This is a genomic window from Nocardia puris (assembly GCF_036051655.1).
Taxonomy (GTDB): domain Bacteria; phylum Actinomycetota; class Actinomycetes; order Mycobacteriales; family Mycobacteriaceae; genus Nocardia; species Nocardia puris.
In genome coordinates this window covers 173015-403197 of the sequence record NZ_CP107943.1, presented here as the reverse complement: position 1 = coordinate 403197, position 230183 = coordinate 173015, and the positions used below count along the sequence as shown (strand labels likewise).

At 69.7% G+C, this 230183-nt stretch carries 197 protein-coding genes, 2 tRNA genes, 3 rRNA genes and 2 pseudogenes (1 of these 204 cut by a window edge); 127 read left to right on the top strand and 77 right to left on the bottom strand.

From position 1 onward, the window contains the following. Positions 1 to 5 precede the first annotated feature (5 nt). Positions 6 to 155 carry a hypothetical protein gene (locus tag OHB21_RS01750; RefSeq protein WP_195125435.1) on the bottom strand — a complete coding sequence of 50 codons (150 nt, stop codon included), beginning with the start codon at positions 153 to 155 and terminating at the stop codon, positions 6 to 8. A gap of 226 nt (positions 156 to 381) precedes the next feature. Here OHB21_RS01750 and OHB21_RS01745 point away from each other — a divergent pair, with 226 nt between their 5' ends. Then, the gene (locus tag OHB21_RS01745) at positions 382 to 978 is read left to right on the top strand and encodes a hypothetical protein (RefSeq protein ID WP_195125434.1); all 597 of its coding nucleotides are present in this window, start codon (positions 382 to 384) and stop codon (positions 976 to 978) included. Between the two features lie 120 nt (positions 979 to 1098). Then, positions 1099 to 1398 (top strand): hypothetical protein, encoded by a 300-nt coding sequence (locus OHB21_RS01740; RefSeq protein ID WP_195125433.1) that lies wholly within the window; start codon positions 1099 to 1101, stop codon positions 1396 to 1398. 237 nt (positions 1399 to 1635) lie between these two features. Here the strand turns inward: OHB21_RS01740 and OHB21_RS01735 are convergent, their stop codons facing one another. After that, positions 1636 to 3825 (bottom strand): MMPL family transporter, encoded by a 2190-nt coding sequence (locus OHB21_RS01735; RefSeq protein WP_232331889.1) that lies wholly within the window; start codon positions 3823 to 3825, stop codon positions 1636 to 1638. Between the two features lie 164 nt (positions 3826 to 3989). Here OHB21_RS01735 and sigJ point away from each other — a divergent pair, with 164 nt between their 5' ends. Beyond that, positions 3990 to 4919, top strand: a complete 930-nt coding sequence (gene sigJ, locus OHB21_RS01730; protein WP_067513412.1) for an RNA polymerase sigma factor SigJ — start codon at positions 3990 to 3992, stop codon at positions 4917 to 4919. A 49-nt stretch (positions 4920 to 4968) separates the two neighbouring features. Here the strand turns inward: sigJ and OHB21_RS01725 are convergent, their stop codons facing one another. Then, positions 4969 to 5565 carry a dihydrofolate reductase family protein gene (locus tag OHB21_RS01725; RefSeq protein WP_067513414.1) on the bottom strand — a complete coding sequence of 199 codons (597 nt, stop codon included), beginning with the start codon at positions 5563 to 5565 and terminating at the stop codon, positions 4969 to 4971. A 478-nt stretch (positions 5566 to 6043) separates the two neighbouring features. After that, positions 6044 to 6121: transfer RNA gene (locus OHB21_RS01720), tRNA-Arg, on the bottom strand. A gap of 563 nt (positions 6122 to 6684) precedes the next feature. Here OHB21_RS01720 and OHB21_RS01715 point away from each other — a divergent pair. From OHB21_RS01715 to OHB21_RS01705, 3 genes are all read left to right on the top strand, one after another. Further along, a complete protein-coding gene (locus OHB21_RS01715) occupies positions 6685 to 7968 on the top strand; it encodes a DNA sulfur modification protein DndB (protein WP_228790570.1) in 1284 nt (427 codons plus the stop codon). Between the two features lie 53 nt (positions 7969 to 8021). Continuing rightward, positions 8022 to 8255: a DUF6374 family protein gene (locus tag OHB21_RS01710; RefSeq protein ID WP_195125430.1), complete on the top strand. Its 234-nt coding sequence runs from the start codon at positions 8022 to 8024 to the stop codon at positions 8253 to 8255. 319 nt (positions 8256 to 8574) lie between these two features. Then, positions 8575 to 9414 (top strand): hypothetical protein, encoded by an 840-nt coding sequence (locus tag OHB21_RS01705; RefSeq protein ID WP_195125429.1) that lies wholly within the window; start codon positions 8575 to 8577, stop codon positions 9412 to 9414. A 378-nt stretch (positions 9415 to 9792) separates the two neighbouring features. Here the strand turns inward: OHB21_RS01705 and OHB21_RS01700 are convergent, their stop codons facing one another. Further along, positions 9793 to 9930 (bottom strand): hypothetical protein, encoded by a 138-nt coding sequence (locus OHB21_RS01700; RefSeq protein WP_195125428.1) that lies wholly within the window; start codon positions 9928 to 9930, stop codon positions 9793 to 9795. A gap of 668 nt (positions 9931 to 10598) precedes the next feature. Here OHB21_RS01700 and OHB21_RS01695 point away from each other — a divergent pair. Further along, on the top strand, positions 10599 to 11126 hold the full coding sequence (locus OHB21_RS01695; RefSeq protein ID WP_195125427.1) for an HD domain-containing protein: 528 nt from the start codon (positions 10599 to 10601) through the stop codon (positions 11124 to 11126). On the opposite strand, the gene OHB21_RS01690 is transcribed toward OHB21_RS01695, so the two are convergent. Further along, positions 11102 to 11584 (bottom strand): NUDIX hydrolase, encoded by a 483-nt coding sequence (locus OHB21_RS01690; protein WP_195125426.1) that lies wholly within the window; start codon positions 11582 to 11584, stop codon positions 11102 to 11104. The two genes, OHB21_RS01695 and OHB21_RS01690, sit on opposite strands and share 25 nt — an antisense overlap. Before the next feature lie 5 nt (positions 11585 to 11589). Further along, positions 11590 to 12327 (bottom strand): helix-turn-helix domain-containing protein, encoded by a 738-nt coding sequence (locus OHB21_RS01685; RefSeq protein ID WP_195125425.1) that lies wholly within the window; start codon positions 12325 to 12327, stop codon positions 11590 to 11592. A gap of 137 nt (positions 12328 to 12464) precedes the next feature. On the opposite strand from OHB21_RS01685, the gene OHB21_RS01680 reads away from it, so the two are divergent. From OHB21_RS01680 to OHB21_RS01625, 12 genes are read left to right on the top strand one after another with little or no spacing between them, the layout of a single operon-like run. Beyond that, positions 12465 to 12929 (top strand): hypothetical protein, encoded by a 465-nt coding sequence (locus OHB21_RS01680; protein ID WP_195125424.1) that lies wholly within the window; start codon positions 12465 to 12467, stop codon positions 12927 to 12929. Next, complete coding sequence (locus OHB21_RS01675) at positions 12929 to 13180, top strand: hypothetical protein (RefSeq protein WP_195125423.1); 252 nt, start codon at positions 12929 to 12931, stop codon at positions 13178 to 13180. The genes OHB21_RS01680 and OHB21_RS01675 overlap by 1 nt, the downstream gene beginning before the upstream one ends. After that, positions 13180 to 13359, top strand: a complete 180-nt coding sequence (locus OHB21_RS01670; protein WP_195125422.1) for a hypothetical protein — start codon at positions 13180 to 13182, stop codon at positions 13357 to 13359. The genes OHB21_RS01675 and OHB21_RS01670 overlap by 1 nt, the downstream gene beginning before the upstream one ends. Then, on the top strand, positions 13359 to 13691 hold the full coding sequence (locus OHB21_RS01665; protein ID WP_195125421.1) for a WhiB family transcriptional regulator: 333 nt from the start codon (positions 13359 to 13361) through the stop codon (positions 13689 to 13691). The genes OHB21_RS01670 and OHB21_RS01665 overlap by 1 nt, the downstream gene beginning before the upstream one ends. Next, complete coding sequence (locus OHB21_RS01660; RefSeq protein WP_195125420.1) at positions 13691 to 14248, top strand: excisionase; 558 nt, start codon at positions 13691 to 13693, stop codon at positions 14246 to 14248. Before OHB21_RS01665 ends, OHB21_RS01660 begins: the two co-directional genes overlap by 1 nt. 52 nt (positions 14249 to 14300) lie before the next feature. Continuing rightward, positions 14301 to 15641, top strand: a complete 1341-nt coding sequence (locus tag OHB21_RS01655) for an FtsK/SpoIIIE domain-containing protein (RefSeq protein ID WP_195125419.1) — start codon at positions 14301 to 14303, stop codon at positions 15639 to 15641. Beyond that, on the top strand, positions 15638 to 15838 hold the full coding sequence (locus tag OHB21_RS01650; RefSeq protein ID WP_195125418.1) for a hypothetical protein: 201 nt from the start codon (positions 15638 to 15640) through the stop codon (positions 15836 to 15838). The genes OHB21_RS01655 and OHB21_RS01650 overlap by 4 nt, the downstream gene beginning before the upstream one ends. Further along, positions 15835 to 16512 carry a DNA cytosine methyltransferase gene (locus OHB21_RS01645; RefSeq protein ID WP_195125417.1) on the top strand — a complete coding sequence of 226 codons (678 nt, stop codon included), beginning with the start codon at positions 15835 to 15837 and terminating at the stop codon, positions 16510 to 16512. Before OHB21_RS01650 ends, OHB21_RS01645 begins: the two co-directional genes overlap by 4 nt. Further along, complete coding sequence (locus tag OHB21_RS01640) at positions 16509 to 17165, top strand: hypothetical protein (RefSeq protein WP_195125416.1); 657 nt, start codon at positions 16509 to 16511, stop codon at positions 17163 to 17165. The genes OHB21_RS01645 and OHB21_RS01640 overlap by 4 nt, the downstream gene beginning before the upstream one ends. Continuing rightward, on the top strand, positions 17165 to 18862 hold the full coding sequence (locus OHB21_RS01635; RefSeq protein WP_228790567.1) for a helitron helicase-like domain-containing protein: 1698 nt from the start codon (positions 17165 to 17167) through the stop codon (positions 18860 to 18862). Before OHB21_RS01640 ends, OHB21_RS01635 begins: the two co-directional genes overlap by 1 nt. A 15-nt stretch (positions 18863 to 18877) precedes the next feature. Next, positions 18878 to 19051 carry a MerR family transcriptional regulator gene (locus OHB21_RS01630; RefSeq protein ID WP_195125415.1) on the top strand — a complete coding sequence of 58 codons (174 nt, stop codon included), beginning with the start codon at positions 18878 to 18880 and terminating at the stop codon, positions 19049 to 19051. Beyond that, a complete protein-coding gene (locus OHB21_RS01625; RefSeq protein ID WP_195125414.1) occupies positions 19048 to 20247 on the top strand; it encodes a site-specific integrase in 1200 nt (399 codons plus the stop codon). Before OHB21_RS01630 ends, OHB21_RS01625 begins: the two co-directional genes overlap by 4 nt. Before the next feature lie 59 nt (positions 20248 to 20306). On the opposite strand, the gene OHB21_RS01620 is transcribed toward OHB21_RS01625, so the two are convergent. The 3 genes from OHB21_RS01620 to OHB21_RS01610 all read right to left on the bottom strand — a co-directional run bounded on the left by OHB21_RS01620 (position 20307) and on the right by OHB21_RS01610 (position 22106). Then, positions 20307 to 20379, bottom strand: a tRNA-Arg gene (locus OHB21_RS01620). Between the two features lie 111 nt (positions 20380 to 20490). Further along, the gene (locus OHB21_RS01615; RefSeq protein ID WP_195125413.1) at positions 20491 to 21198 is read right to left on the bottom strand and encodes a DUF305 domain-containing protein; all 708 of its coding nucleotides are present in this window, start codon (positions 21196 to 21198) and stop codon (positions 20491 to 20493) included. Further along, a complete protein-coding gene (locus tag OHB21_RS01610; RefSeq protein ID WP_067513418.1) occupies positions 21198 to 22106 on the bottom strand; it encodes a DUF3105 domain-containing protein in 909 nt (302 codons plus the stop codon). Before OHB21_RS01610 ends, OHB21_RS01615 begins: the two co-directional genes overlap by 1 nt. Before the next feature lie 111 nt (positions 22107 to 22217). Between OHB21_RS01610 and argS the strand changes: the two genes are divergently transcribed. The 21 genes from argS to OHB21_RS01505 all read left to right on the top strand — a co-directional run bounded on the left by argS (position 22218) and on the right by OHB21_RS01505 (position 44733). Next, positions 22218 to 23876: an arginine--tRNA ligase gene (gene argS, locus OHB21_RS01605; RefSeq protein WP_067513420.1), complete on the top strand. Its 1659-nt coding sequence runs from the start codon at positions 22218 to 22220 to the stop codon at positions 23874 to 23876. A gap of 58 nt (positions 23877 to 23934) precedes the next feature. Beyond that, positions 23935 to 25359 carry a diaminopimelate decarboxylase gene (lysA, locus tag OHB21_RS01600; protein WP_067513422.1) on the top strand — a complete coding sequence of 475 codons (1425 nt, stop codon included), beginning with the start codon at positions 23935 to 23937 and terminating at the stop codon, positions 25357 to 25359. Further along, positions 25356 to 26702: a homoserine dehydrogenase gene (locus tag OHB21_RS01595; RefSeq protein WP_067513423.1), complete on the top strand. Its 1347-nt coding sequence runs from the start codon at positions 25356 to 25358 to the stop codon at positions 26700 to 26702. The genes lysA and OHB21_RS01595 overlap by 4 nt, the downstream gene beginning before the upstream one ends. After that, positions 26699 to 27811: a threonine synthase gene (gene thrC, locus OHB21_RS01590; RefSeq protein ID WP_067513425.1), complete on the top strand. Its 1113-nt coding sequence runs from the start codon at positions 26699 to 26701 to the stop codon at positions 27809 to 27811. The genes OHB21_RS01595 and thrC overlap by 4 nt, the downstream gene beginning before the upstream one ends. A gap of 24 nt (positions 27812 to 27835) precedes the next feature. Continuing rightward, positions 27836 to 28777, top strand: coding sequence for a homoserine kinase (gene thrB / locus OHB21_RS01585; RefSeq protein ID WP_067513470.1), 942 nt, complete (start codon positions 27836 to 27838; stop codon positions 28775 to 28777). Between the two features lie 305 nt (positions 28778 to 29082). Beyond that, positions 29083 to 31086, top strand: coding sequence for a transcription termination factor Rho (gene rho / locus OHB21_RS01580; protein ID WP_195125412.1), 2004 nt, complete (start codon positions 29083 to 29085; stop codon positions 31084 to 31086). 839 nt (positions 31087 to 31925) lie between these two features. Next, the gene (gene rpmE / locus OHB21_RS01575) at positions 31926 to 32162 is read left to right on the top strand and encodes a 50S ribosomal protein L31 (protein WP_067513429.1); all 237 of its coding nucleotides are present in this window, start codon (positions 31926 to 31928) and stop codon (positions 32160 to 32162) included. Between the two features lie 126 nt (positions 32163 to 32288). Further along, a complete protein-coding gene (gene prfA / locus OHB21_RS01570; RefSeq protein WP_067513431.1) occupies positions 32289 to 33359 on the top strand; it encodes a peptide chain release factor 1 in 1071 nt (356 codons plus the stop codon). 58 nt (positions 33360 to 33417) lie between these two features. Next, positions 33418 to 34290 carry a peptide chain release factor N(5)-glutamine methyltransferase gene (gene prmC / locus OHB21_RS01565; protein ID WP_067513474.1) on the top strand — a complete coding sequence of 291 codons (873 nt, stop codon included), beginning with the start codon at positions 33418 to 33420 and terminating at the stop codon, positions 34288 to 34290. Between the two features lie 33 nt (positions 34291 to 34323). Next, complete coding sequence (locus tag OHB21_RS01560) at positions 34324 to 34989, top strand: L-threonylcarbamoyladenylate synthase (protein ID WP_067513472.1); 666 nt, start codon at positions 34324 to 34326, stop codon at positions 34987 to 34989. A 16-nt stretch (positions 34990 to 35005) separates the two neighbouring features. Further along, the gene (locus OHB21_RS01555; RefSeq protein ID WP_067513433.1) at positions 35006 to 36181 is read left to right on the top strand and encodes a glycosyltransferase family 4 protein; all 1176 of its coding nucleotides are present in this window, start codon (positions 35006 to 35008) and stop codon (positions 36179 to 36181) included. Between the two features lie 10 nt (positions 36182 to 36191). Then, the gene (locus OHB21_RS01550; protein ID WP_067513435.1) at positions 36192 to 36650 is read left to right on the top strand and encodes a hypothetical protein; all 459 of its coding nucleotides are present in this window, start codon (positions 36192 to 36194) and stop codon (positions 36648 to 36650) included. A gap of 258 nt (positions 36651 to 36908) precedes the next feature. Next, on the top strand, positions 36909 to 37739 hold the full coding sequence (gene atpB, locus OHB21_RS01545; RefSeq protein ID WP_113975317.1) for a F0F1 ATP synthase subunit A: 831 nt from the start codon (positions 36909 to 36911) through the stop codon (positions 37737 to 37739). 79 nt (positions 37740 to 37818) lie between these two features. Beyond that, on the top strand, positions 37819 to 38064 hold the full coding sequence (locus OHB21_RS01540; RefSeq protein WP_067513439.1) for an ATP synthase F0 subunit C: 246 nt from the start codon (positions 37819 to 37821) through the stop codon (positions 38062 to 38064). Positions 38065 to 38069: 5 nt separating this feature from the next. Next, positions 38070 to 38627 carry a F0F1 ATP synthase subunit B gene (locus OHB21_RS01535; RefSeq protein ID WP_067513441.1) on the top strand — a complete coding sequence of 186 codons (558 nt, stop codon included), beginning with the start codon at positions 38070 to 38072 and terminating at the stop codon, positions 38625 to 38627. 97 nt (positions 38628 to 38724) lie between these two features. Further along, positions 38725 to 39534: a F0F1 ATP synthase subunit delta gene (locus OHB21_RS01530; protein ID WP_067513443.1), complete on the top strand. Its 810-nt coding sequence runs from the start codon at positions 38725 to 38727 to the stop codon at positions 39532 to 39534. A 52-nt stretch (positions 39535 to 39586) separates the two neighbouring features. Next, entirely contained in the window at positions 39587 to 41224 is a 1638-nt protein-coding gene (gene atpA / locus OHB21_RS01525; RefSeq protein WP_067513444.1) for a F0F1 ATP synthase subunit alpha, read from the top strand. A 59-nt stretch (positions 41225 to 41283) separates the two neighbouring features. Continuing rightward, a complete protein-coding gene (locus tag OHB21_RS01520; protein ID WP_067513446.1) occupies positions 41284 to 42255 on the top strand; it encodes a F0F1 ATP synthase subunit gamma in 972 nt (323 codons plus the stop codon). 23 nt (positions 42256 to 42278) lie between these two features. After that, on the top strand, positions 42279 to 43727 hold the full coding sequence (gene atpD, locus OHB21_RS01515; RefSeq protein ID WP_067513449.1) for a F0F1 ATP synthase subunit beta: 1449 nt from the start codon (positions 42279 to 42281) through the stop codon (positions 43725 to 43727). Positions 43728 to 43733: 6 nt separating this feature from the next. Then, positions 43734 to 44126 carry a F0F1 ATP synthase subunit epsilon gene (locus tag OHB21_RS01510; RefSeq protein ID WP_195125411.1) on the top strand — a complete coding sequence of 131 codons (393 nt, stop codon included), beginning with the start codon at positions 43734 to 43736 and terminating at the stop codon, positions 44124 to 44126. Positions 44127 to 44310: 184 nt separating this feature from the next. After that, positions 44311 to 44733 (top strand): DUF2550 domain-containing protein, encoded by a 423-nt coding sequence (locus OHB21_RS01505; RefSeq protein ID WP_067513476.1) that lies wholly within the window; start codon positions 44311 to 44313, stop codon positions 44731 to 44733. 3 nt (positions 44734 to 44736) lie between these two features. On the opposite strand, the gene phaZ is transcribed toward OHB21_RS01505, so the two are convergent. Genes phaZ through OHB21_RS01490 form a run of 3 tightly spaced genes read right to left on the bottom strand, consistent with a single transcriptional unit; the run spans position 44737 to position 47704 of the window. Beyond that, entirely contained in the window at positions 44737 to 45543 is an 807-nt protein-coding gene (gene phaZ, locus OHB21_RS01500; protein ID WP_067513452.1) for a poly(3-hydroxyalkanoate) depolymerase, read from the bottom strand. Further along, positions 45540 to 45992 carry a MaoC family dehydratase gene (locus OHB21_RS01495; RefSeq protein ID WP_067513454.1) on the bottom strand — a complete coding sequence of 151 codons (453 nt, stop codon included), beginning with the start codon at positions 45990 to 45992 and terminating at the stop codon, positions 45540 to 45542. The genes phaZ and OHB21_RS01495 overlap by 4 nt, the downstream gene beginning before the upstream one ends. A gap of 14 nt (positions 45993 to 46006) precedes the next feature. Then, positions 46007 to 47704: a PHA/PHB synthase family protein gene (locus OHB21_RS01490; RefSeq protein ID WP_228790562.1), complete on the bottom strand. Its 1698-nt coding sequence runs from the start codon at positions 47702 to 47704 to the stop codon at positions 46007 to 46009. Positions 47705 to 47837: 133 nt separating this feature from the next. On the opposite strand from OHB21_RS01490, the gene OHB21_RS01485 reads away from it, so the two are divergent. From OHB21_RS01485 to OHB21_RS01445, 9 genes are all read left to right on the top strand, one after another. Then, positions 47838 to 49031, top strand: coding sequence for a PucR family transcriptional regulator (locus tag OHB21_RS01485; protein WP_067513456.1), 1194 nt, complete (start codon positions 47838 to 47840; stop codon positions 49029 to 49031). A 10-nt stretch (positions 49032 to 49041) separates the two neighbouring features. Then, positions 49042 to 49617, top strand: a complete 576-nt coding sequence (locus OHB21_RS01480) for a cob(I)yrinic acid a,c-diamide adenosyltransferase (protein ID WP_067513458.1) — start codon at positions 49042 to 49044, stop codon at positions 49615 to 49617. 90 nt (positions 49618 to 49707) lie between these two features. Beyond that, entirely contained in the window at positions 49708 to 50988 is a 1281-nt protein-coding gene (murA, locus tag OHB21_RS01475) for a UDP-N-acetylglucosamine 1-carboxyvinyltransferase (RefSeq protein ID WP_195125409.1), read from the top strand. Between the two features lie 482 nt (positions 50989 to 51470). Beyond that, positions 51471 to 52989, top strand: a 16S ribosomal RNA gene (locus tag OHB21_RS01470). A gap of 321 nt (positions 52990 to 53310) precedes the next feature. Next, a 23S ribosomal RNA gene (locus OHB21_RS01465) occupies positions 53311 to 56422 on the top strand. 101 nt (positions 56423 to 56523) lie between these two features. Further along, a 5S ribosomal RNA gene (rrf, locus tag OHB21_RS01460) occupies positions 56524 to 56640 on the top strand. Together the 16S, 23S and 5S rRNA genes form the textbook arrangement of a ribosomal RNA operon. A 152-nt stretch (positions 56641 to 56792) precedes the next feature. Then, positions 56793 to 57398, top strand: a complete 606-nt coding sequence (locus tag OHB21_RS01455) for a hypothetical protein (protein ID WP_195126356.1) — start codon at positions 56793 to 56795, stop codon at positions 57396 to 57398. A gap of 46 nt (positions 57399 to 57444) precedes the next feature. Then, a complete protein-coding gene (nucS, locus tag OHB21_RS01450) occupies positions 57445 to 58137 on the top strand; it encodes an endonuclease NucS (RefSeq protein WP_067512597.1) in 693 nt (230 codons plus the stop codon). 542 nt (positions 58138 to 58679) lie between these two features. Further along, positions 58680 to 58988, top strand: a complete 309-nt coding sequence (locus tag OHB21_RS01445) for an ATP/GTP-binding protein (protein ID WP_067512599.1) — start codon at positions 58680 to 58682, stop codon at positions 58986 to 58988. A 135-nt stretch (positions 58989 to 59123) separates the two neighbouring features. Here OHB21_RS01445 and OHB21_RS01440 read toward each other — a convergent pair whose 3' ends face one another. Both OHB21_RS01440 and mce read right to left on the bottom strand, forming a co-directional pair. Continuing rightward, a complete protein-coding gene (locus tag OHB21_RS01440; RefSeq protein WP_067512601.1) occupies positions 59124 to 60134 on the bottom strand; it encodes a coiled-coil domain-containing protein in 1011 nt (336 codons plus the stop codon). An 86-nt stretch (positions 60135 to 60220) separates the two neighbouring features. Continuing rightward, positions 60221 to 60694, bottom strand: a complete 474-nt coding sequence (gene mce, locus OHB21_RS01435; protein WP_067512603.1) for a methylmalonyl-CoA epimerase — start codon at positions 60692 to 60694, stop codon at positions 60221 to 60223. Positions 60695 to 60824: 130 nt separating this feature from the next. Between mce and OHB21_RS01430 the strand changes: the two genes are divergently transcribed. The 3 genes from OHB21_RS01430 to OHB21_RS01420 all read left to right on the top strand — a co-directional run bounded on the left by OHB21_RS01430 (position 60825) and on the right by OHB21_RS01420 (position 63389). Then, on the top strand, positions 60825 to 62003 hold the full coding sequence (locus OHB21_RS01430; protein WP_067512605.1) for an acetyl-CoA C-acetyltransferase: 1179 nt from the start codon (positions 60825 to 60827) through the stop codon (positions 62001 to 62003). Positions 62004 to 62101: 98 nt separating this feature from the next. After that, the gene (locus OHB21_RS01425) at positions 62102 to 62479 is read left to right on the top strand and encodes a DUF3817 domain-containing protein (RefSeq protein ID WP_067512607.1); all 378 of its coding nucleotides are present in this window, start codon (positions 62102 to 62104) and stop codon (positions 62477 to 62479) included. A 61-nt stretch (positions 62480 to 62540) separates the two neighbouring features. Continuing rightward, positions 62541 to 63389, top strand: a complete 849-nt coding sequence (locus OHB21_RS01420) for a tetratricopeptide repeat protein (RefSeq protein ID WP_195126359.1) — start codon at positions 62541 to 62543, stop codon at positions 63387 to 63389. 4 nt (positions 63390 to 63393) lie between these two features. On the opposite strand, the gene glgB is transcribed toward OHB21_RS01420, so the two are convergent. Genes glgB through OHB21_RS01405 form a run of 3 tightly spaced genes read right to left on the bottom strand, consistent with a single transcriptional unit; the run spans position 63394 to position 68208 of the window. Next, positions 63394 to 65571 carry a 1,4-alpha-glucan branching protein GlgB gene (gene glgB / locus OHB21_RS01415; RefSeq protein ID WP_228791831.1) on the bottom strand — a complete coding sequence of 726 codons (2178 nt, stop codon included), beginning with the start codon at positions 65569 to 65571 and terminating at the stop codon, positions 63394 to 63396. Continuing rightward, on the bottom strand, positions 65568 to 67571 hold the full coding sequence (locus tag OHB21_RS01410; RefSeq protein WP_195126355.1) for an alpha-1,4-glucan--maltose-1-phosphate maltosyltransferase: 2004 nt from the start codon (positions 67569 to 67571) through the stop codon (positions 65568 to 65570). Before OHB21_RS01410 ends, glgB begins: the two co-directional genes overlap by 4 nt. 10 nt (positions 67572 to 67581) lie before the next feature. After that, complete coding sequence (locus tag OHB21_RS01405; protein WP_067512613.1) at positions 67582 to 68208, bottom strand: TetR/AcrR family transcriptional regulator; 627 nt, start codon at positions 68206 to 68208, stop codon at positions 67582 to 67584. Between the two features lie 78 nt (positions 68209 to 68286). Between OHB21_RS01405 and OHB21_RS01400 the strand changes: the two genes are divergently transcribed. The 4 genes from OHB21_RS01400 to OHB21_RS01385 all read left to right on the top strand — a co-directional run bounded on the left by OHB21_RS01400 (position 68287) and on the right by OHB21_RS01385 (position 73632). Then, positions 68287 to 68739 (top strand): VOC family protein, encoded by a 453-nt coding sequence (locus OHB21_RS01400; RefSeq protein WP_067512614.1) that lies wholly within the window; start codon positions 68287 to 68289, stop codon positions 68737 to 68739. Positions 68740 to 68829: 90 nt separating this feature from the next. Next, positions 68830 to 71403, top strand: coding sequence for an alpha-glucan family phosphorylase (gene glgP, locus OHB21_RS01395; protein ID WP_195126354.1), 2574 nt, complete (start codon positions 68830 to 68832; stop codon positions 71401 to 71403). Positions 71404 to 71566: 163 nt separating this feature from the next. After that, on the top strand, positions 71567 to 72928 hold the full coding sequence (locus tag OHB21_RS01390) for an NCS2 family permease (protein WP_067512616.1): 1362 nt from the start codon (positions 71567 to 71569) through the stop codon (positions 72926 to 72928). 158 nt (positions 72929 to 73086) lie between these two features. Then, positions 73087 to 73632 carry a DoxX family protein gene (locus OHB21_RS01385; protein WP_067512618.1) on the top strand — a complete coding sequence of 182 codons (546 nt, stop codon included), beginning with the start codon at positions 73087 to 73089 and terminating at the stop codon, positions 73630 to 73632. 70 nt (positions 73633 to 73702) lie between these two features. On the opposite strand, the gene OHB21_RS01380 is transcribed toward OHB21_RS01385, so the two are convergent. From OHB21_RS01380 to OHB21_RS01370, 3 genes are all read right to left on the bottom strand, one after another. Next, on the bottom strand, positions 73703 to 74398 hold the full coding sequence (locus OHB21_RS01380) for a class I SAM-dependent methyltransferase (RefSeq protein ID WP_228791829.1): 696 nt from the start codon (positions 74396 to 74398) through the stop codon (positions 73703 to 73705). Between the two features lie 202 nt (positions 74399 to 74600). Then, a complete protein-coding gene (locus OHB21_RS01375; RefSeq protein WP_067512620.1) occupies positions 74601 to 76646 on the bottom strand; it encodes an ATP-dependent DNA helicase in 2046 nt (681 codons plus the stop codon). Between the two features lie 39 nt (positions 76647 to 76685). After that, positions 76686 to 77255, bottom strand: coding sequence for an isochorismatase family protein (locus tag OHB21_RS01370; protein ID WP_067512622.1), 570 nt, complete (start codon positions 77253 to 77255; stop codon positions 76686 to 76688). A 101-nt stretch (positions 77256 to 77356) separates the two neighbouring features. Here OHB21_RS01370 and OHB21_RS01365 point away from each other — a divergent pair, with 101 nt between their 5' ends. Next, the gene (locus OHB21_RS01365; RefSeq protein ID WP_113975391.1) at positions 77357 to 77566 is read left to right on the top strand and encodes a hypothetical protein; all 210 of its coding nucleotides are present in this window, start codon (positions 77357 to 77359) and stop codon (positions 77564 to 77566) included. Position 77567: 1 nt separating this feature from the next. Here the strand turns inward: OHB21_RS01365 and OHB21_RS01360 are convergent, their stop codons facing one another. Then, positions 77568 to 78881, bottom strand: coding sequence for a nicotinate phosphoribosyltransferase (locus OHB21_RS01360; RefSeq protein ID WP_067512669.1), 1314 nt, complete (start codon positions 78879 to 78881; stop codon positions 77568 to 77570). 83 nt (positions 78882 to 78964) lie between these two features. On the opposite strand from OHB21_RS01360, the gene clpS reads away from it, so the two are divergent. The 10 genes from clpS (at position 78965) to rdgB (ending at position 86233) form a co-directional block, all read left to right on the top strand. Then, positions 78965 to 79285 carry an ATP-dependent Clp protease adapter ClpS gene (gene clpS / locus OHB21_RS01355; protein ID WP_195126353.1) on the top strand — a complete coding sequence of 107 codons (321 nt, stop codon included), beginning with the start codon at positions 78965 to 78967 and terminating at the stop codon, positions 79283 to 79285. Positions 79286 to 79330: 45 nt separating this feature from the next. Then, positions 79331 to 79900 (top strand): oxidative stress transcriptional regulator AosR, encoded by a 570-nt coding sequence (aosR, locus tag OHB21_RS01350; protein ID WP_067512670.1) that lies wholly within the window; start codon positions 79331 to 79333, stop codon positions 79898 to 79900. A gap of 157 nt (positions 79901 to 80057) precedes the next feature. Then, entirely contained in the window at positions 80058 to 81116 is a 1059-nt protein-coding gene (locus OHB21_RS01345; RefSeq protein ID WP_067512629.1) for a P1 family peptidase, read from the top strand. A gap of 248 nt (positions 81117 to 81364) precedes the next feature. Beyond that, the gene (locus OHB21_RS01340) at positions 81365 to 81787 is read left to right on the top strand and encodes a Mov34/MPN/PAD-1 family protein (protein ID WP_067512630.1); all 423 of its coding nucleotides are present in this window, start codon (positions 81365 to 81367) and stop codon (positions 81785 to 81787) included. A gap of 33 nt (positions 81788 to 81820) precedes the next feature. Continuing rightward, the gene (locus OHB21_RS01335) at positions 81821 to 82108 is read left to right on the top strand and encodes a MoaD/ThiS family protein (RefSeq protein WP_067512632.1); all 288 of its coding nucleotides are present in this window, start codon (positions 81821 to 81823) and stop codon (positions 82106 to 82108) included. A 4-nt stretch (positions 82109 to 82112) separates the two neighbouring features. Beyond that, entirely contained in the window at positions 82113 to 83075 is a 963-nt protein-coding gene (locus tag OHB21_RS01330; protein WP_067512634.1) for a PLP-dependent cysteine synthase family protein, read from the top strand. Between the two features lie 79 nt (positions 83076 to 83154). Further along, the gene (locus OHB21_RS01325; protein WP_084538035.1) at positions 83155 to 83862 is read left to right on the top strand and encodes a rhomboid family intramembrane serine protease; all 708 of its coding nucleotides are present in this window, start codon (positions 83155 to 83157) and stop codon (positions 83860 to 83862) included. A gap of 205 nt (positions 83863 to 84067) precedes the next feature. Beyond that, a complete protein-coding gene (locus OHB21_RS01320) occupies positions 84068 to 84832 on the top strand; it encodes a cyclic nucleotide-degrading phosphodiesterase (protein WP_084538039.1) in 765 nt (254 codons plus the stop codon). A gap of 22 nt (positions 84833 to 84854) precedes the next feature. Next, positions 84855 to 85628: a ribonuclease PH gene (gene rph, locus OHB21_RS01315; protein ID WP_067512636.1), complete on the top strand. Its 774-nt coding sequence runs from the start codon at positions 84855 to 84857 to the stop codon at positions 85626 to 85628. Further along, positions 85628 to 86233: an RdgB/HAM1 family non-canonical purine NTP pyrophosphatase gene (rdgB, locus tag OHB21_RS01310; protein ID WP_195126352.1), complete on the top strand. Its 606-nt coding sequence runs from the start codon at positions 85628 to 85630 to the stop codon at positions 86231 to 86233. The genes rph and rdgB overlap by 1 nt, the downstream gene beginning before the upstream one ends. Here rdgB and OHB21_RS01305 read toward each other — a convergent pair whose 3' ends face one another. The 3 genes from OHB21_RS01305 to OHB21_RS01295 are packed head-to-tail and all read right to left on the bottom strand — an operon-like array spanning position 86234 to position 87984. Then, positions 86234 to 86584: a DUF3817 domain-containing protein gene (locus OHB21_RS01305; protein ID WP_067512675.1), complete on the bottom strand. Its 351-nt coding sequence runs from the start codon at positions 86582 to 86584 to the stop codon at positions 86234 to 86236. A 26-nt stretch (positions 86585 to 86610) separates the two neighbouring features. Then, entirely contained in the window at positions 86611 to 87057 is a 447-nt protein-coding gene (locus OHB21_RS01300) for a transcriptional regulator (protein WP_195126351.1), read from the bottom strand. Positions 87058 to 87108: 51 nt separating this feature from the next. After that, a complete protein-coding gene (locus tag OHB21_RS01295) occupies positions 87109 to 87984 on the bottom strand; it encodes an oxidoreductase (protein WP_067512641.1) in 876 nt (291 codons plus the stop codon). A gap of 73 nt (positions 87985 to 88057) precedes the next feature. Here OHB21_RS01295 and OHB21_RS01290 point away from each other — a divergent pair, with 73 nt between their 5' ends. Beyond that, positions 88058 to 88690 (top strand): TetR/AcrR family transcriptional regulator, encoded by a 633-nt coding sequence (locus OHB21_RS01290; RefSeq protein ID WP_084538036.1) that lies wholly within the window; start codon positions 88058 to 88060, stop codon positions 88688 to 88690. A gap of 16 nt (positions 88691 to 88706) precedes the next feature. Here OHB21_RS01290 and OHB21_RS01285 read toward each other — a convergent pair whose 3' ends face one another. Next, positions 88707 to 89654 (bottom strand): sigma-70 family RNA polymerase sigma factor, encoded by a 948-nt coding sequence (locus OHB21_RS01285; RefSeq protein ID WP_195126350.1) that lies wholly within the window; start codon positions 89652 to 89654, stop codon positions 88707 to 88709. 44 nt (positions 89655 to 89698) lie between these two features. Further along, a complete protein-coding gene (locus tag OHB21_RS01280; RefSeq protein WP_067512644.1) occupies positions 89699 to 89935 on the bottom strand; it encodes a hypothetical protein in 237 nt (78 codons plus the stop codon). A 116-nt stretch (positions 89936 to 90051) separates the two neighbouring features. Between OHB21_RS01280 and OHB21_RS01275 the strand changes: the two genes are divergently transcribed. From OHB21_RS01275 to OHB21_RS01235, 9 genes are all read left to right on the top strand, one after another. Further along, complete coding sequence (locus tag OHB21_RS01275; protein ID WP_195126349.1) at positions 90052 to 90684, top strand: TetR/AcrR family transcriptional regulator; 633 nt, start codon at positions 90052 to 90054, stop codon at positions 90682 to 90684. Between the two features lie 69 nt (positions 90685 to 90753). Then, a complete protein-coding gene (locus OHB21_RS01270; protein ID WP_195126348.1) occupies positions 90754 to 92787 on the top strand; it encodes an MDR family MFS transporter in 2034 nt (677 codons plus the stop codon). 292 nt (positions 92788 to 93079) lie between these two features. Then, positions 93080 to 93736, top strand: coding sequence for a PadR family transcriptional regulator (locus tag OHB21_RS01265; RefSeq protein ID WP_195126347.1), 657 nt, complete (start codon positions 93080 to 93082; stop codon positions 93734 to 93736). A 173-nt stretch (positions 93737 to 93909) separates the two neighbouring features. Next, positions 93910 to 95100 (top strand): FAD-dependent monooxygenase, encoded by a 1191-nt coding sequence (locus tag OHB21_RS01260; RefSeq protein WP_195126346.1) that lies wholly within the window; start codon positions 93910 to 93912, stop codon positions 95098 to 95100. 133 nt (positions 95101 to 95233) lie between these two features. After that, positions 95234 to 95674 carry an AMP-binding protein gene (locus OHB21_RS01255; protein ID WP_195126345.1) on the top strand — a complete coding sequence of 147 codons (441 nt, stop codon included), beginning with the start codon at positions 95234 to 95236 and terminating at the stop codon, positions 95672 to 95674. Between the two features lie 240 nt (positions 95675 to 95914). Beyond that, on the top strand, positions 95915 to 109588 hold the full coding sequence (locus tag OHB21_RS01250) for a non-ribosomal peptide synthetase (RefSeq protein ID WP_195126344.1): 13674 nt from the start codon (positions 95915 to 95917) through the stop codon (positions 109586 to 109588). Next, positions 109585 to 110550, top strand: coding sequence for a daunorubicin/doxorubicin resistance ABC transporter ATP-binding protein DrrA (locus OHB21_RS01245; protein WP_067512656.1), 966 nt, complete (start codon positions 109585 to 109587; stop codon positions 110548 to 110550). Before OHB21_RS01250 ends, OHB21_RS01245 begins: the two co-directional genes overlap by 4 nt. Further along, a complete protein-coding gene (locus OHB21_RS01240; RefSeq protein WP_084538038.1) occupies positions 110547 to 111365 on the top strand; it encodes an ABC transporter permease in 819 nt (272 codons plus the stop codon). Before OHB21_RS01245 ends, OHB21_RS01240 begins: the two co-directional genes overlap by 4 nt. Before the next feature lie 5 nt (positions 111366 to 111370). Further along, complete coding sequence (locus OHB21_RS01235) at positions 111371 to 112174, top strand: ABC transporter permease (RefSeq protein WP_228791832.1); 804 nt, start codon at positions 111371 to 111373, stop codon at positions 112172 to 112174. A 52-nt stretch (positions 112175 to 112226) separates the two neighbouring features. On the opposite strand, the gene OHB21_RS01230 is transcribed toward OHB21_RS01235, so the two are convergent. The 3 genes from OHB21_RS01230 to OHB21_RS01220 form a co-directional block, all read right to left on the bottom strand. Next, positions 112227 to 112988, bottom strand: a complete 762-nt coding sequence (locus OHB21_RS01230; RefSeq protein ID WP_228791828.1) for a hypothetical protein — start codon at positions 112986 to 112988, stop codon at positions 112227 to 112229. 35 nt (positions 112989 to 113023) lie between these two features. Next, positions 113024 to 113809, bottom strand: a complete 786-nt coding sequence (locus OHB21_RS01225; RefSeq protein WP_067512659.1) for an HNH endonuclease family protein — start codon at positions 113807 to 113809, stop codon at positions 113024 to 113026. Positions 113810 to 113993: 184 nt separating this feature from the next. Beyond that, positions 113994 to 114710 carry a phosphate signaling complex PhoU family protein gene (locus tag OHB21_RS01220; RefSeq protein WP_228791827.1) on the bottom strand — a complete coding sequence of 239 codons (717 nt, stop codon included), beginning with the start codon at positions 114708 to 114710 and terminating at the stop codon, positions 113994 to 113996. A 117-nt stretch (positions 114711 to 114827) separates the two neighbouring features. Here OHB21_RS01220 and OHB21_RS01215 point away from each other — a divergent pair, with 117 nt between their 5' ends. The 10 genes from OHB21_RS01215 to OHB21_RS01170 all read left to right on the top strand — a co-directional run bounded on the left by OHB21_RS01215 (position 114828) and on the right by OHB21_RS01170 (position 124498). Next, a complete protein-coding gene (locus OHB21_RS01215; RefSeq protein WP_067512661.1) occupies positions 114828 to 115223 on the top strand; it encodes a nitroreductase/quinone reductase family protein in 396 nt (131 codons plus the stop codon). A 521-nt stretch (positions 115224 to 115744) separates the two neighbouring features. After that, a complete protein-coding gene (locus OHB21_RS01210) occupies positions 115745 to 116590 on the top strand; it encodes an MlaE family ABC transporter permease (protein WP_328437087.1) in 846 nt (281 codons plus the stop codon). Continuing rightward, the gene (locus OHB21_RS01205; RefSeq protein WP_113975309.1) at positions 116590 to 117456 is read left to right on the top strand and encodes an MlaE family ABC transporter permease; all 867 of its coding nucleotides are present in this window, start codon (positions 116590 to 116592) and stop codon (positions 117454 to 117456) included. The genes OHB21_RS01210 and OHB21_RS01205 overlap by 1 nt, the downstream gene beginning before the upstream one ends. A 3-nt stretch (positions 117457 to 117459) precedes the next feature. Then, positions 117460 to 118494, top strand: a complete 1035-nt coding sequence (locus OHB21_RS01200; protein WP_067508757.1) for an MlaD family protein — start codon at positions 117460 to 117462, stop codon at positions 118492 to 118494. Further along, the gene (locus tag OHB21_RS01195; RefSeq protein ID WP_067508755.1) at positions 118491 to 119495 is read left to right on the top strand and encodes an MlaD family protein; all 1005 of its coding nucleotides are present in this window, start codon (positions 118491 to 118493) and stop codon (positions 119493 to 119495) included. Before OHB21_RS01200 ends, OHB21_RS01195 begins: the two co-directional genes overlap by 4 nt. After that, positions 119483 to 120529 (top strand): MCE family protein, encoded by a 1047-nt coding sequence (locus OHB21_RS01190; protein WP_067508753.1) that lies wholly within the window; start codon positions 119483 to 119485, stop codon positions 120527 to 120529. The genes OHB21_RS01195 and OHB21_RS01190 overlap by 13 nt, the downstream gene beginning before the upstream one ends. Further along, positions 120529 to 121632, top strand: a complete 1104-nt coding sequence (locus OHB21_RS01185; protein ID WP_067508799.1) for an MlaD family protein — start codon at positions 120529 to 120531, stop codon at positions 121630 to 121632. Before OHB21_RS01190 ends, OHB21_RS01185 begins: the two co-directional genes overlap by 1 nt. Beyond that, positions 121629 to 122690 carry an MlaD family protein gene (locus OHB21_RS01180; protein WP_084537560.1) on the top strand — a complete coding sequence of 354 codons (1062 nt, stop codon included), beginning with the start codon at positions 121629 to 121631 and terminating at the stop codon, positions 122688 to 122690. The genes OHB21_RS01185 and OHB21_RS01180 overlap by 4 nt, the downstream gene beginning before the upstream one ends. After that, the gene (locus OHB21_RS01175; RefSeq protein ID WP_067508749.1) at positions 122687 to 123643 is read left to right on the top strand and encodes an MlaD family protein; all 957 of its coding nucleotides are present in this window, start codon (positions 122687 to 122689) and stop codon (positions 123641 to 123643) included. The genes OHB21_RS01180 and OHB21_RS01175 overlap by 4 nt, the downstream gene beginning before the upstream one ends. A 156-nt stretch (positions 123644 to 123799) precedes the next feature. Beyond that, the gene (locus tag OHB21_RS01170) at positions 123800 to 124498 is read left to right on the top strand and encodes a hypothetical protein (RefSeq protein WP_067508747.1); all 699 of its coding nucleotides are present in this window, start codon (positions 123800 to 123802) and stop codon (positions 124496 to 124498) included. Between the two features lie 149 nt (positions 124499 to 124647). Here OHB21_RS01170 and OHB21_RS01165 read toward each other — a convergent pair whose 3' ends face one another. The 3 genes from OHB21_RS01165 to OHB21_RS01155 all read right to left on the bottom strand — a co-directional run bounded on the left by OHB21_RS01165 (position 124648) and on the right by OHB21_RS01155 (position 128330). Then, positions 124648 to 125565 carry a DUF2797 domain-containing protein gene (locus OHB21_RS01165; protein ID WP_195125646.1) on the bottom strand — a complete coding sequence of 306 codons (918 nt, stop codon included), beginning with the start codon at positions 125563 to 125565 and terminating at the stop codon, positions 124648 to 124650. A 74-nt stretch (positions 125566 to 125639) separates the two neighbouring features. Next, positions 125640 to 127220, bottom strand: a complete 1581-nt coding sequence (locus OHB21_RS01160; protein ID WP_067508743.1) for a Na+/H+ antiporter — start codon at positions 127218 to 127220, stop codon at positions 125640 to 125642. 87 nt (positions 127221 to 127307) lie between these two features. Then, the gene (locus OHB21_RS01155; protein WP_195125647.1) at positions 127308 to 128330 is read right to left on the bottom strand and encodes a DUF418 domain-containing protein; all 1023 of its coding nucleotides are present in this window, start codon (positions 128328 to 128330) and stop codon (positions 127308 to 127310) included. A 115-nt stretch (positions 128331 to 128445) separates the two neighbouring features. Between OHB21_RS01155 and OHB21_RS01150 the strand changes: the two genes are divergently transcribed. Together OHB21_RS01150 and OHB21_RS01145 are read left to right on the top strand one after the other, a co-directional pair. Then, complete coding sequence (locus OHB21_RS01150; protein ID WP_067508739.1) at positions 128446 to 128907, top strand: MarR family winged helix-turn-helix transcriptional regulator; 462 nt, start codon at positions 128446 to 128448, stop codon at positions 128905 to 128907. Continuing rightward, positions 128904 to 129278 carry a DUF5313 family protein gene (locus OHB21_RS01145; RefSeq protein WP_195125648.1) on the top strand — a complete coding sequence of 125 codons (375 nt, stop codon included), beginning with the start codon at positions 128904 to 128906 and terminating at the stop codon, positions 129276 to 129278. Before OHB21_RS01150 ends, OHB21_RS01145 begins: the two co-directional genes overlap by 4 nt. A gap of 268 nt (positions 129279 to 129546) precedes the next feature. Here the strand turns inward: OHB21_RS01145 and OHB21_RS01140 are convergent, their stop codons facing one another. Further along, a complete protein-coding gene (locus OHB21_RS01140; protein WP_067508735.1) occupies positions 129547 to 130761 on the bottom strand; it encodes a cytochrome P450 in 1215 nt (404 codons plus the stop codon). Between the two features lie 229 nt (positions 130762 to 130990). Here OHB21_RS01140 and OHB21_RS01135 point away from each other — a divergent pair, with 229 nt between their 5' ends. Further along, complete coding sequence (locus OHB21_RS01135; protein WP_067508733.1) at positions 130991 to 131536, top strand: TetR/AcrR family transcriptional regulator; 546 nt, start codon at positions 130991 to 130993, stop codon at positions 131534 to 131536. Positions 131537 to 131541: 5 nt separating this feature from the next. Here the strand turns inward: OHB21_RS01135 and OHB21_RS01130 are convergent, their stop codons facing one another. From OHB21_RS01130 to OHB21_RS01115, 4 genes are all read right to left on the bottom strand, one after another. Then, positions 131542 to 132198, bottom strand: a complete 657-nt coding sequence (locus OHB21_RS01130; RefSeq protein ID WP_067508731.1) for a phosphoribosyltransferase — start codon at positions 132196 to 132198, stop codon at positions 131542 to 131544. Positions 132199 to 132534: 336 nt separating this feature from the next. Further along, on the bottom strand, positions 132535 to 133890 hold the full coding sequence (locus OHB21_RS01125) for a flavin monoamine oxidase family protein (protein ID WP_067508729.1): 1356 nt from the start codon (positions 133888 to 133890) through the stop codon (positions 132535 to 132537). A 194-nt stretch (positions 133891 to 134084) separates the two neighbouring features. Next, positions 134085 to 134804, bottom strand: a complete 720-nt coding sequence (locus OHB21_RS01120; protein WP_067508726.1) for a VIT1/CCC1 transporter family protein — start codon at positions 134802 to 134804, stop codon at positions 134085 to 134087. Positions 134805 to 134835: 31 nt separating this feature from the next. Next, positions 134836 to 135213 (bottom strand): hypothetical protein, encoded by a 378-nt coding sequence (locus tag OHB21_RS01115; protein ID WP_147265947.1) that lies wholly within the window; start codon positions 135211 to 135213, stop codon positions 134836 to 134838. Positions 135214 to 135407: 194 nt separating this feature from the next. Between OHB21_RS01115 and OHB21_RS01110 the strand changes: the two genes are divergently transcribed. Continuing rightward, on the top strand, positions 135408 to 136124 hold the full coding sequence (locus OHB21_RS01110) for a chromo domain-containing protein (RefSeq protein ID WP_147265946.1): 717 nt from the start codon (positions 135408 to 135410) through the stop codon (positions 136122 to 136124). Here the strand turns inward: OHB21_RS01110 and OHB21_RS01105 are convergent, their stop codons facing one another. Then, complete coding sequence (locus OHB21_RS01105) at positions 136125 to 137126, bottom strand: AraC family transcriptional regulator (protein ID WP_195125649.1); 1002 nt, start codon at positions 137124 to 137126, stop codon at positions 136125 to 136127. A gap of 69 nt (positions 137127 to 137195) precedes the next feature. On the opposite strand from OHB21_RS01105, the gene OHB21_RS01100 reads away from it, so the two are divergent. The 3 genes from OHB21_RS01100 (at position 137196) to OHB21_RS01090 (ending at position 140513) form a co-directional block, all read left to right on the top strand. Then, positions 137196 to 138698 carry a flavin-containing monooxygenase gene (locus OHB21_RS01100; protein ID WP_195125650.1) on the top strand — a complete coding sequence of 501 codons (1503 nt, stop codon included), beginning with the start codon at positions 137196 to 137198 and terminating at the stop codon, positions 138696 to 138698. A 309-nt stretch (positions 138699 to 139007) separates the two neighbouring features. Continuing rightward, positions 139008 to 139421, top strand: coding sequence for a DUF7144 family membrane protein (locus OHB21_RS01095; RefSeq protein ID WP_067508797.1), 414 nt, complete (start codon positions 139008 to 139010; stop codon positions 139419 to 139421). Between the two features lie 36 nt (positions 139422 to 139457). Beyond that, the gene (locus tag OHB21_RS01090; protein ID WP_195125651.1) at positions 139458 to 140513 is read left to right on the top strand and encodes a DNA glycosylase AlkZ-like family protein; all 1056 of its coding nucleotides are present in this window, start codon (positions 139458 to 139460) and stop codon (positions 140511 to 140513) included. Between the two features lie 134 nt (positions 140514 to 140647). Here the strand turns inward: OHB21_RS01090 and OHB21_RS01085 are convergent, their stop codons facing one another. The 5 genes from OHB21_RS01085 to OHB21_RS01065 form a co-directional block, all read right to left on the bottom strand. Further along, on the bottom strand, positions 140648 to 141130 hold the full coding sequence (locus OHB21_RS01085) for a hypothetical protein (protein WP_195125652.1): 483 nt from the start codon (positions 141128 to 141130) through the stop codon (positions 140648 to 140650). 64 nt (positions 141131 to 141194) lie between these two features. Continuing rightward, complete coding sequence (locus OHB21_RS01080; protein ID WP_195125653.1) at positions 141195 to 142259, bottom strand: DNA polymerase III subunit beta family protein; 1065 nt, start codon at positions 142257 to 142259, stop codon at positions 141195 to 141197. Positions 142260 to 142353: 94 nt separating this feature from the next. Next, on the bottom strand, positions 142354 to 143070 hold the full coding sequence (locus OHB21_RS01075) for a VTT domain-containing protein (protein WP_067508709.1): 717 nt from the start codon (positions 143068 to 143070) through the stop codon (positions 142354 to 142356). 322 nt (positions 143071 to 143392) lie between these two features. Continuing rightward, positions 143393 to 144421, bottom strand: a complete 1029-nt coding sequence (locus OHB21_RS01070; protein ID WP_067508707.1) for a cation diffusion facilitator family transporter — start codon at positions 144419 to 144421, stop codon at positions 143393 to 143395. 98 nt (positions 144422 to 144519) lie between these two features. Further along, complete coding sequence (locus OHB21_RS01065) at positions 144520 to 144693, bottom strand: hypothetical protein (protein ID WP_228791172.1); 174 nt, start codon at positions 144691 to 144693, stop codon at positions 144520 to 144522. Positions 144694 to 144718: 25 nt separating this feature from the next. Here OHB21_RS01065 and OHB21_RS01060 point away from each other — a divergent pair, with 25 nt between their 5' ends. After that, complete coding sequence (locus tag OHB21_RS01060; protein WP_195125654.1) at positions 144719 to 145216, top strand: CGNR zinc finger domain-containing protein; 498 nt, start codon at positions 144719 to 144721, stop codon at positions 145214 to 145216. A gap of 7 nt (positions 145217 to 145223) precedes the next feature. Here the strand turns inward: OHB21_RS01060 and OHB21_RS01055 are convergent, their stop codons facing one another. Both OHB21_RS01055 and OHB21_RS01050 read right to left on the bottom strand, forming a co-directional pair. Further along, the gene (locus OHB21_RS01055) at positions 145224 to 145637 is read right to left on the bottom strand and encodes a hypothetical protein (protein ID WP_067508701.1); all 414 of its coding nucleotides are present in this window, start codon (positions 145635 to 145637) and stop codon (positions 145224 to 145226) included. Positions 145638 to 145978: 341 nt separating this feature from the next. After that, positions 145979 to 146635 carry a TetR/AcrR family transcriptional regulator gene (locus tag OHB21_RS01050; protein ID WP_067508699.1) on the bottom strand — a complete coding sequence of 219 codons (657 nt, stop codon included), beginning with the start codon at positions 146633 to 146635 and terminating at the stop codon, positions 145979 to 145981. Positions 146636 to 146739: 104 nt separating this feature from the next. On the opposite strand from OHB21_RS01050, the gene OHB21_RS01045 reads away from it, so the two are divergent. From OHB21_RS01045 to OHB21_RS01010, 8 genes are all read left to right on the top strand, one after another. Next, positions 146740 to 148194: a cytochrome P450 gene (locus OHB21_RS01045; RefSeq protein WP_067508697.1), complete on the top strand. Its 1455-nt coding sequence runs from the start codon at positions 146740 to 146742 to the stop codon at positions 148192 to 148194. After that, the gene (locus tag OHB21_RS01040; protein WP_067508695.1) at positions 148191 to 148382 is read left to right on the top strand and encodes a ferredoxin; all 192 of its coding nucleotides are present in this window, start codon (positions 148191 to 148193) and stop codon (positions 148380 to 148382) included. The genes OHB21_RS01045 and OHB21_RS01040 overlap by 4 nt, the downstream gene beginning before the upstream one ends. Positions 148383 to 148433: 51 nt before the next feature. Continuing rightward, positions 148434 to 149858 carry a DUF1254 domain-containing protein gene (locus OHB21_RS01035; protein ID WP_067508693.1) on the top strand — a complete coding sequence of 475 codons (1425 nt, stop codon included), beginning with the start codon at positions 148434 to 148436 and terminating at the stop codon, positions 149856 to 149858. 151 nt (positions 149859 to 150009) lie between these two features. Continuing rightward, positions 150010 to 151131 (top strand): acyl-CoA dehydrogenase family protein, encoded by a 1122-nt coding sequence (locus OHB21_RS01030; protein WP_067508795.1) that lies wholly within the window; start codon positions 150010 to 150012, stop codon positions 151129 to 151131. 312 nt (positions 151132 to 151443) lie between these two features. Next, entirely contained in the window at positions 151444 to 151893 is a 450-nt protein-coding gene (locus tag OHB21_RS01025; RefSeq protein ID WP_195125655.1) for an Rv3235 family protein, read from the top strand. Positions 151894 to 152042: 149 nt separating this feature from the next. After that, the gene (locus tag OHB21_RS01020) at positions 152043 to 153545 is read left to right on the top strand and encodes a hypothetical protein (RefSeq protein WP_195125656.1); all 1503 of its coding nucleotides are present in this window, start codon (positions 152043 to 152045) and stop codon (positions 153543 to 153545) included. 471 nt (positions 153546 to 154016) lie between these two features. Next, on the top strand, positions 154017 to 155336 hold the full coding sequence (locus OHB21_RS01015) for a hypothetical protein (protein WP_195125657.1): 1320 nt from the start codon (positions 154017 to 154019) through the stop codon (positions 155334 to 155336). 315 nt (positions 155337 to 155651) lie between these two features. Beyond that, positions 155652 to 156467, top strand: coding sequence for a DUF72 domain-containing protein (locus OHB21_RS01010; RefSeq protein ID WP_195125717.1), 816 nt, complete (start codon positions 155652 to 155654; stop codon positions 156465 to 156467). A 6-nt stretch (positions 156468 to 156473) separates the two neighbouring features. On the opposite strand, the gene OHB21_RS01005 is transcribed toward OHB21_RS01010, so the two are convergent. Beyond that, positions 156474 to 157145 carry a TetR/AcrR family transcriptional regulator gene (locus OHB21_RS01005; protein WP_067508684.1) on the bottom strand — a complete coding sequence of 224 codons (672 nt, stop codon included), beginning with the start codon at positions 157143 to 157145 and terminating at the stop codon, positions 156474 to 156476. 244 nt (positions 157146 to 157389) lie between these two features. Between OHB21_RS01005 and OHB21_RS01000 the strand changes: the two genes are divergently transcribed. After that, positions 157390 to 158061 carry a hypothetical protein gene (locus OHB21_RS01000; RefSeq protein WP_228791176.1) on the top strand — a complete coding sequence of 224 codons (672 nt, stop codon included), beginning with the start codon at positions 157390 to 157392 and terminating at the stop codon, positions 158059 to 158061. 61 nt (positions 158062 to 158122) lie between these two features. Here the strand turns inward: OHB21_RS01000 and OHB21_RS00995 are convergent, their stop codons facing one another. Together OHB21_RS00995 and OHB21_RS00990 are read right to left on the bottom strand one after the other, a co-directional pair. Further along, positions 158123 to 159820 carry a GMC family oxidoreductase gene (locus tag OHB21_RS00995; RefSeq protein WP_067508791.1) on the bottom strand — a complete coding sequence of 566 codons (1698 nt, stop codon included), beginning with the start codon at positions 159818 to 159820 and terminating at the stop codon, positions 158123 to 158125. Positions 159821 to 159935: 115 nt separating this feature from the next. After that, complete coding sequence (locus tag OHB21_RS00990; RefSeq protein ID WP_067508682.1) at positions 159936 to 160541, bottom strand: TetR/AcrR family transcriptional regulator; 606 nt, start codon at positions 160539 to 160541, stop codon at positions 159936 to 159938. Between the two features lie 101 nt (positions 160542 to 160642). On the opposite strand from OHB21_RS00990, the gene OHB21_RS00985 reads away from it, so the two are divergent. Next, positions 160643 to 161785 (top strand): acyl-CoA dehydrogenase family protein, encoded by a 1143-nt coding sequence (locus tag OHB21_RS00985; protein WP_067508680.1) that lies wholly within the window; start codon positions 160643 to 160645, stop codon positions 161783 to 161785. A 1-nt stretch (position 161786) separates the two neighbouring features. On the opposite strand, the gene OHB21_RS00980 is transcribed toward OHB21_RS00985, so the two are convergent. Then, complete coding sequence (locus OHB21_RS00980) at positions 161787 to 162959, bottom strand: esterase/lipase family protein (RefSeq protein ID WP_067508678.1); 1173 nt, start codon at positions 162957 to 162959, stop codon at positions 161787 to 161789. Positions 162960 to 163207: 248 nt separating this feature from the next. Here OHB21_RS00980 and OHB21_RS00975 point away from each other — a divergent pair, with 248 nt between their 5' ends. Then, positions 163208 to 164446, top strand: coding sequence for a PucR family transcriptional regulator (locus OHB21_RS00975; RefSeq protein WP_067508676.1), 1239 nt, complete (start codon positions 163208 to 163210; stop codon positions 164444 to 164446). Between the two features lie 60 nt (positions 164447 to 164506). Here the strand turns inward: OHB21_RS00975 and OHB21_RS00970 are convergent, their stop codons facing one another. Next, on the bottom strand, positions 164507 to 165781 hold the full coding sequence (locus tag OHB21_RS00970) for a sensor domain-containing diguanylate cyclase (protein ID WP_195125658.1): 1275 nt from the start codon (positions 165779 to 165781) through the stop codon (positions 164507 to 164509). Between the two features lie 297 nt (positions 165782 to 166078). Here OHB21_RS00970 and OHB21_RS00965 point away from each other — a divergent pair, with 297 nt between their 5' ends. Further along, positions 166079 to 166348, top strand: coding sequence for a DUF2277 domain-containing protein (locus tag OHB21_RS00965; protein WP_067508672.1), 270 nt, complete (start codon positions 166079 to 166081; stop codon positions 166346 to 166348). A 72-nt stretch (positions 166349 to 166420) separates the two neighbouring features. Here the strand turns inward: OHB21_RS00965 and OHB21_RS00960 are convergent, their stop codons facing one another. Next, positions 166421 to 167566: an acyl-CoA dehydrogenase family protein gene (locus OHB21_RS00960; RefSeq protein ID WP_067508670.1), complete on the bottom strand. Its 1146-nt coding sequence runs from the start codon at positions 167564 to 167566 to the stop codon at positions 166421 to 166423. A 121-nt stretch (positions 167567 to 167687) separates the two neighbouring features. Here OHB21_RS00960 and OHB21_RS00955 point away from each other — a divergent pair, with 121 nt between their 5' ends. Continuing rightward, the gene (locus OHB21_RS00955) at positions 167688 to 168395 is read left to right on the top strand and encodes a TetR/AcrR family transcriptional regulator (RefSeq protein ID WP_084537558.1); all 708 of its coding nucleotides are present in this window, start codon (positions 167688 to 167690) and stop codon (positions 168393 to 168395) included. A gap of 7 nt (positions 168396 to 168402) precedes the next feature. Here OHB21_RS00955 and OHB21_RS00950 read toward each other — a convergent pair whose 3' ends face one another. Further along, positions 168403 to 169122: a Mut7-C RNAse domain-containing protein gene (locus tag OHB21_RS00950; protein ID WP_067508668.1), complete on the bottom strand. Its 720-nt coding sequence runs from the start codon at positions 169120 to 169122 to the stop codon at positions 168403 to 168405. Positions 169123 to 169166: 44 nt separating this feature from the next. After that, positions 169167 to 169898, bottom strand: a complete 732-nt coding sequence (locus OHB21_RS00945) for a PaaX family transcriptional regulator C-terminal domain-containing protein (protein WP_067508666.1) — start codon at positions 169896 to 169898, stop codon at positions 169167 to 169169. A gap of 165 nt (positions 169899 to 170063) precedes the next feature. Here OHB21_RS00945 and OHB21_RS00940 point away from each other — a divergent pair, with 165 nt between their 5' ends. Both OHB21_RS00940 and OHB21_RS00935 read left to right on the top strand, forming a co-directional pair. Continuing rightward, positions 170064 to 171695 (top strand): acyl-CoA dehydrogenase family protein, encoded by a 1632-nt coding sequence (locus OHB21_RS00940; RefSeq protein WP_195125659.1) that lies wholly within the window; start codon positions 170064 to 170066, stop codon positions 171693 to 171695. A gap of 21 nt (positions 171696 to 171716) precedes the next feature. Beyond that, on the top strand, positions 171717 to 172745 hold the full coding sequence (locus OHB21_RS00935; RefSeq protein ID WP_067508662.1) for a crotonase/enoyl-CoA hydratase family protein: 1029 nt from the start codon (positions 171717 to 171719) through the stop codon (positions 172743 to 172745). 7 nt (positions 172746 to 172752) lie between these two features. Here the strand turns inward: OHB21_RS00935 and OHB21_RS00930 are convergent, their stop codons facing one another. The 4 genes and pseudogenes from OHB21_RS00930 to OHB21_RS00915 form a co-directional block, all read right to left on the bottom strand. After that, complete coding sequence (locus OHB21_RS00930; RefSeq protein ID WP_067508660.1) at positions 172753 to 172956, bottom strand: hypothetical protein; 204 nt, start codon at positions 172954 to 172956, stop codon at positions 172753 to 172755. Positions 172957 to 173051: 95 nt separating this feature from the next. Beyond that, entirely contained in the window at positions 173052 to 175664 is a 2613-nt protein-coding gene (locus tag OHB21_RS00925) for a LuxR C-terminal-related transcriptional regulator (protein ID WP_195125660.1), read from the bottom strand. 112 nt (positions 175665 to 175776) lie between these two features. Beyond that, on the bottom strand, positions 175777 to 176232 hold the full coding sequence (locus OHB21_RS00920) for a GAF domain-containing protein (RefSeq protein WP_195125661.1): 456 nt from the start codon (positions 176230 to 176232) through the stop codon (positions 175777 to 175779). 312 nt (positions 176233 to 176544) lie between these two features. Further along, positions 176545 to 176880: pseudogene (locus tag OHB21_RS00915) on the bottom strand (helix-turn-helix domain-containing protein); the annotation flags it as partial. Here OHB21_RS00915 and OHB21_RS00910 point away from each other — a divergent pair. After that, a pseudogene (locus OHB21_RS00910) lies at positions 176863 to 177192 on the top strand (hypothetical protein); the annotation flags it as partial. The pseudogenes OHB21_RS00915 and OHB21_RS00910 overlap by 18 nt on opposite strands. 3 nt (positions 177193 to 177195) lie before the next feature. Here OHB21_RS00910 and OHB21_RS00905 read toward each other — a convergent pair. From OHB21_RS00905 to OHB21_RS00895, 3 genes are all read right to left on the bottom strand, one after another. After that, positions 177196 to 178305 carry a TerD family protein gene (locus OHB21_RS00905; protein ID WP_195125663.1) on the bottom strand — a complete coding sequence of 370 codons (1110 nt, stop codon included), beginning with the start codon at positions 178303 to 178305 and terminating at the stop codon, positions 177196 to 177198. Positions 178306 to 178458: 153 nt separating this feature from the next. Next, positions 178459 to 179214, bottom strand: a complete 756-nt coding sequence (locus tag OHB21_RS00900; RefSeq protein ID WP_228791178.1) for a glycosyltransferase family 2 protein — start codon at positions 179212 to 179214, stop codon at positions 178459 to 178461. 81 nt (positions 179215 to 179295) lie between these two features. After that, entirely contained in the window at positions 179296 to 179949 is a 654-nt protein-coding gene (locus OHB21_RS00895) for a hypothetical protein (RefSeq protein WP_228791180.1), read from the bottom strand. A gap of 178 nt (positions 179950 to 180127) precedes the next feature. On the opposite strand from OHB21_RS00895, the gene OHB21_RS00890 reads away from it, so the two are divergent. Next, entirely contained in the window at positions 180128 to 180709 is a 582-nt protein-coding gene (locus OHB21_RS00890) for a TerD family protein (protein WP_067508644.1), read from the top strand. A gap of 6 nt (positions 180710 to 180715) precedes the next feature. On the opposite strand, the gene OHB21_RS00885 is transcribed toward OHB21_RS00890, so the two are convergent. The 4 genes from OHB21_RS00885 to OHB21_RS00870 all read right to left on the bottom strand — a co-directional run bounded on the left by OHB21_RS00885 (position 180716) and on the right by OHB21_RS00870 (position 185220). Continuing rightward, the gene (locus tag OHB21_RS00885) at positions 180716 to 182359 is read right to left on the bottom strand and encodes a SulP family inorganic anion transporter (protein WP_195125664.1); all 1644 of its coding nucleotides are present in this window, start codon (positions 182357 to 182359) and stop codon (positions 180716 to 180718) included. Next, positions 182356 to 184179: a phosphoenolpyruvate carboxykinase (GTP) gene (locus OHB21_RS00880; RefSeq protein ID WP_195125665.1), complete on the bottom strand. Its 1824-nt coding sequence runs from the start codon at positions 184177 to 184179 to the stop codon at positions 182356 to 182358. The genes OHB21_RS00885 and OHB21_RS00880 overlap by 4 nt, the downstream gene beginning before the upstream one ends. Before the next feature lie 93 nt (positions 184180 to 184272). Next, a complete protein-coding gene (locus OHB21_RS00875; RefSeq protein ID WP_067508638.1) occupies positions 184273 to 184572 on the bottom strand; it encodes an ArsR/SmtB family transcription factor in 300 nt (99 codons plus the stop codon). 171 nt (positions 184573 to 184743) lie between these two features. Beyond that, positions 184744 to 185220: a MarR family winged helix-turn-helix transcriptional regulator gene (locus OHB21_RS00870; RefSeq protein ID WP_195125666.1), complete on the bottom strand. Its 477-nt coding sequence runs from the start codon at positions 185218 to 185220 to the stop codon at positions 184744 to 184746. A 57-nt stretch (positions 185221 to 185277) separates the two neighbouring features. Between OHB21_RS00870 and OHB21_RS00865 the strand changes: the two genes are divergently transcribed. The 4 genes from OHB21_RS00865 (at position 185278) to OHB21_RS00850 (ending at position 188905) form a co-directional block, all read left to right on the top strand. Further along, positions 185278 to 186288 (top strand): methyltransferase, encoded by a 1011-nt coding sequence (locus tag OHB21_RS00865; protein ID WP_195125667.1) that lies wholly within the window; start codon positions 185278 to 185280, stop codon positions 186286 to 186288. Positions 186289 to 186351: 63 nt separating this feature from the next. Continuing rightward, the gene (locus tag OHB21_RS00860; protein ID WP_195125668.1) at positions 186352 to 187287 is read left to right on the top strand and encodes a metal ABC transporter substrate-binding protein; all 936 of its coding nucleotides are present in this window, start codon (positions 186352 to 186354) and stop codon (positions 187285 to 187287) included. Further along, positions 187284 to 188033 (top strand): metal ABC transporter ATP-binding protein, encoded by a 750-nt coding sequence (locus OHB21_RS00855; RefSeq protein WP_067508634.1) that lies wholly within the window; start codon positions 187284 to 187286, stop codon positions 188031 to 188033. The genes OHB21_RS00860 and OHB21_RS00855 overlap by 4 nt, the downstream gene beginning before the upstream one ends. A gap of 50 nt (positions 188034 to 188083) precedes the next feature. Next, positions 188084 to 188905 carry a metal ABC transporter permease gene (locus OHB21_RS00850; protein ID WP_067508783.1) on the top strand — a complete coding sequence of 274 codons (822 nt, stop codon included), beginning with the start codon at positions 188084 to 188086 and terminating at the stop codon, positions 188903 to 188905. Between the two features lie 127 nt (positions 188906 to 189032). Here OHB21_RS00850 and OHB21_RS00845 read toward each other — a convergent pair whose 3' ends face one another. The 4 genes from OHB21_RS00845 to OHB21_RS00830 all read right to left on the bottom strand — a co-directional run bounded on the left by OHB21_RS00845 (position 189033) and on the right by OHB21_RS00830 (position 192200). Then, the gene (locus OHB21_RS00845) at positions 189033 to 189425 is read right to left on the bottom strand and encodes a type II toxin-antitoxin system death-on-curing family toxin (protein WP_067508632.1); all 393 of its coding nucleotides are present in this window, start codon (positions 189423 to 189425) and stop codon (positions 189033 to 189035) included. Further along, positions 189422 to 189610, bottom strand: coding sequence for a CopG family transcriptional regulator (locus OHB21_RS00840; RefSeq protein WP_147265942.1), 189 nt, complete (start codon positions 189608 to 189610; stop codon positions 189422 to 189424). Before OHB21_RS00840 ends, OHB21_RS00845 begins: the two co-directional genes overlap by 4 nt. Before the next feature lie 572 nt (positions 189611 to 190182). Further along, positions 190183 to 190818 (bottom strand): AAA family ATPase, encoded by a 636-nt coding sequence (locus tag OHB21_RS00835; RefSeq protein ID WP_067508781.1) that lies wholly within the window; start codon positions 190816 to 190818, stop codon positions 190183 to 190185. A gap of 23 nt (positions 190819 to 190841) precedes the next feature. Further along, a complete protein-coding gene (locus OHB21_RS00830) occupies positions 190842 to 192200 on the bottom strand; it encodes an aminotransferase-like domain-containing protein (RefSeq protein WP_067508628.1) in 1359 nt (452 codons plus the stop codon). 112 nt (positions 192201 to 192312) lie between these two features. Between OHB21_RS00830 and OHB21_RS00825 the strand changes: the two genes are divergently transcribed. From OHB21_RS00825 to OHB21_RS00800, 6 genes are read left to right on the top strand one after another with little or no spacing between them, the layout of a single operon-like run. After that, on the top strand, positions 192313 to 193161 hold the full coding sequence (locus OHB21_RS00825; RefSeq protein WP_067508626.1) for a nitrilase-related carbon-nitrogen hydrolase: 849 nt from the start codon (positions 192313 to 192315) through the stop codon (positions 193159 to 193161). A gap of 16 nt (positions 193162 to 193177) precedes the next feature. After that, on the top strand, positions 193178 to 194599 hold the full coding sequence (hydA, locus tag OHB21_RS00820) for a dihydropyrimidinase (protein WP_195125669.1): 1422 nt from the start codon (positions 193178 to 193180) through the stop codon (positions 194597 to 194599). Between the two features lie 9 nt (positions 194600 to 194608). Continuing rightward, positions 194609 to 195634, top strand: coding sequence for a TIGR03842 family LLM class F420-dependent oxidoreductase (locus OHB21_RS00815; protein WP_067508622.1), 1026 nt, complete (start codon positions 194609 to 194611; stop codon positions 195632 to 195634). Next, positions 195631 to 196956 carry an aspartate aminotransferase family protein gene (locus tag OHB21_RS00810; RefSeq protein ID WP_067508620.1) on the top strand — a complete coding sequence of 442 codons (1326 nt, stop codon included), beginning with the start codon at positions 195631 to 195633 and terminating at the stop codon, positions 196954 to 196956. Before OHB21_RS00815 ends, OHB21_RS00810 begins: the two co-directional genes overlap by 4 nt. Next, positions 196953 to 198455 (top strand): CoA-acylating methylmalonate-semialdehyde dehydrogenase, encoded by a 1503-nt coding sequence (locus tag OHB21_RS00805; protein WP_067508618.1) that lies wholly within the window; start codon positions 196953 to 196955, stop codon positions 198453 to 198455. The genes OHB21_RS00810 and OHB21_RS00805 overlap by 4 nt, the downstream gene beginning before the upstream one ends. 23 nt (positions 198456 to 198478) lie before the next feature. Next, positions 198479 to 199927 carry an NCS1 family nucleobase:cation symporter-1 gene (locus tag OHB21_RS00800; protein WP_067508617.1) on the top strand — a complete coding sequence of 483 codons (1449 nt, stop codon included), beginning with the start codon at positions 198479 to 198481 and terminating at the stop codon, positions 199925 to 199927. Between the two features lie 421 nt (positions 199928 to 200348). Here OHB21_RS00800 and OHB21_RS00795 read toward each other — a convergent pair whose 3' ends face one another. Both OHB21_RS00795 and OHB21_RS00790 read right to left on the bottom strand, forming a co-directional pair. Beyond that, a complete protein-coding gene (locus tag OHB21_RS00795) occupies positions 200349 to 200684 on the bottom strand; it encodes an MmcQ/YjbR family DNA-binding protein (protein ID WP_067508616.1) in 336 nt (111 codons plus the stop codon). Positions 200685 to 200719: 35 nt separating this feature from the next. Further along, positions 200720 to 201958: a glutaminase gene (locus tag OHB21_RS00790; RefSeq protein WP_195125671.1), complete on the bottom strand. Its 1239-nt coding sequence runs from the start codon at positions 201956 to 201958 to the stop codon at positions 200720 to 200722. A 319-nt stretch (positions 201959 to 202277) separates the two neighbouring features. On the opposite strand from OHB21_RS00790, the gene OHB21_RS00785 reads away from it, so the two are divergent. Then, positions 202278 to 203207, top strand: a complete 930-nt coding sequence (locus tag OHB21_RS00785) for an alpha/beta hydrolase (RefSeq protein WP_195125672.1) — start codon at positions 202278 to 202280, stop codon at positions 203205 to 203207. Between the two features lie 5 nt (positions 203208 to 203212). Here the strand turns inward: OHB21_RS00785 and OHB21_RS00780 are convergent, their stop codons facing one another. Both OHB21_RS00780 and OHB21_RS00775 read right to left on the bottom strand, forming a co-directional pair. Beyond that, positions 203213 to 204289: an NAD(P)H-dependent flavin oxidoreductase gene (locus OHB21_RS00780; RefSeq protein ID WP_067508610.1), complete on the bottom strand. Its 1077-nt coding sequence runs from the start codon at positions 204287 to 204289 to the stop codon at positions 203213 to 203215. After that, positions 204286 to 204885: a flavodoxin family protein gene (locus tag OHB21_RS00775; protein ID WP_067508779.1), complete on the bottom strand. Its 600-nt coding sequence runs from the start codon at positions 204883 to 204885 to the stop codon at positions 204286 to 204288. Before OHB21_RS00775 ends, OHB21_RS00780 begins: the two co-directional genes overlap by 4 nt. A gap of 73 nt (positions 204886 to 204958) precedes the next feature. On the opposite strand from OHB21_RS00775, the gene OHB21_RS00770 reads away from it, so the two are divergent. From OHB21_RS00770 to OHB21_RS00760, 3 genes are all read left to right on the top strand, one after another. Then, positions 204959 to 205531: a TetR/AcrR family transcriptional regulator gene (locus tag OHB21_RS00770; protein ID WP_067508777.1), complete on the top strand. Its 573-nt coding sequence runs from the start codon at positions 204959 to 204961 to the stop codon at positions 205529 to 205531. Positions 205532 to 205642: 111 nt separating this feature from the next. After that, a complete protein-coding gene (locus OHB21_RS00765; protein ID WP_067508608.1) occupies positions 205643 to 205996 on the top strand; it encodes a nitroreductase/quinone reductase family protein in 354 nt (117 codons plus the stop codon). Between the two features lie 95 nt (positions 205997 to 206091). Continuing rightward, the gene (locus tag OHB21_RS00760) at positions 206092 to 207063 is read left to right on the top strand and encodes an AurF N-oxygenase family protein (RefSeq protein WP_067508606.1); all 972 of its coding nucleotides are present in this window, start codon (positions 206092 to 206094) and stop codon (positions 207061 to 207063) included. A 41-nt stretch (positions 207064 to 207104) separates the two neighbouring features. Here the strand turns inward: OHB21_RS00760 and OHB21_RS00755 are convergent, their stop codons facing one another. Both OHB21_RS00755 and OHB21_RS00750 read right to left on the bottom strand, forming a co-directional pair. Next, positions 207105 to 210404: a serine/threonine-protein kinase gene (locus OHB21_RS00755; protein ID WP_195125673.1), complete on the bottom strand. Its 3300-nt coding sequence runs from the start codon at positions 210402 to 210404 to the stop codon at positions 207105 to 207107. Between the two features lie 70 nt (positions 210405 to 210474). Then, the gene (locus OHB21_RS00750; RefSeq protein ID WP_067508604.1) at positions 210475 to 210681 is read right to left on the bottom strand and encodes a hypothetical protein; all 207 of its coding nucleotides are present in this window, start codon (positions 210679 to 210681) and stop codon (positions 210475 to 210477) included. A 322-nt stretch (positions 210682 to 211003) separates the two neighbouring features. Here OHB21_RS00750 and OHB21_RS00745 point away from each other — a divergent pair, with 322 nt between their 5' ends. After that, the gene (locus OHB21_RS00745; protein WP_228791182.1) at positions 211004 to 227479 is read left to right on the top strand and encodes an amino acid adenylation domain-containing protein; all 16476 of its coding nucleotides are present in this window, start codon (positions 211004 to 211006) and stop codon (positions 227477 to 227479) included. 206 nt (positions 227480 to 227685) lie between these two features. Here the strand turns inward: OHB21_RS00745 and OHB21_RS00740 are convergent, their stop codons facing one another. Together OHB21_RS00740 and OHB21_RS00735 are read right to left on the bottom strand one after the other, a co-directional pair. After that, positions 227686 to 228843 (bottom strand): serine hydrolase domain-containing protein, encoded by a 1158-nt coding sequence (locus OHB21_RS00740; protein WP_195125719.1) that lies wholly within the window; start codon positions 228841 to 228843, stop codon positions 227686 to 227688. Between the two features lie 330 nt (positions 228844 to 229173). Continuing rightward, positions 229174 to 230183 carry the 3' portion of a polyketide antibiotic transporter gene (locus OHB21_RS00735; RefSeq protein ID WP_067508598.1) on the bottom strand. Its footprint extends 598 nt past the window's final position, so the window shows 1010 of its 1608 coding nt (coding positions 599-1608); its start codon lies beyond the right edge, outside the window — the gene reads right to left on this strand; its stop codon occupies positions 229174 to 229176.

Sequence of the window (230183 nt, the reverse complement as noted above, 5' to 3'; positions counted from 1 at the left end):
CGGAACTACACCGACTCCGCCCGCGCCTTCAGCCGGTCCCGGGTGATGCGGATGTGCTCGTACACGGCATCCGGCACGGCATCGATCTCGTTGCGCGCACTCGCTCGGCAGGAGGAGGAGGAGGTCGTCGTGGGGATGGTAGCGGTCGGCCTCACACCGCACCTGGCCCCGCGACCGAACTGCCTCCGCTGCAAGGATTTGCGAGTTCCTGGAGTCGCCGGGAGTGCTCGAAGACCGAGGTGAGATGGGATATCGTGGGATCGGATTCGCAGGGCGGGACGCATCATGGGCCCATGGCTTCTGTGCTTGTGCGGCCGCTGACATTCATGAGCGAGGCCCGACCGACTTGATGGGGGACCGAAGGGGGAGAGCGGTTGATACTTGCCCCTCGAGGCACTCGGCGCCACGGTAGCCGATCACGACGAGCAGCCGGGAGCCCGGCCGTCCCCGCTGGAATCAGCGCTGGCTCGAGTCAGCGATCTCCACGGCGCAGTGGAGGCCGGTCCCGACGGGTTGGAGGGCATCAGCCCGGAGCTGGCCAAGCGGCTGCGCTTGCTCATCGAGTCCCTCGACAAGGTCGATGCCGGGCTCGAGATCCAGATGTCGCTGTCCGATGGAAGCGAGCGGCGGCCCAGCCTCACCCGACGCGGACGGGAACACGGCAGGGCACTGTTCGCCCCCAAAGTCGAGACCGCGATCGAGACCATCGTGGGTGTGCTGGCCGCCGTCGAGATCAGCGACGAGTTCGCCAAGATCCTCGTGCGACCAGGTGGCAAGAAACGAGCGATCCCGATCGTCCGAGTTCCCGCCGATATCGCGAAGCGGGACATCGATTGGGATGTCTCGCTACGTATCCTCGTCCGCACCGAGCAGAGCCAGGACCGATTCGAAGGGCGCAAGCGCAGGGAGCACCAGTTCATCCGCCTGATCGCACCCGACGAACCACAACCCATCGAACTCGGCTGGCTGCCCAGTTGAGTTCGATAACCCGTCCGTGGTTCGATGCCAGCCGAGCGAGGTTTCTCGTCGGGCATCGGGGGAGATCGGTCCGAAGGTTCATCGCGGCCGCTGTGATCTCACGGCATCTAGGCTCTGGTGGTGCCCGAAATCCTGTTGTCCAACCCGTTCTCGGACAAGACGCTCGTGGTCTGGCTCGAGGCGTGGGGTGAGGACTACTGGATGCGACCGGGTGATGCGATCACCATCGAATCCGACGCGACCGGGGATGAGCGGTTCGAGGTGTCGTGGCGTGAGGATGGGCTCGTCGTCTGGCCGTCGTCCCCTCGTGGCTGCACTGTTCGCGACCTGGCGGGCGCCGAACTCGAATGCGGTCACCAGCGCCCGGCTCAGGCCGGCATCGCCGTCGAACCGCCGGCGACATCGCCTCGGCCGGATTAGCTCGGCCGGATTAGCTCGGCCGGATTAGATGGGGTGATGTCGCCTCGAGTGCCTGGCGCTGGACCCGGTGGCGAAGACCAGGCAGTCGGCCCGGTGCACGGGCCTTTCCGCCGTGCGGATGCCGCCGGGCGAGATCGTCACGACAGGGCCAGGTGATCAGCCATCTGATGTCGTGCTCTGAACGCGCAAGTGCCCCGGCCGAACCGGGGCACTTCGCTTCGGAGGAGGGTGGGCCGATCAGCCGGGAACCCGGCTCGGTTCCCGTTCGGCAGGGCGCTCCTCCTCACGAATGCCGAAGTGCGCATGCAGGTTCCGCAGCGGTCCCGGCGCCCACCAGGTCCGGCGACCGCCGAGGCGCAGGGCGGCGGGCAGGAGGAACCCGCGGATCAGCGTCGCGTCGGCGAGGACGGCGAGCGGCAGGCCGATGCCGAACGCCTTCATGAAGGTGATGTCGGAGACCAGGAATCCGAGGAACACCACCGAGATGAGAACGGCTGCGGCGGTGACGATCCGGCCGACGCGTTCCAGGCCGAGGGCGACGGCGGCGCTGGGGTCGCCGGTGCGCTCGTACTCCTCGCGGATGCGGGCGAGCATGAACACTTGGTAGTCCATCGCGAGACCGAACGCGACACCGAACAGCATGACCGGCACCGTCGCGGCGAGCGTGCCGGTCACGGTGAAGCCGAGCAGCCCGGAGAGGTTGCCGTCCTGGAAGATCCACACCAGCGCGCCGAAGGTCGCGGTGAGGCTCAGGCAGCTCAACAGCACCGCCACCACGGGGATGAACACGCTGCCGGTGAGCAGGAACAGCAGCACCAGCATCGCGACGATCACCGTGCCCAGCGCGAGCGGAAGTCGTTGCACGAGAGCGGCGGTCGCGTCGGCGCTCACCGCCGCGATACCGCCCACCAGGGCGTCGCCAGGGGTGTCGGCGGCACGGAGGTCGCCGACCAGCGCCTCCAGTGTTTCGGGATCGCCGGTGTCGGGCACGACGGTCAGATAGGCGCCGCCGTCGGCCGCGAAGCGGGTGTGCAGCTCGCCCGGTGGCAGCACCCGAGCACCGCCCGCGTAACTGCCGGTGGACGTGTCGACCCGATCCACGTGCGGCAGTTCCGACAGGCGCGCGGCGTAGCCGTCGAGATCCCCGTCGACGCGCGGGAGGACGACGGTCAGCGCGTTCTGCTCGTTGGTGTCGAACTCGTCGCGCACGACCTCGGCGACCTGGCGGGCGCTGGACGAATCCGGCATCGAACGTTCGTCGGGGAAGCCGAGTTTCAGCCCGAGGAACGGTGACCCGAGCACCAGCAGCAGCGCCGTCACGGTGACGGCGACCGTCCCCGGCCGACGCATGACGAACACCGCGAGCCGATGCCAGCGCCCCTCGTGCAACTCACCGGACTGCTTGCGCGCCTTGCGAATACGCCACTTGTCGACGCGCCTGCCCAGCAGTGCCAGCACCGCGGGCAGCACGGTCAGCGAGCTGAGCGCGGCGATCAGCGCCACGGCGACGCCCGCGTAGCCGATCGAGCGCACGGCGGGCAGCGGGAAGTAGATCAGCCCCGCCAGCACCACCGCGACCGTGACGGCGGAGAAGGCCACGGTCCGCCCCGCCGACCGCATGGTCGTCGCGAGCGCGGTGAGAGGTTCGTCTCCCGCCGCCAGCTCCTCGCGGTAGCGGTTCACGACCAGCAGGCTGTAGTCGATCGCCAGACCCAGGCCGAGCAGCGTCACCACGTTCATCGCCAGCGCCGACAACTCGAGCGGCCCGGCCAGCAACCACACCACGCCCGTGGTCAGCACCACCGTCACCATCGCGATCAGCAGCGGCAGCAGCGCGGCCACCACACTGCCGAACACGAACAGCAGCACCACGAGGGTGATCGGGAACGCGATAGCCTCGCCCGCGATCGCGTCCTTCTCCGCCTGTTCGACCATCTCGTGCTGCAACATCGCGTAGCCGCCCACCGCGACCTCGAGCCCGTCGTGGGCGCCCGCGTAGCGCGGGGCGAGCTCGGCGATGCGGTCGCCCACGTGGTCCTCATCGCCCAGGATGGTGGCGATGACCAGCGCTTTGTCGCCGTCGGCGCCGCGCAGCGCGGGCTGGCCGGTCGTCCAGTAGGACAGCACGCCGGTCACGTCGGCCTCGCCGCTCAGCCGTTCGGTGAGCGCGGTCGCCGCCGGTGCCGCGTCGTCGACCGGGCCCGGCGTGCGGACCAGCAGGACGAGGTTCGGCGGGCTCTGCCCGAACTGATCGCGCAGCACGTCGGAGGCCGCGCGGGATTCGGCGCCGGGGTCGTCGAATCCGCCGCTCTTCAACCGGTCGAACACGGTGGCGCCGGCGATCCCCGCCAGCAGCATCGCGATCGTGGCCACCACCAGCACCGCCCGCCGGTGACGCGCGCACAGACTCGTCGTTCTCTCCAACACGGCTGCCTCCTCCAGTCCCACCGCGAAGTCGCGGCGATACGAATGGGAGTCCGGAGGGGCCCCGAACGTGACAGTGTGCGATGCGCATCACACAATCGGGCCGTTTGTCACACTTAGCGGCCCGAGGGCACTCCTATGATCGACACCGTCACCAGGAGGCCACCGTGACCGATCCCGACCCGGCGACCCGAGAGTTCGCCGAACACCGCGAACTGCTGTTCGCCCTGGTCTACAACCTGCTCGGCACCGTCGCCGACACCGAGGACGTGCTGCAGGAGACCTGGCTGTCGTGGATGCCGCGGCGGCGACCCGGCGCCCCCGAGATCACCAACCCGCGCGCCTACCTGGTGCGGGTGGCGATCAACGCCGCGCTGTCCCGACAGGCCGATATCGCCCGCAGGCGCGAGACCTACGTCGGCCCGTGGTTGCCCGAGCCGCTGATCACCGATGAGGACGGCGACGATCCGGCCGTGCGCACCGAAGCCGTCTCCCTGGCGATGCTGGTGGTGCTGGAGACGCTGACGCCGCTCGAGCGCGCGGTCTTCGTGCTCAACGAGGTGTTCGGGTATCCGCACACCGAGATCGCCGCCATGATCGGGCGCGAGCCCGCCGCCGTGCGCCAGCTCGCGCACCGGGCCCGGTCCCACGTGCAGGCGCGCCGACCGCGGTTCCGGGCCGACCCGGCCGTGCAGCGGCGGGTGACCGAGCAGTTCTTGGAGGCGCAGCTCGGCAGTGATCTGGACGCGTTACTGCGACTGCTGGCCCCGGACGTCACGTTCCTCTCGGACGGCGGCGGCCGGACGCAGTCGGCCCTGCGGCCCATCCACGGCGCAGCGAAGGTCGCCCGCCTCCTCACCGGTGGGCCGTTCTACGCCAAGACCGCGGGCGCGCTCGACATCTATCCGGACTACGTCAACGGTGAGTTGTCCCTCGTCGCCCTACTGAACGGAAAGCCGTACGGGGTAGGTGTGCTCGAGATCGACCCCGAGACGGAGCAGATCCGGCACATCTACGCCGTGAGCAATCCGGAGAAGCTGACCCGGGTCAATCCCCGCGCGGACCGCGCTGTCGCAAACGCGCCCGAGCGGCGGTGAACGGCGTCGGGGCCGAGCTGGGCGATATTGGCTACTCCCCGTTGGCAATTCAGTACAGCACCCGATAGCTGAGGTGCGTGACGCGATTGCCGGGCCGGACGACCGGGTTGTCGAGGCGGATCTGCTTCTCGGCGAGATTCGCGAAATACGGTGTACCGGAACCGAGGAGGTAGGGCACCAGGTCGACGGTGATCACGTCCAGCAGCTCCGCGTCCAAGGCCTGCCGGGCGATGTCCGGGCTCGCGATCACCACGTCCTTGTCGCCCGCCAGTTCCTTCGCGCGCTCTATCGCGTTCGCGACGCCGTCGGTGACGAAGGTGAAAGGCGCTTCGGGGTAAGGGAATTCGTCGGCGGTCGGCGGGTGATGGGTCACCACGACGACCGGTACGCCGGTCGGGTGCATACCGTTCCACCCGCTCGCCACATCGAACAGCCTGCGGCCGGCGATCAGCGCGCCGATCCGGCCGACGATCTCCTGGAAGGATTCGACATCCTCCTCGGACTGCCGATACGAGATGCGCTCGTTGGCCGAGTCCGTCTCGACCGGCCCCGCCGTGTACCACTCGAACAACCTGTCCACGCTGCCGTCGGCATCCTCGATGAACCCGTCCAGCGACATCGACAGATTCGAAATGACCTGACCCATGATTTACTCCTCCGTTCTGGCCCCTTGTGGGCTCGTTCACCAGGAGGTCGGAGCCGCGGGGGCGCTTTCGACACACTTCCGAAAGAGTGACCCAGATCACTCTGATGCTCTGAGGATGGCCCGGTCCGTCGTCGCGTCAGACGCTCGGCAACACGCTGATCCGAGCGTTCGAGCGTGCCAGTGCACGCCTTGTACCGTCGGTGAGCTCGTGCCGCTGCCGCAATCCGCCGCTATCCCGAGGTCGCCCGCGAGGCTCTGGCGGTTGTCGATCGAGGAGATTGACTGTGCGATTCGCGAAAACCGGCCCAATCCAATGTCTTTGATGGGACCGAGGACGGATGGGTGCAGGTCGCGGTAGCAGCTGGGTTCGGGCGCACCTGTCTGAGAAGTCGTGCCAACTGGCCTGAGACGCCGACTGACGGCATAGACGAGAAGAGCCCCTGACCGCTCGAACAGGTCAGGGGCTCTTTCTCAACTGTGCCCTCGGCAGGATTCGAACCTGCGGCCTTCTGCTCCGGAGGCAGATATGGACCGGTTGGTCGAGTATTTCGGGAGCCGCGGCCATCCCGTGAGCTGGCGACCTGGTCTGTCTTGGTCCGTTGGAGTCCGCGTGGCTTGTGACACTCTGGTGACATCGAGGATCTCAGATCCGGACCCGGTTGCTCGACGCTGCGATTCTCGTTCGTCGCCCCGTGGGCGGTGTATGGCCGCGGGCAAGATCGGCGGAACCTGCAGCGCATCGGTGGTGTGCCTCGCGCGCGGGCCGGCAGTGGGCTTGAAAGGCGGCGTGTATGCCACGACCGCGTGTCGCCGCGTAGGAGTCTCCTGGGGGCGCTGTCGCGGGCTGTCGTCGGCGTGCCGACCGGACCTTGAGGGCCACTGAGCAGGGCGTACTCATCGCACGGTCGGTCATGTCGGAATCTGCGAAGTTCACTCTCAGCACTCCCGCCAGAGGCCCAGCGGGCGGACATCCACTGACTAATCCGTAGCCGCGGTAAGTAAACTATCAGTAAATCGGCCCCCGCGGTTGACGATTGACTAACTGCGGGGGTACATTAGCTGTCGTGGTCGAGGCCACAACTAGTGCTAATTACAGCCGCGGCTGAAGAAGGGAAGTTCATGTCGGAGACGGCCATAACCCCCAGTCCGATCATGTTGGACGTAGACAAGGGTCAGCCGGTGCGGGTAATACCGGTCCATGAGAGTTTGTTCATCACCACCATGACCTGGGGGCGCCTCGCTGCCCTTGTGCCGGACCCGCGACGGGCGGAGGATCCGAAGGCGCTCAAGTACGCGTCGCCGGAGGAGCGTGAGCAGGCAGCGCTTCGGAACGAAATCCAGCGCATGATTGTGGGTTCGAAGAAGGAGAACGCGGTCAAGTACGCGCGCTACATCGCGAACGGGTTGCGCGGCTCTCTTGAAAAGGGTTGGGCAACACCGCCTTTTGCTCTCTGGATCCCTGAGAAGCTCGAGCACATCACCGCGGCGGGCCCGTACGGCGAAGATCACCTCGCGTACCTCCCGTACGGCGTAAATGGAGTTCTGATCGACTCCGAGACTCAGCATGTTGCTCATCTGATCCTGCAGGAGCAGCTTGGCGATCACGGCCTGACCAAGAAGCAGCTGACCGACCGGCTGGTTCCTGTTGAGATCTACCACAACATGAGCCTGACCGAAGCCCGGCAGATCTTCCATGACCGCAACCTGCTGGGTGTCATCCCGAACAAGACTGTCGGGCTGAATTCCGACTCGAACGACGTCGCGACGGGGATTGCGTTCACCATGATGGACAAGATCTTGGTGCCGCACCCGATCTCGAAGGTGGACGTACCACTCCGCTCGCTGGTTTCCGCGAACAAGCGACAGCTGGGAGCGAAGGATATCGAATGGATGACCTTGTCTACCCTGCGGTCCTTCGCTGTAACCGCGCTCTTCGGGCGCGCCGGCTTCGAGCGCACCAGTGGCGCTGTCACCAGCGATGATCTGCCCTCCGGTGTTACTGAGCAGGAAGTGCGCGAATCCGTAACACGAGTCGCTACGGCTCTTTTCCGAGCCTTTGCCACCTCGTTCTCCCGGCGAGTGGAGACGGTTATCGGGTCGCCTGCGGTCCTCGCGGCGATCGGTGCCGTTGCGCACCGAAGCATGCCCTGGGGTGCCGAACCGCGGAGGACGACCGACCAGCTCGTAGCGATGCTCTCGGCTGTCCGATGGGAGCGGTACCCCGAGGTGTGGGACGGGATTGCCGGCAAGTCCACTCCGGGCAAAGCGACTCTGAGCAATCCGAATCCTCCGATGCAGCTGTCGCTGGCGGGCGGGATCAAGGACAACAGCTCCAAGGTCACGACTGCCCTTGAGGATGCCACCGCGGATACCTACCGCCGAGTTCGGGCTCAGCTCCCGTAACCGCCTCGCGGGCGACTAGAACATACGTTCGACTCGAGGTAGCGTGCTGTGCCATGCCGGAACTCTCGCGCCTGGAATGGGCACGCATGAATCTCGATCAGGTGCGGATCCAGCTGCTCGATGCCGCGGCGTTTGGCAAGTACCTCACGCCCGAGCAGCTGGAGCACGCCGCCTTCAAGATCGGTGAGGGGATGCGGGTGTACGGCGAGGAAACCCGGGTGTTGTCTCAGCCTGAGTCGGTGGATCGGTCGGTATGCATCGACCCGCGGCGCTATCGGAGCCGGTGAGGCGGGCGGGGCCATCGCTTCATCGGCTGGGCGAACATCATGGTGATGATCAGCATGATGTGTCTGATGGAATCGCCACCGGTCGGCGACGTCGTCCGGGTTGAGGCCGGCACGCCGAAAGCGTTGTTCCCGTGCGGTGTTCATATGTGTTTGGACGCCTGGGCTGCGCCAATGGTTCCATTTCGCATTGAACTCCAGGTCCGGCAAAGATCAGGCTACGGAAAAATATGGATGCTGAAGTGGGACTCGCCCGGATACCCTGTGCCTCAACACTGTTCAGCTACCTATACCTACCCGGCACGAGCGGGAATCGAGAGCGATGACTACGACCGACTTCAAGCACCCGAAGTGTTATGCGAACGTCGACGGCGGCTGCTCTACCAAGATCTCGGGCGAGCACTACATCTCGCACGGACTGATCAGGCTCTACACCTTCAACGACGACACGGTCCGCCTCATGCATGACCATGGCTATGGAATCCCGCACCCCGTCTCTCCGAGGCAGTTCGTCGCCAACGTCCTTTGCGAAGCCCACAACAACGGGATGAGTGACCTCGACACTGCGGCTATCAACCTCGCCACTTTCCTGCAGAGTATCGCTCTCAGGTTTCTCGGGGGTGCCGGCGAGTGGGGTCCCGACGAGACCATTCGCATCTCGGGCGATGACTTCGAGCGATGGGCTCTGAAGTTGCTGCTGACCCACGCCGCCGTCAACGCCTTCACCCGGGACGGTGGTGGAAGCCGTATTACCACCACGATCCCGGACGATGCCGTCCGGGAGATGTTGGGAACGAACCCGTGGCCCGAGAACACAGGACTGTGTGTTGCTTCTACACCCAAGCATCGGCTGAAGTTTGATCCGTTTACCCCTGTCGAAGCGATCACGAACTGGTGGGGGGTGACCCCCTTCCATACCGGAGACGGCATCCTGTGCGGTGGTATCGCCGAACTTGCGGGTATCGGATTCGGACTCAGCTTGGATACCGAGATGCGGCGGTTTCCAGCATGGATCCAGTCCGAGAACCCTCTTCGCCAGACCATTCTTCGGCCGGCCTACATGGCTTGGCAGTTGGATGGAGTCGAGAAGCGTGTCGAGTTCGAGTGGGCAGACAACAGCCCGCACAAGTCCATCACCTACACGCTGATCCGCGGGGACTGAGCGACGGGTCAAGCCGTTGGCTGAACTCCCGCGGCTTTCTCCCCGGCTTCCTCATAAAGGCCACCCTCTGCGGAGGGAGGGCGTGTCAGGGATGCCGTAGGCACCGCGTAGCGGACACCGGCAGGTGGTCCTTGACTCGTTCTCCTGGAGCGAGACAATTGGGCCGCTGAGGAGGCGGGAAACTCTCGAAACTGTTCGGCAGTACGGGGTTGGTGCTCGCGCCCCGGTGCGGAGGGAAGGACATCCGCGCCGGGGGCGAGCCTTCCCCGGTTGGTCCGGGGAGGTTGTTCGGCCTGGAGTCGGCGTCGGTGGCGACTCGCTGTCCGGCGTCGTTGCCGGTGGCCGGGGAGGGAGAAGGGGGCCGAAGCCCCCTGGCAGTCAGTCCTGGCCGAAGTAGTCGATCGGGTGGCTCTGGTCGCGTTCGGCCTGGGCGTGGGTGGGGCAGAACTCTAAGGCGTGGACGTGCTCGGTAGCGGGTTCGGTGCAGGTGCCGTACTCGCAGGTGGTGGCGGTCATGGTGGGTGTCCTTCCCTGGGGTGGTCGATCTGGGCACAGCCCGTACCACTGCCCGGGGGTACGGACAAGGGTGGGCGAATGCCCATCATGTAGTGACGCGTAGCGCCCTTGGGAGTGCCCCCGGGCAGTGGTATGCCTTCGGCAGATCGATCCACCCCAGGGAAGGACACCCGACCGCCAGCGACTACCTGAAGAGCTCGACCACCGATGGACCCGATCAGGCGACCACACACCGAGAAGTGACGTGGCGTCGGAACGGTGGCTGAGGGTGACCATTGGATCGACTGCGGCAGATGGGTTCTCGGGGGCAAGCGAACGGAGTTCGTGCGGCAGCACCGTTCGGCAACCGCGGTGAGAGTGAACTGTTCGATCGACGCGGAGAGTGCCGGCCGATTCGTCAGCGGTGAGCGGGGACAGTCGGTCGGTGTCGATGCTCGGTCGGTCCTGCTTCGTCGTATCCAGTCAGAGCTGGAGTGCTCAACAGGTTTGGCGGTGCGGGTGTGGGGCCGACGCGCTCGACGCACCGCGAGCGAGCGCCAGCGAGGGAGCGGGAGTGCGGCGCCAGCGTGGCGGCGGCGCGCCCGCGCCGCCCTTGATCCTGTATGGCGGAATTCGGCAACGCGTAGCTACCGGGGGTGGCTCGACTTCGGCGCGTAGCATGGCCGATTGTGGACGCTGCGATAGAGGGACTGCTGATTCCGCTGACCGAGTCGCGTCGGGCGCACACGATCGAGGTCGGGCGCAAGGTTGAACGGGTGGCCCATCTCGTGCCGGAAGAGATTCGCGCAGAGGTGGTTTCAGCGGCCTACCTGCACGATGTGGGTTACGGCTATCCGGTGTCCGGCTTCCATCCGCTTGATGGCGCGGAGCTCCTGGAAGCTCGGGGGTACTCGCCGATAGTGTGCCACTTGGTTGCATTCCATTCCGCGAGCACCGTGGAGGCTGAGGTGCGGGGGATCGATGCAAAGTCGTTCGACCGGTACGCGCTCGCGCCGGTGCCGGGCATCGCCATGGCGAACGATCTTGTGTGGTGGGCAGACATGACTACCGGCCCCACCGGTAGCACACTGACCTTGGGCGAACGGCTGGCGGATATTCGAGTGCGCTATCCCTCGGGGACTCTGGTTCGCACCGCGATCGACCGGGCGGAACCGCTGTTGCGAGGCGCAGTTCAGCGAGCCTCCGGATCAATGTAGGGCTCGCTCTTGGACAGCGCCCAATCAATGCGCTTGCGCTGGCTGGGATCCATGGTCAGCGTCGGAATTCGTTCTGCTGGAACCCATTCAACGTGTGTGCTCTCGCTGCTCGGTGTTGGTTCGCCACCGACCGCTTCGGCGCGGTAGATGATGGTGAACTCTTGGCGCACCTCATCATTGCTGGTGTAGTGGATGACATGCGTCGGGTCCGTGAAGATGCCGACTACGCCAGTCAGCCGGATGTCTACGCCGGTCTCCTCCTGAGTCTCGCGCACCGCAGTCCGGCTCAGGGACTCTCCGGGATCGTGTGCGCCGCCCGGCATCGACCAGTTGCCGTTGTCGGATCGGCGAATCAGTAGAACGGCGTCCCCACGACGGACGAAAGCGCCGGCGCTTGGCCGGACGCTGTTCGCCGCAGGTGCGTTGGGGTCCTGGTGGTAGTCAATGCGTCGGCCCATACGCTTCAGAGTACTGCTGGCTCGCCGGTTGCCCACGCTGCTTCGAACGACTCGAGGTAGTAGTTGAACAGGTGGCCACCCTGCACCTGCTGTAGGTGCTGAACGGGCGATTTGGCCGCATACGCGCCGTAGCTGTGGGTGTTGACCAGTATGGAGTCATCGAACCGGTAGATGCTGTTGTAGAGAACCGTGTGGTGGGTTCTGATATCGACCCCGGGGAGATCCACGGTCTCCCATAGGTATTCGAGCGTTGAATGGCAGCGCTGAGGAAGTGACGGCAGACCCTCTTCACGCGCGCGAGCCTGGATGTTCGGATGGCTGCCGTCCCCTAGCAGGATGCGAATCTCTGCACCTTGCTTCGACTTCTCCCGCACTACGTTCACGAAGTCGAGGGACTCCACCAAGAATCCGCCCGCGTATACGAGAACCTGAATCTTCTCGTTCGCCTGACGCATCAGCGACCGCCAAACATCGTGTGGCACTTCGGTTCTCGTCGGCCATATCTGGACGATCTCCGACAGAGAGGCTACGGACGCTCGGGCTCCCGCTAGAAGCTCCGGCCACAGGTAGGTCTCCTCGCAGCCAAGTATCCGAGCTACCTTCAACCGAATTCGCGGGTGCGGGCAGCGATCTTGGGTTAGCCATCGCTCTACCGTCTTTGGTCCGACGACCACCTTCTCGGCGAGCCCGTTCTTGCTGAGGTCAGCGGAAGTCATTGCCCCCCTGAGCCGTTCATTCCCCATAGGGACATGGTACGCCTGAAAGTGTCCCCAAGTGTCCCTTTTCGCTGGTTATAGACGCCCCATTCTCTGCGCGACTCTGAGTGTGTTGGGCATCACGGAACAGCCGAAATGCCAATGGACACAGAGGAGTTAGCCGCATGGCTCTCAAGGATGCATGGTTTGCCCCGCCGGAGGGGACTTTCCCGAATGGCCTGGTGCTGGTGGGCGGTATCGAGGCGGTGACGGAGTTCAGCAAGGACCGCAACGCGCCGAAGCGGCACAAGGTGGATCTGGACGACTTCGGCAACGGCACCGGTAAGCGCCTGTGGAAGGGCACGGTGTCGGATTCGTCGGGGTCGGGTGCGAAGAACATGACCTATGACGTGACGTTCGTCTGCGATGTGCAGCCGGTTCCCTCGGCGTTGCCGGTGATCCCGGGCTTCACCCCGGTGGAGCTGGAAGGTCTGGAGGTCAAGCCGCGGGTGGTCGGGAACGGCGAGTTCAAGTCGATCGGCTGGTACCTGCGTGCGACCGGGATCAAGGGCGACAACTCGGGCGCAAAGGTGCCGCCCGCGGATGTCCCGGCGTCGCGCCCGGGCCGTGAGGGCAAGGCGGTGGCGTGATGTCCTACATCGAGGTTTACCCGGACATCAACGGTGTGACGAAGGTCGGGTACCGCGCGGCCTACGTCTACGAGGGCAAGGGCTACACCTACCCGATCCCGGCGGCGGTGATGGTGCGGTTCGGCACCGACGCCCGGCTGTCGCTCGACATCGCCGACGCCGAAGCGCTGATGTACGCGTTGGCGGTGGCGCTGGTGGAACACGCGGTGGCGGTGAAGGTTTCGCCGGCCGATCCGAAGGCGGTGGCGTGATGGCCACCTCCGAGCAGCGTGTACGTGAGCGTAAGACCCGCAAGCTGGAGACCCAGACGGCCGAACAGAACGGCAAGTCCGCGCGGGGCCGTGACCGCAAGATCGCCCGCGACATCCCGGCGTCCTGGCGGTGCGAAGGTCAGCTGAGCCTGTTCGACACCGAGCAGGATCGGGTGTGATGGAACGGGAACCGTTGGGCCGCAACTATTCCGATCCGCATCACGCGCCGGAGCGGGCGTGCGCGGGGATCGAGTCCGAACTGTTCTTCACCGATGACCGCGAGCAGATTCGGGCGGCGCAGCGGGTGTGTGAGCACTGCCCGGTGCTGGCGCGGTGTGCGGCGTGGGCGTTGCGGTGCGACTTTACCGATGGGGTGGTCGCGTCGGTGCCGATGCCCGCGCTCAACGCTGATCGGCGGGTGAAGCGCACGGCTCGCGCTCGTCTGGAGTTCGTGGCCGCGACCGGTGTCCCCTCCCTGCGGTGGGGCTTGCAGGGGACGGAGGCGGCCTGATGCTGTCCCAGGTCACGGCCGCTCGGGCACTGCTCGGGTTGGCCGTGGCCTCCATCCCCGCCGGGGATGCCTGGCTGTTCCCGGTGGTCATCGACATCACCACCGCCATCGCCGCCGCACTCGCCTTCGCCACCACCGATGACGCTGTGCGGCACTGGTTCTCACGGGTACTGATCGTCGGCACCGCGGTCAGTGTCGCCGGGAACGTCGCGCACGCGGCGCTGCGCGGACAGATGCTGCCGACGTGGGGCGCGGCGCTGGTGGTGTCGGTGGCCCCGCTGGCGGTGTTCGCCGACGTGCACGGCGTCGTCCTGCTGATCCGCGCCCACCTGCGCACCCCGGCACTCTCACCCGCGGTGCCGGACAAAGCGCCGGCCGAATCGCCTGCGGCCCCGCCGGTCCCGGCGCCGGTGATGCCGGAGCCGCTGGCCGTGGAATCGCCCCCGGACTCCGCACCCATGGTCGCGGTGTCGGTCGCCGTGGCCCCGCCGCCTCCGCGCCCGATTCCGGTGGCCCCGCCGATCCTGCCCGCCGCCGTCCCGGTCGTCCGCTCGTAACCCGTTCTCGTTCAACTGTTTTCGCTTCTCACACCTTCAGGGGGTATCCGTCATGTTGTTGTCCACCTTCCTCCAGCTCGCCGTTCCGGTCGCGGGTGCGCTGGCTTTCCTCGCCTACATCACGCCCGGTCCGTGGCACCGCAAGGTCCCGCGTGAGTTCACCCTCGCGGAGATCATCGCCGCTGCTCCGGCCGCGCTGCGCTCGGCGGTCACCATCGTGGCGGACCCGGATCAGACCGACCGCATGTTCTACACGCTCAAGCTCGGCGACCCGGTGATGGGGTTCCCGCTGGTGGAGGGCTGGGAGTACGACCGTCACGGCCTGCACATGGATGTGCTGATGCTGGGCGGCCAAGAATTCGCCGACTGGGCCAAGGACGCCACCCGGTCGCGGCTGGCCACCTATCTGGGGGTGGAGCAGGTACGCGTCACCTCACCTGCTCCGAGTTGGGTCCGTCTCCAGCTGCGGGTGCACGACACCCTCGCCATGCCGGCAGTGTCGCCGGTGGCGGTCCACAACGGCGTGGATCTGGAGGCGGCCCACGTCGGGGTCCGCGAAGACGGCGACCCCTGGCTACTGCGCATCCTCTACGTGCACATCCTGCTCGCCGGGGCGATGGGCTCGGGCAAGGGCTCGGTGCTGTGGTCGATCCTCAACGCGCTCGGCCCGGCGATCAAGGCCAAGCTGGTGGATGTCCGGCTCGCAGATCCCAAGGGCGGCGCGGAATTCGGGCGCGGTGAGAATCGGCTGTTCACCCGGTTCGCGGTGGACGGGGCCAGCATCCTCATCATGTTGGGCGAGGCCGTCACGGAGATGGACGAGCGGCTGGCGCGTATGCGTGCGGCCGGTATCCGCAAGCTCGTTCCGACCGTGGACGAACCCCTGATCCTGATCATTATCGATGAGGCGGCGTCGCTGTCGTCCTACGCGACCCGCGACGAACAGGAGCAGTTCCGGCAACTGACCGGGCTGCTGCTGTCCAAAGGTCGCGCCGCCGGGGTCACCGTGATTGCCGCGCTCCAAGATCCGTCCAAGGAGACGATGCCCAACCGACAGCTGTTCCCGGTGCGGATCGGGCTGCGCCTGGACGAGCCGACCCAGAATGCCATGGTCCACGGCCAGGGCGCGAAGGATCGCGGCGCCCGCTGCGACGAGATCTCCGACCAGACACCGGGTGTCGGCTACGTCGGTGAGGACGGCTCGACGGAGTTCATCCGGGTCCGCGCGTTCTGGGTCAGCGACGAGGCTGCCGACGCGATCGTGGATGCCTACTCGCCCGCGCCGGAGATCCTCGGTCCGACTGAGGATTACAGCGATTTCGACCCCGATGACCTCGGCGACGAGAGCGACGGCGGGGATGAGGGTTTCGACGCTCCGGGGCGTGCGGCATGAACGGGCGCGTACGCCTGCGCCTGTCCGGCGACCTGGGCGACATCACCATGGTCCTCGCGGAGCTGTTGGCCTCCAAGGCATTCCGGATCGTCGTGGACGAACACCCCTACCCCAACCGGCGTGACCCTGGTGTCCGCGTCTACGTCGAACTCGCCCTCCCCACTCCCACCACGAACGGACAGGAGACCCCGAAATGAGACCGCGACTGCTCGATCTGTGCTGCTGTGCTGGCGGTGCTGCTGTCGGCTACGACCGTGCCGGCTTCGAAGTCATCGGCGTGGACATCGCCACCCAACCTGATTACCCGTTCGAGTTCCACCGCGGCGACGCGATCGAGTTCCTGACCGCCCACGCCCACGACTTCGATGCCGTGCACGCCTCCCCGCCGTGCCAAGCCTCCACCGCGCTCACCGCCGGCACCAACCAGGCCATGGCCCACAAGTATCCGCAACTCATCCCCGCCATGCGCGAGGCGCTGATCGCTACCGGCCTGCCCTGGGTCATGGAGAACGTGCAGGGTTCGAAACTGCGCCGCGACGTGGTGTTGTGCGGAGAGATGTTCGGACTCAACGTGATCCGACACCGGTACTTCGAGTTGGGTGGCTGGACCGCGCCCACGCCCACGCATCTGCCCCACCGGGGACGAGTCGCCGGCTACCGCCACGGCCGACGCTATGACGGCCCCTACGTTGCGGTGTACGGCTGCGGCGGCGGCAAGGGCTCGGTCGCGCAGTGGCAGGCGGCCATGGGCATCGACTGGACCTCGGATCGCAAGAGCCTGGCCGAAGCCATCCCACCCGCCTACACGACCTGGCTCGGCAGCCACTTGCGGACCGCGCTCGGTATCGGTGAGGCGGTGACAGTCGCATGAACCCTCACAACCCCTACACTCGCCGCACCGCCGATCCGGATCTCGCCGATGTCGTACTCACCGCCCTTGCCCAGCTGCTCGGCTGGCTTGTGCTGACTGTCTTCGCCGGCGTCTGGTGGGCGCTGCTGTTCCCCATGATCTCGATACCGATCGCCGCGACCGTAGCCGCGGTTCTCACCCTCGGCTGGCCCGCCGGCCTGCTCACGGCCGCACTCGGTCTGGCCGCACACGGAACATGGATCGCACTGTCGCCGGACTCGTTTCGGCGCTTCGTGACCGTGCGGGCGCGGGTGCGGTTCCTGCGCTGGTACCGCTACCGGCGTCGCTGGACCCGCCTGATGACTGCCTGCAAACTCACCGACCACCACCCCGACACCGGCACCCCGTGTGCGCCCCGTTTGCGGACGGTGGTGATCGGCGAGCACATCGACCGGGTGCGGGTGGCGATGCTGCCCGGCCAGTCCCCGGAGGACTACCACCTGCGCACCGAACGCCTCGCGCACGCCTTCGGCGCCCACGACTGCCGTGCTCTCGACGCCGGACCCGCCGCGGTGGAGCTGGTGTTCCGCCACGGTGACCCGCTGGCCGAACCGGTGACCGCGAAACACCCCCGCACCCTGCCCCGCCACCTACCCGGAAAGGACGCTGCCTGATGACCACCGACCACACCGCCGAAGCGCCGGCCGAATCCGGCTTCGACCGCACTACTGCCGCGCAGCGCCGGGCGCTGCCGGATCTCTACGACCTGGCTCAAGCCGCGGCGGAGAAGTTCGAGGTGTGCAAGCGCCCGGTGGCCATGCGCGTGTTCGACCCGGACACCGCGAAGGTCACCTATGAGGGTGCGCCGTGCAAGTCCACGGTGGCCTCGGTGTGCCCGGCGTGTGCGAAAGCCGCTCGCGCGCTGCGGATTCAGCAGTGCCGGGAGGGCTGGCACCTGGATTCGGAGCCGGTGGCGGTGGCCGCTGATCCGAGCGGCTGGCAGATCGAGGTTCTCACCGCGCGGGCCGACATGCTCGTGGAGTACCGCGAGGCTCGTGATGCTGGTGACGGTGAGTACGCCGATGCGGTGCGTGAGGTGATCGCGGACCTGGATGGCGAGCTGCGGGAACTGGGGGTGCGTGGGCGGCTGCCGGACCCGGATGACACGGTGGCCCCGCGGCGGCAGCGTTCGACTCGCCGCCGCCAGGACGCGCCGAACCTGCCGCGCCGCAAGGTCACCAAGCGCACCATTGCCGACGCGCTCGGCACGGGCTATCGGCCCGGCATGTTCATCACCCTCACCCTGCCGTCCTACGGCCACATCAACCGCGTCGGCGCGAAAACCCCTGACGGCAAGGTCTGTTCGGACGGCTCCCCGCGCGATCCGCGCACCTACGACTACACGCGTGCGGCCCGTGACATCGTGCACTTCGCCGCGCTGTTCGACCGCTGGATTCAGAACCTGCGCCGCGCCCTCGGCTACGACATCCAATACTTCGCGGTGGTCGAACCGCAGAAGCGCGGCGCCCCGCACCTGCATGTGCTGTTGCGTACCCCGGTGTCGCGCAAGCTGATTCGGCTGGTGACCGAAGCCACCTATCACCAGGTGTGGTGGCCGCGCTTCGACCACCCCGAATACGACGACGATCGGATGCCGGTGTGGAACGGCGTCACGTTCACCGATCCGCGTACCGGCCGTGCTCTGCCGACCCTCGATGACGCCCTCGACGTGATCGGCCAAGTGGACGAGTACGAACCGGCCCACACCATCCGCTTCGGCGCGCAGGTCGATCCGCGCGACATCCGCGGGGTCATCCCCGGCACCGAAGCCGACGCCACGATTCGCTACATCACCAAGTACCTGACCAAATCCATTGGCGAAGTGCTGGATTCGCCCTCGCCGCGCACCGCGGCGCACTACGACCGGTTGCATCATGAACTGACCCTGACGCCGTGCTCGGAGAAGTGCCCGGTGTGGCTGCGCTACGGCATCGTCCCGCGCGGGGTCTCCGACAAGACCGTGCCCGGCCACTGCAAGGGCAAGGCGCACCGCCGTGACACCCTGGGCCTGCCGGGCCGGCGCGTGCTGGTCTCGCGCCGCTGGTCCGGCAAGACCCTGCCTGATCACCGCGCCGACCGCGCGGCGTTCGTTCGGCAACTGCTCGCCAAGGTCGGTGTCCTCAAGCCCGATACCGGCAAGCTGCGGATGCGGCCGGTAGATCCCGGCGACCCTGACCGGCCCCTGCGCGAGCATCTGATCATGGCCGCCATCGCGAAGCGGTCGGCCTGGCGGGCGGAGTACCTCAGAGCCCAGATGGAGGACGGCCCACACGATCTCTCGGATAGTTCGGCAATCGGCCGGACGGCGTGAACGGAGGTACCCGAGATGGCTCAGTTGCTCACCGAAAGTGAAGTCCGCAAGCGGATTCCGATCGGACACAGCAAGTACCACGAACTGATCGCCTCCGGCGCGCTGCGGTCGGTGAAGATCGGGCGGCGGCGGTTCGTGACCGAGCAGGCGGTGGCCGACTACATCGCGAGTCTGGAGGCTGCGGCGTGAGTCGCCAGCAGTTGCCGCCGCAGATTTCCAAGGTGCAGGTGACCGATCGGCGGACCCGCAAGCCGGTGACCCGTTACGAGGTGGTGGCCGATGCCGGGCGTGATCCGGAGACGGGCAAGCGCCATCAGGTGCGGCGCCGGTATCGGACCGAGAAGGAGGCGCGGGCGGCGCTGGCGACGTTCTTGGATCAGGCGGCGTCGGGGAACTTCGTGCCGCGCAAGGACATCACCGTGGAGCAGGTGTGCGCGGACTGGCTCGATAGCCTGCGCTGGGCGCGCGAGACCACCCTCGCGGGCTACCGGTACAACCTGGCGCCGCTGCGGGAGCGGCACGGGGACCTGCCGGTGCAGAAGCTGACCCGCAAGCACCTGGATGACTTGGTGGTGGCGCTGAAGCGGGGCGGCACGGTGACGGCCAAGGGCAATGTCCGGCGGCCGTGGGCCAAGCGGTCGCTGAAGCGCACCGTGGAGACCGCCGGCATGGTGCTGGACTACGCCAGGGACCGGAAGCTGCTGTCACACAATGTGGCCGACGCGATCAAGCCGTCCCGGGGCAAGGCCGCGAAGCCGAAGCCCTACACCCGCGCGGAGGTCTCGCAGGTGCTGCGGAGCCTGGAGGGCAACCGGGACGGGCACCTGTGGTTCCTGGCGCTGTGCGGGCTGCGGCGCAGCGAACTGGGCGGGTTGCGCTGGCGCGGGGTGGATTTCGCCGCCAAGACCCTGGATGTGGAGCTCGGGCGGGCGTCGGCCGGTGGCAAGGCGGTGGAAGGCGACCCGAAGACCGATAGCTCGGTCCGGACGCTGCCGATGGACGCGGAGATGGTGGAGGTGCTGCGGCGGGCGCGGAGGATTCAGGCGGCGGAGAAGCTGGCGCTGGGGGAGGCGTATCAGGACGGTGACTATGTGGCCTGCAATCCGGACGGCACGCCGTACCACCCGGACACGCTGACCCATCGGTGGACGGTGATGGTGCGCAAGGCCGGTGTCCGGCACATCCGGCTCCATGACGCTCGTCACACCTGCGGGACGACCATGCACCTGCGCAAGGTGCCGCTGGCGGTGATCGCGGCGTGGCTCGGGCACGCGGACGCGAGTGTGACAGCGAGGATCTACGCGCACTCGCAGGATGAGGCGCTGGCCGCCGCGGCGCGCACTTTGGGGGAGGTTGTGACAACTCGTGACATCGAGGCGGGGTGAAGTACCCGGAAAGATCAAGGCTCCGACCGCTGTTCGCTGGTCGGAGCCTTGATTCGTTGTGCCCTCGGCAGGATTCGAACCTGCGGCCTTCTGCTCCGGAGGCAGACGCTCTATCCCCTGAGCTACGAGGGCGGGATAGGGCTCGGTCGGAGAGTGTCCGATCGGGCCGGGTCAGCGTATCGCATCGGGTTGGCGGACGCCAAAAAGGGTGGCGGGCCGGGGGGGTTCCGGCCCGCCAGGTGGTCATTCGAGGGGGAGGGGGGTGCCGCCGCGGTTGGTGAGCAGGGTGGTCAGCAGGGCGGATTCGGCCTGCTGGGTTTCGGACATCCGCGCGGCGAGGGTGCGCACCGCGGTGGTGGACGCGTGCTGGGCCCCGTAGTCGGCCATGGGGATGCCGCCCTGGTGGTGGCGCAGCATCAGGCTCAGGAACAGGGTGTCGATCTCGGGCGGGTTCGCCTGCCGCAGCGCGGCCAGCTCCTGCGCCGACGCCATGCCGGGCATGGCCGACACCGGGCCGGAGTGCCCGGCCGAGCCGCCACCGTGGTGCCCGCCGGATTCGCTCATCCAGCCCATCAACCCCTCGACGCTCTGGGCGGGCTGGTCCCAGATCTGCAACCAGCCCTGCATGCGGCCGACCTGGTTCTGCTGGGTGGTCATGATGTCGTAGGCCAGCCTGCGCACCTCGTTGTCGGTGGAGCGCAGCAGCGCGATGCCCGCCATCTCGACCGCCTGCGCGTGGTGCACGGACATGTCCTGGAGGAAGCCGACGTCGACGGGGCTCGGGTCGGGTTCGGCGCGGCCGTCCAGCGGCAACCGCACCAGGGTGCCGATCGCGAAACCGATCAGGATGGCCCCGATCACGCCGAGCACCAGCAGCGCCGTGCGCTGCCCCCGCGGACCCGGATCGGACGCGTGGTCCGAGCCGGTCTCGGTGCCGGATTCGCCGGTCACTACTCGGTCGCCCCCTCGGTGGGCGGGGTCTCCGGGATCACCGGCGCGCCCGGCGCGCCCGGCAGGCCGGGAATGCTCGGCACGCCCGGGATGTTCGGCACGCCACCGAGCTCGGCGGGATCGGCGACGATGTCACCGCCGTCCATCGGGATGGCGTCGGGTCCGGGCGGGGTGGGATCGAACGGCGCCGGGTTCTCCCGGTCGAAGTACGGGTTGGAGCACGCCGCGCCGACCTCGGGGTAGGTGTACTGGTTCTGGCGCAGCGCGGTGATGAACTGGTTGATCCGCTCGTCGTCGGGGTTGTCCAGCTTCAGCTGGTGGCCCCACGACTGCAACGACACCGGCGACTCCTGGCCCGGGTAGGGCGACATGAAGGTGTACTGCTTGCCCTCCACGCGCTTGGCCAGCGCGTCGACACCGTCGGAGCTCACCTTGTCGGGGTTGTAGGTGATCCACACGGCGCCGTGCTCGAGCGAGTGCACCGCGTTCTCGGTGCGGATCGGCTTGCCGTACACCACGCCGGTGCAGTCGGCCCAGGCCTGATCGTGCGGCCCGCCGAACGGCGGCGTCTGGTCGTAGGCGACGCGCTGGATCTCGGTGACGTGCTTGCCCGCGCCCGAGGCGTAGTCGACCTTCGTCACGCCCGCGATCTGATCGGAGGGGTCCTGGCGTTCCGCGCTGGGCGTGAACCGCTCCAGCTCGGCCTGCTCCTGATACTTGGGCACCAGGTTGTACGCGAGGGCGCCGATCAACGCGACGATCACCGCGCCCGCGCCGATGGCCAGCCAGGGGACCTGCCGTTTCGTGGTCAGCTGCCCCTTGCCACCGCCCTTCCGGCCGGAAGGGGAGCTCTTTCCGGCGGCGCGGACGGCCTTGGCCGACTTCGACGCGTTCTTGCTACTCGGCATTGCTCCGTTGCTCTCTCGATGTGGTGAACGGCTGTGTCGTTCGTTACGGACGGGTCCGCGGCGGTGCCCGCCCGTCGGCGTACACCTGCCCAGACCATAGGATAGAGACTCGTGACTCCAGCTGACCTTGCAGATCTCCTTCACGCCACCGCGGCGAAGGTGCTCGTCGAACGTGGATTGGACCCGGCGGTCCTGCCCGACGAGGTCACCGTGGAGCGTCCCCGCAACCCCGAACACGGCGACTATGCCACGAATGTGGCCATGCGTGTGGCCAAGCCGGCCGGAGTGAATCCCCGCGAGCTGGCCGGCTGGCTGGCCGATGCGCTGGGCGCGGCCGAGGGTATCGAGGCCGCCGAGGTCGCGGGTCCGGGCTTCCTGAACATCCGGCTGGCGGCCGCCGCGCAGGGCGCGATCGTGCAGAAGATCCTGGCCGCGGGCGAGTCGTACGGCCGGGCCGAGGCGCTGGCGGGTACCAAGATCAATCTGGAGTTCGTCTCCGCGAACCCGACCGGTCCGATCCACCTGGGCGGCACCCGCTGGGCCTCGGTCGGCGACGCGCTGGGCCGCATCCTGGCCGCGCAGGGCGCCGATGTCACGCGCGAGTACTACTTCAACGATCACGGCGCGCAGATCGACCGGTTCGCCAACTCCCTGGTCGCGGCCGCGATCGGCGAGCCGACCCCCGAGGACGGGTACGCGGGCGCCTATATCGAGGACATCGCGTCGCGGGTCGTGGCCGACAACCCCGGTGTGCTCGACCTGCCCGAGGACGAGCGCCACGAGGTGTTCCGGCGCGAGGGCGTGGAGCTGATGTTCGCCCACATCAAGGAGACGCTGCACGAGTTCGGCACCGACTTCGACGTCTACTTCAACGAGAGCTCGCTGTTCGCCTCCGGCGCGGTGGACAAGGCCGTCGCGGAGCTGAAGGCCTCGGGCAACCTCTACGAGAAGGACGGCGCCTGGTGGATCGCCTCCACCGAGTACGGCGACGACAAGGACCGCGTCGTCATCAAGAGCGACGGCAAGTCCGCCTACATCGCCGGTGACATCGCCTACTTCCAGAACAAGCGCGCCCGCGGCTTCGACCTGTGCCTCTACATGCTCGGCGCCGACCACCACGGCTACATCGGCCGGCTCAAGGCCGCCGCGGCCGCGTTCGGCGACGATCCCGACACCGTCGAGGTGCTGATCGGCCAGATGGTTAATCTGGTGAAAGACGGTGCGGCCGTGCGGATGAGCAAGCGCGCGGGCACCGTGGTGACCCTCGACGACCTGGTCGAGGCGATCGGTGTGGACGCGGCGCGCTACTCGCTGGTGCGGTCCTCGGTGAACTCGAGCATCGACATCGATCTCGACCTGTGGACCAAGCAGAACAACGAGAACCCCATCTACTACGTGCAATACGCGCACGCTCGCTCCAGCCGCATCATCGACAACTCGGCGGCGTTCGACTTCGCTTCCGTGGCACCGGATTTCGCGCTGATGACCTCCGACCGCGAGGGCGAGCTGATCCGCACGCTCGGCGAGTACCCGCGGGTGGTGGCCACCGCCGCCGAGATGCGCGAACCGCACCGCGTGGTGCGCTACCTCGAGGAGCTGGCCGGGGCGTACCACCCGTTCCAGTCCGACGACGACATGCGGGTGCTGCCCAAGGGCGACGAGCCGGTGACGCCGCTCGGCTCGGCCCGGCTCGAGCTGGTGAAGGCCACCCGCCAGGTGCTGGCCAACGGCCTGGGCCTGCTCGGTGTGAGCGCGCCGGAGCGCATGTAGTGCCCCAGAAGACGAATCCGTCCGCGTGTACCGCGCGTTCGGCGAGGAAGGAAGACCGATGAGCGCGCACCCCGCCGGACCGAGGCACGCCGAGATCCCCCACGCGCCGACCCTGCCGGAGCGGCCGTCCGATCCGAAGCAGATGATCGATCTGCCCGCGAACGTCTGGCCGCGCAACGCTTCTCGCGGTGAAGACGGCGAGGTCCGCCTGGCCGGTGTGCCGGTGCGCGAGCTCGCCGAGCGGTTCGGCACACCGCTGTTCGTGATCGACGAGGACGACTTCCGCACCCGCTGCCGCGATATGGTGCGCGCGTTCGGTCCGGGCGCCAAGGTGCATTACGCCTCGAAGGCGTTCCTGTGCGGTGAGGTGGCGCGCTGGATCCGCGACGAAGGGCTCTCGCTGGACGTCTGCTCCGGCGGCGAGCTGGCCGTGGCGCTCAACGCGGGCTTCCCGGCCGAGCGGATCGCGTTGCACGGCAACAACAAATCGGTGCCCGAGCTCGAGGCCGCGGTGGCGGCGGGCGTGGGTCACGTGGTGGTCGACTCGCTCTACGAGATCGAGCGGCTCGAGGCCGTCGCGGGGCGCGCCGGGGTGGTGCAGGACGTGCTCGTCCGCGTCACCGTGGGCGTGGAAGCCCATACGCACGAATACATTTCGACCGCGCACGAGGATCAGAAGTTCGGTTTCTCGATCGCCGGCGGCGACGCTATGGAGGCGCTGGCGCGGGTGTTCGAGGCCGACAACCTGCGCCTGGTGGGCCTGCACTCGCACATCGGCTCGCAGATCTTCGAGATCGACGGGTTCGAGATCGCCGCGCGCCGCATGCTCGGCCTGCTGCGCGAGGCCATCGACAAGTTCGGCGTGGAGCGCACCGCCCAGATCGCCATTCTGGATCTCGGTGGGGGACTGGGTATTTCGTACCTGCCCAACGACGATCCGCCGCCGCTGGACGAGTTCGCCGCCAAGCTGCGCCGCCTGGTCGCCGAGGAGGCCGACCGGGCCGGACTGCCGGTGCCCACCATCGCGGTGGAACCGGGCCGCGCCATCGCCGGCCCCGGCACCGTCACGCTCTACGAGGTCGGCACCATCAAGGACGTCTCGCTCGACGGTGGCCTGCGCCGCCGCTACGTCAGCGTCGACGGCGGTATGAGCGACAACATCCGCCCCGCGCTGTACCAGGCCGACTACGACTGCCGCCTGGTCTCGCGGTCCTCGGAGTCCGCGGCGGTGGTCGCGCGCGTCGTCGGAAAGCATTGCGAGAGCGGCGATATCGTCATTCGTGACACCTGGATGCCCGCCGATGTGGGCCCGGGTGACCTGATCGCGGTCGCCGCGACGGGCGCGTACTGCTACTCGATGTCGAGCCGATACAACCAGTTGACCCGTCCGGCGGTCGTCGCCGTGCGCGACGGGCAGCCGCGACTGGTGCTGCGCCGGGAGACGGTGGCGGATCTGCTGAGCCTGGAGGTGGAACAGGGATGACCGAAGTGGCCAAGAACGGGACCTGGGGTAACGATCGCCCGATCGGCGTCGCGGTGCTCGGCATGGGCAACGTCGGCACCGAGGTGGTGCGCATCCTGCGCGACCACGCCGACGACCTGCGCTCGCGCGTCGGTGCCCCCGTGGTGCTGCGCGGCGTGGCCGTGCGCAGCCTCGACAAGGATCGCGGCCTGCCCGCCGATCTGCTCACCACCGACGCGGCGGCGCTGGTCGCCCGCGAGGACGTGGATCTGGTCGTCGAGGTCATCGGCGGCATCGATCCGGCACGCGGCCTGATCCTGGCCGCGCTGAACGCGGGCAAATCCGTGGTTTCCGCCAACAAGGCGCTGCTGGCCGACTACACCGGCGAGCTGGCGGCCGCCGCCGAGCGCAATCGCGCCGACCTCTACTTCGAGGCCGCGGTGGCCGGCGCGATCCCCGTGGTGCGCCCGCTGATCCAGTCGCTGTCGGGCGATCGGGTGAACCGCGTGGTGGGCATCGTCAACGGCACCACCAACTTCATCCTCTCCGCCATGGACGAGACCGGCGCCGACTACTCGGCCACCCTGGCCGAGGCCACCCGGCTGGGCTACGCCGAGGCCGATCCGACCGCCGACGTGGAGGGCTACGACGCTGCCGCCAAGGCCGCGATCCTGGCCTCGCTGGCCTTCCACACCCGCGTGACCGCGGCCGATGTGTACCGCGAGGGCATCTCCAAGATCACCGCCGAGGACCTGGAGACGGCGTCCGCGGTGAACTGCACGGTCAAACTGCTGGCCATCTGCGAGCGCGTCGCGGGCGAGCCCTCGCCGGAAGAAGGCGGCAAGGAGCGGGTGTCGGTGCGCGTCTACCCGGCGCTCATTCCGCGCAAGCATCCGCTGGCCGCGGTGTCGGGCGCGTTCAACGCGGTGGTCGTGGAGGCCGAGAACGCGGGCCGCCTGATGTTCTACGGCCAGGGCGCGGGCGGCGCCCCGACGGCCTCGGCGGTGCTGGGCGATCTGGTGATGGCCGCGCGCAACAAGTTCTACGGTGGCCGCGCTCCGGGCGAATCGGTTTATGCTGAGCTACCGATCGCGCCGATCGGCGACACGCCCACCCGCTATCACGTCAACCTCCAGGTCGAAGACCGTCCCGGCGTGCTGGCGAAGGTGGCGGGCGAGTTCGCCAAGCACGGGGTGAGCATCTCGACGGTCCGCCAAGAGGGACACGGCGAGGGTGCGCGCCTGGTCGTGGTGACCCACCACGCCGTGGAGTCGGCGCTCGCGGACACCGTCGCAGCCCTGGCGGAGATGGCGTCCGTCACGTCCGTGACCAGCGTCTTGAGATTGGAAGGCACCGAGGAATGACAACGGCATCGGGTGGGCAGACCACCGGCGTCGCCCCGCAGGCGGGAGTGCACTCCCGCTGGCCGGGGCTGATCGCGGCCTACCGCGACCGGCTCGCGGGCGCGGCCGACTGGGAGCCGGTCACCCTGTTCGAGGGCGGCACCCCGCTGGTGCCCGCGCCGCACCTGTCCGAGCTGACCGGGTGCGAGGTGTACCTCAAGGTCGAGGGCGCGAACCCCACCGGTTCCTTCAAGGACCGCGGCATGACGATGGCGATGACCGACGCCAAGTACCGCGGCCAGAAGGCCGTGCTGTGCGCGTCGACCGGCAACACCTCCGCCTCGGCCGCCGCCTACGCGACCCGCGCGGGCATGAGCTGCGCGGTGCTGATCCCGCAGGGCAAGATCGCGATGGGCAAGCTGGCTCAGGCGGTCATGCTCGGCGCGCAGATCATCCAGGTGGAGGGCAACTTCGACGACTGCCTGGAGCTGGCGCGTAAGGTCACCGCGGAGTTCCCGGCCGTCGGCCTGGTGAACTCGGTGAACCCGGCCCGCATCGAGGGCCAGAAGACCGCGTCGTTCGAGATCTGCGACGTGCTGGGCCGCGCGCCCGACGTGCACGCGCTGCCCGTGGGCAACGCGGGCAACATCACCGCGTACTGGCGCGGCTATCGCGAGTACCACGCCGACGGCATCACCGCCGGTCTGCCGCGCATGCTCGGCGTGCAGGCCGCGGGCGCCGCGCCGCTGGTCAACGGTGCCCCGGTGAAGGAGCCCGAGACCATCGCGACCGCCATCCGGATCGGCGCGCCCGCCTCGTGGAACGGGGCCGTGGCGGCCAAGGAGGAGTCGGGCGGGGCGTTCCGCGCGGCCACCGACGACGAGATCCTGGCCGCGTACCGCCTGGTCGCCGCCTCCGAGGGCGTGTTCGTGGAGCCCGCCTCGGCCGCGAGTGTGGCCGGTGTGCTGGCCGCGCGCGCCGAGGGCTGGCTGGAGCCGGGGCTGACGGTCGTCTGTACCGTCACCGGCAACGGACTCAAGGACCCCGACACCGCGCTGCTGGGCATGCCGCAGGTGGAGCCGATCGCGGTGGACCCGGTCGCGGTCGCCGCCCGACTCGAGCTGGCCTGAGTGAACGCGCGCGAGAGCCAGGTGATGACCAGGACGCTGCCCGCGGGGCTCACCGTGACCGCGCGGGTGCCCGCGTCCAGCGCCAACCTGGGACCCGGATTCGACACGCTCGGAATGGCTTTGGGCATCTACGACGAGATCGAGGTGCGCACCACCGATTCCGGGCTCACCATTCGCGTCGAGGGTGAGGGCGCCGACGACGTGCCATGGGGCCCTTCGCATCTCGTGGTGCGGGCCATCGAACGCGGGCTGGAGTCCGCGGGCGTGTGGGCCGACGGCCTCGATGTGGTGTGCCGCAACGCGATTCCGCATTCGCGAGGGCTGGGATCGTCGGCGTCGGCGGTGGTCGGCGGCCTGGCCGCCGGGCGTGCTCTGGCGGCGAAGCTCGACCCCGCGCTGGGTGGGGATGCGGACGAACTCGTCCAGCTCGCTTCGGAATTCGAGGGTCACCCCGACAACGCCGCGGCCAGCGTGCTCGGCGGCATCGTGGTCTCCTGGACCGAGACCGCGGCGGGCGCCGACGTGGCCGACCACGGCCGGTCCTACCGCGCCGTGCGGCTCACGCCGCATCCGTCGCTGCGTCCGGTGGTGCTGATCCCGCAGGTGCGCTCGTCCACCGCGCACACCCGCGGCCTGCTGCCCGAGACGGTGCCGCACGGGGACGCGGCGTTCAACGTGAGCCGCGCGGCGCTGGCCGTCGTCGCGCTCACCGAGCGCCCCGACCTGCTGCTGCCCGCCACCGCGGACCGGCTGCACCAGACCCAGCGTGCCCCCGCGCTACCGCTCACCACCCGGTGGATCGAGCGGCTGCGCGAGGCGGGCATCGCGGCGACGGTGTCGGGCGCCGGACCCACCGTGCTGGCGCTCGGGACCGGCGAATTCCCCGCCGAGCTCCGCGAACTCGCGGCCGCCGACGGGCTGCGCGTGGTGGAGCCGGGACTCGCCGAGGGCGTGCTGGCCGGCTGACGGCGAGTCCGCCTTGCCGAGCCTCGCGGTCGCCAGCTATCCTGGGCAAGTCCGTACATCGTGCGCATCAGACGCCGGTGCTTCATCAGGGCAATCGCTCCAGCAGGCTCCAGGCTCGAGCCTCCAGGCCATGGGGGTACTGCGTAGCCGCGCAACTGGAATGATCTCTCCCACCTTTCACAACCGGTGGCGAAGCCTCCGGTCCGGCGGGCAGGCGATACGGCATACCGAGTCCGGCACCGTGCCCGGACTGCGGACGAACCCTCGAAACAGCACACGGCGGTCGAGGGAAGGAAAGGATTTCCGTGACAGATACGGACCTGCTCGCGACACCCGAGGTGGATACCAACCCAAGTTCCTCGGGCGGCCGCGAAAGTGAATCCGGACAGATTTCGAAGATGAGCGAAAAAACCGACGTCGCACGATCGGGGCTGACTGGAATGTTGTTGCCGCAGTTGCGCGCGCTCGCGGGGGAACTCGGTATCCGAGGCACCTCCGGTATGCGCAAGGGCGATCTCATCGCCGCCATCAAGGAGAATCAGGCGGGGAAGCCCGCGAAGGCGGACAAGCCCGCCCGCGCGGAGGCGAAGGCCGAGCAGGCGGCTCTCGATGTGACCCCCGCTGCGGAGGCGAAGTCCGCCCCGGCCGAGGAGTCCAAGGCGAAGGAAGCCGCGCCCGCCGAGAAGGCCGCCGCGCCCGCGCCCGAGACCAAGGCCCCCGCCGAGGCGGAGCCCGCGAAGTCCGAGAACGCCGCGCCCGCCGAGACCACCGAAGAGTCCGGCCGCGAGGGCGGTCAGCGTGGCCGGGGTCGCCAGCGTCGCGGCCGTGACCAGGCGCGTTCCGGCGGTGGCGACAACGCCGACGCCCGCACCGAGGAGCAGAAGTCCGACGCCGAGTCCGGTGAGCGCCGCCGCAACCAGGGCGAGCGCAACCAGGGCGAGCGCAACCAGGGCGAGCGCGGCGAGCGCAACCAGGGCGACCGTAACCGCAACGGTGAGCAGCAGCGCAATCAGGGTGAGCGCAACCAGGGCGATCGCAACCAGGGCGGCGACGACGAAGAGAGCGGCCGCGGCCGTCGCGGTCGCCGGTTCCGGGAGCGCCGTCGTGGGCGCGACCGCGAGGGCGGCGGCGGTGAGGCCCGCGAGCTCGAGATCCGCGAGGACGACGTTCTGCAGCCGGTCGCCGGCATCCTCGACGTGCTGGACAACTACGCGTTCGTCCGCACCTCGGGTTACCTGGCCGGGCCGAACGACGTGTACGTGTCGATGAACCTGGTCCGCAAGAACGGCCTGCGCCGCGGTGACGCCATCACCGGCGCCGTGCGCGCCCCGCGCGACGGCGAGCAGTCCAACCAGCGCCAGAAGTTCGATCCACTGGTGCGGCTGGACACCGTCAACGGCGGCGACGTCGAAGCGGCCAAGCGGCGCCCCGAGTTCGGCAAGCTCACCCCGCTGTACCCGAACCAGCGCCTGCGGCTCGAGACCCAGCCGAACAAGCTCACCACCCGCGTGATCGACCTGATCATGCCGATCGGCAAGGGCCAGCGCGCCCTGATCGTGTCGCCGCCCAAGGCCGGCAAGACCACGATCCTGCAGGACATCGCGAACGCGATCGCGACCAACAACCCCGAGTGCTACCTCATGGTGGTGCTGGTCGACGAGCGTCCCGAAGAGGTCACCGATATGCAGCGGTCGGTGAAGGGTGAGGTCATCGCCTCCACCTTCGACCGTCCGCCGAGCGATCACACCTCGGTCGCCGAGCTGGCCATCGAGCGCGCCAAGCGCCTGGTGGAAATGGGCAAAGACGTTGTGGTGCTGCTGGACTCGATCACCCGGCTGGGCCGCGCGTACAACAACTCCTCGCCGGCGTCGGGCCGCATCCTCTCCGGTGGTGTCGACTCGACCGCGCTGTACCCGCCCAAGCGGTTCCTCGGCGCGGCGCGCAATATCGAGAACGGCGGCTCGCTCACCATCATCGCCACCGCGATGGTGGAGACCGGCTCCACCGGTGACACGGTGATCTTCGAGGAGTTCAAGGGCACCGGCAACGCCGAGCTCAAGCTGGACCGCAAGATCGCCGAGCGGCGCGTGTTCCCCGCGGTGGACGTCAACCCGTCCGGTACCCGCAAGGACGAGCTACTGCTGAGCCCGGACGAGGCGGCCGTACTGCACAAGCTGCGCCGCGTACTGTCTGGCCTGGACTCGCACCAGGCGATCGATCTGCTGATCGACCGTCTGAAGAAGTCCAAGAACAACCTCGAGTTCCTGATGTCGGTCAGCAAGACCGCGCCGGGCGCGCTCGACGAGTAGCACCGCGACATGTCGCACGTCCGAAGGGGCTCCGCCACGGCGAGGCCCCTTCGGCGTGTACGGGCGGAAGAAGACGAGACCGATCGCGGCCGCGCCGAGCACCATGCAGCCGATCAACCCCGTCAGGCCGGTCGATTCGGCGCCGGATGCCCCGGCGCTCGTGTCCTCGGTGACCACCGCGTAGGCCGGGTAGTCCGCGGGCGCGGACTCGGGCGCGGTGAACCAGCCCGCCGTCACGGCCAGTATCAGCAAGGCGAAGACCGCGAGGGCGACCCTGTTGTGCATGGGTTTCTCCTCTCTGTCTCATGTCGTCGGCGCGATCGCACTCGCGCCGGGCGCACACGGCACTGGGCACACCGGAGGTGAAACGGGGAGCGGAGGCCCGCGGCCTCCCGACGACGCCGATGCCCCGAGTCCTCGACGTACAGCAACCATATGAACGGTTATGTTCGTATTCATGAGTAGTCGGCTACTCGTCTTAGGGGTAGACGGCAGTGTTATTGGCACGACATCCCCCACCCTCAGGGGCGTCCTAGGAACAAGGTTGGGAGCGAGCCCGAGGGCCGGGTTTACGCGGCTGTGTTTTTGGCGCGCCGGCGCGCGCGAACGGTCGGTCGTCGGGCTCCCTCCCCGCGGTGGTCGGGAGGGTGCGGATGGTGCGCTCGGATCGAGGGTGAGCCTGTGGAACAAATGCACGCGCTAGGGTGTTTTGGCTGGGTGTCAGGGGTTCTGGCATACTGAACCGCTGTGCGTCTGCGCCCGATGCAGACAATCCCGCCTAAGTCGGTTCCGGTTCACGCCCGTGTGGCGACCCGGCGACCACTATCGAGAGGACACCCATGAAGGCAGGAATTCACCCGACGTATGTCGACACCACGGTCGTCTGCGGTTGCGGCAACACGTTCCAGACCCGCAGCACCAAGGAGTCGGGTCACATCACCGTCGAGGTCTGCTCGCAGTGCCACCCGTTCTACACCGGCAAGCAGAAGATCCTGGACACCGGTGGCCGCGTGGCGCGCTTCGAGGCCCGCTACGGCAAGCGTGCCGCCAAGAAGGCCGACGCCGACGCCAAGTAGCTTCCTCGCCGACGCCCGGTTCTGCATCCGCAGGCCGGGCGTCGGTGCGTTCGCCGGTCCCGTCGCGGACCGCTGATCAGCGACGCCGAACCCGCAACGCCGGGCATCAGAGAGGGAAGCACCACCATGACGCAGCCGTCCGCGATCGACGACATCCTGGCCGAGCACGCGGGACTCGAAACGCAGCTGGCCGATCCGGCGCTGCACAACGATCCGGGCGCCGCCCGCCGCGTGGGCAAGCGCTTCGCCGAGCTGGCCCCGATCATGGCCACCTACCGCAAGCTGGAGACGGCGCGCGACGACCTGGCCGCCGCGCGCGAACTCGCGGCCGACGACGCCGCCTTCGCCGCCGAGATCCCCGGCCTGGAACAGCAGGTCGACGAGCTCGAGGCCACCCTGGCCGATCTGCTCGCCCCCCGCGACCCGCACGACGCCGACGACGTGGTGCTCGAGGTGAAATCCGGCGAAGGCGGCGAGGAGTCCGCGCTGTTCGCCGCCGACCTGGCCCGCATGTACGTGCGCTACGCCGAACGGCACGGCTGGAAGGTCGAGATCCTCGACGCCACCTTCTCCGACCTGGGCGGATACAAGGAGGCCACGCTCTCCATCAAGAGCCGTGAGCCCGGCCGCGACGGCGTGTGGTCGCGCTTCAAGTTCGAGGGCGGCGTGCACCGCGTACAGCGGGTGCCGGTCACCGAATCGCAGGGCCGCATCCACACCTCCGCCGCGGGCGTGCTCATCTACCCGGAGCCCGACGAGGTCGCCGAGGTGCAGATCGACGAATCCGACCTGCGCATCGACGTCTACCGCTCCTCGGGCAAGGGCGGACAGGGCGTCAACACCACCGACTCCGCGGTGCGCATCACACACCTGCCCTCCGGCATCGTCGTGACCTGCCAGAACGAGCGCTCCCAGCTGCAGAACAAGGCCCGCGCCATGCAGGTGCTCGCGGCCCGGTTGCAGGCGCTGGCCGAGGAACAGGCCGAGCAGGAGGCCGCCGCAGGGCGCGCCAGCCAGATTCGCACGGTGGACCGCTCCGAACGCATCCGCACCTACAACTTCCCGGAGAACCGCATCGCCGATCACCGCATCGGCTTCAAGGCGCACAACCTGGACGCGGTGCTGGACGGTGACATGGACGCGCTGCTCGACGCGCTCGGCAAGGCCGACCGCGAGGCACGCATGGCGGCCGAGTGACGCGCGCATTCCGGAGAATCGCGCCGTGACCCGGCCCGATCTCGGGCACAGTGAGGACGTGAACCGTGCCCCGCTGCGCCCCGAGATCAACGACGCCGTGCGGATCCTGACCGCGGCGGGCGTGCACAGCCCCCGGTCCGACGCCGAGCAGCTGGCCGCCCACCTGCTCGGCGTCGAACGCACCCGCCTGGCCATGCATCCGCTGGTCGAGGCCGATTTCGTGGCCGAGTACCGCGCGCTGGTCGGCAGGCGTGCCGAGCGGGTGCCGCTGCAGCACCTCACCGGGCTGGCCGCGATGGGGGAGATCGACCTCGAGGTGGGGCCGGGGGTCTTCGTGCCGCGCCCCGAGACGGAACTGCTGTTCGCGTGGGCCCTGGCGCACCTGGAGACGCTGCCGCACGATCACGAACCCGTCGTCGTCGACTTCTGCACCGGGTCGGGCGCGCTCGCGCTCGCCGTCGCGCACGCCAGGCCCGACGCGCGCGTGCACGCCGTCGAACTCGACCCCGCCGCGCTGAGCTGGGCCCGCCGCAACGCCGACGCCCGCATCGCCGCCGGCGACACCCCCATCACCCTGCACGCCGACGACGTCACCGACCCGCATCTGCTCACCGAACTGGACGGCACCGTCGACGTCCTGCTCGCCAACCCGCCCTACATCCCGTCCGACGCGATCCTGGAACCCGAAGTGGCGCACCATGATCCGCACCTGGCCCTGTTCGGCGGGCCGGACGGGCTGGACGTCGTGCGGGGGATGATCCCGAACATCGCCCGCCTCCTGCGGTCGGGCGGGGTGACGGGGATCGAGCACGACGATTCGAACGGGTCGGCCCTGGCGGCCCTGCTCAGAGAGCATGGGGGGTTCACGGATGTGGTCGAACACCCGGACTTCGCGGGAAAGCCCCGCTTCGTCAGCTCGACCCACTTGTGACCTGAGGCCGACCCTCGTGCCAGGATGGGGCGCGTGAGTACCGTCTACGACTGCGCGGACCCCGACTCGCGCGCCGCCGGGATGTCGGCGGCGACCAGCGCCCTGAAGTCCGGGCGGCTGGTGGTGATGCCCACCGACACGCTGTACGGGCTGGCGGCCGACGCGTTCGATTCCAGTGCTGTGAGCGATCTGCTGGCGGCCAAACGGCGCGGCCGGGATATGCCCGTGCCCGTGCTGGTCGGGTCGTGGCACACCATCGACGGGCTGGTGTTCTCGGTGCGTCCGCAGGCGCGCGAGCTGATCCGCGCGTTCTGGCCGGGCGGGCTGAGTCTCGTTGTGCAGCAAGCGCCTTCGCTGGCGTGGGATCTGGGCGACACGCGCGGCACGGTGATGCTGCGGATGCCGCTGCACCCCGTCGCGCTGGACCTGCTGCGCGAGGTGGGCCCGCTGGCGGTGTCGAGCGCCAACGTGTCGGGGCAGCCGCCCGCGAAGACCGCCGCCGAGGCCCGCGAGCAGCTGGGCAGCCTGGTGGGCGTGTATCTGGACGGCGGCCCGGCCACGCACGCCGTCGCCTCCACCATCGTCGACCTGACCGCGGATCGCCCGCGGGTGCTGCGCGAGGGCGCGGTGCCGGTCACCGAGATCGCCGAGGTGCTCGGCATGTCGCCGGGTGAGCTGACCGACGTGCCCGCGCGGTGAGCGGGAGAAAGGTCGCATGAATCTGGCGTTTGCGCCGGTCTTCGGGTCGGGTTCGGTGGTCCCGCTGCGCGAGTTGCTGCTCGTGCTGCTGGTCTCGGCGACGGTGACCTTCCTGGCGACCGGCGGTATCCGTCTGCTCGCCATCGCCTTCGGCGCGGTCGCGGTGCCCCGCGAACGCGATGTGCACGTGGCCCCGATCCCGCGCATGGGCGGCGTGGGCATGTACATCGGCGTGGTCGCCGCCGTGCTGTTCGCGCACCAGCTGCCCGCCCTGCGCCGGGGTTTCGACTACGCCCCCGACATCCCCGCCGTGCTGGTCGCGGCCACCATCATCGTGCTGGTCGGCATCGTGGACGACCGCTGGGGCCTGGACGCGCTCACCAAATTCGCCGGGCAGGTCACGGCCGCGGGCGTGATGGCCGTGATGGGCCTGAGCTGGTACGTCATCTACAACCCGTTCAACAACTCGACCGTGGTGCTGGACGCGTTGCAGGGCGGCCTGGTCACCGTGGCCGTGGCGGTCACGCTGATCAACGCCATGAATTTCGTCGACGGCCTGGACGGTCTGGCGGCCGGGCTCGGACTGATCTGCGCCGCCGCGGTTTTCGTGTTCTCCGTCGGTTTGCTCTACGAACAGGGCGGCGACGTGGGCACCTATCCGCCCGCGCTGCTGGCCGCCGCGCTGGCGGGCGCCTGCGCCGGATTCCTGCCGCACAATTTCCAGCCCGCGCGGATATTCATGGGCGATTCCGGATCGATGCTGATCGGCCTCATGCTCGCCTCGATTTCCACGGGCGCCTCCGGTCGTATTCCGCTCCAGGGATACGGCCCGCGCGACATCGTGGGTCTGCTCTCGCCGATCCTGCTGGTCGGCGCCGTGATGTTCATTCCGGTGCTGGATCTGCTGCTGGCGATCCTGCGGCGGGTGCGCGCGGGCGTGAGTTTCTCGACCCCGGACAAGATGCATCTGCACCACCGCCTGCTGCAGATCGGTCATTCGCACCGGCGGGTGGTGCTGCTCATCTATTTGTGGGTGGGTGTGCTCGCGTTCGGCGCGGTCGGCACCTCGCTGATGGACCGCAGGCTGGTGGTGCTGCTGGTGGCGGCGGGGCTGGTGTTCGCGCTCGTGGTCACCGCCATTCCGGGCCTGCGCCCGGGGGAGCGCCGGGAGGCCGGCGAGACCGGTAGGTAAAGTCGCTACCGTGAGTTTCACCCCGAATCCGATCCCCGGTCCCGACGCGCCGCTCAAGGCGGCACTGCGCTACGGGTTGATCGGACTCGCCATTCTGGTGGTGCTCAGCACGGCGCTCGGCTCGCTGGCGGCCGGCCTGCCCGGTCTGTGGGGCGCGCTGCTCGGCGCCGCGATCGGCGGCGTCTTCATCCTCACCACCGCCGCGGTGATCCTCTACGGCGCGAAGCTGCCGCCGAGCACCGCGGGCCTGGTCATGCTGGTCAGCTGGGTTCTGAAGGTGCTGCTGGTGCTGATCTCGGTGGCGATTCTGAACCGGTTCGACTTCTACGACCGGGTCACCCTGTTCCTCACGGTGGTGGGCGCGCTGATCATCGTGCTCGGCGCGGAGACGTATGGCGTTCTGCGACAGAAGGTTCCGTATGTCTCGACGACTGCGGGCGACTCCACCCCCGACGAAACGCTCGACTGACTCACCCCCCTACACAGCGTCGTAGATAGCTTGGTAAAGTGTTGGTAAGCAAGCGACCAAAGGGGGGATCACCACGATCCTGCCGAGTACCGCTATGCTAACTGCCGTGCCGGGCCCGAGGGTTCCGGTTCTGCATGTCGACGAATGTCGCCGACACACGTACAGACGCCCGAGCGGGATGCCGCGCAGCTGCTGACGAACTTCGAGCCGACCCGAGTCGACCCAAATTGATCGTCAATGTCCGATCGAACCGCGGGAATGACCGTACCCGCGGCCCGAACACGGGAGAGAACGCTGAGCGTCACCACTTTGGCGGCGGGTGAGTTCCACGCGCCGTCGCTAACCGACTTCTTCCCTCCAGCTCTGCTGTTCGAGGGAACGCCGTTCGAACTCGATCGTTTGATGCTGGTCCGGCTGCTGATGACCGCGGTGCTGGTCATCTTCATGCTGGTGGCCTTCCGCAGCCCCCGCCTCGTTCCGCGCGGTATCCAGAACGTCGCCGAAATCGGCCTGGTGTTCGTCAAGGAACAGATCGCGGAAGAAGTGCTCGGCAAGGAGACCGGCCGTAAGTTCTTCCCGCTCATCGCGACGATCTTCTTCACGGTTCTCTTCCTGAACTTCTCCGGCATCATCCCGGGCTTGAACATCTCGTCCAACGCGCGGATCGGCATGCCGATCGTGCTGGCGGCCATCGCGTACATCACGTTCAACTACGTGGGCATCAGGAAGTACGGCTTCTTCACCTACATGCGCAGCAGCATCGTCGTCCCGAACGTGCCGCCCGCGCTGCACGTGCTGCTCATCCCGATCGAGTTCGTCTCCACCTTCATCCTGCGCCCGTTCACGCTGACCGTCCGACTCATGGCGAACATGCTGGCCGGCCACATCATGCTGGTGCTGTTCTTCAGCGCGACCTGGTACTTCCTGTTCGACGCCACCGCGTGGATGAAGGTGTTCTCGCCGTTCTCGCTGCTCGCCGGACTCGCGTTCACCCTGTTCGAGATGCTGGTCATCTTCCTGCAGGCCTACGTGTTCGCGCTGTTGACCGCGGTGTACATCGGCCTGGCCGAGCACGCCGACTCCCACTGACCCGACCGTACGACCCAAACCGGAGACCTGCTACACCTCGCCGACCGGCGGGTGAGCAAAAGAAAGGGAAACAAGACTCATGAGCCTCTCGTACCTGGCCCAGGAAGCTGCCACCGAGTCGACGCTGAGCGGCCTGGGCGCCGTCGGCTACGGCCTGGCCGCCATCGGCCCGGGCATCGGCGTCGGCATCGTCGTCGGTAAGGCGATCGAGGGTATCGCCCGCCAGCCCGAGCTGCAGGGCACCATCCGCACCAACATGTTCCTCGGTATCGCGTTCACCGAGGCCCTGGCCCTGATCGGCCTCGTCGCCGGCTTCATCTTCTGATTCCGATGTACCAGTACTCAGTACTCGCAGCGGAGGGAGAGGATGTGAATCCTCTCCTCCCCGCGACCTACGACATCGTCTGGTCGATAGTCTGCATCGCGATCATCGGGTTCTTGTTCTACAAGTACGTGGTGCCGCGGCTGACCAAGGTGCTCGACGAGCGCTCCGACAAGATCGAAGGCGGCATCGCCCGCGCCGAGCAGGCTCAGGAAGAGGCCCAGCAGACGCTGCAGCAGTACCAGCAGCAGCTGGCCGACGCCCGCCTCGAGGCGGCGCGCATCCGCGAGGAAGCGCGCACCCAGGGCCAGCAGATCCTCGCGCAGCTGCGCACGGAGGCGCAGGCCGAGAGTGACCGCATCGTCGCCGCGGGCCACGCCCAGCTGGAGGCCCAGCGCCAGCAGATCCTCACCGAACTGCGCTCCGAGGTCGGCCGTACGGCCGTCGATCTGGCCGAGAAGATCATCGGTCAGTCGGTGTCGGACGAAGCCAAGCAGGCGGCCTCGATCGAACGGTTCCTGACCGAGCTCGACGAGTCCGACGCCGGCATCGGGGTCGGAAGGTAACCATGCCGCAGCGGGTCGACGGCCGGACGCGGAAGCGGAGCGCAACCGCGCGGGCCGTCCCGTCCAGGCAAGATTGGACACAGCGAAAGTGAGAAGCATGTACGCAGCGAGCCGCGAGGCCAGCTCCCGGTCCCGGGAGGCGCTTCGGGCCGCTCTGACCGGAAGCGACAGTGTTGCCGCCACGACGGGCTCGGAACTGTTCGCCGTTGTCGCCGTGCTGGACGACCAGCGTTCGCTGCGTGTTGCGCTCGCGGACGTGTCGGTGCCCGGCTCGGTGCGCGCCGAGCTGAGCGAGCGGGTCTTCGGTGCCAAGGTCAGCGCCGCCACGCAGGCGGTGCTGACCACCGCGGTGGCGCAGGACTGGTCCCGCACCTCCGACCTGGTGGACACCCTGGTGCTGCTCGGGCAGGAAGCCCTGCTGGAGTCGGCGTCCGAGCGTGGCCGTCTCGACGCCGTCGAGGACGAGCTGTTCCGGCTCGGCCGGATCATCGCCGACAACCCGGAGCTGGAGCAGGCCCTCTCCGACCGCGGCAAGCCCGCCGAGGGCAAGCGCGAGCTGATCGCGCGGCTGCTGTCGGGCAAGGCCGAGCCCATCACGGTGACCCTCGCCGAACAGGTGGTGACCAGGCAGCGCGGTTCCCTCGGCGTGGCCATCGACGAGTTGTCCGACTTGGCGGCGGCCCGGCGTGAGCAGATCGTCGCGCATGTCCGCGCCGCGATCGACCTGGCGCCGCAGCAGCGGGAGCGGCTGGCCGCCTCCCTGCGGCGGATCTACGGCAAGCCGGTCACGGTGCACGTGCAGGTCGACCCGAGCCTGTTGAGCGGGCTCGTCGTGCGCGTCGGTGACGACGTCATCGACGGCAGCGCCACCGGCCGACTGGAGCGGCTGCGCCGCGAACTGGCGTAATCCAGCGCCACCCCCCGACATTCCAGACCAGACAGCGAGAGCAGGACAGAACATGGCGGAGCTGACGATCTCCTCCGACGAGATCCGTAGCGCGATCGAGAGCTACACCCAGAGCTACACCCCCCAGACCTCCATCGAGGAAGTCGGTGTGGTCACCGACACCTCCGACGGCATCGCGCACGTCAGCGGCCTGCCCTCGGCGATGGCCAACGAACTGCTGGAGTTCCCCGGCGGCGTGCTCGGCGTGGCGCTGAACCTCGAGGACCGCGAGATCGGTGCGGTCATCCTCGGCGAGTTCGCCGAGATCGAAGAGGGCCAGCAGGTCCGCCGCACCGGTGACGTGCTCTCGGTGCCGGTCGGCGACAAGTTCCTCGGCCGCGTCGTCAACCCGCTCGGCCAGCCGATCGACGGCCTGGGCGAGATCGAGGCCGACGAGCGCCGCGTGCTCGAGCTGCAGGCCGCGACCGTGCTGGAGCGCCAGCCGGTCGAGGAGCCGCTGGCCACCGGCATCACCGCCATCGACGCCCTGACCGCCATCGGCCGCGGCCAGCGCCAGCTGATCATCGGCGACCGCAAGACCGGCAAGACCGCCGTCGCGATCGACGCCATCCTGAACCAGAAGGCCAACTGGGAGACCGGCGATCCGAGCAAGCAGGTCCGCTGCATCTACGTCGCCATCGGCCAGAAGGGTTCCACCATCGCGGGCGTGAAGGCCGCGCTGGAGGAGCACGGCGCGCTGGAGTACACCACCATCGTCGCGGCCCCGGCCTCCGACTCCGCCGGCTTCAAGTGGCTGGCCCCCTACACCGGTTCGGCCATCGGCCAGCACTGGATGTACCAGGGCAAGCATGTCCTGATCGTGTTCGACGACCTGACCAAGCAGGCCGAGGCCTACCGCGCCATCTCGCTGCTGCTGCGCCGCCCGCCGGGCCGCGAGGCGTACCCGGGTGACGTCTTCTACCTGCACTCGCGTCTGCTGGAGCGCTGCGCGAAGCTGTCCGACGAGATGGGCGCGGGCTCGATGACCGGTCTGCCGATCATCGAGACCAAGGCCAACGACGTCTCGGCGTTCATCCCGACCAACGTCATCTCCATCACCGACGGCCAGGTCTTCCTCGAGTCCGACCTGTTCAACAAGGGTGTCCGCCCGGCGATCAACGTCGGTACCTCGGTCTCCCGCGTCGGTGGCGCCGCCCAGACCAAGGGCATGAAGAAGGTCGCCGGTTCGCTGCGTCTGGAGATGGCCCAGTACCGCGAGCTGGAGGCGTTCTCCGCCTTCGCCTCCGACCTGGACGCCGCCTCGCTGGCCCAGCTCGAGCGCGGCGCCCGCTGGGTCGAGCTGCTCAAGCAGGACCAGTACTCCCCGGTCTCGGTCGAGGATCAGATCGTCTCGATCTACCTGGTCGACCAGGGCTACTACGACTCGGTTCCGGTCGCCGACATCCGCCGGTTCAACCGCGAACTGCTCGAGGACCTGCACACCAGCGCGGCCGACGCCTACAAGTCGATCGAAGGCGGCAAGGTGCTCGACGCCGAGAACGGCGACGCGCTGAAGGCGGCCACCGACAAGTTCAAGGAGGGCTTCCTGGCCTCCGACGGCACCCGCGTGGTGAACGAGGCCGCCGCGGGCGAGCTCGCGCACGAAGAGGTCGAGTCCCTGTCGGTCACCCGCAAGAAGCTCGAGAAGTAAGCCGGGTTCGGAACCGATGCGACTCATCTCTACGCAGCGAATGAAGGGAGTGACGACAAATGGCTAGCTTGCGCGAACTGCGCTCCCGCATTCGTGGTGTGAACTCGATCAAGAAGATCACCAAGGCCCAGGAGCTGATCGCGACCTCGCGTATCTCCAAGGCCCAGGCCAGGGTCGCCGCCGCGAAGCCGTACGCCCAGGAGATCACCAAGGTCCTCGGGGAACTGGCCAGCGCGTCGAAGAACCTTTCGCACCCCCTGCTGACCGAGCGCCCGAACGCGCGCCGGGCCGCCATCCTGGTGATCACCAGTGACAGCGGCATGTGCGGTGGCTACAACTCCAACGTGCTCAAGCGCGCCGAAGAGCTGATGGTCACCCTGCGTGGCGAGGGCAAAGAGCCGGTGCTCTACGTCATGGGCAACAAGGGCCTGACGTACTACACCTTCCGCAACCGTCCGTTCGTGTCGGCGTGGACCGGCTTCTCGCAGCAGCCGAAGTACACCGACGCCTCGGCCGCCTGCCGCCACCTGGTGTCCGCCTTCATGGCGGGCTCCGACGGGCAGGTGCCGCACCCGAACGGGACCGGCGACATCGACGGTGTCGACGAACTGCACGTGGTCTACACGCGGTTCGTGTCCATGCTCACCCAGACCCCGGAGGTGCGCCGCCTGGCGCCCATCCAGGTGAGCTTCGTGGACGAGAGCATCGAGGTGGGCGAGGACTTCATGTCCGACTCGGCCACCACCGAGGCGCAGGCGCAGTACGAATTCGAGCCCGACGCCGACGTGCTGCTGGCGGAACTTCTGCCGAAGTACGTCAACACGCGTATCTACGCGTCGTTGCTCGAGGCAGCGGCATCCGAGTCCGCCGCTCGGCGCACCGCAATGAAGGCCGCCACCGACAACGCCAACGAACTGGCGAGTGTGCTTCAGCGCGAAGCCAACTCGGTGCGTCAGGCCCAGATCACGCAGGAAATCAGCGAAATCGTCGGCGGCGTGAACGCGCTGGCGTCGAGCTCGGACCGCGACTAAGCGCAGGAAGAGAACCAATCCAAATGACCGCAGCTGTCACTCAAGACAACACGAGCCGGACCGGCGCCGCCGCGGGCCGCGTCGTCCGGGTCATCGGCCCCGTCGTGGACGTCGAGTTCCCGCGTGGTGCCATCCCCGAGCTGTTCAACGCTCTGCACGCCGAGATCACGCTGCCCTCGGTGGCCAAGACGCTGACCCTCGAGGTCGCCCAGCACCTCGGCGACAACATCGTCCGCACCATCTCGATGCAGCCGACCGACGGCCTGGTCCGCGGCGCGACCGTGACCGACACCGGCAAGCCGATCTCGGTGCCCGTCGGTGACGTCGTCAAGGGCCACGTCTTCAACGCCCTCGGCGACTGCCTGGACACCCCCGGCCTGGGCCGCGACGGCGAGAACTGGGGCATCCACCGCAAGCCGCCGAGCTTCGACCAGCTCGAGGGCAAGACCGAGATCCTCGAGACCGGCGTGAAGGTGCTCGACCTGCTGACCCCGTACGTGAAGGGCGGCAAGATCGGTCTGTTCGGTGGCGCCGGTGTCGGCAAGACCGTGCTGATCCAGGAGATGATCACCCGTATCGCGCGGGAGTTCTCCGGTACGTCGGTGTTCGCCGGCGTCGGCGAGCGCACCCGTGAGGGCACCGACCTGCGCCTGGAGATGGAGGAGATGGGCGTCCTGCAGGACACCGCCCTCGTCTTCGGCCAGATGGACGAGCCGCCGGGCACCCGTATGCGCGTCGCCCTCTCGGCCCTGACCATGGCCGAGTACTTCCGCGACGTGCAGCACCAGGACGTGCTGCTGTTCATCGACAACATCTTCCGCTTCACCCAGGCCGGTTCCGAGGTCTCGACCCTGCTGGGCCGTATGCCCTCGGCCGTCGGTTACCAGCCCACGCTGGCCGACGAGATGGGTGAGCTGCAGGAGCGCATCACCTCGACCCGTGGTCGCTCGATCACCTCGCTGCAGGCGATCTACGTCCCCGCCGACGACTACACCGACCCGGCGCCGGCGACCACCTTCGCCCACCTGGACGCGACGACCGAGCTCTCCCGCCCGATCTCGCAGAAGGGCATCTACCCCGCCGTCGACCCGCTGACCTCGACCTCTCGAATCCTCGAGGCCTCGATCGTCGGCGAGAAGCACTTCGCGGTGGCCAACGAGGTCAAGCGGATCCTGCAGAAGTACAAGGAACTGCAGGACATCATCGCCATCCTCGGTATGGACGAGCTCTCCGAAGAGGACAAGGTCCTCGTCGGCCGCGCCCGTCGCCTGGAGAAGTTCCTCGGCCAGAACTTCATCGTGGCCGAGAAGTTCACCGGTCAGCCGGGTTCGGTGGTGCCGCTCGAGCAGACCATCGACGACTTCGACCGGGTCTGCAAGGGCGAGTTCGACCACTTCCCGGAGCAGGCGTTCAACTCCTGCGGTGGTCTCGACGATGTCGAGGCGGCCGCGAAGAAGATCGCCGGAAAGTAGTCACTCATGGCGGCTGAGTCCACTAAAGACATGTCAGTAGATCTCGTCGCGATCGAGCGGCGGCTGTGGTCGGGGCAGGCGACGTTTGTCAGCGCCCAGACCACCGAGGGCCAGATCGGCATCATGCCGGGCCACGAGCCGCTGCTGGGCCAGCTCGTCGAGGGCGGCACGGTCAATATCGTGCCCGTCGACGGCGAGCGGATCGTCGCGGCCGTGCACGGCGGTTTCTTCTCGGTGACCGCGAACACGGTCCGGATCCTGGCCGAGTCCGCGGAGTTCGCCGGTGAGGTCGACGTCGACGCGGCGCGCAAGGTGCTGGCCGAGGGTTCGGCCTCCGATGAGGAACTGCGCGCGGCGCAGGGCCGGGTGCGCGCGGTCGAGCAGGTCGCGAACGCCTAGGACCCCAAGGGTTCTCGAATAGGCACCGTTGTCGGCGGCGAAGGTATCTTCGCCGCCGACAACGGTATTCAGGCCCGGTTGCGGGACCGTTTGTAGACTCGTGTTTGAATGTCGCAACGGTTGGGTATCCGGCACCGTTCGACACGGCGCCCAGCGAAAGGACGGGACAGCATTGCAGACCGGGATGGTTGTACTGATCATTCTGGTGTTACTGCTGCTCGCACTGGCGTTGGTCTCCGTCTACCGCCTGATCATGATCCGCCGCGGCGGCACCGCCGCGCTGTTGCGGGTGCTGCCCGCCGAGGGCGGCCACGGCTGGCGGCACGGACTGATCCGCTACGACGAGGACCGGCTCGTCTTCTTCAAGCTCACCAGCCTCAAGCTCGGCCCGGATTCGACGATCCGCAGGCGCGGCATCGAGGTGGGTGACCGGCGCGGCCCGCGCGGCGACGAATACGACATCATGACCGACGAAATCATCGTCACCGAGGTCTCCGACGCCGAGGGCAGCTACGAGCTCGCGCTCGACCGCGGCGCCCGCGCGGCCTTCCTCTCCTGGGTGGAGTCGCGCCCGAGCGATCGCACCCGCCGGATGCCCGGCCTTTAGCGGTTACGGTCGTCCGTCCGATTCGTCCAGGAACGCCTCGATCACCGGTGCGAGCCGTCCCGCGTTGGTCACCAGGTCGACATGTCCGCCGGGATGGCGGTGCAGCGTCGCGTGGGGGAGCAGCCCGGTCATGATCCTGGCATTGACCATCGGAATGATCGGATCGTCCGTGCCGGCCACCACCAGCGTGCGCTGCCGGATCGCGGGTAGCGCGAACAGGCTCGTCCACACCGATCCGGCCAGCAATTGGTGCAGATAGCCCGCCTTCGATCCGGCGTGCGGTTGCGCGCCGAAGAGTGCGGCCACCTCGCCGGGGCGCTCGCGCACCGTGCCGCCGTACAGATCGGCGGCGATCGACGCGGCGTAGGACGGGTCGCGGAATCGGCGCGGGGTCACCATCCTGGCCAGCACCCGGGGATGGGCGGGCACCATCAGCACCCCGGTGCCGGTGGCGACCAGCACGAGCCTGCGGCACCGGCGCGGATTCTGGAACGCGAACTGCTGGGCCAGCGCGCCGCCCCAGGAGAGCCCGAGCACGTCGACCACGCCGATGTCCAGCGCCGTCAGCACCCGGCCCAGCACCCAGGCCAGGTACGGAAATCCGTACGGCAGGGCCGAGGTGGGCGATCCGCCGGTGCCGGGCACGTCGAAACGCACCACGGTCCGCTGCGAATCCAGCTGCGTGACAAAAGGTTCCAGCACTTCGTAGGCCGCGCCGATGCCGTTGCAGAGCACCAGCGGCGCCCCCGTGCCGGGGCGGACGTCGACCCGGATCCGCTGCCCGCCCGCGGCGACGTAGGTCGGCGTCACCGGTACAGCACCACCACATCGGCGACGCACGCAGGCCGCTCGCTGCCCTCCACCTCGAAGGTCAGCCCGAACACCGCCTCGAGGCCGGCCGGTTTGCGCCGCGCGGCGCGCACGGTGACCGTGGTGCGCAGCTTCGACCCGACCGGGACCGGGGCGGGGAAGCGCACCTTGTCCAGTCCGTAGTTCAGCGCGGCGGTGAGGTTGTCGATGGTCAGGACTTCGGAGATCGCGGCGGGCGCGAGCGAGAGCGTCAGGTAGCCGTGCGCGATCGTGCCGCCGAAGGGTCCGGCGGCGGCCCGTTCGGGATCGGTGTGGATCCACTGGTGATCACCGGTCGCGTCGGCGAACAGGTTCACCTGGCCCTGGGTGATCTGGAGCCAGTCGCCGGTGCCGAGGTTCTCGCCCACCAGGTCGAGCAGTTCGGCGGGATCGGTCAGATGTGTGCTCATGGGGAGTCTCCTTCTCACTTCTGGTGGACGTAGGTGCCGGGCGCCGGTGCCAGGGGCTCGAATCCGCGGCCGCCCAGCGCCCGCGGCGCCTCGACCTGGGGTCCGCTGCGCTCGCCGAGCCAGGCCGCGTAGTGCGGCCACCACGAACCGGCGGATTTCTCGACGCTCGCCTTCCACTCGTCGGGACCTTCGGCGTCGACCGGCCCGGCGCGGAAGGACGCGCGCGGATTGCCGGGCGGGTTGACCAGCGACGCGATGTGGCCGCTGGAGGACAGCACGTAGGTGGCATCCTTGGACCCGAGCAACTGGGCGCTGCGGAAGGTGGCCTGCCAGGGGCAGATGTGGTCGGCCACACCGCCCACCACGTACGCGTCGGCGGTGACGGCGCCGAGGTCGATCGGGGTGCCGAGCATGCTCACCTCGCCCGGCCTGGTCAGCGAGTTGCGCAGACCCATGAGCACCAGGTCGCGGTGCAGCGCGGCCGCCAACCGGGTGGTGTCGGCGTTCCAGAACAGCACGTCGAACGCGGCGGGCGGGCGGCCCTGCACGTAGTTGTTCACCCAGTACCGCCAGACCAGATCGGTCGGGCGCAGCCAGGCGAACACCTCGGCCATCGCCCGTCCGTCCAGGTAGCCCTGTCGCGCCGAGGCCCGGATCGCGGCCTGCGCGGCGCGTTCGCTCATCGCCGCGGCGGCGAACCCGGCGCGGTCGTGGTCGAGCACGGTGACGCCCAGGGAGAGGCCGGCGATCTTGTCGCCCTCGCCGATCGCGCTCAGGTGGGCGGCGACCATCGACGCGAGAATGCCGCCCGAGCACGTCGCGAGCAGGTGCGCGCTCGGCGTCCCGGCGATCGCCCGCACGGCGTCGAGCGCCTCGACGAGCGCGCCGCCGTAGGCATCGAGGCCCCAATCGCGGTGCCGCGCTTGGGGATTGCGCCACGAGATGGTGAACACCTGCTGGCCCTGGGACAGGAAGTACTCGATCATGCTGCGGCCGGGCGCGATGTCCATGATGTAGTACTTGTTGATCACCGGCGGCACCATCAGCAGCGGGATCTGGCGCACCGTCGGCGTCTGCGGCGCGTAGTGGATGAGCTCGAACATGCGGGTCTGCAGCACCACCGCGCCCTTGGTGAGCGCCACCGTCTCGCCGACGGTGAACGCGTCGGGCTCCACCATCGCGGGCACCCGCGGTTTGCTCGCCATATCCCGGGCGAACGCCTTCAGCCCGCGCACGGCCGACAGACCGCCGGTATCGATCAGCGCCTTCCATCCGAGCGGACTGATCACCGGGCTGTTGCTCGGCGCCAGACCCTCGATGAGGTTGTCCAGCACGAACCGCAGCTTCTCCCGGTCGTGCCAGTCCAGATCCGCGTCGGCGAACAGTCGCTCGGCGGTGTCCACCGAGGCCAGGTACGCCTGCATGGTCCGGCGCATCCACGGATTGTGCTGCCAGGCGGGGTCGGCGAAGCGTTTGTCGGCGCGCGCGGGGGCGCGCTCGGAGCGGCCCGCGGCCACGTCGACGAGTTCGCGGGTGAGCAGGCCGAGGCGGCCCGCGACGGTGCCCGACCGCTTGGCCAGTCCGGCGCCCATCCGCAGCCAGGACCGGTCGGGCAGCATCCGTCCCGCGAAGCTGCGGGTGGAGCTGATCAGCAGGAGGTCGAGCGGGGCGGCGAGTTCGTCTTCCCTGGGGTTCTCGGTCACGGTCGTCAAGCGGATGCTCCCTGGTGCGGCTGGTCGTCGGACACTTCCAGCGTGATCCGGGACAAGATCGGATTCGATGGTGGCGCGAACAACGTCGGGCATCCCGGAGTGTGCGCGGGCACATCGGGCCTATGGTGTCGGCATGGGAAGCGCGCCCGATCCGAGCATCGTCCGGCTGGCCGAGTCCCTGCTCGTGCGCGTCGAGGAGCTCGGCGCCGCGATGGCGGAGGTCATCCGGCGCGACGTCGACTTCTACCGCTCGAATCCCGGCATCGTCACCACCGAGGAATTGCGGCGCAGCTGCGTCGACAACATGACCTACGTGTTCGAGGCGTTGTCCGGCGCCACCGACCCCGACGTCGCCATCGCGATCGACACCGGGACCAAGCGCGCGGTGACGGGAGTACCGCTGACCGCGGTGATGGCGGCCTACCGGGTGGGGTTCCGGTTCATCTGGGAGACCACGCTGGCCGAGGCTCGCCGCCGCGGTGATGTCGACACCGAGTCGGTGCTCACGGCGATCTCCCAGATCATGGTCGCGATGGACACCTTCACCCAGGCCATGACCGGTGCGTACCGGCAGCAGCTGACCTCGCAGATCCTCGGTCGGGAGGCTGAGCGGTCGGCGCTGGTGGAGGCGATCCTGTTCGGCCGGATCACCGACACGCAGAATCTCTGGGACGCCGCCGACGCGCTGCGCCTGCCCACCTCGGGCCCGTACGTCGTGGTGGCGGCGGAGGTGCCGGCGATCGGCCGCACCGGCCTGCCGGAGATCGCGAACCGGCTCGACGCGCGCGACATCCGTTCCGCCTGGCGGCTGCTGCCCGACCTGCAAGTGGGCATCGTCCACCTGCGCAGACCCGCCTGCCACGACGTGCTGCTGGAGGTGTTGCGCGCCGGGGCGTCGGCCCGGGTCGGGCTCAGCCCCGCGTTCGCCGATCTCGCCGACACCGGCGAGGCGCTGCGTTTCGCGCGCCTGGCGATCACCGGCAAAGCGCGAACGCCGGGCGAATTCGTGCAGGTCTTCGACGATTCCCCGCTCGCCGTCGCCGCGGTGAGCGCGCCCGAGGTGATGCACCGCATCGGGCAGACGGTGCTCGGTCCGCTCGACGCCCTGCCCGAGGACGACCGGGACATCCTGATCGCGACCTTCGAAGCCTGGCTCGACGCGGGCGGTTCCGCCGCCGAGACCGCGGCCCGGATCCACGTGCACCCGAACACGGTGCGGCACCGGCTGCGCCGGATCGAGGAGCGCACCGGCCGATCGCTGTCTCGTCCGCGCGATGTGGCCGAGCTGTGCCTCGCGCTGGAGGTGCACCGGCGCCTGCCCGGCTAGGCTCGGCAGGGTGAGTGTGCATCTGACGCGGATCTACACGCGGACCGGCGACGACGGAACCACCGGCCTCAGCGATTTCTCGCGCGTGTCGAAGACCGATCCGCGTCTGGTCGCCTACGCCGACTGTGATGAGGCGAACGCCGCGATCGGCGTGGCCATCGCGCTGGGACAGCCCGCCGAGCAGCTGCTCGCGGTGTTGCGCCAGGTGCAGAACGACCTGTTCGACGCGGGTGCGGACCTGTCCACCCCGGTGGTCGAGGATCCGAAGTACCCGCCGCTGCGCATCACCCAGGACTACATCGACCGGCTCGAGGGCTGGTGTGACGAGTTCAATGCCGAACTGCCCGCGCTGAATTCGTTCATCCTGCCCGGCGGCACCCCGCTGGCGGCGCTGCTGCACACGGCCCGCACGGTGGCCCGGCGCGCGGAACGTTCGGCCTGGGCGGCGGTCTCGGCGCACCCCGACGACACGAGCGCGCTGCCCGCGAAGTACCTCAATCGCCTGTCGGACCTGCTGTTCATTCTCAGCCGATACACCAATCCCGACGGTGACATCCTCTGGCGGCCGGGTGGCGGCAAGAAATAGTCCGGCCGCGCCGGCCGCCGATCGTGTGCCAGGACACCGGGATCGCGTACACGCACCGGGATGGCGCCGACGGTGGATAAGCTAGCCGGTGTGAGCGAAAGGTTTCTGGTCACCGGGGGCAATCGGCTCGTCGGCGAGGTCGCAGTGGGAGGCGCGAAGAACAGCGTCCTCAAGCTGATGGCCGCCGCCCTGCTCGCCGAGGGCACGTCCACGATCACGAACTGCCCCGACATCCTCGACGTTCCGCTGATGGCGGAAGTGCTGCGCGGACTCGGGTGCGAGGTCGTGATCTCCGACGACGCGCCGGGCGACCGCTCCGTCGTCACCATCACCACGCCCGCGGAGCCCAAGTACCACGCGGACTTTCCCGCGGTCACGCAGTTCCGCGCGTCGGTGTGCGTGCTGGGTCCGCTCATGGCGCGGTGCAAGCGCGCGGTGGTCGCGCTGCCGGGTGGTGACGCGATCGGATCGCGCCCGCTCGACATGCACCAGCAGGGGTTGCGCCTGCTGGGCGCCACCAGCGAGATCGAGCACGGCTGCGTGGTGGCCCGCGCCGACGAACTGCGCGGCGCCCGCATCCGCCTCGACTTCCCGTCGGTCGGCGCGACCGAGAACATCCTCATGGCCGCGGTGCTGGCCGAGGGGGAGACGGTGATCGACAACGCCGCGCGCGAACCCGACATCGTCGACCTGTGCAACATGCTCGTGCAGATGGGCGCGCGCGTCAGCGGTGCGGGCACCTCCGTGCTGACCATCCAGGGCGTCGAGCGTCTGCGCCCGACCGACCACCGCGTGATCGGCGATCGCATCGTCGCCGCCACCTGGGGCATCGCCGCCTCGATGACCATGGGCGACGTCCGCGTCACCGGCATCAACCCCAAGCACCTGTCCCTGGTGCTGGACAAACTGCGTTCCGCGGGCGCCCGGATCTCCTTCGACGTGGACGGTTTCCGCGTGGTGCAGCCCGAACGCCCGCGCGCGGTGAACTTCTCGACCCTGCCGTTCCCCGGTTTCCCGACCGACCTGCAGCCGATGGCCATCGGCCTGGCCGCCATCTCCGACGGCACCTCGATGATCACCGAGAACATCTTCGAGGCGCGGTTCCGCTTCGTGGAGGAGATGATCCGCCTGGGCGCCGACGCCAGGACCGACGGTCACCACGCGGTGGTGCGCGGCATCCCGCGGCTGTCCTCGGCGCCGGTGTGGTCCTCCGACATCCGGGCCGGCGCGGGTCTGGTGCTGGCCGGCCTGGTCGCCGACGGCACCACCGAAGTGCACGACGTCTTCCACATCGACCGCGGTTACCCGAACTTCGTCGAGCAGCTCCAGGCACTCGGTGGGCTCGTGGAGCGGGTCGGCGCCCCGGATTGATCTTCTCCCCGGCGCGGTGTTGATCTAGTTGCCGACGAAAACCCTTTCTGACCAGGCGATTTGACATCGTGCAGAGCGCAACGTAACTTTATCCAAGTCAGAGCGACACGGACACCGACCCGGGGCCGAGCGGAAACGCCAGCCAGGGAAACGAGGTAGGACGAGGAGCGCCTGGCGATCACACTGGTTCGGTTGGTTCCTGGATTTGGTTCTGGGTGTTGGTCGGGCTAAGCTGAGAAAAAGTTGCCTCTCTGAAGTGCCGGGTGATTCTGGTGTGGATGGGTGTGCGTGTGTTCTTTGAGAACTCAATAGTGTGTCGATGAATGTCAGTGCCAAATTTTTTTGGTTGCCGGCCTGCTTCCACCCCCGTGGGGTGGGTCGGACATTTGAAGTCAGCTATTTTCCGGCTGGCGATTGTTTTGCTAGGTTTTCGGACTCTAGTTTAGATCTGATTGCACCCTTTGGGGTGTGGTTGTGAGTCTTCAACGGAGAGTTTGATCCTGGCTCAGGACGAACGCTGGCGGCGTGCTTAACACATGCAAGTCGAGCGGTAAGGCCCTTCGGGGTACACGAGCGGCGAACGGGTGAGTAACACGTGGGTGATCTGCCCTGCACTCTGGGATAAGCCTGGGAAACTGGGTCTAATACCGGATATGACCTCTGGTTGCATGACCGGGGGTGGAAAGATTTATCGGTGCAGGATGGGCCCGCGGCCTATCAGCTTGTTGGTGGGGTAATGGCCTACCAAGGCGACGACGGGTAGCCGGCCTGAGAGGGCGACCGGCCACACTGGGACTGAGACACGGCCCAGACTCCTACGGGAGGCAGCAGTGGGGAATATTGCACAATGGGCGGAAGCCTGATGCAGCGACGCCGCGTGAGGGATGACGGCCTTCGGGTTGTAAACCTCTTTCGACAGGGACGAAGCGCAAGTGACGGTACCTGTAGAAGAAGCACCGGCCAACTACGTGCCAGCAGCCGCGGTAATACGTAGGGTGCGAGCGTTGTCCGGAATTACTGGGCGTAAAGAGCTTGTAGGCGGCTTGTCGCGTCGATCGTGAAAACTTGGGGCTCAACCCCAAGCTTGCGGTCGATACGGGCAGGCTTGAGTACTGCAGGGGAGACTGGAATTCCTGGTGTAGCGGTGAAATGCGCAGATATCAGGAGGAACACCGGTGGCGAAGGCGGGTCTCTGGGCAGTAACTGACGCTGAGAAGCGAAAGCGTGGGTAGCGAACAGGATTAGATACCCTGGTAGTCCACGCCGTAAACGGTGGGCGCTAGGTGTGGGTTTCCTTCCACGGGATCCGTGCCGTAGCTAACGCATTAAGCGCCCCGCCTGGGGAGTACGGCCGCAAGGCTAAAACTCAAAGGAATTGACGGGGGCCCGCACAAGCGGCGGAGCATGTGGATTAATTCGATGCAACGCGAAGAACCTTACCTGGGTTTGACATACACCGGAAACCTGCAGAGATGTAGGCCCCCTTGTGGTCGGTGTACAGGTGGTGCATGGCTGTCGTCAGCTCGTGTCGTGAGATGTTGGGTTAAGTCCCGCAACGAGCGCAACCCTTGTCCTGTGTTGCCAGCAAGTGATGTTGGGGACTCGCAGGAGACTGCCGGGGTCAACTCGGAGGAAGGTGGGGACGACGTCAAGTCATCATGCCCCTTATGTCCAGGGCTTCACACATGCTACAATGGCCGGTACAGAGGGCTGCGATACCGTGAGGTGGAGCGAATCCCTTAAAGCCGGTCTCAGTTCGGATCGGGGTCTGCAACTCGACCCCGTGAAGTTGGAGTCGCTAGTAATCGCAGATCAGCAACGCTGCGGTGAATACGTTCCCGGGCCTTGTACACACCGCCCGTCACGTCATGAAAGTCGGTAACACCCGAAGCCGGTGGCCCAACCCCTTGTGGGAGGGAGCCGTCGAAGGTGGGATCGGCGATTGGGACGAAGTCGTAACAAGGTAGCCGTACCGGAAGGTGCGGCTGGATCACCTCCTTTCTAAGGAGCACTTCTCCACGGTCTCTTCGAAGAGTCGAAGAGGGTTGTGGCAGAGGCCATTTCGAGAGCGAATGTTTCTCGGTGGTTGCTCATGGGTGGAACGCTGACATGCGCCCCGGTGTGGCCGGCAGCCTGTGTGCTGTGGGTTCGGGGATGTAGTCGACACACTGTTGGGTCCTGAAAGAACAGGCGTTCTTTCCAGGCAAGATAACGATCCGGAAGGGTTTCCGAGATACCGATCGGCGTGGCTGGTTTGGTCTTGGGTGTGGCTTTTCTGGGTGTGTTGTTTGAGAACTGCACAGTGGACGCGAGCATCTTTGTTTGTAAGTGTTTAAGAGCGTTCGGTGGATGCCTTGGCACCAGGAGCCGATGAAGGACGTAGGAGGCTGCGATAAGCCTCGGGGAGCTGTCAACCGAGCTGAGATCCGAGGATTTCCGAATGGGGAAACCCGGCACGAGTGATGTCGTGTCACCCGCATCTGAATATATAGGGTGTGTGGAGGGAACGTGGGGAAGTGAAACATCTCAGTACCCACAGGAAGAGAAAACAATAGTGATTCCGTGAGTAGTGGCGAGCGAAAGCGGATGAGGCTAAACCATGCGTGTGTGATAGACGGCAGTCGTTGCGCGTGTGGGGTTGTGGGGTTCATCTTCTTCTCACTGCCGTGAGGAGCATGAGTGAGAAACCGTTGTGTTAGCTGAAGTGGTCTGGGACGGCCGACCGTAGACGGTGAGAGTCCGGTAAGCGAAAACTCGACGGCTCATGTGGTGAATACCCGAGTAGCAGCGGGCCCGTGAAATCTGCTGTGAATCTGCCGGGACCACCCGGTAAGCCTGAATACTACCTGGTGACCGATAGCGGACTAGTACCGTGAGGGAAAGGTGAAAAGTACCCCGGGAGGGGAGTGAAATAGTACCTGAAACCGTGCGCTTACAATCCGTCAGAGCCTCTTTGTGGGGTGATGGCGTGCCTTTTGAAGAATGAGCCTGCGAGTCATTGGTGTGTGGCGAGGTTAACCCGTGTGGGGTAGCCGTAGCGAAAGCGAGTCCGAATAGGGCGTTTGAGTCGCATGTCATGGACCCGAAGCGGAGTGATCTACCCATGGCCAGGGTGAAGCGACGGTAAGACGTCGTGGAGGCCCGAACCCACTTAGGTTGAAAACTGAGGGGATGAGCTGTGGGTAGGGGTGAAAGGCCAATCAAACTCCGTGATAGCTGGTTCTCCCCGAAATGCATTTAGGTGCAGCGTCACGTGTTTCACGCCGGAGGTAGAGCTACTGGATGGCCTAGGGGGCCTACAAGCTTACCGAAGTCAGCCAAACTCCGAATGCCGGTGTGTGAGAGCGTGGCAGTGAGACTGCGGGGGATAAGCTTCGTAGTCGAGAGGGAAACAGCCCAGATCGCCGGCTAAGGCCCCTAAGCGTGTACTAAGTGGAAAAGGATGTGGGGTCGCGAAGACAACCAGGAGGTTGGCTTAGAAGCAGCCACCCTTGAAAGAGTGCGTAATAGCTCACTGGTCAAGTGATCCTGCGCCGACAATGTAGCGGGGCTCAAGTACACCGCCGAAGCCGCGGCACTCAGACATGTACATTCCCCTTTTTGGGGCAGTGGTCTGGGTGGGTAGGGGAGCGTCGTGTAGCCAGGGAAGCGACGGGGTGACCTAGTTGTGGAGGCTGCGCGAGTGAGAATGCAGGCATGAGTAGCGAAAGACGAGTGAGAAACTCGTCCGCCGAATGACCAAGGGTTCCTGGGCCAGGTTAATCCGCCCAGGGTGAGTCGGGACCTAAGGCGAGGCCGACAGGCGTAGTCGATGGACAACGGGTTGATATTCCCGTACCCGTGTATCCGCGCCCAATGGTGAATCCATGGTGCTAACCGCCCAAATCCCAATAGACCGCCTTCGGGTGGCTGGCGGGGGCTGCGCGGGACCCCTGTGGTAGTAGTCAAGCGATGGGGTGACGCAGGAAGGTAGCTGGGCCCGGTGGTGGATTACCGGGTGTAAGCCTGTAGGGCGTTGTGTAGGCAAATCCGCACAGCATGTGCCTGAGAGGTGATGCGTAGCCGATTGAGGTGAATTCAGTGATCCTATGCTGCCGAGAAAAGCCTCTAGTGAGTTGGTACACGGCCCGTACCCCAAACCGACACAGGTGGTCAGGTAGAGAATACCGAGGCGATCGAGAGAACTGTGGTTAAGGAACTCGGCAAAATGCCCCCGTAACTTCGGGAGAAGGGGGACCACGCCTGGTGATGAGTCTTGCACTCGGAGCTGGGGGTGGTCGCAGAGACCAGAGAGAAGCGACTGTTTACTAAAAACACAGGTCCGTGCGAAGTCGTAAGACGATGTATACGGACTGACGCCTGCCCGGTGCCGGAAGGTTAAGAGGACCGGTTAGCGCCCTTCGGGGTGCGAAGCTGAGAATTTAAGCCCCGGTAAACGGCGGTGGTAACTATAACCATCCTAAGGTAGCGAAATTCCTTGTCGGGTAAGTTCCGACCTGCACGAATGGCGTAACGACTTCTCTGCTGTCTCAACCACAGACTCGGCGAAATTGCATTACGAGTAAAGATGCTCGTTACGCGCGGCAGGACGAAAAGACCCCGGGACCTTCACTATAGCTTGGTATTGGTGTTCGGTACGGTTTGTGTAGGATAGGTGGGAGACTGTGAAGCGGGCACGCCAGTGTTCGTGGAGTCGTCGTTGAAATACCACTCTGGTCGTATTGGACTTCTAACCTCGGGCCATGATCTGGTTCAGGGACAGTGCCTGGTGGGTAGTTTAACTGGGGCGGTTGCCTCCTAAAGTGTAACGGAGGCGCCCAAAGGTTCCCTCAGCCTGGTTGGCAATCAGGTGTTGAGTGTAAGTGCACAAGGGAGCTTGACTGTGAGACTGACGGGTCGAGCAGGGACGAAAGTCGGGACTAGTGATCCGGCACCGGCATGTGGAAGCGGTGTCGCTCAACGGATAAAAGGTACCCCGGGGATAACAGGCTGATCTTCCCCAAGAGTCCATATCGACGGGATGGTTTGGCACCTCGATGTCGGCTCGTCGCATCCTGGGGCTGGAGTAGGTCCCAAGGGTTGGGCTGTTCGCCCATTAAAGCGGCACGCGAGCTGGGTTTAGAACGTCGTGAGACAGTTCGGTCTCTATCCGCCGCGCGCGTCAGAAACTTGTGGAAGGCTGTCCCTAGTACGAGAGGACCGGGACGGACGAACCTCTGGTGTGCCAGTTGTCCTGCCAAGGGCACTGCTGGTTGGCTACGTTCGGAAGGGATAACCGCTGAAAGCATCTAAGCGGGAAGCCTGTTCCAAGATGAGGTTTCTCACCCACTCGATGGGTTAAGGCCCCCTACAGACCATGGGGTTGATAGGCCAGAACTGGAAGCGCAGTAATGTGTGTAGGTGACTGGTACTAATAGGCCGAGGGCTTACTGACGAAGGTGTTACGCGTCCACTGTGCGGTATCTGAAACAACACACAACCCCCGTTCTCGACCCGTGAGGGTTCGAGTGGTGGGTGTGGATAGTTTCATAGTGTTACGGCGGTTATAGCGGTGGGGAAACGCCCGGACCCATTCCGAACCCGGAAGCTAAGGCCACCAGCGCCGATGGTACTGCACTCGACAGGGTGTGGGAGAGTAGGACACCGCCGGACAAATCTTGTGAAAGGCCCCCAACCTGATGGTTGGGGGCCTTTCCGCATTTCCGGGCCCTTCCCCTACGCGGTTCCCCGGCACACGTATTCGGCGGCGCGGGCTTGCCATGCTGCGGTCGGCTGTCGACGAATCCGCAAGCGGTGGAGTGCAATTGAACTATCAGGGTGGGTTCAGCAAGCCTGAGCCGGTGCAAGCATATCCGGCCGGGCGCATCACCGCAGGGCTATCCGACGCCCGGCTACCCGCGCCAAGCGCCGCCACCGAGGCGGAAGGGTTCCGGGGCTATCGTGCTGTTCGTGATCTCGGAACGTGCACGGACCAAGTGGCCGGCGTTCTGCATCTCCACGAGCCGCTGAAGACGAAGGATTGCTCGGATCCGTCGGCGATCTTCAAGGTGGTCGAGTCGGAGATCATCACCGGCACGGGTCTCGACGTGAACTGTGACGCCGGCGTCGAAATGCGGATCACCACCCAAGGCAAGCACTACGGCAAGGGTGCTACCGCACATTCGTGCGCCGCGCTGAATCTCATTGTGAGGCACTGCTACAGCAGGTCGGGCACCTACCGGAAGTATGAGACAGACTGTCGCGCGGGCGGACGCCTCCATCAGAAGATCGAAGGGATCGCGGACGAGGACGCGTGCGACTTCCTGGCGCCCGAGGAGCCCGGCGCCGCGATGGAGTGGATCCCGATCACGATGATCGACCACGTGGACGAGCGTGAGCCGGCTACCTACTGCTTCGTGCCCGTGTCCTGAGCGGGCGGGTTCCGGAGCGGAACCCGTGAGGGCCTAGACTCGACCGGTGCGCCTTGTGATTGCTCGTTGCCAGGTCGACTACGTCGGTCGTTTGACCGCCCACCTTCCGATGGCCCGCAGGCTGCTGATGATCAAATCCGACGGGTCGGTGCTCGTGCACTCCGACGGCGGCTCCTATAAGCCGCTGAACTGGATGAGCCCGCCGTGCTGGCTCGAGGAACGCGACCCCGTCGCGGCCGAGCTGCCGGACAGCACCAAGGCGCTGTGGGTTGTCACCAACAAGGGGGGTGAGGAGCTGCGCATCACCATCGAGGACGTGGAGCACGACTCCTCGCACGACCTCGGCATCGACCCCGGACTCGTGAAAGACGGTGTGGAGGCGCATCTTCAGGAGCTGCTGGCCGAACACGTGCAGACCCTCGGCCCCGGCTACACCCTGGTGCGCCGCGAGTACATGACCGCCATCGGCCCGGTGGACCTGCTCTGCCGCGACGCCGACGGCGCCACCGTGGCGGTGGAGATCAAGCGGCGCGGCGAGATCGACGGCGTCGAACAGCTCACCCGCTACCTGGACCTGCTCAACCGCGATCCGCTGCTCGCGCCGGTCAGCGGGGTGTTCGCCGCCCAGCAGATCAAGCCGCAGGCACGCACCCTCGCCGAGGACCGCGGCATCCGTTGCCTCACACTCGATTACGACGCGCTGCGCGGCACGGAGAGCACCGAATTCCGCCTCTTCTGAGCCCTTCTTCGCGCCGCGATCGTGGCACTGCGCTGGGTGTCTGATTCGGCCCTCCTCCTCCCCGCCGCGTGCGGGCAGGCCGGGTTGGGCGCCGTTCGGCTCTTCTGATCCTTCTCGCACCGCGATCGGTGCCCCCTGCGCAGGGCACTGAATTCTGCCTCTCCTCACCCCTTCTCGCCCCGCGACAGGGGCGCCAAGCTGAGTGCCGAGTTCTGCCCGTTCTCTGCGCCCGGTCGGGACCCGCGCTGGGCACTGAGTTCCCGCCCATTCCAAGCCTTCTCCGGGCCGCCGCGCTGGGTGCCGAGTGCTGGCTCTTCTCAGGCCCCATCCGGGCCGCTCCGCGGACGGCTGTGTTGGGCGCCGAATGCCGCCTCTCCTCAGCCCTCTCCGCGTCGCCACTGGAGACGGCAAACCAGCGCCGCGACGGGGGAGGATCGTGCTGCGGCTTGTCCTGTGTCTGTGCGGCAGGCCGGCACTCCGCCGTGTGGGCGGCGCAAGGCGCCGATGGCACCACCGGCGCGTCTTCGTTCTACCCTCGAATCATGCCCCGCCGTAAACCGCGCCGAGACACCGAGGTGAGCCGTCGGTATGCCGACGGCCTCGGCTTCGGCGATGTCTTCGGCCGCACCGAGGCCGGTCCGGACGGCGACGAGGACTACGCCGTGCGCACGATTCCGGCCGCCCGCGCGCTGAAGACCTATCGCTGCCCCGGCTGTGACCACGAGATTCCGCCCGGCGTCGCGCACATCGTGGCGTGGCCGCGCGACGGGGACATGGACGATCGCAGGCACTGGCATCGGGGCTGCTGGAACGGCAGGCATACCCGGCGGATCACGCGGCGCTGGTCCTGATTCCGAGGTAAGCGAGGTTCACGCGGTCGGCGCGGTATGCCGGGTTCGTCCGCCCATTAGGAAGGCCGCCCCCGGGATCCGGGAGCGGCCTTCGGCTGAGTTCGGTCGTACCGCCGTCGCGTGGAAGGGCTGACGTCAGTTGGCGATGTCGGCGTTCTCGCGCTCGTCGGCGTCGAGTTCGGCGTCCTCGTTGGTGACCTCGGGGATCGCCTTGGTGTTATTGCGCGAGCCGGTCACCGACTTGTTGCCGCCGCTGTTGATCGACTTGCGCTGCTCCGGAACACCGTCCAGCAGTTCGCTTTCCCGGTTGACGGCCGCCAGCATGGCGGGCACCGAGTCCAGCTGGCCGCGGATGCCGAGCAGCTGGGCGAGCACCCGGCCGCGCAGCACGCGCATCTCCTCCGCCAGTTCCTTGGCGTGCGCGATCTTGCGCTCCGAGGTCTGGGTGGCCGAGGTGATGAGGCGGTTGGCCTCATCGGTCGCGTCCTTGATCCGCTGGGCGGCCTCGGCGCGGCTGGTGGCCTCGAGCTCCTCCATGGCGCGCGTGAGCTTGGTGCGGCGCTCGGCCATGGTGACCTCGAAGTCCTGCTGGGCGGCCTTGCGCTTCGCCTCGGCTTCCTTGGCGATGCGGTCGGACTCGGCCTGCGCGGCCTCGATGATCTTCGCGGACTCGGTGCGTGCGTTCGCGAGGGTCTGCTCGAACTCGATCTCGAGCGCCTCGCGCTTCTCCTTCGTCTCGGCGAGCAGCGACTCGTACTTGCCACGCATCTCGGTGGCCTGCTGCTCGGCGATCGACACCATCTCCGCGGCCTCGGCCTGGGCCAGGGCCCGGACCTCGCTGGCCTCGTCGGAGGCCAGCCGCAGCATGCGGGAGATGCGATCGGACATGCCTTCCGCGGTGGTCGGCGGAACCGAGAGCCGGTCGACCTCCTTGCGGAGTTCGTCGATCTCGTCCCGCGCGTCCTCGAGCTGGGCGGCGAGGTTGCGCGCCTGGGCCGCGGCGGCGTCGCGGTCGGTGGCGGTGACCCTCAGTTCGGCATCGAAGCGGTCGAAGTAGTTACGCACCTCGTCTTGCGCATAACCCTTGCGCACAACGGTGAAGGGCAGTGCAACGAAGCGATTGCGATCGGACTCAGGTGACGACATGGCACACAAACTACAGCCTAGAAGGACCCGATGGTGACTCGACTGCGAATGTGATCAGGATGAGTTTTGCGGGCCCGATCTTGATACTAGTGCGTAACATTCGGGTTCGGCTCGACCAACTCGATCAGCACACCGCCAGCATCCTTCGGGTGGATGAAATTGATGCGGGAATCGGCGGTTCCGTGCCGCGGCGCCTCGTACAGCAAACGCAGGCCGCGTGCCCGCAGGTGCGCGGAGACGGCCTCGATATCGGTGACGCGGTAGGCCAGCTGCTGCAGACCCGGGCCGCTGCGATCGAGGAACTTGGCGATGGTGGATTCGGCGTTCAGCGGAGCCAGCAACTGCAGGGCCGTCGCGCCGTCGTGCGCGCCCGGCAGCGACAGCATCGCCTCGTGCACGCCCTGGCTCTCGTTGACCTCGCGGTGGGTCTCGATCATGCCGAGATTGTCGGTGTACCAGGCGATCGCGGCGTCGAGGTCGGGGACGGCCACGCCGACGTGGTCGACGGCGACGACGTAGTCGCCGGGAACGATTTCGGAGGTGTTGTTCGCGGTGCTCACGACTCGACGGTAGCGCCTACCTGCGCGCGGCCACGCGGGCCGGGCAGGCTACCGTGGGGTACCAGACTTGACGCCGTGCCGTCGCCGTGCGAGGGCGCGGCGGGATCCACCTACGAATGCGAGGCTCGTCGTGACCACTACCGTCATCGTCTCCGGTGCGCGCACCCCGGTCGGCAGGCTGCTGGGCGGGCTGAAGGATTTCTCGGGTTCGGATCTGGGCGGGTTCGCGATCAAGGCCGCGCTGGAGAAGGGCGGGGTCGCGCCGGAGCAGGTGGACTACGTGATCATGGGCCAGGTGCTCACCGCGGGCGCGGGCCAGATCCCGGCGCGCCAGGCGGCGGTGGCGGCGGGCATCCCGATGGACGTGCCCGCGCTGACGCTGAACAAGGTGTGCCTGTCGGGGATCAACGCGATCGCGTTGGCGGATCAGCTGATTCGCGCGGGCGAGTACGAGATCGTGGTGGCCGGCGGCCAGGAGTCGATGAGCCGGGCGCCGCATCTGCTGGAGAAGAGCCGCGAGGGCTTCAAGTACGGCGACGTGACGCTGCGCGACCACATGGCCTACGACGGCCTGCACGACATCTTCACCGACCAGGCGATGGGCGCGCTCACCGAGACGCGCAACGACACCGACAAGATCAGCCGCGAGGATCAGGACGCGTTCGCCGCCGCCTCGCACCAGCGCGCCGCCGCGGCGTGGAAGAACGGCGTGTTCGACGAGGAAGTGGTGCCGGTCGCGGTGCCGCAGCGCAAGGGTGATCCGGTGCTGGTGAGCGCCGACGAGGGCATCCGCGCCGACACCACGGTGGAATCACTGGGCAAGCTGCGCCCGGCGTTCCGCAAGGACGGCACCGTCACCGCGGGCACCGCCTCGCAGATCTCCGACGGCGCCGCCGCCGTGGTCGTGATGAGCAAGGAGAAGGCCCAGGCGCTGGGGCTGAGCTGGATCGCCGAGATCGGCGCCGCCGGCGTCGTCGCGGGCCCGGACTCGACCCTGCAGGACCAGCCGGCCAACGCCATCGCCAAAGCCTGTGCGCGCGAGGGTATCTCGCCCGCGGATCTGGATCTGGTGGAGATCAACGAGGCGTTCGCCGCGGTCGGCATCGCCTCCACCCGCAAGCTGGGCATCGATCCGGAGAAGGTGAACGTCAACGGCGGCGCCATCGCCATCGGCCACCCGCTGGGCATGTCGGGCGCGCGCATCGTGCTGCACCTGGCGCTGGAGCTCAAGCGCCGCGGTGGCGGTGTGGGCGCGGCCGCGCTGTGCGGCGGCGGCGGTCAGGGCGACGCGCTCATCGTCCGGGTCTGAGCTGTTTCCGCAGGTCCGGCTCATATACACGCGGGCCGGACCGCGGGCACGCGAGTGTGACACGATCGACTACGACACCCTGTAGTGAATCGGGCAGAATGGACGCCATGGGAAATTTCTTCGACTTGAGCACTGTCGCCAAGCGATTCCGTTTCATCGCCGTGCTCGAGGCGATCTCCTGGGCCCTCCTGATCGTCGGCATGGTCTTCAAGCGGCTGCCGGAGCCGGTGTTGTGGCCGGTCAAGGTGTTCGGAATGACCCACGGCATCGTCTTCGTGCTGTTCCTGCTCGTCACGCTGGTCACCGCCCGTGAGCTGAGCTGGAACTGGAAGGTCACCGTCGCCGCGCTGGTGTCGAGCATCCCGCCGTTCGCCACCGTGGTGTTCGAGATCTGGGCCGCCCGCAACGGTCATCTGGCCGAGCTGAGCACCGACGGATCGACCGACTCCGCGGGAGCCGTGCGCGCCGCGTCGTGACACACTGGAAACCGTGACTCGACCAGCCGCACGCCGTCCTTCGCCCGCCGTCGCTGCCGCAATGTCCGGCGCGGTGGATCTGTCCAGTCTGAAGCAGCCGCCCGCCGGCGCCTCCGGCGGTTCCGGTGGCGACCACGCGGTCTCCGAGACCGATTTCGAGACCAAGGTGCTGCGCCGTTCGATGCAGGTGCCGGTGGTGGTCGCGCTGTACTCGCAGCGCAGCCCCGGCAGCGTCGAACTGGTCCGCACCCTGGAGCGGTTGGTCGCGGCCGACGGCGGCACGTGGGATCTGGCGACCGTCGAGGCCGAGGCCAATATGCGCATCGCGCAGGCGCTGCGGGTGCAGGGCATCCCCACCGTCATCGCTATCGCGGCCGGGCAGCCGCTCGCCGATTTCGAAGGCGCGCAGCCGGAGCCGCAGGTGCGCCAGTGGCTCGACGCCGTGCTGGACGCCGTCGCGGGCAAGCTCGAGGGTGGCGTGCCGGAGGAGCGTCCGGTGGAGGACCCGCGCTTCACGGCCGCCGAGGACGCGCTGGAGCGCGGTGACCTGGCCGGCGCGGAAGCCGCGTACGAGGCGATCCTGGCCGCCGAGCCGAACAACACCGAGGCCGCGGGCGCGCTGCGGCAGCTGCGCTTCCTCGCCAGGGCCCAGCAGGTTCCGGAGTCGGCGCTGGCCGCCGCCGAGGCGAACCCGGCCGACGTGGACGCCGCCATCGCTGCCGCCGACCTGGAACTGCTCAGCCAACAGCCCGAGGCCGCGTTCGATCGGCTCATCGCCGTGGTCAAGCGCACTGCGGGGGACGAGCGCACCAAGGCGCGCACCCACCTGCTGGAGCTGTTCGAGCTGTTCGACCAGGCCGAACCGTTCGTGGTCGCGGCCCGGCGCAAGCTGGCCGCCGCGCTCTACTGACGGATCATCCCGCGGGCGCGGCCAACCAGACGGCGCTGTTCGGCGCGATCGCCACGGCCGCCGAGAACGGCCTGCCGTGCCACGGGATCTCCTCGGTGCGCACCGCGCCGTAGTTGCCGACACCGGCGCCGCCGTACTCGGTGGCGTCGGTGTTCAGTATCTCGGCCCATTCGCCCGCGACGGGCAGGCCCACTCGGTACTCGCCGTGCACCGAGCCGGAGAAGTTGTAGACGCACGCCACCACGGACCCGTCCGAGGCGTAGCGCAGGAACGCGATCACGTTGCGTTCGCGGTCGTCGGCCTCGAGCCAGGAGTAGCCGCCCGGTGTGGTGTCCTGACTCCAGAACGCCGGGTGCGCGCGGTAGACGGCGTTGAGGTCGCGCACGGCGGCGGCGATGCCCGCGTGCAGGGGGTTGTCCAGCTCGCCCCAGTCCAGCCCGCGGTCGTGGGACCACTCGCGGAACTGGCCGAAATCCTGTCCCATGAACAGCAATTGCTTGCCGGGGTGGGCCCACATGTAGGCCAGCAGCGCGCGTACGCCCGCGGCCCTGGCGTAGTCGTCGCCGGGCATCCGCGTCCACAGCGTGCCCTTGCCGTGCACGACCTCGTCGTGGCTGATCGGCAGCAGGTAGTTCTCGCTCCACGCGTACATGAGCGAGAAGGTGACCTCGTTGTGGTGCCAGGACCGGTGGATGGGGTCGCGCGCCAGGAAGCCCAGCGTGTCGTGCATCCAGCCCATGTTCCATTTCATGGTGAAACCGAGCCCGCCCACGTCGGTGCCGCGGGTGACGCCGGGCCAGGCGGTGGACTCCTCGGCGATGGTCACCGCGCCGGGGTGGGCGCGGTGCACGGTGTCGTTGAGGTCCTGGAGGAAGTCGACGGCTTCCAGATTCTCCCGGCCGCCGTGCATATTCGGCTCCCACTCGCCCTCGGCGCGCGAATAGTCCAGGTACAGCATGGAAGCGACGGCGTCGACGCGCAGGCCGTCGATGTGGAACTCGTCGAGCCAGTAGTTGGCGTTGGCCACCAGGAAGTTGCGCACCTCGTTGCGGCCGAAGTCGAAAATGTAGGTGCCCCAGTCGAGTTGCTCGCCGCGGCGCGGGTCGGCGTGCTCGTAGAGTGGGGTGCCGTCGAAGCGGGCCAGCGCCCACTCGTCGCGCGGGAAGTGCGCGGGCACCCAGTCCAGCAGTACGCCGATCCCGGCGGCGTGCAGGTGGTCGACGAAGGCGCGGAAGTCGTCGGGGGAGCCGAAGCGCGCGGTGGGCGCGTAGTACGAGGTGACCTGGTAGCCCCAGGAACCGCCGAACGGATGCTCGGCGATGGGCAGCAGTTCGACGTGGGTGAATCCGGCGGCGCGCACGTAATCGGCCAGCTGCGTGGCCATTTCGCGATAGCCGAGGCCGGGCCGCCAGGAACCGAGGTGCACTTCGTACACGCTCATCGGCGCGCGCGTGGGGTCGGTGGCGGCGCGGCGGGCGAGCCATTCGCCGTCGTGCCAGGTGTAAGAGCTCGCGGTGACCACCGACGCGGTGGCGGGCGGGGTCTCGGTGGCGAAGGCGAACGGGTCGGCGTGGTCGACGGTGCGTCCGTCCGCGCCGTGCACGCGGTACTTGTACTTCGTGCCGACGCCCACGCCCGGCAGGAACACCTCCCACACCCCGGACGAGCCGAGGGCGCGCATGGGCGCGGTGTTGCCGCTCCAGCCGTCGAAATCGCCGATCACGGTGACGCCGCGCGCATTCGGCGCCCACACCGCGAACGACGTGCCCTCGACCTCGCCGTCCAGCGTCGTGTAGTGGCGGGGGTGCGCGCCGAGCACGTCCCACAGTCGTTCGTGGCGGCCTTCGCCGATCAGGTGCAGGTCGAGATCGCCCAGGGTGGGCAGGAAGCGGTAGCCGTCGGCGGAGATGATCGTCTGTCCCCCTGGGTAACTGGCGACGACGCGATAGTCCATCAGATCCGGGTACGGCAGCACCGCCGCGAACACCCCGTACCCCTGGGAGGCCAGCGGGTGGTCGATACCGCCCACGCGGACCTCGACCTTTTCGGCGTGCGGACGCAACACTCGCACCGCGGTGCCGTCGGGGTGGGCGTGGGAGCCGAGGACGGTGTGCGGGTCGGGATGGGTACCCGCCGCGAGCAACATCAGATCGCGCCGCCGGATGACCGCCCCCCGCTTCATCGGAACGACTTCCGGTACGCCAGAGGCAGCCGCGCGGGCGCGGGTACCGGCGGCAGCGCGATGATGTGCGCGACGGCCTTCGCCGGGTCGAGCCGCACCCAATTGGTCTGCGCCCAGTGGTATTCCTCGCCGCTCACCTCGTCGCGCACCACGGGGTGGTCGTGCCATTCGCGGCCGATGGCGGGCAGATCGAGGGAGATGTGGCCCTCCTCGGCGCCGTAGGGGTTGAGGTTGACGATGGTGAGCACCGCGTCGCCGGTCTCCGGGTCGAGTTTGGAGTAGGCGATGAGGGCGTCGTTGTCCACGTGGTGGAAGTGCAAGCAGCGCAACTGTTGTAGCGCGGGGTGCGCGCGGCGGATCTCGTTGAGCCTGGTCAGCCACGGCTCCAGCGACTCGCCGCGGGCCAGCGCGCCGGCGAAGTCGCGGGGGCGCAGCTCGTACTTCTCCGAATCCAGGTACTCCTCGCTGCCCGGCCGCACCGCCTGGTGCTCGAACAGTTCGAAGCCGGAGTAGACGCCCCAGGTGGGCGCCAGCGTGGCGGCCAGCACCGCGCGGATGGCGAACATGCCGGGACCGCCGTGCTGGAGGCTCTCGTGCAGGATGTCGGGGGTGTTGACGAACAGGTTGGGCCTGGCCTCGTCGGCCTTGGCGGCCAGCTCGGTGCCGAATTCGGTGAGCTCCCACTTGGCCACCCGCCAGGTGAAATACGTGTAGGACTGGCTGAATCCGCGCCGTGCGAGGCCGTAGAGGCGGGCGGGGCGGGTGAACGCCTCGGACAGGAAGATCACGTCGGGATCGGTGCGCCGCACCGTCGCGATCAGCCACTCCCAGAAGTCGGCGGGTTTGGTGTGCGGGTTGTCGACGCGGAAGATCTTGACGCCCAACCCGATCCAGTGCCGCACCACCCGCAGCACCTCGGCGTAGAGGCCGTCGGGGTCGTTGTCGAAGTTGACCGGGTAGATGTCCTGGTACTTCTTGGGCGGGTTCTCCGCGAACGCGATGGTGCCGTCGGGCAGCGTGGTGAACCACTCCGGGTGCGCGGCCACCCACGGGTGGTCCGGCGCGCACTGCAAGGCCAGGTCCAGCGCTACTTCCAGGCCCAGTTCGGCGGCGGCGGTGACGAATTCGGCGAAATCGCGTTCGGTGCCGAGGTCCGGGTGCACGGCGTCGTGGCCGCCCTCGGCGGCGCCGATCGCCCAGGGCGACCCCACGTCGCCGGGTTCGGCGGTGAGGGAGTTGTTGCGGCCCTTGCGATTCACCCGGCCGATGGGATGGATGGGCGGCAGGTACACCACGTCGAAGCCCATGCCCGCGATGCGCGGCAGTTCGGCGGCGGCGGTGGCGAAGGTGCCGTGCACGGGCCTGCCCTCGGCGTCGCGGCCGCCGGTCGACCGCGGGAAGAACTCGTACCACGAGCCGTAGAGCGCGCGCTGCCGTTCCACCTGCACGGTGTGCTGCGGTCCGCGCGTGACGAGTTCGCGCAGCGGGGTGACGCGCAGGATCTCGGCGACCTCCGCGCTGAACGCGGGCGCCACGCGCGCGGGCAGTTGCTCCTCGCCGCGCAGGGCGGCCGCCGCCGCGCGCAGTTTCTCGAACTTCGCCTTGGGCAGCGCTTGGGCGGCCCGCTCGAACAGGCGCGCGCCGAGCTCGAGATCGTTGGCCAGATCGGCGGCGCTCTGGCCGACGGCCAGTTTCGCCTCGACCGCGTGCCGCCATGTCGCGAGCGGATCGCTCCAGCCCTCCACGCGGAACGTCCACGCCCCGGGCGTGTTCGGCACGAACGTCGCGTTGAACACGTCGGGCTCGTAGTCCGGCGTCATGCGGATGCGGGTGGCTCGCGACGAGCCGGGGGCGCGCACGGCGAGGGTGGCGGCGACGGCGTCGTGCCCTTCGCGCCACACCACGGTGCGCACCGAGAAGACCTCGCCCACCACGGCCTTGGCCGGGCGGCCACCGGGGATGGACGGGGCGGTGTCATCGATGGCGATGCGGCCGGTCACGCGGACCAACCTACCCGCTGGCGCCCGCTCGCTCCGGCCGGACGGGTGCGTCGGCGCGCTCGCGCAGCCCGGCCAGCACCCGGCGCAGCGCGGCGGTGGTCTCGGCCAGCGCGTCGGGTTCGGGGGCGGTGGCCAGCCACAGCGCGGCCTCGTTCATCGCGCCGGACAGCAGGTGGGCCAGCGGTTCGACGGGCTGGCGGGCGAGCAGGCCGTCGTCCATGGCCGCGAGCAGCGCCTCACCGAGGTGGCGCCCGGAGTTCGCCTCGTCCATCGCGCGCCATTCGTGCCAGCCGAGCACGGCGGGCCCGTCGATGAGCATGATCCGCTGGATCTCCGGGTCGGCGCTCACGGTGAGGAAGGCCTCGCACCCGCTGACCAGCTGGTCCCACGCGTCGCCGGAGGCGTCGGCGATCGCCGCGACGCGTTCGCCGACCTCCTGCTGCACCTGGTCCAGCACGGCGCGGAACAGCTCGGCCTTGCCCGCGAAGTTGTGGTACAGCGCGCCCTTGGTGACCCCGGCGGCCGCGACGATCTCCGAGAGGCCCACGGCCCCATAGCCTTTCGCGGCGAACAAGCGCCTGCTCTCGCGCAGCAGGGTGTTGCGGGTCTCCTCGCGTTGCTTGGCGCGCAGGGACATCGGATCCTCCTCTTGACATACCGTCGGTATGTCGACTAGCTTACTTCACATACCAACGGTACGTGAAAGGTTCCGGTCATGAAGATCAGCAGCTTCTACCCCGTCATCGCCACCGCCCGCGTCGCCGAATCGCGCGACTTCTACACCAAGTGGTTCGGCTTCGAGATCACCTTCGAGGCGGACTGGTACATCAGCCTGCGGCGCCCGGCCGCCGACGGCGAGCGCGAGTACGAACTGGCGCTGCTCGACCACACCCACCCGACCATTCCCGAGGGCTACCGCACGCCGGTCCGGGGCCTGGTGCTCAACTTCGAGGTCGACGACGTCGACGCCGAGTGGGAGCGGCTGGTCACCCAGGGCGGGCTGCGCGCCGAACTCGAGATCCGCAGCGAGGAGTTCGGCCAGCGGCACTTCATCGTCGCCGATCCCAGCGGCGTGCTCATCGACGTGATCACCGAGATCCCGCCGAGCGGTGCGTTCGCCGAGCAGTTCAGCGCCGAGTACACGGCTGAGAAGTTCGGCGGCGAGTGAGTTCGTCACCGGTGAAGGCGCTGGTCGGGAGGGTCTTCGAGGGTGGCGCGCGACCGGCGGCGCGGTGCCCGTCCGTGTAGGGTCTACCCGGTGAAGGCTCTCCGTAGGTTCACCGTCCGCGCCCACCTGCCCGAGCGGCTCTCGGCTCTCGGCGAACTCTCCACGAACCTGCGCTGGTCCTGGCACGGGCCCACCCAGGATCTGTTCGCCGAACTCGATCGGGACCTGTGGGCCGAGGTCGGGCACGATCCGGTGCGGATGCTGGGCGAGGTGCGCGCCGCCCGGCTCGACGAACTCGCCGCCGACCCCGCCTACACCGCGCGGGTGGACGCCGCCGCGGCCGAACTCCGGGACTACCTCGACAAACCCGCCTGGTTCCAGCGCCGCGACGACGAGGACGGCGTGCGCGGCGTGGCCTACTTCTCCATGGAGTTCGGCGTCACCGAGGTGCTGCCCAACTATTCCGGCGGCCTCGGCATCCTGGCCGGCGACCACCTCAAGGCCGCCTCCGATCTCGGCCTGCCGCTCATCGGCGTCGGCCTGCTCTACCGCTCCGGGTACTTCCGCCAGTCGCTGTCGGCCGACGGCTGGCAGATCGAGCACTATCCGGCGCTGGACCCGCAGGGCCTGCCGCTGCGCCTGCTCACCAGCGACGGGTCGCCGGTGCTCGTCCACGTCGGCATGCCCGACCACCGGGTGCTGCGGGCGCGGGTGTGGGTCGCGCAGGTGGGGCGGGTGCCGCTGCTGCTGCTGGATTCCGATATCGCCGAGAACGATCCGGAACTGCGCGCGGTGACCGACCGGCTCTACGGCGGCGACCAGGACCACCGCATCAAGCAGGAGATCCTGGCCGGCGTGGGCGGGGTGCGCGCGGTGCGCGCCTACACCCGCGCCGAAGGGCTGCCCGACCCCGACGTGTTCCACATGAACGAGGGGCACGCGGGCTTCCTGGGCGTGGAGCGCATCCGCGAATACGTCTCCGCCGGACTGGATTTCGATACGGCGATGGCCGCCGTGCGCGCGGGCACCGTGTTCACCACGCACACGCCCGTCCCCGCCGGCATCGACCGCTTCCCGATGCCGCTGGTGCGCCGCTACTTCGGCGGCGCGCACGGTGAGTCGGAATCCGCGCTGCTGCCGGGACTTTCGGTGGATCGCATCCTGGCGCTCGGCCGCGAGGCCGACCCGTCGGTGTTCAACATGGCGCACATGGGTCTGCGACTCGCCCAGCGCGCCAACGGCGTATCGCGATTGCACGGCGAGGTGAGCCGCGAGATGTTCGCGCCGCTGTGGCCCGGTTTCGATGCGTCGGAGGTGCCGATCGGCTCGGTCACCAACGGTGTGCACGCGCCCACCTGGGCCGCGCGCGAATGGATCGACAAGGCGCGCGAGCACTTCGGCGCGGAGTTCGTGCAGGAGGCGCGCGGCTGGGAGCGGCTGCGCGACGCCGACCTGGGCGAGTTGTGGTCGACCCGCGAGAGCCTGCGCGCCCTGCTGGTCGCCGAGGTGCGCCGCCGGGTGCGCGCGTCGTGGTTGCAGCGCGGTGCCGCTCCGGCCGAATTGGGCTGGGTGGACGAAGTTTTCGACCCCGCCGTGCTCACCGTCGGATTCGCGCGCCGGGTGCCCACCTACAAGCGCCTCACCCTCATGCTGCGCGATCCCGACCGGCTGCGCTCGCTGCTGCTGCACCCCGAGCGCCCGATGCAGCTGGTGGTCGCGGGCAAGAGCCACCCCGCCGACGACGGCGGCAAATCGCTGATCCAGCAGGTGGTCCGGTTCGCCGACGACTCCGAGGTGCGCCATCGCATCGTCTTCCTGCCCGACTACGACATGTCGATGGCCAGGTACCTGTACTGGGGTTGCGATGTGTGGCTGAACAATCCGCTGCGCCCGCTCGAGGCGTGCGGCACCTCGGGCATGAAGTCCGCGCTCAACGGCGGGCTGAACCTCTCCATCCGCGACGGCTGGTGGGACGAGATGTACGACGGCGAGAACGGCTGGGCCATCCCCACCGCCGACGGCGTGTCCGACGAGCACCGCCGCGACGACCTGGAGGCGGCCGCGCTCTACGAACTGTTCGAACGCACCGTAGCGCCGCGCTTCTACGATCGCGACGTCGCGGGCCTGCCGACGCGCTGGGCCGAGATGGTGCGCCACACGCTGGAGACGCTGGGCCCGAAGGTGCTGGCCACGCGGATGGTTCGCGATTACGCCGTGCGGTACTACGGTCCGGCGGCCACCGCGTTCCGCACGGCCGCCGCCGACGAGTTCGCCGGTGCGCGGGAGATCTCGGAGTACCGCAAGCGGGCCGAGGCGGCGTGGCCGTCGGTGAAGGTCGTGCAGGTGGACAGCTCCGGGCTGCCCGACACCCCGATCATCGGGGCGGAACTGTCGCTCACCGCGAAGGTCGACCTCGGCGGGCTCGCGGTCTCCGATGTCACGGTGCAGGCGGTGCTGGGGCGGGTCACGTCGAGCGACGATCTCACCGACACCACCACCGTGCCGATGGCGCACGCGGGTTCCGAGGGCGGCATCGAACAGTTCACCGTCACCACGCCGGTCCCGCTGTCGGGAGCGGTCGGCTACACCGTGCGGGTGCTGCCGCAGCATCCGCTGCTCGCCTCGCCGGTGGAGTTCGGGTTGATCGCCTCGCCCAGCGCCTGAGTCCGGTGTGCTGGTCACCGCGGCGCGCGTCGGCCGTATTGGGTTCGGGCCGGCCGGGTGTGTCGTGTCCTCCAACACGTGGCGTCCGATCGTGTCTTCGGACCGGTGAATCGTCAGCTAACGTGCCTCTGACCCCTCTCGTTACGCCACGTCTGGAGAACCCATGGCTACCCCCGTGCTGACCAAGGCTCGCGGTCGCGTCGACTCGTATTTCGGTGTCGGCAGGAACGGATCGACCATGCGGCGCGAGATCATGGCCGGGACGGTCACGTTCCTGGCGATGTCCTACGTGCTGGCGGTGAACCCGTCGATCCTCGGCGATCAGGGCGCGCTGGGGGAGCAGGGCATCCCGATGCAGGCCGTGTTCACGGCGACCGCGGTGGCGGCGGTGTTCGGCACGCTGGTGATGGGGTTGTGGGCGCGGTATCCGATCGCGCTGGCGCCGGGCATGGGGCTCAACGCGTTCTTCGCGTTCTCGGTGGTGCTGGGCATGGGCATTCCGTGGCAGGTGGCGCTGTCGGGCACGTTGCTGTCGGGTGTGATCTTCTTCGTGCTGGCCGTCACCAAGGTCCGCGAACGCATCCTCGACGCCATCCCGCTGCAACTGAAACTGGCGGTCGGCGCGGGCATCGGCCTGTTCGTCGCGTTCCTGGGGCTGAAGAACGCCGGCTTCGTGGTGGCCAGCGAGGCCACCTTCGTCACCCTCGGCGATTTCACCGAGGGCACCACCCTGCTGGCCATGTTCGGCCTGATCGTCACGGTGATCTTCCTGGTCAAGGGCTGGCACGGCGCGGTGCTCTACGGCATCGTGCTCACCGCCGCGCTCGGCATCGTCACCGGGCTGGTCGACCTGCCGTCGGGGATCGCGGCGCTGCCGCGCGGGCTGGACGAGACCTTCGGCCAGGCCATCATCCACCTGCCCGACGCGTTCACCGCGCAGATGGCCATCGTCGTGCTCACCATGTTGTTCGTCGACTTCTTCGACTCCGGGGGCACCTTGATCGGCGTCGCCAACCAGGCCGGGCTGCTCACCGAGGACGGCAAGCTGCCCCGCGCTGCCAGCGCGTTCGCGGCCGATTCGGTAGGCACCATGGCGGGCGCGGTGATCGGCACCTCGACCACCACGGCCTACGTGGAATCGACGGCGGGTGTGAGCGCGGGCGGGCGCACCGGGCTCACGGCCGTGACGACAGCGGGCTGGTTTCTGCTGGCGATGTTCTGCTACCCGCTCTTCGCGGTCGTCGCGGGGGCGGGCGAGGTGACCGCGCCCGCGTTGATCGTGGTGGGTGTGCTGATGTCGCGCGCGCTCGGGGACATCGAATGGCCGAAACTCGAGTACGCGGTGCCGGCGTTCATCACGATCATCATGATGCCGCTGACGTATTCGATCGCCAACGGCCTCGCCATGGGCATGATCTTCTACCCGATCGTCATGGTGGCGCGGGGGCGCGCGCGGGAGGTTCACCCGGTCATGTGGGCGCTGCTCGTGCTGTTCGCGGCCTATTTCCTGTTCCTCGCGGAATAGCGGACCCCGAGTCCGGTTGCTCATCAACACGTTTCGCGACCACAACCTGTGGTTCACCCGCGCGTCCCGGTTCTGTGTAAAATCGGACCCTGGTCCGATTAGCCTGTCGACGCGGCCAGGCGGCAGCGGACCTTCGACCGCAGGGATCGAGGACGACTATGACCACGACCGAGACCAAGAGTGCTTCGCGCACCGACTTCACGCACCCGCTCGACGGGATCTCCACCGATATCGGACTGCTGATTCTGCGCGTCGTGTTCGGCTTGCTGTTCGCCGCGCACGGTGCCCAGAAGCTGTTCGGCTGGTTCGACGGCATGGGATACGAGGCGGCCAAGGCCGCTTTCGACGGCCTGGGCTACAACCCGGGCGCGTTCTTCGCCACGCTCGCCGCCCTGTCCGAGCTCGTCGGCGGCCTGCTGCTCGCCGCGGGGCTGCTGACGCCGCTGGCTTCGGCCATCGTGGTCGGCACGGTGATCAACATCATCTACGTCACCTGGGAACCCGGTCTGTTCGGCCAGGGCGGCTGGGAGCTCGGCCTCATGTTCGGCGTGTTCGCCGCGGCCGTGGCGTTCACCGGGCCGGGCAAGTTCTCGCTCGACGCCGGACGTCCTTGGGAGCGCAAGGGATTCGTGTGGGGTGTGGGCGCGATCGTGCTGGCGGTCGTCGCCGGTGGGATCATCCTGATTCTCGAGAGCGTGCTCTGAGCGCGAGCTGAGACTTGAACGACGGGCGGCGTGGTGAGACGGTCACCGCGTCGCCCGCCGTTTCGGTAGGTCAGCCGGTGGGTGGTCGCAGGACCAGCATGGTGGTGGCGCCGCGTTGGAATTCGAAGGGGGTGGGGCGGGTTTGAGTGGGGATTCCCCTGCGGTGCAGCTCTTTTCGCAGGTGGTCGACCAGGGTGTGCTGGGGTTTGCCGGTGTGGTCGACCAGGGGGTAGAGGCGGGTTTCGCCGTGGGTGACTCGGGCGAGTTCGAGGAGGGCCGCCAGGTGGAAGGCGGCGTCGAGGCGGTCGGCGTAGGTAAAGAGCAGGTGGGAGCTGAGGGTGAGGTCGAAAGTCCGGTCGGCGAACGGTAATTCGGGGAGTTCGGCCGCGAGGTAGCGGTCGGGGTGGGCCGTGAGGTCGGCGGCGAAGCGGGTGGCGGCGGTGTGGCGCAGGTTGGTGTGCGCCTCGGGGGAGCCGTAGTAGTCCCAGGTGTAGCGATCGGCGTGCGCGGTGATCCAGGCGCCGCCGCGGTCGATTTCGGCGCGGGTGTGCGCGCTCAGCGCCGCGGGCGGGTGTGCGTAGACGGGATCGACGGCCGTGACGGTGGCGCCGAGTTCGGCGGCCTCGGCGGCGAAACTCGCGGCCCCGCCGGGACAGTCGAGAATTCGGCCGCGCAGATCTGCCTCGGTGAGCTGGAAGATGGCGCGATACTCCGACAGAGTCCGTGCGCTGATGAGGAATTCGCCGAGGGTGTCGGAGGGCTGCATCGCCTCACGGTCGCACGCGAGGGCGAGCGGCGGCAACGGATTTCCCTGCGATCGGTAGTGCCCCCGCGCCGCGTGCAGGGCTTGGCGCGGGGGCGGACCGATACCCCGGCGTGGGAATTGGGGTCCACCGGAGTACCGCCACCCAATTTACTTCCGCATGGAAACACAGGTAACCGCGTTGTGAGTGGTTTCACATCGCTGGTCAGGCCTCGGCCGTGAGCCGCCGTAGCGCCTTGACCACGACCTCCGGATCGGCGGTCTCCCAGTACGGCGGCAAGGTGGCGCGCAGGTAACCGCCGTAGCGCGCGGTGGCCAGGCGCGAATCGAGGATCGCGACCACGCCCCGGTCGTCCACGCTGCGCAACAGGCGGCCGGTGCCCTGCGCCAGCAGCAGCGCCGCGTGATTGGCGGCGACCGTGAGAAAGCCGTTGCCGCCCCGGGATTCGACCGCGCGCTGCCGCGCGGTGAGCAGGGGGTCGTCGGGGCGCGGGAACGGGATGCGGTCCAGGATCACCAGGCTCAGCGACGGGCCGGGCACGTCCACGCCCTGCCACAGCGAGAGCGTGCCGAACAGCGAGGTCTCCGGATCGTCGGCGAACTTGCGCACCAGCGCGCCCGTCGAATCCTCGCCCTGGCACAGGATCGGCGTGCGCACCCGGTCGCGCAGCAGGTCGGCGGCGGCGCGCGCGGCGCGCATGGACGAGAACAACCCGAGGGTGCGCCCGCCCGCGGCGTCGATGAGGCGCTCGATCTCGTCCACGTAGCTCGACGGCAACCCGTCGCGACCGGGCGGCGGCAGGTGTTCGGCGACGTAGAGGATGCCGGACTTGGCGTGGTCGAACGGCGAACCCACGTCCAGCGAGCTCCACCGCACCGTGCCCTCGTCCGAGGGTGCCTCGGCGCCGTTGGCGGTGGCCGGATCGACGCGGGCGCTCGACTGCGCGGGCAGGCCCCAGGTGACGGCGAGCCCGTCGAACGAGCCGCCGATCTGGAGGGTGGCGGAGGTGAGCACGACCGTCGCGGTGCCGAACAGCCGTGCGCGCAGCAGCCCGCCCACCGAGAGCGGCGCCATCCGCAGGGTCTTGCGCGGCACGCCGCCGCGCGCGTCCTCGGCGGCCAGCCACAGCACGTCGCGCCGCGCCGCCGGATCGGCCTGCTCGAAGGCGGTGAGCGCGCGCACGGCGGTGTCGTGGATCTCGTCGATCGCGGCCACCGCCATGGTGCGGGCGGCCGCGGTGTCGGGATCGCCCTGGTTGGTGCTGCTGCCGGGTGGGGCCAGTTCGGTGCGCGCGTTCCACGCGGCGTCGCGCACCAGAGCCAGCACCTCGGCGACGCCGGAGGGCATGACATCCCAGCGGGCCGGCGGGAGGCCGTCGAGGAGTTCGTGCCACGCCTCGGCGGCGCCTTCGAGGCGGTCCACCTCGCGCTCGTCGATGAGTTTGGCGCAGCGGCGAGCCGCGGCGCTGATCGCGGGGGCGGCGAGATCGGCGGTGGCCACGCCGGTGACGCGGTCGACCAGTTCGTGCGCCTCGTCGATCACCACCACGTCGTGCTCGGGCAGCACCTGGATGCCGCTGATGGCGTCGATGGCCAGCAGGGCGTGGTTGGTGACCACCACGTCGGCCTGCGCGGATTCGGTGCGCGCCTTCTCGGCGTAGCAGTCCTGGCCGAACGGGCAGCGGGACTTGCCGAGGCATTCCCGCGACGACACGCTCACCTGGCGCCACGCGCGGTCGCTCACGCCGGGGGCGAGTTCGTCGCGGTCGCCGGTCTCGGTGTCGGAGGCCCACTCGTTGAGCCGCTGCACCTCGCGTCCGAGCCGCGAGATGGCGAACGCGTCGAACAGTTCGGCTTCGGCGGGCTCGTCGGGGACGGCGCTGTTGATCTTGTTCAGGCACAGATAGTTGTTGCGCCCCTTGAGGATCGCGTACTTGGGCATCCGGCCCAGCGGCGTGGCCAGCGCTTCGGACAGGCGCGGCAGATCACGGTCGACCAGCTGGCGTTGCAGGGCGATGGTGGCGGTGGAGACCACCACGGTGCGCCCGGTGCGCACCGCGTGCCGCAGGCTGGGCACCAGGTAGGCCAGCGACTTGCCGGTGCCGGTGCCCGCCTGGACGGCCAGGTGCTCCTTGGTGTCGATGGCGTGGTCGACGGCCGCGGCCATCGTCACCTGCCCGGTGCGCTCCTTGCCGCCGAGTGCGCGCACGGCGGTGGCCAGCAGGTCGGAGACGGGCGGCAGTTCGGGCACGCGACGAGCCTACTGCCCGCCACCGACACCGCGCGCCCGCTAGTTCTCGGACACCTCGCCGGTCAGTTCGACGCCCGCGGCGCGCAGCTCGTCGAGTGCCTTCGTCACCGTCGCGGGCGCGACGCCCGCGGTGAGGTCGAGCAGCACCCGGGTGTCGAAACCGGCGGCCTTGGCGTCGAGGGCGGTGGCGCGCACGCAGTGGTCGGTGGCGATGCCGACCACGTCGACGGCGTCGATGCCGCGGTCGCGCAGCCAGTGGGTGAGCGCGGTGCCGTCGCCGGCGGCGCCCTCGAAACCCGAATAGGCGGCGGCATATTCGCCCTTGGAGAAGATCTCCTGGACCGGCGCGGTGTCGAGGTTCGGGTGGAAGTCGGCGCCCGGCGTGCCGACCCGGCAGTGCGGCGGCCAGCTGTCCACGAAGTCGGGCTCGTCGGAGAAGTGCGCGCCGGGGTCGATGTGGTGATCGCGGGTGGCGACGACGGCCGCGTAGTCGGCGCCGGCCGCGTACGCGCTGATGCGGCTCGCCACCGCCGCGCCGCCCGCGACGGCGAGCGAACCGCCCTCGCAGAAATCGTTCTGCACGTCGACGATGATCAACGCCCGGCTCATCTCGTGGCACCTTTCCCGCGGCTGTAAACGCAGCCTACCGCCGCGGCCATAACCAGGTGCGGCGCCGGATCGCCCGGCCCGCGAGCAGCGAGGAGACGGACATGACCCCGATGACGAGACGACTGTGGGGGATCTTCGCGGGAGCGCTCGCGGGATTCGTCGCGGCCACGATCGGCCTGCGCCTGGCCGGCGGCGACGCGTTCGCCGGCGCGGACCGGGTGTGGACCGCGGTGGGCGGCGCCGTGGCCGGCGTGGTGGCGGTGCTGGTCGTGCACCTGCTCACGGCGCGCCGGCGACGGGGGCCCGAATGACTCAGTTCAGGAAGGTCGTCGGGATCGCCGGTTCCCCGGCGGAGAGTTTGAGACCCTCCCACGGCAGGCTGACGAGTCCGCGCGCGACCAGCGCCCGGCCGTCGGCCAGCGTGGGCGCCTCGTCGGCCACCTTGCCCTCGCGCACCAGCGGCACCGCCAGCTCGCGCGCCTGGAATCCGTTCGTGGCCGGGGCCGCGCCCGCGGCTGGGTACACGATCTCCTCCACCACGGTGCCGGTATCGCGGGCCAGACGCACGGCGCGCTTGGCGCCGCCGCGCGACTCCTTGTGGCTGCTGCGCTTGGCCACCGGCCTGCCGTCCACCTCGACCAGCTTGTAGACCATGCCCGCCGTCGGCGCGCCCGAACCGGTCACCAGCGAGGTGCCCACGCCGTACACGTCGACCGGTTCGGCGCGCAGCGCGGCGATGGCGTACTCGTCCAGATCGCCCGAGACGACGATGCGGGTCTTCGTCGCGCCCAGCCCGTCGAGCTGGTCGCGCACCTGCCGGGCCAGCACGCCGAGATCGCCGGAATCGATGCGCACGCCGCCGAGTTCGGGGCCGGCCACCGCGATCGCCGTCGCGACGCCCTCGGTGATGTCGAAGGTGTCCACCAGCAGGGTGGTGCCGATGCCGAGCGTCTCGACCTGGCTGCGGAACGCGCCCGCCTCGTCGGAGCCGTGCGCGCCGCTGTGCAGCAGGGTGAACGCGTGCGCGCTGGTGCCCGCGCCCGGAACCCCGTAGCGGCGCACCGCTTCCAGATTCGAGGTGGCGTCGAAACCGGCCAGGTACGCCGCGCGCGCCGACGAGGGCGCGGCCAGCTCGTGGGTGCGCCGCGACCCCATCTCGATCATCCGCCGCCCGCCCGCGGCGCTCACCATGCGGGCCGCGGCGGAGGCGATCGCGCTGTCGTGGTTGAGGATCGACAGGATCAGCGTCTCCAGCACGACGCATTCGGCGAAGGTGCCGCGCACCGACAGGATCGGGGAGCCGGGGAAGTACAGCTCGCCCTCGGCGTATCCGTCGATGTCGCCGCCGAATCGATACTCGCGCAACCACGTCAGCGTGCGCTCGTCCAGGAAGCCGGCCACCGTGGCCAGTTCGCGCTCGCCGAACCGGAACTCGCCCAGGGCCTCGAGCAACCGCCCGGTACCGGCGACGACGCCGTAGCGGCGACCGTTGGGCAATCGGCGGGCGAACACCTCGAAGACGCAGGGCCGGTGCGCCGAACCGTCGGCCAGCGCGGCCGAGAGCATGGTCAGTTCGTACTGGTCGGTCAGCAGCGCCGTACTGGCCCGGCCGTCGCGGTCGTTCACACCGGTCACTGTAGCCAGAAACGCATCGGACCTGCTCGCGCGCGGGTGTTGTGTATCCGGAGTCGAGTCGTACCCTTGACGTTATGAGCTTGTGCGAAACGAACGCGATGCTGTCGGCGGCACAGGCCACTCCGGAGGCGGTCGAGCACACCGAGATCCTGGAGGCGGAGGACCGTCCGTGGGTGACCGTGGTGTGGGACGATCCGGTCAACCTCATGCACTATGTGACCTACATCTTCCAGAAGCTGTTCGGCTACAGCAAAGCCAAGGCGACCGAGTTGATGTTGCAGGTGCACAACGAGGGCAAGGCCGTCGTGTCGTCCGGCTCGCGCGACAAGATGGAGCACGATGTCCGCCGACTGCACGCCGCCGGATTGTGGGCGACCATGCAACGGGATGACTGATCGCGGCGACTACCCTGGCGCTCGTGCGTAATCGGAGTGGGCGTCTTGCGTAAGTGGAGCCGGAAGAACTCGCTGAGCGGTCCCAAGTTGCGGACCGAGATGGACGCGAGGGAAGCGAGCGTGCTCCGCTCGCTGGTGGGCGCCGTGTCCGGCTTGCTCACCGAGCGGGCCGAGTCGGCCCCGGAGGACGAACTCGCGGCACTCACCGGCTTGCGGACCGGGAACACCGAGGCGCCGGAGGACCCCAGATTGCGGCGGCTGCTGCCCGACTTCCACCGCGCCGAGCCCGGTTCCCCCGATGCCGAGCGAGCCGGCCTCAACAGCGCGCTGCGCGGTCTGCACGAGCCGGAGATCATCGACGCGAAACTGGCCGCCGGGTCGGTGGTGCTGAACACCGTGCCCGCCGACGGCGGCAAGGTCGTCCTCACGCCCGAGCAGGCCGACGCCTGGCTCACCGCGCTCACCGACGTGCGGCTGGCGCTCGGCGCGGTGCTGGGGATCGACGCCGAGACGCCCGACCACCTCGAACCCGACGATCCGCGCGGCCCGCATCTGGACGTGTACCACTGGCTCACCTGGATGCAGGACAGCCTGTTGCAGGCGCTCGCGCCCTGACGCGAGCGGGGCGGGTGCCCACCCCGCCGCAACGGTGGGCAGTGCGATCGCCGAGCACGCCAGCAGCGTCTTTCGGACACCGCCTTGATCGGCGTATCCCGATCCGGCCGCGCATCGGGCGCACAATGGGCGGCAGTCGATGCAGAGGAGACTCCCCATGAAGGCGGTGCCCGGTCCGCGTGACGCGCTCACCGATGTGGCGGGCCTGCTCGTCGGACACCATCACGCGCTCGACGAGTACGCCACGCTCGGCTCGGGCGCGGCCACCGGCTGCACCGTGGTGCGCGCGCCCGGCGGCGTGACGGCGGCGGTCGACGTGCGCGGCGGCGGCCCCGGCACCCGCGAGACCGACCTGCTCGATCCCGGCAACGCCGTGCGCCAACTCAACGCGATCCTGCTCACCGGCGGCAGCGCGTACGGGCTCGCCGCGGCCGACGGCGTGATGCGCTGGCTGGAGGAGCACGGCGAGGGCATCCCGATGGACCCGGCCGATCCGAGTCGGGTGGTGCCGATCGTGCCGGGCGCGGTGATCTTCGATCTTCCGGTGGGGGACTGGCACATTCGGCCCACCGCCGATTTCGGCTTCCTCGCCGCCGAGGCTGCGGCCGAGGAGTTCGCGCGCGGCTCGGTCGGCGCCGGTGTGGGCGCGCGGGCGGGCTCGGTCAAGGGCGGTGTGGGGACCGCGAGCGTGGTGCTCGGGCCGGGGCCCGCCGAGGGGGTGACGGTCGCGGCGCTGGTGGTGGCGAATCCGGTGGGGTCGGTGTTCGACCCCCGTACCGGGTTGCCGTGGGCGATCGGCACCGATGGTCCGGAACGGGTCGGGTTGCGCACGCCCACCGCCGAGGAACTCGCGCGGGCGAACGCCCTTCCGGTGAAGGGGACCGTGCTCAATACGACGATCGGCGTGGTCGCGACCGACGCTCCGCTGGACCCGATGGGCTGCCGGCGTATGGCTATCACCGCTCACGACGGGCTCGGTCGGGCGATACGTCCGGCCCACTCGCCCCTCGACGGCGACACACTGTTCGCCCTCGCGACGGGTCGCGCGTCCATTCCGGACTTCCCGCTGCCCCCGGCGTTCCCCAAAGACCTGCTGGCGCTCGACACCATCTGCACGGCCGCCGCCCTGTGCGTCGAGCGGGCAGTGCTGGACGCCGTTCTCACCGCCACCCCCGTCGCGGACATCCCCAGCTACAGCTCCCTTTTCCCACGCTGACGATCGCCGCCGTCGAACCAATCGATCGCGGCGATCCGCGACCGTCGCCCGGCAGCCGGTGCCCACTCCGACCGCCGGTTCGCGTCGGCGTGCGCGCGACCGCCGCCCCGCCCCTCGATCTCCGCGCGAAAATCGGCGCCCGCGGGACCGGTGCGGAACCCGAGGGGAACAGCCGCATATTCTGATGCGTTGTGGACTGAGGCCGGTCGCGCGGACGACCAGGCGGGAACCGCGGAAAGGTTTGACTGGTGCTGGTGATCAAGGCCGACCTGGTGGACGCGATGGTGGCGCACGCCCGCGCCGACCACCCGGACGAGGCGTGCGGCGTCCTCGCGGGCCCGGAGGGTTCGGACCGGCCCGAGCGGTTCATCGCCATGATCAACGCCGAGCGCTCGCCCACCTTCTACCGTTTCGACTCCGGCGAACAGCTGAAGGTCTGGCGCGAGATGGACGCCGCCGACGAGGAACCCGTGGTGATCTACCACTCCCACACGGCCACCGAGGCGTACCCGAGCCGCACCGACATCTCGTTCGCGTCCGAGCCGAACGCCCACTACGTGCTGATCTCCACCCGCGATCCCGAGCGGCACGAGCTGCGCAGCTACCGCATCGTCGACGGCGAGGTCACCGAGGAACCGGTGCGCGTCGTCGACGCCTACGAGAACGCCTGAGCCACCCGGCCCACGACGAAAACAGGAGTATCCATGTCGGTCACCGTGTCCATCCCCACCATCATGCGCGGCCTAACCGGGGGCGAGAAGCGCGTGCAGGCCGACGGCGCCACGCTGTCGGCGCTCATCGCCGATCTCGACGCCAACCACCCCGGCCTGGCCGAGCGGCTGCTCAAGGACGGCAAGCTGAACCGCTTCGTCAACATCTACGTCGACGACGAGGACGTCCGGTTCTCCGGCGGGCTCGAGGCCGAGGTGCCCGAGGGCGCGAGCGTGACCATCCTGCCCGCCGTCGCGGGCGGCTCCGTCGACGCGCGCTGAGCCTGTGGCACGCTACGAATCGCTCATCGCCACCCTCGGCGACACCCCCCTGGTGGGGCTGCGCACGCTCTCGCCCAAGTGGGACGGCGACGACCACGTCCGCCTGTGGGCCAAGCTCGAAGACCGCAACCCCACCGGGTCGATCAAGGACCGGCCCGCGCTGCGGATGATCGAGCAGGCCGAGGCCGACGGGTTGCTCACCCCCGGCTGCACCATCCTCGAGCCCACCAGCGGCAACACCGGCATCTCGCTGGCCATGGCCGCCAAGCTCAAGGGCTACCGGCTGGTGTGCGTGATGCCGGAGAACACCTCGGTGGAGCGGCGTCAGCTGCTCACCATGTTCGGCGCCGAGATCATCGACTCGCCCGCCGCGGGCGGCTCCAACCAGGCCGTCGCGCGGGCCAAGGAGATCGCCGCCGAGCACCCCGACTGGGTGATGCTGTACCAGTACGGCAACCCCGCCAACGCCCTGGCCCACTACGAGACCACCGGTCCGGAACTGCTGGCCGACCTGCCCGAGATCACGCATTTCGTGGCGGGCCTCGGCACCACCGGCACGCTCATGGGCACCGGGCGCTACCTGCGCGAGAAGGTGCCCTCGATCGAGATCGTCGCCGCCGAACCCCGCTACGGCGAACTGGTGTACGGCCTGCGCAATATCGACGAGGGCTTCATCCCCGAGCTCTACGACGAGTCCGTGCTCACCACCCGGTTCTCGGTGGGCCCCTACGACGCGGTGCGCCGCACCCGCGAGCTGGTGCTCGAGGAGGGCATCTTCGCGGGCATCTCCACCGGCGCCATCCTGCACGCCGCGCTCGGCGTGGCGCGCAAGGCGCTGAAGGCGGGCACCCGCGCCGACATCGCGTTCGTGGTGGCCGACGGCGGCTGGAAGTACCTGTCCACCGGGGCCTACGACGGCACGCTGGAAGAGGCCGAGGAGAAGCTCGACGGCCAGCTCTGGGCCTGACCGGCCGCGGTTTCGGTACCCTCGGAAGGGACGTTCGCGCGCCGCGGCGGTCCCGGGCCCGCGCGGCTAGGAGGCAGCCATGACCAGCGGATTCGGACCATCGTTCGATCCCGATCGACTCGACTACATCTCGTCCGCGCGCGGGCCCTACCAACCCGGCGTCCCGGGCCAGACCCCCGCGCGCCGCCAGGACCCCACCGGCTTCGCCGCGACCAAGCAGATGTGGTTGCGCGCGGGCATGCTGATCAGCGCGTTCATCGCGCTGCTGTACGCGATCGAGGCGTGGGACGCCGTCGACAGCCGCGACCTCGACATGGCCGGGATCGAACCGCGCGAGGTCAACGGGCTCGACGGCATCCTGTGGGCGCCGCTGCTGCACGCGGGCTGGGACCACCTGATCAGCAACACCCTGCCGCTGTTCATCCTGGGCTTCCTGGTGCTGGCCACCGGCATCTGGCGCGGCTTGGCCGCCACGGGCGTGATCTGGGTCGTGGCCGGCGTCGGCACCTGGCTCGTCGGCGGCGACAACTCGGTGCACGTGGGCGCGTCCTCGCTGATCTTCGGCTGGCTCACCTATCTGCTGCTGCGCGGCATCTTCGCGCGCGACGTGGTGCAGATCGTGATCGGCCTGGTGGTGTTCGTCCTCTACGGCTCGATGCTGTGGGGCGTGCTGCCCAGCGACCCCCGAATCTCTTGGCAAGGCCATCTTTTCGGAGCCGTCGGCGGTGTGCTCGCGGCATGGTGGTTGGCCCGCCGCCCCCGCGAGAAGCGCCCGGCCGGAGCCTGAGCAGGGCTCGAAAACGTTTGGTGTAACCCTGATTTCGCCGGTGTCGCATGGCGGGAGCGGCCGGTGGGTACCCTCTGGGAATGGACGTCGACGCCCGTAGCTGGATTGTGCTTCGTTCCAGTGTGCGCCGGTGTTCGTGTACCTCCTGTGGCAGATATTGGGGGATCGTTTCGTGAGCGAGAATTCTTCGTGGCAGCATGTGGGCATGCGCCTTACCGTCCTCGGGTGCTCGGGCAGTGTGTCCGGCCCGGACTCCCCAGCGTCGGGATACCTCCTCACCGGCCCGGATATGCGACCCGTCGTCATCGATTTCGGGCCCGGCATCCTCGGTGCGCTGCAGCGGTACCTCGATCCCGGTGAGGTCGACATCTTCCTCACCCACCTGCACGCCGACCACTGCCTGGACCTGCCCGGTCTGCTGGTGTGGCGGCGCTACCACCCGACGCCACCGGTCGGGCGCGCCATCGTGCGCGGCCCCTCTGACGCGCCCCTGCGCATCGGCAACGCCTCGGCCGAGGTGGGCGGCGAGACCGACGACTGGTCCGACGTGATCGACCACCGCACCTGGGTGGAGGGCGAACAGGTCGAGTTCGGCCCCGGCCACACCATCACCGCGCGACGTATGTACCACCCGCCGGAGTCCTACGGCCTGCGCCTCACCACCGCCGCGGGGCGCACGTTCGTCTACACCGGCGACACCGCGATGTGCGACGCCGTCCAGGAACTGGCCGAGGGCGCCGACATCCTGATGTCGGAGGCGTCGTGGACCCACGACCCGGCCAACCGCCCGCCCGGTATCCACCTGTCCGGCACCGAGGCGGGGCGCATCGCCGCCCGGGCGGGCGTCAAAGAGCTGTTGCTCACCCACATTCCGCCGTGGACCTCGCGCGAGGACGTGATCGCCGAAGCCAAGGCCGAGTTCGCCGGGCCCGTGCACGCGGTGGCGCCGGGGGAGACCTTCGACCTGTAAACGCGTCCACTAGGCTTGCCCCGTGTCGAGACGAGCCGATGGTAGGGCGGACGACGAACTCCGCGAGGTCAGGATCACCCGTGGATTCACCACGCATCCGGCCGGTTCGGTGCTGGTGGAGTTCGGGCAGACCCGCGTCATGTGCACCGCGAGTGTGACCGAGGGCGTGCCGCCGTGGCGGCGCGATTCCGGGCTGGGCTGGCTCACCGCCGAATACGCGATGCTGCCCGCCGCCACCCACACCCGCTCCGGCAGGGAATCGGTGAAGGGCAAGGTCGGTGGGCGCACCCAGGAGATCAGCAGGCTGATCGGCCGCTCGCTGCGCGCGTGCATCGACCTGGCCGCGATCGGGGAGAACACCATCGCCATCGACTGCGACGTGCTGCAGGCCGACGGCGGCACCCGCACGGCCGCCATCACCGGCGCGTACGTGGCGCTGTCCGACGCGGTCACCTGGCTCGGCGCCGCGGGGCGGCTGGCCGATCCGCAGCCGATCTCGTGCGCCATCGCCGCCGTGAGCGTGGGCGTGGTGGACGGCCGGGTCCGCTTGGACCTGCCGTACGAGGAGGATTCGCGCGCCGAGGTCGATATGAACGTCGTCGCCACCGACACCGGAACCCTGGTCGAGGTGCAGGGCACCGGCGAGGGCGCCACCTTCCCGCGCTCCACCCTGGACAAGCTGCTGGATTCGGCGCTGGCCGGCTGCGAGCAGCTGTTCGCCATCCAGAAGGAAGCGCTGGCGCTGCCGTACCCCGGTGGCCTGCCCGAACCCGCCGAGACGTCGAAGAAGAAGTGATGAGCCGCGTCCTGGTCGCCAGCCGCAACGCCAAGAAGCTGAACGAGCTGCGCCGCATCCTGGCCGAGGCGGGCGTGGCGGGCGTGGAGATCGTCGGCCTCGACGACGTGCCCCCGTACGACGAGGCGCCCGAGACCGGCGCGACCTTCGAGGAGAACGCCCTGGCCAAGGCCCGCGACGGCGCGGCCGCCACCGGATTGCCCTGTGTCGCCGACGATTCCGGCCTCGAGGTGGACGCACTCAACGGCATGCCCGGCGTGCTGTCGGCCCGGTGGTCCGGCCGCCACGGCGACGACGCCGCCAATAGCGCCCTGCTGCTCGGCCAGCTCGGCGACGTCCCCGACGAGCGGCGCGGCGCCCGCTTCGTCTCCGCCTGCGCGCTGGTGGTGCCCGGCGGCGCGGAAACCGTTGTGCGAGGGGAATGGCCGGGGTCGATCGCGCGGAAACCGGTGGGCTACGGCGGTTTCGGCTACGACCCGCTGTTCATTCCGGACGGCGGCGAGGTGTCGGCGGCGCAGCTGACGCCCGCGGAGAAGGACGCGGCGTCGCACCGCGGGCGGGCACTGCGGGAGTTGTTGCCCGCGATCGCGGCGCTGGCCGGATAGTCAGACTCCGAAGTCGTTCTTGACCTGCTTCGCGTTCTTGTGTTCGACGAAGAACGAGAGCAGGGGGATGGTGCCGGCCAGGAGGGTGCCGATGGTGCGGCCGACGGGCCAGCGCACCTTGACGGCGAGGTCGGCGGTGACGATCAGGTACAGGAAGTAGACCCAGCCGTGCACGACGGCGATCCAGCTGGGCGGGTTGGCGTCGAAGCCGTACTTGGCGATCATCTCGCCGGTGAGCAGCAGCAGCCACAGGCCGGTGAACCAGGCCAGCGCGCGGTAGCGCAGCAGCGCGGAGCGGATCTTCGCGGTCTTCTCGGAGCCGGCCGCCGGCGGGGCGGCGGTCTTCTCCATGGTGACGCTGGACTCGTTCTCGGCGCTCACCCGGCGCTCCTCTCCGTGCTGCGGGCGGCCCGCGCGGTGCGGCCGTCCCCGTCGTCGCTGTCCTGCGCGTGCAGGTCGGCCAGGTACTTGTTGTATTCGGCCAGCACCGGGTCGTCGTCGCGCGCCGCCGTGGGCCGCTCGGGCAGGAAGCCCGCCGGAATCTCGCGGGCGGCCGCCGGACGGGCCGGGCGCTCGGCCTCGGCGGGCTCGTCCTGCTCCTCGGCCTCGCTTTCCAGCCGGACGAACCGGAAGTAGGCGAACACCACGAAGCCCGCGAACAGCGGCCACTGGAGCGCGTACCCGAGGTTCTGCCCGGTGCCGCTGGACGACTCGAACCGCTCCCACTGCCACCAGCCCAGCGCCAGGCAGACGAGGGCGACCACCAGCGCCAGGGCGATCAGGGCCGGGCGATTGTGTGCCGAGCGGCGGGGTGTTGCGGACACGCCTCTACGGTACCTGTCTACTACACGCTGCGTAGGAGCAGGTCGGCCCGCTCAGAGCTTGTAGACCACCCCGGTCATCCGCTCGGACTCCTCCCACAGGCGGCGCAGCAGCTCGGGGTTGTTCGAAAGTTTCGTCGACGCCGAGGGTTCCACCGGTCCCTGGCTGCCGAACAGCCGGTTCGGACCCCAGTAGGTGGTGGGATCGGCGTCGGGCTCGGTGGCCGCGAACAGCGTCGAATGCGCCGCCTTGTGCGGCGGGTGCCCGATCAGGCGGACGAACGGCTTGCTGATCTTGTCCAGCGGCGTCTCGGTCCTGGCGAACAGGTCGGTCGCGGAGACGCCGGGGTGCACGGCGTAGGAGCGCTTGGCCGAACCGGCCTCGGTGAGCCTGCGCTGCAATTCGCGCGCGAACATCAGGTTGGCCAGCTTGGCCTGGGCGTAGGCGAGATTGCGCTGGTAGCGGCGGTTCTCGTAGTTGAGATCGTCGATCCAGAGCTTGGGCGTCTGGCGGTGGGCGATGCTGGCCAGCGTGACGACCCGGTCGCGGATGCGGTCGAGCAGCAGTCCGGTGAGCGCGAAATGCCCGAGGTGGTTGACGCCGAACTGGGTCTCGAACCCGTCGGCGGTGCGGGAGAACGGGATGTTCATCAGGCCCGCGTTATTGATCAGCACGTCGAACTCGCCGGATTCGTCGGCGAAGCGGCGCACCGAAGACAGGTCGGCCAGGTCGAGGGCGGCGACCCGCACGTCGCCGGGGATCGAGGCGGCCACCGGCTCGGCCTTGGCCGCGTTGCGGCAGGCCATCACCACGGTCGCGCCCTTGGCGGCGAGTACCTTGGTGGTCTCGGCCCCGAGGCCGCCGTTCGCGCCGGTGATGACGAACGTGCGCCCGGTCTGGTCCGCGATCTGCTCTGGTTTCCATGCCATACGCACGTACCTTACTCCGGAGTAAGTTCCGGGGGAAGGGGCAGTCGCGCCGATGTTCGCTACGGTTGAAAACGTGACGACCACGGTGGGCAGGCAGTACGGCGGGCGTGCCGTCGCGGAACGCAAGGCCGAGCGTCGCTCGCGGTTCCTCGACGCGGCCACCCGCCTGTTCGCCGAGCGCGGTTACACCGAGGTCTCGCTGGCCGACGTGTGCGCCGGCGCCGGACTGTCCAAGCGGCAGTTCTACGAGGAGTTCGCGACCAGGGAGGACGTGCTCGTCGCGTCCTACGACCGCATCCAGGAGGAGGCCACCGCCGCGGTGACCGCCGTGCTGGGCGAGCTCGATCCCCGGCTCGGTCCCGAGGCCGCCATGACCGCCGTGATGACCGCCTACGTCGGCTCGCTCGGCGCCGATCCGTACCGGGCGAAGGTCGCGTTCATCGAGGTCGTCGGCGTGAGCGAACGGTTGGAGCGCCACCGCAGGGAGCGGCGGCACGCCTGGGGGCGGGTGCTGGAGGACGAGGTGGTGCCGCGCGTTGTCGCGGGCGGGCGCATCCGCGGCCTGCCAGGACTGGCCGCCAGCGCCATGATCGGCGCCGTCAACGGCCTCACCCACGAATGGCTGCTCTGCGACCCGCGCCCGCCGGTGTCGGAACTGGTCGAGCTGCTGGTCCCGATGGCCATCGCGCTCATCGAGACGCCATGACCACCGGGCGCCGCGCTCAGCCGAGCATGCCCTCCAACCGCCGCCTGCGGGCGGGCTGACGCAGTTTGCCCAGGGCCTTCGCCTCGAGCTGGCGCACCCGCTCGCGCGAGACGCCCAGCGCCGTGCCCACCTGTTCGAGGGTGCGCGGCTCACCCCGGTCCAGGCCGTAGCGCAGCAGGATCGCCGTGCGTTCGCGGTCGGTGAGCGTGGCGAGCACCGCGTCCAGCCCGCCGCGCAGCTGCGCGGCGGCCACCAGATCGGCCGGATCGGGCGCGTCGTCGGGAATCAGCGCGCCCAGTTCGGTGTCCTCGCCGACCGGCGCGTGCAGCGAGACCGGTTCGCGGCCCGCGCGCAGGATGTCGTCCACCTGCGCGGCCGTGAGATCCAGTTCCGCGCCGATGCGGGCGCTGTCGGGCTCGCGGCCGAGTTCCTGCGCCAGCGCCAGTTTGGTGCGGGCGACCCGGTTGTGCAGCTCCACGGCGTGCACCGGCAGGCGGATGGTGCGGCCCTGATCGGCCAAGGCGCGGCCGATCGACTGCCGGATCCACCAGGTGGCGTAGGTCGAGAGCTTGAGCCCGAGCCGGTGGTCGAACTTGTCGACCGCCCGCATCAGCCCGATCGTGCCCTCCTGCACCAGATCCAGCAGGGAGACGCCGACCGGCGTGGGATAGCGCTTCGCGATCGACACCACCAACCGCACGTTGGCGCGGACCATGTGGTCCTTGGCGAGTGCGCCGTCGGCCGCGGCGGCCCGCAATCGACGGCGTTCGGTGGCGTCGAGTTCGATTCCGGCGCTGTCCTTTTCGTCGAGGGTGCGGCGGGCCGTCACGCCCGCCTCGATGCGGCGGGCGAGGTCGGCCTCCTCGGCGGCGGTGAGCAGGGCGGTGCGCCCGACGGCGCGGAGATAGTCGCGCACCGCGTCGTCGGTGACGGTGGCGGCGCGCTGGTGTTCGGACTGGGGCACGGGTGCGTCCTCTCGGTCGGGCTGGTCGATCGGGGCCGGTTTCCTCAGCGGCCCTGTGCGCGCCGCAGGCCGGTGGGCCTGCCGCCGTGGATCTGGCTGTGCCGGATTCCCTGTGCCGCGCCGCGGCGGGCACGCGCCGGATTCGTGCGGCGGTCGACGGCGGTCGCGCGGCGAATGGCGTTCTCGAGAGTGGTGTTCGCGGTGTGGTCGGCCATGGTGGGTGCTCCCTCGAAGTCGGTGCGGTGCTGGGTCGGGGTCGCGGTGGGAAGGCCGTGGGTCATGCCGGGTGGTGCTCCTGTCCGTCGGTGCCGCCGGAGGGCGACGAGAACAAAATTAGAGCAGGCATAAAAATATGTCAAGCATAAATTTTGACCGGACCGATGTTAGAGTTCCCGGCATGACCGAACAGGGACTGCGCGCCCGCAAGAAGCAGCAGACCAGGGAGACCATCTCGCGGCGCGCGACCGAGCTCTTCCTCGAGCGCGGCTTCGACAAGGTGACGATCGCCGAGATCGCCGCCGCCGCCGACGTCGCCAAGATGACCGTGACGAACTACTTCCCCCGCAAGGAAGACCTCGCCCTCGACCTCGGCGAGGTGTTCGTGGAACAACTCGCCGCCACCGTGCGCGACCGGGAAGCGGGGGAGTCGGCGCTGGCCGCGTTGCGCCGCGCGTATCTCGCCGCGGCCCGCGCGTGCGATCCGGTGGTGGGGTTCTCCGGTCCGGAGTTCGCGACCATGATCGTGCGGAGCCCGGCGCTCACGGCGCGCCTGCGCGAGTTCCACGAGGAGCGCGAGGCGGTGCTCGCCCGCGCGCTGGCCGTGGAAACCGGTGCGGCACCGGAGGATATCCGCCCGCGGGTCGCCGCCGCCCTGCTCGGCGGGGTGCACCGGGTGCTGTTCGAGGAGACGATGCGCCGCACCCTCGCCGGGGAGTCGAACGAGAAGATCTCGCGCGCGCTGGTCGCCTACATCGGCGAGGCCTTCGGCGCGCTGGAACCCGCCCTCGGCGATTACGCGGTGCGCGTCTGACCGGGTACCGCCGGTTCGCCACCGTGTCGCTGGCCGATCGGGCGCGCGGCGTCGGCCCATACTGTCACGATGAGCGGAGCAGTAGCTGTCGCCGAGGAGCCCGCGCGTGAGCCGCTGAGCCGCGCTCGCACCAACGTCGTCTTCGCCACCGTCGTGCTGGGCATGCTGATGGCGGCGCTCGACCAGACCATCGTCTCCACCGCCCTGCCCACCATCGTCGCCGACCTCGGCGGCGCGGGCCACATGGCGTGGGTCGTCACCGCCTACCTGCTGGCCGAGGCGGTCGCCACCGCGCTGGCCGGCAAACTCGGCGACCTGTTCGGCCGCAAGCTGATCTTCCAGCTCAGCGCCGTGATCTTCATCGCGGGGTCCATGCTCGCCGGCCTGGCCAACGGGATGCTGCTGCTCATCGTCGCGCGCGGCATCCAAGGCGTCGGCGCGGGCGGGTTGATGGTCACCTCGATGGCGCTCATCGCCGACACCATCCCGCTGCGCGAACGCGGCAAATACCAAGGCGCGCTGGGGGCGGTCTTCGGCGTCACCACCGTCATCGGCCCCACGCTGGGCGGGCTGTTCACCGACCACGCCAGTTGGCGGTGGTGCTTCTACGTGAACGTGCCGATCGCGATCCTGATGATCGTCATGGCCGCGCGCACCATTCCGCGCGTGCGCGCGATCGCCCGCCCGATCATCGACTACGCGGGCATCGGCCTGGTCGCGCTCGGCGTCTCCGGCCTCATCCTGGGCCTGGAGTGGGGCGGCACGGAATACCCTTGGGGCTCTTGGCAGATCATCGGCCTGTTCGGCGCCGCCGTGGTGCTGCTGACGGCCTTCGTCGCGGTGGAACTGCGTGCGGCGGAACCGATGCTGCCGATGCGGTTGTTCCGTAGCAACGTCTTCACGGTCTGCTCGGTGCTGAGCTTCATCGTCGGATTCGCGATGCTCGGCTCGATGACCTATCTGCCCGCGTATCTGCAATACGTGGACGGTGTTTCGGCCACCATGTCCGGCGTGCGCACGCTGCCGCTGGTGGTGGGGCTGTTCCTCACCTCGATCATCTCCGGACAAGTGGTCGGCAGAACCGGCCGCTACCGGTACTTCCCGATTGCGGGCACGGCGGTGATGGTGATCGGCCTGTATCTCATGTCGACGATGGGCCGCCACACCAGCGTGTGGCTGGAATCGCTGTACATGCTGATCCTCGGGCTCGGCATCGGCCTGGCCATGCAGGTGCTCACCATCGTCGTCCAGAACACCGTGCCCTACGCCGATCTCGGCACCGCGACCTCCGGCGTCACCTTCTTCCGCACCCTCGGCAGCGCGTTCGGCACGGCGGTCTTCGGCACGCTCTACTCCAACAAGCTCGAGTCCGAACTGGGTGCGGCGCTGGCTCAGGTGCGGGTGGTGCCGCCGGAGGTGGCCGCGAATCCCCAGGCGCTGCGCGCACTTCCACCCGAGACGGCCGCGCCGATCATCGACGCCTACGCCGCGACCATCGACCACGTGTTCCGCTGGGTGGTGCCGGTCGCGATCGCCGGCTTCCTGGTGGCCTGGCTGCTGAAGGAGGTGCCACTACGCGACAGCGCGCGGATGGGCGCTTCCGATGTGGGCGAAGGGTTTTCGATGCCCGAGCAGGGCGACCGCGTGGCCGTGCTGGAGCGGGCGGTCTCGGCGGTCATGCGCAAGGCGCGCGCCGAGGGCGAGGTCTTCCCCGGCATCCTCGCCGAGGCGAGCAGTCCGCTCAGCCGCGGTCAGGCGTGGGCGCTCGGACAGGTATACCTGCACAACAGGATTCGCGGTATCGCCACGCTGAACTCGATCGCGCGGGCGCACCGTGTGCCCGACGAGGTGATCGAACCGGTCTACGTGCGAGTGATCGGCGCGGGCTACGTCGACGCCGAGGACGGCGCGCTGCGCCTCACCGAGTCGGGCCGCGCCGAGGTGGACCGCGTGCAAGCCGCCTGGCGGCGCTGGCTCGCCGCGCACCTGGACACCTGGGACGACCGCGATCCGGGCGACCGCGCCCTGCTGGACGAGGCGCTCACCAATATCGCCACAAAGCTCCTCGAAGAACACCTGGACGAGCTCGAGCCCGCCCACTGACGGAGCCCGCCCGCGCCGAACGTGCCATCGGGTTCCACGGGCCCAGCTCGCGGCGTCCAGCCGTTCGGTCCGCGCGGGCAGCGGACCCCCGCGCAGGCGATCGATCAGCCGGCCCGGACAGACACGCGCCACGCCGGTGACGCCGGGGCCGCGCCCGCACGCGATCCGCCCGCACCGCTGGATGCCGCCGCGTCCTCGGCAGGCATCGAACTCAGCACCTGTAACCGCGCACTCCACCCGGTTGTGCCGGAATACTCGTAGACGTATATTCGTCTACGAATAAGGAGGGCGCATGGCCAAGCGCAAGGTGAACAATCTGCTGGCACTCGCGATCCTCTCGGTGCTGGTGGAGCGGCCGATGCACCGCTACGAGATCGCCGCCAAGCTGCGCGAACGCGGCAAGGACCAGGACATGGACATCAAGTGGGGCTCGCTCTACACGGTGGTCCAGAACATGACCAAGGCCGGGTTCCTCGAGGTCGTGGGCAGCGAACGCGACGGCGCACGTCCCGAGCGTGTCATCTACCGCATCACCGACGCGGGTCGCGCCGAAATGTCGGACTGGACAAGGGAACTCGTCGCTTCCCCCCGTACCGAGCACCGCGCCTTCACCGCCGGGCTGTCCGTTATCGGCGCATTGCCCCCCGAGGAGGTCATCGATCTGCTCGCCACCCGGATCGCCGCGCTGGACGCCGTGATCGCCCGCGTGCGCGCGGAACTGGACGGTCTCGCCAGCAGGCTGCCGCGCTTGTTCGTCATCGAGACCGAGTACTCGGTGGCCATGCTCGAGGCCGAGGCGGCGTGGGCGCGCGCGTGGCGGGCGGAGCTGGTCTCGGGCGAGTTCCCCGATCTGCCGCTGTGGCGGCGCATGCACGAGCCCGGCGCGTCGTCGGCCGAACTCATCGCGATGGTGGAGAGGGGGTTCGCCGAGCCGGAACCTCAGGAGTAATCGCAGATACCGAGCCCGGCGGGGGTGCGGCAACACCGCCCGCCGAGCCCGATGAACCGTCTCGAACCGCGCCCGCTCGCGCGCACCCGGCCACGAGGCTGGCAACCACAGGATAGCTGGGTGGGTGGCACGCGGATCGGTTCGCCGTATCGATCCACGTTCGGAGTACACCTATGTCCACAGTCCGTTCCGCACTCGTCATAGGGGGCGGCATCGCCGGTCCCGTCACCGCCACCGCCCTGCGAAAAGAGGGTATCGACGCCCGCGTCTTCGAGGCGTATCCGGGCACCTCACACGGCATCGGCAGCGGGCTCGCGCTCGCGCCGAACGGCATTGCCGCACTGGAGATCATCGGCGTCGCCGACGCCGTGCGCGCCATCGCGCAGCCGGTGTCGAACCAGGTCCTGCTGGTCGGCGGCAAACGCCACCGAGTGCCCCGCCTGACGGACGCGCCGCCGATGCAAGTGGTGGCCAGGGCCGATCTGCACCGCGTGCTGTCCGAGCACGCGATCTCGGCCGGGGTGCCGGTGGAGTTCGGCAAGCGGCTGGTCGGCGTGGACGAGCACGCCGACGGCGTCACGGCCCGTTTCGCCGACGGCAGGACCGCGACCGCCGACATCCTCGTCGGCGCCGACGGCATCCGTTCCACCGTGCGCGACCTCATCGACCCCGCCGCGCCGGGTCCGCACTACACCGGCATGCTCGGCTTCGGCGCCACTACCGACTGCCCGTCCGAAACCGCCACCGGCACCATGGTTTTCGCGTTCGGTAAACGCGCCTACTACCTGTTCTGGCCGCTCGGCGACGGCCGCGTCACCTGGGGCGCCAACCTCCCGCACCGGGAGTACCTGACGCTCACCGAGGCGCGCGCCGTCCCCGCCGCGCGCTGGCTGGAGATCCTGCGCGACACCTACGGCGAGGACGTCCCCGGCGGTGAGCTGGCGCGCAATACCACCGAGGAGCAGCTGGAGATCACCGGCGGCCTGCACATCATGCCGCCGGTCCCGCACTGGTACCGGGAGCGGATGGTGCTGGTCGGCGACGCCGTGCACGCGCCGTCCAACAGTTCCGGGCAGGGCGCGCCGCTGGCCGTCGAGAGCGGCGTGCAGCTCGCGCGCTGCCTGCGCGACATCCCCGATCCGGCGCGGGCGTTCGCGGCCTACGAACGCCTGCGGCGTGCTCGCGTGGAGAGCATCGCCGCGCGGGCCGCGAAGATCAACCACAGCAAGACGCCCGGCCCGATGGCCCGCCGGATCATGAACCTGCTGATGCCGCTGCTGGTCAAGACGGTGATGAACCCGGACAAGACGCAGGCCGACGAATTGCGCTACCGCATCGACTGGGACGAACCGGTCGCGGTCTGACTTCGTCCCCCTTGGTGGGGAAACGTTCACCCTCGGAGGTGGCGGGGCAGCACTGGGGTTCCTGTCGGCGGCGGCCGTTCTCGGCGAGATTGGAGTGGTCACCAGAACACCGCGAACCAGGGAGGAGCACCGCATGTGCATCCAGGCCGACACCACCACCCGTGCGATCGAGAACGGCGGGCTCGCCACCGTCACCAGGATCGACCCGGCGGCCGTCGCGGTGTCCACCCCCGACGGCGACCTCACCTACCGTGAGCTGGACGGCTGGTCCAACCGGCTGGCGCGGGTGCTGCTGGAGCTGGGCGCCCGGCCCGGCGCCCGCGTCGCGATGGCGGTGCAGCCGGCGATCGAATCGGCGGTGACGCGGCTGGCCATCACCAAGACCGGCGCCACCCCGGTGCCGGCCGCCGCCGACGCCGCGCTCGGGGTGACCACCAAGGCGGGCCGGGACGTGCTGGCCGACGACATCGGCTGGCTGGTGCTCGACGACCGCTCGACGCTGGTGCGCTACCTCACCGGCTCCGACGCGCCGCTCACCGACGACGAACTCGCCACGCTGCCGAAGGCGTCGTGACGACGCGCCGCCGCGCACCCCGGCATCCGTCCTGACATGCGGATTCCGGGGTGCCGGTGCGGGTGCCGGGGCTACACTGCCCACGGAGTCATTCCGATGCGCACGTTGGCCGACACCCCCGCCGAGAGGCCCGTTCCCACACGCGGCCCGGCTCACTACGGCCCGGTGCGCGCCCGTTACCGGCGCGTGTCCTGAGGCCGTTTCACCCCCTTTCTTCTCTTCTGTCCCCGGGACGTTCGTATGACTCAGCAGACCCTTTCACCGTCGGCCGACGGCGCGACGCTGCCCGACGGCGCGTTCCCGCTCTCGGCCGCGCAGCGCGGCATCTGGTTCGCCCAGCACTTCGCGGGCGACACCCCGATCTCCATCGCGCAGTATGTGGAGTTCCGCGGTGACCTCGACGTGGCGCTGCTCGCCGACACCGCGCGCCGCGCCGGGCGCGAGTTCGGCACCGGCTACCTGCGGCTGATCGAGGTGGACGGCTTCCCGTTCCAGGTGATCGACACCGCCCTGGACGACAAGCTGCCGGTGATCGACCTGCGCGGGGAAGCCGATCCGGTGGCGGCCGCGCACGCCTGGATGCGCGCGGAATACAGCGCGCCGCTGGATCTGCTGTCCGACCGGCTCGCCGCCTACGCCATGCTGCGGCTCGGTGACGCGCACTGGTTCTGGTATCAGCGCATCCACCACATCCTGCTGGACGGGTTCGGCGCGATGACCATGTTGCAGCGCATCGCCGCGCTGTACAACGCGGTGGTGGAGGGCCGCGAACAGCCCGCGAGCAAGGCGGCCGATCTGCGCGCCATCGTGGAATCCGATGTGGCCTACCGTGATTCGGACCGGTTCCGGACCGACGGCGCGCACTGGCGCGAACACCTGGCCGGACTCTCCGAACCCGTGAGCCTGGCGGGCCGCGCCGCGCCCGTGGAAGCCCACCCGGCCCTGGTGACGGGCGAATTGCCCTCGGCGACAGCGGAATTGCTCGACGCGGTGGCGAAGGCGGAATCGTCGAGCATCGCCCCGATCGTGGTGGCGGCGTTCGGCGCCTACCTCGGCGCGATGACCGGCGCCGCCGAGGTCACGCTCAGCCTGCCCGTCTCCGGGCGCACCACCGCCGCGCTGCGGAACTCCGGCGGCATGGTCGCGAACGTGGTGCCGCTGCGGCTGCGCCCGGCCGCCGAGGTCACGGTGGGCGCGCTGATCGCCTCGGCGCAATCCGAACTCACCTCGGCGCTGCGCAGGCAGCGCTACCGGCAGGAGGACATCGTTCGCGATCTGGGCCTGCCGGTCGACGAGGCGTCGTTCGGGCCGACGGTGAATCTGATGATGGTGGACACCAGGATTCGGTTCGGCGACGTCACCGGACGCATGCACGTGCTCACCTCGGGACTGATCGACGATCTGTTCCTCAACCTGTATCCGGGCGTCGGCGGCGAGACCACCCACATCGACTTCCAGGCCAACCCGAACCTCTACGGCGACGACGAACTGGCCGCCCAGCACCGCCGCTTCCTCGACTACCTGCACCGGTTCCTCGCGGCCGGGCCGGACGCGCCGCTGCGCGTGGTGTCGGTGCTCTCCGATGCGGAGCGCGCCGAACTCGTGCCGGCACGGGGTCCGGCGGGTGTGCCCGAGGCATCGCTGCCCGACATCCTCGCTCGCGGTGTGGCCGCCGCACCGGACGGCGTCGCGCTCCGCTTCGGTGCGGAGGTTATGACGTACCGCGAGGTGGATGCCTACGCCAATCGTCTGGCGCGGCTGCTGATCGCCGCCGGTGCTGGTCCGGAAACTACTGTGGCCGTGGCTGTTCCGCGCTCGCTGCACTCGGTGCTGGCCCTGTGGGCGGTGGCGCGGACCGGCGCGGCGTTCGTGCCCGTCGATCCGGCGTATCCGGCCGACCGGATCGAGCACATGCTCGGGGACAGCGGTGCGGTGGCGGGCGTGACCGTCGCGGCGGCGCGTGTGGCGCTGCCGGACCGGATCACCTGGTTGACGTTGGACGACCCCGTGACCGAAGAGGTTGTCGCGCATCAGGATCCGTCGGCGGTCGAGGCCGAGCGTCGGGCGCCCGTGCGGCTCGATCAGACCGCCTACCTCATCTACACCTCCGGGTCCACCGGTCTGCCGAAGGGCGTCGCGGTGACCCATCGGGGGCTGGCGAATCTGGTGGCGAGCTCCGGTGCGGCGTTCGGTGTGACGCCGGATTCCGTTGTCGCGCACGCGGTGTCGCCGAGTTTCGACATCTCCGTCGAAGAGCAGTTGATCGCGTTCGCGGTGGGGGCGACGCTGGTCGTGGTGCCGCCGTCGGCCTACGCGGGGGAGGAACTGGCGGGCGTGCTGCGCGAACATCGCGTGACGCACTTGAACGTGACGCCCGCCGTGGTGGGCACCCTCGATCCGGCGAGCCTGCCCGCGCTGCGGACCGTGGTGGTCGGCGGCGACGCGTGCCCGCCGGAGCTGGTGGCGAAATGGGCGGGCCGCACCCTGCTCAACGGGTACGGGCCCACCGAGACCACCGTCACGGTCACCGTCAGCGCGCCGCTCGTCCCGGACGAGCCCGTGTCCATCGGGAGTCTCGCGAAGGACGTCACCGCGCTGGTGCTCGATGGCGCGCTGCGCCCCGTCGCGCCGGGCGCGATCGGCGAGCTCTACCTCGGCGGGCCCGCGCTGGCCCGCGGCTACCACCGGCGCACCGGACTGACCGCGAGCCGGTTCGTGGCGCATCCGTACGCGCCGGGTGAACGCCTGTACCGCACCGGCGATCTGGTGCGCTGGCGCAGGCGGGGCGGCAGGCTGGAACTGGACTACGCGGGCCGCGGTGACTTCCAGGTGAAGGTGCGCGGCTATCGCATCGAGCTGGGTGAGGTGGACGCGGCGCTGGAGCGGCTGCCGGAGGTGGATTTCGCCCTCACCCTCGGCGCCACAACGCCCGGCGGTGCGACGGCGCTGGTGTCGTATGTGCTCGGAGCGGACGTGCAGCCTGAGGCGGTGAAAGCCGCTGTGGGGGAGAGTCTTCCGTCGTACATGGTGCCGTCGGTGATCATGGTGCTCGACGAGGTGCCGCTGACGCCCGTCGGCAAGGTGGACCGGCGGGCCCTGCCCGCACCGGATTTCGGGACGCGGACCGCCGTGCGCCGCCCGCCCACCACACCGCGCGAGGAGACTTTGGCCGCGCTGTTCGCCGAGGTCCTCGGAGTGGACGCGGTGGGCGTGGACGAGAACTTCTTCGCCCTCGGCGGCGACAGCATCGTCTCCATCCAGTTGGTGTCGCGCGCGCGAACCGCCGGGCTGCGGTTCAGCGCCCGCGACGTGTTCGAACGCAAGACCGTCGCGGCACTGGCCGCCGTCGCCACCGACGCCGAGGATCTCGCGGTCCGGGAGTTGCCGGGCGGGGGTGTGGGCGAGGTGCCGTTGACTCCGATCGTGCACGCGATGCTCGAGCACGGGGAGTCCTGGAACCGGTACAGCCAGGCGGTACTGATCGCGCTGCCGTCAGACGACGTGGATGCGTTGCGGTCGGCCGTCCAGACGTTGGTCGATCACCACGACATCCTGCGCAGCACTTTGCGTCGCGTGGGAGACGAGTGGCAATGGACTGTTGCCGAGGTGGGTTCGGTGGTGGCGTCCGCGTTGATCGAGACCGTCGACGTCGATCTGTCGGATGAGCGGGTTCGCGAACGTGAGCTGCAAAGGGCCGCTGATCGTCTCGATCCGCGCGGGGGAGTGGTGGGCCGGTTCGTGCTCCTGCGTGGAGCTGGGGGGCGCGCTGGTTTGGAGGGTGATGTGGCGCGTGGGGTGGGCGAGGGTGGCGGTGCGGAGGGTGGTCTCGCGGCCGGAATGGTCGAGAGTGGCAGCGCGGAAGGAGATTTCGCGCGCGGCGGGGTGACCGTCGACGCTGCGAAGTCCGAGGGCAGCTCGGCACTGCTGTGGATTGTGCTGCACCACTTGGTGACCGACGGGGTGAGTTGGCGGGTGCTGCTGCCGGATCTGGCGACGGCGTGGTCGGGCGGCGAGTTGACGCCGGCCGGCACGTCCTACCGGCGCTGGGCGCACGCCAATCAGGATCAGGCGCGGGTGCGCGAAGCCGAACTCCCCGTGTGGCAGCGGATTCCGAGGTCGGATCCGCCGATCGGCACGCGGACTCTCGACCCGGCGCTCGATACCGTCGACACCGCGGCGGACCTGATCACCACCGTGCCCGCCGACGTGGCGAGCACCGTCCTGGACGTCGCGCCCACGCTGTTCCACTGCGGCGCCGACGAAGTGCTGCTCGCCGCCATGACCATGGCGCTGCACCGCTGGCGCGGGCGGACCCGTGCGCTGTTCACCCTCGAAGGGCACGGCCGGGAGGAATCCGTGCTGCCGGGTGCGGATCTCGCGCGCACGGTCGGCTGGTTCACCAGCGTCTACCCGGTGTCGATCGACCTGGGCGACCTCGACATGGACGAAGCCTTCGCGGGCGGCGAGGCCGCGGGCGCGGCGATCAAGGCGGCCAAGGAACAACTGCGATCGATACCGGATCGCGGTGTGGGATACGGGATGCTGCGCTATCTCGACGCGCGCACGGCACCTGTCCTGGCCCAGGTGCCGACGCCGCAGATCAGCTTCAACTACCTCGGCCGCGCCACCCTCGCCGACGAGGGCGCTTGGCTGCCACGGCGATTCGCCGCGACCAGGAACGGCGACGCGCCGCTGCCCGCCGTGCTGGACGTCAACGCGATCATGGGTTCCTCCGGTCTCGAGGTCACCTGGACCTACGCCACCGGTGTGCTCACCGAGGCCGAGGTCGCCGAGTTCGCGAACGAGTGGACCGTCGCCCTCGCGGCGCTGGCCATGCACGCGCACGCGGCGGGCGCGGGCGGTCACACGCCCTCCGACTTCCCGCTCGCGCGGGTGACCCAGCGGCAGATCGACGGGTGGGAACGCCGCTACCCGAACCTGACCGATGTGTGGCCCCTCTCGCCGTTGCAGTACGGCCTGCTGTTCCACGCCTGGTACGACAACGACACCGCCGACGGCTACACCGTGCAGAGCAGGCTCGCCCTGGCCGGCCGCGTGGACGCCACCCGGCTGCGCGCCGCCGCGCAGGTGCTGGTGGACCGGCACGAGAACCTGCGTGTCGCGTTCGCCGAGACCGAGGACGGCCCGCGCCAGCTGGTGCTCGCCGCCGCCGAAGTGCGCTGGGACGACGTGGATCTCACCCATCTGCCCGACCCGGACCGGGAGGTGGACCGGCTCGTCGCCCTCGACGCCGCCACCCGCTTCGACCTCACCGCGCCCCCGCTGCTGCGCTTCCGCCTCCTCCGCACGAGCGCGGACACCTGGACCCTGCTGATGACCAACCACCACGTCATCCTCGACGGCTGGTCCACGCCGCTGCTGGTCCGCGAACTCCTCACCGTGTACGTGGCGGAGGCGGCGGGGAGGGACCCGGCCGACGTGCTGCCTCCGGCGCCGTCGTATCGCACGTTCCTCGCCTGGTTGGCCGAGCAGGAGCGCGTGTCGACGGATCCCGCCGTGATCGAGGACCAGCGCGACGGCACTGACCTCGGGATCGGTGAAACCGGCTCTGGTGCAGTGGGTATCGCCGCCGTTGGAGGAGTCGACGCGTCGAGGGAGGCAGAGGCGGATCCCCTCGCTGACGGGTCAGGTGCACCGGGCGACACGCAGTCGGTCGGAACCCACTCGGCGACAACAGGTTCCGCAGCCCTGGAGGCGTGGCGCGAGGCGTTGGCCGGAATCGACGCCCCCACGCGCGCCGTGCCCTCGCTCGCGGGCATCGAGTCGACCGAATCCGGCACGGTCTCCCTGGATCTGCCCGCCGAGGCCGTGGCGCGGCTGGAAGCCACGGCGCGCGCGGCGGGTGCCACCGTCAACACCGCCGTGCAGGTGGCGTGGGCGCTGGTGCTCACCATGCTCACCGGACGCACCGATGTGGTATTCGGCGGCACCGTGTCGGGGCGGCCGCCGCAGCTGCCCGGCGTCGAGGACATGGTGGGCCTGTTCATCAACACGCTGCCCGTGCGGGTGCGGCTCGATCCCGCCGAGCGGGTCGCCGATCTGCTGGCGCGCGTGCAGAGCGAGCAGGCGCGGTTGCTGGATCATCAGCACGTCGGGCTGGCCGCCATCCACCAGGCCGTGGGCCTGGCCGAATTGTTCGACACCCTCACCGTTTTCGAGTCCTACCCGATCGACCGGGAGGCGCTGTCGCAGTCCCTCGACGTGGCGGGGATGCGGGTGCTCGATGTCGAGGGCACCGACGCCACGCCGTATCCGTTGAACCTCATGGTGATTCCGCTGCGCGGCTTGCCCGGCGCTCCCGGCGACACGCTGCGCGTGAGCGTGAAATACCTGGCCGATCACCTGGGTGAGGCCGAGGCCCGCAGGCTGCTGGAGCGCTTCGTCGCGCTGCTCGACCAGATCGCCGCGTACCCGGATCGGCTCGTCGCCCGCCTGCACCACTGCGATCCCGCCGAGCGCGCCGCCCTGCTGCCCGTGCGCGGGCCCGAGTCGGTGCCGCAGCGCACGCTGCCCGACATCCTCGCGGCGGGGGCGGCGATCGATCCGGCGGCGCTGGCGGTCAGCGCGGGCGGCGACACCATGACCTACGGCGAACTCGACGCCTGGTCGAACCGGTTCGCGCGGGTGCTGCTGCGGCGCGGGATCGGCGCGGAAGTGTTCGTGGTGCTGGCGCTGACTCGCTCGGTGGAATCGGTGGTCGCGGTGTGGGCACTGGTCAAGACCGGTGCAGCCTTCGCGCCGCTGGACCCGAACTACCCGGTGGAGCGGATCGAGCACATTCTCACCGACTCCAAGGCGCCGATCGGCGTCACGGTGCGCGCCACCGGCGAGACCCTGCCCGCCACCATCGACTGGCTGCTGCTCGACGACCTCAACACCATCCGCCACGCCATGACCGTGCCCGACGGGCCGATCACCGACGCCGAACGCGGCGGCGCGATCCGGATGGACCAGACCGCCTACCTCATCTACACCTCCGGCTCCACCGGCAAGCCGAAAGCCGTGCTGCTCAGTCATCGTGGCGTCGCCAATCTGGTCGCCGCGCAACGGGAGTCGCTGGACCTCGACCCGACCGCGCGCGCCTTGCAGGTGGCCTCACCGAGCTTCGACGCGTCGGTGTTCGAACTGCTCACCGCGCACGCGATGGGCGGCGCGCTGGTGCTCTCGCCGCCCGAGGTCTACGGCGGCGCCGAACTGGAACGGCTGCTGCGCACCGAGCGGGTGACGCACGCGGTCATCACCCCGTCGGTGCTCGCCACCATGGAGCCTGGCGGGCTGACCGAGCTGCGGGTGCTGTCGGTCGCGGGCGAGGCGGCCGGACCGGAGCTGACGGCGCAGTGGTCACCGGGCCGGCGCATGGTGAACCTCTACGGCCCCACCGAATTCAGCATCTGGGCGACCGGGCCCGGCGAACTGCGCGCGGGCGAGCCGGTCACCATGGGCGGTCCGATCCGCGGGGCGGCCGCGATGGTGCTCGACGGCTGGCTGCGCCCGGTCCCGGTCGGCGTGGAAGGCGAGCTGTACTTGGCCGGACCGGCCATCGCGCGCGGGTACTTCAACCGATTCGCGATGACGGCCGGACGGTTCGTCGCGAATCCGTATGGCGCGCCGGGTGATCGGATGTACCGCACGGGTGACATGGTGCGCTGGGTGGAATCCGGTGGCGACCGTGATTCGGCGCTGGAACTGGAATATCTGGGCCGCAGCGATTTCCAGGTGAAGATCCGCGGGTTGCGCATCGAACTGGGCGAGATCGACGCGGTGCTGGCCGCCGACGATCAGGTCGAGTACGCCGCCACCCTCGGCTGCCCCGGCCCGGCGGGGGAAACCGTGCTGGTCTCGTACGTGGTGCCGAGTGATCTCGGCCGTGAGTCCGCCTCGCGAACAGACGGTTTCGACACCGAGCGGCTGCGCTCCCGCATCGCGGGCGAACTGCCCGGCTACATGGTGCCCGCCTATCTGCTGGTGCTGGACGAGGTTCCGCTGACACCCGTCGGCAAGCTGGACCGAAAGGCCCTGCCGATGCCGGACTTCGACGCGCTGCGCCGCCGCTACCTCGCCCCGCGCACGCCGGTGGAGGAGGCGGTGGCGGCGGTGTTCGCCGACGTGCTCGACGCCGACCGGGTGAGCGTGGACCACTCGTTCTTCGAACTGGGCGGCAACTCGCTCAGCGCGACCAAGGTGGTGGCCAGGGTGAACGCCGCGCTCGGCGCGACCATCGCACTGCGCGACCTGTTCGACGCGCCGACCGTCGCCCAGCTCGCCGCCCGCGTGGTGCCCGCAGCGGCGGGGGAGCGGGCCCGCTTCGCCCTCGGCCCGCGCCTGCGCCCGGACCGCATTCCGCTTTCGCCCGCCCAGCAGCGCATGTGGGTGCTGAACCGCCTCGACCCCGCCTCACCCGCCTACAACATCGCGGTCGCCCTGCGGCTCACCGGCCATCTCGACCTCGACGCCCTGCGCGAGGCCGTGCGCACCCTCGTCGAACGTCACGAGACCCTGCGGACCCTCTACCCGTCCGACGCCGAGGGGCCGCGCCAGGTCGTCATCGAGGCCGCCGCCGCGACACCGGACCTGCGCCCCGTGGCGGTCTCCGAACTCGAACTGGCGTCTCGCATCGCGGAACTTACCGGCACCGGCTTCGAACTGGCCACCGAATCCCCGTTCCGCATCGGGCTGTTCCGGGTGTACGCGGACGATCGGGGCTCGCGTGCTGTTCCCGTCGTGCGCGATGGTGCGAGCGTGACCGGGAGCGAGCACGACGAGTTCGGCGTCTATCCCGCCGGACGAAACGCCGTGCCCACGAGGGCGATTCGATCAGCATCGCCCACGGATCCGGCGGATGGGAACGCATCACCGGATGACGAGAGCGTGCACGTGGTGGTCCTCGTCGTCCACCACATCAGTGCGGACGGAACATCGATGGCCCCGCTGGCCACCGATCTGATGGCCGCCTACGCGGCCCGCACCGTCGGCGCCGACGCGGACCTGGCCGCGCTGCCGGTGCAGTACGCCGACTTCGCGCTGTGGCACCGCGAAGTGCTCGGCGCCGAGGACGATCCCGAATCCCTGGTGGCCCGGCAGGTGCGGTACTGGACTGAAACGCTGTCCGGCGCACCGGATCTGCTCGAGCTGCCCACCGACCGGCCGCGCCCGGCGGTGCGGAGCGCCAGGAGCGCCGACTTCGAGTTCCCGGTGTCCGCCGAATTGCACCGCGCCCTGGGCGAACTCGCCGCGACCACCGAGACCAGCCTGTTCATGGTGGTGCACGCCGCGTTCGCCACGGTGCTGGCGCGTCTCGCCGCCACCGACGACGTGGTGATCGGCACCGCCGTCGCCGGTCGCGGTGACGCCGCGCTGGACGGGCTGGTCGGCATGTTCGTCAACACCCTCGCCCTGCGCACCCGCGTGCGGCCGGACGAGTCGTTCCTCGACCTGCTCGCCGCGGTGCGCATCGGTGATCTGGACGCCTTCGCCCACGCCGACGTGCCGTTCGAGCGCTTGGTGCAGGTGCTCGATCCGGTCCGGTCCACCGCGCACCACCCGGTGTTCCAGGTGTCGCTGTCGTTGCAGAACTTCGTCACGCCGGAACTCGCGCTGCCGGGCCTGCGCATCGCGGTGGAGGACCTGAACCGCGACGCCTCCCAGTTCGACCTCACCCTCGACCTGCGCGAACACCTCGACGGCACGGACCGGGCCGGGCTCACCGCGACCCTCACCTACGCCACCGACCTCTTCGACCCGGCCACCGCGCGGTCGCTGTCGCGGCGCTGGCTCGCGGTGCTGGAAGCCGTGGTCGCCGAGCCGCACCGGCGCGTCGGTGATCTGGACCTGCTGACCCCGGCCGAACGCGCCGACCTGGTCCCGGCGCGCGGTCCGGAGAGCGTCGAAGGCACCACCCTGCCTCGCCTGCTCGCGGAGACGGCGGCCGCGCATCCGGACCACCCGGCCATCGTCGCGGGCGACACCACCCTCACCTACGCCGAACTGTCCGCGCGGGCAACGACACTCGCGCACCGGCTCGCGGCGGCGGGTGCGGGGCCGGAAACCGTTGTCGCCCTGGCCCTCACCCGGGGCGTCGAACTGCTCGTCGGCCTCTGGGCGACCGCCGTGACCGGCGCGGCGTTCGTCCCGGTCGACCCGAAGCATCCGATCGACCGCATCGACCACATGCTCACCGACTCCCGCGCCGTACTCGGCCTGACCGTCGCCGCGCACCGACCGGCCCTGCCGCACACGACCCGCTGGCTGGTCATGGACGACCTCGAGCCGGGGGAGGATGGCACGCTCGCGGCACCGGATCCCACCGGTCCCGCCGTGCATCCCGACACCCCCGCCTGGCTGATCTACACCTCCGGCTCCACCGGTACGCCCAAGGGTGTCGCGGTCTCCCATCGCGGCCTCGCGGATCTCGTTGCCGCGCAACGCGAACAGCTCGCGCTCGACGAGCACGCCCGCGTCCTCCAGGTCGCCTCACCGAGTTTCGACGCGTCGGTGTTCGAAGCGCTCATGGCGTTCGGGTGCGGCGCGACCTCCGTGGTCGCACCGCCCGACGTGTTCGGCGGTGACGCCCTCGCGGCGCTCGTCGCGGAGCGGCGGGTTACGCACATGGTGATCACGCCGTCGGCCCTGGCCACGGTGGACCCCGCGCGGGTGTCGAGCGTGCGCGTGCTGGCGGTCGCGGGTGAGGCCGTCGGCCCAGAACTGGTCGAACGCTGGGCGACCGGACGCACCATGGTGAACCTCTACGGTCCGACCGAATCCACCATCTGGGCAACGGCTTCCGGTGCACTCGTACCCGGCGCGCCGGTCACCATCGGCACGCCCATTCGGGGTGCGGCGGTGCTCGTGCTCGACGCGCGACTGCGACCGGTGCCGCCCGGCGTCGCGGGCGAGCTCTACCTCGCGGGTCTGTCGCTGGCTCGCGGCTATCACGCGCGCCCCGATCTGACCGCCGCCCGCTTCGTCGCGAATCCTCATGGCGCGCCGGGGGAGCGGATGTATCGCACCGGCGACCTCGTGCGCTGGACCACCGACGGTGACTTGGAGTACGTGGGCCGCACCGATTTCCAGGTGAAGGTGCGCGGCCAGCGCATCGAACTCGGCGAGATCGACGCCGTGCTCGGCCGCGCCGAGGGGGTGGAATTCGCGGTCACCCTGGGTGTTGCGGGTCCGTCGGGCGCGACGGCACTGGCCGCCTACGTCGTCCGCGAGCCCGGCGTCGCACCCGATGTCGAGGAGTTGCGCGCCCACGCCGCCGCCTCCCTGCCCGCGTACATGGTGCCCTCGGCGTTCGTCGTGCTCGACGCGCTCCCGCTCAACGCGGTGGGCAAGTTGGACCGGAAAGCCTTGCCGGAACCTGTGTTCGGCGCGGATGCCGCCGAGTACGTCGCCCCGCGCACCCCCACCGAGCGGGAACTCGCGGCGATCTACGGCGAACTGCTCGGCCGCGCTCGCGTCGGCGCGCAGGATTCCTTCTTCGCGCTCGGCGGCGACAGCATCCTAGCCATCCAGCTCGTCTCCCGGGCGCGGCTGAGCGGCCTGACCCTCACGCCGCTGCAAGTGTTCGAGCACCGGACGGTGGCGGCGCTCGCGGCCGCAGCCGATGCGGCCGGAGTGGCGGTCACCCTGGACGAATTGCCCGGCGGCGGTGTGGGTGCCATGCCCCTGACCCCCATCGTGCGCTACATGCTCGAACGCGGCGGCGACCACCGGCGTTTCGCGCAGACCGCCGTGCTGGAGCTGCCCGCGGGCATCCGCGAAGACCAGCTCGTCGCCACCCTCACCGCCGTGGTCGACCGGCACGACATGCTGCGCGCCCGCCTCTCCGACGGGCCCGAGCCGACCCTCGAGGTCACCGCGCCCGGTTCGGTGGACGTGGCCGCCCTGCTGCACCGCGTCGAATTCGACGCCGCCGCCGACACTCTCGACCTGCGCGAATACGCGAGCGCCGCATTGGATGCCGCGCTGGACCGGCTCGATCCGGCCACCGGTGCGGTGCTGCGCTTCCTGTGGTTCGACCCGGTCGGCGCGGCGGGTGACCGCAGCAGGCCGGGCCGGCTGATCGTCGTCGCGCACCACCTCGTGGTGGACGGCGTCTCCTGGCGCATCCTCGTGCCCGATCTCATGGCCGCGTGGGCGCAGGTCTCCTCCGGTGCGACCCCGGTGCTCGCCGAGGTCGGCACCTCGATGCGGCGGTGGGCGCACGCGCTCGCCGAGGAAGCGCAGGCGCCTGGTCGCGTCGCCGAAATCGACTACTGGCGCGACGTTCTCGACGCACCGGACCCGATGATCGGTGGCCGGGAGCTGGATCCGCGCCGCGACGTGGCGGGCACCTTGCGCATGGTCGACATCGCGGTGTCGGCGGAGACCACCACGGCCCTGCTCACCACGTTGCCCGCGCTGTTCCAGGGCGGCGTCGAGGACGCCTTGCTGGCCACCTTGGCGCTGGCGGTGCGGCGGTGGCGCGGCGGCGACAGCGTGCTGTTGCGGCTGGAGGGGCACGGTCGCCAGCAGGAGATCGTTCCGGGTGCGGATCTCTCCCGGACCGTCGGCTGGTTCACCAGCATCTACCCGCTCCGCATCGACCTGAGCGCCGTCGATCCCGACGACGCCGCGCGGGGCGGCCCGGCCCTCGGCACCGCTCTGCGCGCCGCGAAGCACCGCCTGCTCGCCGTGCCGGACAAGGGTGTCGGATTCGGGTTGCTGCGCTACCTGAATCCCGAGACGGCACAGCGGCTTCCACACCGACTCCCCGGACGGATCGCGTTCAACTACCTGGGCCGCCTCGCCGGCGGCGAGATCCCGCCCGGCCTCGAAGGACTCGGCTGGCTGCCCACCGACGACCTCGGCGACCTGCCCGCCACCGAACATCCCGGTGTCCCCCTGCAAGTGGAGATCGACGTGAACGCGGTCGTCGTCGGCGATCGCCTGCGCGCGAGCATCGGCTTCCCCGAAACCCTGCTCAACCACGGCGAGGTGGCGGAACTGGCCCGGCTGTGGCGGGAGATGCTCGACACCGCGGCGGCTTTCGCCCACACCGCGCACGCTCGGGAGGCAGCCGCCGAGGAGCAGAGCGCCCGCGCGAGCGAAACCGCTACTCCCAGCAGCGCGCTGGGCCTGGACGTGCTGTTGCCGATCCGCGCCGACGGTGACGAGCCGCCGCTGTTCTGCGTCCACCCGTCCTCCGGAATGTCCTGGAGCTACTTGGGATTGGCGGAAGCTCTCGCGCCGGGGCGGCCGATCTACGGCCTGCAAGCGCCGGATCTGAGCGGCCGCGAACCCTCCGCCCGCAGCATCGACGAGTTCGCCGAACGCTACGTGCGCGAGATCCGGGCCGTGCAACCCGAGGGGCCGTACCACCTGCTCGGCTGGTCGTTCGGCGGGCTCATCGCGCACAATATCGCGGCCCGCCTGGCGGCCGAGGGCGCCCGGGTCGGCACCCTCGCGCTGCTCGACGCCGACACCGCCGATATCGACGGCGACAGCATCGAACCCCTCACCGCCGGTGCGTTCGTCAACGCGTTCGGCGCCGTGTTCGGCATAGACGACGTGCCCGCCGACGCCACGGCGCAGGATGCCGCCGACCTGATCGCCGCCCGCACGGGGGGTGTCGCGCTGGTGGACGCCGCCATGCTCGAACGGATGGCCGGGTCCTACAACGCCTCCGCCCGCACACGGACCGGCTACCGCAGGCCCGTGTTCGACGGCGACGCGCTGTATTTCAGTGCCACCGTGGACAGTTCGGACATCTTCGGCCCGGAAGGCTGGCGGCCCTACGTGACCGGGGCCCTCACCAACCACGACGTCGCGGTCACCCATGACGAGATGACCGCGCCACACGCGCTCGCGCAGATCGCACGTGTGCTGGACGAACACCTGGGAGGCACACAGTGAACGAGTACGGAGTCGTGGTGGAAGGCATCGAGAAGTCCTTCGGCCAGGTGCGAGCTCTGCGTGGCGTGAATTTCACAGCGGCGCAAGGGGAAGTGCTCGGCATCCTCGGGCCGAACGGCGCGGGCAAGACCACCACCGTGAACGTGCTGTCCACGCTCATCGCGCCGGACCGGGGTCGCGCGGAAGTGGCCGGGTACGACGTGGTGGCCGATCCGGCGGCGGTGCGGCGCTCCATCATGCTCACCGGGCAGTTCGCGGCGCTGGACGACATGCTCAGCGGCTACGAGAACCTGGTCATGTTCGGCAGATTGATGGGCCTGCGCAAACGCGAGGCCCGCGCTCGCGCCGACGAACTGCTCGCCGAGTTCGATCTGACCGGTGCGGCGGGCCGCCGGGTCGGCACGTACTCGGGCGGGATGCGCAGGCGGATCGACATCGCGTGCGGGCTCGTCGTCCGGCCCGACGTGGTGTTCCTGGACGAGCCGACCACCGGCCTGGACCCGCGCAGCAGACAAGGCGTGTGGGATCTGGTGTCGGGCTTCCGCAAGCACGGCATCACCACCCTGCTCACCACCCAGTACCTCGAAGAGGCCGACGCGCTGTGCGATCGGATCATCGTCATCGACCACGGTGTGGTGATCGCCGAGGGCACCGCCGACGAACTCAAATCCCGCACGGGCGGCAGCTATTGCGAAGTGGTGCCGCTGCGCCTGGAAGACCTGCCCGCCATCGCGACCGCGCTGGGATCGCTGCTACCGCAGGAAATCAGGGCCGCGCTCACCCCGGAATCCGACCGCCTGGCCATCCCCGCGCCCGACGGGGCGAAGACCTTGGCCGAGGCCCTTCGCCGACTGGACGCCGCCGGTGTGGAACTGGTCGACATCGCGCTGCGGCGGCCCTCGCTGGACGACGTATTTCTCCAGCTCACCGGACATCTCGCCGACGCGGAGCAGCGGCCGTGACCGCCGGGGCCTGGCTCACCGACGTGCGCGCCACCCCGGTGCGGATGCGGCAGTGGTGGGTGCTCACGGCGCGCCTGGTGACGCCGTCGCTGAAGACCGGCGAGGTGCTCACCTCCGTGCTCGCGCCGATCACCTTCACCGCCAGCTTCTACATCCCGCTGAAGACGGTGATGACGTTCGCGGGCACCGGATTCAGCAGCTACGCGCAGTTCATGATGCCGATCGTGATCCTGCAAGCCGCCGCGTTCACCGCCATCGGCGCGGCCTTCCGCTCGGCCACCGACGCCGTGTCGGGACTGGACCGGCGCTTCGGCGCGATGCCGATCGGGCCGCTGGTGCCACTCGCGGCGCGCATGTCGGGCAACGTGTTCCGGCTCGTGATCGCGATGATCTCCGCGGTGGCCTGCGGTTACGTGATCGGGTTCCGGTTCCGGCTCGACACTCCGCACACCCTGGGGTTTCTCGCGTTCGGGATGCTGATCGGCATCGCGTTCACCATCGGCGCGGACGTGATCGGCACGGCGACCAAGAGCCCCGAGTCGACCACCCAGGCCCTGGTGCTGCCGCCGCTCATCCTCGGCATGCTCTCCACCGGTCTGGCGCCCGCGACCCAATTCCCCGAGTGGATACAGCCTTTCGTACGCAACCAGCCCGTGTCGCAGTTCGCGATCGGCTTGCGCGCGCTGGCCGGTGACACGGCGGGCAACGCGGGCGAGGTGACGTGGGCGTTGATGGGGCCGCCGCTGCTGTGGATCGCGGCGATCCTCGTGGTGTCGATACCGCTGGCCTGGCGGCTCAGCGCGAGGAGGGCGTGATGGTGATGACGGTGGCGCGCGCCGACGCGCGCGGTGAGACCTCGGTGGCGGGACTGGTGCGCCACACCGTGATCCAGACGCAGCGGCTGCTGCTGCGCTGGTCGCGCAACCCGGTGGCGCTGTTCGAGACGCTGATCATCCCGTGCCTGCTGCTGCTCATGCTCGACATCGTGGTGGGCGGCCAGATCCAGAAGTTCTCCGGCACGGATGCCCTCTACGGGTCGGTGCCGATGGTCGCCATAGTCGGCGCGCTGTCGGGCGCGGTGGCGAGCGGGGTGATGCTCGGACGTGAGCGCGACGCCGGTCTGCTGGCCAGGTTCTGGGTGCTGCCGGTGCACCGGGCGTCGGGTCTCACGGCGCGCATCCTCGCGGAGGGCTGCCGCATCCTGATCGGCACGCTGGCGGTGGTGCTCGTCGGGCACCTGCTCGGCTTCCGCTTCCAGCAGGGGCCGCTCGCGGCGCTGATGTTCATCGCGATCCCGGTGCTGTTCGGGCTGGCGTTCGCGACGCTGGTCACGGCGATCGCGGTGTACAGCGCGAAAGCCACACTGGTGGAGGGGATCACGATCCTCACCTCGCTGCTGATGTTCTTCAGCACCGGTTTCGTCCCGCTGATCGCCTACCCGGAATGGATCCAGCCGGTGGTCCGCAACCAACCCATGTCGGTCGCGGTCGACACCATGAAAGCCCTGGCTCTCGGCGGACCGCTCACCCGCCCCCTGACCCTCACCTTGCTGTGGTCGCTGGGTGCGGTGGTGCTGTTCGCGATTCCGGCCGTCATCGGGTATCGGCGCGCGAGTCGGCGGTGAGAAGTTCGGTGCCGGGGCGGTGCGTCGACCGCCCCGGTTCGAGGGTGCTGAATCAGGAATCGCCGCTGTCGGGAACCGCACCGGGGGACTGCGCGGCGGTAGCGCCGGTGGTCGACGCATCGACGTGAGCGGACGGCGATGCGTCCGGTGCCGAGGCGGGATGGGATTCCGTTGCCGTGCCGGGTGATGCGGGAGTTCCGGCCGCCGTGGGCGACTCCGGAACCGGGCTCGGATTCAGGCTCGGGCTCGCTGAGAGCTCAGCGTCGGCACTCGTATCGGGTTCGGCCGCTGCGGTTCTCGCATCCGCGGTGGCGCTCGCATCGAGGTCAGGCGTGGCACTCGAGCCGGGGTGGACCACGGCGTTCGTGTGGGGGCAGGGTGCTGCGCTCAGGTCGGGGCTGGCTGCGGCACTCGCATCGGAGTCGGCCACGGCGTTCGGCTCGGAGTCGGGTACGGCGGTGGCATCTGGGTCGGCTCCGGCCCCCGCACTCGCGCCCGGTTCGGACGCGCCCTCCGCCGACACAGCCGCCGCCGGTTGCCCGCCTTCGGGAGATGCCGGGGGAGCGGTGGTTTCGGACTCGTCCGGCGGATACGCCTCGAACGGCAACACATTGCCCGCCGCGTCGCGCGCGCCCTTCTCCGCCTCGATGGCGGCGGCGAGTTCGGCGGTGGTGGACCAGGTCCTGGGTGGGTCGAGATCGAGATTGCCGATGGTGAGCCAGGTGTCGGTACCGCGGTAGCGGACCAGCCCCTTGCCCTCGGCGTCGACGGTGACATCGAGTTCGCCGGACACCGTCCCTTCCTCTTCGGTCATGACGGCGGCCCCGGCGGAGAGCTCGATGATCTCGGTTATCGGAAACCTCCTCGTTGGACGCATTCGTCGACCGCCGAGCGCAGCGCGGTCATTTCGGCGGTGTCGACGGTCAGCCCGTACTTTATCTTGACCCGAACGTAACGCTCGACATATCCACACCGGAATTCGCCGGGCGGCAGATAGTTCGCGGCGTCCTGATCACCCTTGGAACGATTGGCCGTCGGATCGGAAGCTTCCAAGTTGAGCGCGTCGTTGGCGATGCGGCGCCGGGTCTGCTCGTCGCCCTTCGCGGCGCCCGAACGCCATGCCTCGGCGAGCGGGACGATGTGTTCGGCGTCCACGCCGGAGGAATCGGTGATCCATTTGTACTCGCGCAGCTGCCCGGTCTTGCGGTCCAGCACGCCGTAGCGATCGCGCCACCCGCCGTCGGCCCCGACGGTCACCACACAGGTCTTGGGATCGAGGGTCACCGAACCGGTGCTGTCGCGCAGCAGCATCACCTCGCGCGTGGAACATTTGCTGTACCGGGCGAATTCGTCGCCGAAGCCGTGCTCGAGTTTGTTGGTGTCCCAGTGCGGGAACTTCTCGCGGTCGTAGCCCGTCATCGAACCTTCCGCCGCCACAGTCAATTTCCCGAGCAGGTCGCGGATTTCCTGCGCGGAGGTGGCGGCCGAGCCCGCGGGCCCGGGACCTGAACCGTCCTTCGCCGACATCTCCTCCAGCACCGTGTAGGCGGCGACGACCGCGATGGCGACCAGAATGGGTGCGGCGAAAGCCAGTGCCCGGCGCACCATGCCGGGCTTGGTGGACGAACGCGTCATGACAGCGCTCCGCTCGCCGGCGGGACCGAGACCATCTGCAAGTTTTTTCCTAACACCTACGCACCGAACTATGGCGCGGGACAAGCTACCCGGGCTGACTGCCACGGAACGCCAACGCGGCGTATGACATTCGGCACGTTTAGGATAACCCGTTGCGGGCCAAGGTGTCTCCGTGAGCGTGCTGCTATCGTTCCTCGTCGGGCTGCGCAGTGGGCGGAATTCCGGTGTCGTGGAAGCGAACCAGGCGCCCGATGCCGTCGGTGTGGTCCACGCAGCGTTCCAGATGGTGGCCGAGCAGGGCCAGGTCGATGATCGTGCCGGCCGAGTGCGGCGGCTCGGATTCGGCGAGGGTGGTGCGCAACCGGGTCCGCAACTCGGCGAGCTCGTCGGGCGTCGGCACGGCCTCGTCGGGCAGGTGACCCGTCGCCACCGCCTGTCCGGCCAGCGCGGTGCGCTGCGCCGCGAGCCTGCCCAGCTCGGCCAGCACCTCCAGAATCGGTTGCGGCGCGACATGATCGGGATGGCTTCGATAGACGCTGTCGGCGACCAGGTTGGCCAGTCGGCCGATCCGGGAGAGCTCGCCCGCGATCTGGATCGCCGTCACCACATGTCGCAGATCCCGCGCCACCGGCGCCTGTAGCGCCAGCAGCACCACCGTGCGCGCCTCGCACGCGCCGAACATCGTCTGTAGCTGCTCGTCCAAGGCGAAGACCTCGTAGGCGGTGGCGAGGTCGGCGCGCACGAGCGCGTCGGTGACACGCTCGACGGCGTCGTGGGCGAGCCGGCACATCAGCGTCAGATCGTTCGTCAACGCGAGAAGCTCATGGGTGAACTGGGTCCGCACAGCCGAATTCTCGCCCATGGCGGGGTGCGCGCGGAAACGATTCGCGCGCACCGTCATCGCCGATCCGCGTGCCGATGCGGCCCGGGAGCGGGGAAAGCCCTGGTGCACAGGGGAAATAGCACGCGTGCATCACCTCGCTCGGACAAGGCTCCCGGCCGGTGCTACGGTCGGGCCATGCCGAGCAAGAACGACGTGCAGCACCGCCTGGTGACCGCGTTCCAGCGCCGGGTCGGCAATCCGCTCCTGCGCAGGCGCACCGCCCAGCAGCTGCTGGAGACGACCGGCCGGGTGAGCGGTGAGCCGCGCGTCACCCCGATCGGCGGCCGCCGGATCGGCAACCAGTTCTGGCTGGTCTCCGAATTCGGCGAGCGCTCGCAGTACGTGCGGAACATCAAGGCCGACAACAGGGTCCGCGTCCGCCTGCGCGGCACCTGGCACACCGGCACCGCGCACCTGCTCCCCGACGACGACGCGGTGGCCCGCCTGCGTGAACTCCCGCGCGCCAACAGCGCCGCCGTCCGCCTCGTCGGCACCGACCTGCTCACCATCCGGGTCGACCTCGACGACTGAGCTCGTCGCGCATCCGGTCCGCGGCGTTCAGCGCTGAATTCCGTTCCTGCGGTTAACTGTTCGCGGGTACGTAGCCGTGCGAACCGAGGTCCGGTCGTGCCCTCGCGGTGTCCGTAGTGAAACGCCCTCTCATGGCCTTGTGTAGCAATCTTCTAGCTATCGAACTGGATGGCATCGACGTGCTCTCGCGACCGCCTGTTCGTGACGCTTCGGCGTCGGTAATCGGACCTGTGTGCGCCGGCCCGGGGCTCGGCGATCCTATGGCAGCGCGCCCCGAATCCCGCTCTACCCTTGGGTTTTGTGTGCTACGCCGCACTTCGGCGCACAAAGTGATGCGCTTCACGTATCGCGTGAACCCCGCGTCGAAACGCTCGATAAGTGGCGATCCTCACACCACCCTGATTTTGTTGTGACGCAGAGTACCTATTAGCTTGACGGATGTTGGCATTGACGCCGGATACGGAGAGCGCCATGTATTTCCCCCCATCCCGTGCCCGTCGCGCGGCGGTCGGACGCCGTTCATGACGCCGGAAATCCGCAGCGTGGAACGCGAATCCGCGACCGCGATCGTGCGCCGCAATTTCTCGGACACGGTGGTGTCGTCGTTGCGGACGTTCGGTCGTGCGGTGGGGATGGCGCAGGAGTCGGTGGCTGGAACGGTGGGTGACTTGGTGCGCCGGGAGTTCCAGTGGCGGGAGACGTTGGTTCAGGCGTGGCGGTTGGTCACGGTGACGACGGTGCCTGCGATTTTGATGGCGATTCCGTTCGGTGTGATCGTGTCGATTCAGGTGGGGAATCTGATTCATTCGTTGGGGGCGGATTCGTTGTTGGGGGCGACGGGTGGTTTGGGTGTGATCAAGCAGGGGGCGCCGATGGCGACGGGGTTCTTGTTGGGGGGTGCGGGGGCGGCGGCGATCGCGGCGGATTTGGGTGCGCGCACGATTCGGGAGGAGATCGATGCGTTGCATACGATGGGGATTTCGCCGATTCATCGGTTGGTGATTCCGCGGATGGTGGCGATGTTGCTGGTGGCGCCGTTGTTGAATGTGTTGATCATTTTTGTGGGTGTGTTGGCGGGGTATGCGGTGGCGATCGGTGGGCAGGGGGTGGTGCCGGGGTCGTATTGGGCGACGTTTGGTTCGTTCACGACGGCGGCGGATGTGTGGGTGTCGTTGGTGAAGGCGTTGATTTTCGGGTTTTTGGTGGTGATCATCGCGTGTCAGCGGGGGTTGGAGGCGAAGGGTGGGCCGCGGGGTGTGGCTGATGCGGTGAATGCGGCGGTGGTGTTGTCGGTGGTGTCGATCGTGTGCGTGAATTTGTTGTTGACGCAGGTGACGGCGATGTTCTTGCCGACGAGGTTGGCGTGATGGCCGTATCCCCTTACGTCCCCAAGGGACTCGCCCCGCTCGCGCGCTATTTCCGCCGCGGCAGCCGGATCATGCGTTCGGTCGATTCGCTCGGCTTCGTCACGGTTTTCGTCTGGCAGGTGCTCGCGGCCGTGCCGCTCACCTTGCAGCGCTACCGCGCCGAGACCATGCGCGCCATCACGAATATGACCTGGGGTCGCGGCTCCATCGTGGTCGGCGGCGGCACCGTGCCGATGATGATCGTGCTCGGCCTGGTGATGGGCGCGTCGGTCGGCGTCGAATCCTTCGCCACGCTCGACATGCTGGGCATGGGCCCGGTCACCGGCATCGTCTCCGCCTACGCGACCACCCGTGAACTCGCGCCCATCGCGGCGGCCGTCGGTTTCGCCGCGCAGGCGGGCTGCCGCATCACCGCCGAAATCGGCTCGATGCGCATCTCCGAGGAGATCGACGCGATCGAATCACTCGGCCTGCGGTCGGTGCCCTTCGTGGTGACCACCCGCGTGATCGCGGGCGCCATCGCGATCGTGCCGACCTTCCTGATCGCGCTGATCCTGGCCTACCTGGCCTGCCGCGGGCTCATCACGCTCGTGCACGGGCAGTCCGCCGGCGTCTACGACCATTACTTCTTCCAGTTCGTGTCCGGATTCGACGTGATCGCCGCGGTGATCAAGGTCGCCATCTTCGGCACCGTGGTGATTCTCGTCCACAGCTACTACGGCTTCTTCGCCACCGGCGGCCCCGAGGGCGTCGGCATCGCGTCGGGCCGGGCGGTGCGCACCAGCTTCGTGGCGATCATCGCCATCGACATGGTGCTGTCCATCGCGCTGTGGGGCTTCAACACGGCGATCAGCTTCACGGGGTAGGGGATGCCTAACTACGGTTTGCCCGGCGTCGCCGCGAACAAGAATCGCGCGCGCACAGTCGGATTGATCTTGGTCGCGCTCATCCTGGTGATCGCGCTGGCCACCTCGCTGTACCGCTCGCTGCGGTCCGAGGAGGGCCTGCGCGTCGCGCTGCACACCGAGCTGATCGGCGACGGTGTCACCGAGGGCACCCAGGTCCGCCTGGACGGGGTGCTGGTCGGCGAGGTCACCGAGATCGCGCCCGCCGCGCGCGGCACGCAGCGAATCTCGTTGCGGCTCGACGAATCCCGGCTGCACGGCATCGACGATTCGATGCTGGTGGACTACGCGCCCGCCAACCTGTTCGGCATCAGCGAACTGGCGTTGAAGCGCGGGCCGGGCGGCGCCCCGCTGCGCGAGAACGCCGTCATCGACCTCACCGGCCCCAACTCCGGCAACGTCTACGACGCCACCATGGGCAGCATCCTGCGCAGCCTCTCCCAAGTCGGTGAGTCGGCGTTCAGCCCGCGGCTGGCGACCGTGATCGCCCAGCTCTCCGCCGATTTCAAGTCGTTCACCCCGCTGGTGCAGGCGTTGATCACGGTGGCGCAGACCATCGCCGACAACCAGACCATGCCCGCGAACGAACTGCTCGGCAGGCTCGGCCCGGCCTTCGACGGCGGCGGCGATTTCGCCGGGGCCACCATCGAGGTGCTGGACCAGTTGCACGACATCCGCATCCTGCACACCGATCGGGACCGCTTCGACGTGGGCGTCGCGGTGCTGACCGGATCGATCCTGCCCGGCCTGTCCACCACGGTCAGCGCGGCGGGCGACGAACTCGCCGAGGCCACCGACATGCTCGCCCCGCTGCTCGCGGTGCTGGCGCAGATGGTGCCGCGCCCGCAGCAGTCGGCCGACGACCTGCGCACCCTGCTGGAGCGGCTGGGCCGCGCCATGCCGAACACCCCGGAGGGACCCGTGCTGAATCTCGAGGTCGACCTGCGCGGCGTTCCCGGTATCGCGGTGCCGCTGCTCGGACAGGGAGGTGCCCGATGACCGTGCGCGGCGCGGGCCTGCGGCTCGGACTGTTCGCGGGCCTGATGGCGGTGGTGCTGGCCCTGGTGCTCGCCGCGATCGAACGGCCGGTCAGCGGTGACACGCACGCGCACGACGCGCTGTTCACCGACGCCAACGGCCTCAAGACCGGCGACGACGTGCGCATGTACGGCGTGCAGGTGGGCAAGGTGGAGGCCATCGGCCTGGACGGGGACCGCGCGAAGGTGCGCATCACCGTGCGCACCGATACGCCGGTCTACGACAACAGCAAGCTCGCCATCCGGTACCAGAACCTCACCGGCCAGCGCTACATCGACCTGCAACAGCAGCCGAATCCCGGTGTGCCCCTGGCCCCGAACACGCGGATCGGCACCGAGATGACGGTGCCGTCGTTCGACGTGACCAGCCTGTTCAACGGGTTGAAGCCGGTGCTGGCGACGCTGTCGCCGGAGGCGGTCAACCAGTTCACCGAGAGCATGCTCGCGGTCATCGAGGGCGACGGCACCGGCATCGGCCCGGCGATGGAGGCGATCGGCACCCTCAGCCGGTACGCCGGCGACCGCCAGGACGTCATCGCGACGGTGGTGCGCAATATGGCCGAGATCGCCGAGCAGGTCGGCGGCGAGGTGCACCACCTGGTGCCGCTGCTGGCGCGCCTGAGCGACATCTTCGAATCGCTGCGCACGAACATCGGCGGGCTGGCCGATTTCGCGATGTCGGCGCCCTCGGTGCTCGGCCCGCTGGATCGCCTGCTCGGCACGCTCGGACTCGACCAGGACGGTGCGGCCGCGCTCGACGCGCAGATCCGCGCCCTGTTCCCCGACCCGCAGCAGGCGGTCGAGGTGTTCAGCAGGCTGCCCGGATTGCTCCAGGCCGTGGACAATTCGCTGCCGCGCACCGTCGCGGGCTGGAAACCGGCCTGCGCCAACGGTTCCGCCGACGTGCCGGTGCCGGTGCAGGTTCTGATCGCCGGACAGAAGGTGGCGATATGCAACGCGTGATCTCGCGCTGGTTCGGTGGCGACCGGCCGATCCTGGACGACGCGGCCAAGCGGCGCAAGGAGATCCGGCTCGGCATCGCCGGCTCGCTGGTGGTGGTGCTCGGTGTCGCGGTGGCGGCGATGTTGTATGTGGTGCCGTTCGGCAAGACCACCTACACCGCCGAGATCGCGGAGGCGCAGTCGGTGAAGGTGGGCGACGAAGTGCGCCTGGCCGGTGTCTCGGTGGGCCAGGTGGAGTCGCTGGACCTGAAGCCCGACCGGGTCGTCATGCGGTTCACGGTGAAATCCGATGTCTTCGTGGGGGATCAGACCTCCCTCGACATCCGTATGCTCACCGTGGTCGGCGGCCACTACGTGGCGCTGCACCCCGCGGGCACCGCCCCGCTCGGCGACGGCGTGATCCCCGCCGACCGGGTTCGCCTGCCCTACAGCCTGATCGAGACGTTCCAGGACGCCACCACCCCGTTGCGGGAACTCAACGGCGACACCCTGCGCCGCAATCTCGCCGCGCTGGACGAATCGCTGGACGGCGCACCGGAAACCCTGCGCACCACCCTCGACACGCTGGGCTCCTACGTCGACGCCATCAACCGCCAGCGCGGGCAAGTGTCCAGCGCCATCGCCGTGCTGGACGAATACGTGACGGCCTACGACGGCGCCAAGTCGGATCTGGGCCGGTTGATGGACAACGTGAACGTGCTCGAGACCGTGCTCATCGACAAGCGGGCCGAACTGCGCGAGTCGATCGCGCTGCTGGTGAGCGTGGTCGAGCGGATCGCGGCGCTGGCGCCGACCTGGGACAGCACGCTGAAGCCGCGGGTGGCCGAGCTGATGGGCGCCGTGCCGCGCCTGGAGGAGATGAGCGGACAGCTCGAACCGGTGATCGCCAGTACGCAGCAGCTCGCCGAAAAGCTGCGCGGGCTGGTGATTCCCGAGGAGGGGCTGGTGCTCGACCGCTCCGGGGAGACCGTGCAGGCCCCGCCGGGCGCCGAACTGCCCGGCGTGTGCGTGCCGGTGCCGGGGAAGGACTGCTGATGCTGAAGAAGCTGCTCGGCACGCAGGCGTTCATGTCGATCGCCGGTGCGGTCCTCATCGCCGTGCTCACCGTGGTGGGCTACGTCCTCGCGTTCGACCCGCTGCGCAAGACCGAATCCTATTGCGCCATCATGTCCGACAGCATCGGCTTGTACGCGGGCAATCAGGTGACCATGCGCGGCATCACGGTCGGCACCGTCACCTCGGTGCGCAATCAGGGGCCCGAGGTGCGGGTCGACTTCGAGGTCGACGCCGACTACCCCGTCTACGCCGACGCCTCTGCCACCACCGTGTCCGACACCGTCGTCGCCGACCGCGCCCTGGCGGTGCTGGCGAGCGGGCAGAACCTCGACCGCTGGGACAGCGGTCAGTGCATCACCAAGACGCTGACCCCCAAGAGCCTCACCGAGACGCTCACCGCGCTGGCCCAGCTGTCGGATCAGATCGTGGGACCCGATCCGTCCCGGCCGACGTCGCTGGCCGACGGGCTGTCCGCGCTGGACCGCGCCAGCGCGGGCACCGGTCCGCAGATCAACGAGCTCATTCGCGAGCTCGGATCGGCGCTGAACGCCGCCGACGCCGACATCGGCCATCTGGCGGGCATTTTCGACGCGTTCGCCTCCGTCTCGAAGAAGGTCAACGAGCACTGGGGTGATCTGGAGAGCATGCTGGTGCGGGTCGGCCCGGTGCTCCAGCAGGCCAGCGACGATCTGCTGCGCCCCGGCGCCCGGCTGTTCGACGCGCTGCGCGAAGTGCTGCCGATGCTCAACGACCTCACCACCTCCTTCGGCGGTGAGATCCTCGGCCTGCTCGACCGCGCGGTGCCGATGCTGAAATTGTTGCGCGCCAATGTCGGATCGCTGCGCGAGATCGTGCTCACCACACCGGTGTTCGTCTCCGCGTTCCGCGGCGTGATCGACCCGGAGACCGGCGCGCCGGGCATCACCTACGCCCCGCCGAAGGTCGCGATCCCGTACGCGGACGCCGAACAGGTGTGCGCCGCCGTGAACGCCGTCGCGCCGGGGCGCTGCGCGGGCGCCGAGAACGGCTTGGTGAACGTCGAATTGATCCAGCTGGTGCCGGGAATGGCGGGTGGCCGATGAGGACGCGTGTGCTGCGCAGGGCGGCAATGGTTTTCGCCGTGGCGGCGTCGGTCACGGTGGGCGGGTGCGGTTTCGACCCGTCGACGGTGCCGGTGCCGGGGACCTCGGTGTCGGGGCCGACCTACCGGTTGCAGATCGAGTTCGCGAACGTGCTCAACCTGCCCGCCCGTGCGAAGGTGATCGCCAACGGCGCGCAGGTCGGCACGGTGCGGGACGTGCGCGTTGTCCCGGCGTCGGAGGCGCCGGACGGGCGCGGCGGCTACGTGGTGGTCACCACCGACATCGCGGAATCCGTTGACCTGCCCACGAATACCATCGCCGAACTGCGTCAGAACACGGTGCTCGGCGACATCCACATCGCGCTCACCACACCGCCGTCCGGCTTCGACGCGTTGCTCGAACCCGGCGGCACCATCGGTCTCGACCACACGAAACCGCCCATGCAGCTGGAGGACACCATGGCCGCCATGGCGTTCTTCGTGCAGGGCGGTGCGGTCGGCCAGATGCAGGACATCATCAACCGGTTCAACGCCGTACTGCCGCAGGACCCCAAAGAGACCGCGCGCATCGCGGGCGTCATGGGCGCCGACGCCGCCGACCTGGCCGCGAACCTGGACCAGGTCGACGCGCTGCTGTTCGGCCTGGCGAGCAATGCTCAAGTGCTGCGCGAGATCCGGCCCGAGCTGGACAACATCTTCCGCGACGACGCGGTGGCGCAGATGAACGCGGTAGCGCGCTCCATCGACGGCGTCACCGAGATCTTCGCCGCGCTCGGCCCGGTCGGGCAGTCGCTGGAATGGCTTGCCCCGCTGGTAAATTCGGGCGACGCCGCCGCGCGGGCCTTCGTGCCGCTGGCGACCGGCGGGCCGCTGGACCTGCGGCAGTCGTCCAACCTGGCGATGCTGATCGCGCTGTTGCGGGACAAGATCATCCCGTTCGTCGAGAACGGACCGAAGGTGAACGTCACCGGGGTGAGTGCCGCCGCGAGCCCGGTCGCCGAGTCCGACCAGATCGACCGGATCATCCAGACCCTGCGCATGATCGGAGCCGTCCGATGAAGATCGGTTCGCTGGCCTCGCTCGGCGGCATCGCGGCCATCACGGTGCTCGGCGCGGCCTACCTCACCTTCGGCGTCGTTCGCGCCGACCCGTTCGCCGACCACACCCACGCCACCATGGTGCTGAAGAACTCGGGCGGGCTCGGCGTGGGCTCGCCGATCCTGCTGACGGGCATCGAAGTGGGGGAGGTGCTGTCGGTGGACAGCACCTCCGCCGGCGTCGAGGTCGGTTTCCGCGTCGACGCCGAGCATCGGGTGCCCACCGACAGCGTCGTCACCATCGAGCACCTGTCCGCGCTCGGCGAGCCGTACGTGCAGTTCGTGCCGAAGGGGACCGGCGGCCCGTACCTCACCGACGGGCAGCGCCTCGACACCGCCGACGTGCGGACGCCGCTGTCGATCGCGCAGGTCGCGCACCTGGTCACCCAGACCATGAACCAGCTGGACCCGGCCGTGGTCGGCTCCCTGGTCGACACCCTGAGCACCTCGCTGCACGGCACCGAGGCCGTGATGCCCGAACTGGCGCGCACCGGCGATCTGCTGGCCGCCACCATCATGACCCGCACGCCGCGCATCGCCGACCTGCTCAACAGCTTCCAGCTCGCCGCCGCCGACATCGAGTGGGCCGGGCCCGCGACCAGTGCCGGCGCGCCCGCGCTCGTCGGATTCGGCGCATCGCTCGACGAACTGGTGGAGGCCGTCGGGCGCCTGGTCACCGCCGACGGCGGGATGGATCCCTACCTGACGGGCGACGGGGTGGTGCCGTTCCTCGAGCGGCTCACCGCCTGGTTGCGCGAGACCGGACCGGAGTTGCGCGAGATCCTGCCCGGACTGCGTCCGCTCACCGACGCGGTCGTGGCGGGCGGGCCGCAGCTGGATCTGAGTGCGCTGCTGTCCCAGGCCCTCGCCGGGACCGATGACGATGCCGTCCAGGTGCGCGTGGCCATCAGATAACGGTCCGGTAGCTCATCAGCTATCCCTGCGATGTGCCCTGATCTGCGGGAATATCGTCATTCAAAGGTGATCCGAAGATCAGCGACCTTCGGGTAACCTCCGGGAAAGATCAACTTTGCGAGACGGATTTCCGGTCGGCAGCGAAGGTGGTGCGCGATGGTGCGATCCGGTGGCGACCCCGCGCCGTACGGCGTCGAGGGGCCGAATAACACCCGTGTGCTGATCATCGCGGCCGCCATCGCCGCCGCGCTCTCCGTGGTCGTGGCGATCGGGTTGTTCCTGCGGGCGGGGCAGGACGGTGACGATCCGCGCAATCCCGCACCGTCGTACACGACGCGGCCCACCGATCCGGCGTCGCTGTCGCCGGTACGCACGGTCGGCGGCGACTGTTCGGCGGGCGGCATCGTGGCGCGCTGGGAGTTGCAGGACGGTCAGCTCATGTGCGTGCCGGAACCGCAGCGCGCCGACCCGCGACGCGTCGGCGGCGATTGCTCGCACAGCGGGCTGGTGGCGGAATGGGGCCGCACCACCGACGGTCAGTGGATCTGTATCCCGCAGGCGCCGCGCCAGGTCGGCGACGACTGCTCGCACGACGGGATCGCCGCGCGCTGGGATCGTACGCCGGAGGGGTGGAACTGCGTGCCGCAGCAGCAGGTGGCGGCGGCGCCCGCCCCGCCTCCCGCACCCGTCGCGCCCGCGCCGCAGCCCGCCCCCCGGCCCGTGGCGCCACCTCCGCCGCCGGAGCCGGAACCCGTTGTCCCGGTTCCCGCGCCCGCGCCGCCCCCGCCGCCCGCGGTGGTCATTCCGTTGCCGGGGCTGCCCGGGATTCAGATTCCGCTGCCCCCGCCGCCGTAGTCCACGTTTGTCGCGCACGATGTCCGGCCATTCCGTGGGGGTCGATCGCGGTGCCGACGCCCGGTATCCACGGAAGAATTGCCTTCGACCGTTCTTCAGTCGGGTTTCCCATGGCCGCCGAGGTGTTTCTCGCGCGGCCGGCAGTGCTGTCAGAACAGGCCCAGTTGGGTCACCGTCTCCGGCGAGAGGACCGGGCCCGGCACGATCCGCCGGCCCTTCAGCGCACCCAGGTCGGCGATGAACGGCGCGTCGTCGTCGTTCACGGTGACCAGCGCCGCGCCGCCGATCATGGCGCGCACCGTCAGGCAGTGCGGGCCCGAGGCGAGCGTGTGCGGGTACTCGTCGGCCCCGGCGGAGAAGAATCCGGCGTGTTCGGCGGGCGGTTGCCACGGCTCGAGGGGCAGGACCGCCGACAACTCCGCCAGGCATTCGCGCGCCGCCGCGACGGTCTCCGCGTGCGCGGCCTCGATCCGCGCGGCGCTGCGCGCCCGAACCAGGGCCGCCACCTTGGCCGTTCGGCGCTTCGCCTGCGTGACGCCGAGCACCTCGGTCAGCCGGTCCTCGTAGACGCGGGCGGCCAGCCCGTCTTCGGCCCACGCGAGATAGGTGGCGCGCACCGCGCCTTGTTCGTCCAGCCGCGCGCGCTTGCGGCTGTGCGCGGCGGTGCCGACCTTGCACGAGGCGTCGGCGAACGTGGCGATGTACACCCAATGCGGTTGCGCGACATACTCGCGCAGGCTGTCGGGGAGGTAGCCGCCCCGGTGGGCGTTGTGGATGAAACGGAACTCGTCGTCCGCGCCGCAGGTCTCGCACTGATCGCCCGCGGTGACCAGCCGCCGGTCGCGGCACGGGCGGTAGCGCCCGTCGCCGGAGCGCCCGAACGCGAACCGCCCCACGCAGTAGCGCCCGTCCGGTCGCACCGTGAACGCCAGCCGGGTGCCGAGCAGCGGCACGGACATTCGTGTGTGCGTGGCCGTCTCGACGAGGTCCAGGTGTGGTGAGCCGCCGGTCCACGAGACCGCGCGCACCAGGTGTTCGCCGCCCCGATGCCACCCAGCGTCCGCCAACGATGCCCCTTCCTCGCGGTGAGCGTCGAGTAAAGCACTCGCGCGGGGGTCGGTGCCGGGCGGGAGCGGATTCGTCACCGGGAACGGCCGAGATCCAGGCGTTTGGTGACGCGGTCGACGAGGTCCGGGGGCATGCCGGGTTCGCGGCGGGCCGAAAGCGCTTCGCGGCGGCCCGCTTCCACGACCTCCTCACGTAGGGAGGTCATCCGTTTCATGAACTCCAAGTCGCGGGCCGCGGCGGCGCGGGCGTCCTCGTCGGCGGCTTGCGGGTCGGCCTTGGCGAAGCGGCGGCGGAGTTGATCGCGCATGCGTTCGTAGACCTCGTCGGGGAGGTCCTCGGTCGCCGCGAGTTCCTTCAGGCGGGAGAGTTCGGCGCCGACGACGCGCTCCCACAGGTGGCGTTCGAGTTCGCGTTCCCTCTTGGTGTCCGCCTGCACGCCCGTGAGTCGGACGACGAAAGGCAGTGTGGGGCCTTGGATCAGCAGCGTGAACAGGACGACGGCGAACGCGGTGAACAGGATCTCGGTGCGCCCGGGGAAGTCGGTCCCGTCCGCAATGAGCAGCGGAATGGCCAGCGCCAGCGCCACACTCGCCACGCCGCGCATGCCGGCCCACCAGGTGACGATGGTTTCCTGCCAGGTCTGCGGTTCGTCCAGGTCGCGCGCCCGCCACCACAGCCGCCCGATCGCCCAGGTCGTCAGCAGCCAGACCAGGCGCAACAGCACCACCGCCGCGATCACCGCGCCCGCCACGCCGAGCAGGCGCGGCCAGTCGTCGCCGGTGACCTCCAGCACCGCGGCCAGTTCCAGGCCGATGAGGCCGAACGCGAAGCCGCTCAACAGCATTTCGATGATCTCCCAGAAGGATTCACCGACCAAGCGGTAGTCGCGGTCGCCGATCTCGGTGACGGCGTCGGTGAGGTAGAGCGCGCTGACCAGTACGGCCAATACTCCCGACCCGTGCCAAGCTTCGGCGATCCCGTACGCCGCGAACGGCAGCAGCAAGCTCAGCGCGACCTGCCAGGTGGCCTCGTCCAGGTACTTGGTCAACGTGGTGCCCGCGAAGCCGAGCGCGAGGCCCACGGCGATAGCGACCACCGCCGCGACCACGAATTCGCCCGCGGCTTCGGCGGAGGAGAACTCACCCGTCACCACCGCCTGCACGGCGACGGTATAGATGACGATCGCGGTGACGTCGTTGAACAGGCCCTCCCCGCCCAGTACCACCACCAGCCGGCGCGGCAGGCCGAGCCGGCCCGCGAGCGCGGTCGCCGCCACCGGATCGGGCGGCGCGACGATCGCGCCCAGCGCGATGGCCGCCGCGATCGGCACCCCGGGATACCAGGCATGGAACACCGCGGCGACCGCGGCGGCCGTCGCGACCACCAACCCGACCGCGCGCAGGGCGATCGGCCCCCAGTTCTCCGCGAACTGCCGCCACGACGTGCGCCGCGCCGCCGCGTACAGCAGCGGCGGCAGCACCAGTGGCAGGATCAGATCGGGCGGAATGTGGATTTTCGGCGCGAACGGGATCAGCGCCACCACACACCCGAACACCGTCATCAGGATCGCCGACGCCACCCCGATCCGCCGCGACAGCGGCTCCGCCAGGATCGCGGCGAACAGCAGCACGAACATCAGCACCAACTGGTCCATGACCATCCAGTCTGCGTGCCCCCACCCCGCAACACCCCGTGCCGCGCCGCCCATCCCCGAATTCGGGTGGTCAGGAAGCCGCCTGCGTCAGTGGCGGGGGAGGCCGATGGAGGCGATGCCTTGGTTGCGGGGTTCGCGGATCGGGACCAGGTGCCACCAGGTGACGCAGCGCCAGAGCCATTCGAGGGGGCCGTAGCGGAGCCAGGTCAGCCACAGGTGGCTGAGGACGGCTTGGAGCAGGATGATGCCGGCGGCGAGGACGAGGAGGGTGGGGTAGCGGGTGGTGCCTTCCAGGTGGAGGTAGCGGTCGGCGAGGAGGATCAGGGCCGTGGCGGTGACGTAGTTGGTGAGCGCCATACGGCCCAGCGGGGCAAGGATTTCCGCGAGAAGGTCGCCGAATCCGGTGCGCAGCAACAGCAGTAGGCCCGTGATGTAGGTGAGCGCGCCGAGCAGTCCGGCGATCGGAGCGACCGAGCTGGTCCACAGCTCCAGATACGGTGTGCGCCACTCCCATACGCTCATCACGATCGCGGCGGGCAGGGCCAGGGCGAAGACCGCCGCGATCTGCCAGGTGCGGTCGCGCAGATCGTCCACCAGGCCGTATCGCGCGGCGGCCATGCCCAACAGGAACAGTCCGGGGACCAGGCCGAATCCGCCACCGAGGGTGAGCGCCACGCCGACGGTCGCGACCAGTCCGCCGACCAGGATCAGCCAGCGTGGCAGTGAGGCCGCGGGCAACAACACCACCAACCCCACGATCGCGTATGGCAGCAGCGCCTCACCCGGCTGGAACCGAAGGTGGATCACGCCGATCAGCCCCAGCGCCACCAGTCTGCGCACCAGCACCAGGCGCGGCCGGTCCGCGCGCTGCGCCGGGCCGTCCAGGAACATCGCGAAACTCAGGCCGAACAGGAACGAGAAGATCGGGAAGAACCGCCCCTCGAACAGCACCGACAGCAGGTGCCGGAGCGGGTCCATGGCCGAGCCGGTCGGGTCGGTGGCGCGCATCCCGGTGATCTGCCAGATGTTGACCACCAGGATCCCGCACAGCGCGAAACCCCGGACGGCATCGAGTTCGTGGACGCGCGGGCGCGCGACGGTGACGGGCATGAATCCACGCTAACCACCGCGCCCGCCGCCTCGGTCGGGGAGATGTCCCGCACAGATACTTAATGCACTAACTATTCATGCGCTAATCTAGCCGGGACCCCGAAGGAGTGCGCTCATGGAGATCGACGACCCGCTGCGGCTCGACCGGCAGGTGTGTTTCGCGCTGGCGGTGGCCAACCGCGCCGTGCTCGCCGTCTACCGGCCGCTGCTGGAGCCGATGGGCCTCACACACCCGCAGTACCTGGTGATGCTGGCGCTGTGGGGCGAGGCGCCGATGTCGGTGAAGGCGATCGCCGACGCCATCCAGCTCGACTCGCCCACGCTGTCGCCGCTGCTCAAGCGGCTGGAGGCGGCGGGGCTCATCACCAGGGGGCGCGATCCGCGCGACGAACGCAACCTCGTTATCGACCTGACCGAGGCGGGCGCCGCCCTGCGGGCTGAGGCCGAGAAGATTCCGCCCGCCGTGGTGGAACGGCTCGGCGTGAGCCTGGCCGATCTGGAGGAACTGCGCGAGGTGCTCACCCGCGTGAACGAGGCCGCGCGCCGTTCGGTGCTCGCGGAAGGAGAACAGGCATGACGCGTCGCCGCCCGAACCCGATCGAATGGATCGGCTACGTCTTCGGCCGCCGCCTCCCCGACTCCCTGCGCGACTGGGTCCGCAACGACCTCACCGGAAAGCACGCCTTCGCCCGGCATATCGTGCGCGGCCTGCTGCCCTTCACCCCGCTGTTCGCGATCTTCCTGCTGTTCCCCGGCGAACTCTGGCTCCGCGCCTCGATGGTCCTGCTGGCGGTCCTGCTCGCCCTCTTCTACATCGTCGCCTACATGCCGATGAACCGAGCCCACCGCCTCACCGCCCACGGCTTCCCGGCCGACTTGGAGAACGAGGAGAAGGCGCGCCGCCGAGCCGCCGAACGAGAGCGTTACGCGGAACAACACCCGCACTGAGCCACGATCCGGCAGGTGTCAAATCCCTACTCGATCAGATCGAGGACTTCCTCGACCGTCGCGGCGGTGAAGCAGGGGATGGTCCAAGTTCGGAGCTGTTCGAGGTCGGCGTTGCGGATAGTGTCGATGGTGGTGGCGGGCAGTGGTCCGAACTCGGTGGTGAGCCGCTCGATTGGCGCCGCAGCGCCGCCTTCGGCGCGGAGTTGTTCGGCGGTGGTCGTAAAGGCCTCCCACGCTCGGGGCCGAGATGGTCGAACAGCGCGTCCATCTATTCCAGATCCAGGGTCAAGCGACTGTGGCGGCGGACGAAGATGCTGGGGATCCATTGGGCGGCTTCGGGTTCCGGGGACATGTGAAAGCCTCGGGTGCGGGTGAGGAGGGTGCGGAGGGTGAGGCGGGCTTCGAGGCGGGCCAGGGCGGCACCGACGCAGAAGTGGATTCCCTTGCCGAAGGCGAGGTGGGTGCGCCCGGTGGGGCGGTCGAGGCGGAGCAGGTGCGGGTCGGGGAAGACGGCGGGGTCGCGGTTGGCGGCGCCCCAGAGGAGCAGGAGATGGCTGCCGGCGGGCAGGGGAGTGCCGCCTAGCACGGTGTCGGTGACGACGTGGCGGTGGTGCGTGCGGAACGGCGATTCGAGACGCAGCACCTCTTCCAGGAAGCCGGGCAGCAGGTCGAGGTCGTTCCGAATCCGTTGCTGGAGCCCGTGATCCAGAGCAAGAAGGCGGGCGGCGTTGCCGAGCAGTCCGGCCGTGGACTCACCGCCCGCGCCGACCAGCTGCACCAACATCAACACCGCGACATCGGGAGCGAGACGGTCTTCGGCGCAGGCGCGGGCCAGGTCGCCGATCAGGTTGTCGCCCGGCGCTTTTCGCGCCGCTGCGAACGCCGCGTGCAGGTAGCCGGCGAGTTCGGCGGAGGCGGTCACCACCGCGGGCAGCCGCTCGGTGGTGAGCACGCCCCCGAGCAGTTCGGTCGACAGATACCCCCAGCCGGCCAGGCTCTCGACGTCGTGTTCTGGCAGGCCGAGGAGTCCGGCGACGATCGTCATCGGCAGCCGGTCGGCCATCGCCGACATCCATTCGACTCGCCCGCCGTCGACGCCCTCGTCCCACAGCCGCCGCACCGTCGCCTCGATCACGGGCTCCAGCGCCCGGACGCGCTTGGCGACCAGAGCGGGCAGCACAAGTTTGCGATGGTCGCGGTGCACCGGATCATCACCGGTCGCCAGGACGTGCACGGCACTCCCGTCACCGTCCAGGTCGAACACCGTCATCGACCCGTCCGCGGCGTGTACCAGCGCGCCGGTGAGGTGCGAGGAGAAGTCCTCGGGGCGGGTCACGGCTTCGGTGACGAGCGGCCAGGATCCGACCAGATAGAAGTTCGTGTCCGCGACCCGGTGCACCGGCTCCGACGCGCGAAGGCGGTCGTAGAGGGGGTAGGGATCGTCGAGCGCCCCCGGGTCGAACAGGTTCACAACGCGGGTCATCCGCTCCGCCTTTCCACGTTCCGGCAGCGATGTCGCCCACCAGATTTCGCTGTCGGAACACACCCCGTCAATGCCCGCGGAAAAGTGAGATTCGGGGAAGGAAACGGCAGGTGAGGTCTCGTCTCGGCGTCGTGCTCCGACCTGCTCGAACCCCGCACACCTCTTCCCATTCGTCTCGTCATGAGACAAAATTTCTCAACCGTATCGAGCGCTGAATCGAGGTCTCACCGTGCCGACGCACACCGATTGGCTCACCGGCGGCGACCGCGCGGCCCTCGCCGTCGAGCGCATCCACGCCGCGGCGGCCGACCTCATCGCCCGGCACGGCATGACCGGCTTGACCATCGATCACGTCGCCGCGCGAGCCGGCTGCTCCCGTGCCACGGTGTACCGGCACGTGGGCGGCAAGGCGGCCTTGCGCGCCGCTGTGCTCGCCGGTGCGACGGCCCGCATCGCCACCGGAATCGCCACTGCCGTCGCCGATCTGACCGGTGCCGAACGGATCACCGGCGCCATCACCGCCGCCCTTGCGGTCATACGCGCCGATAGGGTCGCCACCGCTTTCCTCGACGCCGCAGCGCCGCGCGAGATCGACCGGTTCCTGGCGAGCAATCCGCGCCTGGCCGCCGCCGCCTCCGACCTCACCGGCGCACGCGATCCCGACGCCGGTCGCTGGATCGTGCGCGTCGTGCTCTCGATGCTGCTCTGGCCGGCCGGTGACGCGGCGGCCGAGCGCGCGGCGATCGAGCGGTTCGTGCTGCCCGCGTTCGGGTAGGACGCTCACACGGCCCGGTGGCGGAGGTCGGAGGCGGCGGCGTCGAGGAGGTCGCAGATGTGGGCGTCGTCGACAGCGGTGAAATCGCCGTAGTGGTGGGCGATCGGCTCGGTGGTGGTGGTGCGCGCCAGGTGGACGATGTGGTCGACGTGGCGGGAGAGAGCCGCGAGGGTGGCGGCCGGGCCGACGGGCACCGCCAGGACGACGCGCCGTGCCCCGGCGAACTTCGCGATCGCCGCGGCCGCGCGGGCGGAGGAACCGGAATGCACTCCGTCGTCGACGATCACGGCGGTGCGGCCCGACAGCGTGTGCCGCGGCGCGCCGCCTCGGTAGCGGATCGCGGTGCGCGACACCTCTTCTCGCTGCTCGGACTCGACCTGGGCGCGACCGGTGTCGGAGACGTAGGCGCGCATCAGAACCCGGTCGTCCACCACCGCGACGCCGTCCTCCCCGACCGCTCCGAACGCGAGATCGGGACGGTGCGGCACCCGAAGCCGCCGCACCACAGCCACATCCAGGGGCGCGCCGAGCGCGGCGGCCACCTCGTAGGCCACCGGAATCCCACCGCGCGGCACGCCGAGCACCACCGTGTCACCACCGCGGAACTCCGGCAGTCGCTGGGCCAGCCGCCGGCCCGCCGCCCGGCGATCGAGGAAGAGCATGGGTCTCCTCCGGAATCGGTCTCGGGGATCACCGCAGTATAAGCAGGGCGGGCACCGCGAATTCTCCGGCGGTGGGTGCCGCCGAGTGTCGGTTCGGCCGCGCGCTGGGAAGCCTCCTGCGGGAGAACTGTTCTGCGAGAGCCCGACCGCGGGCCGGGCCTCGACTCACCCGGTCGACGGGCCGGACCGGTGGCAGCTTCGGAGCCGCGCTCGTCGAACGCCCGAACGGCTCGATCGCCCCGAGCCCACCGGCGACGGCCGCCCGGCAAGTCCGGCACCTGCGCCATCTGCTCGAGTTGGAAGTCAGCCGCTGACACCGGGAATGGCGCGCACAACTCAACCCGCCGTCGAATCCCCTACCGCGGCACCCTGTTCGCGATCGGCCAACGCCGCCAGCACTTCCCGCGACACCCGACCCCCGGACGCGATCGCCCCTTCGAAGTACCCCGCGTGGTCGGCGGCCGTTTCCGCACCGGCCCAATGGATGTCGCTGACGGGTGCGGGCACCGCGGACGGGAACCCTTCGACGGTCCCGGGTTCCGGCAGCGCTGTGTACCCGCCGGGCACGAATTCGTCCAGGTGCCAGGCCTTCTCGTGCCAATCGACGGGCTTCAGCACCTCGGGTCCGATATGCCCGACCAGCGAACCGAGGATCTTCTCGCGCCGCGCGACCGGATCCAACCCGTCGAGCGTCCGCGCCTCCGGCCCCGGCACCAGCACGCACAGGTGCCCCGGCCCGTCGGGCGGTGAGGTGTCGAAGACGGCGCGGCCCGGGGCGTCCAGCACGATGACCTCGCCGCCCTTGCGCTCCCGCCAGAACGGCCGGTCGTAGACCGCGATCGCCTTGTACACCGTGCCCATGTAGGTGTTCCGCTCGACGGCGAGCCGCTCGGGCGGCAGCGGCGGTTCGTGCGAGATCTGCCGCGCCACCGGCGGCGGGACGGCGACGACGACCTTCGTGGCCCGCACCGTGCCCGTGGCCGTCCGCAGCGTGACACCGTCGGCATCGCGCCGGATCGAGGTGACCCGCTGCCCCGTGCGCACGCGCGACCCGAGTTCGGCGGCGAGCCCGTCCACGAGCGCGCCGATGCCTTCGACCAGCAGGGCGTCCTGCGCGCCACCCGCCGTCGCGAGCATGGTCCGCAGCCCGCCCTGGTGGCGGATGAACTTCGTCGCGGCCGTCACGGAGAAACGGTCGAGGTCGGCCGTCCACGAGGTCCCCGCGATCACCTCCAGCAGTCGGCGCGGGGTGTGCCACGGCAGTTTCCGCAGCCACGCACCCAGCGTCGCGTTGTTCCATCCCGCCGGAACTCCGGTGCGGGACAACACTTCCGCCGCACCGAGAGCGAGCCAGGCGACCAGCGCCCCCGGCGCGGCCACCGGCACCGTGCGGTCACCGTCGAGCACCGTGGGGAGCGGGTTCGTGTGCATGGGGTACTGCGTCGCGCCGAACTCCCGGGCCATGGCCATGACCCGGTGGTGGTCGTGCCCGATCCACTGACCGCCGAGGTCCACCCGCGACCCCAGCGTGGTGGTTTCGGTCAGCGCCCGCCCGCCGATGCGGCCGGCCGCCTCGAGCACGACCACGTCGACGCCCGCGCGGTGCAGTGCGCGCGCGGCGGTCAGACCCGCCAGCCCCGCGCCCACCACCGCCACCGTGGCCGAATCACCGTTCGTCTGCGCCGGGTTCATCCTGTACCTCCGTGGTCCCGGCCGCACGGGCCGAGGGCTGTCGCGTTTCGCCGATCGCATCGCGAAGACCGTCGCGAACGGGACGGCCACCTGAACTCAGTCAGTCGACTGTATGAGTTCAAGTAGGCCACAGGCTCTGCCCTCGCGCAAGAGCCGATATCGAATCGACACCGCGCGCGGCGAAGGTCAGAACGTCAGACCGCGACGCCCGCGACCTGCCCGATCCCGTACGTGATCACCATCGCCAGCGCGCCGCCGAGCACGACCCGTCGGATCGCCTTGCGCCGCGGACTCCCGCCCAGGCGCGCGCTGATCGACCCGGTGAGCGCCAGCGCCACCAGCACCGTCACGAAGGTCACCGGGATGCGCGCGGTGACGGGCGGCAGCAGGATCGCCAGCAGCGGCAGCAGCGCGCCGAGGGTGAACGAGACCGCCGAGGACAGCGCGGCCTGCCAGGGATTGGTGAGTTCGGTCGGATCCAGCCGCAGTTCGGCCTCGGCGTGGGCGGTGAACGCGTCGTGCGCGGTCAGCTCCTCGGCGACCTGCCGGGCGGTCTGCGGGGTGAGGCCCTTCGCCTCGTAGATCTCGGCCAGCTCCCGCAGCTCGTAGTCGGGATAGTCGCGTAATTCCTTGCGCTCCTTGGCCAGTAGCGCCTGTTCGGAATCCCGCTGCGTGCTCACCGACACGTATTCGCCGACCGCCATCGACAACGCGCCCGCGGACAGGCCCGCGATACCCGCGGTGAAGAGCGTGGTCGTGTTGGTGGTCGCGGCCGCCACACCGACCACCAGACCCGCGGTCGACACGATGCCGTCGTTCGCGCCGAGCACCCCGGCGCGCAACCAGTTCAGCCGAGTCGCGAAGCCCTGCCCGTGCGGCTCGTGCGGCGGATCTCCGATGCCCGTCTCGTCCATACCCGGAGGATATCCCCGGACGGGCGCGCGGTCAGTGACGCACGCGGCGCGGCCTGCGCACCGGGACCGGATGCGGGACAAGCTTGCGGTGCGCGAACTGCATCACCCCGAGCAGGGTGAGCGCGAGCAGGGCGGCCAGGTAGTCGCCGAACGCGAGGGACAGCACTGCGAAACCTCCGAGGATGGGTACTTCCAACAGGGCGCACCAGCCGAGGATGCGCAGGCGGGTGGCGTTGGCGTCGAGCCAGCGCACGCCGTCGTCGATGATCTCGCCCGCCGTGTCGGGGCAGACCATGCCGTCGCCGACCTGCACGAACCGGTGCACCGCGTCGTCGCGCTCCAATTCGCCCAGCCAGGTCCGGTCGATGAGGCGTTTGCCTTCTTCGGCCACCTCTCGGACAGTGTCCACTCCGACCCCTTCCGAGTCGATACTCGGGGCAGAAGTCTAGGCCCACGCGGCCGAGGTTCCTAGAGGCGATGTCCGGCGCCGCCCGATGTCCGGCCACGCCGATCCCCAAGGCGCACAGTGTCGTCGATGGGTGACGGCGCCGTCAATGGGGCTACTGCCCGCGCGGCCGGAGGGCGACTGGCATGCTGACCGGCATGATCAAGATGCGGTCTTCGCGTGTGCGTGTAGTGGCGGGAATCGCGGCGGGTGTTCTGCTCGTCGCGGGATGCGGTGGCAACGACGAGAAGTCGGCGAGTTCCGCACCGCCCCAGACGCCGCGCGACCAGCTGCTGCTCACCGCGGACGAATTTCCCGGCGACGCAAAGAAAGTCGACCTGCCCAAGGAGCGTCTCGAGGCCGCCGCCGCGGATCTCACCGGCGCGCAGCAGAATTCCACCATCACCCCCGAGGAGTGCGCCACCACCCAGGCCGACCTGAGCGCCGCGACCAAGGACCTGCTCTCGGACTCCGAGATCATCGGCGCCACCGACGAGAAGGCCGGGCTGATGTTCATGGAGTTCGTCTCCGAGGGCGCGGGCGACTTGGCCACGGTGCGCGACGGCAACGCCAAGTGCGGTGAGGTGACCGTGACGTCGACCGTCGAGGGGCGCCAGATCAGCACCGTCGCCAAGGTGGAGAACCTGGCTTCGCCGGGCGATCTGGACGGTATCGACTCGCTGGTCTACCGCTCCTCGAGTACGTCCACCGTCGGCGAGGGCCGCCCGCTGACCTCGGTGGCGTACATGGGCATGGCCGTGCTGCGCGACACCACCGTGGTGGTGCGGGTCGGCGCGCTCAGCGATGCGGTGGATCAGGCGGTCTTCGACCAGCTCTTCCTGGACGCCGTCCGCAAGGTCGAGCAGGCCGACTGATCACCGCGCGCGCCGCACGCCGGTGGGCGTGCGGCCCCACCAGCGCCGGCAGCCGCGGGTGAAGGTCGCCTGTTCGGCGAAGCCGAGCAGCGAGGCGATCTGGCCGATCGGCAGATCGGTGGTGGTGAGGTAGCGGTGCGCCTCGTCGCGGCGCACCTCGTCGAGCACGGCGGCGAAGGTGGTGTGCTCGGCGGCCAGCCTGCGTTGCAGGGTGCGGGGGTGCATGGTGAGAAGCCCTGCCACCGAACCGATCTCGGGTGCGGAGGTGCCGAGCAGCTGGCGCACGGCGGCGCGCACGCGCGGCGTGACGGCGGGGCCCGCGTCGGCGGTCTGCGCGGACAGGAACGCCATGGCCAGCCGGTGCAGGTGCTCGTCGCCGCCGGTCAGCGGGCGGGCGGCCAGGGCGGCGGGCATGCGCAGGATCGCGGCCGGTCTGCCGACGCGCACGGGCGCGGCGAAGAACTCCTCGTAGGCCGACAGCGGCGCGGGCGGGTGGTACGGCAGTTCCACCGAGCGCAGCCCGTAGCGCTCGCCCACCAGGCGCTGGATGGCGCGGTGCACGAACCCGAGACCCACGTCGGTGCCCTGGACCGGGTTCGGCAGTCCGGGCGCCACGCCGTAGCGCAGGGCGAGCACGCCGCGTTCGCCGTACGGGTCGGGCTCCAGGGTGAGGCTCAGCGAGCGGGCGTGCACGAACAGGTAGCGCGAGGTGCATTCCAGCACGTCGCCCAGGGTGGGGGAGTTGCGGATCGCCAGCGCCAGCGGGCCCAGCATGTCCAGGTCCTGGCGGCGCGCGATGAACAAGCCCAGGTCCGGGCGGTTCAGGTGGTGGGCGGCCAGTTCGAAGGCCGCGGCGACCGCCATATCGGACACCAGCAGCTCGTCGGTGTCCAGCGCCGCCACGGGCAGGCCCGCCGCGATCGCGTACTCCTCCGCGTCGCCGCCCAGCTCCGCGACGGCGGCGCGGAAGCCGCGCAATCCGGCCGATCTGATCACCGACATGTCGTACAGAGTCAAATACTTGTCGTGTGAAGTCAAGAATGACCGCCGATTCTCCCGCACACTGGTGCCATGACCGAGACCGCTGTCGCCCCGGAACACCTGGATGTCGTCATCGTCGGCGCGGGACTGTCGGGCATCGGCGCCGCCTACCGGCTCCAGACCGAATGCCCCGGCAAGAGCTACGCTGTGCTGGAGGCGCGCGACGCCATGGGCGGTACCTGGGACCTGTTCCGGTACCCGGGCATCCGCTCGGATTCCGACATGTTCACCCTCGGCTACCCGTTCGCGCCGTGGCGCGACGCGAAGTCCATCGCCGACGGGCCCTCGATCCTGCGCTACATCCGGCAGACGGCTGCCGAACACGGCATCGACGGCCGAATCCGCTACCGCACCAAGGTGATCGGCGCCGACTGGTCCGCCGCCGACGCGCGCTGGACGCTCACGCTGGCCGAGCGCGACGCCGACGGCCGCACCGTCGAGCGCACGCTCACCTGCGGGTTCCTCTACACCTGCGCGGGCTACTACGACTACGACCGCGGCCATGCGCCCGAATTCCCCGGCGCCGGCACGTTTTCCGGGCGGATCGTGCACCCGCAGTTCTGGCCCGAGGACCTCGACTACGCCGGTCAACGCGTGGTGGTGATCGGCAGCGGCGCCACCGCCGTGACGCTGGTGCCCTCGATGGCCGAGAGCGCCGCGCACGTGACCATGTTGCAGCGCTCGCCCACCTGGATCAGCGCCGTGCCCGGCCGCGACAAGCACGCCGACAGGATCCGTGAAGTGCTGCCACCGGGCTTGGCGCACACCGTGATCCGCACCAAGAACATCCTGTTCAGCATCGGCTTCTACCAGTACTGCCGCCGCCGTCCCGGCTCGGCGCGCACACTCCTCACCGGGCTCACGACGCGAATCCTGAAGGACGAGAAGGCCGTCGCCGAGCACTTCACGCCCACCTACGACCCGTGGGATCAGCGGCTGTGCGCCGCGCCGGACGCCGACTTCTTCCGCGCGATCCGCAAGGGCAAGGCCGAGGTGGTCACCGATCACATCGAAACCTTTGTGCCGGAAGGCATCCGGCTGAAGTCGGGCCGGGTGCTGCCCGCCGACGTGATCGTCACGGCCACCGGGCTGCGATTGCAGGCGTTCGGCGGGATCGCCCCGACCGTGGACGGTGTGCCCGTGCCGCTGTCCGAGCAGTTCGTCTGGCAGGGCGCGATGCTCACCGGCATTCCCAACTTCGCGGTGTGCATCGGCTACACCAACGCGTCGTGGACGCTGCGCGCCGATCTCACCTCCCGCCTGGTCTGCAAGGTGCTGCGGCACATGGACGCCAAGGGCTACCCGGCGGTGGTGCCGCAGGTGCGCGGTGAGCTGGCCGAGCGGCCGCTGCTCGATCTCGCCGCCGGCTACGTCCAGCGCTCCATCGGCGACTTCCCGCGCCAGGGTGACCGGCATCCGTGGCGGGTGCGGCAGAACTACCTGCTCGATTCGGCGACCACGCTGCGGACGAATCTGGACAAGTCGCTGCGGCCGGTCGCGCGAGAGGACGCACGAATGCTCGCGTCGCGGTGAGTTCGCGCTACCCCGCATCGCGCCAGCGCCCGGTCCACGGCGACCTCACCGATATCCGCGCTCTTACTTCTCTCGGCGCCGGAATCCGCGCGGGCGAGCGGTTCGCTCATCCGATCGGGTGACGTTCGTTTGCCGGAGCTCACGCCCGGCACCGGGACGCGGTCGAGACGCGCTGCGGGTTCCGGACCTGGTAGCGCTGACCGCCCCTCCGCCCGCGCGCCCACCGGCGTTGTTCACCCGGAACGGGTGAGGAATCACCGGGCGGTACCGGTTGGGATGGACATCCAGGATTCTCCTTCGCGGAAGGGCATGCAGATGACCACTCCCCAAACCCAGCATCCGGTCCGCCAGGGCATCGCGGCGGGCACCTCGATCGGTGCGGCGATCCTGCTCCTCACCGTCGGCGTACTCCAGATCTTCGAGGGGATCTCCGCGGTGGCCGAGGACGAACTGTTCGTCGTGGGGCCGGAGTACGTGTACCAGTTCGACGTCACTGCCTGGGGCTGGATCCACATCGTGCTCGGCGCCGTCCTCGTGGTCTGCGCGCTCGGGCTGATGACCGGCACCACGTGGGGCAAGGTCGCCGCCGTCATCATCGCGGCGCTGTCGATCGTCGCGAACTTCCTGTGGTTGCCGTACTACCCGTATTGGTCGCTGCTCATCATCGCGCTGAATATCGTGGTGATCTGGGCGGTGTCCACCTGGCGCACCGACGCGACCTAGTAGGCGGCCGGGCGGGTCGCCGGGACGGAGGCGGACATGCCCGCCGCGACCGCACTGGACCGGGCACGGTGGCTCGGCCATCGCTGGCGAGCGCACGGACTCGCCGGCGAGGCCGCGTGGGACGACCTGCTGCTGCTCGGGTTCCAGGACAGCCGGGGCGACGGCGCGCGACAGTCGCTGCGGGTGCGGGCGGATCGGGAGTCACTCGACCGCACCGTCACGCCGACCGGGCCGCTGATCGTGTGGTGGACGGTGCGCGGCGCGCCGCACGCCCACCGGCTCGAGCACATGGACTTCCTGCGCGACGCGCTCGCCCCGGTCGACAGCGATGAAGGCGGCGCGGACTATGTCGACGCCGTGACCGAAGTGGCGGCGGCATTGCGCGAGGTGGTCGTCGCACCGATCGGCAAAGGAGAGGCGAGCACGGTCGTCACCGGTCGTGTGTCGCGTAAGCACATCGCGTGGTGCGAGCGGTGTGGTGCCGAGCATGTTGACGATGCGGTGTTCCGTGCCGCGGGCTGCCAGGCGCAGCTCGTCCTGGGGTCGGACGAGACCCGCACGACGATGTTGTATCCCACCCCGCCGCACCCGGATTCGGACCGGCCCGGATCGCGGGGCGAGTTGTTGCGCGCGTTCTTCCGGGTGAACGGCCCGATCACCCGTCCGCTGTTCCGCGACTGGCTGGGCTCGGACGTGGACGAGGCTTGGCGCGATCCGGACCTCGCGCTGGTCCGCGTCCGCGTGGACGGCCACCGCTACGAACTGCCCGAACGGCTGGTGGACGAGCTCGTCGCCGCGCCGCCCGCCGAGGGCGTCGCGCTGGTCCCGGCGCACGACCCGTACCTGCGGCAGACCGACCGGGCGCTGCTCGTCCCCGACACCACCCGCCGCGCCCAGGTGTGGCGGGCAGTCTCGGCCCCCGGCGCGATCCTGGTGGACGGCGAGGTCGCAGGCACCTGGCGCTACCGTCGCACCGACCACCGGATGACGCTCACCCCCTTCGATCCCCTGCCCACCCGGGTGCGCACGGACGCCGAAGAAGCGGCTCACCGGACGACGGGGGACGATCGGCTCGAACCGGACTGGGCGTAGGGCCCAGTCGCGGCGCTCCGTCGAGTGCTTCCACAGATCGGACCATCGCCCTGCGACGGCTCGATCACCAGGCCATGGGCTCGACGGCAGGCAGGGGCGGCAGCGCGCGGCCCGACGTGCGCGCAGGCCCCTACTCAGCGAGGTGCGGAAGCCCGGGGTTCGGTCCGGCCCGCGTCGATGTCGGCCTCGATCTCGTCCAGTGCCGTGCGGATCATCGCGCCGTAGGCGTCGTCGGCGAGCGCGTCCACGTGGGCGCGGGCGGCGGCGAGTTCGTCGCGGGCGGCGGCGAAGGAGCCGAGGCGGCGGAAGTTGTCGGCCAGGTTCAGGTGCAGGGAGGGGGAGAAGCCGCGCGCGGTCGGGCCCGCGCCTGCGGCCGCCACTTGCTCGTCGGTGACGCTGTCGGCGGCGTCGAGGGCGCGGATATCCCAGGTCAGCGCCCGCACGGGATCGTCGTGCAGGTCGGCGAGGTAGTGCGCGAGCGCGCAGCGGTGCAGCGCGTCGCCGAGCGGGCCGATCTCGCGCCAGAGCGCGGTGAGCTCGGTGCGCGCGGCGTCGCGCTCACCCGCGCGGCCACGTTCGACGGCGGCGGTGATGGCGTTCATGGTGGGGTCGGTCATCGAGAGTCCTTTCGGAACGGGCGGTTTCGAGGGGGCGCAGGACACGTGCGTTCCGCAGTGGTGGTCATCGGTCATCAGGGTCCAGCGACACGCCATCGGCCCTCACCGGGCCCGGCGGCAGCATCGGCATGGCGAGGGTGGTCAGCGCGCCGTCGGTCGCGGAGCGGACCACGGCGGGCAGGTCGTGGCCGGCCAGGTCGAGCATGATCTCCGGGCCGAGGGCGGTGTCGATCGCGGGCCGCAACACGGCGGGGGAGAAGGTGATGCGCAGCGGATCCCCGGTGACGGCCGCCGGCAGGGCGCTCCCCGCCAGACGCAGCTCGCCACCGGTGATGTCGAAGGTCAGCGCCTCGGCGTCGGTCTCCAACCGTGCGAGCAGCTCCGCTCGCTGCACGAGTACGCGGGTACGCACCTCGGGGAGCCCGGTCAGCACCGCGCGATAGTCGGGATACTCCTCGGCGATGCCCGCGCAATGCCGCTGAATTCCGCCGTCAGACAACTGCACACCGTGGTCGGTCGGCGTCAGCACTATCTCTCCCGCACCCGACAACCACCTGTCGAGCAGTTCGAGGGCGGCGGCCTCGACCACGCGCGACCAGCGGTCGGTACTCGCGCGCACCGGCGCGAGCCCGCGGGTGGAGAGCCGGTAGCGGTCGGTGGCGGTGAGGGTGAGCGCGGCCGCGTCCGATTCGATCAGCACACCGGCCAGCACCGAATCCCCGCTCGCCGCGGCCGTCACCACCTGGGCCAGAGCCCCGGCCAGCGCCGGGCCGGGCACCGCGACAACGCTCGCCGCGAACGCCGACTTGACCTCGGCCGCCACCGCCGCGGCCTCGGCCGCGCGGCGCGCCAGTGCGGCGGCGTGTTCGTCGAGCAGCCGTCCCGCGAGATCCCGGTCGCCCGCGAGCACCCGCGCGATCGTGTCCAGCGGCACCTCCACACCGCGCAACCGCCGGATCAGCGCGGCGCGCTCGCCCTGGGACCGCGTGTAGTACCGGTACCCGGTGACGGCGTCGACCTCGGCGGGCACCAACAATCCGCAGTCGTCGTAGAAGCGCAGCGCGCTCGCGGTCAGGCCGCTGGCCCGCGCGAGCGCGCCGATGGTGATCAGCTCTTCGGAGTTCGGCACCCGGCCATCATGGGACTTCGACCAACCTGAAGGTCAACCCGCCGGAAAACGCGAACGCCCCGGCCGTGCGGGCCGGGGCGTTCGGGAAGAGAACTCAGGAGCGGGTGGGAACTTCCTCCGCCTCCGCGGCGGGCTCACCCCGGCGGCGCGCCAGGATGCGCTTGCCGACCTCGACCACGATCGGCATCACCGACACCGCGACGATGAGCAGGAAGATGTAGTCGATGTTGTCCCGCACGAACTCGATCTGGCCGAGCAGGTAGCCGAGGTAGGTCACACCCGAACCCCACAGCACGCCGCCGAGCACGTTGTAGGTCACGAAGATCCGGTACTTCATCCCGGCCGCGCCCGCCACCAGCGGCGCGTAGGTGCGCACGATCGGGACGAAGCGGGCGAGCACGATGGTGATCGGGCCGTGCTTCTCGAAGAAGGCGTGCGACTCGTCGATGTACTTCTTCTTGAAGATGCGCGCGTCGTTGCTCTTGAACAGGGCGGTGCCGCCGCGCGAGCCGATGAAGTACCCGACTTGGTCACCCAGGACGGCCGCGATCGGAATCAGCACCAGCAGCACCCCGATCGGCGCGAACGGCGCGATCTCGGTGGACTTCGACGCCGCGATCAGGCCCGCCGTGAACAGCAGCGAATCGCCGGGCAGCAGCGGGAACAGCAGACCGGATTCGATGAAGACGACCAGTAGCAGGCCGATCAGCATCCAGGTGCCGAACGAGTTGAGCAGGTTCACCGGGTCCAGGAACCCTGGCAGCAGTGCGAGATTGGTGGTCACCGATCCCGTTGCGGTGTGAATCGTCATGTGTTCGCTACCTGGCTACCTTCCCGATCTGCCCGAAGCGCTCGCCGATGTCGAGCGCCCCTCTTACCTTCGAACCAGCGATACCGCGGACGGACCGGTTCGCCCGTCCGCCCCGTGCGAGGCGCGGCCCCGCTTCCACGATAGATGCTCTTCGGCCCCGCGCGGTTCCGGCGTGTCGCGGTACCGCGGGTGGCCGCGCCGCAACCGGCTCGTCCGGCCACCGGACCTGAGACACAGTAACACCAGCCCCCGCGCGGATCACCCCGCGCGCGAGCCCCGCTCGATGCCCGATTCGCCCGATTCGCTCGGGGCGGCGGGCTGGTCAGGCGCGATGCACCCGGCCGTGTGGTTCGGCACAGTGCAGTTCCGGCGGCGGTGCGTCCGCCTCGGTGGCGTGATCGATCTGGAGGGTGGTGTGCTCGAGGCCGTACTCGTCGTGCAGGACGCGTCCGATCTCGGCGCGCACGGCGTGGCAGTCGGCCCGGTCTTCGACCAGCACGTGCGCCGACAGCGAGGGCTCGCCGGAGGTGATCACCCAGACGTGCAGATCGTGCACCTCGGTCACGTGGCCGACGGTGACCAGTCGCGCGCCGATCGCGTCGGGGTCCAGGTCCGCGGGCGCGGCCTCGAGGAAGATGCGCCCCGATTCGCGCACCAGCGCCCAGCCCGCCTTCACCATCAGCGCGGCCACCACGAGCGCGGCGATGGCGTCGGCGCGGGCGAATCCGGCCAGCCACACGGCCGCGCCCGCGACCGCCGTGCCGATGAAGGCGTAGAGGTCGTTGAGGATGTGCTGGAACGCGCCTTCGACATTGAGGCTGTTGCGATCGGCCTTGCTGATGCACCACGCGGCCAGGATGTTGACCACGATGCCGAGCAGCGCGGTGAAGAACACGAGCGGGCCCGCCACGTCGGGCGGCTCGATCAGCCGGTGGATGCCCTCGTAGGTGAACCACACCGCGAGCAGCAGCAGCGTGATGCCGTTGGCCTGGGCCGACAGGATCTCCGCGCGCTTGTAGCCGAAGGTGTAGCGCCCGCCGGGGGGCCGTTTCGACAGCCGGATGGCGACGAGGGCGAGCGCGATCGCGGCGGCGTCGGTGAGCATGTGCGCGGCGTCGGTGAGCAGCGCGAGCGAGTTGGCCATCAGGCCGACGACCACCTCGCCCGCCATGAACGTGACGATCAGCGTGAGCGCGGCGCCCAGCCAGCGCGGGTCGGAATCGGCGGAGACGCCGTGGTCGTGCCCGTGCCGGCCGTGTCCGTGGTGATCGTGGGAATGCCGCTCGCGCGGGTGCCCGTCGGCATCGGCGGCGGATGCCCCCGGCGAGGGCGTCGCGCAATGATCTCCCATGATCGAGAACCCTTTCCTCCGTGGCGGATGCCGGAGGGAAGCCTAGCCTATCTTGCAGACATGCGCATTATCGCATTTGTAATCCCAGGTGAGGGGGCTCAGCAGCAGTCGACGGCCGGTTCGGTGAACCCGCCGCGTCCCGCGAGCGCGACCACGGTGCCGTGTTCGCTGATCAGCCACTGTCCGCAGACGCAGCGCAGGTAGCGGACCGAGCCGTGCGCGGAGACCAGGGTGGGCGAGGGCCAGGAGCAGGAAGGGCAGGTAGCGAGCATGCGTCCAGCCTGATGTAATGGCTTTATGCATTTCAACCCTTACGGCGGCACGGCGGCCGAACTCGCGGCGCTCCTGGTCAACGCCGACCCGAGGACGGATATGCGCGAGGTGCTGATCGAGACGGGCTACAAGCCGATCACCACCCTCGACGCGACGCAGTCCGCGGAGTTGCGCCGCTGGATCGCGCGGCTGCGCGAGGTGTTCGAGCGGCCTTCGGTGCGCGCGCTCAACGAACTGCTGGCCGAGACCACGAGCCAGCCCTACATCTCGACCCACGACAGCCGCGCCCCGCATCTGCACTACGCACGAGAGGATGCCCCGATGGACGAGCGCGTCAAGGCCTACACCGCGGCCGGACTGGCGTCGCTGTTCTGCGAGGACGCCGGGCGCATGGGCCGCTGCGCGCGCGAGGGCTGCGACACCGTCTACGTGGACACCTCCCGCAACGGCAGGCGGCGCTACTGCTCCACGCGATGCGCGAACCGCGTGCACGTGGCCGAGCACCGCCTGCGCACGGCCTGAGCCCCGCTCAGTTGGTGACGCGCGGGTGCTGCCGGAAGTGGGGATGCTCCTCGGCGCGCATCCAGCGCCCGAACGTGGCCTGGCCCGCGTCGTCGCGGCGGATCGGGCTCACCCAGGCGCGCCGCGGTGTCTGACCGCCGCTGCGCGGGCCGTGGGTGACGAGCGGCACCTCCCGCGCGACGAGGTAGTAGTCGCCGTCGCTGTGCGCCTCGGGCAGGTATTCACAGAGTTGCTCGGCGGCGTCGCCCAGGTCGGCGCCCGCCACCACGCCGTGGCGCGGGCTCGGCCCGTCGGCCTCGACGACGACCGCGGACACGCTCCACATGCGGTTGCCGGGCAGCAGGTTGCCCGGGGTGTCGGGGTCGCCGAGGCGGGGTCCGGTGGTGTCCTGCGCCGCGGCCGCGTACGCGCTCTCGATCATTCCGCACCTCCGGTGGTGGGACGCGGGTACGCGCGACAGTAGAGCTGGTGGATCATCGTGCCTCCCAACGTCTTCAGAAGAGAACAGCCGGTCTTGGGGTGTGGGGACATCGTGTACCCGGGGCCGGTGCGCCATTTCCGAGGACGACCGACCTGTAAATCAGTGTATCGGCTCGGCTACGTGGCCGTTACCGATTGATCACCGGGGTGTGGTGAAAGACATTCCGCCGCACCATGTTTCAACCGATCGGAAATAAAGCCGCGATGATTCCGAGGCGGTGACCAGGTGGGATGCGTTCGGCCGAAAGGGTTTTCGAGGCGCCTTGCTCTCGACCGCCGCCGCTACGCCGGATCGCTGGTGCGCCGCGCCACCTCGGGCAACCTGTCGATCATCGCGATCGCGAACTCGGCCAGCAGATCGATCAGCCCGTCGCGGTCGACGGGCAGCTCGCCGTCCAGCCACGCCAGCATCAACTCGGCCGCGCCGCCGGTGATGAGCTGGGAAGTGGCCGCGACCGCCGTGTCCTGGCCCTCGGGCAGGTCGAGCACCAGCCGGGTCTGCTCGATGATGGTGGTGGCCACCTCGCGCATCCCGGCGAACCGGGTGCGCATCAGCGCCTCGCTGCCGTAGGTCTGGGCGAGCATCACCTTGGCGCGGCGCGGGTCGTCGGTGAGGTCGGTGACCAGCGCCGCGACGCCCGCGCGGATGCGGTCGGCGGGCGCGCCGCGGGTGTCGGCGACCGCGCGGCGGGCGCGGGTGAGCGCCGAGGTCTGCACGTCGACCAGCAGGTCGCAGGCCATGGTGTCCAGATCGGGGAACGCCTCGTAGAAGAAGCGCGGGCCCACCTTGGCCTGTTCGCACACCCCGCGCACGGTCAGCGCGGCCGGACCGTGGGTGCCGACGATGTCGAGTGCGGCGTCGAGCAGGCGCCTGCGCCGGTCCTCGCGGCGCTCGGCGGTGGAGGCACCTCGGTAGGTGCCGGTGGATGCCCGGGTCACGCTCGCAGTTTTTCACACGACGTAATTGGGAAACAACTGTTTACGGAAACGCGCGTTTCCGATATGGTCTGAATCACACGCAGAGTCGCGGAAGGGAGACGGTCATGCACCCGCCCCAGCAGGTCGCCGACGGCGCAAGGCAACTGCGAACCCGGTTCTTCTGGCGTGTGCAGCGCGCGGGAGCCCGCGTCGTCGGGCGCTACCCCGTGCGGCCGCGTCCGCTCGCCGATCCGCCGCCGGGAAGCGGGTTGCGCCCGACGCCCGGCGATTTCGGCCCGCCCGGCATCGGCTACACCTTGCAGACGCTGGCCGACCCGATCGCGTTCTCCCGCAGGCGTTTCGAAGAACTGGGTCCGGTCAGCTGGATGGGTGTGCTCGGGCGGCCCGCCGTGGTGGTCGTCGGTCCGGAGGCGTTCGAGGTGGTGTTGCTGGACCGGGAGAAGGTGTTCTCGGCGCAGCGTGGCTGGGAGTTCCTGATCGGCCCGTTCTTCCGCGGCGGGCTGCTGTTGCGCGACTTCGACGAGCACCTCTTCCATCGCCGGATCATGCAGCAGGCCTTCACCCGTCCCCGTCTCGTGGGCTACCTCGACCTCACCACGCCGCTGCTGCGCCGTGGCATCGCGCGGTGGCGGCCCGCCTCGGACTTCCCCGTCTACACCGAAGTCAAGAAGCTGCTGCTGGAACAGGCCACCGAAGTGTTCGCCGGCGCGGAACTCGGCGCCGAAGGGGCCCGGCTCGGGCACGCCTTCGAGGACGCCGTGCGCGGTGGCGCCGCGATCGTGCGCACCAACGTGCCCGGCGGGGTCTGGTCCCGTGGGCTGCGCGGGCGCGCGGTGCTGGAGGAGTACTTCCGCCGCGAATTGCCCGCCAAGCGCGCGGGTTCGGGCACCGACCTGTTCAGCGTGCTGTGCCGGGCGACCACTGCGGAGGGGCACGCCTTCACCGACGACGAGGTGGTCCAGCACATGATCTTCGTGATGATGGCCGCGCACGACACCAGCACCATCGCCACCTCCATGCTGGCCTACGAACTCGGCAGGCACCCGGACTGGCAGGAGACGCTGCGCGCCGAATCGCGCGCCCTGGGCAAGGACGCGCTGGATTACGACGACCTGGACCGGCTGCCCACGCTGGACATGGCGTTCAAGGAGGCGCTGCGCATGTACGCGCCGGTGGCGCAGCAGGTGCGGGAAACGTTGCGCGACACCGACATCCTGGGCCACTACGTCCCGCAGGGGACGCTGGTGCTGTGCGGTCCGTACTCCATGATGCGCACCGAGGAGTACTGGCGCGACCCGCACGCGTTCGATCCCGGCCGGTTCGCGCCCGAGCGCCGCGAGGACAAAGCGCACCGCTTCGCGTGGGCGCCGTTCGGCGGCGGCGCGCACAAGTGCATCGGCCTGTACTTCGGCGGGATGACGGTGAAAGCCGTGATGCACCAGATGCTCTTGCGCTATCGCTGGACCGTGCCGTCCGGCTATCGCGTCCCGCTGGTGGCGGGCACGGGGCCCACACCCGCCGACGGACTGCCCCTCCGGCTGGAACGGATCCGCGCGTGAGACTGCTCGCCGACCTGGACCGCTGCGAGGGGCACGGCATGTGCGAGGCGCTGGCGCCCGAGCTGTTGCGCGTCGGCCCCGACGGCGTGGTGGTGCCGAGCCCCGGTCCGGTCGCCGACGCGGACGCCGACCTGGCACACCTCGCGGTGGACAGTTGTCCGGTTCGAGCGTTGCTGATCGACCCCTGATCCGCCCGTACCGCGGTTCGCTGGCAAATTCGTGGCTATACTCGCGGGCACATGAATGAGCGGGAAGGTGATCCGGACCCCGGCGTGCGGCGCGGCATCGCGCGACGGACGGTACTGAGCTTGGCCGGCGTGGCGCTGGCCGCAGGACTCGGGGCCTGCGGACGGGCCGAGCAGACGACCACGGCGGCCTCTGGCGAACTCCGGGCGATCGCCCACGACGCCTACGTCTTCGGGTACCCCTTCGTCCTGATGGACGTCACGCGCACGGCCTCGCTCGCCGTCGCGCCCGCCGATCGCCTCTGGCACGCCACCGCGCCGCCGACCCCGGAACGCCACGACGTGGTGCGAATGAACCTCGACACGCTGTATTCCAGTGCGTGGCTGGATCTTTCCGAGGAGCCGGTGGTGGTGCGGATGCCCGCGGTGGAGCCGGGGCGGTTCTGGTTGCTGCAATTCATGGACGCGTGGTCCAACACCGTGCACAATCCGAGCGGCATGCGTCCCCAGGTGCAGCCGGGCACCACGACGCCGCCCTACACCTACGTCATCACCGGGCCGGGGTGGTCCGGCGACCTGCCCGCCGGGCTCACGCCGCTGCCGATGCCCACCCCGACGGTCTGGCTGCTGGGCCGCATCCAGGTGAACGGGCCCGACGACGTGGCCGCCGTGCGCGCGATCCAGCAGGAGATGCGGGTGGCCACGCTCAGCGACTGGGTCGCGGGGCGCGAGACCGCCTCGACCGCCGCTCCGCCGCCGACCGACGAGACCCCGGCGGAGCGCGTCGCGCGCATGGACCCGCGCGAGTTCTTCGACCGCCTGTGCGCGCGGATGAGCACCGATCCGCCCGCGCCGGTGGACGCGCCCGCGATGGCGCGCTTCGCCAGGATCGGCGTCGAACCGGGCGGCCGGATCGAAGGACTCACCGAGGAGGATCTGCGCATGGTGGTGCGGGACGCCACCCAGACCATCGGCGTCTACGTCGATCCGCAGACCCGGCTGGAGAACGGGTGGTCCTTCGATCCGCGCACCGGCGTGTACGGCACCGAGTATCTGCACCGCGCCGCTGTCGCGCGAAAAGGTTTGGGCGCCAACCTTCCTCAGGATGCGATCTATCCGACCTTCTTCGGGGACGCCGATTCCGACGGTGTGCCGAACCGGTTCCGTCTGCGGTTCGAGGCGGGCGCGCTGCCCCCCGTCGACGCGTTCTGGTCGCTCACCGCGTACGGGGCCGACGACCGCCTGGTGCCGAACGCAGCGGGTATCCAGTCGATCGGTCACGAGGTGCCCGTGGTGCCCGCACCGGACGGGTCGGTGGAGCTGGCGATCCAGCACGAGGACCCGGGTGATGCTGTGCCACAGGGCAATTGGCTGCCGATCCCGCGTGAGGGGGCGTTCTCGCTGACGCTGCGGATGTACGCGCCGCACACCGAGGCGATCGAGGGGACGTGGCGGTTGCCGCCGGTCACGCCGATCTGATGCCCGCGAGGTGTGGCGGTGCGCGTTCGCCCGGCGAGGTCCACATCGGGCGGCATCCGCTACCGCCCGCCGAGCCCGTTTCGGACCCCCGCGCGCGACGCGCCGCCTACCCTGGCAACGTCCCGCCGATCCAGTGAACGGAGTGTTCACCGTGACCGATTCTTTCGAATTCCCGGTCCGAGCCGACGAACGGGAGCCGCTCGCGCGCGTGGCGCGGTTGGCCGACGAATTCCGCGCCACCGCAGCCGAATTCGATGAGCGGGCGGAGATTCCCGTGGCTCACCTCGCGGCCCTGCACGAGGCGGGGCTCGATCGCGCCGTCCTGCCGGATCGGGTCGGCGGCACCGGGCTGAGCTATCGCGCGTTCGGCTGGGTGGTGCGCACGCTGGCCGCGGCCGACCCGTCGATCGCGACCATCTGGACCATGCACGCGGGGGCGGGGGTCGCGCTGGCGGAGATCACCGCCGAGACCATGGGTTCGTTCTTCGCCGAAGAGTTCCTGGCGGGCAAGCGATTCGCCAACGCGCTGAGCGAACCGGCCAGCGGCAACAGGTTTCTGCAACCGCAGCAGGTGGCCGAGCCGGGCGCGGGCGGCTGGACGCTGACCGGGGCGAAGCGGTTCGTCTCCGGCGCGGAGATCGCGGATTACCTGCTGGTGAACGCCCTTGTCGACGGTCAGCCGACCTTCTTCGGCGTGGTCCCCGACGACACGGTGTCGGTGATCCCGATCTGGGACACGCTCGGCCTGCGCGCCACCCGCAGCCAACTGCTGTCGTTCGACCGGACCGTGCTGCGCGCCGAATATCGCGGCAGGCGACCGGGTCCCGGCGATTTCGCGGTGATCCCGGCGGGCCTGCCCGCGATCTCCCTCGGCATCGCCGACGCGGCCCTCGACGCCCTGGTCGAGCACGCCCGGTCGCGCGAGATCCTGGGCGCGCCACTGGCTCACCAGCAGTGGGTGCAGTACGAGGTGGCCGACGTCCAGACCCGCCTCGCCGCCGCCCACGCCCTCTATGAGCGCGCACTCGACTTGGCGGACAACGCGATTCCCGCCGCGCTGCCCACCATGGGCCGCGCCAAGTACCTGGCCAACAAGGTCGCCGTCGACGTCGCCCAACTCGGCGTCCGCGTCGGCGGAGCCTCGGGATACCTGAAGCGCTCACCCATCCAACGCCACCTCCGCGACGCCGAAGCGGGCCAGCTCATGGCGTATTCGACCGAGGTGCTGGCGGGCGTCATCGGACGCGAGGTGCTGGGCGTCGAGGAGGGGTGAGCGCGCGGAGTGAGGTGCTGCAATTGGTGCGCTTCCGGCAACGTGCGGAATGGATCTGCCGAGTGAAACAGCCCACGGCACCGGGGAGACACCGACTACTCGCAAGGTGACCGGTCGGTCTCGACGCCGAGGTCGATGGCGGATTCCAGCCGGAGTGTCCGATTTTCTGCCTGCAAAGAGTGGGTTTGCCGGAGGGGAATCACGTAGTGGACTACGCATGCCCGGTGCGAACGGATCGGCAGAATCGGCCTCTCGTCAGGGGTTTCGAGTCGAGGGGGCCGGGTGTCGGGGTGTGACGAGGTGTTTTCGGCGGTGCCGCGCAACGAGCCGCCGCTGGGGGAGCCGCCGCGGCGGATGCGCTCGCGGGGAGCGTCGCGGATCGGTGACGGGTTGCGGATCGCCCTGCGGGAATCGCACGGGCCGGAGCGCGACCGTGAAGACGCCGCGGCCGCGCACACCTTCGCCGTCCAGGCCCTTCGCCTGCTGTTGGAGGTGCTGGACCGCCGCAGGCCACCCGCCCAGCTCGCCACGGTGGCCGAGCCGGCCGTGGTCGCGGCCGTCCGCACGCTCGCCGCGAGCGAACCCGAGGCCCGCCGCAAACTGGGCACCGCCGTCCTGGTCCGCGTCGACGCGATCCCGGTCGACGACCGCATCGCCGAGATCTGCGCGGGCTACGAACGCGGCCACCGCCGCTTCGCCCTCGCCGCCCGCGTCGTGCGCACCGGGCGCACATGGCGGTTGACCGCGGTGCGTGTGGGGTGAAGGAGAACACACCTCGGGTCCCGCGCACGTGATGCACCAGCGGATCCGTGCGACGCGGGCGCGTCGGGGGCGCGGGTGTGGCAGACTCTCGGCGACGGACGCGGCCGGTGGACGACCGTGTGGAAGGTGATGCGGGAGTTGGGATCGCGATGGAGTTGAGCGCGATCGAGCGCCAGGTGGCGGTGGATCGCAGTGCGGCGCGGGACCGGACGTTCGAGGCCGAGGTGCGGTTGGCCGCCTCGCTCGGCGAACTCGCCAAGGCGCTGCTCGCGACCAGGACCAACGGCGCGCCGCGCGACCGCACCACCGAGGCGCTGGCCCCGGCGCAGGAGTCCGTGGGCATCCGGCTGCACTGGCTGATCCAGGGCGAGGTGTCGGCGCGGTTCGCGGGCGAACTCCAGGACGCGCTGCGCGTCTTCGAGCAGGCCGCCCGCCAGACCGGGCACCGGGAACTCGCGGCCAGCACCATCCGCAACGCCTGCCACGCGTATCGCGAAGTGGCGCAGACCTTTCCACAGGTCGCGGGCATGTGCGCCGACGGTCTGGGCAAATGCGGCGTGTGGCTGGGCAGGCTCGACCAGGACGCCGCCGTGGCCGCCGCCGAGGACGCCGCGCGCATCCGCGCCGAACTCGCCTCCGCCAATCCCGATCTGGCGGGCAAGTACCTGGCCAGCCTCAGTACGCTGTTGCGCACCTTGATGATCGGCCGTTCCCGCAAGCAGGCGCTGTCGATGTATCGCGAGCGCTACGCGGCCTACACCTCGACCGGTATGTCGATCCGCTTGCGCGCCTGCGGAATCCGCGATCTCGACCTCACGCCGAAGTCGCTGAACGCGCTGCGCGAACTGGAGTGCCGCACGCTCGAGCAGGCGGGCAGGCTCACCCAGACCCAGATCCTGCGCAAGACCTCCGGCGACCTGTCCACCGTCGAGGAGATCAACTGGCGGCTCGCCCTGGTGGGCCTGCGCCCGCTCGTGCCGGGCGAGGACCCCGAGCCGCCGTCGATGCCGTTGGAGATCGGCCCCACCTTCGGTGCGCTCGCCGTGCGCTGTCCCGACCGCGACGCCATCGCCCAGCTGCGCGAGGCCGTCGCGGCCGCCTACGCCGAGGACGACATCGAGCTGGTGGACAGCTCCACCTATCTCGTCGCCGACGACGAGGACTGGGTGATCGGCCGCGCCGACTTCAACACCGCCCCCTCACTCGGCGACGATGTGGTGATCATCGAGATGTCCTACGGCGGCTGGGTCACCGTGATGAGCCTGAACTGGGAACTCGCGCCCGTGGGGAAACATCCGCTGGCGCTGCGTCTTTCGCGGCAGTGGCCGGTGGTGTCGGTGACCGTCACGGAGAACACCTCCTACGAGCTGTGCCGCTACGAGCAGGGCCGCGCCACCCAGTACGCCGCCCTCGGCCGCCCCAGCGGACCGGCCACCCTGGACGAACCGCTGGCGCCGTTGGATTTCGGCGTGCTGGCGGCGCACGGGGCGAACTTCGCGACCGAGAACAAGCTGCGCGCCGCGTTCGGCAACACGCAGTCGTTCGCGAACCTGACCTATCTGCCCTCGGCGGGCATCCGCCAGCTCCGCAAGACCATGCCGCTCATCGATCACGAACACGTGTTGTTCTTCCGCAAATCCGGGCGCCCCTGAAATGCGTGGCGCGGGCCGCGAATTCGAGTAGCGCGCTACGCGCGAACCACCCCCGCGCCCGGACCTACGCTCGTCGCAACGTTGGAAATGGTTCACGCCGCGACGAGCGCGGGTGCAAGGAACGACGTCACCGATCCAGCTCCGGCTGGGTACTTCCGGCGATCACGGTCGAGGGCCGCGCTCACCGGTGGCACGCTCCGATCCGGGACTTCCCGGCTCGGCGTCGGTGCGCTCTCGCTTCCTCGCCGGGCTGTCGGGTGGTGACGCGGGATCCATCGTGCGCGTGGTGTGTCGGGACCGTGCCCTGATTGTCGGGTGATGTTGTGTTGATCGTGTGCGCGCGGAGGCGATCATGTGTCGCGCTCGGACCGTTGCGCGGGCACCCGGTGATCGGGCCCGGTCACGTGGTGGCACCGGGGCGTGCGCCCGAAAAGCGCCCGGTGAAACGATCTCTGAACTACCTTTGACCTGGTGCGACACTGCACGGGGGTGGTGGAGTCGATCACGGTGTTCCTCGGTGCCGTGATAGGCGGACTCGCGCTCGCCACGCCCATCACCCTGGCGTGGGCGCGCGGCGCGACCACGCTGGAGATGGAGTTGGCCGCGCACAGCCTGCCGCGCGCCACCGCCATCGGGTGCGTGGTCGCGGTGGTGGTCGCGGTGTTCGTGAGCACGGCCGACTCGCCAATGGTGGCGTGGCTCATCGCGCTGGCCGCGATGACGGCCCTGCTGGTGAATTACCTGCTCGGGCGCGGATTCGCCGCGATCGCGCCGCTGAGCACGCTCAACTACATCGACTCCATGGCGGGCGGCGCGCTGCTCGGCGGGTTGCTGGCCGCCGTGCCCCTGCCGTCGTTCTCCGCCGCCGCGGGGGCGCTCGGTGCGCTCACCAGCATCGTGCTCGGGGATATGAGCGGCGCGCGTTACGAGCGGCCCGCGCGGCCGAGCGCGTGGTTCGTCGCCGAACCGCTCTCGCTGTGGTTGCTCGGTCCCGCCACGCTGCTGGTGGTGGTGTGCGCGCTGCGGAACCGGCGGCCGCGTCTCCCGCGGGTGATCGCCGTGGAGTTGCCGCTGCGGCCCATCGTGGCCGTGCTCGCGGTGATGACCGTGACGCTCGGCGGGTCGGAGTGGCTGGCCCGCCACGGCTCCTCGCCGAGCGCGGTCGCCCTCGTCGCGGTGGGAACGGTCGCGGTGGCCGCCGTCGCGGCGCTGCTGCTGCCCGATCGCGACGGCGTGCTGGTGCTGCTCGCGACGGCGGTGGCCGCCGCCGGCGGGGCCATCGTGCTGACGCCGCTCTCGATGTGGACGGTGCCGCTGCTGTTCGGCGCGACCGTGGGCGGCATGGTGCTCGGCACGCAGTGGCCGCACCCGATGGTCGCGCTGGGCGTGCTCGGTGCGCTCGGCCTGTTCGGCGCGCTCACCGCCGTGCCGCGCGAGACTCCCGTCGCGGCCGCGGGCACCGCGGGCATGGCGCTGGCCGTGGTGACGGGCTACTGCTTCACCTCGGCCGTCTCCGGCTACAGCCCGAGCCTGGTCCTCGCCATCGGCACCCTGTTCGTGCCCGGTGTGGTGGTCGCCGTGCGGGCCCGCGTCTTCGGCGGCCCGCTCGACGCCCCGCCCCGCGACAGCGACCCCGGCCTGCTGCTGCGCGCGGCCCCCGGCCTGACCGCGGTCTTCGTCACCGTGGGCTGCGCTTTCGCCATCACCCTCCTGTACCGCCTCCGCGAACCCGAATCCGCGCGCTCGGAAGGCCCGGCCCAGAGCGGCGGGGCAGCCCCGGCTCCGGGCTGAGCTGGGAGGCCGCCGTTGGGCGGCATCCGAACCGAGATCGTGGCCGCCCGATGGCTTCGGGCTGAGGTGTCGACACGCCCAGCCGAGGCCTCCGGCTCCGGGCTGAACGCGCCAGCTTCCGGCCGCGTCGCGGGCTCGGGAAGGACCTGGCACCGTCCTGGGAAGCGGTGCGGTGACTGTCGGCCGGGCGGATCGGCCCCAGGACCGGGTTACCTGCATGTCGCTGATCGGCAGGGCTGGGACCGGGATTCCGGGCGACACGGCCCGCGCGCCGTGCGCTAACGTCGCGGCATGCGGCTTCACGTGGGATGTGCGATGTGGACCCACGCGGCGTGGCAGGGCAAGGAGGTGGGGGCGGGGGAGAGGCTGCGGTGGTACGCCGAGCGGTGTGACGCCGTGGAGGGCAACACCACCTTCTACGCCACGCCGGCCCGGCGGACGGTGGAAACCTGGGCGGCGCAGACCGATCCGGATTTCCGGTTCGTGGTGAAGCTGCCCAAGACGATCACCCACGAGCGCAGGCTCAAGGACACCGACGCCGACCTGCGCGAGTTCCTGCACGCGATGGAACCGCTGGGCCCGCGCATCCACACCCTCTGGGCGCAACTGCCCGGTTCCTTCGGGCCGAACGATCTCGGCGCGCTGGCGCTGTTCCTGCGCGGATTGCCGGGTGAGTACCGGTACTGCGTCGAGGTGCGCCACCGTGCGTTCTTCGACGACGACCGCGCGGGCGCCACGCTGGAGAGCCTGCTCGGCCGCATCGGCGCGGAGTGGACGATCTTCGACACCACCGTCCTGTTCGACGGCGCACCGGTGACCGCCGCCGAACAGGAGGCGTGGTCGAAGAAGCCGCGCGTCCCCCGGCGCACCCGCGCGCTGACCGAGCATCCGATGGTGCGCTACCACGGCCGCGACGACCCCGAGCGCACCGTCGCGGGCTGGCGCCCCTGGCTCGACACGGTCGCCGGATGGTTGCGAGAAGGCCGCTCGCCCACCGTGTTCGTGCACACCCCCGACAACGCGTCGGCCCTCGACCTGGCCCGCCGCTTCCACGCCGAGGTCCGCGCCCGCGTCCCGGAACTCGACCCGCTGCCCGAGCCGGTCGAGCGCGATCCGATGACGCTGTTCTGATCCGCGTCAATCCCGCAGTCCGAGTACGGTATTCGCGAACTCCACGAACAGGTCCGCGTATCCGGGGACGGCGGCCGGGCCCTCCGCGATGACGATGCGGCGGGTCCGTTCGCCGATCGCCTCGGGCACCAGCGTGATGAGATCGTCGGCCAGCGCGGGCAGGTCCGGATCGGCGGCGCGGGCCTGGGCGTGGAAGATCCGGTACAGCTCGGCGAACCGGTCCACGGCCAGATCGCGGTAGGCCACCGCCGCCTGATCCACCTTGAACGACTCCACCAGCACCACCCGCGCGAAATCCGGTTCCCTGGCGACCATTTCGCAGTAGGCCACCACGATGCAGCGAATCCTGGTGCGCGCGTCGGCGCCGGGCGGCAACTGCGCCAGCTCCTCGGCGATCCTGGTGGCGACGATGTCGATGCCGGTGTGCACGGCCTCGACGAAGCAGTCCTCCTTGTTGGCGAAGTGCTCGTAGAACGTGCTGCGCGAAACCCGCGCCAGCCCCACGATATCGGTGAGGGTGGTGCTCGAATAGCCCTTGGCGTCCACGCTTTCGACCATCGCCGAGATGATCCGCCCGCGCTGCGAGGCGAGTACCGCTTCGCGTGCCGCGCGGTGCCTTTCGGCGAATCCACTGCGGGGTAGCGTCGCGGGGCGCACGATCGCCCGGTCCTGGCGCATATGTGCCTCCCTGTGTCGAACCCTGATCGGGGGAGCGCGGCCGCGCTCTCACGGCCGGTGCGTCGTTGCGTGGCTCCACCCGTCGGGACTATCGGTGGACGGCCCCGATTCGTTGCCACCCGTATGCCGGGCGATCACCCGCCGTACCTCTGGTGACCTGTCTGCGCCATTCGCCGGGCAATTCCGGCGCACCTGTGCAATCTTGTTATTGCGCAACGGTATTGATACGGAGGGTGCGGCGGTCATGGCGTCGGACACGTTCGAGCTCGGCGACCGCGGTCGCGCGCGCCGGTCCGGCCCGCGCCGGATCCGTCCCGGATCGTCGGTGCCGATGTGGCCGGGCATGATCGAGCCCCAGCCCGGACAACCGCTGCGCAAGCAGGCGCGCAGGCGGCCACCGCGCGGCCCGCGGCGGCCGTGGTTGGTGGGTGGCGCGACCGTGGTCGCGTCGCTGGCGGCGGTGGCCGTGGTGCTGGTGTACGCGGCGGCGGGGGCGGGCCCGAAACAGTCCGCGACCGTGGGGGATCCGGTGCTCGGCGGTGGTCCGGGGTGCGAGCCGACCAGAACCGAACAGATGGTGCGCGGCAACGGAACCGGCTCGCGCGACAGCGGCCCCGACGTGGTGCTGGCGTTCCAGTACGCCTACTACGTCACGCGATCCGGCGCGGACGCGCGGGCGGTCACCACCTCCGACGCGTCGGTGTCGAGCGAGGCGGTCATCGACGCGGGCATCGCCTCGGTGCCGCCCGGCACCGACCACTGCGTGCTGATCTTGCCGCTCCCGGACGGCCGGTTCGACGTGGTCATCACCGAATCCCGAGCCGACGAGCCCGCCCGCACCTACCGCCAGGTCGTCAGCGTCACCGAGGCGGGCGACGGGTTCCGCATCACCAAGATCGCCCGGCCCGACCTGTGAGGGTCGTCCGCGGGGAGCGGAAAATCGTTTGGGCCTGAACCGATCTCGCGTCGCGCGGTCCTCACCGCACCGGTTCGATCGGCAGGCGTAGGGCGGCGGGCGCCGTCGGCGGCACCACGGGGCGACGCGGCGGAATCGGCGCCAGACGCCGGTACGGCGCTCCCGCCGCGGGTCGCGGATCGGCCTCACCCTTGTTTGGCCACAAGGAGAGAGCGCGCTCGGCCTGGGCCGTAATGGTGAGCGACGGGTTGACGCCCAGATTCGCCGAGATGGTGGAGCCGTCGATGATGTGCAGCCCGGTGTAGCCGTACACGCGGTGGTACGGGTCCACCACACCGGTCTCCGGACTGTCTCCGATGACGCAGCCGCCGATGAAGTGACCCGTCATGGGAATTCCCAGCACCCCCGACGCGGTACCGAGCGGGAACCCGTCGATCTTGTCCGCCACACGGCGTGCCACCTCGTGCCCCGACGGCAACCACGTCGGATTCGGTTCACCCGCACCCTGTTTCGTCGTCATCCGGCGGCGCCCGAACCAACCGCGCGCGGTGTAGGTGGTGATCGAGTTGTCCACCGACTGCATCACCAGCAGCCCGATGGTCTGCTCCGACCAGTGGCGTGGAGAGTAGGCGCGCGCCAGATCGCGCCGGGCCCGCCACAGGGCGCGCAGCCAGCGCCGCACGCGTGGCATGTCACCGCTCACCAGCACGGTGGCCATGAGCGCGAACGCGTTGCTGCCGCGTCCGTAGCGCACCGGCTCCACGTGGGTGTCGGCGTCGGGGTGGATGGACGACGTGATCGCCACGCCCTTGGTGAAATCGGCGTCGTCGCGCCGGGTGCGCGCGCCGAGCAACTCCTCGGAATTCGTCCTGGACAACTTGCCCAGCATGGGTGAGAGGCCCGGCAGCGAACCGGTGTCGCGCAACCTGTGCAGCAGCCGCTGGGTGCCGAGCGCCGCGGCCGCGAAAACCACGTGCTCGGCGGTGAAATCGCGCCGCCCGGCCCGCACGACGCGGCCGGTGCGCCGGGTCGACACGGTGTATCCGCCGCCGGGCAGCGGGCGCACGTCGGTCACCGTGGTGAGCGGAAACACCTCGGCCCCGACCTTTTCCGCGAGGTAGAGGTAGTTCTTGACCAGGGTGTTCTTGGCGTTGTGCCGACAGCCCGTCATGCACTCGCCGCAGTGCGTGCAGGCCCGCCTGCTCGGCCCGACGCCGCCGAAGTACGGATCGGGCGCGTCCTGCCCCGGCCGCACGCCGTCACCGCCGAAGTACACGCCGACCGGTGTGTGCCGATAGGTGTCGCCGACGCCCATCTCCTCGGCTACCTCCCGCATCACCCGGTCCGACCGGGTGGTGGCGGGGTTGGTCGTCACGCCGAGCATGCGCCTGGCCTGGTCGTAGTGCGGGGCGAGTTCGGCGCGCCAGTCGGTGATGTGGCCCCACTGGCGGTCGGCGAAGAACCGGTCCGGCGGCTCGTAGAGGGTATTGGCGTACACCAGCGAGCCGCCGCCCACGCCCGCGCCCGCCATCACGAACGTGTCCTTCAGCAGCGCGAGCTTCTGGATGCCGTAGCACCCGAGGGCCGGCGCCCATAGGTATCTCTTGATACGCCACGAGGTTTCGGCGAACTCGTCGTCGCGGAAGCGCCTGCCGGCCTCCAGCACCGCGACGCGGTAGCCCTTCTCCGTCAGCCGCAGCGCCGACACGCTGCCGCCGAACCCCGAACCGACGACCACCACGTCGTAGTCGAATCCCATGGTCAGCACACCTTCCTCGCCGCGTTGGTATCCCCACGGTAGGGACGCCCGGCGCGGCGGTGGGACACAGCGACGGCCAACAAATCGGCATTTCCGGCCACCCCCCATCAACCCCTCACCCGCGCAGCGCGACCTCCGCGAGCGCGGTCCAATCGGCCAGCACCTGTTTGCGGCGGGCGCGGTCGCGGCCCACCATTTCGTCCAGGGTCGCGCCGCGCACCACGTTGATCGTCAACCAGAACGCCGATTCCAGGCGCTCCCTGGGGATTTCGGGTCCGATCAGCTCGGCGCAGCGGTCCTGCAACTCCACCGTGAGATCGTGCTGCACACGCAGCATCTCCCGGCGCAGCGCGCTCTCACCTGCGATGCCGACGTAGAGCTCCACGCAGGCGCGGCCCAGTTTGCCCGCGAACGTCGCCGTCACCAGCTCGACCAGGACGGCGCCCGGGGCCGTTCCCGCGGGCAGCGTGCGCAACCGCCGGTGCAGCGCCTGGCGCTGACGCTCGGTGAGGTGCCCGATCGCCTGGGTGAACAGCTCCTGCCGGGTGTGGAAGTGGTGCAGCTGCGCGCCGCGCGTGACGCCGGCGCGCGCGGTGATATCGGCGATCGAGGCGCTGCCCCAGCCGACCTCGGCCAGGCTGTCGATCGCCGCGTCCAGCAGCTGGGCGCGCGTGCGCAGACTCTTCTCCTGGTGCTTGTTCGGCGGCAGCTCGGAAACCATCGACCCAGTATAGGGGCAGAAAAATGCGTGCTGCATTGCATGTAATAAGATGTCGGTCGTACTGTAATCGGGTCCGACCACCCCGCCGTGGAGATGATGAGATGCCCGTCGAACGACTGTTGCCCACCGAGGACGCCCGCGATCTGCTCGAGCTCACCCGGGAGATCGCCGACAAGGTGCTCGAGCCCGACGCCGCCGCCTTCGAGAAGGAGGAGCGCTACCCGGCCGAGGCGTTCCGCGCGCTCGGCGCGGCGGGGCTGCTGAGCCTGCCCTACCCGGAGGAGTTCGGCGGCGGCGGCCAGCCCTACGAGGTGTATCTCCAGGTGCTCGAGGAACTGGCGGCGCGCTGGGCGGCGGTCGCGGTGGCGGTGAGCGTGCACGGCCTGTCGTGCCATCCGCTGTTCGCCTATGGCACGCCCGAGCAGCGCGAGCGGTGGTTGCCGGAGATGTTGTCGGGGAACGTGATCGGCGCGTACAGCCTGTCGGAGGCGCACGCCGGGTCGGACGCCGCGGCGCTGCGCTGCAAGGCCACGCCCGTCGAGGGCGGCTACCGCGTCGAGGGCACGAAGGCGTGGATCACCAACGGCGGCCGCGCCGACTACTACACGCTGTTCGCCCGCACGGGCGAGGGCTCGCGCGGCGTCTCCTGCTTCCTGGTCCCGGCCGACGCCGAAGGGCTCAGCTTCGGCAAGCCCGAGGAGAAGATGGGCCTGCGCGCCGTCCCGACCACGACCGCCGCCTACGACGGCGTGTTCCTGCCCGAGGAGCGGCGGATCGGCGACGAGGGGCGCGGGCTGCCGATCGCGTTCAGCGCGCTGGACTCCGGCCGGCTCGGCATCGCGGCCGTGGCGACGGGCCTGGCGCAGCGGGCGCTCGACGACGCCGTGGCCTACGCCAAGGAGCGAGAGGCGTTCGGCCGCAAGATCATCGACCACCAGGGCCTCGGATTCGTGCTCGCCGATATGGCCGCCGCCGTCGACTCGGCCCGCGCCACCTACCTCGACGCCGCACGGCGCCGCGACGCCGGCCTGCCGTATTCGCGGCAGGCCGGCGTCGCCAAGCTGGTGGCCACCGACGCGGCCATGAAGGTCACCACCGACGCGGTGCAGGTCTTCGGCGGCTACGGCTACACCCAGGATTTCCCGGTCGAGCGCTATATGCGCGAGGCCAAGATCACCCAGATCTTCGAGGGCACCAACCAGATTCAGCGCCTGGTCATCGCCAGGAACCTGGCGCAGGGCTGAGCTACAGGCGCCCGCCGCCACCCACCAGCCACGGGTTGAACGCGCAGTCCAGCGCCGGGTGGGTGGCCGGGTCCAGCGCGTTGAGCGCGATCGAGACCGAGCGCGGCGAGTACATCATCGTGAGGTGGTCGGAGAAGTCCTGTTCGCAGCCGGCCTGCAAGGTGATGTTGTGGACCGTCGCGCCCGGACCGGCCTGCAGGAACGTCCAGTCGTACGGGTTGGTGACCTCGTCGTAGCGCGAGCCCACCGCGGTGTACTCCACGCCGGGCACGGTGTCGCCGCCCGCGTTCAGCTCCGCGTAGAACGCCGAGCCGTGCGCCTGCTGGATATTGGAGATTCCGACGATCGGCTCGTAGAACCCGAGGATGTTCACGCCGAGGTTATTGATGACGCGGCCCAGCGTGGCGATACCCATCAGGCTGGTGCCGTGGTGGGTGGCGCCGAAGGTGATCAGCTTGCCCACCTTGCCCGCGCCGCCCTCGAGCTTCAGGTAGCGGTTGGCCACCGTGCCACCCTGCGAGTGCCCGACGATATCGACCTGTTCGGCGCCCGTCGCGGCGCGTACCCGCTCCACGAATTCGGCGAGCTGGCGCGAGGATTCCTCCATCGGGCCCACGCCATAACGACCGGGTAGCACGGTCCCGAGGCCGCCGCCCTCCAGCAGCCCGGAGCGCCCGAAGTTGAACGCGAACACGCAGTATCCGGCGCGCGCCAACTGCGGCGACATGTAGGAGAACGTGTCGAAGGCGTTGAGCCAGGTGCCGTGCAGCAGCACGACCGGGCGCGGGCGTTGCGCCGTGGGCTTGCAGTCCCAGCGGTTCGCGCCCTGCGGCGCGGCGTCGGGATTCAGCAGGCCGTGGGCGAACGCGGCGAGCGCCGCGGTCAGTTCCGGCCCTTCCCCGACGGCCGCGGAGGCGGTGCTCTTGGCCCAACCACTGCCGCTGGCCGAACCCGAGGCGCTGCCGGTGTCCACGATGGCCTTGGGCTGCCTGCCGTCGGCCGCGGGCATGAGCCCCGCCGAGAGGGTGTCGGCGAAGGCCGTGAGGGCTGGTTCCGAATCCGCCTGTGGCGCACCGGCGGCCACCCCCGAGCCGAGTCCGTGCGGGAGCGCCAGCCCCGCGATCATCGCGGCGCAGGCCAGCCCGCGCCGCGCTCGTTGCGTCGTTGCAAACATCCGTTACTTCCCATCCGATCGTCCGCGCGACCCGGGTGGGCTCGACTATGGCGTAGGGCACAATGTCGTTCGAATGTGATCAGGAGCACCCGGAAAGCGCGGTAACAGTAAATCTAGGAGCGGTCGAGCGCGTTCGTCACTGCACGGCCCGACGAAGTACTCGAACAGATGGTTGTCGCCCATGACAAAGTTTGGGCCACGGCAACGGACACGTTGAGCTCATCCCTGTACTCCGACACAATCGGCCCATGGTTGTCGCTCCATCCCCGGTCACCGGGAACGTTCCCCTGGTGACCCGTCTGCTCACCAGGTGGCCGCAGATCGCCGAGCGCATGCTCGCCGCCGGTCTCGGCGCCACACCGCCCGCCGCCGACCTGCCCGACGGGCATTTCACGGCGGAGGTCCTGCCCACCATCTACGCCTGCGGCCGCGCCGTGCTCCAGGCGATCGGGGAGCAGCGCGAGTTCACCAGGGCGGAGGTGGCGGCGTTCGTGGTGCCGGTCGCCGAGCGGCACGCCGAGGACCGCTTCCCGCTGGCCACCCTCATCGAGGCCATCCACGGGTCGGCGCAGTCGGTGCTGGCCGAGGCCGCCGCGCTGGCCACGCCCGAGGAGAAGGACGAACTCGTCACCGTCGGCTCGCGCCTGCTCGACCTGCTGATGCACATCAACCTGACCGTCGTGGACACCTACACCGAGGTCGAGCAGTCCATCTACAACGCCGAGCGCGAGGCGCGCCGCGAACTGTGTACCGCGCTGCTGCGCGGCCTGCCCGCCGACGAGCTCGCCGCCCGCGCCGACACCCCGCTCACCGATCGCTATACCGTCCTCGCCATCCACCTGCGCCCCGACCGGCAGTCCACCCCGGCCGCGGATCTGCTGGCGCGCAGGCGCATTCGCGTACTGCACCGCACCCTGGACGCGCTCACCAACGGCACCGCGCTCGTCGCGTTCGACGGCAGCGCGGGAATCGCGTTGCTCCCCAACCACTCCGAGGTGTCGGTCGCCGACGCCGCGCGCTACGCCGACCTGGCCACCGATCTCACCGCGCAGTTCGGCACGCCGGTGTTCCTCGCCGAATGCCGTGCCGTGGCGCGGCCGGGCCTGCCCGAGGCCGCTGAACAGGCCGCCGAGGTGGCCACGCTGGCGCGGCTGCTGGACCGGCCCGCCGGCCGCTACCACCTCGACGACCTGCTGCTCGAGTATCAGCTCACCCGTCCGGGTCCCGCGCGTGACCGGCTGGCCCAGCGCATCGCGCCGCTGCTGCGCAACCCGCACCTGCTCGAAGCGCTGGAGGCGCACCTGCAATTCGGCTCGGATCGCAAGGCGGCCTCGGCGCGGTTGCACGTGCACCCCAACACGTTCAGCTACCGGCTGCGCCGCATCGCCGAACTCACCGGCATCGACCCCGGCGAGCCGGGGAATTCGCGGATGCTGGCGGCGGCGCTCACCATCCACCGGCTCTACCCGGCGGCTGACATCGCTTGAGCCCGGAGGCGGTACCGCAGCGTCACCACGCAGGGATCCGACATCGCCTGAGCGGCAGCGCTATCCGGCCGCGGCCGACTTCTCCCGGTACATGGCCACATCGGCGTCGTGCAGGAGTTCGGCCGCGCTGCGGCGATCGTCTTCATAGCGCGTCGCGACGCCGATGGAGGCCCGCACGGAGAGCCGATGCCCCTGGGCCACAACGGGTTCGGCCACCGCCTCGGCCAGCCTGCGCAGCACCGGGTCGGGGTCGACGTCGGGACCGCGCAACACGACGAGGAATTCGTCGCCGCCGAGCCTGCCCACCAGATCGGTGCGGCGCACCCGGTAGCGCAGCCGCTGGGCGATGACGCGCAGCACCGCGTCGCCGACCAGGTGACCGTAGCTGTCGTTGACGGCCTTGAACCCGTCGAGGTCGACGAACAGCACGGCCGCCAGCGTGCTCTTCGGATCGGCCAGCGCGGTCTCCAGCTCCGCGAGCACGGTGGAGCGGTTGAGCAGGCCGGTCAGCTCGTCGTGGGTGGCCTGGTACTGCAATTCGCGCTGGCTGGCGCGGGTGGCGGTGATATCGGTGAACGAGGTGACCACCGGTGAGCCCCGGTCCAGCGGCTCGAGCAGCCGGCAGCTGCCCGCCAGCCAGCGCCTGCGGCCCGCGCCGTCGATACCGAACACGAACCGGGTGACCGGCTCGCCCGTGGCCATGGTGCGCGAGACCGGATGGTTCTCCACCGGCAGCGGCTCGCCCTCGGGATCGACCATGCGCAGCGGCAGCGCGGTGAGCTTCTTGCCCACGAGTCTGCCCGCGCCACAATCGAATATGCGCAGCGCGGCCGGATTGATGGACTCGATGCGCCCCTGCCTGCTGATCACCACCACGCCCTCCTCGAGCTGGGAGACGATCGCGGTGAAGTGCTGTTCCAGCTTGCGCTGCGCCTGTTCGGCCGCGTACTGGGCGCTCAGGTCGTGTAGCACCACTTGGTAGGCGCGCCGCCCCTGCCAGATGGTGAGCACCGAGACGGTCTGCACCGGGATCCGGGTGCCGTCGGCGCGCAGCAGCGTGATGACGGCGCGTTCGGAGGCGTCGCCGGTGCAGGTGAGTCCGTCGATGCGGGCCATGGTCGAGGCGATCGAGTCGGGCGCGATGAAATCGGCGACCGGGCGGCCCACGATCTCCTCGGCGGACCGGGCCGCGAGCAGCCGCACGCCCGCCGGATTCAGATAGACGATGGTGCCGCGCTCGTGCACGCAGATGGCGTCGGGGGAGTGCTCGATCAGCGAGCGGTACCGCTCGGCCGCCTGCTCCGCATCCCCCACCGAGGTGGTCTTCTCGTCCATGCGAATCCCCGTTCGTCGAACGACACGCGCGGTTGCGTCGATTTCCGCGACCCCGCCGGATCCGGTGATCGCCCACCCTGCGCCGCGATCCGAACGAGGTTGCCGGTGCTGCCATCCACTAGCCGAGAAAAGCTCAGAAAAAGAGACTAGATGGTATCGAATGGACAGGATACCGCTCACATCGAAGGTACAGCAATCGGCGCACCGCGCGCCGTCGACGCGGGCTGATCAGCGTCTTCACCGGCCGCGATCCCCGCATCCGGCGCACCTGTCACCGGGTCGCGCTAGCCTCGGGTCATGTGCCGAAACATCACCCCGTTGCGCGGGCTCGAGCCCGCGGCGACCACCGAGGAGATCGAGGCGGCGGCGCTGCAATACGTGCGCAAGGTCGGCGGGCTGTCGAGCATCTCGGCGGCCACCCGTCCCGCGGTCGACGCGGCGGTGGCCGATATCGCCGCGATCACCGCGCGCCTGCTCGCCGAACTGCCCGACCGCAAGGTGCCGCCGAAGACCGTGCCGCCGCTGCGCAGGCCCGAGGTGCAGGCGCGGATCGCCGCGCGCTCCTGAGCCCCAGCCCCCGGCGACCGGCCGTTGCGGCCCGGCCGCCGCACCCGCGTGAGCGCGACGACCGGCCGGCGCTCACAGCGAGCGGGCGATGATCTCCTTCATGATCTCGTTGGTGCCCGCGTAGATCATCTGCACGCGGTTGTCGACCCACATCCGCGAGATCGGGTACTCGCTCATGTACCCGTAGCCGCCGTGCAACTGCAGGCATTCGCTGGCGATCGACATGGCGCGCTCGGTGGTCCACCACTTCGCCATCGCCACCGTCGGGATGTCCAGTTCGCCCGCGATGTGCTTGGCGATGCAGTCGTCGGTGAACACCCGCGAGATCTTGGCCTCGGTGGCCACCTCGGCCAGCTTGAACTTGGAGTTCTGGAAGCCGAACACCGGCCTGCCGAACGCCTCGCGCTCCTTGGTGTAGCGCAGTGTGTGCTCGAGCGCGACCTCCATGCCCGCGGTCGCGCCGACGGCGATGATCAGGCGCTCCTGCGGCAGTTGCTGCATGAGCTGGATGAAGCCCTGGCCCTCCTGAGTGCCGAGCAGGTTCGACACGGGCACCCGCACGTCCTCGAAGAACAGCTCGGAGGTGTCCTGGCCCTTCTGGCCGATCTTGTCCAGCACCCGGCCGCGCCGGAAGCCCGCGCGCTCGGCCTCCACCAGGATCAGGCTGATGCCCGCCGCGCCCTGGGAGGTGTCGGTCTTGGCGACGACGATGATCAGATCGGCCTGGGAACCGTTGGTGATGAACGTCTTCGAGCCGTTGATGACGTACTCGTCGCCGTCGCGTACGGCCTTGGTCTTGATGCTCTGCAGGTCCGAGCCGGTGCCGGGCTCGGTCATGGCGATCGCGCCGACGGTCTCGCCGCTGGCCATCTTCGGCAGCCAGTGCTTCTTCTGCTCCTCGGTGCCGTAGGCGAGCACGTAGTGGGCGACGATGCCGTTGTGCACGGTCTGGCCCCACGAGGTGTCGATCGCCCTGGCCTGCTCCTCGATCAGCACCGCCTCGTGGGCGAAGGTGCCGCCGCCACCGCCGTACTCCTCCGGGATGGACAGGCACAGCAGGCCGAGTTCGCCCGCCTTGTTCCAGAGGTCGCGGTCCACGTGGTGCTGGGCGATGAACTTGTCGACGTTGGGGGTGACCTCTTTCTCGAAGAACGCGCGCGCGAGGTCGCGCAGCGCGTCGAGATCGTCGTTCATCCAACACGACCGGTAGGCGGCCATCGAGACTCCTTGGGCTCGGCGTACGACTGGCAATACTTGTGACCAGTATTTACGGGTACAGTGTGTACCATCACTCGCGACGAGACAAGAGCGGCGGCGAGATCGCGATACGGTGAGCCACGTGGGACGACAGCGCTGGACCGATACCGCCGAGACCCGCCGCTCGGGCGCACGCGGACCGGGTGGCGCGGAGCGCCGTCGCGCGCTGGTGGACGCGGCCATGGCCGCGATCGAGGAGCACGGCCCCGATGCCTCCATCGGGCTCATCGCCGACCGCGCCGGACTGGTCCGCACCCACGTCTACCGGCACGTCGCGGGCAAGGAGGAATTGGACCGCGCCGTGGCCCGTCGCGCCTACGAAGACCTCACCGCGCGCATCCGCGCCACCTTCGACACCGACGGCACGCCCATCGAGATCATCCGCGCGCCGATCGCGGTGCACGTCGGCTGGGCGGCCGAGCATCCGAACCTGTACCGCTTCCTGGTCGGTCGCGACTACCGGCGCGGCGGCGACCAGCCGCGCATCGGAGGCAGCGCGTTCGCCGCCGAGATCTTCACCGCCGCAACGCGATACATTCCGCGCTTCGGCGCCGACCCGGCCGCCGCCGAACGGCTCATCGTCGCGCTGGTCGGCCTCATCGACGCCTCGGTCCGCTGGTGGCTGACCCACGGCGGGGACGCCGCCGAGGTCCTCGCCGACCGGCTCACCGCCGAATCCTGGTTGCTCATCGACCATCACCTGCGCGCCGTGGGCATCGCACTCGACCCCGCGGCCCGGTTGCGGGACCTGTTGATCGCGGGCGAGGACTACCGCGGCGCGGGGGAGTGAGCGGAGCTCAGGCCCCGAACTTCTCCTGCGCGTCGGCCACGATGGCGTCCAGGCGCGCGTGATGCGCGCCCTTCCAATAGGTTTGGCCGCAGTCCAGGCAGCGGGCGAAGGTGTCGTAGGTCTGGCCCGTGCGGTCGGGGAGGTCGTCCACCTCGACCCGTTCCGCCGCGCGGAGCAGCCCGTTGCAGGTGGTGCAGCGCGTCCACGGGGTGAGCGCGGGCGCGAAGCGGGACAGCACGTCGTCTAGCTGGTCGACCGGCCGGTGGCTGTACACGTAAGCGCCGGCGAAGATCTCGCGCCTGCGCAGCAGCCCCCGGTCGCGCGAGAGCAGAACGCGGCGTTCGGCCGCCGACCGCGCGGCCAGCGCCGCGTCGCCGATATCGGGGTTCTCGTAGGCGGCGTCGATGCCGAGCAGTCGCAGCCGGCGCGCCAGCGTGCCGAGGTGGATGTCGAGCAGGAAGCGCGGCGGTTCGGCCAGGCGCTGCGGACGGGTGACGGCCCGCACCTCGAGCGTCTCGCCGTCGGCGGGGATGTGCCCGGCGCCGACCGGCGCGCCGTTCACCAGCAGCGCGCCGACCTCGGTGAGCGGCACGCCGAGTGACTCGACCACGTGTCCCGCGGTCGACACGCCGTCGATGCGCGCCGTCGTCGGCCCGGCGCGCCGCGCGGCGGGCACGAAAACCCCCAGTTCGGCGCCGAACGCGACCGTGATCTCCCCGGTACCCACCCCGCCAGCATGCCAGTGGGCAGCCGGGGCGACCACCCGATTGTTCAGCCGGCCCGGCGCTGCGCGGCGAACGCGACGAATTCCGCACGGAAGGCGAAGTACGAGTCGCGCAGGTCGGGGCCGGGCCAGTCGGCGGGCAGCAGGTCGGCGGGCAGCATCGGGTCCACGAGGATGTGGCGCACGGTGGCGGCGGCGACCTCGAACCGCTCGGCGATCGTGGTCGCGCCGGCCATGGCCGTCAGCAGCAGGCAGGCGTCGCGGGCCCAGTCGGCGGGGCGGAACAGGCGCTCGGACAGCTCGTGCGGGGAGTCCTCCGGGTGGCCGGTGAAGTACGTCAGCCGCCGCCGCGCGGCGGGCGCGAACGTGCTCGCGAGGTTCGCGGGCCGGGTCCACACGCCCTCGCGCACCTCGCCGAACTTGTTGGTGCGCAACGCCTCCCGGATCGCGGCGCGATCGGTCGAATCGTCGGCGCCCACGGTCACCACGGCCAGCCGCCAGGTCCCGTCCCACGGCTCGGCGGGCGGGTGCATGGCCTCGTCCTGGCGGCGCTGCCGGTCGATGAGCCGCGCCGAGAGCCGGTACGCGCTGTCGGTGCGCTCCAGATCGCCCGCCGCCACCATGCGGGTGAGCGCGGCCCGCACCGCCGACTCGCCGAGTCCGAGGCCGGTGGCGATGCGCACGATCCAGCTCACCGGCGCTTCGGCGGGGTGGGCGCCGAGCAGGGCGCTGAGGATCGCCGAGCGCGCGGTGAGCGTGCGCACCGGCGTCGAAGGCATGCGCCGATGCTAGTCGGCCGCGCGGGGCGGTTCGTACGGCCGGGCTATTGCAATAATTCAGCGCATAGGTGACCATGTGCAATATCGACGCCGTGGGAGAGCACACGCCCACGGCCGGTGTCGCGGCCCGGTTGCCGCGGCGACTACTCGGCGAGGAGTGACGCGATGGCGACGCACGAGGTGACCAATCAGGTTCCGCCCCTGGAGGATTACGACGCGGCCGAACAGCCGGTGATCCTGGAGGCGCTGCGCCGGGCCGGCGCGACGGACGCGCTGGACGACCTCCACGCCGTCGGGCGGATCGCGGGCAGCGCCGAGGCGCAGCGCCTCGGCGACCTGGCCGAGGCGCACCCGCCGGTGCTGCGCACGCACGACCGCTACGGCCACCGCGTCGACGAGGTCGAGTACGACCCGGCCTATCACCGGCTCATGGACCAGGCCGTCCGCTTCGGCCTGCACGGCGCGCCGTGGGCCGACCCGAGCCCGCACGCGCACCTGGTCCGCGCGGCGAAGATGAGCGTGTGGGGCCAGGTCGACGCCGGGCACGGCTGCCCGATCTCGATGACCTACGCCGTGGTCCCCGCGCTGCGCGCGAATCCGGAGCTGGCCGCCGCCTACGAACCCCTGCTCGCCGCAAGGGAATACGACTTCGGCCTGCGCGTGCCCTCGGCGAAACGCGGTCTGATCGCGGGCATGTCGATGACGGAGAAGCAGGGCGGGTCCGACGTGCGAGCCAACACCACCGCGGCCGTGCCCTCGCTCGACGGCTCCTATCGGATCACCGGGCACAAGTGGTTCACCTCGGCCCCGATGTCGGACTTCTTCCTGGTCCTGGCGCAGGCGCCGGGCGGGCTGTCCTGCTTCTTCGTCCCGCGCGTCCTGCCCGACGGCACTCGCAATACCTTCCGCCTGCAACGCCTGAAGGACAAGCTCGGCAACCACTCCAACGCCAGCGCCGAGGTCGAGTACGAGGACACTGTCGGCTGGCTGGTCGGCGACGAGGGGCGCGGCGTGCCCACGATCATCGAGATGGTCAACCTCACCCGCCTGGACTGCACGCTCGGGTCGGCGGGCGGGATGCGGGTGGGCGTCGCGGCCGCGGCGCACCACGCCGCGCACCGCCGGGCCTTCGGGGCGCACCTGGCGGACCAGCCGCTCATGCGCAACGTGCTGGCCGATCTGGCCGTGGAGGCCGAGGCGGCCACGACGGTCGGCCTGTGGCTGGCCGAGCTCACCGACCGCGCCGTGACGGGTGACGAGGCCGCCGACCGGCTGCGGCGGATCGCGCTGGCCGTCAGCAAGTACTACGTGTGCAAGCGCGGCCCGATCCACGCCGCCGAAGCGCTGGAATGCCTGGGCGGCAACGGATACGTCGAGGAGTCCCGGATGCCGCGCCTCTACCGCGAGGCCCCGCTGCTGTCGGTGTGGGAGGGCTCGGGCAACGTGGCCGCGCTGGATGTGTTGCGCGCCATGGCCAAACAGCCCGACACGCTCACCGCCTTCTTCGCGGAGGTGGAGGCGGCGGCGGGCGCCGACCGGCGCCTGGACGCGGCGGTCGCCCGATTGCGCGGGCAGTTCAGCGATGTCGACACGATCCAGTACCGCGCGCGGCGCGTCGTCGGCGAGATGGCGCAGGTGCTGCAAGGGTCGCTGCTGGTGCGTTTCGGTCACCCCGCCGTGGCGGACGCGTTCACGGTGAGCAGGCTGGGCGCCGACCGCGGCGACGTGTTCGGCACGCTCCCGTCCGGCGTCGACACCGCCGCGATCATCGAGCGCGCCACGCCGAAGCTGTCCTGACCGCGAATCGAAGGAGATCCGTTGAGCGACAACGCCGATCACGCGGGCGCTCGGCCCGCCGCCTGGTACGAGGGCCTCACCGAGGGGCCGGACTCGCTGTTCGCCGACCGCGAGCGCGCCGAACCGGAGATCGAGTACCGCACGCTGACCTATGAGGTGGACGGCCGGATCGCCCGCATCACCTTCAACCGTCCCGAGCGCGGCAACGCCATCACCTCCGACACCCCGGTCGAGCTGGCGGCGGCCGTGGAGCGGGCGGATCTGGACCCGCGCGTGCACGTCATCGTGGTGTCGGGGCGGGGCAAGGGTTTCTGCGGCGGATACGACCTGTCGATCTTCGCCGAGGGCGGCGGACTCGCGATGGACGGTCCCGACGAGGCGACGGGCACCGTGCTCGACCCGGTGGTGCAGGCGCGCAACCACAATCCTTGGGGCACTTGGGATCCGGTGGTCGACTACCAGATGATGAGCCGCTTCAACCGCGGCTTCTCCAGCCTGCTGCACGCCAACAAGCCGACGGTCGCGAAACTGCACGGCTTCGCGGTGGCGGGCGGCACCGATATCGCGCTCTACGCCGACCAGATCATCTGCGCCGACGACACCAAGATCGGCTACCCGCCCACCCGCGTGTGGGGCATTCCCGCCGCGGGCATGTGGGCGCACCGCCTCGGCGATCAGCGCGCCAAACGCCTGCTGCTCACCGGCGACTGCCTGACGGGCAAACAGGCCGTCGAATGGGGCCTGGCCGTGGAATCGTGCCCGGCCGAGGAACTCGACGAGCGCACCGAGGCGCTGCTGGCCCGCATCGCGCGGATGCCGATCAACCAGCTCGTCATGGCCAAACTCGCGCTCAACAGCGCGCTGCTGGCCCAGGGCGTGGCCAACTCCGGCATGATCAGCACCGTCTTCGACGGCGTCTCGCGCCACTCCCGTGAGGGCTACGCCTTCCAATTGCGTTCGGCCACCGTGGGTTTCCGCGAGGCCGTGCGCGAACGCGACGAGCCCTACGGCGACTGGAAGCGCGAGAGCCCCCGGCCGCCGACTCCGTGAGCCCGCCTCAGTCGGGCAGCCGGCGCATCTCCACCAGGGTGAGGCCGAGGTTGTCGATCATCGCCAGCACGGCGCGCATGGCGGTCTGATCGGGGACGGGTCCGTGCAGGGACGTCGCGCACGGACACGAGGTGGCGGTCAGCTCGGGGAACGCGGCCCGCGCGCGGTCGGAGAGTTCGCCGTCGATGATGAACTGATAGCGGACGGCCATGGCACTCCTCTCGCGGCGCGAACGTGTGCGGGTGATCACCGAGTCTGCTCCGGACGGCGGCCTGGTGCCTCACACGTCGCGGATGAGATCACCGCTCAGAGCAGGCCGCTGCGGCGGGCGTGATCGAGGGCCGCGACGCGGGAGTTGGTGCCGAATTTCGTGTAGATCGCGCGCATATGGGTTTTCACGGTGTTGATCGAGACGCCCAGGTCCTCGGCGATCTGCTGGGCGGTGCGCCCCGAGGGCAGATGCTGGAGCACGGTCGTCTCGGCGTCGGTGAGTCCGGGCCGAGTGTGCCCGTGGTGGGCGGACGGATGCCTGCGCACCAGATCGGCGAACGCGTCGCGGCGGCCCAGCCGGCCCGAGTACACGTCCAGCAGTTCGATGGCGGCGGGCACGTCCAGGAACGGGCGCACCAGGTGATCGGGTTCGGCCCGCCGCAGCGCCTGCTCCAGCCCGCCGCGCGCCTTGCCGGTGGTGCCGAGCCGGTGCTGCGCCGAGGCGTACAGCAGCCACGCGACCACCGCGGTGCGCGCATGCAGGGCGTCGAGGATGCCGAGCAGCGGCTCGATCGCGCCCAGCACCGCCTGATCGTGCTCGGCGGCGTCGGCCAGCATGGCCCGGGCCACCGTGAGGTCGGGCAGGTCGCCGAACTGGCGGTGCGCGCGGTTGGCCAGCAGGTGCGCGGGCCGCGCCTCCCCGGCGTTGAGCAGGGCGGCGACGACCTGCGCGACGAGGGTCGCGGTGGCGGCGGGCACCGGCCGCTCGTCCAGCAGCAGGTGCGTGGTGTGCCGCAGCGCGTCCACGGCGGCGGGCCGGTGGCCGCAGCGCGCGGCGTCGACCATCAGCGCGATCGTGTGGCCGTGCCAGCCCGCCAGCGGACTGTGCGATCCGTCTTGGCCGGTGCGCGCGGCCAGGGCGCCGTCGAGGTGGCGGGCGTCGGGTACCTCGCCGCGCAGGTGGGCGGCCAGCGCCGAGATCGCCATGACCTGCGCGGCGTCGGTGGTGCCGGTCAGGTGGTGCTCGGACGCGACGGCCAGGGCACGGTCGGCGCGCTCGCGCATCGAGGCCGTGGCGTCCCTGGCGGTCGCGACGAACGCCAGCCGGGTCAGCGCGCGCAGCGCCAGCCGGGGGTGGCCGGTGTGGTTGGCCAAGGTCAGCGCGCCGAGCAGCCGCTCCTCGGCCCGGTGCGGGTGACCCTCGACCAGCAGCGCGGTGGCCGACTGGATCGCGAGGTAGCCGTCGATATCGGGGTGACCCGTGACGGCGGGCGCCGCGGTGGACACTTCGCCCAGCCGGGCGCCGGAGGCGGCGAACAGGTCGGCCGTCACCGCGACGGCCAGGGCGTCGACCCAGTCCGGCGGCGCGAAGGACGGGTGCGCCGACCGTCGCGCATCGGCCACGTCGAGCAAGTTGCGCGCGTCGGCGGTGCTGCCGTGGAACAGCGCGTCCAGCACCCGCAGCAGCCACACGAACGGGTCGTCCAGCGCGGTGGGCAGGCGCCGGTGCAATTCGTCGAAGACGGCGGGCCCGTCACCCTCCAGTACCAGCGCGACACCGCGCTCGGCGAGGTATTCGTGCAAGTGCGCGGGGTCGGGTACGGACAGCAGGTGGGTCACGGCCTGCCGGTGCGAGCCTGTCTCGCGCAGCGCCCGCGCCGCGCGCAGGTGGAGTTCGCCGCGCGCGCCGGCGTCGAGCCGGTTGGCCTCGGCCAGGAAGTACGCGCGCAGCATCGGGTGGTAGGCGAACCAGATGTCGCCGTCGCGCACGACCGAGGTGAGCGGGAAACTCATCCGGTCCAGCTCGTAGAGCGCGTGTCCGGCGCCGCCGCCCGTCAGCTCGTCGGCCAGCCGCTCGGTGAACGCGGCCGGAACGCTGGTGTAGGTGAGGAACATGCGCAGCGAGGGCGCGAGCGCGGAGATGAGTTCGCCCACCAGGAAATCCGACACCGCGTGCGGCGGGCGGGCCAGGGTGGCGAGCGCGGCGGCCCGGTCGCGCGCGGTGGACAGGTAGATGGCCGCGATCCGCACCAGGGCGGCCCATCCCCGGGTGAGCGCGGTGACGGTGTCGAGTTCGGCACCGTCGAGGTCGCAGCCGTGCTCGCGGCACAGCGCCTCCACTTCACCGCCGTCGAGCGCCAGATCCTCGGCGCCCCAGCGCACCAACTGTTCGGGCAGGCCCGGCAGATGCCACCGCAACGGCGGATCGAACCGGCCCGAGATCACGGTGGTGACACCGGGAGGCGCGTGGAGCAGGAAGTGTTCGAGTCCGGCCAGTTCCAGTGGCTCGGTGATCAGGTGGGCGTCGTCGAGGACGATCACGAGCGGGTCGCCGCGCGTGGCGAGCGCGTCAACCAGGGCGGCTGCCTCCGAACCCGGCGCACCGAGCGCGCGTTGCGGCGCGGGCATGCCGAGCCCTTCGCGCAGCGCCGACCACAGCGTGCCGTCGCCGTCGGGCTGCTCACCGAGGGCGACCCACACCACCTCGCGGACCTGCCGGGTGCCCGCCCACTCGGTCAGCAGGACGGTCTTCCCGCTGCCCGCCGGCGCGCACAGCAGCAGCGCCCGGTGGCGCGGGGATTCGGCGATCGCGTCGAGCCGCCGCAGCAGCGCCGGCCTGGTGATCGGCGCGAAGGACAGTGCCGGCAGTGGGGAGAGGGCCGCGCTGCCGCGGGTCGTGCGTAGATCGGGGCCGTGTGAGCTGGCCACCGTGCCTCCTGGACCGAGTGCCGACTTGTCGCGCCTGGCTCAGGAATTTACCGGATGGAATTACTTCTTGGTCGTCACGACCGATCTTGTTATCGGGTCTTGTCCGTCCGGTTCACCCGAGCCGGGCCGCGACGTCATGTCCCTTGGGGTGAAAGGCGTTTCTGCGGTGCGAGTACAGGCCGAGCAGGCCGAGTACCTGGTCGTCCGCGATGAGCGGATGACAGTACAGCGACCGCACACCCAGCGCGTGCAGGTGTGCGCAGTAGTCTCGCCAGCGTTCCTCGTCGGTGAGGTCGGCGATCAGCACGCGGCGGTGCGTGCGGACCACATCGGCGCCGGGGGAGTCGGGGTAGTCGCCTTGGGCCTGCTCGAGTGTCGCGGCGTCGCGACACGACCAGCCGACGACTTCGAATCCGTCCAGGCCCCAGGCCGTGATGCCGACCAGCGGGTGGCCGGGCAGCAGACGGGCGATATTGGCGGCCGCCTGAGCGGGGAACGCCGGAGAGTCAGGGGGGAAGATCGCGCCCGGGCCGGGGGAGACCGGGGCCGAGATCGGTGTTTCTAGCATGCGGGCACCTCACTGACAGCGCGTCCGCGGGTGTGGTCTCCTCGACGCCACCACCCGTCGGCCGGAGCGCGCCGACTGGCCATCCACTTTCGCTGCCCCATCCGGGGCGATACACCGCCCGTCCCCGCACGGGCGTCTGCCGCCGGTGAAGGCGGCGTGAAAGGTTGCGCACCAAGGGATCCACTTACCACCCCGGGGTGCACGGAGGGAACCGTTCACCTGCACACAGGTCACGCTCCCGCTCGGGATGTGACGGCCACCACATTAACACCGCCCGGTCGGTCCGAGGGCGGGATTCGGCGGACCCGCCGGTCACGGCTCGATCAGCCCGGCGCGGATCGCGTACCTGGTCAGCGCGAGGCGATCGCGCAGGTCCAGCTTCTGCAGAATGTCGGCCCGGTGCCGGTCCACCGTCTTGGCGCTGATCACCAGGGTCCGCGCGATATCGCGGGTGGAGTGGCCCTCCGCGACCACTTTGAGAATCTCCTCCTCGTGCGGGGTCAGGATGGCCTCGGGCAGCGCCGACCCCTCCCGCGCCCGGTGCAGGTACTCGCGGATCAGTGCGGTGACCGCGCCGGGATAGAAGAACGGCTCCCCGCGCATGGTGGCCCGGCACGCCTCCAGCAGGTCGCGGTCGGCCACCTGTTCGGGTCGGCGGTGGTGGGCATGTTCGTCGACAACATCCCCTACACCGCCACCATGGCGCCGGTGGTGGAAGGCGTGGTGGCCGGGGCGCCCGACGGCGGTCCGGGGCAGGCGCTGTGGTGGGCGTTCGCGTTCGGCGCCGACTTCGGCGGCAACGGCACGGCGGTCGCCGCGAGCGCCAACGTCGTCGCCCTCGGCATCGCGCGCCGCGCCGGTCATCCGATCTCGTTCTGGCAGTTCACCAAATACGGGTTGGTGGTCACCGCGTTGAGCTCGGTGCTGGCGTGGACGTACGTGTGGTTGCGGTACTTCTGAGTCTCAGGCCAGGTACGGGCCCAGCTGCGCGACCGCCTCACCGGGATGGGTGGCGGCGATCGGGCGCCCGATCGCCTGGAGCTTCCATCCGCTGCGCGCCAGGTACAGCTTCGCCGCGATGACGCCGGTGTGGGTGCCGTCGCCCGCGAGGTCGAAGTGCGCGAGCTCCTTGTCGTCCACGCCGTCGACCACGCGGCAGAACGCGTTCCGGATGCGCTCGAAGGTCTGGCCCTGGTAGGAGGTGATGACGAAGACGATGGTCGCCACCTGGTGATGCACGCGGGTGAGATCGACCGAGATCACCTCGTTCTCGCCCTTGCCGATGCCGGTGAGGCTGTCGCCGAGGTGCCGGATCGCGCCGTCGCGCGAGGTGAGCTGGGCGAAGTAGACGGCGTCGAGCAGGTAGTGGTCGCGGTCGAAGATCAGCGCGGCGGCGTCGAGGTCGGCGTGGTCGCTGCCCTGCGCGCCGGGGACCGGGTCCCAGCCCAGGCCCATGCGCAGGTACTGCAGATCCGTCCCGGCGTCGGTGCGCAGCCGCACGGTCTGGTTCACCAGCAGCGGCAGCGGGTGATCCGCGCTGAGCAGCAGTTCCTGCTCCGGCTGCACGTGCTCGACCGGTCCGCCGACGCGCAGGTGGTTCTCGGCGAGCACACCGGCCAACCCGGCGGGGTGACCCTCGTTCAACCCGCTGATCTGCCAGCCGTTCTCGGTGCGCTCCAGCTCCACGGCCACGGCGGCCGACGCGCCGCTCACGCCGGTGAGCCGGTGGTTCAGCACGTTCGCGCCGAGCGCGTCGAACACGTCCACCACCACCGGGTCCGCGTCGGAGAACACGTGGTGCGGGTTGTCCAGCGCCACCACGATCCGCACCGAGACCACCTGCGGTGCAAGCGTATTCATCCGGATGGCGAGCGAGGTCGGCTGCCCGCCGCGCGCGTCGGCCCGCCGCACATCCTCGGTATGCGGTTCGGCGCACGCCGTGCCCGCCTCGTCGCATTCGGCGTCGTGGTCGCTGCGGAACAGCGCCACGATGTGCGCGGGCTCCCCGCTGTGCGCGATCACCACCAGTTCGTGCGTGGTCAGCGAACGTGTTTGCTCCGAAACCTCAGGCACGCGATCCTTCTCCGCTCGGGCCCGGCACCCCCGGACCTGTGAATACCGTCCGCCCGGCGTCCTCCCGCGCCGGACCCTGTCGCGGTGCGCCGGCATCGATCCCGGCCACCCGGCCCGCGACACCCTCGCACACGGTTGTCTGTTCGAGGATAGTCAGCCTGTGCCGCCGATGTGGGCGCCGGACACGAACTCGCCGGTGGGAAAAGGGCGCCCGGCGTCACTCGACCGCGAACTCACCGGCGGTGAGAGGCGAAGCCTGCCACGGGGGAGCCGCTCGCAAAAGTGCCACTCGGCTGCGAACAAGCGAAATCTGCCCCCCTCCCCCTCGAAGCCAGAGACTTTCGTGGATGTCTGCGCGCGGTGCTTCCGATACCGCAACGTGGGACCGCGCACCACCACACCGGGCGCCAAGGCCGACGCCGCCATGAGCAGTGCGGTGTCCTCCATTCCGTGCGCCGCGCTCCACCCGCCGACGGTGAGCAGCAGGTCGCGCCGCCACATCACCCCGGCCGGATGCACGGGCACGTGATAGCGATCCGGTTCGGTGATCCACGCGTCCACCAGCGCGCCGCGCGGAATCGGCCCGTCGGGCAACGCGATCGGGAATTCCCGCAGTGCGCCCGAGGCATGCAGATCCCGCGCCGGACCGACCGCGAAACCGGCGTCCGGATGGTCGCGCAGCGCGGTGAGCAGGGTGCGCAGTGCCGTGGGCTCCAGTTCGTCGTCGGCGTCGAGATTCTGGATCAGCGGCGCGGACGAGCGGCCCAGCGCCACGTTGCGGGTGACGGCCGCGCCCGCACGGGTCCCGTTGGCGGACAACGACACCCGCGGATCGGCGAGCGCGCCGCACCGGGACAGCGTGGTGGGGATGCCGTCGAGTTCACCGTCCACCTGGACGGCCAGCGCCAATCGGTGTGGGTCTGCGCGGCCAGGGAGCGCCAGGCGTCGGGAGGTAGCGCTCGTAGGCGGCGTGCACCGCCGTCAGCACTTCTACCCGCATAGGCACCAGAGCGAGCCTGGCAGGCGCCCGAACGCACCCGCGAGGCGATCGACGTCGCACTCAACGGCCTCGCGCCGGGCACGCCGTTCGAGGGGCAGGGTGAGCTGTTGCGGACCCGCGCCGCCGAGGCGGTGCGCGAGCACCCGCGCGACCACATGTTCCACCTGCGTCTGTCCACGGGTGAATTCCTCTGCGGCCATTACGATCCCGCGCTCGAACAGGTCGACACCGCGCTGGAACTGCTGCCCGCGATCGGCTGGCGGGGCAGTCATCAACTGCTGCTGGAGCAATTCACGTCGCAGCGCACCGCGATCTTGCAGGGCCGCGCCACCGCCCGTCGCGACGCCGAACGCCAGGAACGGCTGGACCACCACGAGCGGACGATCGAGGACCTCGTCGGCAATGTGCGCCGCTCGCTGTTGCGCTCGGTCGAACTGGTCACGACCTTCGCCGCCGTCATCGCGTTCGCCGTCGGCTCGCTCCAGATCACGCTCAACGGCAACCTGGATCTGAAGGGCCGGGCGATCCTGATGGCCGAGCCCGGCGGCGGCCTGCTCTTGTTCGCCCTGGTGATCGCAGGCGGCTCCTGGCTCATCACCCGCAACCTCAGCACGCGCGCGGCAACGACGAGGAGTGAGCAGCAAACCGGCCCCGCGATGGGTCGGGCCCTGTGCGAATTGTCCGTATCCACCGGTAGCGCAACGTCGTTCGGTGCTCGCGCGATTGCGCTGTCCACCAGCGGGATTGACGATTCGTTAACCACCGGTTCGCGGAATCTCCTGTCCCGCACCGCCTTCACCGAGCCCATGTACGCTCGGCTCCGTGATTACCCTCAGAAAAGAAGACGGGGCGGCGGATCTCGCGGGCATCACCAAGCTGAGCGTCGGCGTGAGCTGGGACCCGAGCGGTGGCACGAGCGGCGGTGCGCTCGGCTGGGCGCGGCGCAAGCGCGGCGTGGACCTCGACCTCATCGCGATCCTCATGCAGGGCTCGGAACCGGTGCGTTTCGCCGGTCTCGACTCGCTCGACCCGCTCGGCAACGGCTCGGTCGTGCACAGCGGCGACGAGCAGACCGGCGCCGCCTCCGGTGACGACGAGACCGTGCACGTCACCCTGGCCAACGTGCCCGACGGCATCGACGCCATCGTCTTCGTCGCGGCCGCCTTCAAGAAGGGTTCCAGCTTCGAGAAGGCGAACAACATCTCGTTCAAGATCTACGACGCCTCCGGCGGCAGCTCCCAGCAGGTGGCCGACATCTGGCCCTCGCTGCTCGGCGACGAGAACGCCAACGCGGTCGCCCGCGCCTTCCGCAACGGCGCCGTCTGGCAGCTCGAGGTGCTCAACCGCAAGGGCAAGATCAAGCAGGGGGACAAGCAGGCGCTGCTGCGTTTCGCGATGGAATAAGGGGATTCAGTCCGGCACCAGTCCGCCGGCGAGTACGCGGTGCGCCGCGTCGATCGCGTCCGGCGTGTGCTCGAAGATCTGCGCGTCACCGCCCGCGGGCAGCGCCCCGACCGCCGCGAGGCGTCGGCGGTGATGGTCGCGCAGACCCGACATCAGCACCGTGATGTGCCGGTGCTCGAGTTTGCGCACGGCGTCTTCGAGCACGAGCGCGCCCGTGGTGTCCAGCGCCGTCACGTGCCCCATGCGCAGGATGACCACGCGCACATCGGACACGTCGGCCAGCTCCAGCAGGAAGCGGTGCGCGGTGGCGAAGAACAGCGGGCCGTCGATGCGGTAGGCCACGATGTGGTCGTGCAGCAGGGACCGCTCTTCGGCGAGGTGGTCGTCCTCGTCGAGCGGAACCTGGTGCAGCCCCGCCTCTTTCGCCACCGAGCGCAGCGCGAGCACCACGGCGAAGCCGACGCCGACGGCCACCGCCGTCACGAGGTCCAGTGCCACCGTGACGCCGAAGGTGACGACCATGATGAGCGCGTCACCGCGCGAGGCTCGCGCGATCGCGGCGAGCGAGGCGGTCTCGACCATCCGCACCGTCGTCGCGAGCAGCACACCGGCCAGCGCGGCGACGGGGATGTCGGCGACCAGCGGCGCCGCCAGGTACACGATGCCCGCCAGCACCGCGGCGTGCGTGAGCGCGGAAAGCCTGGTGCGGGCCCCGGATCGGACGTTCACCGCGGTTCGCGCGATCGCGCCGGTGGCGGGCACGCCACCGAACAGCGGCGCCGCCACGTTCGCCAGACCTTGCCCGAACAGTTCCCGGTCCGGATCGTGCCGAGTGCCGACCGCCATCGAGTCCGCCGCCGTCGCCGAGAGCAGCGATTCCAGCGCCGCGAGCGCGGCCACGGCCAGCGCGGGCGCGATCAGCCCGCCGAGCTGATCGAAGTGCAGGAAATCGAGTGTGGGAGCGGGCAATCCGGACGGTATCTCCCCGATCGGTGCGAGCTGGAGCCCGAACACCTGCGCGACCACGGTGGCGCCGACGACGGCGAGCAACGCGAACGGCAGTTTGGGCAGGTACCGCCCACCCACCAGCAACACTGCCGCCACCGCGAGCGCGGTCACCAGCGGCAGTGGGTCGGGGTCGGCGGCGAACCGCGACACCGCATCGGCGGCCGCCTGCCACACCTTCTCGCCGTGCGCGTCGGCGACGCCCAGCGCCGCCGGGAACTGCTGTAGCGCGATCACCACCGCGATCCCCGCGGTGAACCCCTCGATCACCGGGGCGGGCATGTACCGCACGGCCCGCCCCACGCCGGCGATCGCGAGCACGATCAGGACCAGGCCCGCGATCAGCCCGACGGCCAGCACGCCGGACGCGCCGTGCTGGTGCACGATCGGCACCAGCACCACGGTCATCGCGCCGGTCGGGCCCGACACCTGGAAGCGCGACCCGCCGAACACCGCCGCCACCGCGCCCGCGACCACGGCGGTGGCCAGCCCGGCCGCGGCACCCAGACCCGACGAGATGCCGAACCCGAGCGCCAGCGGCAGCGCGACCAGCGCGACGATCAGGCCCGACAGCAGGTCGGCACCCGGTTTGCGCACGGCCGCCCGCCAATCGGACCACCGCGGCAGCAGGTCCCGCGCGCTCACCGCGCGTCGGCCAGCCGCAGCTTCAGCGCGGCGAGCTGTTCGCGCAAGCGGTCGGGCAGCCGGTTGCCGCCGATGGTCGCGTACCACTCGTCGATCGACGCGGTCTCCGCGATCCACTCCCCGGTGTCGACGGCGAGCGCGGCCTCGGCGAGTTCCCTTGCGCCGTCCGGTAATCCGGACAGATCGAGCGCGTCGACGGGCGGCACCCAGCCGATCGGCGTGCGCACGCCCTCGCCCTCGCCCTCGATCCGCGCGAGCGCCCACTTCAGCACCCGGACGTTGTCCCCGAAGCCCGGCCACAGGAACTCACCGGCCGCGCCGCGCCGGAACCAGTTGACCTGGAAGATCTTCGGCAGTTTCGCGGGGTCGGCGTCCGCGCCGAGCCGCAGCCAGTGCGCGAAGTAGTCGCCCACGTGGTAGCCGAGGAACGGCAGCATCGCCATCGGGTCGCGGCGTACCACACCCACCGCGCCCGCCGCCGCGGCCGTGGTCTCCGACGACAGCACCGAGGCGGTGAAAACGCCGTGCTCCCAGTCGAAGGTCTCCGCGACCAGCGGGACGGTGCTCGCGCGGCGGCCGCCGAAGAAGATCGCCGAGATCGGCACCCCGGTGGGATCGTTCCATTCCGGCGCCACCGAGGGGCACTGCTCGATCGGCGTGCAGTACCGCGAATTCGGATGGGCGGCGGGTCTTCCCGAGTCCGGGGTCCAGTCCCGCCCGTGCCAGTCGATCAGGTGGGCGGGCGGAGTGTCGGTCATGCCCTCCCACCACACGTCGCCGTCGTCGGTGCGGGCGGTGTTGGTGAAGATCGAATTGCCCAGGGCGATGGTGGCTATCGCATTCGGGTTCGTCTTCGCGCTCGTCCCCGGCGCGACGCCGAAGAAGCCCGCCTCCGGATTCACCGCGTAGAGCCTGCCGTCGGCGCCGAAGCGCAGCCAGGCGATGTCGTCGCCGATCGTCTCAGCGCGCCAGCCGGGCAGCGCGGGCTCGAGCATGGCCAGGTTGGTCTTACCGCACGAAGACGGGAATGCCGCCGCGATGTAGTGCGTACGCCCTTGCGGCGAGGTGAGTTTCAGGATCAGCATGTGCTCGGCCAGCCACCCCTCGTCGCGGCCGAGCACCGAGGCGATGCGCAGGGCGAAGCACTTCTTGCCGAGCAGGGCGTTGCCGCCGTAGCCCGAACCGTAGCTCCAGATGGTGCGCGTCTCCGGGAAGTGCGCGATGTACTTGGTCTTGTCGCACGGCCACGGCACGTCGGCATGGCCGGGCGCCAGCGGCGCGCCCACCGAATGCAGGCACCGCACGAAATCGACCGCGTCGGTGAGCTTCTCCCACACCGGCTCGCCGGAGCGGGTCATGATCCGCATCGACGCCGCCACGTACTCCGAATCCGTGATCTGCACACCGTATTTCGGATCGTCGGCATCGAGCGGGCCCATGCAGAAGGCGATCACGTACATCGTGCGGCCCGCCATCGCGCCCCGGTAGTGCTCGGTCATCACCGTGCGCATGTCCACCGGGTCGACCCAGTTGTTCGTCGGGCCCGCGTCGTTCGGGTCGGTCGAGCAGAGGAACGTGCGGTCCTCCACCCGGGCCACATCGTCGGGGTCGGAGACGCACCAGAACGAATTCGGCTTGGCGGTGAGCGGCACCAGGGTGCCCTTCTCCACCAGGAGCCCGGTCAGCCGGTCCCATTCCGCGCGGGAGCCGTCGCAGAACACGACCCGCTCCGGTGCGGTCAGTTCGGCGACCTCGGCGACCCAGGACAGCACGGCGGCGCTGCGGGTCGGGGCGGTCGCTTCGGCGCTGCGGTCGGACACGGCATCACTCCTTCTGTGAACTTGCCAGATATTCAGTTTAGAAAGTCTGCAAACAGCCTGCGTGCGAGGGTCTTGGTGCGCTCTCGGAGGGGGTCAGGCCGTGTTTTCCAGTGCCTCGGCTTGTCCCGCGACGACGCCCGTCAGGATCGCCCGCGCCGTCGCCAGCAGTTGCGCGACCTCGGGGGAGGTGAGTTCGTAGGTGACCGACAGTCCCTCGCGCCGCGCGGTGACCAGTCCGGCCCGCCGCAGGATCGACAGTTGCTGCGACAGATTGGCCGCCTCCACCTCGATCTCCCCGAGCAGTTCCGACACCGCGTGCTCGCGCTGGCTCAGCAGCTCGAGCACCCGGATGCGCACGGGATGGCCGAGCGTCTTGAAGAAGTCGGCCTTCATCTGATAGAGCGGCCTGCTCGATCCGGGCACCCGCGCCACTCCCTTTCCCACTCGCGTGCGCGCCCGGTGATCACCGGACCACGCTGGTTGCAGAGTTTAGCAATCAGCGCAATCGGTGTCGTTCGCAGGTGACCGAAGACGGTACCGAGGCACACCTGGAGCCGGGTGCGCTCACGGGCGGTGGGCGCGGATCTCCGAAAGGGTCGGCGGCGGTTCGGTGCGGCCGGTGAGGTCGGCCAGGGTGGCCCACAGCTGGTCGTAGCGGTCGGGGCCGAGGCGGTGCTGCCAGTCCTCGAGTACGTGGGCGACGGCGCGGTGGATATCGCGTTCCAGGTCGCGGCCCGCCGGGGTGAGCCGGATGAGTTTGGCGCGGCCGCCCGCGCCGGGGGCGCGGAGCAGGTAGCCGTGGCCTTCGAGGTGGGTGACGAGTTCGTGCATGGACTGCTTCGTCATGCCCGCGTGCGCGGCGAGTTCGGCGGTGTGCGAGCCGTCGATGCCGCCGAAGCGGAACAGTTGCAGGTGGGCGGGACGCAGGTCGGGATGGCGCGGCGCGATCTCGGCGTGGATGGCGGCCAGGGCCTGGTCGAACGCCACACGCAGCAGTCCGAAGCGCCTGCCCGGCGCGGGGGTGCTGTCTTCGATTGACACCCGAGTCAGGCTACCTTACCGTAGCTGGTCAGGAAACCTGACTGTGAGGAGTGGCTCGTGATCGTCGAACAGGGCGCCAGGGAACAACTGGGGGTATTGCTGGCGGGCAAATGGGTGGTGCCGGTCATCGGGGCGGTGGCCGAACTCGGGATCGCCGACCTGGTGGCCGACGGTCCGGTCGAGGTGGCCGAGCTGGCGAAATCATCGGGAACGCACGAGAATTCGCTGCACCGGCTGTTGCGGGCAGCGGCGAGCATCGGCGTCGTCAGCGCCGACGGCGACACCCGCTACGGTCCCACCGCGCTGTCGGAATGCCTGCGGGCCGACGTGCCGGGCTCGCTGCGCGCCGCCGCGATCATGTTCGCGATGGATCCGTTCTGGTCGCCGTACGCGCGGATCCGGCACAGCGTCACCACCGGGGAGCCCGCGTTCGACCTGCATTTCGGCACCACGATCTACGACTACCTGCGCGACCATCCCGAGCACGCGCGGGTGTTCGGGTCCGCGGCGGCGGCCTTCCACGCCGAGGCCATCCGCTCGGTACCGCACGCCTTCGACTTCTCGCCCTACGCCACCGTGGCCGACATCGGCGGCGGCACCGGCGCGTTGCTCGGCGCCGTACTCGGGGCGAATCCCGGTGTGCGCGGCGTGCTGCTCGAACTGCCCGAGGTGGCGGAGTGCGCCGAAAAATATTTGGCGGCAGCGGGTTTGGAAGAGCGCGTGGACATCGTGCCTGGCGACTTCTTTGTCGGGGTGCCGCGCGCGGACGCATACCTGATCAAGAGTTGCCTGCACAACTTCCCCGACGACCGCGTGGTCGAGGCGTTGCGGGTGATCCGGTCCGCGATCCCCGACGGCGCACCGCTGCTGGTGATCGAGACGGTCATCCCGCCCGGCGACGGTCGGCACTACTCGAAGTTCGACGACATCGAGATGCTCGTCATAGCTGGCGGGGCGGATCGGACGCGGGCTCAGTGGTCGGGCCTGCTCGCCGCCGCCGGATTCGGCCTCGACCAGGCGTTGCCGTGCGGCGACCGGTTCTCGATTCTGCTCGCGATGCCGCGTTGACCGGGTGTTCTTCGCAACTCGACACTTGAGATTTAGGTGAACCGAACTTTACTATTCGTAACTATGAAGGTTTGGCTCCACCGGTGGTCGCCCGTGCGCGTGTTCATACCCCTGCTCGTCGCGGTAGGGGTGGTGTGTACGGCGACCGCCTGCGGGGAGTCGCGCGGAGCGAACGACAAGCCGGTCGTGCTCACCACGTTCACGGTGCTGGCCGATATCGCGCGCAACGTGGCGGGGGAGCACCTCGCGGTGGAGTCGATCACCAAGGTGGGCGCGGAGATTCACGGCTACGAACCGACGCCGGGCGATATCCGCAAGGCGTCCACGGCCGACCTCATCCTCGACAACGGGCTCAACCTGGAGGCGTGGTTCGGGCAGTTCGTCGCCGATCTGGACGTGCCGCACGTGGTGGTGACCGAGGGCGTCACGCCCATCTCCATCGCCGAGGACGCCTACGCGGGCAAGCCGAACCCGCACGCGTGGATGTCGCCGCTGAATGTGCAGATCTACGTCGACAACATGGTCCGCGCCTTCGCCGACCTGGCCCCCGACCACGCCGAGGCGTTCCGCGCCAACGGCGAGGCCTACAAGGTGCAGTTGCAGCAGATCCACGACGAGCTGACCGGCACCCTGTCGGCCCTGCCCGCCAACGAGCGCGCGCTGGTGACCTGCGAGGGCGCGTTCTCCTACCTGGCCCGCGACGCCGGCCTCACCGAGAAGTACATCTGGGCGGTCAACGCCGAACAGCAGGCCACCCCGCAGCAGATCACCTCGGCCATCGACTTCGTGCGCGCCAACCGGGTGCCGGCCGTGTTCTGCGAGTCGACCGTGTCCGACGCCCCGATGCAGCGCGTGGTCGAGGCGACCGGGGCGCGGTTCGGCGGTGTGCTGTACGTGGATTCGCTGTCGGAGGCCGACGGGCCGGTGCCGACCTACCTCGAGCTGCTGCGCCACGACGCCAAGACCATCGCGACGGCGCTGACGGGAGCCACGCTATGAACCCGAGTATCGAGATCCAGGGCGTCACCGTGCATTACGGTGACGTGCTCGCCCTCGACGGCGTCGATCTCACGCTGCGTCCCGGCCGGGTCTGCGGGCTGATCGGCATGAACGGCTCCGGCAAGTCGACGCTGTTCAAGACCATCATGGGGCTGGTGCGCCCCGATCGCGGCACGGTGCGGGTGGACGGCGGTTCGCCCGCCGACGCGCGCAAGGCCGGCGTGCTCGGCTACGTGCCGCAGAGCGAGGACGTGGACTGGAACTTCCCGCTCACCGTGCGCGATGTGGTGATGACCGGCCGCTACGGGCACATGGGGTTCACCCGCCGCCCGCGCCGCGCCGACAAGGAGGCGGTGGCCGAGGCGCTCGCGCGGGTCGAGCTGACCGACCTCGCCGAGCGGCAGATCGGGCAGCTCTCCGGCGGGCAGCGCAAGCGCGCTTTCGTGGCGCGCGGCATCGCCCAGGGCGCCACGATCCTGCTGCTGGACGAGCCGTTCGCCGGCGTGGACAAGCGGTCCGAGCGCACCATCAGCACGCTGCTGCGCGAGCTCGCCGATTCCGGTGTGTCCATTCTGATCTCCACGCACGACCTGCACGCCCTGCCCCAATTGGCCGACGAGGCAGTGCTTTTGATGCGGCGCGTGCTCAAGCACGGTGACCCGCACGAGGTGCTGCGCCCGGAGAACCTGGCGCTGGCGTTCGGCCTGGACGGCGACGACCGCGATACGTTCGCGAAAGCCGGGTGAGCGCGGTGACTTTCGCCGAACTGTTCCTCGATCCGCTGCGCTACGACTTCATGGTGCGGGCGCTGGCCACCACCGTCACCACGGCCGTGGTGTGCGCGGCGCTCTCGTGCTGGCTGGTGCTCATCGGCTGGTCGCTGATGGGTGACGCGGTGTCGCACGCGGTGTTGCCGGGCGTGGTGCTCGCCTACATCGTGGGGGCGCCGTTCGCGATCGGCGCGGTGATCTTCGGGTTCCTCGCGGTCGCGCTGATCGGGGTGGTGCGCGACACCAGCCGAGTGAAGGAGGACGCAGCCATCGGCATCGTCTTCACGACGCTGTTCGCGTTCGGGTTGGTGCTGGTGTCGGTGACGCCGAGCAACACCGATCTCAACCACATCATCTTCGGGAACCTGCTCGGCGTGAGCCGCGGCGAACTGGTGCAGATCCTCATCCTCGCCGCCATGGTGCTGGCGGCGCTGATCCTCAAACGCCGCGATTTCACCCTCTACGCCTTCGACGCCACGCACGCCCACGCCATCGGCCTGCGCCCGAAGCTCCTCGGCGCGGCCCTGCTCGGGCTGCTCGCGCTCACCGCCGTGCTGGCCCTGCAAGCGGTCGGCGTGATCCTGGTGGTCGCCATGCTCATCATCCCCGGCGCCACCGCGTACCTGCTCACCGACCGTTTCGGTCGCATGCTCCTCATCGCCCCCACCATCTCGGCGGTGTGCTCGGTCGCCGGCCTCTACATCAGCTACCACCTCGACACCGCCCCCGGCGGCATGGTCGTCGTCGTCCAAGGCATCGCCTTCACCCTCGCCTACCTCTTCGCCCCCCGCCAAGGAATCATCGGCCGCCGCCTCACCACCCGCCGCCGCACGCCCGCGCCCGCGTGACAAACCGGGTTCGTTCGTATGACCGGCCATCGCGACGCTGATCGTGATCCGAACCAGTCGGCGATAGCCGCGTAGCGCCCCGACGTGGGTAGGGTGCGGTGTCCGACCGTGAATGAGGACCGAGTTGTCAGGCTGGTCCGGCGAACTTCATGAGTGTCGTCGCCGACTGTTTCAGGTCGAGCTCGCCCATCGCGACGGCGTTGACGAAGGTGTAGGTCTCTAGTACGGGTGCGTTCTCGAGCGTGATTCGAAAGCCGTTCAGACCCAAGAACACGACTGCCGACGTCCACGCGGTTCGCTTGTTTCCGTCGATCAGCGCGTGATTGCGGGCCAGCGACTCCAGCAGCGCCGCCGCCTTGTCGAACAGGCCCGGATATGCGTCTTGGCCGAACACTGTTGTGCGATAACGGAACACGTGTGCCTGGAGAAGCCCCGGGTCGCGCACGACGGCCGACCCTTCGGTGACGACGTACGCGATCTCCAGCACATCCTCGATGTCGAGATAGCGGACGTCGCTCACTTCAGCTTGTCCAGCAGTTCGCGGTGCTCGGCAACGGCGAACGCGATCTCGGCTCGAACCGACTCACGATGGCGCCGGCGTCGCACGTACTCGGCGATGGCCGCGTTGGCGATGGTGTTCATGCGGCGCCCCTCGGCCTCCGCTTGTTCGCGCAGGTCGGTTTCATTCTGGTCGGTCAGCCGCAAGTTCATAGCGGTCCGAGTTCGTCACGCTACCGACGGAGGGTGCCCTCAGGTCCCCTACCCTTCCCGCCCCAGCGAGAAGTACTCCGACTGCCGGGGCCGCGCCGCCAACGCCAGCACCGACGCCACTTCCTCGACCCCCTCCGACAGCGGCGCGATCGTCACGCGCACGGCTTCGGGGTGCCCGCGGTCGATGACGCCTTCACGGTCGTCGAACTGATCCGTCGTCGGATGCGATACGTTCCGCCGCGTTGATCAGAGGGAGCGGCGCGGCGTTCGACCGACGACGAGTCGTCCGTTGTGTCAGTTCGTTCCGGACCGGTTCGCCCCCGGAGCGAATCCGAGCGCGGCTCGCCCGCGGCCCCTGTCGGACGACGACGCGGCTCACGCGAGCTGGTCGAGCAGTTCGCGGTGCTCGGCGACGGCGAAGCGAAACTCGGCCCGCACCTGTTCGCGGTGCCGACGTTGCTCGGCATCGGTCCGTTCGCACGGACCTCGAGCGGTGTTCCGCCATGGCCCGATGATGTTGCGGCGGAACCATTCTCGCCAAGGAACTCCGGTGAGTGCCGGGAGACTCAGCGAAACGTGTGGCGGAGCGTGACCCCCACCCGGCGGAGTTTGGCGCGGACCGGGTTGTCGTCGCGGGGCTCCAGCCGCAAGCCGGCCGACTCTGCGATGCGTTCCGCCACTGCCGGGACCGGGGTGGTGTCGGTCCGGATGTGCTCGGCGAATTCGGGTGCGCTCAACCGCTCGAGGCAGTAGTCGAGCTTGTCGACGGCGAACTGTTCGCGACGCAGCAGGAGATCGGCCTGCCCGACCGCCTTCAGCACCGGCGCGAGTCCGAGACCTCGGTCGCGCAACCGCTCGATCACCGTCTCCCGGTCGGCGAGCAACGCGAAGTGGTGGACCTCGTTGCCCGCGTCCCGCAGCCGGCCCACCGTCTCCGCGAAATACTGCGGATTCGCCACCGTCATCGGCGCGATCACCACCCCGTCGTGCGCCCGGACCACGTGATCGAGCACCTCGAACACACCTTGCCGCCAGCTCGGGTAGTCCTGGAAGTCGCGCCGCAGGGCCGGCGGCATCGTGCGATGCAACCCGTAGCCCACCTCCTCGGGATCGCACACCACGCTCCCCGGCAACCGGCTGTGCAGCTCGAACGCGGTCTGCGTCTTCCCTCCACCGAAAGGCCCGTTGATCCACAACAGCATGCGCACCACGGTACCGGCGCCCCCTACCCTTCCCGCCCCAGCGAGAAGTACTCCGACTGCCGGGGCCGCGCCGCCAACGCCAGCACCGACGCCACTTCCTCGACCCCCTCCGACAGCGGCGCGATCGTCACGCGCACGGCTTCGGGGTGCCCGCGGTCGGCGACGAAGAACGGCCCGCCGGGGGCGACGCGAATTCCGTTGGCCGCCAAGTGAACCAGGGCGGTGCGTTCGTCGGCGACGGGCACCCAGGCGTTGAGTCCCTGCCCGTCGGCGATGCGCACACCGCGCTCGCGCAACCCGTCGGCGAGGGCGCGGCGGCGCGCCTGATACTGGTCACGGGCGAATTCGACGGTGCGGGTGACGGTTTCGTCGCGCAGCATCTCGTGCAGGAGGCGTTGCAGGATGCGGGGCGTCCACCCGGGGCCGAGCATGCGGGTGGCGACGATGCGGTCGATGATCTCCTCCGGCCCCGACAGCGCCGCGATCCGTAGATCGGGCCCATGCGATTTGGAGTAGCTGCGCACGTGCAGCACCCGGTCCGGCACCCAGCGCCCGAGGCTGATGTCCTCGGCGGGGACGACGGGCCCGGAGTGATCGTCCTCGATCACCATGCACCGATGTTCGCTGCGCCGTAGCACTTCCACCAGTTCCGCCGCGCGCTCCGCGCTCATGGACGCCCCGGTCGGATTCTGCGCGCGCGGTTGCAGCACCGCCGCCGTGGCCCCGGTCGCCAGCGCGCGGGCGAACTCGGCGGGCAGCACGCCCTCGCCGTCCATCCGCACCGGAACAGTCTGCGCGCCAATGGAATCCAGATAGTCCAGGATGTAGGGAAAGGTCGGGTCCTCGACGATCACCCGGTCGCCGAACCGCACCACCGCGTGCAGGCTGCGCGCCACCGCGTCCATCGCCCCGTCCACCACGGTGAGCGCGCCCGACCCGGTCGGCCAGTCGGCCTGCAACAGCCGCCCGAGCTCCGGCACCACGGGCGCCTGGTGATAGTCGGTGGTCTCCGCACCCAGGGCGAGCCGGGACAGGATCGACCCGATCTCGGGCAGCAGCACGGGATCGGGCGTGCCGAGCGAGAGGTCCAGTCGCGCCGTGGTGGCGCCCCGGGTCATCCCGTCGGTCCGGGACGCCGCGGGCCGCGCGCCGCCCTCGGCCACGAATGTGCCGCTGCGACCCCGCGATACGACGAGGCCGGCCTGCGCCAGCGCCCGCCAGCCGTGGCTGACGGTGGCGGGACTGACTCCCAGCCTGCTGGAAAGCTCCCGCACGGTGGGCAGACGGTCGCCCGCCCGCAGCTCGCCGCTGGTGATGAGGCGCGCGATGGCGCCCGCGATCCCGGCGGGGGTGGGGTCATCGATCTGAATCCGGTCGCTCATTTTCACTTCTCGATCACGCCGCGAGATTTACACTTCCGGCACCGACTGAAATATTCAGGAAATGTTTACCGTCGAAGATAACATAATCAAACTTCGGTAGGGAGATCGACAGGTGACGACAATCAAGGCCGCCATCACCCAGGCGACGTGGACCGGCGACAAGAAGTCGATGATCGCCAAGCACGAGGGGTTCGTCGAAGAGGCCGCCGCCGCGGGCGTGCAGGTGATCTGCTTCCAGGAACTGTTCTACGGGCCCTACTTCGGCAACGTGCAGGACAAGAAGTACTACGAGTACGCCGAGTCCGTGCCGGGGCCCACCACCGAGCGATTCGCCGAACTGGCCCGCGCGCACCGGATGGTGATCGTGCTCCCGGTGTACGAGGAGGACCAGCCCGGCGTGCTGTACAACACCGCCGCGGTGATCGACGCAGACGGCAGCTACCTGGGCAAATACCGCAAGCACCACATTCCGCACCTGCCCAGCTTCTGGGAGAAGTTCTACTTCCGCCCCGGCAACCTCGGCTACCCGGTGTTCGACACCGCCGTCGGCAAGATCGGCGTCTACATCTGCTACGACCGGCACTTCCCGGAGGGCTGGCGCGCGTACGGATTGGGCGGCGCCGAACTGGTGTTCAACCCGTCGGCCACCAAACCCGGCCTGTCCAACCGGCTCTGGGAACTGGAACAGCCCGCCGCGGCGGCCGCCAACCAGTACTACGTCGCCGCGAACAACCGGATCGGCACCGAGACCGACGAGTTCGGCGACGACGCGGTGACCTTCTACGGCAGTTCGTATTTCGTGGACCCGCGCGGCAACTACGTGGGCGCGGTGGCTTCCACCGACACCGACGAGCTGGTGATCCGCGATATCGACCTGGACCTGGTGCGGGAGGTGCGCGGCGACTGGCAGTTCTACCGCGACCGCCGCCCGGATTCCTACGACGCCATCGTGGCGCCCTGAGCACGAGGAGGTGCGCATGGCAACGACTTTGATCACCGGCGGCACCGTGGTCTCGGCCACCGGCCGCGGCGCGGCCGACGTGCTGGTGGACGGCGAACGCATCGTCGCCCTGCTCGAACCGGGCAGTACGGTGCTCGGCGCGAACCTCGCCGAGACGGTCGACACGGTCGTCGACGCGACCGGCAAGTACGTCATCCCCGGCGGCATCGACGCGCACACGCACATGTCCATGCCGTTCGGCGGGACAACGGCTTCCGACGACTTCGAGACCGGCACCAGGGCGGCGGCGTGGGGCGGCACCACCACCATCATCGACTTCGCCGTGCAGAAGTTCGGTGAGCGCGTGCAGGATTCGCTGGAGACCTGGCACAAGATGGCCGACGGGCAGTGCGCCATCGACTACTCGTTCCACCAGATCATCGGCGACGTGAACGCCGAATCCCTGGCCGCGCTGCGCCGACTGCCCGACGAGGGCATCACCAGCTTCAAGCTGTTCATGGCCTACCCCGGCGTCTTCTACAGCGACGACGCGCAGATCCTGCGCGCCATGCAGACCGGCGCCGACACCGGCCTGCTCACCATGATGCACGCCGAGAACGGCCCCGCCATCGACGTGCTCGTCGAACAGCTGCTGGCCGAGGGCAAGACCGCGCCGTACTACCACGGCATCGCCCGCGCCTGGCAGCTCGAGGAGGAGGCCACGCACCGCGCGATCATGCTCGCCGACCTCACCGGCGCGCCGCTGTACGTGGTGCACGTGTCGGCGAAACAGGCTGTGGCGCAACTGGCCGCGGCGCGCGATCGCGGCCGCAACGTGTTCGGCGAGACCTGCCCGCAGTACCTGTACCTCTCGCTGGAGGACAACCTCGGCGCGGCGGGTTTCGAGGGCGCGAAGTGGGTCTGCTCGACACCGCTGCGGTCGCGGCAGGAGGAGCACCAGGATCAGGTGTGGCAGGCGTTGCGCACCAACGACTTGCAGATGGTGTCCACCGATCACTGTCCGTTCTGCATGAAGGGGCAGAAGGACATGGGGCTCGGCGATTTCTCCAAGATTCCCAACGGAATCGGCACCGTGGAACACCGGATGGACCTGATGTACCAGGGCGTGGTGGACGGGCGGATCACCTTGGAGCGCTGGGTGGAGATCACCTCCACCACCCCGGCGCGGATGTTCGGCCTCTACGGCCGCAAGGGTGTGCTCGCCCCGGGCGCGGACGCCGACATCGTGGTCTACGACCCGAACGGCCACACCTCGATCGGCCTCGGCAAGACCCACCACATGAACATGGACCATTCGGCCTGGGAGGGCTACGAGATCGACGGGCACGTCGACGTGGTGCTCGCCCGCGGCAAGGTCGTGGTGTCCGACGGCGAATACCGGGGCGCCAAAGGCGACGGGCAGTTCGTGCGCCGCGACCCCTGTCAGTACCTGATCTGAGGAGACGCCATGGAATTCGGAGCGGTACTGCAATGCGATCCGCCCGCGGCGCGCACGGTGCAACTGGCCAAACTGGCCGAGGCGCACGGTTTCAGCCACCTGTGGACCTTCGATTCGCACCTGCTGTGGCAGGAGCCGTACGTGCTGTACAGCCAGATCTTGCACGAGACGAAGCGAATCACGGTGGGGCCCATGGTGACCAATCCGGCGACCCGCGACTGGACCGTCACCGCCTCGCTCTACGCCACCCTCAACGAGGCGTACGGCAACCGCACCATCTGCGGCATCGGGCGCGGTGATTCGGCGGTGCGCGTGGGCGGCGGCAAACCCACCACCCTCGCCACGCTGCGCGAGTCCATCCACGTGATCCGCGAGCTGGCCAACTCGCGCCCGGTCGAATACGGCGGCAGCACACTGCAATTCCCGTGGAGCACCGGCTCCGCGCTGGAGGTGTGGGTGGCCGCCTACGGGCCGAAGGCGCTGGCGCTGACCGGCGAGGTGGCCGACGGGTTCATCCTGCAGCTCGCCGATCTCGACATCGCGGAGTGGATGATCGGCACCGTCCGCAAGGCCGCCGCGGCGGCCGGTCGCGACCCCGATTCGATCAAGATGTGCGTCGCCGCACCGATGTACATCGGCACCGATCGGCAGCACATGCGCGATCAGTGCCGCTGGTTCGGCGGCATGGTCGGCAACCACGTCGCCGACATCGTCGAGCGGTACGGCACCTCCGGACAGGTGCCCGCCGCGCTCACCGACTACATCGAGGGCCGCAAAGGCTACGACTACAACCAGCACGGCCGGGCGGGAAACACGCACGCCGACTTCGTCTCCGACGACATCGTCGAGCGGTTCTGCGTGCTGGGCACCCCCGAGGACCACATCGCGAAACTGCGCGCGCTGGCCGATCTCGGCGTGGACCAGTTCGCCGGCTATCTGCAGCACGACAACAAGGAGGAGACCTTGCGCGTCTACGGCGAGACCGTGATTCCGCAACTGCGGCAAGCCATCACGGCGACGAAGGTGTCGGCATGACCGCCGTGGGGATCGACCTCGACGCCCGCGCCTACGAACTCGACCGCGCCCACGTGTTCCATTCGTGGTCCGCGCAGGCCGCGCTGAACCCGCTGGTGCTGGCGGGGGGACGCGGCTGCCGGGTGTGGGACCACGCGGGCCGCGAGTACCTGGACTTCGCCAGCCAGATGGTGAATGTCAATATCGGGCACCAGCATCCGGTGGTCACCGCCGCCATCGCCGACCAGGCGGCGCGGCTCACCACCATCGGCCCGGCCGTCGCGAACCTCCAGCGCGGCGAGGCGGCGCAGCGGATCACCGCGCTCGCGCCGGAGGGCTTCGACAAGGTGTTCTTCACCAACGGCGGCGCCGACGCGAACGAGAACGCCATCCGGATGGCCCGCCTGCACACCGGGCGCGACAAGGTGCTCTCGACTTACCGTTCCTACCACGGCAATACGGGCGCCGCGGTGGTCGCCACCGGCGACTGGCGGCGTATGCCCAACGAATACGCGCGCGGGCACGTGCACTTCTTCGGCCCGTACCTGTACCGCAGCGAATTCTGGTCCAGCAGTGCCGAAGAGGAGAGCGAGCGCGCGCTGCGGCACCTGGAACGCGTGGTGCAGTGCGAGGGTCCCGACACTATCGCCGCGATCCTGCTGGAGAGCGTGCCCGGCACGGCGGGCATCCTGGTGCCGCCGCCCGGCTACCTCGCCGGCGTGCGCGCGATCGCCGACCGCTACGGGATCGTGTTGATCCTCGACGAGGTGATGTGCGGATTCGGCCGCACCGGACGGTGGTTCGCGTTCGACGGCTACGACGTGATCCCGGACCTGATCACCTTCGCCAAGGGCGTGAACTCCGGATACGTGCCCGTCGGCGGCGTGGTGATCTCCGAGCCCATCGCCCGCACCTTCGACGAGCGGGTCTTCCCCGGCGGCCTCACCTACAGCGGGCATCCGCTCGCGGCTGCCTCCATCGTCGCCGCGCTCGACGTGATGGCCGACGAAGGGATCGTCGCTAACGCCGAACGCATCGGCCGCACCGTGATCGGTCCCGCGCTGTCGCGGGTGGCCGAGGACGTGCCGCTGATCGGCGAAGTGCGCGGCGAAGGCGTGTTCTGGGCGATCGAGCTCGTCGCCGATCGTGAGACCCGCCAGCCGCTTTCGGCCGCCGCCATGGCGCGGATCAAGGCCGACCTGGTCGCGCGCGGCGTGCTGCCGTTCCTGGCCGACAACAGAATTCATTTCGCCCCGCCCTGCGTGGTCACCGAGGCCGAGGTCCACGAGGCCGCCGCCGCGCTGCGCGAAGTACTCACCGCTCTGCCCGAGGAGATCCGATGACGAATCCCGCCGACGTGCTCGACCACTGGGTCGACGGAAAGCCCTGGACGGGCGAATCCACCCGCACCGCACCGGTTTACGATCCGGCGCTGGGCGTGCCGCAGCGCAGCGTGCGGATGGCCACGGCGAGCGACGTGGGCGCGGCCGTCGCCGCCGCGGCCGCCGCGTTGCCCGCCTGGCGCGAGTCCTCCATCGCCACGCGGCACCGGTTCCTGCTGAACTTCCGCGAACTGCTCAACGCCCGCAAGGACGCGCTGGCCGCCATTCTCACCGCCGAACACGGCAAGGTCCTCTCCGACGCGGCGGGCGAGATCGCGCGCGGACTCGAAGTCGTCGAATTCGCTTTGTCCATGCCGCATCTGCTCAAGGGCGAGTTCAGCCAGAACGCCTCCACCGGCGTCGACGTGTACTCGGTGCGCGAACCGGTCGGCGTGGTGGGCATCATCAGCCCGTTCAACTTCCCGGCCATGGTGCCGCTGTGGTTCTTCCCGATCGCCATCGCGGCGGGAAACACGGTGGTGCTCAAGCCGAGTGAGAAGGACCCTTCCGCGGCGAACTGGCTCGCCGAACTGGCCGCCGACGCCGGCCTGCCCGTCGGCGTGCTCAACGTGGTGCACGGCGACAAGGAGGCCGTGGACGCGCTGCTCACCCACCCCGACGTGGCGGCCATCTCGTTCGTCGGCTCCACGCCGATCGCGGACTACGTCTACCGGACGGCGAGCGCGCACGGCAAACGCGTGCAGGCCCTCGGCGGGGCGAAGAACCACATGCTGGTGCTGCCCGACGCCGATCTCGATCTGGCGGCCGACGCGGCGGTGAACGCCGGGTTCGGTTCGGCCGGTGAACGATGCATGGCGGTGAGCGTGGTGCTGGCGGTCGACGCCATCGCCGACGATTTCGTGGCGCGGGTGGCCGAGCGGATGCAGGGGCTGCGCACCGGCGACGGACGGCGCGGCTGCGATATGGGCCCGCTGATCACCCGCGAGCACCGCGACCGCGTGGCGGGGTATCTGGACACCGCCGCCGCCGATCGCGCGCGCGTGGTGGTGGACGGGCGCGAGTCGCCGATCGACGGTGATCCCAACGGTTTCTGGCTCGGCCCCACTTTGATCGACCGGGTTCCGGTGACCTCGGCGGTGTATCGCGACGAGATCTTCGGGCCCGTGCTCTCCGTGGTGCGGGTCGAAGGGTTCGAGCACGCGGTCGATCTCATCAACGCCTCGCCCTACGGCAACGGCACCGCGATCTTCACCAACGACGGGGGCGCGGCGCGGCGCTTCCAGCGGCAGGTGAACGTCGGCATGATCGGCGTGAACGTGCCGATCCCGGTGCCCGTGGCCTACCACAGTTTCGGCGGCTGGAAGGCGTCCCTGTTCGGTGACGCGAAAGCTTACGGCCCCAACGGTTTCGCCTTCTTCACCCAGGAGAAGGCGATCACCTCCCGCTGGCTCGACCCGAGCCATGGCGGCATCGACCTCGGGTTCCCGAGGAACAGTTAGCACTAGGCAAGAAGGATCATCCGATGACCGAAACTCGGGTACGGCCGCCGGGCGGCGCGCCGGGCAGTTCCACGCTGGTCAACGACGACTTGGCACCGACAACCAAGGAGACCGCGACCTGGCGTACCTGGGACATCTTCTGTCTCTGGATGACCTCGGCGCACAGCATCGCCAGCTACGGCTTCGCCGTCGGCATGCTGGCCCTGGGCATGACGGGCTGGCAGACGATGCTCGCGCTCTTCGTCGGCGTGCTCATCCTGTGGCTGGGCAGCAACCTCGTGGGCGTCGCGGGGCAGAAGGTCGGGGTGCCGTTCCCCGTCTTCGCCCGCGCCGCCTTCGGGGTGTTCGGCGCCAACGTTCCGGCGTTGTTGCGCGCCGTGGTGGCGGTGTTCTGGTACGGCATCCAGACCTATCTCGCCTCGACGGCGCTCATGATTCTGCTGTTGCGCGTGTGGCCGGGGCTGGCGTCGTGGACGGAATCCAGCTTCCTGGGGTTGTCCGCGCTGGGGTGGATCGCGTTCCTGGTGCTGTGGACGGTGCAGTTGGCGATCATCAACTACGGCATGGAAGTGGTGCGCAAGGCGTCCGACTTCGCGGGGCCGGTGGTATGGATCGGCATGATCGCGCTGGCCATCTGGATTCTCGGAAAGGCCGACTGGAGCATCGATTTCAACGCGCGGGCCGGTGAACCGCTCTCGGGCGGGGCGACCGTGGCGGCGTTCGTGGGCGTCGCGTTCCTGATGGTGTCGTTCATGGCGGGGCCGCTGGTGAACTACGCCGACTTCGCACGGTTCTCGCCCAGCAAGAAGGCCGTGCTGCGCGGTAACGCATGGGGAATCCCGTTCAACGAAACGGCTTTCGTGGTGCTGTCCATCGTCATCTCGCTGGCCACGCTGAAGGTGTACGGGGAGGTGCTGCACGATCCGGTCGCGCTGGTGGCCGAGATCGACAACGATGCGATCGTCATGATCGCCGCCGTGCTCTTCGCGACGGCGACCGTGGGCATCAACGTGGTGCTGAACTTCGTCTCGCCCGCCTACGACATCTCCAATGCCGCACCGAAATACATCTCGTTCCGCACCGGCGGCATCATCACCGCCGTGCTGTCCATCGTGGTGCTGCCCTGGAAGCTCTGGGAGAACCAGGATTTCATCATCTACTTCCTCGGCGGCGTCGGCGCCCTCATGGGCCCCGTCTTCGGCATCCTCGTCGTGGACTACTACCTGGTCCGCCGCCAGCGCACCGCCGTCGGCGACCTCTACTCCGACCACCCCGAAGGCAGCTACTGGTACACCCGCGGCTTCAACCCGAAAGCCCTGATCGCCCTGGGCATCTCGGGCACGATCGCCGTCATCGTGGCCCTGGCCCCCGACTCCCAGACCATCACCGCCCTCTCCTGGCCCGTCGGCGCCGCCCTCGGCGCGGCAATCATGTACGGACTCAACGTCAAACGCCCTGTATCGACCCCCTGACCCCAGTGCGGCGGCCCACCCGGGCCGCCGCATTTCTATGTCGGGAGATCTGACTTCTCACCCAGGTACCAGGCGCCTTCCGGCGCCGGTCACCTCGCGGCAGACGCGGCTGGCGTGGGCGAGGTCGGCGACCCACGCCCGCCCCCGATGAACGGTGGTTATCTGGAGAATTGGAGGCCCGCGCGGGGCGTTCTTTCCGAACGGCGCGTCGAAGACCACACGATCCGGCCGCAGGCTCCGGCCGCGCACCCTCCAGCCGTTCATGCCATCGAGGTTATCCCCGCGCGGACGCCGCGTGGGGAACTCGCCGGATCCATACAAGTGGTCGCCAGGCGCGAGGTGGTTCGCGCCGCTCGGATCGGTCGCCGTTTGCGAATCGCCGCGATCGAGTGGTGAACCGGTAGCGCGGTGCGGGCCGCGCTCAGGGTTGGTCGAGCAGGTGGCGGGGCGCGGCCAGGGTCCACGAATCCAGGATGATCGCCTCGAGCTCCTCGCGATCGTCCAGCGCGGCGAGCCGCACGCGCACCCACGCGTTGTTCGCCTCGTGCGCCGCGATCCAGAACTTGTGCGGCTCGGCGGCGACGAGTTCGTCACGGTCGAGGATCGGGCAGCGGACCGCCATCGATGTCTCGGCCTCGGGCAGGGTGAGGAACAGCTTTCCGGCGACGCGGAAGATGGGCATATCCCAGGCGAACTGCTCGACGGTCTCCGGCAGCGACAGGGCGTAGCTGCGGACATCGTCCCCCGTGGTACTCATGCCACGCATCTTTCCAGGACCCGCCGACAGGTGGGTCAGCCGCGGATCTCGGGCAGCGTGCCGTCGCCGAGGTCGGAGTCGGGCAGCACCCGGTCGGGGTCGATCAGCGCGACCGCGCGGCCGTCGAGGCGCATCCGGCGCAGTCCCTCCAGCAGCATTCGGCGGCCCACGTCGTTCATCCGGTCCACGCGGGACAGGTCCAGCACCACGGCCGTGCCGGAGGTATCGGATTCCAGACCGTGCAACACCGCCTCACCACCGCTGAACTGGATGACGCCTTGCAGTTCGAACACCGTTTCCCCGCCGGAGGTGTGCACACCGCGCAGCACGGTCGAGCCGTACGGCACCGAATCCATCAGGTGCATCCCCATATCCGCCGACAGCCGCTGGAACACCTTGATACCGCGCACACTGTTGCCGTGCGCGTCCAGGCGCGGCGACACCACGGCGATACCGCACTGTCCGGGCAGCGCGCCCAGAAGTCCGCCCGCCACACCACTTTTCGCAGGGATGCCGACCGTGGCGAACCACTCGCCCACCCCGTCGTACATCCCGGCGGCGGCCATCACGGTGAGCGTCTGCCTGGCCACCTCGGGCGGCATCAGGCGCTCACCCGTCCGCGGCTGCACGCCGCCGTTGGCCAGCGTCGCGCCCATGACCGCCAGATCGCGCACGGTGACGGTGATCGAGCACTGGCGCGTGTACCCTTCCACCACCTCGTGCGGATCGTCTTGCAGCACACCGTAATTGCGCAGCATGTGGGCGATGGAGAGATTGCGGTCGGCGGTGGCGAGTTCGGAGGCGAACACCGACTCGTCGATGCCCAGTTCGCGACCGGCCAACGCGGAGAAGAACTCTCGCGCCCGCTCCACCTTGTCGGCCACGCTCGCCCCCGGCCCCACCAGCAGATCATGGGTGGCGATGGCGCCGACGTTGATCATCGGATTCTTCGGCCGGCGCGACCCGGTTTCCAGCGAAAGCTCGTTGAACGCCTCACCGGACGGTTCGACGCCGACCGCGGCGAGCACCGTCTCCTTGCCGCGGTCCAGCAGCGCGGCAGCGTAGGCGAACGGTTTGGAGATGGACTGGATGGAGAACTCGACCTCGTCGTCGCCCGCTGCGTAGGTGCGGCCCGCGACGGTGGTGACCGCGGCCCCGAACACGTCGGGATCGGCGTTCGCCAGATCGGGGATGTAGTCGGCCACGGCACCGGACCGCTCATCGGCCAGGGCGTCGAGCACTTCTTGCAGGTAGTCGCCTACCGGTGATCGCACTCGGTCCTCCGATCCGAACGGGAGCAGTCGCCCGGTCCACGGTACACAGCGTGCGCGAAGACCAAGCGTGTGCCGAGAGATAGCCGTGCGCAGTAGACTGGGTTACCCGCAGTGTGCCTGCTCAGTGCGGGTAACAAGCGGTGCGGGCCCATCAGTCGCCAACTGATCACGTAAGAACATGGGTAACTCCAGGGGTACGGACGAACTCGACATCACCTCACCGGCAGCCCGGCTCCAGAGCCTCCCTGCACCTAGCGACCGGCCTGAAACGCGGAGAGGCGGACAGAGAGGCGGAACAGCAGTGCGGTACTACCGGGACATGCCGCAGTGGCGGGAACTGCAACAGTTCCTCCCGGAACGTCTGCGCCTCGACGACAACACCGCGCCGGGGGAGGAGTTCTGGGGGTGGCGCGGCCATAGTGTGCACCTGGATCGTTATCCGAATCCGTCCGCGCCAGCGAAAGTCGTTCTGCACCACGGGGTCGGCACGAATGGCAGGCAGCTCACTCTGATTCTCGGCGCGCCGCTGGCTCGGCGCGGTTTCGAGACCGTCGCGCTGGACAACCTCTGGTACGGGCTCACGGTGCTCGCGCCGGGCACGATCCCCACCTATGACGACTGGATACACCTGGTGGTCGATTTCCTCGCCCACGAGCGCGCCCGCGACGACCGGCCGATGGTGTTCTTCGGCCTGAGCGCGGGCGGGATGGTGGGTTATCACGCGGCGGCCGCGGCCCCGAGCGGCACGCTGGGCGGCCTCGTCGGCATGACGTTCCTCGAGCAGCGCGACCGCCGGGTCCGCGACGCCACCTCCCACGACCTGTTCTCCGCCCGCGTCGGCATCCCGGCCATGGGCATGCTGGCGCGCACCCCGCTGCGGGGTATGCGGTATCCGATGACGCTGGCGGCGAAGATGTCGGCGCTGGTGAACGATCCGGCCGCGCTGCGCGTCATGACGCGCGACCGCACGTCGGCGGGGAACTGGCTGCCGGTCGCCTTCCTGGCGAGCTATGCCACCTACGCGCGCGCCGTCGAACCCGAGGACTTCGACGCCTGCCCGATCCTGCTGACCCAGCCCGCGGCCGACCGCTGGACCCCGCTCGCCCTGAGCGAACCGTTCCTCGCCAGGATCCGGAAGGTGCCCGTGGAAACCGTGTTGCTCGACAACGCGGGCCATTACCCGCTCGAGGAACCGGGGCTGAGTCAGCTGGAATCCGCCGTGGCCGACTTCGTCACGCGGAGTACGTAGCGCGTTCAGAATCCAGCGAAATCGTCTCCCCGGTTGAGCCTTTCGACTGATGCACGCGTTTGGTCCCGGAGTTGACGCAGATACTCGCCCGCATCGGCCGCACCCGCCAGCAGTGCCGCCTGGCCCGACCAGAGGTTGAGCAGGCCGGCGTCGCCGTTCGCGGCGGCGCGGCGGCGGAGGGGGCCCATCAGGGCGTTCTGCGCGGGGTACGGCGGCACCGTGGCCTCGTGCTGCGCCATCTCCCGGACGAAGCGGTTCGGGATGCCGCGGGCGGGGCGTCCGGAGAAGAGCCTGGTCAGCACCGTCGTGCGGGCGTCGGGGGAGCGCAGCGCGCGGCGGTGGGGGGCCGAGGCGCCGGACTGGTCGGTGGCCAGGAAGCCGGTGCCGATCTGGACCGCGTCCGCGCCGAGGGCGAACGCGGCCGCGATGCCACGGCCGTCGGCGATGCCGCCCGCCGCGACCACCGGCACCCGCACGGCGTCGGCGACCTGCGGGATCAGCGAGAAGGTGCCGACCAGTGACTCGTGCACCGGTCGCAGGAAGGCTCCGCGATGTCCGCCCGCGTCGCTGCCCGAGGCCACGACGGCGTCGAAGCCCGCCCGCTCCAGCGCGATCGCCTCCTCGACGGTCGTGGCGGTGCCGAGCGTGACGATGCCCCGCTCGCGCGCGGCCGCCAGGAACCCGGCGTCGGGAATCCCCATCACGAAGCTGACGCACGGTGGCGCGGCCGCCAGGACAGCGGCGAGTTGCTCTTCGTAGTCGGGTGTGCGCAGCGAATCGGGCGGTGCCACCTCGAGTTCGGTGTAGTAGCGAGCCAGTCGGTCGCGGTCGGCGTCGGCGAAACCCGTCGGCTCGCCGGGCTGCGGCACCCAGAGGTTCACCGCGAAGGGCCGCTCGGTGGCGGCGCGTGCCCGCGCCACCACGTCGGCGATCTCCGTGCCGGTCAGCACGTGCGCGCCGAAGGAGCCGAGCCCGCCACCCTCGGACACCGCGGCGAGCAGGTCTACCGAGGACAGGCCACCGCCGAAGGGCCCCTGCACGATCGGCACGTCGATACCCAGCAGTGTGGTGAAGCGGTTCATCGCGCGACCGCCGCCCGGCCGCGGGTGAGCGCCAGCGCCTGCGCCGCCACCCGCGCCCCGAGATGCGCGGCCGTGGCCAGGTCGGCGGGGCCGGGAGCGCGCTCGGCGTCCACGTCGGACGGTGACTGCGCCATCGCGCCGAGGAACCCGCCGAGCCGGTTGAGCGAGGCGGCGTCGCCGTGTTCGGTATAGAGCCAGCCGGGCGGCAGGTCCAGGCTGACCCAGGTCATCCCGTGCTGGGCGGCGAAGAGCGACAACGAGATCAGCGTGTTGAGCTTGTCGCCGTTGACGCCCGCCGAGTTGGTGAACCCGGCCGCGAGCTTGTGCCGCCAGCCTTGCGCCGCCCACACCGGTGCGCTGGCCTCGGCGAACGCCTGGAACACCGCCGATTGGCTGCCCATGTAGGTGGGTGTGCCGAACACGATCGCGGCGGATTCGTCCAAGGTCCGCCACAGCGGGTCCCCGAGCCGTCCGACGTCGCACAGCGCGGCCGTCGCGCCGTCCACGGTGCCCACTCCCTCCGCGACGGCGTGCGCCTGGCGTGCGGTGTGCCCGAATCCGCTGTGATAAGCGACGGCCACGGTGATCTCCGGCATGGTGTTCTCCTTCAAGTTAGAGACGACCGGTCAACTATTACAGATAATTGACCGGTCGTCTACAGTGGTCGTCATGGGACGGACCAGCGACGCCGCCGACCGCCTGCTCGCGGCGGCCTGCGCATTGATGCACGACCGGGGCTACAGCGGCATCGGCGTCGCCGAGATCTGCGCCCACGCCGACGTGCGCAAGGGCAGCTTCTATCACTTCTTCCCGTCGAAGGAGGAACTCACCATCGCGGTGGTCGACCGGCACTGGGAAACCCAACGGCCCGAATGGATCCGGGCGCGCGAGGGTGACGGCCCCGCGCTGAACCGCCTCGCCGTGCTGCTCGACGGTCAGGCCGCCGCCCAGCGTGCCGACAAGGCCGCTACCGGCACGGTTCGCGGCTGCCTGCTCGCCAACCTCGGCCTCGAACTGAGCACCCAGGAGGCGCGCGTGCAACGGCGCATCCGGGAGGTCTTCGATGAGCAGACCGCGATCGTCGCCGCCATCCTCACCCAGGCCGGGGTTCCGGCCCCCGACGAGACCGCCCGCGCTGTCCTAGCTCAACTCGAGGGCGCCGTGCTGTTCGCCAAGCTCACCAACGACCCCGCGTCGCTCGACGATCTCTGGTCGCAGACCCGTCGCCTGCTCGGCGTGTGAGGGGTTGGGGGAGAACGGCATCGGTGATCCTCCGTTCGTCGCCGAGAACGCTGCGGCCGGGCCGCGTACCGTGGAGACCGTCCGGGACGTATTCGAGTGAGCGGAGGGCTCATGGCGACGGAATCATTGGCGCGGCGGGCGGTGCGCGGGTTCAATGCCGGGGTGGTGGCATTGACGGAGGCGCCGGTGATCGGGCGGATCCTGGGGCGGGGGTTCGCGACGGTGTCGTATGTCGGACGGCGATCCGGCAAGACATTCAGCACGCCGGTGAACTACTGGCGCAAGGGGGACGACCTGCTGATCGGTGTGGCGATGCCGGACCGCAAGCAGTGGTGGCGGAACTTCCTGGACGACGGCGCGCCGATCGTGGTGCGGCGAAACGGCGTGGACGAGACCGGTCACGCCGTGGCGACGCGCGACGAGCGCGGGCGGGTCACGGTGCGGGTGCGCCTCGGCGAGGGGTGAGCCCGCGCCGGTCTCGGTTCGATGAAACCTGTTGCATGTGACGCGACGTATCACTAACCTTGGTGGTAGCTCGACTGCCGAAGGAGACACCGCCGATGTTGTCCACCGCTTCGACCGATGCGTCGTACCACGAGATCCTGCGCGACCTGTCCGAGGGCTCGGTGCACAGGCACTTCGACCCCTACCTCGATATCGACTGGGACTCACCGGATTTCGCCGTCGACCCCACCGATACGCGCTGGATCATGCCCGACGAGGACCCGCTGGGCCGCCACCCCTGGTACAAGGCGCAGCCGGTGGAGCGCCAGATCGCGATGGGGATGTGGCGCCAGGCCGGCATCGCCAAGGTGGGCCTGGACTTCGAGCAGTTGCTGATCCGCGGCCTCATGCAGTACCTGATCTCGGTGCCCAACGGCGATCCCGAGTTCCGGTACGTCACGCACGAGGCGGCCGAAGAGTGCAATCACACGATGATGTTCCAGGAGATGATCAATCGCATCGGCGAGGACGTCGTCGGCATGGGCTCGATCGACCGCAAGCTCACGATGATCATCTGGCCCGCGGTGAAGTACTTCCCCGCGTTGTTCTTCACCATGGTGCTCGGCGGCGAGGAGCCCATCGACCACCTCCAGAAGTCGGTCCTGCGGGCCGGTGAGGACATGCACCCGATGGTGCAGCGGGTCATGCAGATCCACGTGGCCGAGGAGGCCAGGCACATCTCGTTCGCGCACGAATACCTGCGCCGCAACGTCCCCGGCCTGCACCCGGTGCCGAAATTCGTGCTCTCCCTGGGCTTTCCGGTCGCCATGCGGGTGATGCTCGGCATGATCATGACCCCGCCCAAGGAGTTCGTCGAGAAGTTCGAGATCCCGGCCCACGTGATGCGCGACGCCTACTGGAACGCCCCGCAATCGCGCGCCACCAAACGCAGCATCTTCGGCGACGTCCGCGCCCTGTGCACCGACGTCGGACTGATGAACCCGGTGGCCAAGGCGGCCTGGCGCCTGCTCGGCATCGACGGCCCCGTCTCCCGCTACCGCAGCGAACCCGACCGCACCCTGGCCTGAGCGGTCGCGGCGCGCCGGGTCCGGCGCAGGAACATGGCGGATCAGTCCCCGGTCCCTGCCGCCGCGTCGAGCGGGAGCCGGGAGAGTCCGAGGCGGGTGCAGCGTTCGGTCGCGGGTGTGAGGATGCGTTCGGCCTCGCCGGCGTGACCCGCGCGCCGTAGTGCGACGCCGAGGAGGAACTGCGCGCGCAAACCGGCGAGCGGTCGGCGGTCGGCGTCGATGGCTTCCAGGAGGGCGCGCGCCCGGGCGACGGCCTCCTCGTGCCGGGCCGGGTCGGAGTCGGCCAGCAGCAGGCGGATGGCGGAGTCCTCGTCGGATTCGGCGGTGACGGTGGTGATTCCGTCGTCGTGGTGCGGGTTGCGCGGCCGGAGCATTTCCTCGGCCACGCCGGGGTCGAGGTCGAATCCGAGGCGGACCCACTCGTTGCGCACGCGCGCCGCCAGCCGGGGCAGGGCGAGGCGTTCGGCGTGGGAAGCCCCCTCGTTCAACAGCTCTCGCGCGCCGTCGCGATCACCGCGCAGTGCGCGCACCCGCGCGCCGACCGCGTAGGTGGCGATCATGAAGTCCACGCCGCCACCACCCTCGGTGACCGAATCCCTGCTCTCCTCCAGCAGGGCGTGGGCGGAGTCCAGATCGCCGGTCTCGTAACGCAATTCGCCGAAGGCGGCGCAGGCCAGCCGGGCGGCGTGCGAGGTGCGGCCCATCGTGGCGCGCGCGGTGTCGAGCGCCTCGCGGAACAGTTCCTCGGCGGCGGGCAGGTCCAGCTGGCGCAGGGCCGCCATCCCGGCGAAGCACCGCCCGTAGACGGACGCGAACGGCCCGCTCTCCTCGTGGTATCCGGCCGCCCACTGCTGGGCCCGGCGGGCGGCGTCGAAGTCGAAGCGGTAGATCGCGGTGAACGCGGCGACGTTCGCCGCGACGCCCGATACCCGCGGTGAGAACGCCTCGGGGCGGGCCAGCGCGTCGGCGAGCAGCCGATCCACCCCGGCCACCCGGTCGGCGAACAGCTCGGCGACCGCCTTGGCCACATCGGCTTCGGCGCGCAGGTCCGCGACTTCGGGTCCGCCCAGGGCGGCTTCGGCGAGCGCGGTCTCGAAACCCTCCAGTGCCACCGCGGTCGCCGCCGGGCGGCGCAGCACGATGTTCACCCACGCGGTGAGCAGATGCACCTCGGGCTTGGCGCGGATCGCGTGCGCGGGCAACTTGGCCAGAATCCCTTGGAGCAGCGCGATTTTGGAATGCTCCAGCAGGTGGGCGCCGTCGGCCTCCACGAGATCGGCAGCCCGCTCGGGGTCGTTGGCGGCGAGCGCGTGCTCGACGGCGTCGTTGAGCAGGTGGTGGCGCGCGAACCAGTCGGCCGCCCGCAGGTGCAGCGCGGGCAGCTCGCCGGGCCGGTCGTGGGCCAGGCGTTGCCGCAGGTACCCGGCGAAGAGCTGGTGGTAGCGGAACCATGCCCGATCGGTGCCCGCCCGCTGGAGGAACATGCCGCGGTCGCAGATATCGGCCAGCAGTTCCTCGGCGTCGGCGCGGCCGGTGAGTTCGGCCGCGAGGTCGCCGCACACCCGCTCGCACAGGGACGTGGACATCAGGAAGTCGAGCGTCTCGGGTGCCATGGCGGCCAGCACGTTCTCGGCGAGGAACTCCCCGATATCGGGATGTTCGGTGAGCCGGTCGATCAGGTGCGCGGGCACCTCGCCGGCCCGCAGCGAGAGCACAGCGAGTTGCAGCGCCGCGACCCAGCCGTCGGTGCGGTGGGCCAGCGACATGGCCTCCTCGCGCGAGAGCCGCACGCCGCCCGCCTCCGCGAGGAACGCCCGCACCTCGTCGGTGTCGAAACGCAGTGCCGCCGCGCCGATCTCGACGAGTTCGCCGTGAATGCGCAACCGGCTCAACGGAAGTTCGGGCCGTGCGGTGCTCGTCACCACGATCGGCAGGTGGTGGCACCCGTGGTCGAGCAGGTACCGGACGGCCGCCACCGTGGTGGGCGCAGTGACCCGCTGCCAGTCGTCCAAGAACACCGTGACCCGCTCGTCGCCGCCGTGCAGGCCGTCGATCAGCGCCGTCAGCACGGCGCGGGCGGGGTCCTCGGCGGTGGTGTCCAGCACGCGGTCCAGCTCGTCGGCCAGGTGCGGGACGGCCGGGCGCAGCGCGGCCACCAGGTGGGCGAGGAACCACGCGAGGTTGTTGTCGTCCTCGTCCACCGTCAGCCACGCCGCCGCGGCGCCGGTGTCGCGGAGCTCGTCGTGCCACTGTGCGGCCAGGGTGGTCTTGCCGAATCCGCTCGGCGCGTGGATCGAGATGAGGCGGGTGCGTTCCCCGGCCCGCAGCAGATCCAGCAGCCGTTTCCGGGCGAGCGGGCTGCGCGCCGGCGTGGGCGGCCGGTACTTGGTCGCGGGAGTGGGTGGGGCCGTGGCTGTTTCGCGGATCGGCGGGGCGGGAGTGGCCGAGGGCAGCAACAGCGCGTCGACGGGTGAACCGGTGTGGCGCTGCGCTTCTCGGATCTCCTCGCCCAGCGCGGCCGCGCTCTCCGGACGGTCGGTGGGCTCGGTGGCCATGGCGTGCTCGATGACGGTGCGGACCTCGTCGGGCACGCCGCGCTCGGCCAGATCGGTGACCGGCTGCGCGCTCACCCGCAGGAACTGCGTCAGCACCTGCTCGCCCGCGCGCCGCTCGTAGGCGACGTGGCCGGTGAGCGCGCAGAACAGCGTGGCGCCCAAGCCGTACAGATCCGAGGCCTCGGTCGGCGCCGCGCCGCGCAGCACTTCGGGGGCAGTGAAAGCCGGTGTGCCGGTGACGATTCCGGTGGTGGTCCGGAAGCCGCCCGGGGTGCGGGCGATGCCGAAGTCGGTGAGTTCCGGTTCGCCGTAGTCGGTGATCAGGATATTGGCGGGTTTCACGTCGCGGTGCAGGATCCCGGCCCCGTGCGCGGTGGCCAGCGCGCCCGACATCTTGACGCCCAGCCGCAGGGTGGCCGACCAGTCCAGCGGGCCCGCCGCGCGGATGCGCTGTTCCAGCGAGCCGCGCGCGTGATACGGCATGACCAGATAGGAATGCCCGCCGCGCGTGGTGCCGACCTGGAAGACCGCGACGATGTGCGGGTGCCCGGACAAGCGGCCCATGGCCTGCTGTTCCCGGACGAAGCGGCCGAGCACATCGGGGTCGAGATCGCCGGTGAGGACCTTCACCGCGACGACTCGGTCCAGGTCGGGCTGGCTGCATCGGTACACGACGCCGAATCCGCCGCGCCCGATCTCCCGCGCGTCCTCGAAACCTTCGGCGCCCAGCTCCGCGAGGATCCCCGAGGCGGCGGCTCTGCGCTGCGTCGGCGGCATATCGGCCATCGCGGGCCTCGATTCGGGCGTGCTCGCGGCCGGCCGGAACCGGCCCTTTCTGCGAGGATAACCCCGTTCGCTACACCTTTGCCCCGGCCAGCCGCTGCGCGTGTCGCCGGGCCGAGGCGGCCAGCTCGCGCTCCCGTCCGCTGTCGGGTCCGCCCTCGCCCGCCAGGTGCTCGTGCAGCCGCGCCTTCGCCGCGTACCAGCGGGCCAGCGAGTCCGCGTCGGCCCCGCTGGACGGGCGTGTCAGGCACAGGGTCTGCATCTCGATCAGTACGTTCATCTCGGTCCTCCGGCGCTCACTCGAGGACCGCCACTCCGCGCGGATCGCGCGCGGCGTTCCCGTCCTCGAACCCTGTCTCGATGTCGTCGGCGCGGTAGCGATTCGTTACTGACGCGTCCCCGGCGCCTCGCGCCGACCGTCTGGGTCACGCCGGGGCCGATCCGGGAATTCGCCACCAGGTTGCGATGGGGGATATGCGTGACCATCGGTACCGATGTGGGCCACGCCTCGGGGCACGCACACTGAAACGGCGCGATTGCCCGACCTGTGGTCTGATATGGGCCAACGGCCGAACTCGATATGTGAAGGATGCAGTGCTCGGATGGATGGGGTTCGTCGCGCCGTTCGAGGTCGTGGGCGCCGCAGATCGGCCGCGCCGCAGTTCGGTCAGCTGCTGACAGCCGCGGTCGATTCGGCCGCCGACCGGGTTGCGATCAGCTATGACCCGTCCGGGGATCCGGCCGACCGGCGTACCCTCACCTACCGGGAGCTCGACGCGGCCTCCTCGCGACTGGCGCGCGCTCTGATCGAGCGCGGCGTCGGCCCCGGCGACGTGGTGGCCGCCGGATTGACCCGTTCCGCCGAATCGGTGCTGGTGGTGTGGGCCGTGGCCAAGACCGGCGCCGCCTATGTCCCCGTCGATCCGACGCTGCCGCCGGATCGCATCGCCTACCTCGTCGAGGACTCGGGCGCGGTGCTCGGGCTCACCGCCGTCGAACACCGTGAGCGCCTCGGCGCCGGTCTCGAATGGCTGGCCCTGGACGATCCGACGTTCGCCGCCGCGGTCGCCGCCCAGCCCGCGCATCCGGTGTCCTACGTCGACCGTGTGCGTGCCCTGCACGAGCGGCACCCCGCCTACGTCATCTACACCTCCGGTTCGACCGGGCGGCCCAAGGGCGTCGTCGTCACCCACACCGGCCTGGCCGCGCTCGTCACGGCCCAGCGTGAGCGGTACGCGGTGGACGAGAGCGCGCGTGTGCTGCATGTGTGCTCGCCGAACTTCGACGTGTCCGTGCTGGAGATGTTGCTGGCGTTCGGGTCGGGCGCCACGCTGGTCGTCTCGCCGCCGACCGTCTTCGGCGGTCCGGAGCTGGCCGAGCTGATCCGCCGCGAGCGCCTCACGCACGTGCTGATCACGCCCGCCGCGCTGGAGTCGGTGGAGCCGGCGGGGCTGGACGACCTGCGCGTCGTGGTGGTCGCGGGTGACGCGTTCGGCCCCGGCCTCGTGGACCGGTGGGCGCGCGACGGACGCGCCTTCTTCAACGGCTACGGCCCCACCGAGGCCACCATCCTGGCCACCGGCACCTCCGAACTGCGGCCGGGCGAGCCGATCACCATCGGCTCCGCGCTGCCCGGGGTCGGCGCGGTGGTGCTGGACTCGCGGCTGCGCCCGGTCCCCGCCGATGTGACCGGTGAGCTGTACTTGTTCGGTCCCGCGCTCGCCCAGGGCTACCTCGGGCGCGCCGGACTCACCGCCGAGCGGTTCGTGGCGAGCCCGTTCGCCGGCGACGAGGGCGCGCGCATGTACCGGACCGGCGATCTGGTGCGCCGTCGCGCCGACGACGGCGCGCTCGAGTATCTGGGACGGTCCGACTTCCAGGTGAAGATCCGCGGCTTCCGCGTGGAACTCGGCGAGATCGATGCCGCTCTCACGGCGCACCCCGCCGTCGACTACGCCGCGACGCTGGGCAAGGTCGCGCCCTCGGGGGCGACGGTGCTGGTGTCGTACGTGCTGACCAGCACGGACGTGGACGCCGACGAGCTCACCGCCTTCGTGGGCGCCACGCTGCCCGGACACATGGTGCCGTCGATGATCGTGCCGATCGACGCTATTCCCTTGACCGCCAACGGAAAACTGGACCGGAGGGCGCTGCCGGAGCCGGTGTTCGAGGTGGCGGCCTCGCGCGCACCGTCGGGGCCGGTAGAGACGCGGATCGCGGAGTTGTTCGCCGAGGTGCTGGGCGTGCGGCGGGTCGGCGCGGAGGATTCGTTCTTCGCCGCGGGTGGCGACAGCATCCTGTCCATTCAGCTGGTGTCGCGGGCCAGGGCGGCCGGTCTCGCGTTCACCCCGCAGGACGTGTTCGAGCAGCGGACGGTCGCCGGCCTCGCGCGCGTCGCGGTGGTCGGCGCCGGGCAGGCGACGGTGCTCGCGGAACTGCCGGGCGGCGGCGTGGGCGTCATGCCCGCGACTCCGGCGGTGCTCGCGCACGTGTCGGGCGGTCGTGCGTTCCCGCGCTTCACCCAGCACATGGTGCTCGCGCTGCCGCCGGATGCGGCGCGGGCGGACGTGGTGGCGGTGCTCGACGCGGTGCTGAACCATCACGACATGCTGCGCGCCCGGCTGCGGTCCACGGGGGAGCGGTGGGAGCTGGAGGCGCTGCCTGCGGTGTCGGCGGAATCCCTGCTCGAGCGTGTCGACGTGGCGCCCGGTGCGGAGGCGGCCCAGATTGCCGAGGCCGCCATGGATTCCGCGGTCGACCGGCTCGATCCGGCCACCGGGCGCATGGTGGCATTCACGTGGTTGTCCCGGCCGGACGGACCCGACGCTTTGCTGGTCGCGGCGCATCACTATGTGATCGACGGTGTTTCGTGGCGGGTGCTGATCTCGGACCTCGTGCTGGCGTGGGCGCAGCACTCGGCGGGGCAACCGATCGCGCTGCCCGCCGTCGGCACGTCCTTCCGCCGCTGGGCGCACGGCCTGGCCGAGGCGGCGAGCGACCGCACGGACGAATTGCCTTACTGGCGTGATGTTCTCGCGGTCGCCGACCCGATACTCGGTGTACGCGAACCGGATCCGTCGGTGGACACCGCGGCCACGGTGCGTACCGTCACGGTGACGTTGCCGCCCGAGGCCACGCACGCCGTGCTGACCGAACTGCCGAACCGCTACCGGGCCGGTGCGAACGACGGACTGCTCGCCGCGCTCGCCCTCGCGGTGCGCACGTGGCGCGCTGCACGTGGTGTCGACGCACCCGCTACCCGCGTGCGGTTGGAAGGGCACGGGCGTGAGGAAAGCGCCGTCCCCGGAGCCGATCTCACGCGCACGGTCGGCTGGTTCACCAGCATGTACCCCGTGGCGCTCGACCTGTCCGGTCTCGACGCACAGGCCGCGTGGCACGGTGGCGCGGCCACGGCGGCGCTGCTGAAGTCGGTCAAGGAACAGCTGAATGCCGTGCCGGACAAGGGCATCGGTTTCGGCATCCTGCGCCACTTGGGTGCCGCTGCGCTGGAGGGATCGCTCGGCCAGATCGGCTTCAACTACCTGGGCCGCGTCTCCTCCGGCGAGGTGCCCGAGGCGCTGTCGGACGGCAGCTGGTTGCCGACCGCCGAATGGGGCGATCCCGCACCCGCTCCGGACGCGGACATGCCCGCCGCGGCGGTGGTGGATATCAATGCGATCGTAGGTGATTCGGCCGACGGCCCGCGCCTGACCGCCTCGTTCTCCTACGCCTCGGCCCTGCTCGACGAGGCCGCCGTGCGCGAGCTGGCGGAGTCGTGGATCGCCGCGTTGACGGTGCTGGCGGAGCACGCGCACGATCCCGCCGCGGGTGGTCTGACGCCGTCGGACGTTCCGCTGGTCCGGGTCACCCAGGCCGAAATCGACATCTGGGAGCGGGAGCGCCCCGGCCTGTCCGACGTGCTGCCGCTCGCGCCGTTGCAGGGCGGATTGCTGTTCCTGACCCAGGTTTCGGACGATCGCGACCCGTACCTGCTGCAACTGGCAGTGGAACTGTCGGGTGTGGTGGATCTGGACCGGTTGCGCCGTTCGGCGCAGGCGGTGCTGGATCGGCACGCCGCGCTGCGGTCGGCGTTCGGCGCGACGGCCGAGGGCGTGCCGGTCCAGATCGTCGCCGAGGGGCTGCCGGTGCCGTGGCGGGTGACCGAGGCGGCCGACACCGAACCCACGGAACTGCTTGCGGCGGAGGCCGTTACGGGATTCGACCCCGCCGTCGCACCGCTGCTGCGGTTCACGGTGTACCGCGCCGAGTCCGGCCGGATGCACCTGGTGCTCACCGCGCACCACCTGCTGCTGGACGGCTGGTCCATGCCGTTGCTGATGAAGGAACTCCTGATCGCCTATGCGGCGGACGGGGATTCGACGCTGCTCGCCCCGGTGCGGCCGTACCGGGACTACCTCGCGTGGCTGGCCAGCTACGACCGTGACGGTGCCAGGGAGGCGTGGCGCACCGCGCTCGAGGGTCTGCATCCGTTCCGGTTGACCGAGGTAGTGCCGCGACCTTCCGTGCCGGGGGAGGGGCACGGGGAATGCGCGGCGGATCTGTCGGCGGAGGAGACGGCCGCGCTGGTCGCGTTCGCCTCGGCGCACGAAATCACGGTCAACACCGTCGTGCAGGCGGCGTGGGGCCTGGTGCTGGCGTCCGGCGCCGGTCGGGACGATGTGGTGTTCGGCGCCGTGGTGTCGGGCAGGCCGCCGCAGGTGGACGGCGTGGACGACATGGTGGGCCTGTTCGCCAACACCCTGCCGGTGCGAGTCCGCTTCGACGCCGCGTCGCCCGTCGGCGAGCTGCTGAAAGCGCTGCAAGCGGAACAGGTTTCGCTGCTGGATCGGCACCAGATCGGGTTGGCGGAGATCCAGCGGATCGCGGGGGCGGGGGAGCTGTTCGACTCCCTGGTGGCCTACGAGTCCTATCCGGTGGACGCCGAGGGACTGCGCCAGGCGTACGGGTCCATCGACGGTCTGGAGATCGCCGATCTGCACGGCGTGAACGTCACGCACTATCCGGTGGCGGTGCAGGTCGAGCTCGGCGGCGAGCTGCGGGTCAGGCTCCAGCATCGCCGCGACCTCGTCACCGAGGAAGCCGCGCGAGCGCTGGCCGACCGACTGCGGGCGGTGCTGGGCGAGGTGGTCGCCGCGCCCGAGCGCACGCCCGCCGAAGTGGACGCCGCGCTGGACCGGCGCGGGGATGTGCTGAGCCGGACCCGATACTGGCGCTCGGTGCTCGACGGCCTGCCCGTCGAGCTGAATCTTCCGGTAGATCACCAGATTTCGCCGATGTCGGCGTCCACGGGCTCCTTCGACTTCCCCGTCGATCACGCACTCGAACAACTGGCGCGCTCCCACGACACCACCGTCTTCACCGTCGCGTACGCGGCATTCGCCGCGCTGCTGGCGCGACTATCCGGGGCCGGGGACATCGCGATCGCCGCGCTCGCCCCCGGCCCGGAGACGTCGGACGCCGAGGACAGCCTGATCCTGCGCACCGATGTGCGCGGTGATGTTTCGATGGCCGATTTGCTCGCGCGTGCGGACGAGGTTGTCCGGCAAGCCTTCGCGAACGCCGACCTGCCGCTCGCCGAGGTGCTGCGGCTGCTCGGCCACGAGCCGCACGGCCCCCGTCACCCTCTGGCGCGGGTCATGGTGTCGTCCGGGGAGCGAATCCCGTTGGCGGCGAGCGCGTTCGACCTGTCCCTGCACGTCCGCGAGACCGAATCCGGTGTCGCCGCGCGGCTCACCTACGACCGCGACCTGTTCGAGGCGAGCACCGTGGCGGTGTTCGCCCAGCGCTTCCTGCGTCTGCTCGGCGCGGCCGTCGCGGCCCCTCGGACGCCTCTCGGCGACCTGCCCCTGCTGGCCGATATCGAGTTCGCCGAACTCACCTCGGTCGCCCCGGACGACGTGATGGCCACGGGCCTGCTGCCGGATCTCCTGGTCCGAGGTGTCGCCTTCGGCCGCGACCGCGTCGCCGTGAGATACCTCGACCGGTCGGTCACCTACGGCGAACTCGACTCGGTCACTTCGCGAGTGGCGCGCCTGCTGATCGATCGCGGTATCGGTCCGGAGCGGCTGGTCGCCGTGGCGTTGCCCCGCTCCTACGACATGGTGGCTTCGGTAGTCGCTGTCGCCAAGGCCGGCGGCGCGCATATTCCGCTCGACCCCGGCTACCCTGCGGATCGCCTGCGGCACATGGTGATCGACTCGGGTGCGGCGCTGGGCATCACCGTCGCCGAGTACGCCGACCGCCTGCCGCGCGATATCGACTGGCTGGTGCTGGACGATCCGGCCACCGACCAGGCCTGCGCCGCCTACTCGGACGCTCCCGTCACCGACGCGGATCGCCGTGCGCCGCTGCGTATGTCGAACCCGGCCTACGTCATTTACACCTCCGGATCGACCGGTGTGCCCAAGGGCGTGACGGTCACCCACGCCGGCCTGGGCGGTCTGCTGGACGAGGCGGTACGCCGCTACGGGATCACTGCCGAGCACCGGATGCTGCACATCTGCGCGCCGAGTTTCGATCCCTCGGTGCTGGAGTGGTTGTGCGCGTTGGCCTCCGGCGCGACGTTGGTGGTGGTGCCGCCGCAGGTGGCGGGTGGCGCGGAACTCGGCGAGCTGCTGCGCGCGGAGGCCGTCACGCACGCGATCATCACCCCGGCCGTGCTCGGCACCGTCGACCCCGCCGGGCTCGACGCGCTCGAAGTGCTGTCGGTGGGTGGCGATGTCACCACGCCGGACCTGCTCGCGGCCTGGCAGCCCGGCCGCCGCTACCTCAACGGTTACGGGCCCACCGAGACCACGATCATCTCCTCCTACGCCGAACTCGTTGCCGGACAGCCGATCACGGTGGGTGAACCGGTGCGCGGCATGTCGGCGCTGGTGCTCGACGCGCGGCTGAAGCCGGTGCCGCCGGGTGTCGCGGGCGAGTTGTATCTGGCGGGCGGTGGGCTGGCGCGCGGCTACCGGCACCGCTCCGGCCTGACCGCGCAGCGGTTCGTCGCCGACCCCTGGGGCGCGCCGGGTGCGCGGATGTACCGCACCGGCGATATCGTCCGCTGGCGCTCGGCGGCGCCGGGCCGGCGCGCGCTCGAGTACGTCGGTCGCGGCGACGAGCAGGTGAAGGTGCGGGGATTCCGCGTCGAACTCGGGGAGATCGATGCCGTGCTCACCGCGCACGCCGATGTCGCCACCGCCGTAACCGTGGCCCGCGCGACGACTTCCGGTGCGACGGCGCTGGTGTCGTACGTGGTCGCCACACCGGGCCGGACCGTGGAGACCGCCGCGCTCACCGAGCACGCCGCCGCCGTGCTACCCGCGCACATGGTGCCTGCGGCGGTCGTTGTGCTGGCCGCGCTGCCGCTGACCACCAACGGCAAGGTTGATCGAAAAGCGTTGCCGGAGCCGGTCTTCGAGACGACCTCGTCGCGTGCGCCGCTGAACCCGGTCGAGGCTCGGCTGGTCGAACTGTTCGCCAAGGTGCTCGGCCTGCCCGAGGTGGGGGTGGACGATTCGTTCTTCGCGATCGGCGGCGACAGCATCCTGTCCATCCAGCTGGTGTCGCGAGCCAAAGCGGCGGGTCTGATCTTCACCGCGCGTGATGTGTTCGAGCAGCGCACCGTCGCCGCGCTCGCCCGGGTCGCGGGCGCGACCGGTACGGCGGCCACGGTGCTGGCGGAACTGCCCGGCGGCGGCGTCGGTGACGTCCCGCTCACGCCGATCCTCGCCGAATCCCTCGCCACCGGCGTGCACAACCGTTTCGCCCAGACGATGGTTCTGGCCCTGCCCGAGGGCATCGACCGGGCGGGCCTGGTCGCCACGCTCGGTGCGGTGGTCGATCGCCACGCCGCCCTGCGTGCGCGGGTGTCGAATGAGGACGGGCGGTGGCGGTTCGAGGTTCAGCCTGTCGGTGCGGTCGATGTGGACGCACTGGTTTCGGAGCTCGAGGTCCCGTCCGCTCCACCGCGCGCTGCTCGTGGCGACTCGACGACACCGGCACCGATCGGGGTCGGGGACGTGGATGCTGTGCAGGAGCCGGGTGCGTGGGCCCGAGAAGTGTCCTCCGATATCGGCGGCGCGGCAATGGATTCCGCGCTGTCCACCCTCGACCCCGCAGCCGGTCGCATGATCGCCTGCGCCTGGGTGCGCAGACCCGGCGGCCGCGACGTGCTCGCGATTGCGGCGCACCACTACGCGATCGACGGCGTGTCCTGGCGGATCGTGATCCCCGATCTCGTGACGGCGTGGGCACAACACGCTGCGGGGCAGCGGATTTCGCTCCCCGAGGTCGGCACGTCCCTGCGGCGCTGGGCGCACGCCCTGGTCGACGCGGCACCGGCGCGTGCCGACGAAATCGACTACTGGCAAAGGATATTGGCGACACCTGATCCGCTGTTCGGCCCTCGCGCGCTCGACGGCGCCGTGGACACCGAGGCGACGGTCCGGTCGTTCACCGTCCGCGTTCCCGCCGGGGTGAGCGAGGCGCTGCTGAGGGCGCTGCCCGCTCGCTATCGCGGCGGTGTGCACGACGGCCTGCTGGCGGCGCTCGCCCTGGCGGTGCGGAAGTGGCGGGCGCGGCGCGGCCTCGACACCCCGGTCACGCGGCTTCGCCTGGAAGGTCACGGGCGGGAAGAAACGGTCGTTCCCGGCGCCGATCTCACGCGCACCGTCGGCTGGTTCACCAGCGTGTACCCCGTCTCGCTCGATCTGTCTCCCTTCCCTGTGGACGCCGACGACGCCGCGCTCGCCGCGATTCTGCGATCGGTCAAGGAACAGTTGATCGCCGTGCCGGACAAGGGCATCGGCTTCGGCATGCTGCGCGCTCTGCACCCCGCCGCGGCCGACGCGCTCGCGGGCGACATCGGTCAGATCGGCTTCAACTACCTGGGCCGCACCTCCACCGGCGAGGTCGGCGACGGAAGTTGGCTGCCGACAGCCGAATTGGGCGAGTTCGAGATCGAGTACGCCCGCACGATGCCGCTGTCCACGGTCGTCGACATCAACGCCCTCGCGGCCGACACCGACGCGGGCACCGTGCTGGACGCGAGTTTCCGGTACGCGGGCGACCTGCTGGCCGAGGCCGACGTCCGCGAGCTGGCCGACGAGTGGACCGCAGCCCTCGCCGCGCTCGCCGCCCACTTGGACCACCCGGAGGCGGGCGGTCTCACCCCGTCGGACGTGCCGTTGGTGCGGACCGGTCAGACCGAGCTGGACGGCTGGCGGCGGGTGTACGGCGAGCTGGCCGATGTGCTCCCGCTCTCGCCGCTCCAGGGCTCGCTGCGGGTTCTCATGGAACTGCTGGACGGTTCCGTCGACGCCTACGTCATCCAGCTCGCGGCGCGCCTGCGCGGCGACCTCGATGTCGACCGATTGCGCCGGGCCGCGCAGACCATCCTCGACCGGCACGCCAATCTGCGCGCCGCGTTCGTGACCGCCGCCGACGGCAGCCAGGTGCAGGTGATCGCGGACCGCGTGGCGGTGCCGTGGCGCGTGGTCGGCGAGGTCGAGGAGGCCGAGCTGCCCGGTCTGCTCGTCGCCGAACAGCGGCGCGGCTTCGACCCAGCTGTGGCCCCCCTGCTGCGATTCACGCTGTACACCACCGGTCCCGGCTGCGCGCACCTGGTGCTGACCGGTCATCACATCCTGCTCGACGGCTGGTCCATGCCGCTGCTCATGAAGGAGCTGCTGGTCCTGTACGCCACCGGCGGCGACACCGTGCCGCTGCCCGCCGTGCGGCCCTACCGCGACTACCTGCGCTGGCTCGCCCGCCAGGACCGGGAGGCGGCGCGGGCGGCCTGGTTGACGGTGCTCAGCGACGTGAGCCCGACCTTGCTCGGTCCGGAACTCACCTGGCCCGCGCCCACCGGCGACGGTTTCGGCCTCTGCGAATTCGCGCTGAGCGACACCGAGACCTCGGCGCTGACCACCTACGCGTCCGCCGCCGAGGTCACCCCGAATACCGTCGTGCAGGCGGCTTGGGGCCTGGTCCTGGCGGGGGCGACCGGGCGCGACGACGTGGTGTTCGGCGCCACCATCTCCGGCAGGCCCGCCCAGCTCGACGGCGTCGGCGACATGATCGGCCTGTTCGTGGACGCCATCCCGGTGCGCGTGCGGTTCGCACCGGACAAGACCGCCCGCGACCTGGTGGACGAGCTGCAAGTCGAGCAGGCGTCACTGCTCGACCACCACCACCTGGGCCTGGACGCCATCCAGCGCGTGACCGGCCTGGGCGAATTGTTCGACACCATGCTGGTTTTCGAGTCCTACCCGGTGGACGAGGAAGGGCTGCGGCACGCGAGCGGCGCGCTCGACGGCCTGCGCATCGACGACCTGCGCGGTTCGGACCACACGCACTACCCGATCACCGTGCTCGTGTTCCTGAACGAGACGCTGGTGGTGCAGGTGAAGTACCGCCGCGACCTGGTGTCCGAGGAGGCCGCGCGCGCCGTGGCCGCCCGCCTGCGGCGCGTGCTCGGCGACCTCGTCGCGGACGCCGACCGGGCCGCGGCGGAGATCGCGCTGCTGCAAACCACCGACGCGGGCGATCCGCTCACGCGGTCGCGCTACTGGCGCACGGCGTTGGCAGGGTTACCGGAACGCCTCGACCTGTCGGGAATCTCGGGCCGAGTCGATGGCCACGTCGTATACCCGGAGCCGGTCGAGCATCAGCACATTCGACAGAACACGCCTCGCGGTCGCCTGGAATTCACCGTCCCGGAAACGATCCGCGATGGAGTCCACTCGCTGGCCGACCGCGCGGGCGTCACCCGATTCGCGGTCGCGCGCACCGCGCTCGCGGTGCTGCTGGCACGGCTGACCGGCTCCGACGATCTGGCGATCGGCACGCCCGTGCCGGGCGGGGTGCACGCCGAACTGGTGTTGCGCAGCAAGGTGGATCGCGCGGCGGGCTTCCTCGATCATCTCGGCGAGGCGCACCGCACGGAATTCGACGCCGTCGCGCACGCGGACATCCCGTTCGAGGATCTGGTCGACCTGGCGGGGGCGACACGGGCACCAGGCGGGCATCCGTTGTTCCAGGTGTCGCTCTCGTACCGGATACCGCCCGACGCGGCCGCCGATCTGGCGATGGCGCTGCCGGAAGCGGGGCACGGCGAGATGTCCTTCTCGCGTGACATTTTCGACGACGCGGGTGCCGATCTTCTCGTGCGCCGCTTCCTGCGCCTGCTCGGCGCGGTGGTGGAGAACCCGGAGACTCCCGTCGGAGACCTGCCGGTCCTCGTCGGCGACGAGCACGAACAGCTGACCCGGCAGAACGGCGGCACACCACCGCCCGCCGCGACGCTGCCGGAATTGCTCTGCCACGGTGTGGAATTCGGACGCGCCCGCACAGCGGTGCGCGCCGCCGGTCGCGAATACGCCTACGGTGAGCTCGACGCCCGGTCCTCGCGACTGGCCCGCGTCCTGATCGCGCGCGGCGCCGGTCCCGAAACCGTGGTCGCACTGGCCCTGCGCCGCTCGTACGAGATGATCGTCGCGATATGGGCGGTCGCCAAGACCGGCGCGGCGTACCTGCCGATCGACCCGTCCCACCCCGCCGAACGGGTGCGCTACCTGGTCGAGGACTCCGGCGCGGCGCTCGGGCTCACCGTCGCCGAGCACGCGCCCGGCCTGTCCGGCGCGGTCACCTGGCTGACGCTCGACGATCCCGCCCTGACCGACGTGTGCGCTACCCGTTCGGACGAGCCGATCACCGACGCGGATCGCCTCGCACCACTGCGTATCTCGCACGCCGCCTACGTGATCTACACATCCGGCTCGACGGGACTCCCCAAGGGCGTGACCGTCACTCATGCCGGATTGTCCTCCCTCGTCGCACATTCCACCGGCCTACTCGGGCTGCGCGAGCACCACCGCATGCTGCACGTGTGCTCGCCGGGCTTCGATCAGTCCGTCGAAGAGCTGGTCACCGCGTTCCACGCCGGGGCCACCGTGGTCGTCGCGGACCCCGATATCGTCGGCGGTGCGGAACTGCACGACCTCCTCCGCACGGAGCGGGTGACCCACACGATCATCACGCCGACGCTGCTCGGCACCCTCGACCCCGCGCACCTCGACCACCTGGAAGTCGTCTCCGCCGGCGGCGAGGCCACCACCCCCGAACTCCTCGAGAAGTGGGCGCCCGGCCGCCGATTCGTCAACGGATACGGCCCCACCGAGACCACGGTCGGCGCGACCTACACGACTCTGACCGTGGGGCAACGGATCACGATCGGCCGCCCGGTGCCCGGCCTGCGCGCGACCGTGCTCGACAGCCGCCTGCACCCCGTGCCGGTCGGCGTCACCGGCGAGCTGTACCTCTCCGGTCCCGCGCTGGCCCGCGGCTACCACGCGCGCTCGGTTCTCAGCGCGGAGCGCTTCGTCGCCGACGCCTGGGGGAGGCCTGGCGAGCGCATGTATCGCACGGGCGATCTGGTCCGGTGGCTCGAGACGCCCGCCGGACCGGAGTTGGAATACCTGGGCCGCACGGACTTCCAGGTCAAGATCCGCGGTTACCGCATCGAACTCGGCGAGATCGACGCCGTCCTCGTCGCGCATCCCGGTGTCGACATCGCCGTCACCATCGGGCGTGAGAATGCCAGCGGGGCAACGGCACTCGTCTCCTATGTGACCGGCTCCGATCTGAACGCCGACGTGCTCACCGAATGGGCGGCGCGCGCACTTCCGGCGCACATGGTTCCGTCCGCGATCGTCGTCCTCGACGCGCTCCCGCTGACTCCGGTGGGCAAACTCGACCGAAAGGCCCTGCCCGCACCGGAATTCGCGGCGCGCGCCTATCGGGAACCCTCGTCCACCGCCGAACACCTGGTGGCCGAGGTCTTCGCCGAGGTGCTGGGCGTCGAGCGCGTCGGCGCCGACGACAACTTCTTCGACCTCGGCGGCAATTCGCTGCTGGCCACCCGCGTCACCGCCCGGCTCGGCGCCGCGCTCGACACCCGCGTCCCGGTGCGCGTCCTGTTCACCGCGCCCACCGTGGCCGCCTGTGCCCGCGAACTCGCGGCCGCACCAGGAGCCGAGAACCGCCCGGCACTCGTCGCGGGCCCACGGCCGCAAGACATTCCGCTCTCGCCCGCGCAGCAGCGGATGTGGTTCCTCAACCGGTTCGACACCACCTCGACGGCCTACACCATCCCCGTCGCCCTCCGGCTCACCGGCGATCTGGACGTGGACGCGATGCGCGCCGCCTTCACCGATCTCGTGACCCGCCACGAGATCCTGCGCACCGTGTATCCGCAGCGTGCGGACGGGCCGGTGCAGGTCGTGCTGCCGATCGAGCACCGCGACGTGCCGACGCTCGAAGTAGCACAAGCTGAGAACGTGGAATCGGCGGTGGCCGAGGTTGTTTCGACCACCTTCGACGTCACGGACGCGGTCCCGTTGCGCGCCGTGCTGTTCGGTGTGACCGACGGCGAGTACGTGCTCGCGCTGGTGGTACACCACATCAGCGCCGACGGCTTCTCCGGCGGCCCGCTCGTCCGCGATCTGGCCACCGCCTATCTGGCGCGGACCCAAGGGCGCGCACCGGCGTGGTCTCCGCTGCCGGTGCAGTACGCCGACTACACCCTGTGGCAGCGCGTGGTCCTCGGCGACGAGAACGATCCCGATTCCGCCGCTGCCGCTCAGCTCGCGTACTGGCGGGACGCCCTCGCCGGGCTGCCCGATCAGCTGGAACTGCCCAGGGATCGCCCGCGTCCGGCGGTGCAGTCCTTCGCGGGCGGGCAGGTGCCGCTGCGCGTCGACGCCGCCACACACGCCGCGCTCTCGGATCTCGCCCGGGCGCACGGCGCTACGCTGTTCATGGTCGTGCACACCGCCCTCGCGGTGTTGCTCGCGGAACTGTCCGGCACCGACGACATCGCGGTCGGCACCCCCGTCGCGGGTCGCGGTGACGCCGTGCTGGACGACCTGATCGGTATGTTCGTCAACACCCTGGTCTTCCGCACTCACGTGGATCACGACGCCGATTTCACCGAACTCCTGTCCCGCCAACGCGATTCCGACCTGCGCGCCTTCGCCCACGCCGACATCCCGTTCGAGCGCCTGGTGGAAGTGCTCAACCCGGCGCGTTCCACCGCGCGGCACCCGCTGTTCCAGGTGGGCCTGTCGTTCCAGAACCTCGCCCTCGCGCCGATGACGCTGCCCGGCCTGACCGTCTCCCCGTGGGAGATCGATCGACGACTCTCGCAGTTCGATCTGCACGTGATCGTGGCCGACGGCTACGACGAGCAGGGGCGCGCGATGGGCATCACGGGCCACATAACCTACGCGACAGCACTTTTCGACGAGTCGACCGTGCGAGAGTTCGCCGATCGATTCACCAGGCTGCTGGAGATCGTCGCGGGCCGACCGCGCGTGCGCGTGGGTGACATCGACCTCCTCACCCCGCGCGAGCGCGCCCTGATCCTCACCGATCGCAACCGCACCGCGCACCCGGTCCCCGCCGCCACCCTGGTCGCCCTGCTGGACGCGACGGTCGCCGCGACACCCGACGCGATCGCGCTGGTGGCGGCCGACGGCACCGCGACCGCCTACGCCGATCTGGACGCGCGGGTGAATCGCCTGGCGCGCTACCTGATCGCCACGGGCGTCCGCGCCGAATCGCGAGTCGCGCTCGCGCTGCGGCGCTCCGCGGACCTGGTGATCGCCATGTACGCGGTGAGCAAAGCGGGCGGCGCGTACGTGCCGATCGACCCCGACCAGCCCGCGCTGCGCCACGACCACATCCTCGAGACGGCCGAGCCGATCTGCGTGCTCACCGACGCCGACGCCGCGTTCACCACCGCGCGGGTCCCCGTCGTGCGCCTCGACCGGCTGCATCTCGCGGCGGTGGACGCCGGCCCGGTCACCGACGCCGACCGGCTCGTGCCGCTGCGGCAGGCACACACGGCCTACGTGATCTTCACGTCCGGTTCGACCGGCCGCCCGAAGGGCGTCGCCGTTACGCACGAGGCGATTGTCAACCAGTTGCGCTGGAAGACAGCCGAATTCGGCATGACCGCTGACGACGCCGTGCTGTTGAAGACGGCGGCGACCTTCGACCTGTCGGTCTGGGAGTTCTGGTCGGCGGCGGTGTGCGGCGGACGGGTGGTGCTCGCCGCGCCGGACGGCCACCGGGACCCCGAGTATCTGAACGAGCTGATGGCGCGCGAGGACGTCACCACCCTGCACGCCGTGCCGTCCATGCTGGACGCCCTGACAGCGGGCGCGCTCCCGAAGTCGCTGCGACGCATCCTCGCGATCGGCGAGGCGCTGCCGCCGGTGCTCGCGGAGCGAGTCGCCCGCGTCGCGCCCGACGCCGCGCTGTACAACGTGTACGGTCCCACCGAGGCGGCCGTGTCGATCACCAGCCATCGCGTGCGGTTCCCCGGCAACCTTCCGATCGGGACGCCGGTGTGGAACAGCCAGGTCTACGTGCTGGATGCCCGCCTGCGCCCGGTGCTGCCCGGCGTTCCCGGCGAGTTGTACGCGGCCGGTGCGCAATTGGCGCGCGGCTACTTCGGCAGGCCCGACCTCACGGCCGAGCGGTTCGTCGCGAACCCGTTCGAATCCGGCGCGCGGATGTATCGCACCGGCGACATGGTGGTCTGGAATGCCGAGGGCGAGTTGGAGTATCGCGGTCGCGCCGACTTCCAGGTGAAGATCCGCGGGTTCCGCATCGAGCTCGGCGAGGTCGACGCCGTGCTGTTCGACCACCCGGACGTCGCGGTGGCCGTAACCGTCGGACGCGAGAATCAAGCGGGTGCAACGGTTCTGGTGTCCTATGTGGTGCCCGCTCCCGGTCGCGCGCTCGAGGGCGATGAGCTGCTCACCTGGGCGGCCCGCAGTCTGCCCTCCCATATGGTGCCCGCCGCGATCGTCGTGCTCGACGAACTCCCGTTGAACTCCGTCGGCAAGCTCGACCGTGCCGCGTTGCCCACGCCGCCTCTGGCCACCCGCGCCTACCGCGCTCCCGGCACCGCGCTGGAGATCGCGGTATGCGCGGCCTTCGCGGACGTGCTGCGGGTGGATCGGATCGGCCTGGACGACAACTTCTTCGAGCTGGGCGGCACGTCACTGCTCGCAACCACGCTCGCCGCTCGGTTGAGTGATGTTGTCGCCGAACGGGTTCCGGTCTCCCGGATCTTCACCGCGCCCACTCCGGCGGCCATCGCGGCCGAATGCCGCTCGACAGCACCGGACTCGGCATTCGACATCCTGCTGCCCCTACGCCCGTCCGCCACCGGCGAACCGCTGTTCTGCGTCCACCCGATCGGCGGGATCGCCTGGTCGTTCGCGGGTCTCGCCGCCCACCTGGACCGCCCGATCTACGGACTCCAATCCCCGGCGCTGGGATCGGAAGCGCCCCTGCCGGATTCGATCGAGGACTGGGCGCGCGTCTACGTCGACCACCTCCGCACCGTGCAGCCGCACGGTCCGTACCACCTGCTGGGCTGGTCCCTCGGCGGCGTACTCGCCCACGCGATGGCGGTTCAGCTCCAGGACGAGGGCGAACAGGTCGCCCTACTGGCCATGCTCGACAGCCGCCTGCGTCACGTCGGCGACTACACCGCCACCGGGGTAACGCTCGCGGACCTCCTGGGTGGTCTGGCGGGAGTCGGCGTCCCCGGCTCCCCCGTCCGCGATGTGTCCCTCTGGGATCTCCGGCGCACTCACGGGGGCGCCTGCTCCGATCTGGAAGCCGCCGACGTGGGACCGTCGGATGACCCTGGCGCCGAAAGCATTCCGGCGACGGTCGCGCGAGTCGTCTCCCGGCGTCTGCCGGAACCGTTCGCGTCCATGGACCCCGCCCATCTCGAGCGCATCGTCACTGCCGCGCTCGCCTCGGCGAGCCTCGATGCCGAGTACCGCCCCCGTCCCTTCGACGGCGATCTCCAGTTCTTCACGGCGGCCGCCGACCCGCCGGCCGACCCGCCGGCCGATTCGTGGCGATCCTCGGTGACCGGTCGAATCCACGACCACCCACTCCCGGTCACCCACTGGCAGATGACTTCCCCGACAGCATTGGAGCGGATCGCCCGAGTGCTGGCGGGCATTCACGACCGCTGAACGACCGGTCCGCCCGCGCCGAGGCCGGATCGGCGTGGTGACCGCGACGCGCGCTGCGCGCCGACGCCCCGGCCGCGTCTCGCGTCAGTCGCCGGACATCGGCGGGAAGCGCGGCCGGAGCCCGCGTGAGAAGCGGCGGCCCGCCCTGGTGACGGTCGGCTGATATCCGAGAACTCCTGGTCACGTCACGGTCACCTTGCCGTCCGTCAGTCGGCTACGCAGATCGCGCTGTCGAAGACCCTTTGGGCGGTGGCGGTGATGGCGGGGTCCTCGGGGCGCAGATTGGCGATGACGGTGACCGCGCGGCCGGTCGGCGTGACGCCGTTGAAGGTACGGAAACCGGGCACGGAACCGCCGTGACCCCAGACTTCCAGCTCGCACGGGACCGGGAGACGGGACAAGCCCAGACCATACGCGTAGCCGGGACGGTTGGTCAGCGGGCGAGGGTCGGCGCGCATGTCGGCGAGTTGGTTCGGCGCCACCAGGCTTCCGGTCAGCAAGGCGGTGAAGAATCGGTTGGTCTCGGATCCGGTGGAGATCAGTGCGCCCGCGCTGCCGGCCCAAGACGGGTCGAAATGTGTCAGGTCGAGGGGTCTTCCACCGACCTGTTCGTAGCCTTGTGGATGCGGGCTGCGGATTCCAGTATCACCGGCGGCGGGGAAGTACGTTTCGCGCAACCCCAGCGGGTCGGTGATGCGGCGAGCGACCTCGTCGGCGATCGTATGGCCGGTCACGCGCTCCACCAGCAAGCCGACTACGAGGTAGTTGGTGTTGGTGTACTCCGCTCGGTCGCCCGGCCGGAAACGCGCGGGCATGGCCATGGCGCGGCGGACCAAGTCGGCGGTATCGAAGTATCTGGTCAGCAGGTCATCCGAATCACCCTGGAGCTCCGGCAATTCGAGATACTCCGGCAAACCGCTGGTGTGTTGCATGAGGTTTCGCACGGTGATGCGATCGCCTTCGATACCCTCGCCCTCGACGACGCCGGGCAGATAGCGCGCGATGGGTGCATCCAGCTCCACCGAGCCCTCCGCCACGAGTTGCAGCACGACAGCGGCGACGAACGCCTTGGTGTTGCTGCCGATTCGTACGTGCGCGTCCGCGGGAAACGGGGCCGCTGTGGCGAGGTCGCCGACTCCTGCGCTCGTGCTCCACTCCCGCCCCTGCTGTGTGACGACGATCTGAACCCCCGGGATTCCGGCTTCTACCGCGGCGTCCAGCACCTGCCGCACCGCCGCGCGCGCGGTGTCCGACAGCGGCCCGCGAGATGGCGATGCCGGACTCGCATCACAGGCCACCGCCCCGCCTGCCAAGCCGATGACCGCGATGAGCGGCATGATGCGACGAAACGCCATAGATGCCATGAACTCTTCTCCACTGTCGTCAACACGAGACTCCCCGGTCGCCCGGTCGAGCGGGGATATCGGACGCGGGCCCGCAGTCTCCATCGACCGAACGGTAATTCGCCGGACGGCCGCTGGGCATCGCCCGCGAGACGCACACCGGATCATTCGCCAGATGTAGCCCCGGTCAGGGAAAACCCGCGCTGAGCGGCCCGTCCGCCGTACCCGCACCCCTTCGGTCGCTCCCGGCGGCAGATCTGCCGACCACGGCCGATGTGACCGAACGGCACCGTGCCGGTCCCGGTGATCCGCGACATGGTCCGCTCCCACGAGCCATTCTGTTGCGGGTGATCAGGTGTGCAGGTCGCGACGGTGGTGGCCGATCAGCCCGAGGATCGTCAGCGCCGCGGCGACGGCGGTCAAGGACAGGGTGGCGATCCACTCCGGCGCATCGTCGGGCACGGCCGCCAAGTGCGCGAACGGGGTGACCGCCCGCGCCCAGGCGGGCGCGTCGATGCTGTGAGCGAGGACGTCGTAGAGGAAGCCGCCGACTACGGGCAGCGCGCCGACGGCGGCGGCGGCTCTCGGGTACCAGCCGTACGCGGCGGTCGCGGCACCGAGTCCGAGCCAGGCGACCGGGGCGGTGTTGAGTGCGCCGGCGAGCGCGTCACCCGACGTCAGCGAAGTCCCGGCCACTCCTGCCCCCACCCACATGCTCAGTGCCGCGGTCAGCAGAAGCGCGACGACGCCGATGGCGGTGACCAGGAGCTCGGCGCCGACGACGTGCGGACGGCCCACAGGCAGCGAGTAGACAGTCGTCCAGCGGCGCGCCTTCTCGTCGTCGGCCAGGACGGCCACGCGAGTGACCGCGTAGAGGCCTACGGCGACGGCGAGAAGACCGAACATCGCCGCGGCGAGCCCGGTGGCTGAGTCCAGCCCGGCGAATCCAGCGTCGGCGGCGAGTTCGGCGAAGCGCGGGTTCTCGCCCAGGAAGGTCACGATCGAGGCGATGAGCACGCCGACCAGGCCGAAGTACACTGCGACCCCGATCGCCCACGCGGTGGTGGGTGCGAGGGCGCGGCGCAGCGCGAATCCGGTGAGTGAGCCGAGTAGACGCGTCCTGGGCGGCCGGGTGCCGGACAGTGCGATCACGCCGCCGCCGAGATCGCGCCGCCGGGCGATGAACATGGCCGCGGCCGCGGCCGCGATACCCGCGACGATCAGCAGGACCACGGGTGCGTACCGATTCCCCGCGTAGGGTGCCGAGAGCGCGTGGAGCCCGAAGGGCGACAGCCACCCGGCCCACGCCGCGGCGGGAATCCCGTCGGCGAGCATCCGGACGAGCAAGCTCGTGCCCACGA

Excerpts from the sequence above, each read along its gene's own strand:
- OHB21_RS00835 (WP_067508781.1), bottom strand. The coding sequence starts at position 190,818 with ATGCTGTTGTGGATCAACGGGCCTTTCGGTGGAGGGAAGACGCAGACC.
- OHB21_RS01220 (WP_228791827.1), bottom strand. The coding sequence starts at position 114,710 with ATGACGGTGCGCGCGAATCGTTTCCGCGCGCACCCCGCCATGGGCGAG.
- atpA (WP_067513444.1), top strand. The coding sequence starts at position 39,587 with ATGGCGGAGCTGACGATCTCCTCCGACGAGATCCGTAGCGCGATCGAG.
- OHB21_RS01365 (WP_113975391.1), top strand. The coding sequence starts at position 77,357 with ATGACCCCGATGACGAGACGACTGTGGGGGATCTTCGCGGGAGCGCTC.
- atpB (WP_113975317.1), top strand. The coding sequence starts at position 36,909 with ATGACCGTACCCGCGGCCCGAACACGGGAGAGAACGCTGAGCGTCACC.
- OHB21_RS01390 (WP_067512616.1), top strand. The coding sequence starts at position 71,567 with ATGGCTACCCCCGTGCTGACCAAGGCTCGCGGTCGCGTCGACTCGTAT.
- OHB21_RS01325 (WP_084538035.1), top strand. The coding sequence starts at position 83,155 with ATGACCAGCGGATTCGGACCATCGTTCGATCCCGATCGACTCGACTAC.
- OHB21_RS01420 (WP_195126359.1), top strand. The coding sequence starts at position 62,541 with ATGTCCGGCGCGGTGGATCTGTCCAGTCTGAAGCAGCCGCCCGCCGGC.
- OHB21_RS01405 (WP_067512613.1), bottom strand. The coding sequence starts at position 68,208 with ATGTCCCTGCGCGCCAAGCAACGCGAGGAGACCCGCAACACCCTGCTG.
- OHB21_RS00980 (WP_067508678.1), bottom strand. The coding sequence starts at position 162,959 with ATGTTTGCAACGACGCAACGAGCGCGGCGCGGGCTGGCCTGCGCCGCG.
- OHB21_RS01180 (WP_084537560.1), top strand. The coding sequence starts at position 121,629 with ATGAGGACGCGTGTGCTGCGCAGGGCGGCAATGGTTTTCGCCGTGGCG.
- OHB21_RS01235 (WP_228791832.1), top strand. The coding sequence starts at position 111,371 with ATGACGGTGGCGCGCGCCGACGCGCGCGGTGAGACCTCGGTGGCGGGA.
- OHB21_RS00850 (WP_067508783.1), top strand. The coding sequence starts at position 188,084 with ATGGTGCGGGCGCTGGCCACCACCGTCACCACGGCCGTGGTGTGCGCG.
- OHB21_RS01045 (WP_067508697.1), top strand. The coding sequence starts at position 146,740 with ATGCACCCGCCCCAGCAGGTCGCCGACGGCGCAAGGCAACTGCGAACC.
- OHB21_RS01700 (WP_195125428.1), bottom strand. The coding sequence starts at position 9,930 with ATGACCGCCACCACCTGCGAGTACGGCACCTGCACCGAACCCGCTACC.
- OHB21_RS01495 (WP_067513454.1), bottom strand. The coding sequence starts at position 45,992 with ATGAGCACACATCTGACCGATCCCGCCGAACTGCTCGACCTGGTGGGC.
- OHB21_RS01690 (WP_195125426.1), bottom strand. The coding sequence starts at position 11,584 with ATGGGCCGACGCATTGACTACCACCAGGACCCCAACGCACCTGCGGCG.
- OHB21_RS00805 (WP_067508618.1), top strand. The coding sequence starts at position 196,953 with ATGACGAATCCCGCCGACGTGCTCGACCACTGGGTCGACGGAAAGCCC.
- OHB21_RS01170 (WP_067508747.1), top strand. The coding sequence starts at position 123,800 with ATGGTGCGATCCGGTGGCGACCCCGCGCCGTACGGCGTCGAGGGGCCG.
- OHB21_RS00945 (WP_067508666.1), bottom strand. The coding sequence starts at position 169,898 with ATGCCTTCGACGCCGGTGCGCACGCTCACCGCGCGCTCGGCGATCCTC.
- OHB21_RS00765 (WP_067508608.1), top strand. The coding sequence starts at position 205,643 with ATGGCGACGGAATCATTGGCGCGGCGGGCGGTGCGCGGGTTCAATGCC.
- OHB21_RS01255 (WP_195126345.1), top strand. The coding sequence starts at position 95,234 with ATGTGCATCCAGGCCGACACCACCACCCGTGCGATCGAGAACGGCGGG.
- OHB21_RS01320 (WP_084538039.1), top strand. The coding sequence starts at position 84,068 with ATGCGCCTTACCGTCCTCGGGTGCTCGGGCAGTGTGTCCGGCCCGGAC.
- OHB21_RS00800 (WP_067508617.1), top strand. The coding sequence starts at position 198,479 with ATGACCGAAACTCGGGTACGGCCGCCGGGCGGCGCGCCGGGCAGTTCC.
- OHB21_RS01485 (WP_067513456.1), top strand. The coding sequence starts at position 47,838 with ATGGGAAGCGCGCCCGATCCGAGCATCGTCCGGCTGGCCGAGTCCCTG.
- prfA (WP_067513431.1), top strand. The coding sequence starts at position 32,289 with ATGACGCAGCCGTCCGCGATCGACGACATCCTGGCCGAGCACGCGGGA.
- OHB21_RS01670 (WP_195125422.1), top strand. The coding sequence starts at position 13,180 with ATGGCCACCTCCGAGCAGCGTGTACGTGAGCGTAAGACCCGCAAGCTG.
- OHB21_RS01425 (WP_067512607.1), top strand. The coding sequence starts at position 62,102 with ATGGACGCCATGGGAAATTTCTTCGACTTGAGCACTGTCGCCAAGCGA.
- atpD (WP_067513449.1), top strand. The coding sequence starts at position 42,279 with ATGACCGCAGCTGTCACTCAAGACAACACGAGCCGGACCGGCGCCGCC.
- OHB21_RS00875 (WP_067508638.1), bottom strand. The coding sequence starts at position 184,572 with ATGAAGGCCGACTTCTTCAAGACGCTCGGCCATCCCGTGCGCATCCGG.
- OHB21_RS00970 (WP_195125658.1), bottom strand. The coding sequence starts at position 165,781 with ATGGACGAGAAGACCACCTCGGTGGGGGATGCGGAGCAGGCGGCCGAG.
- OHB21_RS00965 (WP_067508672.1), top strand. The coding sequence starts at position 166,079 with ATGTGCCGAAACATCACCCCGTTGCGCGGGCTCGAGCCCGCGGCGACC.
- OHB21_RS00815 (WP_067508622.1), top strand. The coding sequence starts at position 194,609 with ATGGAATTCGGAGCGGTACTGCAATGCGATCCGCCCGCGGCGCGCACG.
- OHB21_RS01085 (WP_195125652.1), bottom strand. The coding sequence starts at position 141,130 with ATGACCGACCCCACCATGAACGCCATCACCGCCGCCGTCGAACGTGGC.
- hydA (WP_195125669.1), top strand. The coding sequence starts at position 193,178 with ATGGCAACGACTTTGATCACCGGCGGCACCGTGGTCTCGGCCACCGGC.
- OHB21_RS00830 (WP_067508628.1), bottom strand. The coding sequence starts at position 192,200 with ATGAGCGACCGGATTCAGATCGATGACCCCACCCCCGCCGGGATCGCG.
- OHB21_RS01715 (WP_228790570.1), top strand. The coding sequence starts at position 6,685 with ATGTCGGAGACGGCCATAACCCCCAGTCCGATCATGTTGGACGTAGAC.
- OHB21_RS01400 (WP_067512614.1), top strand. The coding sequence starts at position 68,287 with ATGAAGATCAGCAGCTTCTACCCCGTCATCGCCACCGCCCGCGTCGCC.
- OHB21_RS01555 (WP_067513433.1), top strand. The coding sequence starts at position 35,006 with ATGAATCTGGCGTTTGCGCCGGTCTTCGGGTCGGGTTCGGTGGTCCCG.
- OHB21_RS00975 (WP_067508676.1), top strand. The coding sequence starts at position 163,208 with ATGGTTGTCGCTCCATCCCCGGTCACCGGGAACGTTCCCCTGGTGACC.
- OHB21_RS01055 (WP_067508701.1), bottom strand. The coding sequence starts at position 145,637 with ATGATCGAGAGCGCGTACGCGGCCGCGGCGCAGGACACCACCGGACCC.
- OHB21_RS00960 (WP_067508670.1), bottom strand. The coding sequence starts at position 167,566 with ATGGCCGCCTACCGGTCGTGTTGGATGAACGACGATCTCGACGCGCTG.
- OHB21_RS01725 (WP_067513414.1), bottom strand. The coding sequence starts at position 5,565 with ATGGGTCAGGTCATTTCGAATCTGTCGATGTCGCTGGACGGGTTCATC.
- OHB21_RS01070 (WP_067508707.1), bottom strand. The coding sequence starts at position 144,421 with ATGGGAGATCATTGCGCGACGCCCTCGCCGGGGGCATCCGCCGCCGAT.
- OHB21_RS01035 (WP_067508693.1), top strand. The coding sequence starts at position 148,434 with ATGAATGAGCGGGAAGGTGATCCGGACCCCGGCGTGCGGCGCGGCATC.
- OHB21_RS00860 (WP_195125668.1), top strand. The coding sequence starts at position 186,352 with ATGAAGGTTTGGCTCCACCGGTGGTCGCCCGTGCGCGTGTTCATACCC.
- OHB21_RS01205 (WP_113975309.1), top strand. The coding sequence starts at position 116,590 with ATGGCCGTATCCCCTTACGTCCCCAAGGGACTCGCCCCGCTCGCGCGC.
- OHB21_RS01140 (WP_067508735.1), bottom strand. The coding sequence starts at position 130,761 with ATGACCCGCGTTGTGAACCTGTTCGACCCGGGGGCGCTCGACGATCCC.
- OHB21_RS01370 (WP_067512622.1), bottom strand. The coding sequence starts at position 77,255 with ATGAGCCGGGCGTTGATCATCGTCGACGTGCAGAACGATTTCTGCGAG.
- OHB21_RS01650 (WP_195125418.1), top strand. The coding sequence starts at position 15,638 with ATGAACGGGCGCGTACGCCTGCGCCTGTCCGGCGACCTGGGCGACATC.
- OHB21_RS01145 (WP_195125648.1), top strand. The coding sequence starts at position 128,904 with ATGACGCGTCGCCGCCCGAACCCGATCGAATGGATCGGCTACGTCTTC.
- OHB21_RS01000 (WP_228791176.1), top strand. The coding sequence starts at position 157,390 with ATGGCGTCGGACACGTTCGAGCTCGGCGACCGCGGTCGCGCGCGCCGG.
- glgB (WP_228791831.1), bottom strand. The coding sequence starts at position 65,571 with ATGAAGCGGGGGGCGGTCATCCGGCGGCGCGATCTGATGTTGCTCGCG.
- OHB21_RS00920 (WP_195125661.1), bottom strand. The coding sequence starts at position 176,232 with ATGCTAGAAACACCGATCTCGGCCCCGGTCTCCCCCGGCCCGGGCGCG.
- OHB21_RS01380 (WP_228791829.1), bottom strand. The coding sequence starts at position 74,398 with ATGCAGCCCTCCGACACCCTCGGCGAATTCCTCATCAGCGCACGGACT.
- OHB21_RS01505 (WP_067513476.1), top strand. The coding sequence starts at position 44,311 with ATGGTTGTACTGATCATTCTGGTGTTACTGCTGCTCGCACTGGCGTTG.
- OHB21_RS01655 (WP_195125419.1), top strand. The coding sequence starts at position 14,301 with ATGTTGTTGTCCACCTTCCTCCAGCTCGCCGTTCCGGTCGCGGGTGCG.
- OHB21_RS01065 (WP_228791172.1), bottom strand. The coding sequence starts at position 144,693 with ATGCTCGCTACCTGCCCTTCCTGCTCCTGGCCCTCGCCCACCCTGGTC.
- OHB21_RS01260 (WP_195126346.1), top strand. The coding sequence starts at position 93,910 with ATGTCCACAGTCCGTTCCGCACTCGTCATAGGGGGCGGCATCGCCGGT.
- OHB21_RS01125 (WP_067508729.1), bottom strand. The coding sequence starts at position 133,890 with ATGAACCCGGCGCAGACGAACGGTGATTCGGCCACGGTGGCGGTGGTG.
- OHB21_RS01095 (WP_067508797.1), top strand. The coding sequence starts at position 139,008 with ATGCAGATGACCACTCCCCAAACCCAGCATCCGGTCCGCCAGGGCATC.
- OHB21_RS01635 (WP_228790567.1), top strand. The coding sequence starts at position 17,165 with ATGACCACCGACCACACCGCCGAAGCGCCGGCCGAATCCGGCTTCGAC.
- OHB21_RS00760 (WP_067508606.1), top strand. The coding sequence starts at position 206,092 with ATGTTGTCCACCGCTTCGACCGATGCGTCGTACCACGAGATCCTGCGC.
- OHB21_RS01155 (WP_195125647.1), bottom strand. The coding sequence starts at position 128,330 with ATGCCCGTCACCGTCGCGCGCCCGCGCGTCCACGAACTCGATGCCGTC.
- OHB21_RS01710 (WP_195125430.1), top strand. The coding sequence starts at position 8,022 with ATGCCGGAACTCTCGCGCCTGGAATGGGCACGCATGAATCTCGATCAG.
- OHB21_RS00810 (WP_067508620.1), top strand. The coding sequence starts at position 195,631 with ATGACCGCCGTGGGGATCGACCTCGACGCCCGCGCCTACGAACTCGAC.
- OHB21_RS01090 (WP_195125651.1), top strand. The coding sequence starts at position 139,458 with ATGCCCGCCGCGACCGCACTGGACCGGGCACGGTGGCTCGGCCATCGC.
- OHB21_RS01280 (WP_067512644.1), bottom strand. The coding sequence starts at position 89,935 with ATGACCCACGGCCTTCCCACCGCGACCCCGACCCAGCACCGCACCGAC.
- OHB21_RS00930 (WP_067508660.1), bottom strand. The coding sequence starts at position 172,956 with ATGGCCGTCCGCTATCAGTTCATCATCGACGGCGAACTCTCCGACCGC.
- OHB21_RS01520 (WP_067513446.1), top strand. The coding sequence starts at position 41,284 with ATGGCTAGCTTGCGCGAACTGCGCTCCCGCATTCGTGGTGTGAACTCG.
- OHB21_RS01200 (WP_067508757.1), top strand. The coding sequence starts at position 117,460 with ATGCCTAACTACGGTTTGCCCGGCGTCGCCGCGAACAAGAATCGCGCG.
- thrB (WP_067513470.1), top strand. The coding sequence starts at position 27,836 with ATGACCAGGACGCTGCCCGCGGGGCTCACCGTGACCGCGCGGGTGCCC.
- OHB21_RS01130 (WP_067508731.1), bottom strand. The coding sequence starts at position 132,198 with ATGCTCTTCCTCGATCGCCGGGCGGCGGGCCGGCGGCTGGCCCAGCGA.
- OHB21_RS01305 (WP_067512675.1), bottom strand. The coding sequence starts at position 86,584 with ATGGAGAAGACCGCCGCCCCGCCGGCGGCCGGCTCCGAGAAGACCGCG.
- OHB21_RS00770 (WP_067508777.1), top strand. The coding sequence starts at position 204,959 with ATGGGACGGACCAGCGACGCCGCCGACCGCCTGCTCGCGGCGGCCTGC.
- lysA (WP_067513422.1), top strand. The coding sequence starts at position 23,935 with ATGAGCGCGCACCCCGCCGGACCGAGGCACGCCGAGATCCCCCACGCG.
- OHB21_RS01005 (WP_067508684.1), bottom strand. The coding sequence starts at position 157,145 with ATGCGCCAGGACCGGGCGATCGTGCGCCCCGCGACGCTACCCCGCAGT.
- OHB21_RS01335 (WP_067512632.1), top strand. The coding sequence starts at position 81,821 with ATGTCGGTCACCGTGTCCATCCCCACCATCATGCGCGGCCTAACCGGG.
- OHB21_RS01250 (WP_195126344.1), top strand. The coding sequence starts at position 95,915 with ATGACTCAGCAGACCCTTTCACCGTCGGCCGACGGCGCGACGCTGCCC.
- OHB21_RS00985 (WP_067508680.1), top strand. The coding sequence starts at position 160,643 with ATGCCCGTCGAACGACTGTTGCCCACCGAGGACGCCCGCGATCTGCTC.
- OHB21_RS01215 (WP_067512661.1), top strand. The coding sequence starts at position 114,828 with ATGCCGAGCAAGAACGACGTGCAGCACCGCCTGGTGACCGCGTTCCAG.
- OHB21_RS01385 (WP_067512618.1), top strand. The coding sequence starts at position 73,087 with ATGACCACGACCGAGACCAAGAGTGCTTCGCGCACCGACTTCACGCAC.
- OHB21_RS01195 (WP_067508755.1), top strand. The coding sequence starts at position 118,491 with ATGACCGTGCGCGGCGCGGGCCTGCGGCTCGGACTGTTCGCGGGCCTG.
- OHB21_RS01630 (WP_195125415.1), top strand. The coding sequence starts at position 18,878 with ATGGCTCAGTTGCTCACCGAAAGTGAAGTCCGCAAGCGGATTCCGATC.
- OHB21_RS01020 (WP_195125656.1), top strand. The coding sequence starts at position 152,043 with ATGGAGTTGAGCGCGATCGAGCGCCAGGTGGCGGTGGATCGCAGTGCG.
- OHB21_RS00995 (WP_067508791.1), bottom strand. The coding sequence starts at position 159,820 with ATGGGATTCGACTACGACGTGGTGGTCGTCGGTTCGGGGTTCGGCGGC.
- rpmE (WP_067513429.1), top strand. The coding sequence starts at position 31,926 with ATGAAGGCAGGAATTCACCCGACGTATGTCGACACCACGGTCGTCTGC.
- OHB21_RS01110 (WP_147265946.1), top strand. The coding sequence starts at position 135,408 with ATGATCAAGATGCGGTCTTCGCGTGTGCGTGTAGTGGCGGGAATCGCG.
- OHB21_RS01530 (WP_067513443.1), top strand. The coding sequence starts at position 38,725 with ATGTACGCAGCGAGCCGCGAGGCCAGCTCCCGGTCCCGGGAGGCGCTT.
- OHB21_RS01345 (WP_067512629.1), top strand. The coding sequence starts at position 80,058 with ATGAAGGCGGTGCCCGGTCCGCGTGACGCGCTCACCGATGTGGCGGGC.
- OHB21_RS01185 (WP_067508799.1), top strand. The coding sequence starts at position 120,529 with ATGCTGAAGAAGCTGCTCGGCACGCAGGCGTTCATGTCGATCGCCGGT.
- OHB21_RS01175 (WP_067508749.1), top strand. The coding sequence starts at position 122,687 with ATGAAGATCGGTTCGCTGGCCTCGCTCGGCGGCATCGCGGCCATCACG.
- OHB21_RS01660 (WP_195125420.1), top strand. The coding sequence starts at position 13,691 with ATGCTGTCCCAGGTCACGGCCGCTCGGGCACTGCTCGGGTTGGCCGTG.
- OHB21_RS01510 (WP_195125411.1), top strand. The coding sequence starts at position 43,734 with ATGGCGGCTGAGTCCACTAAAGACATGTCAGTAGATCTCGTCGCGATC.
- OHB21_RS01150 (WP_067508739.1), top strand. The coding sequence starts at position 128,446 with ATGGAGATCGACGACCCGCTGCGGCTCGACCGGCAGGTGTGTTTCGCG.
- OHB21_RS00785 (WP_195125672.1), top strand. The coding sequence starts at position 202,278 with ATGCCGCAGTGGCGGGAACTGCAACAGTTCCTCCCGGAACGTCTGCGC.
- clpS (WP_195126353.1), top strand. The coding sequence starts at position 78,965 with ATGAGCTTGTGCGAAACGAACGCGATGCTGTCGGCGGCACAGGCCACT.
- OHB21_RS01190 (WP_067508753.1), top strand. The coding sequence starts at position 119,483 with ATGCAACGCGTGATCTCGCGCTGGTTCGGTGGCGACCGGCCGATCCTG.
- OHB21_RS00750 (WP_067508604.1), bottom strand. The coding sequence starts at position 210,681 with ATGAACGTACTGATCGAGATGCAGACCCTGTGCCTGACACGCCCGTCC.
- OHB21_RS01445 (WP_067512599.1), top strand. The coding sequence starts at position 58,680 with ATGCCCCGCCGTAAACCGCGCCGAGACACCGAGGTGAGCCGTCGGTAT.
- OHB21_RS01440 (WP_067512601.1), bottom strand. The coding sequence starts at position 60,134 with ATGTCGTCACCTGAGTCCGATCGCAATCGCTTCGTTGCACTGCCCTTC.
- OHB21_RS00795 (WP_067508616.1), bottom strand. The coding sequence starts at position 200,684 with ATGAGTACCACGGGGGACGATGTCCGCAGCTACGCCCTGTCGCTGCCG.
- OHB21_RS01685 (WP_195125425.1), bottom strand. The coding sequence starts at position 12,327 with ATGGGGAATGAACGGCTCAGGGGGGCAATGACTTCCGCTGACCTCAGC.
- OHB21_RS01610 (WP_067513418.1), bottom strand. The coding sequence starts at position 22,106 with ATGCCGAGTAGCAAGAACGCGTCGAAGTCGGCCAAGGCCGTCCGCGCC.
- OHB21_RS01225 (WP_067512659.1), bottom strand. The coding sequence starts at position 113,809 with ATGACGCGTTCGTCCACCAAGCCCGGCATGGTGCGCCGGGCACTGGCT.
- OHB21_RS01270 (WP_195126348.1), top strand. The coding sequence starts at position 90,754 with ATGAGCGGAGCAGTAGCTGTCGCCGAGGAGCCCGCGCGTGAGCCGCTG.
- OHB21_RS00740 (WP_195125719.1), bottom strand. The coding sequence starts at position 228,843 with ATGGCATCTATGGCGTTTCGTCGCATCATGCCGCTCATCGCGGTCATC.
- OHB21_RS01535 (WP_067513441.1), top strand. The coding sequence starts at position 38,070 with ATGTACCAGTACTCAGTACTCGCAGCGGAGGGAGAGGATGTGAATCCT.
- OHB21_RS01100 (WP_195125650.1), top strand. The coding sequence starts at position 137,196 with ATGACCGAGACCGCTGTCGCCCCGGAACACCTGGATGTCGTCATCGTC.
- OHB21_RS00780 (WP_067508610.1), bottom strand. The coding sequence starts at position 204,289 with ATGAACCGCTTCACCACACTGCTGGGTATCGACGTGCCGATCGTGCAG.
- OHB21_RS01105 (WP_195125649.1), bottom strand. The coding sequence starts at position 137,126 with ATGTCGGTGATCAGATCGGCCGGATTGCGCGGCTTCCGCGCCGCCGTC.
- OHB21_RS01010 (WP_195125717.1), top strand. The coding sequence starts at position 155,652 with ATGTGGACCCACGCGGCGTGGCAGGGCAAGGAGGTGGGGGCGGGGGAG.
- OHB21_RS01160 (WP_067508743.1), bottom strand. The coding sequence starts at position 127,220 with ATGGACCAGTTGGTGCTGATGTTCGTGCTGCTGTTCGCCGCGATCCTG.
- thrC (WP_067513425.1), top strand. The coding sequence starts at position 26,699 with ATGACAACGGCATCGGGTGGGCAGACCACCGGCGTCGCCCCGCAGGCG.
- OHB21_RS00940 (WP_195125659.1), top strand. The coding sequence starts at position 170,064 with ATGGCGACGCACGAGGTGACCAATCAGGTTCCGCCCCTGGAGGATTAC.
- OHB21_RS01075 (WP_067508709.1), bottom strand. The coding sequence starts at position 143,070 with ATGACGATTCACACCGCAACGGGATCGGTGACCACCAATCTCGCACTG.
- OHB21_RS01665 (WP_195125421.1), top strand. The coding sequence starts at position 13,359 with ATGGAACGGGAACCGTTGGGCCGCAACTATTCCGATCCGCATCACGCG.
- OHB21_RS01275 (WP_195126349.1), top strand. The coding sequence starts at position 90,052 with ATGACCGAACAGGGACTGCGCGCCCGCAAGAAGCAGCAGACCAGGGAG.
- OHB21_RS00990 (WP_067508682.1), bottom strand. The coding sequence starts at position 160,541 with ATGGTTTCCGAGCTGCCGCCGAACAAGCACCAGGAGAAGAGTCTGCGC.
- OHB21_RS00755 (WP_195125673.1), bottom strand. The coding sequence starts at position 210,404 with ATGGCCGATATGCCGCCGACGCAGCGCAGAGCCGCCGCCTCGGGGATC.
- OHB21_RS00775 (WP_067508779.1), bottom strand. The coding sequence starts at position 204,885 with ATGCCGGAGATCACCGTGGCCGTCGCTTATCACAGCGGATTCGGGCAC.
- rdgB (WP_195126352.1), top strand. The coding sequence starts at position 85,628 with ATGAGCCGCGTCCTGGTCGCCAGCCGCAACGCCAAGAAGCTGAACGAG.
- OHB21_RS01675 (WP_195125423.1), top strand. The coding sequence starts at position 12,929 with ATGTCCTACATCGAGGTTTACCCGGACATCAACGGTGTGACGAAGGTC.
- OHB21_RS00855 (WP_067508634.1), top strand. The coding sequence starts at position 187,284 with ATGAACCCGAGTATCGAGATCCAGGGCGTCACCGTGCATTACGGTGAC.
- OHB21_RS01540 (WP_067513439.1), top strand. The coding sequence starts at position 37,819 with ATGAGCCTCTCGTACCTGGCCCAGGAAGCTGCCACCGAGTCGACGCTG.
- OHB21_RS01230 (WP_228791828.1), bottom strand. The coding sequence starts at position 112,988 with ATGACCGAAGAGGAAGGGACGGTGTCCGGCGAACTCGATGTCACCGTC.
- OHB21_RS01640 (WP_195125416.1), top strand. The coding sequence starts at position 16,509 with ATGAACCCTCACAACCCCTACACTCGCCGCACCGCCGATCCGGATCTC.
- OHB21_RS01295 (WP_067512641.1), bottom strand. The coding sequence starts at position 87,984 with ATGGCATGGAAACCAGAGCAGATCGCGGACCAGACCGGGCGCACGTTC.
- OHB21_RS01120 (WP_067508726.1), bottom strand. The coding sequence starts at position 134,804 with ATGGACGAGACGGGCATCGGAGATCCGCCGCACGAGCCGCACGGGCAG.
- OHB21_RS01645 (WP_195125417.1), top strand. The coding sequence starts at position 15,835 with ATGAGACCGCGACTGCTCGATCTGTGCTGCTGTGCTGGCGGTGCTGCT.
- OHB21_RS01060 (WP_195125654.1), top strand. The coding sequence starts at position 144,719 with ATGCATTTCAACCCTTACGGCGGCACGGCGGCCGAACTCGCGGCGCTC.
- OHB21_RS01210 (WP_328437087.1), top strand. The coding sequence starts at position 115,745 with ATGACGCCGGAAATCCGCAGCGTGGAACGCGAATCCGCGACCGCGATC.
- OHB21_RS01680 (WP_195125424.1), top strand. The coding sequence starts at position 12,465 with ATGGCTCTCAAGGATGCATGGTTTGCCCCGCCGGAGGGGACTTTCCCG.
- OHB21_RS01705 (WP_195125429.1), top strand. The coding sequence starts at position 8,575 with ATGACTACGACCGACTTCAAGCACCCGAAGTGTTATGCGAACGTCGAC.
- OHB21_RS01265 (WP_195126347.1), top strand. The coding sequence starts at position 93,080 with ATGGCCAAGCGCAAGGTGAACAATCTGCTGGCACTCGCGATCCTCTCG.
- OHB21_RS00745 (WP_228791182.1), top strand. The coding sequence starts at position 211,004 with ATGGATGGGGTTCGTCGCGCCGTTCGAGGTCGTGGGCGCCGCAGATCG.
- OHB21_RS01595 (WP_067513423.1), top strand. The coding sequence starts at position 25,356 with ATGACCGAAGTGGCCAAGAACGGGACCTGGGGTAACGATCGCCCGATC.